This is a genomic window from Spirosoma pomorum (assembly GCF_054776615.1).
In genome coordinates this window covers 230,687-422,889 of sequence record NZ_BAAHBP010000029.1, presented here as the reverse complement: position 1 = coordinate 422,889, position 192,203 = coordinate 230,687, and the positions used below count along the sequence as shown (strand labels likewise).

Sequence of the window (192,203 nt, the reverse complement as noted above, 5' to 3'; positions counted from 1 at the left end):
TACATTGCATCTTGGTCGATACAAAGTTGACTCCACTACCAGTACTTTTCAATTTCCCAACACGCTCTAAGGACTTTTATATCTAGTTTGTTCTTGTTATTCGCTTATGGATTTATATTCCTTGTTGGCTTATATATTGCTCTAATCGTATTAGAGCAATATATTATTTCGATTTGTGAAAACGAGTGTGTTAAATGCAGTTATACTAGAGTGGTTGTTGTTGATTCCACCTTTTGTTTATTATGCGTTCGAGTACAAATATTGGCTTTGGCTTATGCTGTCATTTTCCTTTTTAATTACCCAATTTCTCCGAAAGCATAAGATTGAAAGATTCTTAGAAATGAGTCGTGAATCTACCTCTGTCGAATCTTAGACTAATATATTCGTAGTTATACAACGAGTCTGGCAAATGTACCAAAGTTCTGTTTGTCAGAATCTTGTACTTCTCTCAGACTCGTTCTATAACTAAGATTATGTTAGTAAAATATAGCTAGAATATGACAGAACATTTTCTAAGCCCCCTTAACGATTTTGTTATATTTTCTCTAAGCGTTCGATTGATCTTAAGATACTCTCTCTATGCTTTTTAGTGAGCATCCATTTTGGCAAGCGGCTCCCCAAACTTTGATTGCGAATAGCTAATCCATTACGCTCTCTGAGTTGAGCTTCTATATGGTCACGTAGAAACTTTAAGTGCTCATAGTTATAAGCCCACAGTTGATTATTTCCACATTGCACAGTTAACCATAGAGGCAAGCTAAAGAACGGATCTGCTGATTTTCCCAAAGTGTATTGAGAAGTTTGTTTTTATTTGGTCAGGCCGCAATGTGAGCAAATAAGCCTAACAAGTCCTGATGGTATTTGTGACACTTCGACAACAGCTTGTTTATGACAAGTTGGACAGATCACGTAACTCAAGTTAGTAAAGTCATCAAAAAACGTATTGTATCCGCTCTTACTTCGAGAAGGCATAAAATCTGTTGTATAAGTGGCAATATGTTAAGCTTGAAAGCATTCAGCGTAGTAAGTGAACGAATTAAAGTCGAAGACTAGCGTTACCCATCGCTGAAGCTCCTTGGCTTGATGTACATTAATTTCGTAGGGATTGTACATTAACGGATCGTCAGTAGGAGGATCAAACAGCTTCTTCAAATCATCTAGAGGTACATGATCTATACTGCTTTCTCCTACGAGTTCTTCACTGGAGATGTCAAACCAACTAATCTGCCTTTGTACCCTCATTACTGTTATATAATCAAACGTTATGTTAGCCAAAGTACAAACTTCAGGCAAAATACCGGCTCACGAAACGCCCGTTCTTAGCGATCTTTCTAGTAACATTAAAAAGAGCACAAAATCTTTTCAAAACTTTCTCTAATTGCCGTCTCACAAATCAAGGTCTTGTAAGCTCGGTTTAGATTGAGTTTATAAAACTAATTCCCCGCCCAATGACGAATTAATTATCTTCGTTTCAGCGCTACATATCTACCGCCTGCTATACGCACATGCCCCTCCTCAGCCACCAACGTATCTATCTTATGCTAAGCTTCATCTGTTCGATGACCCTCTGCCTCCCCGCACTCGGGCAGAAACGCCAGTCCATCGAGCAGCTACGGCAACGTATTGAGCAAGAAATTCATAGGTATCCAGGTGTTTATGCCGTCGCGTTCAAAGATGGAAAGACGGGGCAGGAGCTGTTAATTAACGAACATCAGTCTTTTCATGCAGCCAGCACCATGAAAACCCCGGTGATGATCGAAGTGTACAAACAGCAGGCGCAGGGCAAACTCTCCCTGTCAGATTCCATACCGATCAAAACAGAGTTCATCAGCATCGTCGATGGCAGTCCGTATCAGTTATCTGTCAACCAGGACAGTGATACAAGTACGTATAAGGAGTTGGGCAACAAGCGTACGCTAGCTTCACTGGTGTACGACATGATTACCGTTAGCAGCAACCTGGCCACGAACCTCATCATCGAGCGGGTGGGTGCTCCCAATGTATTGCGGACGATGCGGGACATGGGGGCTCGAGATATTCAGGTGCTGCGTGGAGTCGAAGACACAAAAGCTTTCCAAAAAGGGCTTAACAACACGACGACGGCCTACGATCTGATGCTCATTTTCGATAAAATTGCGCAGGGTCAGGCTGTCAGCGCTGACGCGTCAGCCGAGATGGTGAAGGTGCTGCTGGAACAGAAATTTCATTCGATCATTCCGGCCCGATTGCCTGATAATGTCAAAGTTGCCCACAAAACCGGCTCCATCACGGGTGTGCATCACGATTCGGGTATTGTTTATCTGCCCGATGGCCGGTATTACGTTCTGGTACTGCTGTCTCAGGGCATTAAGGATGAGAAGGAAGCTGTGGCTATGATGGCGAACCTGTCCGAGCGGATTTATCAGTACGTATCGCACCAGTGATTATCGGTTAATCAGCCGTTTGTCTCGCCGTTTATTTATGCTGCCTGTTATAATGCTCCCGCAGCAGATCCTCCCCAAAATCGTTGGTTAGATCCCGGACAATGGTGTGAATATGGTTGGCGCTTGTCTGCGAGTTGTCATACTCGATGAGCAGCATTGGCCCATGAATGCGGTAATACCAGCCTTTACCTTCGCCCACTTCGGGGGTAAGGTCACCGGCCCAGCCAAAACGCAGCTGATCGAGCCCCGCTTTTTTGATACGCCCCATCTGTTGGTTAGCCAGCGTTACCCGGTAGTTATTCAGGTAGACCTGGAGCAGATTTAGAAACAGCGTTTGCTGCTCCGGTGTCATATTGGCCATAGGCAAACCGTCCATCCGCTCCATTGAAGCTTTGCGACTGTTTCCGGTGATTATTTCGCGGTAGGCAACGGGAGCAAGAATGGCTTTCTTACGCTGTTCGCCAGTCAGCGTTGCCAACAGGGCGAATGCCAGTTGCGTTTCCTGCCGGAGAATCTGCTTACCTTTCTGGGGCACCTCAGCGCGCACTTCGCCCGGATTACTACCCAGAAACATGGGAGATACGCTCAGTACCTGACCCGTCAGCGACGAAAAATTCAACGACAAATGGTGGCCCTCTACCCGCCAGCCCCAGGGTTCGGCGGGAGTCGCCGGATCACCGAAAACGGTGAACGCATAATTATCTGGATCACGGTAGGTATCGGTATCGGACCGGTTTTCAACCACCCGCAGCACGTTTTCCATGGCCATAATATCGACGGCCTTGTCGTAACCGGTTTGGCTCATTCCCGTTTTGATCAGCGCCATCGCCAGTTTGCGCTGTTCTGCTGTCATCTGTTTCAAAGCCAGCCCTTTCCGATCGCGGGGCACAAAGTGCCAGTTATACCGCTCATCGTCGGCAAACTGATACGTAGCCAGTTTGCGCTGCTCGGGTGTCAGCTCACGCAAAAAAGCCTGAACGGCTTCCTGCATATCATCTTTCACCCGCTGCTGCCGATCGGTCGTCTGCGCTACTGCACCCGGGATGGATGCCATCACCGCGAATACCCAACAGAAAAAGAATGTTCTCATAAGCCGATACCTCTTACGAGGCTAAAGCCTATCACGCTGTTCCTTTACTTGCCATATGATAGGCTATCCATTCTTGTTAATTATTAAACCTGGCGCAGCACAAAAGAAGTATTAATAACAGAGAGGTTGTTGGTTTGTAACGCTCGATTCTTCCGTGCCGGCCGGCCCTCGAACCACTATTTTACGTCCACATTTTGCCCCCTGCTGACTATAAGGAATTATACTCATCATCAATACAATTCTCATTGGTAGACAAGGGCATCCTCTATACGCAGGCCTAGCGAATATCTACCGCTTAATAAATAAAAAAACTACAAATAAATATTCATAACATTTACACAAATTCTTAATTTTCAATGATTTACTATAAATTACAACAAATATCTACTTATCTAATAGGCTGTTACATATTTCCGAGGTGTAGTCAGATTAAGTGAATAAGGATACGGCGACTTGTCTTAGTACGCCAATTCGTCAACTGTAATTCTACTTAATGCATGATGCACATCTATTTCCGCCGGCCTTCACTTATCCGGCCTAATTTGTTCTACCAAACGCTACTGCTACTGGGCAGTTTTCTCTGGCTCCAGATCACTATTGCCCAAACGTTGCCAATTGGCTTTAAGGCGGCCAAGGCACAGAGTGGGTACGATTCGCCCATGGGTATTGTATTTTCTGCCGACGGTAAACAGCAGTTTGTTTGGGAGAAAAACGGGAAAGTGTGGGTTTCCAACTGGAACGGGTCGCAGTACATTAAACAAAACGCGCCCGCACTCGACATCAGCGAGGAAGTGGGCAACTGGCGTGACTTCGGGCTGGCCAGCTTTTGTCTGGATCCCAACTTTGGCCAAAATGGTCGAGTCTATCTGTTCTACATGGTTGACCGGCACCACCTGATGAAATTCGGAACGGCAGCTTACAGTGCCACTACCGACGAGTACTACGGCGCTAGCATTAGCCGCGTAACTCGCTATCAACTGGCCGTCAACAACGGAATTCTGTCTACGGTAGCGAACAGTCGACAGGTACTCCTGGGCGAAAGCAGAAGCACGGGTATCCCGTTGGTTCACGAATCGCATGCGGGCGGAACCTTGCAATTCGCCCGGGACGGTTCGTTACTACTGACTACCGGCGATAACGCCAGCTACAGCTACGTCGACAAAGGGAACTCGCCTGATACGTACTACCAGCAGGCCATTAATGACGGCATCATGCGGGCGAACGAAAACGTTGGTTCCTTCCGGTCACAGATGCTTAATTCGCACTGCGGTAAGCTACTTCGCATGGACCCTAATACGGGTAACGGCCTGCCCAGCAACCCCTATTTTGACAGCGACAACCCACGATCGGCTAAATCGCGGGTGTGGGCACTTGGCCTGCGGAATCCGTTTCGGATGTCGATCATGCCAAACACGGGCAGTACCAACATGGCCGACGGAAATCCGGGGGTGATTGTCATCGGCGACGTTGGTTGGAACGTCTGGGAGGATTTGCACGTGATCCGGCAAGGGGGTGAAAACGCGGGCTGGCCTATTTTTGAAGGGCTTGAAATTCATCAGGACTACGCATCGGCGGCCAATACGCTGGAAAACCGCGATGAGCCTAATCCGTCCAATACCTGTAACAAGCCATACCTGACTTTTGCCGATCTGATTCGACAGCCCGCCAATCCCGTGCAAACAGTTATGAATCCCTGTAGTGGCCAACCGCTGCCGGGGTTACAACGGCGCTACATCCATGCTCGTCCTGTTCTGGATTGGAAGCACGGGGCAAACGTTGCTCGTACGCCGTCTTTTTCAAACTCGATCCCAACGGTAACCTCCTTAGGCGCTTCGGGTGGGGCCAGCGGAACACCTTTCGGCGGAAACTGCGCTGCCGGCGGTGCCTATTACAACGGAGCAAGCTTCCCCACCGAATGGCGAAACACGTACTTCTTCGCTGATTTTGGGGCTAACTGGATCAAGGCAGCCACATTCGATGCAAATACTAACGTAACGCAGGTACGGGATTTTGTACCAGCGGGCGGAACGAACGGAATTGTTGATCTCGAATTCAATTCCTTCGATGGTGGTCTGTATTACGTCAACATCAACACGGGTGACATTATGAAGGTAAGTTATGGCGGCAATCAGCCACCCATCGCTGTCCTGTCAGCCAACACGCTGACCGGACAGTCACCGCTGACGGTTTCCTTCAAAGGCGATGGCTCAACGGACCCAAACGGTGACGCAATCACGTACGCCTGGAACTTCGGCGACGGTACTACGTCAACGCAGGCGAACCCCACCAAAGTTTTCTCGGGCACGGGTACACAGGGATTCACCGTTACCCTGACGGTGAGCGACGGTAAAGGCTTGACCGACACAAAAACTGTACGAGTATCGCTAAATAACAGTGCGCCTACAGTAGCGATTACCAGCCCGGCGGCCGGCACGCAATATCCAGTGGACCGCGATAGTCAATACACACTAACGGCTCGTGTCAATGACGAAGATGCCAGTAACCTGACCTACGCCTGGCAGGTAACCCTGCGTCACAACACGCACGAGCACCGCGAGCCAGTGATAAGCAGCGCATCACCCACGATCACGCTGTCGCCGGTAGGCTGCGATGGGGAAACGTACTACTACTTTATCCAATTGACCGTAACTGACAAAGGAGGGTTAACGGCTACCGACTCGATAAAAATATTCCCGGACTGTAACTCGGCCAAGCTGGCTATTTCAAATCTACAGGCTACGGTTCAGGCAAACACGGTACAATTGAACTGGACTGCCCCTCCCTCCGTCTACGATAACGTATTGGTCGTGGCGAAAGCAGGTAGTGGTTTCAGTGATCGGCCGACCAAGCTGGTTTATACGGCCGATGCTAACTTCTCAGGATCAGGCGCCGAGTTCTTTGGGGGTAAGGTTGTCTATCAGGGCGTAGCGAACACGTTGACAGTGACGAACCTACCCCTCGGCCAGAAATATTACTTCCGCGTGTATACCCGCCGGGGAAGTGCCTGGACGGGGGGAGTCGAAACAAGTGCCGAACTGATTGCTCCGACACTCTCCGTCAAGTCAGGCAGCTGCTACCGAATTGTTTCGCGATCGAGTGGTAAGGTACTCGGTGGTGAAGGGAACGACAACGGGTCGGCCATTCGTCAGCGCACCGATGCCAACCTGGCCTCCCAGCAGTGGAAGTTCACTCTTACTACCGACGGCTACTACCAGATCATCTCTCAGCAGAACGGTAAGGTAATCGATGTAACCGGCGTATCAGTGGAGGAACGAGCTCAGCTAACCTTGTGGGATTATTTGGGCGGAGGCAATCAGCAGTGGAAACCAGTACAGAGCTCTGACGGCTATACCCAATTCATCGCTCGCCACTCCGGCAAGGCCATCGATTTGCTGGATGGTAACCAGAGCGAAGGAGCCGTGGTGGCTCAGTTTACACCCAACGCCACTACGAATCAGCAGTGGCGCGTTGAAGAGCGGAGTTGTGTCTCATCGACGTCGCCTGTACCTTTGTTCTCGGCAAAGGCTGGCAGTTGCTACCGGCTTGTCTCACGGGCCAGCGGTAAAGTGCTGACCAGCGACGGCACGGATAACGGAACGGCCGTGACCCAACGCACCGACGCCAATCTGGCTTCACAGCAGTGGAAGTTCGCGGCTACCAGCGATGGCTACTACCAAATCATCTCCCAGAAGACAGGCAAGGTGTTTGATCAGGTGGGTAACCTGCAGACGGATCGCGGTCCACTGGGTATCTGGAATTACGCCGGCGGCAACAATCAGCAATGGAAGCCAGTACAGACTGCCGATGGGTACACCCAGTTTCTGGCCCGCCACTCCGGCAAAGCCATCGACCTGTTGGATGCCAGCCAAAGCGAGGGGGCTGTGATCGGTCAATTTACGCCCAACGGTGGTACCAATCAACAGTGGCTGGTTGACGAGCGCAGCTGCGTGTCATCGTCATCGGCCCCCATATTCTCCGTTAAGTCGGGCAGTTGCTACCGGATCGTTTCGCGCTCAAGTGGTAAGGTGCTGGGTAGCGAGGGCAGCGACAATGGATCGCCAATTCGCCAGCGTACTGACGCCAACCTAGCCTCTCAGCAGTGGAAGTTTACTCCCACCACCGACGGTTACTACCAGATCGTTTCTCAGACAACGAGTAAAGTGATCGACGTGACTGGCATTTCAATGGATGATCGGGCCCAAATCATCTTGTGGGATTATCTAGGTGGTGGAAACCAGCAATGGAAACCGGTACAAAGTGCCGATGGATACACCCAGTTCATCGCCCGTCACTCCGGCAAAGCCATCGATTTGCTAGACGGTAATCAGAACGAAGGGGCCGTGATAGCTCAGTTTCCAGTCAATGCAAATACTGTACAACAGTGGCTCGTTGAAGAGCGTAGCTGTGTTTTTTCGCCAACGGCTTGTTACAAAATCGCATCCAGAAATGGAGGCAGAGCGATCAGCGTACCCAATGGCGCGACGAACGATGGTGTACAGTTGCGTCAGTTGACGTACGCGAAAAAAGCATCACAACAATGGAAGATCCAGGCTGACGCAGACGGCTATTACAAACTGGTAAACGGTAATAGTGGTAAAGTGATTGATGTTTATAACAACCTCACTAATGATCTGGTGAACATCATTCAATGGCCATCAACTGGTCAGAAAAATCAGCAGTGGAAGATAACCCCCGATGCTCAAGGCTATTACGTATTCACGGCCCGGCATTCAGGTAAGGTGATGGATCAGAAAGGTTCTGGCGAAAACGAAGATATCATTCAGTGGTCAGCTACTGGCGGTCAGAATCAGCAGTGGACGATTGATGCCGTTGGCTGTTCAGCGGCCGGTAGTCGACTTGGTGCCAATGAACTATTGTCTACGACGGAACTGACAGACATTCCCTATCGAATATATCCGAATCCAGCCGAGACCTATGTCAACGTTGATTTACAGGCATCGCAGGGACGGCTCACCAACGTATCGCTTACTGACCTGAACGGAAAAACGCTATACCACCGTTTGGTTGACACCTCGAAGGAGCCTTACCATGTTATGCCAACCGACATGTATGCCAAAGGCGTTTATCTGCTATCCATTGACGTGTCAGGAAATCCTAAGACAACCCTTCGGTTACTTATTGGACGGTAACAGTTGAGCAAAGACAAATCGGTCCTGCTGGTATTGATTCTATTACGTATCAATACCAGCAGGACCGATTTATTTTGACGCTAAACGCAAGATTTTCCCACCACTAAGATCACAGAGATATAACTCGTTTTTCTGGTCCTCGCCAAAAGCAGATATCGATCCGGCCCGCTCGATCAGCAGTTGATTGTTGGTTGCTTTTTTTCCATTAGCGGTCAAGGCCCAGACGCGACCACTAGCGTAGTCAGCGTAGATATATTTGCCTTTTAGCGCTCCGTTCTGCGCCCCCCGGTACACGTACCCACCCGTGATCGAAACATTACCATTGTCATGAGAATACTGCCATACGGGAGGCATTAATGTGGCCTCGGGTTTGGGATCGCTGGCTTTGTAATCAGCTTTCCCTTCCTTAACTCGCCAGCCGTAATTCCCACCTTTTTCTACAATATCGACCTCTTCGATCTCATTTTGCCCGACGTCGCCAGCCCAAAGCTGACCCTTATCGTCAAAGCTGATCCGCCAGGGATTGCGTAATCCGTAAGCGTATATTTCTTCTCGGTAGCCGTTCTTGTTTCCTTTATAGGGATTGTCGGCAGGAATACCGTAGCGACCCTTTTCTGCGCTATTTACATCGATCCGGAGAATTTTACCCAGCCAACTGCTGCGGTTCTGTGCATTGTTTTTGGGATCTCCCCCACTCCCGCCGTCACCAGTCGATACGTACAGATAACCGTCAGGCCCAAAGAGTACTTTGCCCCCGTTGTGATTGGAGTAAGGCTGGTCGAACCGGAAAAGAATTACCTCACTGCCCGGATCGACGGAGGTAGCGTTGGCAGACGAAGCTTTGAAGCGGCTCACGATGGTTTCGCGCGGATTATTCTTTGTGTAGTTGACGTAGAAATAACCGTTCTCCTTAAATTTTGGATGGAAAGCCAATCCTAATAATCCCATTTCGCCACCATACCCAACCTTGTTCCGAATGTCCAGGTACGTGGCAGCAGAAGCGGTCGCGGGGTTGTTCTCGAACACCCTTACCCGACCAGCCTGCTCCACGACAAAGACGCGGTTCGTTCCATCGTTGGCGTACGTGTATTCAACAGGTGCGTCGAATTTGAGTTTGGGATAGGCATCAACCGTTTGCATAGCCAATGGGGCCGATTCTTCTTTATCGTTGTTGGTGAGGGGCAAACCAGCAGGCAATATACTGGCTGTTGTCACCTGTGCTTCGGACGATTGCGCCAGTTCGGTATTCTGGTTACAGGCCTCCGCAATCAGCCAGGCAACGACTGATGTAGCCACCAAGGATAATAGTAATGAAAGAAAAGCTTTATTTAACATGAGTAAACAGACTGTATTCGTTCATTATATATAGACAAATACAGCGCCAGAGATCAGCACCGAACTTTGCTGCCCATTTTTTGTTTCAAATTCGACGATTTATGCCACTTACTACTAGCAGCCGAGCCGTAAATTAGCTTTTCTGCTGGTGGCATTACTCTACACTACGGGGCAACGACTCTACTACCTTTTTGCCCATTTGCGGCTTGTATTGACCTACTTTTGTTCTTCGGCTACCCATGACTACAGCTAGTAACCCGTTTATAGATCACCTGCTCAGCCAGCGAACCCAATACCGTTATAAACTACCTTCTCGTCCTGATGCCGGTCGGTTCATCGATCATTTGATGCGGTTTCTGTTTCCGGTAACCAAAGACTGTCAGTCGGCATCGCAGGACCTGGCCGAAACGTATCAGCAGCTACAGCACCAGCTTACCTGCCTGCTTCAGCCATTAGAATCAAACTTAGCCGATACGCCGGAATTACTTTCGGAGCAGTTTTTTAACCAGCTTCCTGCTATTTATGATAGTCTGCTGCTGGACGCTCATGCCATTCTGGACAACGACCCGGCCGCTATCGGACTCGAAGAAGTTATTGCTGTTTACCCCGGGTTTTACGCCATTTCCGTCTATCGGATTGCGCACGAACTCCTGCGCCTGAACGTACCGATGCTTCCCCGTATGCTGACCGAGTACGCCCACGGCCACACGGGTATTGACATTCACCCCGGCGCGCAGATTGGCCGGGCCTTTTTCATCGACCACGGGACAGGCGTCGTCATTGGCGAGACGACCGTTATCGGTGACAACGTCAAGATTTATCAGGGTGTTACGTTGGGGGCAACTCACGTGGCCAAGTCGATGGCACAAAAAAAACGGCATCCAACCATCGAGAAAAACGTCGTGATCTACGCCAACGCCACCATCCTGGGCGGCCACACAGTCGTTGGTCATGACTCGGTCATTGGTGGTAACGTCTGGCTAACAACCAGCGTCGAGCCTTACTCATTGGTCTTTCATCAGCACCAAACCGACGTTCGGCTGAAATCCATCGACTCGAACGAACCCATCAACTTTGTGATTTAATGCGTGCCAATTCTATTTTAGATACCATCGGCCAGACACCCCATGTCCGGCTGAATCGGCTATTTCCCGGCTATGAGGTCTGGATGAAACTCGAAAAAACTAATCCCGGTGCCAGCATCAAAGACCGGATCGCGCTGGCTATGATTGAAGATGCCGAAGCCAATGGGCTGCTCCAGCCGGGCAGTACGATCATCGAACCTACTTCAGGCAATACTGGTATTGGCCTGGCGATGGTAGCTGCCGTAAAAGGTTACCGGATTATTCTGGTCATGCCGGAATCCATGAGCATCGAACGACGTAAGATCATGGCCGCCTATGGTGCGGAATTCGACCTAACCCCCCGCGAAAAAGGGATGCAGGGTGCGATTGAGCGGGCCGCACAGTTAGTGTCTGAAACGCCCAACGCCTGGATGCCGCAGCAATTTGACAATCCAGCAAACGTATCTGTTCATAAGCGGACAACCGCTCAGGAGATCCTGGCCGACTTTCCCGAAGGACTCAACGTATTGATTACGGGCGTAGGCACGGGGGGCCATATCACGGGCGTAGCCGAAGTACTGAAAGAGCGGTTTCCGGCGTTGAAGGTTTATGCTGTCGAGCCAGCCGCGTCACCCGTTATTAGCGGTGGGCCGGCGGGTCCTCACCCTATTCAGGGAATTGGTGCGGGCTTTATTCCCCAGAATTTACACACGGCGGTTCTGGATGGCACGATTCCCGTCAGTAAAGACGACGCTTATGCAATGGCGGGCCGGGCAGCTCGCGAGGAAGGAATCTTTGTCGGTATTTCGTCCGGGGCGTCATTGGCCGCTGTCGCCAAGAAACTTCATCAGATTCCAGCTGGCAGCCGCATTCTGACGTTCTGTTATGACACGGGCGAGCGTTACTTATCGGTTCCCGATCTGTATTAATCGACGGAGCCTCTGAGCCAATAGTTTTGGTCAGAGGCTCCTGTTTTATTACGTATTAGCGGAGATTCCGTACGAATCGACGCATGGTTTCCCGGTAAACGGTTTCTGACTGCTCGATCGACTGTTCGTTCTGTAGCATCATCGCCAGCACAATCATCCCGTGGGATGCTGACCACCATTCGAAGTACAGTCGCTGAATACTTTCCTTTGATTTGGGGATAAACGAGAAAATAATTTTCCGGACGATCTCGCTTACGTCCTGCATGGCCTTGGACTGACAAACTGATGTTGTACAGTTTGCCCCGTTCAGGTTATACATCACCTGATAGATCTCCGGATGCTGCATCGCGAAGTTCCACTGGACCACGGAGATCTCAAACAGTTGTTTTTCGGGGTCGCGGTATAGGTTCTGGATTCGCTCGTATTCCTGCTTGAGAAACCGAAACCCCTCGTTTCGGATTTCGCTTAACAAGACGTCCTTGCTATCGAAATATTCGTAGATGATCGGTGCACTGTAATTGATTGCTTCCGCAATCTTTCGGATTGAAACAGCCTGCCAGCCTTCCCGCCGGGCAATGTTTTTTGCCGTTAGTACGATACCAGAACGGGTTTGTTCGTGGCTCCGTGGTTTACGTTCGATTGTTTCCATCTTCATTCAGCGGTCTTTGTCCAGTTAACGGTGTTAAATCCTCTGAAAACTACAGCTTTATAAGCATTTTGGCTACAGTAAAGTTATTTTTTCACAAAAAAGTCAACTTTTATCTCTCCAAATACCAATAATTTCAATTCTATATTCGTTGCGTCTGGAATACCTACGTAAGCCATTGATGGTCAGCATTAAGCTTTCTCCGCCAGTATCCATACGGCCTCATCACCTAGACTAAACGTATCCCCTTCTACCGTTCCATAGCAGGCAATGACTGACAGGCCCGCTTCCAAAAACAAATGGGTTAATTCCGCCAGGGTATATACATAATGCTGCGCCAATCGGGTTTGCGTTTCCCCCTGATGCACGTAGGTCAGGTGCGAATCGATCCGGCTTTCCAATGGATCGTATTCATTTTCCACCATAAAGAGAATAGGCGCTCCATCGGGTCCCTCGATGGGCTGCCAGTTACGGGTCTGGTAGTCGGGCAGGACGGACTCGGCAATCATTTCAGTATGAGCGAGAAAACGACCACCTGGCACTAACAAATCAGCAATCCGGTTTAGAAACGCCAGCATCGCCGGGCGGGGAAAGAAGCTGAAACTGTTACCCAGGCAATAAGCCGCATCGAACAACCGCCCGGCTCCGATCTCCGTCGGATCGAGCGCCAGGAAATCACCGGCAAGCGCACTGAGCACCAGTTTATCCGCTTTTGCCGCCCCCTGTACTTCCGCGATGTATTCGTCTGAGATATCAACGCCCGTTACGTGAGCCCCCATACGCGCCAAGGGCAGCGCGTGCCGACCGTACCCACAGAAAATATCCAGAATGCGATCACCGGGGCCAAACTCCAGGGTTTCAACAAGCAGTTCCAGGTCGAGTTGTGTCTGTTCCTCCGTTTGCGCTGCCTTCCAGGCGGTCTGGGGCAGTCCGTGAAAAAAATTGTGATACCAGGCCAAAATAGCGAAAGAGTAAGAGAGTGAAAGAGCGATGTACCGTTACGTTGGCATACCGTTTCTTGGCTTTACTGGAGGGTGGACAGAGTTTGCTGAATAGCGGAAAAATCAGGAACGTCACCCGCGCTTTCCAGCACCTCGGCGTACCGTAAAGTGCCCTGGCCGTCAACCACAAACGCCGACCGCTTACTCACGCCCTTCAAATTCATGACAAACGTTTCATAATACGTATCATAGGCCTGCGATACTTCCTTGTTGAAATCAGACAGCAGATTGAAGGGCAGTTGTTGGTCGTCTTTAAATTTAGCCAGTGTGAATGGCGAGTCCACCGAAATTGCCAGTACATCTGCGTTCAGATCTGCGTAGGTGGCAATATTGTCGCGCATTTCGCAGAGTTCGGTCGTACAGACACTGGTGAACGCCATCGGGAAGAACAGAATCACGACATTTTTACCCGCAAAATCTGACAACGATATCTCCTGGCGTTCACTGTTGAACAGGGTAAATTCTGGCGCTTTTTGACCGATTGTCAGCATGGTAAATTTTTGATTTTGGAATTATGGATGTTGCTTTGAATCTGAATTGGCTTTGCGAGGGCAAAATTCTGAAAAAGGTCAGTCAATACAAGCCAAATCTGGTTTAACTCAGTAATCCTTCTACGTATCAATGCAAACCTACTGGGGCGTCGATTTAGGCGGCACAAAAATCGAAGGGGTTGTTCTGTCAGCCGAAAAAGGCCAGCTCCCTTCCCTGGACAACGTTATTGTTCGCAAACGAATCGATACCGAAGCGCATCTGGGCTATGATCACATCATGGGACAGGTCGTTAAGCTAATCGATCAGCTTAAAGCCGAAACCAACATTACTCCCGACCGTATCGGCTTTGGTACGCCGGGTTCTTTTGATCCGTCACGGCTGATTATGAAAAACTGCAACACGACTTCCATGAATGGGAAACCCATGAAGCAGGACTTATCCCGGCTGCTGGATCTGCCAGTTGAAGTAGCTAACGACGCCAACTGCTTTGCCCTGGCCGAAGCTACAATGGGAATCGTTCCAGACGTGGTGCCCGATTTCCAGACGGTGTTCGGCGTTATTATGGGTACTGGCGTGGGCGGGGGCGTTGTGTTCCGTGGTCGCGACGGTGTCCCGTTTGTGGTAAACGGCTTACAGGGTATCGGGGGCGAATGGGGTCACAACCTACTCGAAGAAGACGGGCATCTTTGTTTCTGCGGCAAACGGGGTTGCGTGGAGCAGGTCATTTCTGGACCGGCTCTGCAACGGTACTACCACGAAATCAGCGGGGAGGAACGAAACATGAAAGAGATTATGGAGCGTTATAACCTGGGTAATGATCTGGTTGCCAGCCAGACCGTCAACCGGATGCTGGAGAATTTCGGCCTCGCTATTTCCGTCATCATTAATATTCTTGACCCACAGGCCATTGTGCTGGGTGGTGGCGTTGGTAACGTCGATCTGCTTTATACGGAAGGCGTTGAGCGGGCCCGTAAATACGTCTTTAACTCCGGCGAACTCAATACCCGCTTCCTCAAACCCAAGCTGGGCGACAGCGCAGGCGTTTTCGGGGCAGCGCTTTTGTAAAAGGAGGAAGGAGGAAAAGGAGGAACGTGAAGAAAGGAATAGAACGCGAAAGCAATCCTTTCCTCCTTTCCTCCTTTTCTCCCTCTCCTCCTTCCTCCTCTAGTTAAACAACTCCTTATGACTTGCCAGCTCGGGGTAAGTGGACGGTTCTAGAATCTCCGGTACGTCATTAGGATCACTGCGCGACGTAATACGTTTGCTGATGCTGTAGCTGTGCATTTTCTTCACCGGATAGGTTTCCGACAATAGCTTCAGCGCGTCCTCCTTCGATAAATCATCCTGCAACCAGGCTTCCTCAGCATCGGGTGTCAGTACGCAGGGCATCCGCTTTTTTGAGTTGTGAATAGCGGCCAGCAACGAGTTGGCTTCTGTAGTCAGAAGGGTGTATGTAGGCACCACCTCACCCGTTTCCGGATCGACCCACTCATCCCACAAGCCGGCAATGGATGCGATTCTCTGATCGCTGGTGGAGATGTAAAACGGAAATTTCTTGCCACCCTGCGTGTACCACTCATAGAATCCCGTCACGGGTATCAAACAACGCTTTCCCGACTGAGCCGACGCCCGGAAGGAGGGCTTGTCGAAGATCGTTTCGGCGCGGGCGTTCAGGGTCTTCGTCCGGATGTCTTCGGCATTTGCTTCCGACTTTGTCCAGTACGGAATCAGTCCCCAGCGAATCATCCGAAACTGCTTCTCATCGGACCCTTGATTCCAGCGTGCCAGAATTGGCCATTCCGGAAATTGGTAGGCATTAGCGTGGTAGACCGGCTGATACGTCACGTCGGGGGGCAGGGGCGTTTTGTAGCGTTTTTCCAGTTCGGCCTCAGTTGCATTCAGCGATTTGTGGTAGCACATGGCATCGGCAAAGACGGGGACAGGTAAACCCGACTTTGTCTATAAACAAAGCAAACGCATACCCGGTTACACTGAGCAGCTATATTTGAACAAGCCCTAATGACTCAAATCACCGAACCGACCGTTACGCTGAACGGTACAACTTATACGCTTGCTGAATTGAATCAGTTTTGCTGGCAGCAACTAGCCGAAGCGCCCGAAGCCGAAAAAAGCAATTTCAAGACAATGGCTGTGGCGACCTGCACACACGACGGAGCCAACGCCCGTATGACGGTTCTGCGCAAAGTTGATTCTGAACGAAAATACGTCTGGTTTCACACGGATGCGCGCGCCGAAAAAGTTATCCAGCTCGAAATGTTCCCAAATGCAGGGCTACTATTCTGGGACGCCGACAACCAGATCCAGCTTCGGCTAACGGTCGAAACCCGCTTGCATACGGATGATTTTGTGGCCGATGACCAATGGGAAGAGTTATCGCCAAGTAGCCGTAAACTGTACCTATCCGAGAAGAAGCCGGGTTCTGAGGTTTCGGTGCCGTACCCTGGTTTTCCAGAGCAGTTCACGGACGAGTTACCGTCGAAACAAGACAGCGAAGCCGGGCGTACTAACTTTGCGGTGATTGAATGCCGAGTTTTGAACATGGAATACCTGCACCTCAGCCGTCAGGGACAAACTCGGGCCCTATTCCAGTACGAACCCGTCGTTAAATTGAGCTGGCTGGCCCCCTGATCCAGGCAGCTTGCCCCGCTTATTTTTTCTCTTTACGCTGCCGATGTTTCTTCCGCCAGATTTCGTAATCAGCGTAAATACGATCCAGAAAAATGGCGGGGCTAATTGAATAATAGAGCCCATTTAAGGTTATCTGGCGGTCCGTCAGCTCATCATGCAGGGTGTAGCGATACCCCGTAATTAGATTGACACCGAACCAACGTAACGGTTTGAATCCCCAAAGCATGGGAAACTTGAGTGACACCGATAATCCCACCGTTAACGGCACAATCAGGGCTTGGCTGGAACGCGACTGTTCGGCATCCGGGTGCGTAAAGGTATAATGCACTTTTCCCAGCCCGACTTCAATTGGAGCGCTTAGCTCCCAATAGCGACGACGGTAAAAATACGGTTCAACGTAAGCAGTTGCGTAGGTTAACCGTCGGTTGATAGCCTGGTAGCCCCCCCAGGGACCGTCAACGGCATGGTTGGCGTAATAGAAGCCAAGGCCCGTCTTTATATTACTCGGCCATAACAGCCCAGCCCGAACACCCCACACGTTCGTTGAATTCGAGAACAGCGGTTGCCGGCGATCTTTGAAGTAAAAGAAACGCTGGTCGAGCTCTGCGATAAACCGGGGTTTGCTGGGCCGCTCGTTTTTGTCGGCCGCTGAACTATCCTTTTTGATTCCCTGTCCAGCTGCTGTAGCAACAATTAACCATAAGAGCAGTACAGGTAAACAATGAGGCATGCGACGTGGGTGTTGATAAATGAGTCAAATGACAGCTAGAATAACCTCATACGCCCGTTGAGTGTTATAACTGACCGTTCTTCATCCGGCGCGACTAGTACTTACCGGAGTTGCTATACGTCATATCCTATGGGCAAAGCATTCGATTATACCCTTGATTTTCACACAGTAGATTTCAGAAAGCAGCCGGAGTTATACCGGGTTGGGAAAGGCGAGCAGGGCGTTTTGCTGGTTCAGCCCTATAAATCTGAAATTGTGCCACATTGGCGTTTCAAGACGCCCGAGATTGCCAAAGAGTCATCAGAAAAGATCTATCAACTCTTTCTGGACTACAAGAAAAAGGACGATTTCATTGGCATGGATATGGCCCGGAAGTTTTTACAGATGGGCTATACCCGCGCCCGGCGCTACGCCAACCATCGAACCGGCCAAAAATACGACGGCCCCGTTCCCGACGACCAGAAGGGCCGCTCCGGTGCCCACGGACGTGACCAACTGCCCCGCGATGAAGACCCGATCAAAGCGGAGTCGGCCCGGATCTTCTACGGTAAATACCTCGAAGCGCGGGAAGATGCAGAATACAAAAAGCAGCGAAAAGCCTGGCAGGAAAAGTATGGCTAATCCGGTGGGAACCAACTCGCTCGTCGCCGTACTCGCTGAATTTATTATAGCCTTTACGTCCTGACCTGATTCAAACCGGAGATAGGTACATCTTTAGATGCCATCACAAATAACAAACTACTGTATTTCAACTACTTACTAAGTACAATTCTTATTGATTTACTATAAGACATTCTAGGATTGAAGGCTTCTGTGTGCTTGTCTTTCCCACTTACTAAAATGATCGAAACAAACTAAATGTTGATTAAACGGGTTTACTGACCTTATAACAAGCGTTCATTCATCAATCTGTAAATCAAGAAAAGCTATGAAAACGCCGAAACAGATTAGTCGCCTTGTTCTTTTCCTCCTGATTTTCAGCGTGTCTTTCGCCGATGCTCAGGTAGTGGTCAGAAAATACTATCCGCCAGTACGCCGGATGTATCATCACCCCAGCCGAATTGTTATCGCACATCCTACGCGTCGGGCCTACACGTATCGACGCCCCTATGTACCACCGCGCCGGGTTATCGTGACCCGTACTCGCCCTCGCTATTACGTACCTCCGCGTCGGGTCTACGTGCCCAGCCGGACGGTCGTCGTTCGTCGGCCACGTCACCGGGTTATTTACGTACCTTAAATTGATCAGCGCCCCGACAACTAGTTGTCGGGGCGCTGATCAATTTAAGGTAGCACACCAATGCCTAAGCGTCGCTGATACTGGCTTAGACCGACAGTACCAGGAAACTTGCGTAGATTTGCGGCTTCATCAGACATCCTGGGGTGTCTGATTTTTGATCTGGCAATCAGGTCTGCAACGTCCAAATCAGTAAAGTTTCTTATGCAACTCCTAGACGGTAAGGTGCTGTCGGCACAAATCAAGCAGGAAATAGCGGCAGAGGTCGCACAAATTCGTGAGCAGGGGGGTAAAATTCCACACCTCGTCGCCATCCTGGTCGGCACCAACGGTGCTTCGGAAACGTACGTGGCTTCCAAGATGAAGAATTGCGAAGAGATCGGGATGAAGTCAACGCTTATTCGGTTTGAGCCATCTGTTTCGGAAGAAGAATTGCTGGCTGCCGTTCGCGAAGTAAATAATGACCCCGACATGGATGGGCTTATTGTGCAGTTGCCCCTCCCCGATCACATTAACCCCGACCGTATTATGGAAACCATCAGCCCGGCCAAAGATGTCGATGGTTTTCACCCTATCAACATCGGTCGGATGGCGAAAGGGCTACCCGCTTACGTATCAGCGACCCCCCAGGGCGTCCTGGAAATGCTAAAACGGTATAACATCGAAACAGCTGGTAAACATTGCGTGGTTGTTGGTCGCAGTCAGATTGTGGGCCTTCCCATGTCGATTCTTATGCAGCGCAATACGTATCCGGGTAACTGTACCGTTACGTTAACCCACAGCCGAACCCAGAACCTGGCGGAGATTTGCCGCTCGGCCGATATTCTGGTAGCCGCCCTGGGTCGTCCCGAGTTTATCACCGCCGAGATGGTCAAAGAAGGAGCGGTTGTCATTGACGTGGGTCTGGAACGCGTGCCTGACGCCAGCAAGAAGAGCGGTTTTTCGCTAAAAGGCGACGTAAAATTTGACGAAGTAGCGCCTAAAACCAGCTTTATCACACCCGTTCCCGGTGGTGTCGGCTTAATGACCATCTGCTCGCTCATGCAGAACACATTGAAGGCTGCCCGGGGCGAAGTATATAGCCGGTAAGCTCAGTCCTTCAGACAAGGAAGCATGATCCAGGTCAACGCGTTTACCTAAAGATTCTGCGATTTACGTCGATCAAGCTCCGACTTAACAAACTTTAACAGCCCGCCCTGCCACGGACGGGCTGCTTTTTATGTATTTTTGACCCCGTCTGGACAGACTTAGTTGGGACAGCCCTTCACGCTGGACAGACCGTTTTACACAAAAGATTCGTTAATTTTCTCTGGTATGCAGTCATTCAAACGCCTGAACATCCTGACAGGCTGGCTCGTTTTTGCCGTTGCGCTCGTAACGTACGCAATGACCGTTGAACGAACCGCCAGTTTCTGGGACTGTGGCGAGTTCATTGCCTGTTCGTTCAAACTACAGGTTCCTCACCCCCCTGGCGCTCCGTTCTTCCTGCTCTTAGGTCGCCTATTTTCGATGATGTCCTTTGGCAACCTTACCAGCGTTGCCTACTGGATCAACATGGCATCGGTACTGGCCAGTGCCTTTACCATCCTGTTTCTGTTCTGGACCATTACCATGTTGGCGCAGAAGCTACTGGACCGCACGGAGAACGAATACAACACAGGCGATACGTTGTTGGTGCTGGGAACCAGCGCGGTTGGTGCGCTGGCCTACACATTTTCTGATACGTTCTGGTTCTCGGCTGTTGAAGCAGAGGTTTACGGGATGTCGTCGTTTTTTACGGCAATTGTTGTATGGGCCGCTTTCAAGTGGGAGCGAATTGACGATGAAGCAGCGGCTAATCGCTGGCTGATTTTCATTGCTTACCTAACAGGGCTTTCTATTGGCGTCCACTTGCTGAACCTGGTAACGTTGCCAGCGCTGGCGCTGATCTATTACTTCAAGAAACAACCGAAACCAACGTTTTGGGGTGGTACTATTGCCTTCGGCATTGGTCTGGCCGTATTAGGAATCATCAATTCCGGTATCATCCCAGGCTTGCCAACAATGGCGTTTGCCGTTGAGCGATTGTTTGTTAACACGTTCGGCTTGCCGTTCAATTCAGGTACGATCTTCTTTGTCATCGTTTTCCTGGGAGCCATCGTCTATGGCATCATCTGGTCGGCCCGGCAGAAACGTGTCATCCTCAACACCTCACTGCTGTCACTGGCGTTTGTACTGATCGGTTATGCCTCGTACATGCAGGTGCTGGTTCGGGCTGATTTCAACCCACCGATCAACGAAAACAACCCTGACGATGCCCTGAACTTCCTGTCTTACCTGAAGCGGGAGCAATACGGTAGCCGGTCGCTGCTATACGGTCCGGTCTTCACCTCGCGCCCGATTGACCAGAAACAAGGAGCGCCGGTCTGGAAAAAAGAAGGCAATAAATACGTCATCTTCGACCATCAGCCAGAATACGTTTATTCTCCTGGTGATGAAATGCTGTTCCCACGGGTATACAGTACTCAGCAGAATCACCCTCAGTTGTACCGTCAGATGCTGGGTCTTGCCGAAGGGCAGAAACCGACGATGGGCGACAACATCAAGTATTTGTTCAGCTACCAGTTGGGCCACATGTGGTGGCGCTACCTGATGTGGAACTTTGCGGGCCGGGAAAGTGACGAGGAAGGTGCAGGATACTTGTTGCCCTGGTCGTCGGACCAGAATGCGCCGGACCTGTTGAAAGAAAACAAAGCTCGCGATAACTTCTATATGCTGCCCTTCATGCTGGGGCTGTTCGGTATTGCCTTCCAGTACTTCCGGCGTCGGCGTGATTTCCTGATCGTTGGGCTGCTGTTTTTGTTCACCGGGATTGCCCTCCAGGTATTCCTGAACTCACCGCCTTCCGAACCTCGCGAGCGGGATTATATTTACGTTGGTTCCTTCTATTTCTTCGCTATCTGGCTGGGACTGGGCGTTATGGCTATCGCCGAGGGCTTACGTACCGTTTTGAAATCAGACGTAATGCGTAACGGACTTGTTGCGGGTTTGTGCCTGGTGGTACCCGTGATGATGGGTGCTAAAAGCTGGGATAACCACAACCGCGATAATCGCTACCAGTCGGTTGATTTCGCGAAAAACCTGCTGAACTCCTGCGCCCCGAATGCAATCCTGTTCACGGGTGGCGATAACGATACGTTCCCGCTCTGGTACGTGCAGGAAGTTGAAGGCTTCCGGCGTGACGTACGGGTGTGTAACCTAAGCCTGCTGGGTACGGAGTGGTACATTCAGCAGATGAAGCGTAAAACGTACGAATCAGAGGCTTTGCCCATCTCGCTGGAATTCGACCAGTTTAACAAAGGCAAGAATGACATCGTACCATTCTACGAGGTGCCCGGCGTTAAAAATGGCATTGATCTGAAGCAGTACGTTAACCTGATCCGCACGAACAACCCAGCCATTCAGGTGCCGCTCACGAACGGCGACATGACGAGCGTCCTGCCATCATCGGTGCTGTTCCTTCCTATTGACAAAGCGGCCGTGGACAAGGCAAACTTCGTCCCCGCTTCGCTGAAACCGTTCATGAAGGATACCTTGCAATGGACTATTGGAAAGAAAGATCTGTACAAGCCAGACCTGATCATGCTCGACATGATTGCGACCAATAACTGGCAGCGGCCTATTTACTTCTCCAGCACGCTGGGTGGTGATAGCTACCTAAATCTGAAAAACTACCTGCAACTGGAAGGCTACGCCTATCGCCTGATGCCGGTAGCCGTGCCCGGTGCGTCGGATGGTTACGTTAACTCCGATATCATGTATAATAACATGACCAAGAAAACCTTCTGGCGTGAGTTCGACAACCCGAACGTTTATTACGATGATACGTACAAAGGACCACCGGTTATTTCAGCTCGGATAGCGTTCTTCCGACTAGCCGACCAGCTCCTGCGGGAAGGCAAAGAGGATAAGGCTCGTGAGGTACTGAATTATTCGCTGAAGGTGATTCCGGACAAGAGTATCCCGTACGACCAGATTTCGTCTAATTACGTCCGCTTCCTGTTTGCGGTAGGCGACAACAAAAAAGCGCTCGAAATTGCTGATACCATGGCTACCCGCGCCGATCAAAACCTGACGTACGACAAAACGGGCAACCGTTTCGGCAGCCCGGATGCTGATCTGTATATTCTGCAAACGATCGTCGATGCTTGTCGCGAAGCAAAGCAGATAGGGGCAGCTAACAAATACGACGCCATCTTCCAGAAGCATATTAATGCGTTCGGTTAAGATCGACGGATAGGTTTCTACATAGCAAAGCGGTGCTGGATTACTCCAGCACCGCTTTGCTATGTAAAACGAGTTAATAATTCACCTGTCTTCACACGATTTTCAATACGTCGACAAATGAGTCAGCTGGGCGGTTTGGCGGGAACTGTACCACTAGCCCTTCTGCCGTACGCTCGAAGGATAGGGACTGTTTCTGACCGAGCCACTCCACCTTGTTGACTGTCTTGGGATAGTTTGAGCTTCCCTGGGCCAGCGATCTGATCATTACTTTTCCGTCCGTCGGTGCGTTCATCACCGTTGCGTATAATACATCACCTTTCGTGTTGAAGCGAATGTCGGCTGCGGTGAATTTTGTTTTGCCCTCGTTGAAGCCCTGTCCGGTTAACTTTGCCTGATTCTCGGTCGAGGGACCTTCACCATATACGGTCCAGGGGCGAGTATCGTAAATGCTTTCGCTGTTGGCATTCATCCAGCGGCCAATCCCTCCCACAATTGCGCGCTCCTGCTCGTCGATCGATCCGTTGCCCCGCACAGGTATGTTCAGCAGGTAATTCCCGTTTTTACTGACTACGTCGACCAGCGTCTGCACTACCATTTGGGGTGTTTTGTAGCCCTTCCGGTCGTACACGGCCCGGTTGTAGTGCCAGTCGCCGATGCAGGTATCCGATTGCCATACGAAGGGCAGTACGTCGTTGGCCTGCCCGCGTTCGATGTCCCAGACCATTGCCTTACGCTGGTTTTCGTCCAGGATTTTACCATTCAGGATAGCGCGTAGCTCCCCGTGTCTCTTGATGCTATGGTTGTAATGGTGAGCGGCAATGCGCAAGCCCGCGTCGCTGATCGGCCAGAAGGGAAGCTGCGAGTCATCGAAATAGATCAGATCCGGGTCGTACTGATTAATCAGGTCGATGGTCCGATTGACGAAGTTTTCCATGTACGCTTTGGTGGGTGGATATACACCGTTTCCCCAGTGCCATTGCCCGTGGATTGATCCGTTATCGGCGCTGTTCTGGCTGAGGGGGTGCCGCTGGGCGTATAATTCCTGCGGATCAAGACCTTCCCACCATAGCCCTTTCCCGTCCGCTTTAGTCAGGTTGCCATCGTAGGGTACACCGGCCATGGGGCCGTTTTTATCGCTGCGCTGAGCCGTTTCAAACCACCGCCAGGCGTGGGCCGCGTGAACGCTGACACCAAAGGGGAGTCCCTGCTTTTTGGCCGCTTTGGCCCACCCACCGATAATGTCTTTCTTCGGGCCTACCTTGGTCGAATTCCAGTTTTTCTGGTACTTACTGTTGTACAGGTCCAGGTTGTCATGGTGATTGGCCATGGCAAAAAAGTATTTGGCACCCACGCCTTTGTACAGGCTTACCAGCTCGTCTGGGTTCCACTGATCAGCTTTCCACTCGTTGATAACATCCTTGAACCCAAACTTGGAGGGGTGGCCGTACTTCTCCTGGTGAATTTTATACTGACGACTGCCTTCTTCATACATACCCCGGGCATACCAGTCACCAGCTTCGGGCTGACATTGCGGTCCCCAGTGCGCCCAGATGCCAAATTTGGCATTGCGGTACCAGTCGGGTACCTGATAGGTTTGCAAGGACTCCCAGGTGGGCTGGAACGGTCCGTTCGCTACTTTCTCGTCTGTAACGAATGGCTCAAAAAAAGGAGCGGCCTGCGAGTGACCGGCCAGCGTGAGACCGGAAATTGTAAGGCCCATCTGCTTGAGCAAGGTTCTTCTTTCCACGAATCGAATGGGTTTGAATGATAGGTACCGGTACCAGGTAACGAGAAGAATGACGATGTATATTGTAAGCCAGCAGACGGACGCCCGGACGGGGTAAGTCTGCTGGCTTATGGCGAATCGATTGATAAACTAGTACCCTTTGTTCTGCGTCAGGCCGGGGTTGATGTCGATTTCCGACTGTGGAACGGGCCACAACTCGTTTCTGCCGGCTACAAAATTACGTTTCTGGTAGATGTAGAAGCCCTGACTGTCCACCGGAAAGTCTTTGTACGTAGCCGGGGAGTTCGTCAGCTTCATGCCCGTAAACTGCCGGTTCAGCTCGGTCGCGGCCGTGCCCCAGCGCTGAATGTCGTAATAGTGTAAGCCTTCGAACGCGAACTCTACTTTGCGCTCCCGACGTAAAATCGTCCGCAGACTGGCCGCGTCGGTGGTCTTTACGGCGGGCATGGCTACCGATGTACGACCGCGTACCTGGTTGATGGTCGCGTCCAGCAGCGCCTGATCAATAGCGTCGCCGGCTTCCAGTTTTGATTCCAGATAACTCAGCAATACTTCTGGGTAGCGAATGAGCGGGAAGTTACCGCCATAGTTCATCAGACTGCCCGAGAACGTGGGGTCCATAAACTTGTTGATGCAGTAGCCACTCCAGTTGTAGCGGGTAATGCGGTCGGGCGACGTAGAGGTTGGACTGGCTTCGTACCGCACGCCTTTGAACGACGTCCGTCCCGGAATCATGATCGTGTAGTCGAGTCGGGGGTCGCGGTTCGCATACGGATCGTTCGCGTTGTACAGGGGCGATTCCTCCACCGTTTTTCCATCCGTACATTCGTACGATTGGACTAGTTCATTGTAGGGCGAAAACTGGTGCCAGCCGCCGTAGGTCTCCGGGTACAGGTATTGCAGCATAACCGTACCGACAAAATCCTCCAGGTATTCGTGGGCGAAAACCACCTCGCGGCTGTTTTCGCCGGTTTGCCGGAACAACTGTGCAAACCCGCCCTGATCGATCGTGTAGACATTACTATCCATGATCCGCTTGTAGGTCGCGGCTGCGTCGCTCCATTTTTTCTGTGCCATTTGTAGCCGTCCCAGAATGGCCAGCGTCGCACCGGACGTAATGCGGCCCCGTTCGGCCGCCGGACGCGTAGCCGGGAGGTTCGCGAAACTGCTTTTCAGATCGTTTTCGGCGAACGCCCAGACATCGGCTTTGGGGCTGCGTTTGATGGTATTGGCCTCCGGTATGGTCAGTACCTTGGTCGGCATGGGTACATCGCCGTAGTACAGCGCCAGATTCATGTACAGGTAGGCCCGAATCGTTTTCACCTCGGCAATCATCATCGCCTTATTGCTTTCGCTGATGTTGATGGTGTTGATTTGGGTGAGGAAATTGTTGCAGCGCGCAATGGTCCTGTAGGAATTTCCCCAGAAGGCGGATGTCAGCCAATACGCCGAGTTCAGGGTGCCATTGGTGACAACGTCAGGGATCAGTTCTTTCTCTGAGCCAAAACCGGCCATCATATCCAGATAGATCATGGACATGCCACCGAAGAAATCACCCGTGGCCCAGCCCGAGCCGAAATCGTAACAACCCACCAGCGCCAGCGAGGCATCTTTTTCCGTTTTCCAGAAAGTCGCATCGGAAACGGCATCGAGGGGCTGCTTGTCGAAGAGTTCATCACTACAGCTCGGTAGCGTCGACGTGAGTATCAGAACGAGGGCCGTCTTAGCCGCCCGTTTTGCCAAAAGAGATAGGCTATTTTTCATGAGATCAGATCCTGAATGAGTGCGCATTACCCGGTATTACAGGGTGAGATTGAGGCCAAACGTGTAAACTTTTGTAATGGGATAAAACTGGCTGCCGTCGCCCGTACTGTTTGTCATCTCCGGGTCCCAGCCCCGGTAAAAACCATTGATCGAGAACAGATTCTGACCACTGAAATAGACTCTCAACCGATTGATCTTCCACTTCTGGAGAACGTCTGTCGGCACGGTATAGCCAATCTGCAGGTTTTTCAGCCGGGCAAAACTGGCGTCGCGGTTCCAGTAGGTCGACGTCTGGATCGTGCCGCTGCCCATCTGTAGACTCGTCAGCTTCGGATACTGCGCGTTGGGGTCCGGGTTGCTGGCTGTCCAGCGGTTTTCGACCTGCCACCGTTGAATCTGACCGCCGTTGTAGAACGCAAAGGCCGAGTACGAACCGATCTGTTTCTGGTAGCCAGCCAGCCCCTGCACCAGCGCCATGAAGTCGAAGCCTTTGTACCGGGCGGACAGGTTCGCCCCGAACGTGAATTTAGGGACGGTATTCCCGATGACCTGACGATCGTAGGTCGCGTCTACTTTGCCATCCGGAACACCATTGGGACCGCTAATGTCTTTGTAGCGGACAAAGCCCGGCTGCGCTGCGTAGGGCTGACTGGGATACTGCCGAATTTCGTCGGTGGTGGTAAACAGACCATCGGCCGTATACCCGTAGATAACCCCGATGGGTTGCCCCACAAACAGCCCACTGTTGATATTTTGCTGTAGGCCGTTGGCCAGCTCGGTTATGCGGTTTTTGATGTACGAGAAGTTAGGCGAAACGCTCCAGTTGACTCCGCCGGTTTTGGCCTGATACGTCACCTGGGCTTCGAATCCGGTATTGCGGACACTACCAATGTTCACCGCCGACGTACCAAGGCCCAGCGTAGCTGACGTTGCTATGTTGTATAGTACGCCGGAGGTTTTTTTGTCGAATACGTCGAGTACGGCACTCAGCTTGCCTTTCCATAAACTCACGTCGAGGCCGATATCGGTAATGGCGGTTTGTTCCCAGGTGATGTCTGCGTTGCTGAGCCGGGTCGTGGCTGCGCCGGTAGCCAACGCTCCGCCAAACGTATAGTTTTGCCCCAGGCTCACCAAGTTCTGGTAGGGGTACGTCCCGACGTTCTGATTCCCTAAAATACCCCAGGATGCCCGCACCTTCAAGTTATCCAGCCAGGTAACCTGACGCAGGAAGTCTTCCTCCGAAATACGCCAGCCAGCCGAGAACGAAGGGAAGTACCCCCAGCGACCCCGCGTCGGAAAACGGGATGTACCGTCGGCGCGGATGTTGGCTTCCAGCAGATACCGTTCGCCGAACGAGTAGTTAACCCGGCCAAACACCGACCGTATACCCCAGGTTGACGATGATCCGGAAGCGCTCATGCCCGTAGCCGAACCAGCATTTAGCTCATAAAGCACGGAGGTCGGAAAATCCTTGCGGAAGCCTGAGATATACGAATCCGTGTTTTCCTCCTGCGATACCCCGACCAGCGTATTGAATGAATGTTGACCGATCGACTTCGCGTACGTCAGCAGTGATTGCAGCGTAACCAGCGAGCCCTGTCCTGAGGTTACCGTCAGCATGTTGGGGCCGACGTATTTGTTGGCGTCGAAGCGAAAATCGGATGCGTAGCTTTTGTTGTAGTAGCCCCAGTAGTTGTAGCCTGCTTTCCCACTCAGAACCAGACCCGGCAGGATTGTCCAGCTCAGCTCGCCACTACCCAGAAAGTACTTGTTCGTGCCTTTGTAGAACGAGGTGCTCGACAGCCAGGCTTCCGGGCTGTAGTTGTCCTGATACCCGTACGTTCCATCCGACTTTCGGCCCGCGTAGATCGGCCCCTGCCGCACGGCGAAGTTGATCATACTGTTCATGCCACTGTCGTACTGCTGCGGAGAGTGGTTCTCGGACGTGTATCCCTGCAGGCTGACTTTAAGCATGATCTTGTCGCTGAGCTGACTGTCGTTGTTCAGCAGGAAGTTGTAGCGGGAATAGCCATTCTTCGCCACGATTCCGTTCTGCGACAGGTAGCTTGTCGACAGCAAGTAGCGGTTCCGTTCGGTGCCGCCTGAGAAGTTGAGTGAGTGCGACGTCTGCAACCCATTACCCGAGTTCAACAGGTTCCTGAAATGGGGTACGTTGGGGTAGTTGTCCGGATCGGACTGGTTCCGGAATTTCTCGATTTCCGCGTCCGTGTACGATGGTGCCAGGCCGACGTTGGCATTAGCCTCGTTTCGTAGTTGCGCATATTCCCAGGATTCGACAAAATCGGGCAGCGCTGTCGGGCGTTGCCAGCCGACGTAGTTGTTGTACGTGACCTGTAATTTGCCACTTTGGCCGCGCTTGGTTTCGATCAGAATGACACCATTGGCCGCGCGGCTTCCGTAGATCGACGCCGAAGCCGCATCTTTCAGCACCGAGACGCTTTTGATGTTGTTGGGGTCAACGTCGTTGATCGACGTAGCCAGTCCATCGACCAGAATCAATGGTCCACCACCCGCACCGTATGAACCGATGCCCCGGATCGTAATCCCAGCACCATCGTTGCCGGGCTGCCCAAGTCCCTGCGACACGACCACGCCCGTAACCAGACCCGCCAATGCCTGCGACGCCTGCGTAATGGGTCGGTTTTCAATTTCCTTGGCTGAAACGGTTGATACGGAGCCGGTCAGGTTTACTTTCTTCTGCGTGCCAAACCCAACGACAACCACTTCTTCCAGCGATTTCTGATCGGGAACGAGCTGAATATCAACAGATCGCCGGTTGCCCACTGTGGCTTCCTGACTCAGGTAGCCGACAAACGAAAAAACCAGTGTCGTCGCTGCACCTTCGGGAACCGCCAGGCTGTATTTCCCGTCGGCGTCGGTTGTCGCTCCACGGGTTGTATTCTTGATGACGACGCTGACGCCCGGCAAGCCTTCGCCAGTTTCGCTTTTCACTACACCCGTTATGGTAATATCTGCCTGGCTCTGGCTAGTAGCCGTCGTAAGTTGGGCCGGTAATTGGTTCGTTGGCGAATTGCCCGCTTGATTAAGGCTGCTAGCTGGCATGGCCGTTACTTTCTGTTTGAACTGCCGGATATTTTTGCCGCTCTCGTTGGCGGGAAAAATAGCAAAGATTTTCCCGTGCTGCTTGTAACCGAGGCCGTTGGCCTTTAGTATACGGTCCAGTGTTTTCTGAACACTCTCATCCGGTAACGGTTGAAAGCGTACTTGCATGGTTTTGATTTTTTCGTTGTGGAACATGAAGAAGATGGAATGCTTTGTTTCCAGCTCTTTCAGTACCTGATAGACCGTGCGGTAATCACTGCGGAAGTTGGGTGGGGAATCCTGCTGAAGCCGGGCCATAGCCAGCGTTTGCGACAGGCAGGGTTCAGGAGCCAGCGTTGTGACCAGGCACAACAAGCCACCCATGAAGAAGTAGGTCTTTTTCATGTTACTTGATTAAGGGGTATATGTACTGGGGTTGCTACCGTTAATGCATAGCGTGGACGATCAGCCGGTTGGGCTGCCGATCGATTTTAATGGACAGGATGCTTTCCAGCGTATTCAGCAAATCAGGGAGACTATTCGTCGGGATGACCCCCGTTACCGTTAGTTTCGGCAGTGCATTGTCTGAAAAAGAGACCGGTACACCATACGTTTCTTCGATTAGCGTCGCCACCTCCTTCAGACTGGTATCGTCCAGTGTCCAACGGCTGCTGGTCCACGAATGACTAGCCTGCGGATTGACCAGATGATCGACGGCCAGTCGTTGATTTTCTTTCGAAAAAACGACGGCATCGCCGGGTTTCATCTGCAGCGACTGATCGCCCGATCGCTCGTTCAGACGAAGTTGAATACTGCCTTCGCTCAGCACAACTTTGGTTTGCTGCTTGCGGGTGCTAACATCGAACTGCGTGCCTTTTACCTCAACGTCCAGGTCACTCGTGTGAACGGTAAACTTGATCGGTTTACCCTGCTGCTGTTTCTTCGAAACGGTGAAAAACGCTTCTCCGCTGAGCCACACGTCCCGGTTAGCCCCTTCCTGCCAATTCGCGCTCATCGCTAGTGTCGAGTGCGCGTTCAGATCAACAAATGAGCCATCAGGGAGCTTGATGCGCTGAGATTCGTCGTATGCGGTTTCATACGTCACCGTGCGGTTTTGCCAGAAATAATAGCCCCCGGCAGCCAGCATCAGCAGGGTAATGACGGCCGCAGCCCGACTGGCTTCCCAAATCCAGGATCGTTGGGCAGGGTGCTCGATGATAACCGGATCACTTTGCTTGCCGTCCTGTATTTGCTGCCACATGGCCCGGATAACCGGCTCGGTCGGGTCCACATCGGTATCGGAAGCCAGCAGCAGAACGAGTTGACGAGCTAAGGCTATATCCTGCACCTTGTATGGATACATTTGCAGCCAGTTCTGCCAGTACGCTTCTGTTTCTTCGTCGGGCTCACGGACCCAGCGAATAAAGAAAGCGTCGACGGCAAAATCTTCCGGCTCGAAGGATAAATAAGTCATTGATTTGGTTAACTGGGAAGTCCCGTCATCTATCTAATGCGCCTATTTATCGATCACTACCCCACAAAAAGAAATTTTTTATTGAAAAAGTTAAAAAAGGCTGATCAGCGCCATCAACATGAATGTAGCGAGGTGAGCGCGCAGTAGTTTCATGGCCTTCTGAATGGTGTTATGGACCGACTGGAGATTGATGTCCATGATGTCAGCCACCTGCTCATAGCTAAAGCCATGAAAGAAACGTAAGTTAATTGCTTCACGCTGGCGGACCGGCAGCAGGGTCAGGGCTTGATGAAGTTTATCCTTGTGCGTAGCCGTTTCCTGATCCTGTATCAATATGCTTTCAAATGAATCAACCGTTAGTTCACCAGCTACGTCCAGCGAGTCGTAGTGCGTGGACAACTGATGCGTAAGGCGCTTATAAATCTTCCGACGTATCACCCGAAACAGGTAAAACTTGATCGAATCCGTCTCGCTCAGCCGGGCCCGGCTCCCCCAGATTTCAATGAATAAATCCTGGATGCAGTCTTCAATGAGGGAGGTGTCAGGAGTAATCTTCAAGCCGTAACGGTACAACACCTTGACGTAATTCCGATATATCTGCGCAAAGGCCTGCTCATCGCCCTGCCGAAAGGCGTTCCATAGTTCAGGATCATTAGTCAGATAGTCAGACATGTAGTAGAGAGACTGGTTAAGTTCCTACCTAAATAAGGTTCAAAATAAACACAAAATAATTAAAAAATTAAGAAATAAATAAGTAGTTCAGACCAGAGAGGCTCAGACTATATACTTAAGCAACTTTTATACTCGGACTGTATCATGGTAGGATATCAGGGCCAGTTTTCAGATTATCGCTATCAAGTTCGTGGATTTATCAGCAATTAGTCAAGCTGAGCGGCATTGCCACTTTTATGGTTTATCGCTGCAGTACGGAACAACAAACGTACCTATTTTCCCTTGCCAGATCAGCTCTACCAATCGTTCTTTTCCTAATGCAGAAACCCCGCCGATGGCGGGGTTTCTGCATTATACATTACCAATGTTCAGTTCAATCAGCCGTGAAAGAAATCTTTCATTTTGTCGAAGAAGCCTTTTTCGTTTTTGTTCGGACGGGGTTGAAAGTTGGGCGAATTACGTAGTTTTTCCAGCAACGACCGCTCTTCGGCGGATAGGATCTTAGGCGTCCAGACATTGACATGAACAAGCTGATCACCCCGACCATATCCATTCAGTTCTTTGATACCTTTACCTTTCAAGCGCAGGATTTTACCACTCTGCGTACCCTGATCAAGTGTAATACGCGCTTTGCCGTCAATTGTTGGTACTTCTACGCTGGTCCCGATAGCCGCATCAACGAAATTTACGTATAGATCGAAGACAACGTTGTTACCGTCACGTTTCAGATCAGCGTCTTCCTCTTCTTCAATAACAATCAGCAGATCGCCCGCTACGCCACCACGGGGCGGTACGTTTCCTTTACCACCAACCGATAGTTGGATACCTTCGGCAACGCCAGCCGGAATTTTGAGCGGAATTACGTCCTCCTGCAACACCCGTCCTTCACCGAAGCAGGCGTCACAGCGATCCGTAACAAGTTTGCCTTCCCCGTTACAGGTTGGACACGTACTGGTCGATACCATCTGTCCCAGCATCGTGTTTACCACTTTGCGGGTCTGTCCAGTGCCGTTACAGGTTGAGCAGGTTTGCACAGCCGTACCGTTTTTGGAGCCGTTACCACCACAGGTGTTACACGTAACGTGCCGCTTTACCTTGATCTTTTTCTCAACGCCGTTTGCGACTTCCTGCAGGTTCAGTTTCAGCTTAATCCGCAGATCAGAACCACGTCGAACCCGCTGCCGCTGACCACCACCCTGGCCTCCCCGGAAGAAGCTGCCAAAAGGAGAGTCGTCGCCGAAGACATCGCCGAACTGGCTGAAGATATCTTCCATAGACGGTCCGCCCGCGCCATAACCGCCCCCGGCCGCTCCGCCTACGCCGGCATGCCCAAATTGATCATAGCGCGCTTTCTTCTGGGGATCGTTCAGAACGTCGTACGCTTCGGCCGCTTCCTTAAATTTTTCTTCGGCGTTTGGATCATCGGGGTTTTTATCCGGATGGTATTTGATGGCCATCTTTCGGTAGGCCTTCTTCAGTTCATCCGGCGATACGTTTTTGTCTACCCCCAGTATTTCGTAATAGTCGCGCTTTGTTGCCATATCTTCAAAGAGCGAAAGAGCAAAAGAATGAAAGAGCGAATCAGTATAGTCTTTATTCGCTCTTTCATTCTTTCATTCTTTCGCTCATTATGCTTTAACTTCCTACAATCACTTTTGCAAACCGGATCACCTTGTCGTTGAGGTAGTAACCTTTCTCGACTTCGTCAATCACTTTGCCTTTCATATCCTCGCTGGGAGCCGGGAACTGCGTTACCGATTCATGCAGGTCAGCGTTGAAGGGTTCCCCCTTCGATACCATCGGCTTGAGGCCCTTATTTTCCAGCGTTTTGAACAGCTTGGCATAAATCAGTGATACTCCTTCTTTCACGGCTGCGATGTCATCGGTTTTATCAATCGATTGCATCGCTCGCTCGAAATCATCAACTACCGGAATTAAAGCTTGCAACAGTCCTTCATTGGCATTGCTGATCAGTTCCAGCTTTTCTTTAGCCGTACGACGACGAAAATTTTCGAAGTCGGCGTAAAGGCGTAAGTATTTATCTTTCAATTCAGCAAGCTCACGGTTTGCCGGCTCGGAAGTAGTCGTTTCGTCTGCCTCTCCCCCATTAACGGTTACTGCTTCGTCGGTTGTCAGTTCGTCAGTTGCCAGGCTGTCAGGTTGTTGTGCGGCAGAAGCCGGATTTTCGTCCAGGTTTTCTTTATTTTCCATTACTGAGTCTTTATTTCTCTTCCAGAAATACATGGACAAAGATGGGCAAAAGACTGACCAATTTCTGTTTTTCTGCCAAGTTGACACGAAAAACGTTCCCTGTCATACATCAAAATCTATTCGTTTGTAGCGAATTATTCTGACTGAAATATGTTATGGCGGTACACACAACGTCCCGTTTAATGCACGCAGCCGCCAGTCAGTATACCCAGTTAATCAAAGCCAAGGCTCTTTCGCTGGGATTTGATTTCTGCGGGGTAGCCAAAGCTGATTTCCTGGAAGACGAAGCTCCTCGTCTGGAAACCTGGCTTAAAAACGGCATGCATGGCCAGATGAATTATATGGCCAACCACTTCGACAAGCGGCTCGATCCGAGGTTACTGGTCGATGACGCCAAGTCAGTGCTGACTGTCTTGTTGAACTACTATCCCGAACAACCACTCCCTCAAGAACCCGACGATTACAAAATCTCGAAGTACGCTTACGGCGAAGATTACCATTTTGTCATAAAAGACAAGCTTAAATCATTGATGTCTTTTATCCAGGAGGAGATTGGGGAGGTGAGCGGTCGGGCGTTCGTGGATTCAGCCCCCGTCATGGATAAAGCGTGGGCAAAACGAAGCGGTTTGGGCTGGGTGGGTAAACACACCAACCTGATCAACCGTACGATGGGTTCTTATTTCTTCATCGGCGAACTTATTCTTGACCTTGCCCTTGAACCCGACGGCCCGATTACCGATTACTGCGGTACGTGCACCCGTTGTATTGACGCCTGTCCAACCGACGCAATTGTCGGCCCTTACGTCGTTGATGGTAGTAAATGCATTTCCTACTACACGATTGAACTGAAAGAAGCCATTCCCGACGACGTTCGGGGAAAATTCGACAACTGGATTTTCGGCTGCGATATCTGCCAGGATGTGTGTCCCTGGAATCGTTTTGCGCGCCCGCATCAGACGGCGGCTTTTCATCCGCATCCCAGCCTGAAGACACTGTCGAAGTCTGATTGGGAAGAAATAACCGACGACGTATTCCGGGAAATATTCCGCCGATCTGCGGTAAAACGGACTAAGTTAGACGGGCTCAAACGAAACGTTGCCTTTAGCCAGCCACTCCATATTTCTTAAAAACAACTCCTCTGCCTATTTTCTCACAACTACCGGTTCACTAAAAACCCCTTTAGTTCGTTACTTTGTGACGGAATGGTTACATACTTATTTATTAACCACCCCTTCAAAACGTATTATGCAACGCGACCGGGCGCAAACTGAGAAGCGACTGATTGAAGCAGTTGGGCAAATTATTACCGAGAGTGGCTTCGACAAAATTGGCATCAACAGGATCGCCAGCCGGTCAGGTATTAATAAAATTCTGATTTATCGCTATTTCGGCGGTTTAGATGGTCTTCTGCAGGCCTACTATCAACAGACACGTTCTAACATTATTACGTCCATTGATCCGGAAGAATTCCGGCATCTTCCGCTCGACCAGTTCTTTGAGAAAAGCTGCGATTACCTCATCCAACTCTACCGATCTCTGCGTCATGATGTTGAAGCCCAGGAATTTTTCAAAGCTCGCTTATTAGCGAATGCCAACGTAGACTCGATTCCCAACGAGCGAGAAGAGCAGTTATGTCAGGTTATAGACGAGCTATCAAACATTAGTCAGATCGAAAACGGACGGGCTGTTGCGGCCGTGCTCTCCAGCGCCCTAACGGTCCTGTCGATCCGAGGTCAACAGGCACAATCGGTGCTGGGTATCGACCTTCGTACTGAAGCAGGTATCGAACAGGTTGAAGGGGCTTTTCGGCTTATTTACCAAGGTTTATACCTGTACACTAAAAATAAGCTAGACACCAAAGAAGCGCTGTAGTGCTTCGCCCACGCGCCAAACGTCTTCGTACGTGTTGTAGAGGGGAGCGGGGGCCAACCGGATGCAATTGGGCTCTCGCCAGTCGCCTATAATTCCTGCTTCTGTCAGGTGATTAAATAAGTCTTTTCCTCCTTTTTGCAGCAGTAAGGAAAGCTGGCTCCCGCGCTGGTTTGGGTCATCGGGCGTAATTTGGATGATCTGTTTGTAAGGAGCCAACAAATACTCCAGGTAGCCTGTAAGCTGCTCGCTCTTCTGTCGAAGAGCCGTCATACCTACCTCAGCTGTGATAGCCAGCGAGGTCTGGTGCAACGCCAGCGCTACAATATTCGGTGTGCTCAGTTGCCAGCCGTCCGCTCCTAAAGCGGGCAGAAAACCGGGGGTCATATTAAACCGTCGGTCCTCCCGGTACCCCCACCAGCCTGCCAGACGGGGCAGATTCTGATCATGATGCTTCTGGTGTACGAAAATACCGGAGACTGCTCCCGGTCCCCCATTCAGGTATTTGTATGAACACCAAGTAGCAAAATCGACGCCCCACTCATGCAGACGAAGCGGGATATTACCGATGGCGTGGGCCAGGTCAAACCCAATTGGAATGCAATGCTGTGCGGCCGTCTGCGCAATGGCTGCCATATTGTACACCTGGCCAGTGTAGTAATTCAGTCCACTCATCCAGATCACGGCTAACTCATCAGCGTGTTCAGCAATGGCGTGCTGAATGTCAGTGGTGTGAATCAGAAAATCATCGGCCCGGGGGGCGATTTCGATTATGGCATCCGTTGGATTGATACCCCGCTGACGGACGTGGGTTTCCAGCGCATACTGGTCGGACGGAAAGTCCCCTTTGATCGTTAAAATCTTCCGTTTTTTTGCAGTAGGGCGATAAAATGACGTCAACAGCAGGTGAATATTTACCGTAAGCGCATTCATCGGACAGACTTCGGTTTCAGAAGCAGCTCCTACAATATGCGCCAGTGCTGGCTGGCAACGCTCGTGATAGTTCAGCCAGACTTGTCCCGATGCATCGCTCGGCTCAAACCAACCCTCTACGCCCAGATTCTGCCAAACCGACAGTTCTTTTTCCAGAGCGCTCTGGGCAGCTTTAGGTTGTAAACCCAGCGAGTTCCCACACAAATACCTTAGCTCCGTTCCATTCCGCTGCGGGATGTGGAAAAAGTCACGCGTGTAGCGTAAAGGGTCCTGCTGGTCAAGTTGCCGCGCAAAAGCAAGCGAATTATCGTACGTCATAAGCTGCAAAACTAGCGCATCTTACCATTCTCCAGTTGAAGATGACGGATCGATGCCGCAAATCGCTCGTAATCTTTTAATATGGCCCGACCTGAACTCGTGTCGGGCCATACTGGCTTGTGTCATGCAACCTGAACAGCTACATCGTAATAATCAATGACGGGCTGTTCGGCGAAGTACTGCTTCATGTTCTTCAAAACGTCTTGTAGAAATCCATTGCTCTCTGCTCCGGTACGGGCTTCCGGCGATTCCCAAAGTGTAACCATCAGGCATTTGTTCGTGTCAGAGTTGACAAGAAAACGACTATTCAAAAAGCCAGTTTGGTCTTTAAGGGCTGGTCCAACGGAGTTTTTGAAATAATCGGTGGCTTCGGTAATCGCATCGGCTTGCAATGAAACCTGAATGATACGGGCGTACATACGAGTAGAGTTAGGGTTGTTAGAGTACCATAAGAATATGTCGGTCCGTTTCTTACTTTAAAAGGCAGGCTTTTATCCGGGAATTTAGGAAAAGGTAAAAACTTCAGTAACTGCACTGGCGAGGCTTGATTTCGTCAAAGAGTATAAGTCAACGTTTTGCAAGTCCGTAAAACTCAGTCATAATCTAAGCGTTACGACCTTCGTTGCTGCGCAATCCAAGGGTTCACGGACGTATTAATTCCTGTCAATTTGACCATTCTTGTTTGTCTGTAGATAATACAGAATTATTTTTGTGGACACCTCCTTCCTTTACGTATGAAAACAAGCCACCTAATACTTGCCTTCCTGTTTTGCCTTGCGTTTCTAACTGCTTGCCAGGAACTCGAAGTTGGCCGGTCCACGTCACAGGAAATTCTTATTAACGACTTTGCCCGTCCCGCAACGTTTACTCTTTTTCCCACTCGCCAGTCCTACACGAGTACTATGTCGATCCGTATCAACGGAACGATCAGTGAGAACGTTAATCTAACCATCTTTCGATTTGACGCGTCTGGCAAGCGCGTCCCCGTTCAAAGCATTGATTTAGAGTCTGGAACCTACCAGGATCGCAGCTTTGGCTTTGATCATTATCAGGCCGAGGAGCTTAGCCTTACTATTACGCCCTCGAAAAGCACAACCGGCAATCTGGCGATTTTCTGGGAATTGGTATAGACTCAGCGCGATGATGAAATTCTATCTCACGATTCTGTTGGGTGCCCTTACTAACTCATTGGTATCAGCGCAGTAGTCAGCATCAAAAAATTCGATTCAGGCTGGTGTAGACTATATGAGTCTGGACTTTCCTGACGATCTGGGATTTCGATACAGCCTTCGTTACGCCCGCCATCTGGCCAACGATCGGTTGATTTTGGCTGCTACGGGCGGCTACCTCGCTGTAGACAACCTTATAGGTGAGAAGAATGGACAACGGGTGTTCGGCAACAAAAGACAGCGTTTAACCAGTGATCTGACCATTCTTGTCGATTTTCTCAAAAGCAGTCGACATGCTTTACGCGCCGGGGGAGGTCTTTCTGGCTGGGCACGCCAGGACAATGTCGTCATTGCGCGTCAGCACCAAATCGATACTCGTCAAGGTACAGCTATCACAACAGCGACCGCTGTACAACGGGAGAACGTAACTGCCTTGACTATTGGCTGGCACGCTACGGTTGAGTACGAATATATCTTCATTAATCGCATTACGGCAAGCGGTCGGTTCCTCCTGGCTAATTTGGGAAAGGCAGGTATTAGTTCAATGGCCGGTGCCGCAGTCGGCTAGCGTATCAGCATCAATACAAAAAGGCCGCCAGATCATCTGGCGGCCTTTTTTGTCCTTAGTATCTTTCGAATTGGCTTACTCGTGCTCCATGCCGCCTTTTTTGCAGCAGCTTGGCAGTTTTTCGTATCCAGCCGCATCGGCCATCACTTCTTCTGCGTCATAACCAGTCTTGCTGATAGTTGACTTCAATTTTGTTACGTCCGTCTTGTTGGGATTGTACTTGATCGTAACCACTTTCGATTTTACGTCAAGGTTTGCTTCCTTCACGCCTTTTTCAAACGCCAGATTCCGTTCGATACGGGCCTTGCACATACCGCATACGGCCGAGGTCTTTATCTTGACTTCTTTGTCTTTGTCGTCGTCAACTGATTTTGCGGTGGCAGTGTACCCCGCCAGAGTCAACGTTGTCAGCGCGGTTAAAAGTAGGTTACGTAACATGGTTTACAGGTGTTTATGTGAATTGATAACGTAAATTCTAGCTTAATGGTGCATTCTCTTCATATGGCCGTGCATACTTTTCATTGTCATCAGGCTGGGCGACAGCCGCAGATAGATCTGACCCGATATGGGTGTTTTTCCGTAAATCCTTCGCAAAAATTGATCCGTCATACCTGCCGCTACCTGCGTGCCTATTACTAAGTCCGTATTCCACTGTTGGGCCAACCGGTAGTTCATACCCAGCGTAAGGTTATTGATGGTAAATACAGCATGTTCATCGTAGCCTAGCCGCTCGGCCTGACTGGCTACCGATAATTCTTCCGCCGATTTTCCTACATTCTCGTATCGTCCGTAAAAAGCAACTTTATCGATCTGTAAACTACTTTCGGCCAGAAACGCGTTCTCGTTTTTGCCATCGTGGCTGTTCATCCCCCAGGTCAGCGCCGACGTTACGTATCGACCAGGCGCGCCCAGCCCTTTGCTGTGCAATACCGACGCGGTTGTTCGGGTTACGTTCTCGTCGGGATGCGCTACTTCAGGACTACGCAGGTAGCCCTGCGAAAACTGAAAGGCCAGTGATGGCGACGGGTTGACGGACAATCGATACGAATAACTGTCGAAACGGGGCCGGTCAAAATTGTATCGGTTTTCATCGGGTTCACGTCCCGTGAATGATGAGGCTTCCAGTTTAGCCCATTTGTAGCGAAAGCCAACCGTGGCAACGCCAAACAGGATATGCGTTGCATCCTGCCAATGGTGACTCAACGGCGCATCCGGGTTGCTAAACGACGAGATACGATGCATAAAGGCTGGCGGGCCAAGAGCCGGTTCGCCGGGATAGCCTACGTAACCATACAGATCCATGTCCTTGTTGAACGAGTGGCTGTAACTTACTGATAATTCAGACACAAGATCATGCGGGTGCTGTTTGTCAATTAGCGGCTGATCTTTATACGTCTCCCCCGTCTGGAACAGTAACGGGTATCCTCCGTTCGTGACGGTCAGCGGGTCGAGCGAAACCATAGCCCGTATCTGAAACAAGCCTTTTCGGCCCACTTTCCGCTGGGCCATGCCCATAAACCAGTTAGGCGCTCCCAGCTGTTGAGCACGTCCCCGCCCACCGGGATTATTACTGTTCTGACTGGTATACCGTAAGTAAACTGCGTAGTGTAGCATATAACTCCATGGACTACTGGACGGATGACTCATGTACGCATACATGGGTGTATTATCTGGATGCCAGGACGTCCCGGAACCATTACGGTTCATGGGTAGATAGCGCGACAGCGAGTGGGTCATCCCCCCCATGGATGTGTCCGGCATGGATATGTCCATCGTCATACCATCGTTGCTCATCCCGTGCCCATCCATCATCGACGAATGATCGTTTTTTGCAGAATCAGCTTTTATTGGCTTCTTCTGTCCAGACATTGGCATGCCGGGCATCGATTTGCCTTCGTGATGCTGGTGCTGCGCGATTACCCGTATGCTCAGGGTTAGCAGTATCAGTACAAGAAATTTATTCATCAGCTAGTTGAGTCGTAAAAAACGGTGGTATTACCCGCAGGCGATACCACCATTGGTCATTCGTATTCTTAAGCAGCCATACTCCGGCACTCTTGAGCACATTTCCGGCAAGCCTCAGCGCAGGCTTTACAATGTGCGTTATGATCAGCGTGTTTTTCGCACTCAGCGGCACAGGCTTCACAGGCCTCGGCGCATACGTTCATGAACGAGGCCATAAACTGTGAACCGCGGGCCGTCAGCCGCCCACACAATGTACAAAGGTCAGCACAGTCGCGACACAGTTTGATGCAGGCCGTCATGTCGTGGCCTTTGCTGTCTTCATCGCCCATTTCCAGGCAGGCAGTGGCGCAGGCTTCACAAGCTTCGGCGCAGCTAAAACAGGTATCGACGTGTTGGGTTGAAGTCATGTTTTCCATGAGTCTGGTTGAGTTTTTGATTAACCGACCACCATTGGTCAACAAAATAACTCTCTATAGACTTTTCGGTTTTTACATAATTCCGGTCTACTTTAAAGCGTATCCAGCGGTCGACGTTCTGTTTGAGACGCCTTCCGAAACTGACCGGGTGTTTGTCCTATCACCTGCCGGAACTGGTTGGATAAGTGCTGTACACTGCTGTACCCTAGCCGCCAGGCTATTTCACTCAGAGTCAGCTCATCGTACCGGAGCCACTCCTTCACTTTTTCAATCTTAAGGGCAATAATGTACTTCTCAACAGTCTGTCCCTCACTCGCCGAAAACAGACCACTCAGGTAAGAGTATTCGTACCCAAGCTTTCTCTCCAGAAAGGTCGAGTAGTTCTCGCTGGTTTGGCGATCTCCCTTCAGATGTTGCACTTCGTTGATTAGCAATACTTTCGTGTGCTCAACCAGCGACTGGCGCCGATCATCGACCAGATCGAAGCCGTTTTCCTGCAATAGCTGCCGGAGGTCATCGAGCGTAACCGTAGCAGGTAGGTTATCGATCTCAACTTCCCCCAGATCGACCCGGCTTGGTACGACCCCGATCTTCGTCAGTTCTTCGCGTACAACCCGCTTGCAGCGATCACACACCATATTTTTCACGATCAACTTCATCACAAGACTGGTTTAAAGCGAAAGCCTAGGTATATCATCTGCCCCGTAATGGGTCCCCAAGCCCGACTCCCCGCATCGAAATTAACGCCGAATGGATCGTTGGCGGCTACAATAGGATTCAGTTGCCGGAACCCCGTCAGGTTCTCACCCCCTAGATAGATTTCCCACCCGCTCCGGAAGGCCCGACTTACCTGCGCGTTTAGGTTGTAAAAACCTGGCGCGTACTCGGTTGGCATGTTATTGTAACCCGTGTGTACGTAATCCGGACGCAGATAAGGAATCCGGCGGGGACCGTTCCACTGCAACGTGGCATCAAATTTCCACTTATCAAAAGGCAACGCGTAGCCCGCATTCAGCAACATCCGGTCCCGGCTCACCATCATTTTAGGCAGTAATCGGTTTTCGCCGAACGGCCCGCCCATACTCTGCTGAACATCGAACAACCGGTAGGCCGCCTTAATCTCAAATCGCTTAGCAGGCTGTATATTGAATTCTGCCTGGAAGCTATTGGCGAACGATTGCCCCTGCAAGTTGTAGAAGTACAATTCGCGGGGATGTTCCAGATCGACGACAAGTTGATTTTCGAACGTAGTCCGGTGGTAATCGAACACTAACGAGGATTTTTTGCTAAATAGGTTAATATCGTTGGATAAGCTGAGGCCGTAGTTCCAGGAGACCTCGGGCTGGAGCGGAGCATTATTAAACACGGCCCGTGAGCTGACCAGATACCCAAAATTTTCGATATAGACATTCGGTACCCGGAAGCCACGTCCCCCCGATGCCCGGAGCGCTACGTTCGGACTCACGTTGTACTTCAGGTGCGCACGCGGTGTCCATTGCGGTCCAAACAGGTTGTGGTAATCGAAGCGACCGCCCAGCACAACCGTCAATTTTTCCAAATACGAGTACGTATACTCCGCGAATAGACCTGGTACTGATTCAGTCCGACGGGTTTGTTGCGACGCCAGCCGCTCGTGGTAATCATCCAACAGATAGCTAAGCCCGGCTTTGTAAGCGTGGTTGGTATTGCCAATGATAGACTGATAAATCAGGTTGGCGTAAAATGTCCGCTGTAAACCCAGATAAGGTCGATACCCAAAATTGGCAATCTGTTCGTGGTGTAGTCCGTTCAGAATAAGCCCCAGCCCTTTATAAGGTTTGTCTGGGTAAAGCTTAGCCGTTTTCGAAAAAAATTCCAGTCGTCGCGTCGTATTACCAAAGCTATAACGCGTGGAGGTGGGACTATCAAAGCGGGCTAACTGTCCCCCTTCCCGATCTTCGTACAAGGCTTTTACGCCGAATTGTGCTACAAAACGAGCGCTGCTGTATTTGTAGCGATTGATGCCATTGAGTTGGGTATAAAGCGGTAAATCCCGGAAGCCGTCGTTATTCTGATCAATCTCGTTACGTAACGTACTGGCGTGCCCCAGTACGCCTACGCTCCACTTTTTGTTGATCGGTTTTGACCAGTTTGCGTTACCCTCCAGTCGGCCGAAGCTATTGACGTAGCCGTTTAAAAACAGTTTGTCCGGGCTGTCGGGCTTTTGCAGCTCTACGTTCATCTGTCCGCTCATCGACTCGTAACCATTCACGACGGAGCCAGCTCCTTTACCAATATCAATGGACGTAATCCAGGTACCAGGAATGTAATTCAGACCAAAAGTGGTTGCCAGACCGCGAATTGTCGGAATATTTTCGACGTTGGTTTGCACATATTGTCCCCCCAGTCCCAGAAACTGAATCTGTTTGGCGCCCGTAACCGCATCGGCGTACGAAACGCTGACCGACGCGTTCGTTTCGAAGCTTTCCGACAGGTTGCAGCAGGCCGCTTTGGCTAATGTACGTTGAGTGATTAACTCGGTCTGGATCGGGTTCATCCGGTCGAGCTGACCAGCGGTACCAGATACCGTCACTTCCGACAGCGTACGTTCCGGTCGCAGAACAATTACGATACTATTTGCCGGATTAGTCACAGTCAGTGTATCTGATTGATAGCCGACGTAGCTAATCAGTAATTGTTTGGATTGGGTAGTTAAGGGCAGCTGAAAGCGCCCTATTGAATCCGTGATACCACCCACGTTGGAGTCGATCCAACGAACGGTAGCCCCAACTAGTGGTACTTGTTTGTTATCTTGTTGCTCAACAACGAGTCCCCGAAGGACGAGCGACGAGTCAGTTTGAGCCCAGCATGACAGTGTCGCCAGTAAGGCAATTGAAAGAAGGTAAAATCGCATGTAATGTATCGATTGATGAAAAACAGAATAAGCCCGTGTCTTGCGGACACCGGCAGCAATGCATTAATCAATACATCAAATCAGGAAGCGCTGTACGAGCAGGAGGATATCTCGCCCCGCTGGGGAAGGAGGGTCTGAAACGGACGGAGCACTGGTTGCGACAGCGTGGTCAAAGATCCAGTCAACTAACCATGTAACAACAGCGGCAACGCTTGTCAGAACGGCCTCCGTAACGATTTTAGCGAATTTGGCTACCAGTTGGCTCAACGAAGACGTTACGTCTACGTTTTCGTAATGCTGTTCGTCCTGGCAGCACTCCTCACGGCTGAGCGTTACCTGATCGTTGCTGGTAGTAGTATGTTTACCTATTTTACATCCTGCTTTTTCGGCGTTTTTGCTGAAAGCAACCACCATAATTTTTTTCTTGCCGCGCATCTGGCAAGAGTGTTCCACCAGTCCAAAGCCTGTGCTGCTCAGCAAGACAATGCAGGCCATCAGGAGATTGAATAGTTGGAACAGCGGGCGTTTCATAGTGTGCCAAAGGTAAAATGCCGCGTTGGTATTTACAAGTTCCCGTTAATCAAAAAAGGGCAACCGTTTACTTAACGGTCGCCCTTTTTTACTACTTGTTAACCTTGGTTAGTACCCAGGATTCTGCGTCAGCACGCCTTTCTGCAAGTCAATTTGCGTCAGCGGGATAGGCAGGTACTCATTCTTACCAGAAGTGAATTTAGCGCCACCCAGTGCGTTCGACAGTTTCGCTCCTTCGTACGTCAGATACGAGTTGATTGTCGTAGCTGCGATACCCCAGCGAACCAGGTCAAAGAACCGGTGACCTTCGCCCGACAGTTCCAGCTTACGTTCGAAACGAACGGCTGAACGAGCAGCGTCTTTCGACGAGAAGGCCGACGATGGGAATTCGTTGATCACGTACTTAGCGGCATTAGCGCCCGCTGACGTTTTCACGAAACCAGCAGAGTTAGCTGCCCGACGACGAACTTGGTTCACGTAGTCCCGTGCTTTTTCCAGACTACCTACTTCAATTTCTGCTTCAGCGGCCATCAGCAGCACATCGGCGTAGCGGATCAGGAGGATGTTGATACCCGTCCAGCCTTTCGTCCAGTTTGATACGTCAGCAGCGCGGCTTTCCTGCGATTTCGTGTAGATATACTTTTTAGGCGCGTAAGGACCACCGTAAGCCTGATCACGAATCCAGTCTTTACCTGGGAAATCCTGCCAGTCGAGATAAGGAATACCCCGGCGACCAACGGATTGGTCAAGACGTGGATCAAGGTTACCCGCATCTGGCGTAAACGCTTGCGTCGATTCTAGACCTTGGTCGGTTACCAATTGGTTCGATCCCGTGTTATACGATCCATCCAGCAGTGGCAGACCATTCGCATCCGTACGGAACGAGTTAGCTAGTTCGAAGCTAGGTTGGAAGAATCCGCAGCAACCTACTGGACCAGAAGGACCCGTGTTGTAGGGCCAGTTCAGGTTCAAATCACCAGAAGCGGCATCAGAGCTCCCCGTGTTCGCAGCATTCTGCGTAGAGAAGATAGCTTCTTCATTGTTTTCGTTATCGAAGCTGAACACGTTCCGGTATTGAGCTACCAACGCATATTTCTTACCGTTGGTTGTTTTACCATTGGCAATGATTAAGTCAAACAACGTTTTCGCTTCGCTGTATTTTTTCTCATACAGATAAGCTTTTGCCAGATACGTAGCAGCCGCCCATTTGTTTGCCCGACCAGCTTCCGATTGTGTTTCGGGTAGATTGTCGTACGCGTATTTGAAATCAGCTTCGATTTTCGACCAGATATCTACGTCGTTTTTGATATCAGCGATACCAGCTGCGTAATCAACCGTTTCGTCGACAAAAGGTACCATGTTAAAAGTACGTTTCAGGTCGAAATAATAATGGCCACGCAGGAAGCGAGCTTCGGCGCCAATACGTGTTTTATCCGAAGTTGATACGGTAGCGTCCGCCGTTGGCAGCGCCCGTAGCACCGAGTTTGCCCGGCTAACGCCTTCGTACATAGCCAGCCACCGCTGGTTGATCTCGTTATTGGTCGACTGCACCTCATACCGCATGATCGGGATGATGGCGTTGAAGTCACCGGCGTTTGATCCTTTGTTTGCTTCGCCCCCCAGGATACTACCGTATACCCAGTTAGTCGAGCTAGCAGTCTGGCTGTAGCCCCGACCGTTCAGCTGTGAGTACGAGCTGATTAAAAGCCCCTCAATCCCCGATTTGTTATTTAAGTTGGTAATCTGCAGCTGGTTGGTTGGCGGCACGTCCAGAAACTCGTTCGAACATGCCCAGCCAAGCAGGGTCAGAAGCGTCAGGCCAGTTCCTTTCGCAAGTATTTTTTTCATGTCTTTGTGTCTTAATAATAAGGTTTAACCTACTAGAGTCCTACGCTGATACCCGCGTTGAAGCTGCGTGTGATTGGGTAGTTACCTACGTCAATACCCAGCAACTGGTCGTTAGCAGCACCTACACCTGGATCCAGACCGCTGTATTTCGAGATCGTGAAAATGTTGTTCGCTGCGATCGATACCCGAACCCGCTTCAAACCAACCCGGTCCAGCAAGCCTGTTGGCAGCGTGTAACCCAGTGTGATGTTTTGCAGACGGAGGAAAGAACCATTCTCAACATACCACGAGTTAATAGCGCCGTTCGTGCTGATGTTCGATACATCTTCAAAGATTGGCTGACTCGTGCCTGTATTCGTTGGCGTCCATGAATCCCGAACCCGCGCGCTGATTGCCGCACCTGGGTATGATGGGTAGAAGTCCGTGAACCACTTCGAATAGTTGAACAGGTTGTTACCCAGTGAGGTGTACGCATAGACCAGGAAGTCAAAGCCTTTGTAATCCAAGCGCAGATTAACCCCACCCGTGAACTTTGGCACAGGGCTGCCAATAAAGGTACGGTCATTCTCGTTAACAACGCCGTCACCGTTCGTATCAGCATAGCGGAACCGGCCGGGACCTGCTCCAATTTGATACGTACCACCCGCTGCCGTAGAATTTGCCCGGTTGATATCTTCTTGCGACTGCCACAGTCCAACTACTTTATATCCGTAGAATGAACCCAGTGGCTGACCAGCCTGCAGACGAGTTGGCAGACCACCAATCCGGTTCGTTGGCAGACCTACGTCCAGGTAATCAACGCCTGGTGCTAGAGCCTGTATCTGGTTTTTCAGGAAGCTACCGTTTACACTTACTTCGTATCCTAAACCTGACGAACTGGTCCGACCACGAGTCGTGATTTGCAAGTCGACACCCTGGTTACGCATGCTACCTACGTTAACAGCAGGTGCGCTGGCGCGAGAGCCGATTACGCCTGGAATAGGCGCCTGAAACAGCAGATCACGAGTATCTTTCCGCCAAATATCAAGTACCAGATCAAGTTTACCATTCAGGAACGTACCATCGATACCTACGTTTGTCGTGACACTGGTTTCCCATTTAGCGTTCGGGTTACCAATCCGGCTCCGGAAGAAGGCAGCTGCGGTTGAGCTGTTCGAACCGGAAATATCATATCCGTTTGCTACGTTAGACTGATACAAGCTGAACTGGTTGTTTGGGTCAACGTTGTTCGAGTTACCCATCAGACCGTAACCACCACGAATTTTCAGGTCGGTGATGAATGGAACATTTTTCATGAACTCTTCACCCGAAATACGCCATGCTGCTGAGAAAGCAGGGAACACACCGTAGCGGTTAGCCGAACCAAAGCGAGACGAACCGTCCCGACGAATAACGCCGGTCAGAATGTATTTGTCCATCAGGATATAGTTGGCCCGACCGAATACTGAGTAGAAATTAACCCCGCTGAACAGATCACCGTTCAGAACGCGTCCGCTACCTGACGTAGTGTTAAACGATACGTAGTTAGGGTCCGTCGAGAATGGGTTTTGCCCCGTACCGCTTATGTTCCGTCCTGCGCCATCGTTCAGCGCTTCAACACCAGCCAGTACATCAAGGCTATGGTCGTTACCGATACGGGTTTTGTATTGGGCTGTGTTGGTGAACACCCAGTTGAAACTGTAACCAGCTCCTTCATTCAGCGAGAACGCACCATTGTTTTCCGAGTTTTCGTACTGGCGACGGTTGTAACCCTTGTTGTAGTAGTTGCTGTACCCGCCCCCCAGGCTGGTGCGCAGGGTCAGGGCAGGGATTGGATCGTACTCTAAATAAACGTTACCGAACGCAGCTACGTTGAAGTTACGATTATTGCGGATACCATCCCGTTCTGCTACTGGGTTCCGTGGGTTGTTGAAACCTTTTGCCGCTGTACCTGCGTAACCACCAAACTCATCATAAATTGGAATAATTGGTGCCATCCGGAAAGCCGATAGAATAACGCTTTCTTCCTGAGCCGTACGCTGACCGCCGTTATCACCAATCTGACCCGAGTTGTTGATGTAGGTCATCTGGAAATTTTCACCGAAGCGTAGATTCTTGATGATATCAAACTCCGAGTTAGCCCGAATGTCGTAGCGTTGGTAGTCGTTGTATTTCAGAATACCAGCCTGCTTCTGCTGGCCTAAGCTAACAAAGAAACGGCTGCTTTCCGTACCGCCCGAGAAACCCAGCGTCTGCCGCAGCAACGGAGCCTGACGAGTGATAGCCTTGTACCAGTCTGTACCTTGCTTGTTAGCCCGAACAACTTGGTAGATAGCACCGCGGTTTGGATCGACGTTGTATTTCGCCTGCTCAGCAGCCAGATCGACCGTACCAATAACCCCGGCCCGACCACCTACGTTGATGTAATCAGGCAGAACAGGCGTATTACCCGAACCATACTGACCGTTGGCGATACCTGTGTAACTAACTGGCGACGTAGGACTTTGCGATAGCTGACGATTGCGTACGGCAGCCCAGGTCCAATCGGCTTGCTCCTGTGGTGTTAAAACGGCTGGTGCAGTACCAGGATCGGTAAAACCATACAGTCCGTCGTACGTAATGCTAAGTTTTTGCGCTTTCCGCTGGCCTTTCTTTGTCGTGATGACAATCACACCGTTGGCAGCACGAGCACCGTAGATAGAAGCCGACGAAGCATCTTTCAGAATCGTGGTCGACTCGATATCGTCCGGATTCAGGAAGTTTGTACTCTGCGTTGGTACTCCGTCAACCACGTATAATGGCTGGTTACCACCAAAAGCACCGAAACCACGTACCCGAACGGTGTTGTTAGCTCCTGGCTGACCGCTGGCAACAACCGTTACACCGGCTACTCGGCCCTGTAACTGCGTTTCAACGTTAGCCGATGGAACAACTTTCAGATCCTGGGCTTTAACGGTCGCTACCGCGCCAGTGGTTTCCCGTTTGTTGTCGGTGGTATAACCGGTAACAACAACTTCTTGCAGAGCCGTTGCGTCGTCCTGTAGCGTGATGCTTAGGGTTGTCTGGTTACCAACGGCTACTTCCTGTGTTTTCGAACCAATGGCTGATATAACCAGCACAGGGTTTGTTCCCCGAATATTCAGGGCAAAGTTACCTTCGGCATCCGTAGCAACCCCGGTGGTTGTTCCTTTAAGAACAACGTTGGCACCGGGAACGGGACCATCGGCATTGGTAACACGCCCGGTAATCCGGCGATCCTGGGCCATCGCATTCATACTCAGCAAGAGCAGAAAGACACCCAGTACTACAGACTGTAAGGTCTGGTAGAGTTTAGTGTTCATAGGGTTTGTATTATTGAGCTATAAATTTGAACCAATATTATACGGACCTTTTTACTTTTCAAAGGTCCGTTTGTTTTATACACGAAAAAGATTAGATTTATTCATAAGTTTATTAAAAAAGTATCAAAACATGTTCATCACCGCGCCATTTAATAATCAATTGTTTCTTATGCGTAATACCCAATTTTCTCTTATCTGTATACTATTCTGCTGCTGGAACGGACACATTGACTTATGCGTACATCTACCCTATCCCCTACCCTACTTACCAACTTACTTATGGGTTCTACTTAAAAAAGTACATTTTGACTATCTGTTATTCTTTGATTCAAACGTTATAGTATCGTACAAATTATAAGTTGTATTTTAGCCACTCCATTTGTTGCTAAATATGTTTAAACGCTTCCTCTTCGTCTGTTCTCTTTTTGCTCCGGTTATCTGGTCGATCAGCGCCTGCCAGTTTTCAGACAAACCGCTCTTCAGTCTTTTACCCGCCGATGAAACCGGCATTACGTTTTCAAACCGTATCGTTGATAATGACTCGTCCAGCATTCTGGACGCAGAATACTACTATAACGGCGGTGGGGTCGCGCTGGGGGATTTCAACAATGACGGCAAAACCGATGTGTTCTTTTCCGGTAACCAGGTTGCCAACCGGCTTTATCTGAACCAGGGGGATTTCAAGTTCACCGATATTAGTAAGTCAGCGGGTATTGGTGAGAGCGGTAAATGGTGCTCCGGCGTTACGCTGGTTGACATCAATAATGACGGCTGGCTGGATATATACGTAGGTGCCACCCTGAGCAATAATGCCAAGCGCCGGGAAAATCTGCTGTACATCAATCAGGGCGCCAAAAATGGTCAGCCACCCGTTTTCCGCGAAATGGCAAAGGAATACGGCGTTGCCGATGATGGCCACACGACCAGTGCCGCCTTCTTTGACTACGACAATGATGGAGACCTGGATCTGTACGTGTTAACTGACGTTATCGATGATTATCCGAATGCTTACAAGGCTAAGATTACGGACGGCTCGGCACCAAACACGGATCGACTCTACCGGAATGATTTTGACGCTAAGGCTGGCCATCCCGTATTTACGAATGTATCCAAGCAAGCGGGTATCTTAATTGAAGGGTATGGGTTGGGGCTAAACATCACGGATATTAACCGCGACGGCTGGAAGGATATCTATGTTACCAATGATTACCTATCCGACGATCTGCTCTATATCAACAACCAGGACGGTACGTTTACAGACCAGGCAGCCAGGTATTTCAAGCATACCAGCAATACAGCCATGGGTAATGATGTCACCGACATCAATAATGACGGGCTAGTCGATGTGGTAGCACTGGATATGATGCCGCGTGACAACCGGCGCAAGAAAATGCTGCTCGGCCCGAACGATTACCAGACGTACCTCAATAACGATGAGTACAAACACATGCACCAATACGTCCGGAATACATTGCAATTGAACCAGGGCAACCGCCCGGCTTCGAAAGCCGATCCGGCCCATCCCGTTTTCAGCGAAATTAGTCTGCTGGCTGACGTCGCTGAAACCGACTGGAGCTGGACACCGCTGGTCGCCGATTTCGACCATGATGGCTACCGTGACCTGATCGTCACCAATGGCTTTCCCAAGGACGTAACCGATCGGGATTTTATGGCTTTCCGCACCGAGAGCGCGGCCGTAGCCGGACGGGCCTTTACAATCAATCAGATTCCGGAGGTAAAAATCAGCAACTATGCATTCCGTAACAACGGCAGCCGCCAGCCCGGTGCGCTGACGTTCGAGGACGTAACGAAGCAATGGGGCATCAACAACCCGTCCTTTTCGAACGGAGCGGCTTACGGTGATCTGGACAACGATGGTGACCTGGACTATATCGTCAATAACATTAATGACTCAGCGTTCGTCTACCGGAACAACTTAGTCGAAAGTAAACCCGAAAAAGCCAACTACTTACGAATTAAGTTCGTCGGGGCGGAGCAGAACCGGATGGGACTGGGGGCCTTTGTCGAGTTGGATTACGGCGCTGCTAACCAGCACCAGGTATACGAACATAGCCCCTATCGCGGCTATCTATCGACGGTTGAGCCCGTCGCTCACTTTGGTCTGGGCGATGTCAATACGATCAAGGAAGTCCGGATTATCTGGCCTGCTCACCACGGACAGCCCGCCCGGCAGCAAACACTGCGTAATGTCAAGGCTAATCAGATTCTGACCGCTGATGTTCGTAACGCCCGCGAGCCACTTAGCCGTCCAGCGCAGCCCAAAACTCAGTTTACGGAAGTAACCGACTCACTCGGAATTGCATTTATGCACCAGGAACCGGAGTACATTGACTTTAACGTCCAAAAGCTGCTGCCCCACAAATTATCGCAATACGGCCCGGCCGTATCCGTGGGTGACGTAAATGGTGACGGTTTTGATGATATTTTCCTGGGAGGTTCCCGAACTAAAAAGGGCCTCTTCCTGCTACAGAATGCTACTGGTTCCTTTGCGGAAAAAGATCTTTTACCCGCATCGACCACTCTTCCTGGACAAACTGGAGGCAAATCGGAAGAGGACATGGGGACATTGCTGTTTGACGCAGATGGCGACGGTGACCTGGACCTCTACATTGCCAGTGGTAGCAGCGAAGGCAATGCCAACACGCCCGTTTATCAGGATCGCTTATACGTTAACGACGGGAAAGGAAATTTCACGGTAGCCACTCAGGCTTTACCGCTGAACAATACGAGCAAATCCTGCGTAAAAGCGGTCGACTTTGACCGCGATGGGGATCTTGATTTGTTCGTTGGTGGCCGGGTTGAGCCTGATCATTACCCCAAGCCGGTATCAAGTTGTATCCTGAGGAATGATTCCAAACCAGGCCAGCCACGCTTTACGGACGTAACGAAAACCGTGGCGCCTGAGCTGAATAATATCGGCCTAATCTGCGACGCGCTCTGGACCGATCCGGACAACGATGGCTGGCCCGATCTGCTCCTCTCGGGTGAGTTCATGCCCTTAACGCTCCTGAAAAACAAAGCCGGAAAACTGACTAAAACCGTCTGCGGCCTGGAGGGTCAGAAAGGCTGGTGGAATTCGCTCGTAGCGGGTGATTTTGACCGCGACGGCGACATCGACTACGTTGCGGGCAATCTGGGGCTGAACGCCCGGATGCGCGCCAGTGATCGCGAACCGGTACGGGTATACGCGGGTGATTTCGACAACAACGGTTTCTACGATGCGATTCCAACGATTGTCATTCCCGATGAAAACGGAACCCGGCGGGAGTTTACGTTTCATGGCCGCGAAGACCTCATCAAGCAGATGATCATCATGCGTCGCCGTTTCCCGATGTTCAAAGACTTTAGCCAGGCTAGTATTGATAAGTTATTAACGCCCGAAGAACGGCAAAGCGCGCTGGTACTGGAAGCCAATTATATGCAGTCGGCTTATGTCGAGAATAAGGGGGATGGCACGTTTGCGCTGCATCCCCTGCCCACGCAGGCTCAGCTGGCCCCCGTCTTTGGCATGGTGGCCGAAGATGTTGACCGCGACGGCAAGCTGGATGTAATGCTGGTAGGTAATGACTTCGGCGGAGAAGTACAGTCGGGCCGTTACGATGCGCTGAATGGCCTGTATTTGAAAGGTGACGGGAAAGGTGGTTTCACGGCCCAGTCACTCTCCAGCAGTGGATTTTACGTACCCGGCAATGCCAAAGGTCTGGCTCAGCTCGCGGATGCAAAAGGTCGTGAGTTACTGATCGCTACTCAGAACCGGGGACCACTTTGTGTTTTCCGCAATAGCGCTCCTGTGCCCAGCGTTCGGCTACGAACATCCGACGTATCGGCCTTGCTGACCTTCCCGGACGGCAAGAAACAAAAGGTGGAGTTTGCCTACGGCAATTCGTTCCTCTCTCAGTCGAGCCGCGTGCTGTTCATCGATCCACAGATCAAATCCGTTGAGATTACTGACACAAAAGGAAATAAGCGACAGGAAATTGGCTCCGATAAACTAGTCCGGCGCTAACAAAAAAGCCGCTCAAATTGAGCGGCTTTTTTGTTTCTGGTTAGTACGTTACGCTTCGGCCTGCTCTGACTCAGCGGCCACCTCCGACAAGGGACGCAGATTACGCTGCTCTTCGCCATTGAACGGGAATACGTCCAAAATTTTGGTAGTATTCACGTCAGTAATTTCAAAAGGGTCCAGAGACGTTTTGAGGCTGTACTCTACTCGCTCATACGCCTGTTTCGGATTCTGGGCATTGATGAGCATACTACTGGGGGTCTTTTTCTGTTTGCCCGTTTTCTCATCCTCCAGGATGTACATGGCTTTTACTTTATACCAGGTTTCACCCCCATCTTCTTCATTGAAGAATACATCGGCAAGCTGCATCCGGCTGATATTGGTAATTTCAAAGTCGGGCGTATTAGCCGCAATCTCCTGATACAGCCGGGCTTCAGCCTCAGTGTAGGAAACCGCGTCGACCAGATACGCTTCCGTAACGGTTTTCTGCTTGATAAACTCTTCGTTCCGCGTGCCGACATTCGAGTCGTCAATGGGCTGCTGATAGCGAATTTTACCGAGGAACCAGTTTGGCATATTTAGGTGATTTAGTCTATAAAGAAAACAAGAAAAAGTGGGCGAAGGTGCCGAAAAAACGGCAATTCCCCTGCTTTCTGCGCAAGAAGATTAGCGAATGTATCACAACAAAAAGCCCCGCCGGTTGACGACAGGGCTTTTCAATTCTACACTCTTTTATTAAAGAATCAGGCCACTCCGACGAAGCATTGCCTTGGGCGACGGCTCACGGCCCCGGAATTTTTTGTATAGCTCCATCGGGCGTTCACTTCCCCCTTTTTCAAGTACGTTCTTCCGGAAACTTTCCGCAGCCGTTTTGTTGGTCAGGCCGCCGTTTTCCTTGAAGAAATCAAACGCATCGGCATCCAGCACTTCGCTCCATTTGTAGCTGTAGTACCCCGCCGAGTAACCACCCGCGAAGATATGCGAGAAGGCTGGGCTAAATGCGGTACCCTCCACGCGGGGAAACAGGTTCGTCAGCGAATCTATTTTGCTTTCTACTTCCGAAATACTTTCTCCGGTTGGTTTCTGACCGTGGTAATACATATCGACCAGACCAAACCGCAGCTGACGCATATTGCCCAGGCCAGCCAGGAAGTTCTGGCTCGCGCGGATTTTCTCGATCAACTCGTTCGGAATTACTTCGCCAGTCTGATAGTGTTTGGCAAACAGTTTCAGTGCTTCGGGATCATAGCACCAGTTCTCCATCACCTGCGACGGCAGTTCAACGAAATCACGGGGTACGCTCGTGCCGCTTAGGCTTTCGTACTTTCCGTTCGCCAGCATCCCGTGCAAGCCATGACCGAACTCGTGGAAGAGGGTTGTTACCTCGTAGAAAGTCAATAACGAAGGCTTCGTCTCCGTCGGGCGGGTAAAGTTACAGACGTTAACGATATGCGGCCGGACGTTCTGTCCGTTCTCTACTTTCTGCCCCTGAACGTCGTTCATCCAGGCACCGCTCCGTTTTCCGGCGCGAGGGAAATAGTCACCATAGAAGACTGCCAGGAATTTACCATCCTTGTCGAATACGTCGAAAGTTTTCACTTCCGCGTTGTACACCGGAATGTCCTTACGCTCTTTGAACGTAATACCGTACAGCTTATTTGCCACCGTGAAGGCTCCGTTCAGTACGTTCTCCAGTTTGAAGTAAGGCTTCAACGTTTCGTCGTCCAGGTCGTACTTCTCTTTTTTCAGCTTTTCAGCGTAGTAGCTATTGTCCCAGGCCTGTAACTTCTCGTCCGTGAAGCCATTAGCTTTCGCGTAAGTCGTCAATTCGGTGAGTTGGCGTTCAGCAGCCGGACGGGCGTAGCCAACCAATTCATCCAGGAAGCTCTGCACCTTACCGCGCGAGCCAGCCATGCTTTCTTCCAGCACGAAATCGGCGTGCGTTGGGTATCCCAGCAGGTTGGCGCGTTCGTACCGCAGTTTTACGATCTTGTCGATAATGGCCGAGTTATCGTTCTTATCCCCGTGAAAACCACGACCATTAAAGCCCATGTACAGCTTCTTCCGCAGGTCGCGGTTGTCGGCGTACTGCATGAACGGTCCGTAGCTGGGCGCCTGAAGGGTGAAGATATATCCTTCTTTGCCCTTCTGCTTCGCGGTTGCCTTCGCAGCTTCAACAACGTAATCAGGCAAGCCAGCCAGATCTTTCTCGTCGGTTACGAGCATGGTGTACTCGTTCGTTTCGTTCAGGACATTCTCGCCGAATTGCAGCGACAGTTGCGACAGTTCTTTATCGATGGCCCGCAGACGCTCCTTTCCTTTTTCGTCCAGGTTAGCCCCATTGCGTGCAAAACGTTTGTATGCTTTCTCAAGCAGCATGGCGCTTTCCGGATCGAGTTTCAGGCTGGCCCGTTGGTCATACACCGTTTTGATGCGGGCAAACAGTTTTTCGTTTAACGTAATGTCGTTGCCGTATTCACTCAGCATGGGCGACACTTCTTTTACGATCGCCTGTAACTCGGGCGAGGTCTCCGCACTGTTCAGATTGAACAGAACGGACGTTACTTTCCCTAATAGTTCTCCTCCTTGCTCAAGGGCAACAACCGTGTTCTCGAACGTTGGTTTAGCCGGATTGTTGACGATCGCATCTACATCTTTACGCCCCTGCGCCAGTCCATCTTTAATGGCTGGCAGATAATCGTCATTCTTGATTTTATCAAAAGGAGCCGTCTGATGGGGTGTCGTGTACGGCACTAAAAAAGGATTCTGATTCATTTTGGATTTAGCCGACTTAGACTGGGCGATTGCTGTGGTGGGCATCAGCACAGAGGCCGACACAACCGTAGCGATAGCCGCCAGTATCCCGCCGGTTTTCATGAGTTGTCGATGTATCAACATTGCAAATTGCGAAATGAGTTTCCCGGAAAAATACGAAACAATCGGCGTGTTATCAATGCCTGACTAAAGCAACGGCCAAAAGCCAGGTTAAAAGGCAGCCAACCTGAACACCCTACTTGGCAACTGCTCCTAATGGTCCAGTCGCTCGGATATTCCCGAATCAGATTCGCTGTTATTTTTGCACCTTTCCTGACAAAGTATGGCTACCGTCAATCCATCGACCGTATTCCCACTGGCTGGTTATGACCGGCTGTGTTTCCTAAAAAACGTAATCAATCACCCGCAGATCAGCGTTGGCGATTATACGTATTACGACGACTTTGACGACGTTGCCAATTTTCAGAAGAACGTCCGCTACCTGTTCGATTTCACCGGCGATCGGCTACAGATCGGAAAATTCTGCATGATTGCCTCAGGCGTGGAGTTTATCATGAACGGCGCTAACCATCTGGTCAACGCCGTCACTTCGTATCCGTTTGCTATTTTTGGCGGGGACTGGGCCGGTGCGATGGACGGCAAATCATACCCCACCAAAGGCGATACAATCATCGGAAACGATGTCTGGATTGGTTACCGGGCCGCTATTCTCCCCGGCATAACCATCGGCGACGGAGCGATCATTGGTTCATACGCGATCGTTACGCGCGACGTGCCGCCCTACAGCATTATAGGTGGTAATCCGGCCAAGGTCATCCGGCAGCGGTTCGATCAAGCCACCGTCGATACGCTGCTGGCTTTGCGGTGGTGGGACTGGCCAATCACTAAAATTACTCGCTACGCCCCCTACCTGACCGGTCCCGTCACCAATTTCCTAGACGCCTTGAGAGACGACCACGACTCTCCGGACTGATGGTTTACCAATTTGCCCGGCGCAGTTTATCTGGTTGCAGTACCCGGATAGCCGTACCGATCTGCTCGATTAAACCGTCCTGTTTAAACTCGCTCAGCGTCCGAATCAGCGATTCGGTAGCCGTACCGACAACCGAGGCCAGATCATCGCGTGACAGCTGAATAAGTCCTTGCTTCTTGCTCTGGTTGGCGTCGGCGGCCTGCTGCTCGTGCAGCCGAAGCAAGGCATCAGCTACCCGGCGACGTAACGAACTGTATGCCATACCAACCAGTTGCTGCTCCCGTTCGCTGACGTGCCCCGCCAGCATTCGAATGAACTGCTGCCCGACTTCATTGTTGGCCAGTAGCAACTGTTTGAACTCATCCCGGGGAATGTATATCAATCCAGATTCTTCCAGCGCCACGGCTGAATCTGTGTATTCGGCATCTTCAAGTAGCGCCAGATATCCGAAGAATTCGCCAGCTCCGTAGATACCAGTTATCAGTTCTTTCCCATCTGCATTGGTCCGAACGGTTTTGACCTTACCCGATCGAATAAAATACAGCCGAGATGGCTCGTCGCCCTCGGTATAGATGTATTGTTTTTTGTGCACCAGATGCGGCTTCCGGTCGGCCGACAGACTTTCCAGGTTGCCTACATGCCGGGCGTCTTCCAGAAACTGATTCAGCCCATCTTGCCGCAAATCGTAGTTCTGTTTTAGGTATTGGAAGCGGTGCAAGCGCCCCTCAATAGCGCTCAACAGCTCGCTTTCGTCAAAGGGTTTGGTCAGATAGTCATCCGCTCCTAATTCCATGCCCTTCCGAAAATCCATACGTTCCGTTTTAGCTGTCAGGAAAATAAACGGGACGCCCGCCAGCTGCGGATTTCGGTTGAAGATATGAAGTACCCCGTAGCCGTCCAGTATCGGCATCATGATATCGCAGATGACCAGATCCGGGCGTTTCTCCATCGCTTTTTCGACTCCGATCTTGCCATTTTCGGCCGTCATAACATCGTAGCCGGTCAGTTCCAGAATCTCGGCGGTATTCTCGCGGATATCGTTGTTATCTTCGATTAACAGAATTTTCTTCATTGGGTAGTAATAGGGTCACGGTAGTCCCTTTGTTGAGTTCACTTTGCAGATGGACACGACCGCCCATCAATTCAATGTACCGGGCAACAATGTGCAGTCCCAGCCCAGTACCGGGGATGTTCGTTACGTTACGAGCCCGAAAAAAGCGCTCGAACAGATGCTCTTGGTCTTCGGCGGAGATGCCAACTCCCTGATCACTGACCGACAGTTCCATCTGATCGGCCGAGCAAACACAGCGCACTAATACCACCGAGTTGGTATCTGAGTATTTGATGGCGTTGGAAAACAGATTGACAAGTACTTTTCGCAGCAGCGATGGGTCAACCCAGATTGTGCTGTGGCAACTAAGTTGCGACTGGACTGTCTGACCAGGTTTCAGGAGTCCCTGCATGTCGTCGATTACCTCTTGAATAAGCTCAGTTATATCGATCTGCATTGGTCGGGCCTCAATCCGGCCTTCTTCCAGCCGGTCTACCGACAGAAACTCCTCCAGAATATCGTTGAGGTGGTTGACCGACGCCCGAATGCGATGCAGGTGCTTCTGGCGTTTTTCCTGCTGTTCGCTCGTTGGGTATTTCTCGATCAGCGTTGCTGAGGTCAGTACGGTGGTCAATGGAGTACGAAACTCGTGCGAGGCCATCGACACAAACCGCGATTTCAGCTCCCCCAGCTCGCGTTCTGTCATCAGTGCCTTAGCGAGTTCATCTTTCGAATGTTCCAGTTGTTCAAGGGTGTTCATCAACGCGTGCGTCCGATCAACGACCTTCTGTTCCAGTTCGGCGTTGAGTCGTTCGATACGGTCGCGATGAGTCAGCAACTGTTGTTCGGCTTCTTTCTTGAACGTAATGTCGATGATGTAGGCAACGGCGTAGAGTTCGTCATCCATCCGGAAATAACTCAGACTAATCTCTACCGGAAAAACCGAGCCATCCTTACGTCGGGCGTGCAGATCGCGATTATGACCCATAGCCCGCACCTGCGGATCGGCATTGAACGAATCCCGCAACCGCTCATGATACTGACTCACCTGCGTCGGCACCAGCACTTCGATGGATTGCCCAATCAGTTCATCATCCGGGTAACCAAACAACTGCCGAGCCAGCCGATTAACTGATACGATACGCCCCCGCTGATCGGCGACAATTATGCCAATAGTCGCATTGGTGTATACCGCTTCGTAGCGTTGTACGCTTTGCTCCAGATTCCGTTCAGCCTGGTATAGTCGAACCAGATTCGTCAGCCGAAGCAGGAAGTAAGGCATCTGGTCTTCGTCAACGAACGTAATGACGACGCGCCCCCAGAAGCGCGTTCCGTCCCGTCGGCTTAATTCCGCTTCACGTTCGAAACGGCCCTTTTGCCTGACGTGATCCAGGAACTGAGTGTTATCAGCAGCCCCCTTTTCGGTTACGGATGTCAAAATCTCCGAAAACCAGTTCAAGTCGGCCAGTAAGGCCTGCTCAGAGGGGAATCCCAGCATCTGAACACCAGCCTGATTAACCCGGGTAAATCGTTCGGCGGCAGCCTCATATATCCCGATAAAATCATCGCTCTGCTCAAACAGCAGATCGGTCAGCGTACGGGAGAAAAACGTCGTGGGCATACATTTCTGGGTGGATGTCGGTTTCGCCGACAAAATTATCTATACAAAGCGACAGACGCACCGGAGCAGCATCTGTCAAAAATCAGTCTCTTCCTTGATACTTCTCATACTGTCCGGAAATCTTTCGGGGCAATTTTACCCCTGATTTTAAATCGTATTCCGACGGCAGTTGGACGTATTTTCATGGAATTCAATTCACTATCACCGCTTCTGATCCCTGCCAAATCGGCCGTCATGCTTGCCTTTTTACCACCGGCATCCAGCCCTGATTTATTGCAGCAGCGGACTCTCCTGAGCCAGTTAGTCGAAACCTTGCAGCAGCAATTCAGCGGTCGAGTACGGATACTCAAAATTGACGAAACTACTTACCCGGAAGTAGTACAAAGCTTTTCGGTAAAAGCATTCCCTACGTTCGTACTGGTACAGCAGGGGGTCGAACTCTGGCGACAAGAAGGTTTACCGCCCGACGAGTACACCTCGTTACTGCTCTCTAGGCAAATGAATTCTTATTAGTCTAGTTTACCACCAGGTCAAACAAGCTTCTAAACAGCCCGTCAACGGCTGCACGTCCTATTAATGTAGCGACGGCCAAAACTACGTAAACAAACCGCATGGTAACATACCGTTTAAAAAACCAAACTCAGTCAAGACCGATCAAAAAGGCTCATGCAGGAATAAAGTTATCGGCATTCAAAGGGGCCGTACCGATTTGGTCAGCCATTCGGCGCATGCCCATCAGGCGTTAACGAGTCTGATTTATCTCATTAATTGGCTTGACCACTGTCAATTTCAGGGTAGTTGGGAGGCCCTACTTTTGCCGACGAACGTTTCTCTTTTGCTTTTCCGTTATGCCAAACTCACTTATTCACCTGCTCCCCGAAGACGAACAGCCTTCTGTTCACATCTGCCGCAGCCAGCATTACACCTGGAGCAAAACTCTGATTCAGAACGAACAGGAAATTGACCAGCTTCAGGAGCTCCTGGCTGATCTGCTGGAAAAGCACAACTACCGAAACCTGCGCCACCGCGCCATTGACTATTACAGCAATCTCAATCACCTGAAAAGCCGGATCCAGCGGTTGCGGCTTGACCTGATCTGCGAAGGCGTCGGGTGTTCACTAGCCGAATTGACGACCTGCCGCGAATCGCACTTTGGTTTGTTCACCAGCATCGAAACGCACTTTCAGAATTTGACCGATGAGTTTAGTCGGCTTAGGGATGGTTGCTACCAATTTCTGTCTGTCGTCGTCACGCTTAATTTACTATAACGCTTTACCCAGGGCCGTCCACCGTTGGCCTTTCTGAATGGTTATTCTCACTTTTTTTCTGGCGCACTGGTACCTGTCAGTACTGATGCAGACCCTTTTCCTTCACCGCTACGCGGCTCACCAGATGTTTACAATGAGTAAAAGCTGGGAGAAAGTTTTTTACGTCCTGACATTTATCGGTCAGGGTTCGTCGTTCCTCAGTCCGCGGGCTTACGGTATTATGCATCGGCTTCACCACGCCCATGCCGATACGGAGCAGGACCCGCACTCACCGGAGTTCTCCAAAAACCTGTTCGACATGATGTGGAAGACGCGGACGTACTACAATGATATCCTGAACAACCGGGATTCCATTCCGGCCAAGTTCAAGAAAGGAGTCCCTAACTGGGAATGGATGGAACGTTTTGGGGATCGGTGGCTGGTGCGACTGGCCTGGATAACGATCTATACGTTGATTTACATTCAGTTTGCCGCAACCGCCTGGTTATTTCTGCTGCTACCCGTGCATTTCCTGATGGGCCCGATCCACGGTGCAATCATCAACTGGTACGCTCACCGATACGGCTATACCAATTTCCAGGTCGATGATACAGCCAAAAACCTACTGCCTTTCGATTTTCTGATGATGGGCGAATCGTACCATAACAATCACCATAGATTTGGTGGCCGACCCAACTTTGGTGGCTTTCGCTGGCACGAGTTTGACCCGGCTTACCCGCTGCTCAAACTGCTTAACAAACTGCACATTGTGAAACTCCGGCTGGGCCGCGACGAAGCAGCATATATGTGAGTTCTGGTAGTCGACAGTCCTTTTGTGCGTTATCTCAAATTATACGATTCGTGCTCATTCGATAGCGAATCGAACGGGCAGTAAGAACACGGTAGACACGGGTTGGCCGCTTTGATAGGCTGGTATCCATTTAGGCATTTGCTTCACCAGGCGAATGGCTTCTTTATCGCAAGCAGGATGTAAACCTTGACTAATATTAACCTGATCAACAGCACCGGAAGGCGAGACGGTGAACTCGACGATTACGTCTCCCTGAACCTTGGCTGATTTATCCGGAGCAGGGTAATTCAGATGATGAGCCACGTAACGCATCAGGCCGGGTATTCCAGTCGGGAAGTAAGCTTTTTGCTCAAACACTACCGAAGTTTGCGTGGCCGACCCGGGTAAGGTCGCCACTACGGGCATAGTCTTGTTCAACTTGATAGCTTTGTAAGCAGCAGTTGACGCCATTGGTGGCAACTCTTCCCGCTCAATCTCAAGAACAGCGTCAAGGACGTATTGATTAAGCAGTTGTTGTTTTCCGGATAGGGATTGACTCAGCTGTTTGTATCCCGTATGCACAAAAACAAGTGTAGCCTCCCTGGGAACATCCGCTAACAGGTAAAACCCGTTCTGGTCAGTTGTCGTCCCTTTCGAGCTTGTTGCAATGATTACTACCACATTCGCCAGGGATTTACCGCCAGTAGTGCTTACTCGGCCCCGCACCGAAAAACTAGAATCGGTCTGAGCTAGCAAGAGAGTAGGCAGTAAACACACGACCAACCCCATCCAGTTGTTTATCTTCATCACGACTTGGATTTGACTTTTTGTCAAGCGGACTGTCTCGAATAGGTTGCCCCTACCGCACCATGTGGACACCGTATAAACGAGCAACGGTACTTTGGGTATGATTGTCGTAATACGGCTAGACCGGTTCACTCGTTCGATTTTTCGCTCGTTGAGCCAACGCTCCACTCCAGAATACCGCTGGATGCTTCTTTGGGTAATTGCACCAGCATACGCAGAGCGCCCGTCTGAACGGGGTCAAACATCACCTCGTTGTACTGATCTTTGCTGACAACGTACGACGTTTTGGCGTTGACCTCCTGCCAGTTGCCACCAGCGGTTTGATAGAGCAGTTTCCAGGATGCGGGGATGCGGCATCCGCCCCACGGACCATCATCAAACCAGTACACTTTAGCCGACGAGACGGTCGCGGGTTTCGCGAAAGTGTACTGTACCCACTGAAGTGTGTCCTTTTTAGGCCACCAGTGGTAATAGATATTTTCGTGATCGTTGGAGTTCTTGGGCGTGTCCTGATCGTTCAGGGCGACCAGTGTTTTTGTCGGGTACGAGGCTGATAGTTTACTGGTCGACGCAATCGTCGGCGCGGGCGCGGCTTTTGCCGCTGTCGGCTTGCTGGCGAGCCAGACCGCCATTTCACCATTCCCCCGATTAGCCCAGGCGTAGTACGGAATCGCAACCAACTGAGCGGGGGTAGTCTCCAGTTGGTCAGTCGTCGTGCGTTTTACTTTGGCGGCCTCGCCGGTGATGATTTCTGCCCCGCCAAAGAGGTTTGGTTTGAATACAGACTGTAGTTTAGCCTGATCGGGAAGGATGTAATCGAGCACACGGCCATCCGGTGCGTCGGGCCATTCAGCGCAGTATACAATCGGTCCGCGTTCCAACGCCACCTTATCTTCATCGGCTTTTACCTGATCGTTGGCCCGCACGCGCCGGATCTCCATTGGAAGCGACAACCGGACAACGTCGCCTTTTTTCCAGGTCTGCCGCAAAACAGCGTATCCATTCTCCAGCTTATAATCGGCTTTCTTCCCATTGACAGTTAACGTAACGGGGTTATCCAGCTGACTGGCGAACCGGTACAGATCACCGGGAACGGGCTCGTTACGTACCCATCCCGGAATGCGGATGGCCAACTCGAACGCCTTACTTTTGGTCGGATCGATCGTAAACGCGATGTCTCCGTCCCAGGGGTATTTAGTTGCCTGAGCCAGCCTGACTGCGGTTCCGTCGAGTGTTAGGTTAGCGGTGCTATTAACAAATAGATTTGCATACACCCGATTACCACGCTGCGCATAGACGTAGCCCGGCATTGAAGGAATAAACCGACACACATTGCTGGGGCAGCAAGCACAGCCAAACCAGGCCGAGCGCGCGTGTTGCCCCTTCGATTGGAGCGGATTGGGATAAAAAAAGCGGTCACCACTGAGCGACACGCCCGACAGCATTCCGTTGTAGAGCGTCCGTTCGAGAACATCATAATACTTGGCATCGCCGTGTAAGAGAAACAGTCGCTGATTCCAGTAAATCTCCCCGATGGCTGCGCAAGTTTCGTTGTAGGCACTCATGTTAGGGAGATTGTAATCCTCACCAAAACCTTCATGTCCTCCCTCGGCTCCGATGCCCCCCGTCAGGTAATACTTACTGTCAATTACGTCGTGCCAGATTTTGTCAATGGCATTGATGTAGGCTTTATCACCGGTAATGGCAGCCACATCAGCCATACCGGAGTACATGTAGGTAGCCCGAACGGCGTGGCCCACCGCTTCCGTTTGCTGCGTAACAGGCTTGTGGTCCTGGCTGTACTCCTTACCGGTGCCTCGCACGTCGAGCAGGAACTTGGCCAGGTCAAGGTATTCTTTCTTACCCGTTACCCGGTAGAGTTTAACCAAGCCCATTTCTACAATCTGATGACCGGGTGAGTAGCGCAGCTTACCGGGCCCAAAGTCGTTTACCAGCAAATCGGCGTTTTTGGTCGCGACGTTCAGAAGCGTCTTCTTACCCGTCGCCAGGTAATGCGCAACGGCGGCTTCAAACAAGTGGCCACTGTTGTAGAGCTCGTGACTAAGGTCGGATTCTTTCTCCCAGCGCTTCAACCCCGACCAGGGATGAGGATGAGCAGGATCGATGGTGCGAGCTGTGTAGAGATACCCGTCGGGCTCCTGTGCCTCGGCCACGTACGTAATCAGCGAATCGATGCGGGATTCGAGTTTCTTGTCGGGAAAGGTTTGAATCGAATAACTTGCCCCCTCGATAATCTTGTAAATGTCGGTGTCGTCAAACGGGTATTCCGTGCAGAACTTGGCCCCTTGCTTCAGGTGACCAGCCACCAGAAAATTATCGACCCGACCCGTACTGTAGCATTGCTGCAACGCAATCGGGATCGTAACGTCGTGGTTGCGTCGGATACGCGGTGCCCAGAACTGATCGGTGACTTTTACGGCCGTGAACGGCACTGGTTGAATGGGATAGTCGCCCCCCAGTTTGGCTGAGGATGAGTTGGGTTGAGCGGAACCCAGGCTCAGTGCGCCGGTAAAAGTTAGTACCAGCAGCAGTTTAGACAGGAAAGAGCACATAAGAAAACGAAATGCGATCAGTTATGCAGTAGGTCAGGCAATACAAATTCCGTAACAACTACGATGAGTAGTGGTGTGAATCGTCTCTTCAGCCAACAACCGGGCTAAAGGAAACAAAATCAGCAAGGCGGTTACGTACTGATACGAAGGTACCAGATAGCGCTAGTCCTAGTTTTCCGGCGATATGCGGAAGATGATATTTTTTTAACTAATGAGACTTCTGCTTTATAGATGTAGTAAGCTTCATTTGCCTGACATTATTTTGCCGTTGCGCACTAAAAGCAGAACAATTCCCACCAGCACTGATAATTATTACTCGCGCTCTCGCTTACTGATTCTAGGCGTTTCGTCTGTTGTCTAACGAGGTAGATACACACTGAACGTAGCCCCTTCGCCGGGTCGGCTGCTGGCCGTAATTGCGCCCCCATGATTGGCTACTACTTTCTGACAGATCGCCAAACCGACCCCTGTACCAGCAAACTCGTTACGGCCGTGTAGCCGCTGGAAGACCTGAAAAATTCGGTCAACGTATTTCTCTTCGAAGCCAATCCCATTGTCGACTACGTCAATTCGGTAATATGCACCCGCGTGCCGAACCGGATTGACGGACGCCGGTAACTCGTCGGCTCGTACAGTGCTTGCCTGAATCTGAACATGGGGTGCAACACCATTCCCTGAGGCATCCATTTGCCTGAATTTAAGCGCGTTACTGATCAGATTCTGAAAGAGCTGCCGAAGTTGCGATGCATCGCCCTGAACGATGGGTAACTCTGACACGTCGATTTGGGCATTGGTTTCCTCAATCGCTACGGATACGTTCTCCAGGGTTTCTGTCACCACCTGCCCAAGCGACACGGGGTCGTTGGTAGCCTGCCGGGTTGAGATACGGGAAAAAGTTAACAAGTCCTTGATCAGAATAGACATCCGGTTAGCCGCTCCCTGCATGCGTTCCAGATAAGCCAGCTCCTCGCCCGTCGAATTGGTATAACGTGTTTTCAGCAGGTCGCCAAACTGTTGAATCTTGCGTAAGGGCTCCTGCAGGTCGTGGCTGGCAACGTAAGCAAACTGTTCCAGGTTTTCGTTCGAACGGATCAGGTTTCGATTGGTTTCAGCCATCCGCTCGTTCATCAGCAAAAATTCCGCGTTAACGTTGGTCAGCTCTTCGTTCATCGTCGCCAGTTCTTCATTGATCGACTCTAGTTCCTCGGTACGGAGTTGCACTTGCTGTTCGAGGGCAAGCTGAAGCTCACGCTGGGCGGTAATTTCCTGCGTTACGCCAACCATGCGGGTAGGCCGACCGTCAACGACTTGTATGGGCAAGCCCGTCGCTTTAATCCAGTGCACCGCGCCATCAGGCCATGTTACCCGGTACTCAGACTGGTACGTCTGCATAGTTTCGCAGGCCTGGTCTACGGCTTCCTGCATGTGCGCTACGTCTTCGGGCACAATCATCGCCAATAGGTCGGAGAAGTTTAACGTGGCCTCGGGCGGTAAGCCAAAGTTGGCTTTGCAGCGCGCCGTACAGGTCATCCGGCCCGTTGTCAGGTCAAGTTCATACGAACCTAGTCGGCCAGCATCCAGCGCCAGAATTAACCGCTGTGTCGTTTGAAGTAGTTCTTCCTGCGCATCTTCCAGTTGCTGCCGGGCTACAACCTGTTCGGTCACGTCAACAGCCGAGCTCACAATGCCATATACGGCCCCCTCCGAATCACGAAGCGGCTGGAATGTTAAATTGTAGTAGTTTTCCTGCCGCTTTCCTTCCTGAATGACAACGTGCTTTCGTTCCCGCAGGTAGCGACCTACCCCCGACCGATAGACCATTCGCAACGAGGCAAGCGACTGATTCTGCGCTAGCGCAGGTACGGCTTCGTCAAACGTTTTACCAATAACAGCGCCCTCCAGGCCCAGTAAATCCATCATTCTGGCGTTGACAAACTGCAGCCGCAGGTCTTCACCCACAAACACGGCTTTAGCTACGGGCGACTGTTCGATCACGCTCCGGGCAAACAGTTCGCTTTTCTGCAAGGCCTGCTGTGTTTTCTGTTCCGCACGAAGGTCCCGGAAGATGCCGGCAATAGCGTACGGATGCCCGGTTGTTGAATCCGTCAACAGGTAAACCTGGGCCGCTACGGGAAAACGCTCTTCGGTTTTTGGTCGCCAGAAGCTGGTTATGCCTGTCCACTGCCCTGCCACAACGCGGGGAATAATTTCGGTCTCTAATCGGGTCTGTTCCTCGGGCGGGTAAAAATACCGGATCGACTTGCCGTTGATTTCTTCCCGGCTGACACCGAACAGGTTCAGTGCATAGTCATTGATGAACTGAACCTGACCATCCAGTCCCGACACCGTCATGATTTCGGGGGCGTTTTCGACGAGCAGGGCCAGTTGCTGTTGCTGACGTCGGTTTAGAACCTGGTCCGTTACGTCAATACAGACGATGGAAACGCCCGTGATGGTTTTGTCCAGGCCAAAGAACGGTTCGCAGGTCAGATCCAGATAAACGGCGCAAACTTGACTATCCCGCTCCAGTTGGATCAACAGCTCCCGCGCGACAAATGGCTGTCCTGTTTCGCGAACAGAGGTGAGAAACGCTTCTACTCCCTGTTTTTTGATACCCGGAAATAAGTCAAGCAAGGGCTGGTTGACAACGTCTTCGTACGTACGGTTCCAGAGCGTAAGCATTCGCTCGTTGGCCAGCGATACCCGAAATTCAGCTCCTTTAAACAGGGCCATGGCAACCGGAGCCTGTTCAACCAACTGCTGAAACTGCAGTTCCGCAACACCCGACGAGTTATAATTCGACGTAGTAACGGCGTCTACAATACCCGACAACCGTTCAATCGTTCCTTCCGAATTACAGTATACCCGACCTTTAGTGCGCAAACGACGCGTTTGCCCACCTAATTGACTGTCAAGACGAAACATAACGTCATACGGCTGTTCTGTCGCACCGGCCAATGGTTTCTGTACCATTTCCTGAATCTGGGTTCGGTCTTCGGGATGCAGCAACCTTAGTACCGTTTCGATACTGACGTGAGCATCGCTCGTTGGCACACCGAACAGTTTCCGGCAGCAGACGTCCCACCAGCACTGACCATTTCTCAGGTCAATTTCCCAGGTACCAAGGCCAGCTGCGTTTAGCGCTACCTGCTGTTGTGAATTCTGGTTTGACCTAGTCAGACTAATGCGATTTTGTTCACCAGTCATGGCGTAATGAATCTTTTGTCAGGCAATTTAGCAAAGGATTCAAGTTACCAAAAGGGTTGCAATTAAACTACAGGCTGGTTACCGGGTTCCAGGCCGGTAAAAACAGGCTAAACGTAGCCCCTTGTCCCGACACGCTGCTGGCGGTGATGGCGCCCCCGTGATTGGTCGCTACCTTCTCACAAATAGCCAGTCCAATGCCGGTTCCCACGTATTCGTTCTTTCCGTGAAGCCGTTGAAATACCTGAAATATGCGATCGACGTACTTTTCATCGAAACCGATTCCGTTATCTTTTACGTCGATTTGATGATAGACAGCGCTGGTTCGGGTGGGGCGGATACTTGGTGGCAAATCCGCAGCTCTGACGCGTTGATGCCGAACACAGATTTCGGGTACACTGTCTGGTCGTTGAAATTTGAGCGCGTTGCTGATCAGATTCTGAAAAAGTTGTCCGAGTTGCGACGGATCTCCATAGACAGTAGGCAGTGGTTCAACGTGCACCATCGCCCCGGTTTCCTGAAGGCGTAAATCCAGGTCATTCAGTACGCCACTCATCACCTGATTCAAACCGACAAGTATGATATTGTTCTGCGCGTTGGAAATGCGGGAGAAAGCGAGCAGATCGCGAATCAGCGCCGACATCCGGCTGGCGGCAGCCTGCATGCGTTCGAGGTAATCAACCCCATCGCCCAGTTGCTCGGCGTAGCGGCTCTTGAGCAGATCGCCAAACTGCTGTACTTTCCGCAGAGGTTCCTGCAAATCGTGAGAAGCTACGTAAGCAAACTGCTGGAGGTTATCGTTGGAACGGGTTAGCAGTTGGTTCGCTTCTTCAAGCTCTTCATTGATGGAGGCCAGTTCTTCGTTGGCAGCCGCGATTTCTTCATTCGTCGTCGCCATCTCCTCGTTCGTGGCTTCGAGTTCTTCGGTCCGTTCCTGCACCAATCGTTCGAGGGCCAACTGGATTTCCCGCTGTTCGGTTACGTCCTGCGCCGTGCCACTTAACGTAACGGGATTTCCATCGACATCATAAAATACCTGAGCCTGCGCGTGAATAATCCGGCGGATGCCCGTAGTCTGATTGATGATGGGATGTTCGTTTTCGTAGAACCCCGACGAGCCGGGGCGGATAGCCTCTTCGATCTTTCGAATAACCTGCTGCTGGTTCTCATCGGGCAGCGGTTCATAGGCTACGGATTGCGGCTGGATGTTTTCGGAAAACCCGAGCCAGTTCATAAAGCGATCTGAGTAGCTGAACTGTCCGGTTTTTATGTCCATGCTCCAGGTTGCCAACTCGGCCAATTCCACAGCTCCCCGCAGGCTTTTCTCGGTATTGGCTATTTGTTGCCGGGCTTTTACCTCCCCCGTCACATCGATAGCGATGTCCAGAATAGCGTAGACCTCGCCTTTATCATCGAATAAAGGACTGTAGGTAATGTTGTAAAAATTATGCGTCATAACCCCCTGTCGCACAATATCTACCTGGGCACCGGAGCTTTGGTACGTTTTTCCCGTGGTGTATACCTCGTCCAGAATCTGGAGGAACGGCTGGCTAGCCAGTTCCGGCATTACCTCCCGCAGGGGCTTGCCAACGATATCCGGGCCTTTTCCAACAATGTCGATAAATGTCTGGTTAGGCAGTTCCACAATCAAATCCCGCCCGACGAACAGACCCATTGCCGCCGGAGCCGTCGCAATGATAGACCGGAGTTTGCTCTCACTCGTTTCCAGTTGCTGCCGGGCGCGTACCTGATCAGTTATTTCAACGGCAGTATTGATGATTCCATAAATTTCACCGTTGGTCCGCCGTAGCGCTTTGAACGTAAAATTGTATACACCGGTATGTACCTCACCGTTGCGGATCAGTTCAAACTGTCCTTCGGTATTCGTGTAGGTTTCACCTGTCGTGTACACCCGATGAAGAATGTCCATCAGTTCCGTGTGCCGGAGTTCAGGCACCGCGTCGATAAATGACTTGCCGAGTACCGAATTGATATCACGACCCAAAATTTCCAGCATCTTTTCGTTAACCCGGTTAACGATCATGTCTTCGCCCAGGAATACCATTTTTGGTATGGGCGAATGTTCGATGATGGTCTGTAGGTATAACTCTCGTTCCTGCAGCTCCTGCTGCATCCGTACCTGCTCGGATACGTCCACGGCCATATTCATAATGGCGTAGACCTCCCCCTGCTCATTGAATAGAGGCTTATACGTAAAATTGAAGTAGAACGGGGTTAGCTGACCGTTCACGACCAGATCGGCCCGATCCTGGGTGGCGGCATACGGCTTTCCGCTTGTATACACCTCGTCAAGAAGTTTCGGGAAAGGCTGACCGATCAGTTCCGGCAACCCTTCCAGCAAGGGCTTGCCCAGTACCGATTTATCTTTTCCCCAGTACCGAAGCATTATTTCATTAGCGACCTCCACTCGTCTGTCGGGACCAACTAACAGACAGGTAGCGACGGGGGCCTGTTCGATCAGGCTGCGAAAGCGCTGTTCGTTTTCAGCCAGCTGCTGCTGCGTCTGGACATCTTTTGTTACGTCCTGGGCTACGCCCGCGAACCGTATGAGCTCACCGGTTGCGGAAAAATGGCTCTGCCCGAAAATTCGTATCCAGCGTAGCTTACCATCATCGATTCCTATGGTACGATAGGTAACCTCGTAGGAGCCGCCCGACGCGGGGTTCATCGCCCACGCAAGGGCAGCTTCAATCCGGGTTCTATCATCGGGATGAATGTGTTTTTTTGTCTCTTCGTACGATACGGACGTGTTGGTGTGAGCGCCAAACAATTCCCGGCATCGATCGTCCCAGACAACCATGTTGGTTTCTGGATCTAGTTCCCAGATACCAAGTCGGGCTGCTCGTAGGGCGAAATCGATTCCTAATCGCTCGTTAAGCTGCTTACTCTCAAATGGCTGCTGCTCGCCGGTCATGAAGTATGGGTTACGACTTTACAAAAAGACAAAAGTAGCTAGTGTGCGTTGCACTAGCACAACAAACCAGTAAGGTTTGCTGGTTGAATTCGTCAATGATACGTCTTTAATGACATTATGTTAGCTAATGTGCATCTTCAGGCACATCTTTTACGAACGTAGCCGGGTGGGTTCCTGTGCTGGTAGTAACAAATAGCAGGCCATCAAAGCGCTCGTTAAGCTGCACAGGATAGAAATAAGCGGACGGAACTGCACTTCTGTATACGGAGCCGATACTCCGCATCAGCAGTGGTTCAGCCAGCCAGGCTCGACTAGCAGCCGTTTGCGGTGCTGCCCGAAAATCGATGATGACATTTTTCTGGCCGTTCTGAGCCAGGTACCAGTCCACGGACAGTCTGGGGGCTGGCCTGGCAGTAAACTCTTTCAGTCGCCGTCGGGACGAATCGGCAGTTGGAACTTCACGAGCTCGAAACGTGCCAGCGTTGAAGCTGAATCCCAATGCGTAATAAGCGCTGTCGTACGTCTCCCGAAGGTAGGCGCCCACGGGCTTGAACAAGCTGTTCCCGCCGGTGGCAACGTGTCCATTGTGGCCCCAGAAAACAAAGCGCGTTCCGGGCGGCTCCCGGTCGACCAGCCGCCGAAAATTAGCGGCCATGATTCGATCACGAGCAGCCACACCGACGGAATCGGCATCAGCGTACGTACTGATGTCCTGCGCAAGCACACGGACGTATTCCTGCATCTGCCTGGCTTCAGCCGTGTCTGTATTTGATTGACGTCTTTCTTCGAGATAGGCACCTAGTTCGTTGTACAGGCTTTGCAGGGCGGCCAATGTATCAGCTGCTTGCCCGATACTGGTCAGTGAGTCGGGCTCAAGAGCGAAGAAAGCCGCCGTCGGCGCGACACGTTCCGGCGCCGTCCGCCGTAAATAGTCGAGTAGTTTCGTTTTAGCGGGCTGATTAAACTGGGGATCAATCCCGACAAACCGTAGTTGCTCCGTCGCGGGAACGTTTTCGTTATACTGCCGGGCCCAGTCGATCACCGCTTTCATTTCTTCCGTATTCCAAGCCCAGAACCCTTGTTCCGTCAGCGCCCGATCGCCATCGTTACTCTTTCCGGTTACGTAGTCATTAATTTGCTGCCAGCCAGCATAACTCCCTTCGATAACTAGCACCCGGAAGCCCATTTCGCGAACCAGGAAATCAAGCAGCCGATGTTTGACCTGAAAAAATTCGTGGGTGCCGTGTGTTTGCTCGCCCAACCCAACGATCCGGACATCGCGCAGAACCGCTTTTAACGGAGCCAGATCCGCCCGATTCGGGTCAACGACCAGGGTTCTTAGTGGCATAGACCGTGTCTTCAGCCAGTTGATGACAGCTGTCCGCTGCCGACGCGCTTCGGCCACGCGGGCAGCATATACCTCCCCCGAAAGCACTTCGCTCAATTCGATGGTGTAATGAGTAACGAACGCACTTTTGGGGCTAGGTCGTACGGTCACGGTATGTCGTCCGGCTTGGGGAGCCTGGAACGTAAACGACTCGTCTCCATACTCGTTCGTCAGTGCTTCAAGATGAAAAACTGGTCTACCTGCCGCATTAGTAACTTGTATGGTTGCCTCAGTGCCCTGTTGGGTAAACTTGATTTGCATTACCTGTTTTCGTTGTAGATCCAGCGCATAGGTGTGCGACTCGTCCGCGCGAAGGGCCCGTCCAACAGGTTTATTTACCATCAGCTTCTGCGGTATGGTCTGACCTGCCAGCGGCTGTCCTCCCCCCTGCCACAGGCTAATCAGGATAAGCAGGCAGCCAAATCGCGTTACGTCGATCAATCTCATAAACCAGTTTCGTTGAACGCCAAAACAGTGCCAGCGGCCTGTCGCAATCCTCCCGTTATTTGTCGGCTTCCACCCCTGTTACGACCCAGGGTAGATCTACCTTTGTGCCGTTATTCTGTCAACCAAACTGACCGGCTAACGATCTTACTGTACAATGCAAAGTGTGTATTACAGCCGAATTCACTACTTACTAACGATATAAACAACCCAAAAACCCTATACCAATGAGAAAGTTAAAACTACAGGTCCAGCTAACGATCGATGGCTTCATTGCTGGCCCCAATGGCGAAATGGACTGGCTAACGTTCAACTGGGACGACGAACTGAAATCATATGTGAGCGCCCTAACAGAATCCGTTGACAGCATTGTACTCGGCCGTAAACTGGCGCAGGGATTTATTCCACACTGGGCGGACAACCCAGAGCTGGAGGGAGCCACTAAGATCAACGAAACAGCAAAAGTCGTCTTCACCAAAACGATGCATGATTCCGGCTGGGCCAATACGGTACTGGCCAAGGGCGATCTGGTCGAAGAAATAAATACTCTCAAACAACAGGAAGGCCAGGATATCATCGTCTACGGGGGCGCTTCGTTTATCTCGTCGCTCATCAAGCATAACCTTATCGATGAATACCATTTGTTCGTCAACCCAACGGCGATCGGTAAAGGACTTCCCATTTTCCAGGAACTCGCTCATAAACAGCCCTTGACCCTGCTCAACGCAAGACCCTTCCCCTGCGGCATCGTGGTGCTGCACTACGAGCCAGCTGCTGCCTAGCGTCTTGCGGTGGACGTAACGTTCCGAAAACAATATACAAAAAGGCTAACTCTGATCAGAGCTAGCCTTTTATTGTTAGCGCGAAAACCAGCCGTTACTTTTTGGCCGACGCAATCAGATCATTCGCCATTTTAACGTAATCCGCATTGTTCGCCTGGGTTGCCAGCGCAACCGTTTTTTCGGCACTGGCAATGGCGTTGGCTTTCTCGTTCAATTTAAATTCAAGCCGTGCTTTCAGCAACATCATCCAGAAGGCTTTAGGATTTTGTTCCGTCGCCTTGTTCACCCAGTTCAGGGCTTGTTTCAGGTCCCGATTGGTGTCGTAGTAGTAGCTGGCAGCCTCAAAATAAGCGGGTTTGTCCGACGCTAGCGACGTCTCAATATTTTTCAGGATCGTCTGATCAATATCGGCGGTAATCGTAACCGGAACGCGGGTTTTATCCCACATGATTTCCAGCACGGCCGAGCTGGGCTTAATATCAGCGATATTGATGGTAAAGTTCTCTACTCGGTTAGCCAGTGTCGTTGGCTTCACCTGAACCCGTACTACTTCGTTTTCTTTCTTGTACGCGCCCACATTAGCGCCCAGCCCCAGATCAGTCGACAGCATTACTTCCCAGCTGGATTTGCCCGGAATGGTGAACAGGCCATACGTTCCCGCTTTCACGTCTTTGCCTTCCAGCTTTACGTCCGACGAGAACGTGATCTTAGAGGTTGCATTGGCACCGGTACGCCATACTTTGTCGTAGGGAACCAGGTCACCGAAAACGGTCCGGCCTTTCACGGCAGGTCTGGAGTATTCCAGGGTAATGTCGCCGAGCGCAAAGTTTTGTTTGGTGGTCTGAAGGGGACTGGCCGCGGGAACTTTAAGCTGAGCCTGCGCGATCGAGCCAGAACAAAGCGTGAATAAAATGGCTGCGGCAACTGCTGGTAACGTTAATCGCTTCATGATGAAGAAACGGTAGAGTTTGTTAGTGTTCGTTTGTTTTTTGACCCCAAATGTACACCGCTTGCTCCGGTTCCAGTTGATAATCGCCTGAATTTATACCGATACGATCAACCCGCCGGCTACCATCCCGGCCAGTTACAGCAACAAACGGATTAAGACACAAGCCGAGTAAAACGCTCGGGTATTTGGGTTTACGGCAGTGAATACGGCTTTATCCAATCTTTCTTCATGCGTAAAATCATTCTTTCCATTACTCTCAGCGTCGGTTTTCTCCTCTCTTGTCAGGTCAATGGTCAGACGAGCCGCAAGACGGCACCGGCAACGTCGCCAAACTGGGCCAAAATCGCTGACAGCTGTTCCTTGGTACTCTATCGGGACTTTTATAATACCCGAGGCCGCTATTTCAATAACACAAATCAGGGCGATACAACCTTTCACTACTGGCCCCAGGCACATGCGCTGGACGTACTAACGGATGCGTACATGCGCACCCGTGACCCTCAGTATCTCCCCCGGATGAAAGACTGGATGGCGGGCGTGCGGGTCAAGAACGGGAACACCTTTTTGAACGAATATTACGACGACATGCTCTGGAACGCACTGGCGATGCTGCGGGTCTACGATGCGACCAAAGAGAAAAAATGGCTTGACGAAACGCTTACGCTCTGGGAGGATATTAAAACAGCCTGGAACGATACGCTGGACGGGGGTATGGCCTGGCGCAAAGGTCAACGCTATTACAAGAACACGCCCGTAAATGGCCCGGCGATTATCCTGGCGGCCCGGCTCTATCAGCGACTAAAACGGCCGGAGGATCTGGCCTGGGCAAAAAAGGTGTATGCCTGGCAGAAGAAGGTGCTAGTCGATCCAGCCAGCGGCCTGGTATATGACGGCATCAACCAGAACAACGATGGTCAGCTGAATACGAGCTGGAAGTTTACGTATTGCCAGGGCGTTTGGATCGGTGGTACGCTGGAACTGTATCACATTACTAAAGACCCCGCTTACCTGACCGACGCGACGAAAACCGCCAGTTTGGCGATCAGCGACCCAACCCTGGCGACCAATGGTCTGATGCGCGACGAAGGCAAAGGCGATGGCGGTCTGTTCAAAGGTATCCTGGTACGTTACCTCACTCAGTTGATCCTCGACCCAGGCCTGTCCCGTTCGCTACGGACCCAGTACGCGACCTTCCTGAAGCATAACGCCGAAACTTTGTGGCAGCAGGGTACCGCCCGCCCCCAGTTTGCGTTCGGTACGTTCTGGCAGCGTGCTCCCCAGAACGGCCAAACCGGTCTAAGCAGTCAGTTGAGCGGTACCATGCTGATGGAAGCCATAGCACTGCTAACGCGCGAGGGCGTGTACGAACGTAACTAATCATGAACCGGTAAGACAGAGGCTATAGGCTGTACGGAAACCAATTTTCAGACAGCTTATAGCTTCTCTTACCCAAAGGCGCACGCATCTGCAAACGTCCTGTTCTGCGATCTTATACCTTCAATCTTTTTCTTTTTTGCCTACCTGTTGCATACCACTTTCGTATACATTTGCTGACATGAAGTGGTTGACGACCGTATTTGCCGTTTATCTGCTCGGGCTATCATTCTGGCCCTGTGCCGATGATGCCCTCCCCCTCGCGGGGCAGGCATTGGCAACGGTCTTTGCGGCATCAACACCGGATACCGATTCGTCCGCCGACGGGGAGCAGGAGCATCACCACGATCAATGCTCTCCTTTTTGTACCTGCACCTGCTGCGCCGTGGTAGCTGCTCTTACGCCTTTGTTTACGTATCAGACGGCTTCTCTACCCGAGCAGAACTGGCTCCCGTCCGTTCGGTTTCATCACGCCCCTACGCACTGGGCTGAGCCCCTTACCGCCATCTGGCAACCGCCTAAACAGATAGTCTAAACAACGCTATTCCGGGTCTAATCTGCCATGCTTTCTCTGGAAGCGTGTGCTAGTTGATTATGCCCAACATCTTCCCGTTGATTTACCTGTTCAGATTCATTCATGCTGGATCGCATCATCCGTTTTTCCATTCAGAACAAGCTCATTATTGGGCTGTTTACGTTCGCTCTGATTGTCTGGGGAGGGTATTCACTCACGCGCCTGCCCATTGACGCGCTACCCGACATCACCAACAATCAGGTTCAGGTCATTACCCAAAGTCCGGCTCTCTCGGCCCCCGATGTGGAACGGCTTATTAGCTTTCCCATCGAGCAAACGATGGCGACGCTGCCCGACCTGAACGAGATTCGTTCCATTTCCCGGTTCGGGCTGTCGGTCGTTACCATCGTTTTTGATGATGCCGTCGATGTCTATTTTGCCCGACAGCAGGTCTTTGAACGGCTCCAGCAGGCCCGTGCTCAAATCCCCGCCAACGCGGGCGAACCCGAACTAGCCCCGGTCACAACGGGGCTGGGCGAGATTTATCAATACGTTCTACAGCCAAAGCCCGGCTACGAAAACCGTTACTCGGCCACGGAACTGCGGTCCATTCAGGACTGGATTGTTCGGCGGCAGTTGCTCGGCACCAAAGGCGTAGCCGACGTAAGCAGTTTCGGCGGTCGGCTTAAACAGTACGAAGTAGCCGTCGATCCGCAGCGACTCCGGGCGGCCAATGTCACAATGGATGAGCTATTTACCGCACTGGAACGTAATAACCAGAACGCCGGAGGAGCCTACATCGACCGGCGGCCCAACGCGTATTTTATTCGCTCCGAAGGTCTCATCGGTAGCCTGAGCGACATTGGCAAAATCGTTATTCGCCGAACCAGCGAAGGCGTTCCTGTCCGCATAAGCGATGTCGCGCAGGTCCAGTTGGGCCATTCTATCCGCTACGGCGCCATGACCCGGAATGGCGATGGTGAAGTGGTTGGCGCTATCGTGTTGATGCTTAAAGGAGCCAACTCGTCGGAGGTAATCGGCAACGTCAAACAACGTATCGAGCAGATTCGAAAATCTCTGCCGGAAGGTATTGAAATCGATGCTTTTCTGGATCGCACGAATCTGGTGAACCGGGCCATCAGCACCGTCGAGCGCAATCTGATCGAAGGAGCCCTAATTGTCGTGTTTGTGCTGGTGCTGATGCTGGGCAACTGGCGGGCTGGACTGGTCGTAGCCTCGGTCATTCCGCTGGCCATGCTGTTCGCGGTAGCGATGATGAACTTGTTTGGCGTATCAGGTAATCTAATGAGCTTGGGTGCCATCGATTTCGGCCTCATCGTCGACGGGGCGGTGATTATCGTCGAAGCCACGCTGCACCATCTAGAAAGGCGAAAGAGCGAAAGAGCGAAAGAGCGAATAAATTCTACGCAAAATACCGAACATTCACTCATTCACTCATTCACTCTTTCGCAATCAGCCATGGATGAAGAAGTCTATCAGGCAGCCAGTCGGATACGGTCGTCAGCAGCTTTCGGGGAGCTGATCATCCTGATCGTATACCTGCCGATTCTGGCACTGGTCGGTACGGAGGGCAAGATGTTCCGACCGATGGCGCAAACAGTGGTTTTTGCCATCATCGGTGCCTTTGTGTTGTCGTTGACATACGTCCCCATGTTATCAGCACTGGTACTGAGCAAAAAGAGTATACACGATCCGAAACCAACCCTTTCGGACCGCATTATGGCGTTTTTCCACCGCCTGTATTCCCCGGCCATCCGCTGGACGCTGCGTCATAAAGCCCTCGTTGTCGGCTCGTCAGTTGGTTTGTTTGTTGCATCGCTATTGATTTTTAGCCAGTTGGGGGGTGAATTTATCCCAGAATTAGACGAGGGCGACTTTGCCATTGAAACCCGCGTGATGACGGGCTCGTCGCTGGCGCAATCCATCGACGCCAGTCTACAGGCTGGCAGACTTCTTACCAAGGAATTTCCTGAAGTAAAGCAGGTTGTCGGAAAGATTGGCGCGGGTGAGATTCCAACCGATCCAATGCCCATCGAAGCGGCCGATATGATGGTTATTCTCAAGGATCAGGATGAGTGGACCTCGGCCGAAACCCGACAGGAACTAGCCGAAAAAATGCAGGAGCGGTTGAACCGCATACCAGGCGTCAGTTTTGGTTTTCAGCAGCCCATCCAGATGCGGTTCAATGAATTGATGACCGGGGTTAAACAGGACGTAGCAGTTAAACTCTACGGCGAAGACCTTCAGTTGCTGAGCGATTATGCCGCCCGAATCGGTCGGATTGTAAGCACCGTACCAGGCGCCAAAGACCTATACGTTGAGCAAGTGTCGGGCCTGCCCCAGATCGTTGTCAAATTCGACCGCGATGCGCTGGCCCGATTTGGTCTTTCCATCGAAGAAGCAAACCGCTATCTCCAGGCGGCCTTTGCGGGCGCGTCGGCTGGACTAGTGTACGAAGGTGAACGCCGTTACGATCTGGTCGTCCGGCTCCAGGAACAGAGCCGTCAGCGGCTGGAGGACGTACAGAATCTGCTGCTGACCACAGTAGACGGACAGGCCGTGCCGCTGAGTCAGGTTGCCAGCGTTTCGTTCCAGAACAGCATCAACCAGGTACAACGAGAAAACGCCCAGCGACGCATTACGGTGGCGTTTAACGTGCGCGAGCGCGACGTGGAAAGTGTCGTGCAGGACGTTCAGAAAAAACTGGAAAGCCAGCTCAAACTTCCCGCTGGTTATTACGTCACTTACGGCGGTCAGTTTCAGAATCTACAGGAAGCGAAAGACCGCCTGGCGATTGCTGTTCCCGTCGCCCTCGGTCTCATCTTCCTTCTGTTATTTTTTACGTTCAAATCCATTCAGCAGAGCCTGTTGATCTTCTCGGCCATTCCGCTGGCGGCTATCGGGGGCATAGTTGCCCTCTGGCTTCGGGGGATGCCGTTTAGTATTTCGGCTGGTGTGGGTTTTATCGCTCTATTCGGCGTTTCGGTGCTCAATGGTATCGTGCTCATCGGCGAATTCAATCATCTCAAAACAGAGACGGATTTATCACTACATGACCGGATTCTACAGGGAACGGCTACCCGGCTACGACCGGTCTTGATGACGGCTCTGGTAGCCTCACTCGGTTTCCTGCCCATGGCGCTGGCGCGGACGGCAGGGGCCGAAGTCCAACGTCCACTGGCTACGGTGGTCATTGGTGGGCTGGTTTCGGCTACGTTGCTGACGCTACTGGTCCTCCCCTGCCTCTATTGGTGGGAACAGAGCACCGCGAAAAATCAATCCGTAACAAAAACAGGACTTTCGGCCCATGCCGGGAAGCTGGCTGTTGGCTTATTGCTACTGCTATCGGCAACCAGCCAGGCACAGGTACCAACGCCCGCGCCATCGACGCTCACCAGAACAGCACCGACTACAGTTGCCCAGGTGCCGCTAACGCTCGACGCGGCTTTATCGCAGGCGCAGACCAACAACGGTTCCAGCCGGGTCAGCAGCCTGAACATCGCTATTCAGCAGACGGGTCGCCGGACGGCCCGCGACATCGGGCGGCTTGACCTTTCCTGGGTGGGTGGGCAATACAACTCGATTCGGTGGGACAATAACTTCACCATCTCACAGAGCATACCCAACGGCAAGCTAATTCGCAACCAGGAGCGACTCGCCGACGCCAACATCCGGGGCAGCGAACTACAGGCCAGCCTGATCCAAATCGAACTGCGCAGCCGGGTCAAAAGCACGTATCTGACGCTGGCTTACCTTACCGAACGCCAGCAGCTCCTGACGTCGCAGGATAGCCTACTGGTCGCCTTTCGGCGAGCTACGGAGGTCCGGCAACGTACCGGCGAAGGTACCGCCCTCGAAGTAGCCACGGCCGACAATCTGCTGGGGGAACTCCGTAACCAGCTCGCACTGACCACCGCTGACCGCACGATTGCCTTCAGCAACCTGCAAACCCTCCTGAACACAGCCAGCGTTCTAACGCTCCCCACGGGTGCCCTCCCCCGCCGGTCGCTGCCTACCTTCTCCGATTCGATCCTGATCCAGAACCCGACGCTGGCGTTGCTGCAACAGCAGGTAACTATCGCCGAAGGACAAATTGCGGTTGAGCAAGCCAGATTACGACCAGATTACGTAGTGGGCTACTTCAACCAGTCGCTGATTGGCACGCAGACGATCGACGGTTCTAATGGCGTGCCGCAGGATCGTTACTTCGGCGGGGGTAAACGATTCCAGGGCGTACAGGCGGGTATTTCGATACCTGTTTTTCAGCGCGCTCAGCGGGCCCGGATCGAGTCGGCCCGGCTGGGGCAGCAGCTCGCCGAGGCTTCGCTGGCGTACAATCAGCGAAATTTACAGGGGGAGTTGGCGGCCGCCGTTCAGGAGATCCGTAAACAGCAGACCAGCCTAGCTTATTACGAACAAACCGGCTTACCCGTTGCCCGGCGGCTGGCAGAAGGAGCGGAGAAAGCCTTCCGGGCGGGCGAAGCCGGATACCTGGAATACGCTCAAGCGTTAACCCGCTCCTACCAGGCCCGCACCACGTATCTCGACACCATCAATCACTACAACCAGGCCGTCGTTGCACTCGAACAACTCATTGGCCTTCCTTAACGCTACTCACCATGGCTTTCCCCAAATACATATACCGTACGCTTCTCGCCGTCAGCCTCTTGAGCGGGGCATTCGCCTGCCGACAGCCCGCCGATGAGCAGACCCAGGAGGCAGAACACGCTCACGAAGAAGCCCCCACCGACCTGGTCGAACTCTCCGACGATCAGATTCGCCTGGCCGATATTACGCTGGGAGCGGTTGACTACCGGAACCTGGGTCAGCAGTTGAGCGTAAATGGTCGGCTGGCGGTACCGCCCCAGAGCCAGGTAACGATCACAGCATTACAGGGTGGCTTCGTTCGTACGATTCCGTTGCTACCCGGTCAGCCCGTCCACAAAGGACAAGTGCTGGCCCGGATCGAAAATCCGGATCTGATTGCTCTTCAGCAGGAGTACGCCGAAGCGCACAGTCGACTGGCCTATCTGGAAACGGAGCTTGTTCGACAGAAGGAATTGAGCCGCGAGAACGTGAGTGCCCTGAAAGTGCTTCAACAAACCACCGCCGATCTGAACGCCACCCGCGCCCGCGTGACGGGCCTCGCTCAGCGAATCCGGCTGGTGGGTCTCTCGCCCCAGGCTGCCCTGGCCGGTAAATTCAGTTCATTTTACGTGGTCACAGCCCCGGTGGCCGGCGTTGTCACCGACGTAGCCACCACCGCAGGACAGTATGTCCAGCCGGCCGACATCATTGCGAAACTGACCAGCAGCCAGGGGCTTTATGCGGAATTGATCGTGTTTGAGAAAGATCTGCCCCAGCTCCAGACAGGGCAGCGCGTCAGCCTCCGGCTTACGAACGAAACGCGGGAACGTACCGGGCGGATTACCTACATCAACCAGACAATCGACACCGACCGCTCCGTGCGAATAGTCGCCAAGCTAGACCAGCTCGACGGTCGCTTAACGCCCAACACCTTTCTGAAAGCAAGTCTGGATCTAGGGGCCAGCCGGGTGACGGCTCTGCCCGAAGAAGCTATTGTTTCTGCCGAGGGCAAGGATTACATTTTTGTGGTAACGGACGAAAAGCTACCCGAACACCACGAAGCGGGCGAAGCGGAGCATGACGACCATGATAAGGAAACCGAAACGCACGAACACGGCACTGTTTTTAAACAAATACCCGTTCGGCGGGGTGTAACAGAAAGCGGCTACTCGCAGGTGACACTGCCCGAAACGCTTAACCTCAGCAGCACCAAAATTGTCACCAAGGGTGCCTATGCACTCCTCTCACAACTTAAAGCCGCCAGTGGCGAAGAAGCGGGCCACGCGCATTAATCAACGTACCAATGAAAAAACTCCAGATAGACGTACCCGTACTTTTGCCGGACGTACCCGACCAGAAAGATCAGTGTGTTCAGCGGCTGATGGGTCTGCTCGATGGGCGTCCCGGCATTGACAAAGTGCATATCCGCTCGGCCACCGGCAGTCACACGGACCAACTTTGTATTCATTACGATCCGCAGACGATTTCGCTGGATCGGGTGCAGACGTTAGCCCGCCAGGCAGGAGCCGATATTACCCACCGCTACGGTCATTACGTCGGTCGGTTGCCGAGTATCCGGCACGCCCGACAGGCCCGCACAGTTTCGCAGCAGATTTCCGGTTGGCCGGGCGTTCTGGAAGCGTCGGTATCGGCTTCGGGGGCCATTCATCTGGAATTCGATCAGGAAGCGACCAGCCTGAATACCCTCCTGGATAAGCTGAGTCAACAAGGAAATCCAGCTCAGACAGACACTTCCAGTCAGCCAGTACACGAGCACAGCCACTCGGAGGACGATCACAGCCACTCCCACGACAAACCACATCCCCACGATCATACGCACGACAACGAAGCCGGACATAACCATGCGCATGGCGGGGGACATAATCACGAACACGGGGGAATCTTCGGGGCTAACACCGAGCTGATTTTCGCTATTCTCTGCGCCGTTAGTCTGGGAGTTGGTTTTGGGCTGTCGTTCGTGGATGGGCTACCCAACTGGGTCAGTTTGAGCCTGTACGGACTGGCGTATTTCTTCGGCGGCTTTTTCACCGCCAAAGAAGCCATTGAAGCCATCCGGCAGGGCGAGTTTGAGATCGACTTTCTGATGCTGGTAGCGGCCGCCGGAGCGGGTGCACTGGGCGAATGGTCTGAGGGGGCGCTCCTGCTGGCCCTGTTCAGTCTGGGGCACGCGCTGGAACATTACGCCATGAACCGCGCCCGTAAATCCATTTCTGCCCTCGCTGACCTGAGCGCCAAAACCGCTACCGTTCGGCGGGATGGTAAGACCGAGGAAATCGACGTAACTGCGCTTCAGGTCGGAGATATTATTATCGTGAAACCTAACAGTAAGATTGCCGCTGATGGCGTTGTGATCAAAGGTGCCGGCCCTGTGAATCAGGCTCCCATCACGGGCGAAAGCGTTCCGGTCGACAAACTGGCCATTGCCGACGGAGCGGATCTCACCAAAACAAAAGCGGAGAACCAGGTTTTTGCCGGAACCATCAACGGCACCAGCGTCCTGGAAATCAACGTAACAAAGGCCGCCAGTGATTCGACCCTCGCCCGGCTGATCAAACTCGTCAACGAAGCCGAATCCCAGCAGTCGCCCACGCAGCAGTTTACCGACCGGTTTGAGAAATGGTTCGTGCCCGCCGTGCTGATTCTGGTCGTTACGCTTTGCTTTGCCTTTCTGGTCATCGACGAACCGTTTTCGGCTAGTTTCTACCGGGCGATGGCGGTTCTGGTGGCTGCCAGCCCCTGCGCGCTCGCTATCTCGACCCCATCGGCGGTGCTGAGTGGCGTAGCCCGGGCGGCTCGCGAGGGCGTACTCGTCAAAGGTGGCCGGCCCTTGGAAGACCTGGGTGATCTAACCGCTATTGCCTTCGACAAAACCGGTACACTGACGCAGGGGAAGCCGAAACTAAACAGGACCGTACCGTTATCGGGCAGCACTGACGAGCAACTGCTGAGCGTCGCCGTGGCGGTTGAAAGCCTGAGTGATCACCCGCTGGCGTCAGCCATTGTGCAGGGTGGCAAAGAAAAACTGGGTGCTGCGTCCCTTCCTGAAGCCACGAATCTGAAAGCCCTGACCGGCCGTGGTGTGCAGGCCGAAGTCGCTGGTCAGCTGGTATTCATTGGCAATAAAGCCTTGTTCGAAGAACAGAAAACCTTGACCGACGACGTGCGGCAACAGGCCGATCAGCTAGAAGCAGAAGGACACACGGCCATGATCGTGCGGCAGGGCAATACCTTTCTGGGGATTCTGGGCGTCATGGACACCCCGCGTCCGGAAGCAAAGCAAACGCTCTCCAGCCTGAAAACCCTGGGTATCCAGCGGATGATTATGCTAACCGGCGACAACCAACGCGTGGCCGATGCCATTGCCAGCGAAGTCGGCCTGACCGACGCGAAAGGTGATTTGCTACCCGAGGCCAAGGTTCAGTTTGTGCAGCAGTTACGCGAGCAGGAAGGCAAAGTAGCGATGGTCGGCGATGGGGTGAATGATGCCCCCGCCATGGCCAAGAGTACGGTTGGGATTGCGATGGGAGCCGCCGGCTCCGACGTAGCACTGGAAACCGCCGACATCGCGCTCATGGGCGATCAACTGGACAAACTCCCCTTCGCCATCGGCCTGAGCCGCGAAGCCCGGCGCATCATCCGGCAGAATCTATATATTAGCCTGGGCATGGTAGCCCTGTTGATTCCACTAACCATTCTGGGTATCGCCCGGATCGGTCCGGCCGTCGTCGCGCACGAAGGCTCGACACTAATCGTCGTTTTTAATGCCCTGCGGTTGCTGGCGTATCGGGTTAAAGGGGTTAACGAGCGTACGTAGCTGTTTAAGAGAACTACGGTTGGTTAGGCCGCTCCAGTTGACACGAGAAGAGCCCCATTGTATCGTTTGAGCGTTTATATAGGACTTGTTGGCAACAGCGTAAACGTTCCAGTTATGCCGGTTTGTGGTTCTTATATCGCAGTTATATCGACAAGCTGTACCCTTACATAGAAACAGGTGGTTTGGGCGTCGTTAGAGATGACATTAATTCTTTTGTACAAACATTGTAGCGTAAGCCTTTAGCATCTCTTCATTAACCTTTAACAACATTCCATGATACTGTCCTCGATTTCCAAACTTAGCTAGCGGTAATTCCTGATGATACACAAGAAATATTATTATATCTTGCAGAATATATTTAACTATTAAAATTAAATTTTCAAAAACAGAAGGGGTAGTTGCTGTTACAGAACCAAAAATTTTTATTTTTAAGTTTTCCGCTTGAGGATTTTCAAACGAATAAGTTTCTAATAAAGAAGTCAAAAAATGCCCATGACTATGCTTGGATGAGGTTTGATAACAATGATCTCGTAATGTTTTCAGAGCCTCCCAGCGGTCGGCCATATTCATTGAAGTGTATATCGAACTTAATGTTTTTTCTACCTTATCAGGTTTGTAGAACTTATGCCAATTACTAAGAGTATCCTTGAAATTTTCCTCACCATGCTGAAAATAATTATCCGCAAAGACATTATCACCTAATACTGCTAATGTTATACAACCAACTTCAATATAATTTCTAAGAATCAAATATACTTGATGACTCATCCCTATTGATAGCAAATGGTTCATAGTATACAAATTGTCATTTAGAAGATTTATCAACGGTGTTATTCTATTAAAAAAAACTTGTTTTTCTTTTTCGAGTGGTATCGTTTTAGAAATATTGTAGACATTAGAAAGGTAATCTAAGAATAAAAGTAAAAGACTATTACTTTCATTAACTAGCAGTTCTAAAAATTTTACTTGAAAATAAAACTTGTTTTTAGTTTTTTGTTTATTTTTTCGTTGCTGTTCTCTCATAAAATCAAAAATTGACAAGTTATTTATATTTAAATTAGATTTAGTGAGAGTGTCATCGTACACTTCTTCATTTAAATTCATTGTTTTCAACTGCTCCCTATATTGTGTACAGGTTGATTCAATCAAATTTTCAACAATATCAGATAATTGAGAATTTTTGCGACTCATAAAAGTTAATAGTTATATGGTTATCGTAAAGCTAGCTCTTGTCAAGAGTTAACCATAATCAACAAACTATATGTCATAAAAGCTAGCTAAATGTTGTAATTCGCTCCATGTGGGTTTGGTTTCCGGCGACAGGTTACTCGTCTCCGAGGTAAAGTTTTCAGCCCAACAGCTACCGTGTTCGCGGGCGAACGAACCCCAGAAGAAGTGTTGAATTGCCCTCTTGGGCGATACCTGATAATCAAGCAGTTGAAATTTAACAGTACATTCAAACAGGGGCGTAAAGGTTACAAGTGGCTTGTATTCAGGGTAATTTTGCGCTCATTCATCAACCCCTGTGGTCGTTGGGTGCGCCAGGACAGGGGGAAACAGCGTAGCGGTTGGCCTCGTGCAACAGGGAGCTCGTCCGAAAGATGGGCTATTGGGCTCATCGAGCGGCTTCATTTGACACAAGAAACGCCTGTGTTGGGTAAGTTTTTAGCTATGATCAACGTGTTTGACGCCAGGATTAGGTTGGTTGAAGCAAGTCATCCTGCCGAGTGAATAGTTTGCAACGGATAGCGAAAACTTGCTAAACGGTGGGTCCCCAAAGAAGTCAACTCACTGTCTTACCTACCGATTACTAAGTTGACTACCAGAGGATTTAGAAATTAAGAACGTAAAACATTCATTTGTTCTACTATTCCGAACGGAAGAGTCCAGGCGAATAAAAGACGGATGTGTGCTTTGTCGGTGCCAGGCAACATCATCACTCTTTGACTAGCCTGTAGGCCATTCTTAACGCTAACTCCTCAATCCTTCATGACTCCCTTTTCTACTACTGAAACCCTCGTCGACGCAGGACCAGCACGGCCCGTCTCGCAGGCTGAGCGCATTAAAACCATCGACATATTGCGGGGTGTAGCCCTACTGGGCATCCTGTTGATGAATATCCCCTATTTCGCGATGGCCGAACGATTCAGCGACGTCTTCCGAAATGATCCACGTAACATAAACTTCTGGGTCAATGTCGTCATCACCATTCTATTCGAAGGTAAGATGCGCGCGCTGTTCTCCATGATCTTCGGCGTGGGCATTATCCTGTTCATGGCTCGAAAAGAGAGCAGTGCCCAGCCCGCAACGGGTCCGGGCCGCGTTCGGCTTTTCTTCCGGCGAATGGGCTGGCTCGTCCTGTTTGGCCTGATCGACGCACACGTGCTACTCTGGATGGGCGACATTCTGTACTATTATGGCATCATCGGCATGATTGCCTTCTGGTTCCGCCGGATGAAGCCCGCCTATCTGGCGCTTGGGGTACCGCTGGTCGCCATTATTGGTTTTGTGATGAACACCATGTTCTATCAGAATGTACGCGACAAGCGGCTGGCTTTTTTAGATGCTCAGAAAGCCCAGCAACAGGGTCAACAAATAACCGCCGACCAACGACAGGCCCTCAACGACTGGAAAGAAGCGGAGAAAGAATTTTTTCCTGATAAGGCTCAGATTGCCGAACACACCCGCAAAATGAAATCGCCAGACTACCTTACGGTGGCATCACGTTTTCGAAAAGAGGTTTGGGACGGGCAAACCAAATACCTGATTTTCGGCATCTGGGACCCTCTTGCTCTGATGCTATTAGGTATGGCGCTCTACAAATGGGGCTTTATAACGGGGCAATGGACCCGCCGACGCTACTGGCAGACGATGCTGCTGGGCTATGGACTGGGGTTGCCGTTGGTTGCATTCAGCTTTTATTATTACTACCATCACCTGCCCAGTTCAGAAGCCTTTATTCCATACATGGAACAGCACCCCGTAGAATGGGTAGGCTTGATTTATCCCTTCCAGCGAATACTATTGGTGATGGCCCATGCCAGTCTGATCATTCTGCTTGTTCAGGGAGCAACCGGGCGTGCGGGCTGGGTGCGAGGATTATTGAATCGACTGGGGTCGGTCGGGCAGATGGCCTTTACGAATTACGTCATGCATACGGTTATCTGTACGCTGGTTTTCTACGGCTACGGTTTGAATCAGTACGCCGAATGGCAGTTCTACCAGCTTTATTTCCTGGTCGCAGCCATCTGGGTACTGCAATTGATTATCAGTCCGATCTGGCTACGTAATTACCAGTTTGGCCCGCTTGAATGGGTCTGGCGTAGCTTAACCTACTGGCAACGACAACCCATGCGCCGGACACCAACGACTGATCTACAATAACCTACCTAACCGGTTACGGTTTGTAGAAGTAGCCGACAGGTTGGCAGGCCAGTGGAGGTTAAAGATACTAGGCGGAGAACGTCTAAAACGATAAATCCTGTCCACTTCATGGGACAGGATTTATCGTGTAATCAACCCGGAATAACGTTACTCAACGTACGCCTTGGCATCGGCGATGCTCTTTTTCATCAGGTCCTGTACGCGCAGGACTTTTTGCTGCTCAGCCTTCAGGTAATCGAGCGCTTTGGCCTGATCCAGCTTACCCAGCGTATCGCCGTTGTAGCCGTGCATCCAGTCCATCATTTGCTTATCGGCTTGCTGCAACCGATTCCGAATGTCGGTTCCTTTATCCTTATCAGACCCCGTCGCTGAGGTTAGTTTCTGGTCGACGGCTTTGCGCAGTCGCATGACGTCGCTCATGTCGTTCATGGCACTGTCGTGCACGGCCATCACCTCATCTTCTAAATCCCCAACCGGCCCCCGGCTCGTTTCGCTTTTGGTTGAGTGATCGTGGCCAGCGTGGTCGTGGTCGGCTTTCTTATCCGCCGAGCAGGCAGCCCCAAGAGCGATCAGGGCCGCTAGCAGGGATATTTTGGTGGTGTTTGTCTGAATCATGTTGTGTTAATTCTTAATCAAAATTACGGTTTTACGTTCGTTATCAGCTAGAACACCCGTGATAGATGAACCGCCAGGCGATTGTTAGCTTTCACCAGGCCTTCCGAAATACGCTGCTGAACAGGTAGTTGTGCATTGACACCTGCCACCCAGTTCCCCCGATACGCATCCAGGCCCAGCGCGGCAGCCGCCAGGTAGCCGCCGGTTTCGGCAATCAGGACACCATTTTTATGGTCTTTCCGGGCATACTCCCCGTACAGTCCAACGCTGGGCATGACAGCCGTACTCCCCCACTGCTTCACGTAAAAGCCAATCAGCGAACCGTTCACCCGATTACCGAACTGGTATCCTTCGGCGTTGGTACCCGTGATACGACCGGTCGCGTCGGCGTTCATACCCCAGCGGTTAATCCGTACCGTATAAATTCCGTTCAGCACCAGATCGGTAGCGCCGGTACCGGGCTGAAAATTGGGGTTTGCTACGTCGGTCAGGTCCGTCTCACTGTAGCGATGATCACCCGTCGCCAGTTTAACTCCGCCCCCCAGCATCAGTGACTGTTTAACGACGTGGGTACTGTCGCGGATGCGTGACTTATCGATGAGTTTGTAATTGATCAACACAGTTGCGTCACCCAACCCCTGAAGCCGCCGGATAGTCGTTCCCTGTGTCTGCTGGTGAAATTGGTACGGGACCATTGCCAGCACCTGCATGCGCCGAAGGGGGTAGAACCGCGCCCATAGGTCGATGGCCTGAAACGACTCTCGCGAATCGGCCTGATCGATGTGGTGGCGCGACATAAACGTATCATAACTCTGGGTCCGGTACCGCACGCCCACAAAATGTTTCTGGAACTGCGGCAGCACGCCCAGGTAGAAATTAGAACCCGAGCAACCGCAGACATCACAGGCCCAGGTCGGGGCGGCAGCTACCATAAACGCGAGAAAGAGAAGTCGTTTCATTTTGGCGCAAATTTGGGATTGGTTAAAAAGTCAACATCCGTTAGCGTTTTCAGGAAAGCAATTAGCTTGGCCTGCTCGTCAGGCGTCAAGGCAATGCCCGGCCTAGATTGGCCCAGCCTGGACTGGTCCTGCCGGGATTGTCCCAAACGGCCGTCTTGTTTCAGCAGTGGGTCAAGATTCGGTGTATCCTCTACGCCTTCTGCGTAATGCTTCAGCACCGCTTCGAGGGTTCGAAAACGGCCATCGTGCATGTAAGGGCCAGTATGTTCGACGTTGCGTAGACTAGGCACTTTGAAGGTGTATCTGTCTTCGGACTTCTCCGTGATATGTGCTCGCCCCTCGTCTTCCCCAAAGGCCAGACTCAGTCCGTTGTTGCGGTAACTCTGGTCGGTGAACAGTTCTCCGGCATGGCAACCCGCACAGCCTTTGCTTTTGAACAGGTTTAGCCCGGCCAGTTCGTCAGCCGTCAACGTAGCGCCATTACCCGATTCGTTACGTATGTATTTATCGTAGCGCGAGTTGCCCGACACCATTGTCAGCATGAACTGCGACAGAGCCTGTAAAAAACGGGCGGTCGTTACGTCCTCCGACCCATAGGCGTTTTTGAACTGCTTCCGGTAGGTATCGTCCGCTCGTAGCTTGTCCAGTACGTTGGCCACTTTTTCGTCCATCTCGACGTGGTTTTCGATGGGCACGATGGGAAACATATCCAGGTCAAAGACGCCCCCGTCCCACATAAATTCCCGGCTCCAGGCCAGATTCTGGAGGGGCAGCGAGTTGCGGGTTCCCAGTCGATTGTCGATACCGTGACTCACGTCGTGGCCGTGGTGCGTAAACGCATAAGCCTGGTTATGACATTCGGCGCAGGAAATAGTCCCGTCGCGGGAGAGACGTCCGTCGTAGAACAGCATCCGCCCCAGTTCCACCCCTTCCTTCGTCAGCGGGTTGTTTACAAAGTGGTAAATGGGCTGTGGAAAATTAGCGGGTGCCTGAAACAGTGGTTCCTTCGGCGTGGGTTCGGGCGAGCAGGCCACCAAGCCTAGCAGCAGACCGGTTGCCACTACCAGCAACTCGGCCTGCGTACGGCAGCAATTGACTTTACTTCGGATCATTGTGCACGTGATCGACCGTAAACATCGTCTTCTGGTTGTCGGTCAGGCCCACTTTCAGGGCTGCTTCCGGCATATGAATCCCCCTGAACGTCGGGTTCTGGTACAGCGTGGTCAAACTGATCTTCGTGGGTCCGTCCATCACTTTCGCTACGTCGGCCAGCAGGTGAACGGTTGGCGCGATCAAAGCCCGAACCGTTGCCGTCGTCGGCATCGTCAGCGACACCAACCGGATGTTATTAACCGTCTTGCCCGTCATACCGCCGAAACCACCCGTATGGAAGGCAAACTGATGATTCCGGTCGGCCGGAACCGCCGACGATGTTCCTTCCAGACGCACAAAAATGTACCCCGAATTCCAGGACCAGTACATGTCGGCCGCCTGCCCCGTAGCCCCTGGATCGAGCGCTCCCGTCCGTTCCGTTACCGGCGACACGCTCTTGGCGCTGTCCACGCCAATGGTAAAATTCACGCCTGTATAATCTCCCTGTGGTACGTCGGTCAGCTTCACCAGTTGTGTTTTAACGTCCGACTCCCGAATCAGGTAGTAGCTATTAGGCACTTTATACGTCGTGCCGTCCGCCTTTTTCAGCTCGACGTTACTGATAAAGTAATTCAGCACATCGACGGTGTACTCTTCCCCGAACGAGTTTTTGTATTTAGCCCCGCCCAGCGCCAGGTTGGTACCGCCGACGATGTTGTCAAATTCCAGCGTCAGGTTTCCTTTCCCGTTGGGGTCGATCGCCAGTACCTCGGCGTCGCTTTTTTCGTCACAGCCCCAGAAACCAGCGGCCAGACAGAGGCTAATGAATAAATAAATTCCAGAACTATGAATGCATTTCATATGTATGACAGTCAGCCAATTACGACTAACAAATGAGTAAAAATTAAGAAAAAAGGAGTAGCGCGTTTGATTCAGGCACGATACCGGTTTTCCCGAAAGGGCAGCATCGATCCAGACCTGATGGCACAGCAGCAGGCAATACGTATCGGTTCGCACGGGATAAAAGCCATCCCCGCGTTGACACGCTCAATAAAGGCAACCTAAATCAATGGAAAGCTACAGCCGGGGAGGCCGGAACAGGCCGTCAAGCGGCCGGGAGACGACAGCTAACAGGTAGGCAAATAAAGGGTTCCCCGTCTGGTGGTGGATGGCAGGTGCAAACAGAAACACCAGTGCTCCCTCTACGTAAAGCTGAACAAAGGGCGTATTCTGGACGCGTTCGGTGGTTTCCTTATCCTGTTTGTCTTGCTGGGCTTTGAGCCGTTTGGCCAGGAAGCATTGGCCGTCGCAGTGCAACTCAGGCCGGTCGCGATTTTCGCAGAGAACCCGGGCGATGTACGCTTTATTGAGCTGATAATGCGTGATGATCCCCCACGGGCTTACCGTTGGCAGCAGCGTCGCCAGAACCAGTATGTAAAGGGTAATCGTTCGCACGAGATTATTATCAGTTCAAGCAGGTATTAAAACTTGGCAGCGGAAGCACGGCCAACATGCAGGTTTACGGGTTAAAAATCAGATCCCACCTTAACGGTTGAGGCTAATCGCGGGGGCTTTCCGGGATGCAACGCGGGTCGTTTTACGGGTGCGTCGCCACCAGAGCAGAAAGCCGGTTACTGACAGCAGACTGGGCGTTAACCCAATCAATACGTAAAAAATCTTTATGGGCAAACCGCCGTAGTTGCCTACGTGGAGCGGAAAAAAGGTGGCCTCGACTCGTTCGCCCAAAGACAAGTCAGACAACCGGCGCACCGTCAGCATCTGGCCCGTATACTGGTCAATACTAACCGAGTTGGCGGCTCCCCAGAACACCCACTGACCGGTCAGATACCCCCGAACGCTGAACTTTCGCTCGGGTTGCGTGGGCAGATACACGTATGAGGGACGTAACGTCGGAATAGCATCTAGTGCCTGCCGGTACAACGTATCGGCCGAAACCTGCATCGGCGTATTGGAGCGAGTCGGTGTCACTTCGGTCTGCCAGCTTTTAGCCTTAAACGCGAAGAGGTTCATCCAAAAACCGGTAAAGAAAATCACCGCATTGAGTCCCAGCGACCACACGCCGACAACCCGGTGCACATCCGAACTGATGGTGCGCCAGTTTTTTCGGTTGATCCGGACCCGGAATGTCATCACTTTCCAGATCATTTTTCGGTAAACGACCAGGCCCGTCAACAGCGACCCCAGCATTGTCAACCCGAACAGAGCGGTCAGTGCTGCTCCCGGCACGCCCGCCTGAAAGCTAAAATGAAACTGAAGCAGCCACTCGATCAGGCTGGGTCTGAACTCGCTCGATTTTCCTTCGCGCAGAATCGTGCCCGTGTACGGATCGAACGTAATCAGTCCCAGATCATACGTAAGCAAACGAACATCGTTCTGATAGAGCCTGAAATCGTAGGCTTCGTCCGGTCCGGCGTTCGGGTTCAGCCAGGCGATACCATCCAGATTCGGGTATCGTCGGGTAATAGCTTCATAGCAGCGCGCCAGCGGCTGTCCGGCTCCCTGCTGGCTACTGACCGGCACGGCCGGAGGACTCACGGTCAGCAACTCGCGATTCGCCAGCCGATCCAGTTCGTGCCGAAACACCAGAATTGACCCACTGAGACCAAGCACCAGCAGAAACAGTCCCGAGATCAGCCCCAGCCAGCTGTGAACGATAAATAAACGGCGGGTTAACTTCATTAATAGCGTGAATTTTTAATGTAGTATGAGTAGGGCTTGTCTCTTTAATAATCAATCGTATTCTCTGTCATCCCGACGTCAGGACCGGGCCGCCGGAGCGGGAATCTTCGGCAGGAGTAGTGCATCCCGAGGTTCCCCGCTCCGGCGGCCCGGTCCTGATGTCGGGATGACATAATGCACATCGACCTGACAGCCAGCCGATAGCGACCAAAACTCATAAGTATCACAGCCGTGATTGGAAACGAGCATAGATGCCAGTCGGTGTGCCGAACAGCCAAACCAGTTTCGCAGCCTGATAAACCGGCAGCAGAAAACTAAAGATACGTTTCTTACGCCAGGCCTTTTATTGGTCTGAATAGCAGGGACTAGCTAGTACGTATCCATTTAGATCAGGAGTACGTCTATCTTGCTGGCGTGAGCCAATAGCTTACTGGCGGAAGCGGGGTGGTCGAAACAGGCCGTCGAGCGATCGGCTCGTTGAGGTAATCAAATACGTAAACAGATGGGACGCGGCCAGTTGGCGGATAGCAGGCACGAACGTAAAGGAAGCAGTCGATTCGACAAACAGTTGAATAGAGGGCGTATTCTGGACGCGCTCAGTGGTCTCCTTATCCTGTTTGTCCTGCTGGGCTTTAAGTCGTTTGGCCAGGAAGCATTGGCCGTTGCAGTGCAGCTCAGGTCGGTCGCGGTTCTCGCAGAGAACACGGGCAATGTAGTCCTTATTGAGCTGATAATAGGCGATGGTTCCCCAGGGACTAACCAGGGGCAGCAGCAAGGCAAACAGTAATATGTAGCTGACCAGCGTACGCATCGAGCCACAAAGGTAGGGCAAAATCAAATCAAGACTCCTCTTTCGCCCTGTAACGAATAAATCTTTCCGGTTTCGAATAATATCAATTTGTTAAATCGTTCAGGGTCAATCACCCGCCTTTAGTTCTCTCCCTAATTTTGAGCCAGAACTAGCCATAACCGCCTTCACTCGTGGGTCCCGGACCATTTAACACTACTCAGGAAACCGCTTTACTACACCGCCTTCGGGACGGCGACGAGAAGGCCTTTGAGTACCTGTTCGATGGGTACAAACGACCGCTGTATCAGTTTATTAATGGGCTGGTTCATTCGGAAGACGAAACGGAGGAACTGATGCACGATGTCTTCCTGAAGGTCTGGAACAACCGGGAAACTATCCAGCCGGATCGGCCGCTCGCCGGTTTCCTGCACACGGTTGCCCGAAATCAGGCGTTCAATCTGCTCCGGCAGCGGGCGTCCGTACGTCGGCTGCATACGGAACTGCCCAGCCGGATAACCATTCCGCAAAATCCGGTTGAAGACGCCTGCGTAGCAGCCGAATATGAGCAGCTCGCCCGGCAAGCTATTGCTCAACTCCCTCCCCGGCGGCAGGCCGTTTACCAGCTTTGCACCCACGAAGACAAAACCTACGATGAAGCAGGACATCTGCTCGGTATTTCGCGCGATGCGGTGAAAGACCACATGGTACGAGCCCGGCGCGTGCTGCATCACTTCTTCCGTCAGTACACCGACATTAGCCTGCTCGTGCTGCTATCGGCAAAACTGGCTGCTGCGCTTGGTCGTACTTTTTTGTAAAAATTTTCTGATTCCGAACTACCCTATTCCTAGTAGCAGCTGTATTGCTCCTAAAACCAGTACGTTTTGAGCAACGCAGCCAGCAAAGAACTTCTGCAACGGTACCTCGCCAACCAGTGTTTGCCCGACGAGCGCCGTCAGGCCGAGCGGCTACTGGCCACCCCAGAGGGCGAGGTACTGCTGCGCGAGTTGCTGGATGCCAGCCCCTGGCCTGACCAACTCCCCCCCAGCAGCGCTGCCGAGGAAGCCACGCAGCAGCGGGTTTGGGACCGCTTGCGGCAGGACATTAACCAGGGGCAACCAACCGGACAAGTTATAGCCATGACGCGCTACTGGCTTTACGGTGTCGCTGCGGTCCTGGCGGGTCTGGCATTTTTCCTGTTACGTCCCCAAAGTGCCTGGCTATCGAACGAAGCAGGAACTATTGCCTCACGGGAGTACGTGGCACCGGCGGGCCAACGTACTCAGTTTACCCTCCCCGACGGGTCACGCGTGTGGCTCAATGGGCAAAGCCAGCTTCGACTGGCGCCGACCTTTGGTCAGTCGGCACAGCGGCAGGTTGAGTTGCAGGGAGAAGCGTATTTCGAAGTAGCTCACGATACGAAACATCCGTTTGTGGTCCGCAGTGGGGCTATTCATACGCAGGTACTAGGCACCCGCTTTAACGTTCGCGCCTACGCCGACGACCCTGACGTTGAGGTCGCCGTGTTAAGCGGCAAAGTCCGGGTGGGCGATCTGAAACAGCCCTCCGTCGATCTACTCCCGAACCAGAAAAGTCAGTACGACCGGCAAACGGGTCGGCTGACGAAACAAACAATTATGGACGCGACCCGCTACCAAGCCTGGACGGCCGACCAACTAGTCATTGACAACAGGTCAGTAGCCGAGATCTGCCGATTACTCAACCGACGATTCAACGTACAGATACGAGTCAGCGACGACCGGCTGAAGGCCTGCGTGCTGACCACCCGTTTCGATCAACCGACACTATCCGGTGTGTTGCGCGTGCTGTGCACCTACCTGAATGGTACCTACCAGCGGCAGGGAAATACCATCCTGCTGTCGGGCAAAGGCTGTTAATTTTTCGCTCACCCAACTAGTTACACGATGAAACAATTGTATTACCAACGCTCCTCCGTCCAAAAGTTCGGGCGATGTATGCTGATCGCCGGATGCCTGCTGACGCAGCAGCCTGCTGTGTCAGCCAGCCCCCTTTCGGACCGGCCCGAAGTCTCCGTCACCGTATCGCTTAAGAACGTCACGCTGCGCGAAGCCCTCCGCCAGTTGGAGCAGCAGACCGATTTACGATTCGTCTACGGCGCAACTCTGCCCCTGGATCAGCCCGTCAGTATTCAGGCCCGAAAGCAGAAGCTGAGCAGCCTGCTCGACAACCTGCTATCGCCCCTGGGTCTGGCGTACGAACAGGTCGACAACCACATCGTATTACGTCCTCGGACCGGTACGAAAGCATCCACCAGCAGCCGCAAGCTAATTCCCATTACCGGGACGGTAACCGACCAACAGACGGGCGAGGCATTGCCGGGAGCCAGTGTGGTCGTGAAAGGTAGCACGGTGGGTAGCGTAACGGATGCCAATGGTACATTCAGCATCAACGTACCCGACGCCAATGTGGTGCTGGTCGTTTCGTTCATCGGCTATGAGCCACTCGACGTAGCCGTCAACGGGCGGTCGCAGGTGAACGTAACGCTGATGCAGGCGGCCAAGCAACTCAATGAGATGGTCGTGGTTGGGTACGGCGCGCAGCAGAAACGCGACGTACTGGGTGCCGTGGCGACGGTACCGACGAAAGAAATTGGCAGCCGGAACTACAACACCGCGGCCGATGTGCTCCAGGGTACGGTATCAGGCGTTACGGTCGTGAACGAAGGTGGTGACCCAACCGCGTCGGCGACCATTAAAATCCGGGGAATCGGCTCACTCAACGACGAAAGCCCGCTGCTGGTGGTCGATGGCGTCATCTATCCCGGTACGCTCAGCTCGATCAATCCCAACGACATCCAATCGGTGAGCGTCCTGAAGGATGCGTCAGCCGCTGTTTACGGAGCCAGAGCCTCAGCCGGGGTTATTCTGGTGACGACCAAGAAGGGGTCCAGCGGGCAGATGCGCGTGAACGTCAATTACCAACAGGGTTTTCAGCAGGTAGCCCGGACGCTGAAACCGCTCGATGCGGCCGGTTTTGCGAATGCTGTGAACACCGCAACTGATAACGCCGGACTGCCCCGGATCGGAGCATTCAATCCAGCAGTCAACCCCGACGCTCGTACGACGAAAACGAACTGGATGAACGAACTTTTCCAGACGGGCCATATCTACAACGTCGATGCCTCCGTGAGTGGCGGCACCGAGAAATCGACCTTCTTCCTGTCGGGTGGCTACCGAAAAAACCAGGGTATTCTGCTCAATACGTTCTCGGATCGGTACACCTTCCGGCTGAACTCCTCGCACCAGTTATCAAAGCGGGTGAAGATCGGCGAGAATCTGGCGTATAATGTCAACAACGGTCAGACCGCCAACACCAACAGCGCTTACACGGGGGCCATTCTGACGGCCATCTTCTACCCACCAAATGCGACCATCTACCGGCAGGACGGTTCGGGTCGGTTTGGGGGCGTCCCCGAGAACTTTGCGGGTTCGTACGGCGATTTGATTAACCCCGTTGCTTACCTGAAGCGGCTGGACAACCGGAACCCATCCAGCAACCTGTTCATCAATCCGTACCTGGAATGGCAAATCCTTGATGGCCTGACGTTCCGCAGCAACTGGGGCCTAACCCAGATCCGCACCGACGGTACGCAGTTCAACGTAAAAATCACCGAACCTGGTAAGATTTTCGACTACAACGAGCTGTACCTCAATAGCTACAAATCGAACGATCTGCTGACCGAGCAGTTGCTGATGTACAAACGTTCGTTTGGCAAACATGCCCTCGACGCCCTGCTGGGGTATACCTACCAGCGGACGGACATCAACGCCTTCGGCGTGCGCGGCACTGGCTTCGACAACGAAGCGCCGTCGCAGCGTTATCTGGTCAACACCAAGCAAGTATTCTACAACAACTCGACCGTTATCCAGCGTGGCCTAGAATCGTACCTGGGTCGATTGAATTACAGTTACAACGATAAATACCTCTTGTCGGTCATCGTCCGGCGCGACGGTACGTCCAAGCTGTTGAGTGCGAACCGCTGGGAGTGGTATCCATCGGTGTCGGCGGGCTGGCAGATTGCCGACGAGCCGTTCCTGAAAGACGTCAACTGGCTGTCGAACCTGAAATTGCGGGCTAGCTGGGGCCGCATCGGTAACCTGGCCGGACTGGGTGATTACGCCTACAGTCTGCCGCTGGCCCAGACCCTCTCGATGATCGGCTCTACGCCCAGCATCAACTACGGTTTCGCCGAAACCGCCCTGTCGAACTCGAGTCTGCGCTGGGAAACCTCGTCGCAAACGAACGTTGGTCTGGATTTTGGTTTCCTCCGCAATCAGTTCGTGGGCACCATCGATGTGTTCTCCAAGCAGAACCAGAACATGCTCTTTCAGGAGCAGCTACCCGGTGTCGCAGGCGTGTCGGGAGGACGGACAATCAACGCCGGTTCGACGGTTAATAAAGGTATCGAGCTGGGTCTGACGTATCAACGCAGTTTCGGCCCCGTCAAATTCGACGCAACGGTCAACTACGCTGTCCTGCGCAACCAGGTTACGTCGCTACCCGCCGGGCAGAATCTTCAGTCAACCGGCAGCACCGTCCGGAGTCTTCCCTACTCCAACTTCCATATTGTTGGGCAACCATTCGGGGCGTTCTACGGCTACCGCACCGCCGGGCTGTTCCAGTCAAACGAGGAAGCGGCCGCCTACACCAACGCGCAGGGTACCCGCATTCAGCCTAACGCCAAAGCGGGTGATTTCCGGTTCGTGGATACCAACGGAGATGGCGTTCTGAACGACAATGACCGGGTGGTGCTGGGCAGTATCCTGCCAACGCAGACCTTCAGCCTGAACAGTAACGTCGGCTACAAGGGCTTCGATCTGAACGTATTCTTCCAGGGTTCGGCGGGCAACAAAATCTTCAACTCGGTTAAAAACCTGGCCCTGAACCCCGGTGCATATCCAGGTTACAACATGCTCGAAGACGTAAAGAATGCCTGGAGCCCGACCAATACGGGCGGGACGATTCCCCGGCTGCGGGCGGGCTCTGATCCCAACAACAACTTCGGCCGGATTTCGGACTTCTACCTCGAAGATGGCAGCTACCTGCGGCTGAAGAGCCTGACGCTGGGTTATACGCTGCCTCGCACATTCACCAAAAGCGCGGGCGCCCGGATTTACCTGACTGGCCAGAATCTGCTGACCGTAACGAAATACAGCGGCATGGACCCCGAGGTGGGTCTGAACAGCCTCGGCCTCGACGTTGCCAAATATCCGCTGGCCCGGGTGTACATGATCGGTGCTAATCTTTCTTTTTAATCACGGCTTTATGAAACTGACCTATAAATTCTTTGTGCTGGCGTTGTGCGGTTTGTCGCTCTCCTGCTCCAGCAAACTCGACCTGGAACCCCAGGGCGCTCCTACCACCGGCAACTTCTGGAAAACGGAAAGCGACGCCCTTGCCGGATCCAACAGCCTGTACGCACTGTATTCCGACGACGACATGTACGGTCGTGGCTTCTTCTGGCTCAATAACGCCAGCGACGACATCGGTACCAAACCCCGCGCCAACGCCGAACGGATCAAGAATTTCCAGGTGGACGGTAACGAATCGGACACGCGGCCAATCTGGGGGAAGCACTACCAGGTGATGAAGCGGTGTAACGACGTGCTGCGTAACGTACCGAACATCACAATGACCGAGTCGCTCAAAAACCGGATTCTGGGTGAAGCGTATTTCAACCACGCCATCATGCACCTGGAACTGGCGTACCGGTACGGCGACGACCGGGCGGGGATTCCGATTCAGGATCGCAGCAACCCAGAAAATATCTATGTAGGTCGGGCGAAAAACGTCGCGGAGAACTACACTTACATTGCCGAAGATTTGAAAAAAGCGGCTGATCTGCTCCCTTATTTTTCGGAGTACACGACCGCTAACTACGGCCGGGCGCACAAAACAGCCGCCTGGGCCTACCTGGTTCGGACGTATCTCTACGCTAAAGACTGGGCAAACGCCGAAAAATACGCCGACATGATTATAAGCAGCGGCAAACACGCTTTGCTCACAAACTATGAAGACGTGTTCAAGGTAGCCAACAACTGGTCGAAGGAGTATATCTGGTCGGTTACGTCCAGCGCCAGCGATACGCGACTGGGCTGCATCTTTCCCGGCGTTTGCCTGGAAGACAAAGGCTGGGGGCTGTATAATGGCTGGGGAAATTTCTATCCGACCAAAGAACTGTACGACGCTTTCGCCACGGGCGACAAACGCCGGGAGGTGACGATCCTGAAAACGGGCGATACGTTCCAGTTCTTCGGCGAACAGCGCGTATTCAACGTCGGTACGTTCAAGGTGAGTTCGAGCAACCGGACGGGTTATCAGTTCCGGAAATATATGGAGCCGTACACCTACGCTAACCCGGTCGGTTCGTACGTGAACCCTAACGGCGACAAACCATCGACCTCGCTCAACGTACCACTGCTGCGTTACGCGGACGTGTTGCTGATGAAAGCCGAAGCGAAACTAATGCTGGGCAAAAACGCGGACACGGAGATCAACCAGATCCGCACCCGTGCCGGTTTGACGGCGCTGAGCAACGTAACGCTAACCGATCTGAAGCGGGAACGTCGCTGCGAGTTCGGGGGCGAGTGGACCGACCGGCACTTTGACCTCGTGCGTTGGGGCGATGCGCAAGCTACGTACGCCAAGCCGCTACACCACGCAGACGGTTCGGTCATCTACGCGGCCCGGACATTCAATCCGGCTTACATGAACGTGTGGCCGATCCCGCCGACTGAGATTCAGAATAGCAAAGGTGCCCTGACCCAAAACCAGGGCTGGTAAAATAACGTAATAATCTGCGCCACCCGGTTGCTGCCTCACGGCTGGTCGGGTGGTGCTCTTTTCGTATGAGACATCACTTTTTAGCGGGCTTACTGGCCTGCCTAAGTAGCCTGAGCCTGGCCCAGACCCGTCAGTATTCGCCCGCGCAGGCGCACGCCCACAATGATTACGAACATACGATTCCATTCTGGCAGGCCTACGATCAGCAGTTTGGCTCCATCGAAGCCGACATTTACGCCCGAAACGGTCAGTTGTACGTCGCTCACGACACAGCCGATATCACCCCCGACCGGACGCTCGACGCGCTCTACCTCCAACCCATCGTCGGAAAAGTGAAGGCGAATAAGGGTAAGGCCTACGCCGACGCTGATTATACCTTACAGTGGCTCATCGACCTGAAAACTCCGGCCGCTCAGTCGCTACCTCTTCTAGTGAAGGCGCTGTCGGCCTACCCTGATGTTTTTGGCACGAATGGTCCGGTGCAGGTCGTGGTCAGCGGTAACGTACCAGCGCCCGCCCAGTTCGCGCAGTTTCCCGACTGGCTCAAATTCGATGGGCGTCCTACCGTTACGTACACCGCGGAGCAATTGACTCATATTGGTCTGATCAGTCAGGATTTCAAGAAATACACCCGCTGGAATGGCAAGGGGCTGATCGTTAAGAAAGAACGGGATGCCATTCAGGCAGTCGTTGATCAGGTCCACAAACAGGGCAAGAAGATTCGCTTCTGGGCTACACCGGATAACATCAACACCTGGAAATCGCTGATGAACCTGGGCGTCGATTTCATTAATACCGACAACCTATCGGGGCTGGGCCGTTTCCTGAGTACTCGCCAAACGGCTGAATACGCCGAACCCACGCCCCATACGCCGTACCAGCCGACGTACCGCAACAACGACAGCCGTAGCCGGGTCAAAAACGTGATCCTGTTGATTGGCGACGGGATGGGCCTCGCCCAGATTTACGCCGGTCTGACCGGCAACCGGGGCGATCTGAACCTGGCCAAACTGCTGAACATTGGCTTCTCGAAAACCAGCGCGGCTGATACGTACATCACCGACTCAGCGGCTGGCGGCACGGCTATGGCCACGGGTGAGAAAACCAACAACCGCGCCATTGGCGTCGACGCGACGGGAAAATCGCTACCGGCCATTCCCGCGCTGATCAAAAAGTGGAATATGCCCAGCGGTATCCTTTCGTCCGGGCCCATTACCGACGCAACCCCGGCCGCTTTCTACGCCCACCAGCCCGACCGGATGTTTGAGCGGGAAATTGCAACGGACTTTTTACGTAGTCCGGTGTCCATCCTCATCGGCGGTGGTCACCGGTACTTTAAGGAACAAAAAGTACTGGATACGCTCCAGCAGCGCGGCTACCAGATCGGCAAAACGTTTTCAGACCTGGAGCAACTGAAACCACCGTTCGTTCTGCTGGACGATTCCGTTGTGGGTTCTATTTACAAGGGCCGCCCCGCGTTTCTGGTACCGGCCCTGCGCAAAACGCTACAGACGTTACAGCCCAGCCCAGCCGGCTTTTTCGTGATGGCCGAAGGCGCGCAAATCGACTACGGCGGTCATGTGAACGACACGCGTTACGTCGTGCAGGAAATGATTGATTTCGACCGGGCCATTGGCGAAGCCATCAAATTTGCCGATTCAAACGGCGAAACGCTCGTGATCGTCACCGCCGACCATGAGACGGGCGGGCTCAGCCTGCTGGATGGTGATCTGAAACGAGGCTACGTCGATGGCAACTTCAGCACCAATGACCACTCAGGTGTTATGGTGCCCGTTTTTGCCTACGGTCCGCATTCCCTGGACTTTCGGGGCGTGTACGAAAACACCGAGATTCAGCATAAAATCATGTCGATTCTGGCTAAATATCACACGAAAACCAAATAAGTATACGCCTTTCGTGGTTTTTCGCGAATTTGCCTCGCAACAGGTTCATTGCCCGTTTGCGGGGCAAATTCGTTTTCCTCTTTTCAGTTAGCCGTATGACCCAGACCGACAATCGGTTTCTTTCGCTGGACGTGTTCCGGGGGATGACCGTTTGCTTTATGATTATCGTGAATACCCCCGGCAGCGGGGCCACGCCCTTTTCCCCTCTCAACCACGCCAACTGGCACGGCTTTACGCCTACTGATCTGGTCTTTCCGTCCTTTCTGTTCGTGGTCGGTAACGCGATGAGCTTTGCCATCAAGAAGTACCACGCGCTGGGCACCGGGGCCGTACTGACCAAGGTCGCCAAACGGACCGCCCTGATCTTTTTGCTGGGCTATCTGATGTACTGGTTTCCGTTCTTTAAACTGGGAGACGGGGGTGACATACTGCCTTTCCCCATCAGCCAGACCCGGATCTGGGGGGTCTTGCAGCGGATCGCGGTCTGTTACGGAATTGCTTCGCTGATGGTTTATTTCTTACCGTTTCGAACGGTGGTTATTCTGAGCATTGCGTTTCTGGTCGGCTACTGGCTGTTGCTGATCGGTTTTGGCGACGTAACGGACCCGCTGAGTCTGACGGGCAACGCAGTTCTGTATCTGGACCAGGCGATGCTGGGCGATGCGCATCTCTACCACGGCAACGGTGGCGTCCCATTTGACCCGGAAGGGTTGCTCAGCACCTTGCCCGCCATTGTGAACGTCATCATTGGCTACTACGCCGGCCAGTTTGTCCAAACGCACGGCAAGACTTACGAAAGCGTAACGAAAGTGTTGCTGATGGGGGCCTTGTTCATTTTACTGGCGCTGACCTGGGATATGGTTTTCCCGATCAATAAAAAGCTCTGGACCAGTCCGTTCACGTTACTGACCACCGGGCTCGATCTGGTAATAATGGGCGCGCTGATCTATGCCGTTGAAATACGCCAGTGGAACCCCGCTAACTGGACGCGTTTTTTCCTGATTCCCGGCAAGAACCCACTGTTTCTCTATCTGCTCTCCGAAGTGCTGGCCATTGCACTCTATATGATTCCCGCCGACGGTGGCAGTCTTTTCGGTGCTATCAACACCAGCATTTTTCAACCGCTTGCTCCCGGCCCTGTCGGTTCGTTATTGTTCGCGCTTAGCTTCATGCTACTCTGCTGGGCCGTTGGCTGGTGGCTCGATAAACGTAAGATTTACGTGCGGGTGTAGAACAGGAAGAATAATTCCTCTCAACTACATCCTTGGACCGCAGTTAACAGGTAAAGCACAGGTAGCTATTAGCCACCATCATAACCTCAGTGTAGCTATACAGACCCACCCCGTTCGTATATACGCAGGCGAGACACCCTTCGAGAAAGGGCGAGCGCTTAACGAGATTTCCACTTTTTATTGAGCGGGCATTCTGCCTCGTTACAACCTGCGTGCTTTATCGAATAAAGTTGATGATGCGTAGTTACCTGAGTAATTATGGCAGTCAAAATCGTGAAGCAGTGAGTAGTTACAATTAATGATCAGATTTTAGAAAAAAGATTATTTTTGAAGGTTAATTAGTGTAAGCCGATCGGCTAACTCTCGACGAATCAACTTCCTGTATAGATCAGTAGTACACTGCTTGTTTGGCTATGCTTCGCTGTAGCCACGGGTTAATTATTGCCGCTGGTTTGGGCTTGGTAGGCTCCTGGAATGATGCTAGAAAGGTTAAACTTAACTTAAGATCCGTGACCATGGCAAATCCAGCCCCCTCTGCATTGATTACACCCGTAGCAGCCGTCGAACGAAAACACTCATTGCCTCGTGATTGGCCCGGTCCAGGCCCCATTGACTTATCAATTCACGACCGCCCCCATGCCTCATCGACCATTGAGTGGTGGTATGTCAACAGCCACTTTACCCTGGCTGATGGTCGACTGTGTTCGTTGTTTGCTTCGTTTTTCCGGATGGCCGTCGGACGTAACGAAGCAACTGGGGAGTTCCGATATGCGCATTCGCTAACCTGGGCACTGACAGACGTTGGCGCGCAGCAGTATCATTCCGACTCAGCCGTTGACCACAAGGCCCCCGATATTGGCCTGGATGTCATACGGCGGGGCAATGATACGACCGACCCGCTACTGCAACGGGCTCTGGAGGAAGTATTTCGGAAAGGACAGGTTCCGCTACCCGACCGACTACTGACGCAGGAAGCCTCAGTCAGTTTGAATGAACTGGACCTCGATTACGATGGAAACCAATTCGGTAAACAAGCCGATGGACGTTACCGATTGACTTTGTTGAATGCAGATAAGCAGGTTGGGACCGATCTGTATTTCCGGTCACAGACGCCACCGGTGCGCCATGGCGACGATGGCGTCGTACGCGGCACAGCTGGGGAGGATATGTTTTACTATTTCATGCCCCATTGTCGTGTGGAGGGAACTGTTGTCCTGAATGGCCAATCCGTTGCAGTCGCTGAAGCAACCGGTTGGTATGATCACGAGTTTGGAAAGCCTACTACTGAAGCACCAGAAGGCACGATCGAGCATGACACGGCCTGGAACTGGATTTCAGTGCAACTCGGAAATGGTTATCGGATCAGCGCCTATGACCTGTTTGATAACAATCAGAATGGCGCCGGTTGTGGCCGATGGGTCATCCTGATTGACCCACAGGGGAATGCCCATCAGTACACCGACTTCACCCTTCAGCCACTCAAGAGCTGGACGAGTTCCCGCACATTTGATAGTTACCCAACCGCTTGGCAATTGGATATTCCTGACGCTAAAGTCAGTTTATTCGTGGAAGCGGATCTAGCCGCTCAGGAATTTATCACGATGATTTCCAAACCTGCCTTCTGGGAAGGACGCGTCAGCATCCGAGGCACGGTTGATCACGTACCGGTAGTAGGTCTTGGCTATGTAGAACGTAGCGGATTTGGGCGTATTGACAAGCTGGATGATTTTTTCCGGGCGGTCACCAAACAAACACGAAAAGCAGTTCAGGCATTGCTACCACTTAACCCCACCGATGAGCAGATCCGTCGGTTAGTGGCCAGCGATGAACATCCGCACTACCTTGATGGCCTTGACCCGGTTCAGTATAGCCAGGCCTTGATAAAACCCATTCGGGAAATGATCGACCGAGGAGGTAAATCATGGCGTTCTTACGCGGCTTTGGCTTGTATTGACTTAGTCGGGGGCAACTCGCAGCAATACCTGAACTGGCTTGCCTGGCCGGAGCTGTTGCATACGGGATCGCTGATCGTGGATGACGTACAGGATGAATCAGACATTCGGCGGGGCGGAACTTCCTGTCATAAACTGTATGGCCAGGCGATTGCCATAAATGCCGGTAATGCCTGCTACTTTTTAGGCGAGTTACTGCTCGCTGATGCTACGTTCTCGGATGCCAAAAAGCTGAAGCTGTATGCCCTGTATTTCGAAACCCTGCGGGCAGCTCATGCCGGTCAGGCAATCGACATTGATGGGTTCAGTGCACTTATGCCCGAAGTAATTGGCTATGGTCGAGGCACTCAGCTGGAAGATCGAATCCTGGCTGTTCATCGGCTTAAATCAGCTGTACCTGCCAGTTCGCTGGCCCAACTGGGTGCCATTCTTGCCGACGGATTAGCGGAACAGGTGGCGGCAGTGGGGCAGTTTCTGGAAGCGCTGGGGCTTGCTTTTCAGATCATTGACGACGTACTGAACCTGCGCGGGTTTAAGAACAATCTTAAAAATCGGGGTGAAGACATCACCGCTGGCAAAATTACGCTACCTGTAGCCAAAGCGATGAGCCGATTGGGTTACCCCGCCCGACGGGATTTATGGGAAATCATTCGCAGCAAACCAGCGGACCGGGCTGTGATTGACGGCGTTATCGAGCAGCTCGAAGCATGCGGAGCCATTGAAGCCTGTAAGGTGCAAGCAGAACAACTGGTTGAAGATGCGTGGCGGAAGCTGGACGCCTTGATTCCCGATTCGGACGTAAAGATCAAGATGCGGGCCTTCGGCTGGTACGTACTCGAACGGCATTACTAAGCCCTTTTGTTACGTTCTGCTCTTATGATCCTGCTTGATCTAGCTAGTGAATGATTGCACGCTACGTTGGTTTGGGGACTTTTTCTTCGAGGACTGGGCGGGCTGAGCTATTTCATCCGGATGCCGTTCACTGTAAACGACGTGCTCTCCATATTAGGGCTTTACAGCGACTGGCTCAGAGCAGTCCCGTCGATCAGCTATGGCCGGCTATTGATTTAGGCTTATCCACCAACATAAACTTTTTCTGGAACGAGTTCATCCCGCTGGTAAACAGGAGTGGTAAAGACTGGCAGCGCATGCCCGAAGTGGTAGCCCATTTCAGAGACGTATGTGACTGGCATCAGCGACAGGAGCTGGATATTATTCTGAATCAGCTGAGTCTGGCTCTGCTGGCTAAGCTAGAACCGTATTTTCTGGGTACGTTGGGGCTCCAGTTAAAGGTCAGCGAATATTTCCAGCTCTGTTACTAACGCATCATATCATGGGCAAAGGCAAGGCAACTTATCTGGCAATATTATGTGATCCAACGGAAACGTCAATCTATCTGGCTGATTTTGAACCAGAACAGGCATTTTACTACTTGAGCGTATTCCGATTCGAGATCCTGGTTTATCAGGCCCGCAAGTTTCGGTTGGCCATGCAGATATCAACGATAATGTGGGGAAACGGTCTGCCCGGATTTCTGAAACTGATTCCATTCCTTTGTCAGCAGTTTACCCATATTGGCCAGGGAAACTTACCAATTCTCCATCGTAACCCAGTCAATGGTGAATGGCTGGTGATGGAAAAGCAAGCTGAGAGTACACTGCTTAACAGCAAAAAAGAAGTCCCTTTGTATCCGTAACATGAAACAGGTCTATTTGCCCAATGGGTTAGTTGTCAACGCTTTGAATGGAACCGAAGCTGATGTATTGTATCATGAGATATTCACGATGCAATCGTATCAGCAGCATGGGGTTGAGATCGCTGACGGGAACTGCGTCTTTGACATAGGAGCTAATATTGGTTTGTATTCGCTGTTTCTAGCACGATCCTACCAAAATCTTCGGCTATTCGCGTTCGAGCCAATTCCGTCGCTGTTTGCGGTCCTGCAGCAAAATGCTAAGACACTCTTTCCGGAGAAAAATGCTCAGTTACTGAATATTGGCTTGTCGAATCGGTCGGGTACAGCTGAGTTTACGTTCAATCCTTCACTAAGTATGACGGCCAGTATGTATCCCGACGTGATCGCTCAGAGTTCCCAAAAGCAGCTGAGCATTTTCGTTTGGTTGCAGGCGCTGATCAATGATATGGCTCTGGTTTCCAGGCTCCCGTCGGGCTTGGCCCGTAGCCTCAACCGGTTATTATCGAACCGATACCTACGCATCCCAACGCTGGGCTTGGTGGGTTTACCGCTGGTGGTTATGAGTACTGCACAACGCGTAAAAACGAAGCGAATACGTTGTTCACTCAAGACAATTTCCCAAGTCATTCAGGAAAACAATCTCAAGCAGATTGACCTCATTAAGGTAGATGTAGAAGGCAGCGAACTGGATGTTATTCAAGGCATTGACGAAAATGACTGGCCCAAAATCCGTCAGTTTATTATTGAGGTTCACGATCTGGAAAACCGGCTTTCTACACTGGTTAGTCTATTCCACCATCATGGCTTTCGAACGGTTGTTGATCAGGAAGACTGGGCCTTGCACAAGCTCATGAATATTTACACGCTCTATGCTTTCGCCGGGTCGTCAACGTAAAGAACGTGTTCATAAGCAAACACGTACCCGGTGGTTTGAAGACGAAGATGGGTACGGGCGCTAAACAATTTATATGTGTTTTGTTCGCCCAACTACCTCACCTCGTAACTCCATAACCAATGACCAAACGAATCGCCATTTTATATTTTGATGCAGCCTCCGGGCACCGATCGGCGGCTGTTGCGCTTAAACGAGTGCTTGACGAAAAATACCCTCACTGGCAGGTCAGTCTGGTGAATATTGTGGACGTATTCGATCGGCATCACCGCCTGGGTCGCCTTGTGCGGTATGGTATCGACCGTTTTAATCGACAGCTGAAAAAGGATAAGGTGTTTGATCTGGGCGGCCAGATTAATTTGTCGCTCTTATTCCATGATTTAGTATCGACTAAAGGTCTTGCTCAATTAGCCACCTTCTGGGCCGATGCTCCTCCTGACATGGTGGTGTCGGTAACGCCAATGTATAATCCTGCTCTGTACCAGAGTGTTCGGGTCGTGAATCCCAAAGTGGTTTGCGTAACTATTCCCGTCGACTTCGACGAAGTAAAGCCCCGCTACTGGTTTACGCCAAAAATAGAGCAGCACTATCTGAATGGAACGGCTCGACTATGGGCGCAGGCTGAAGCTGCTGGCATATCCGCTTCGCATAATCACCGAATTGTGGGCATGGTTGTCGATCCGGATTGTTACCAGGCACCACTAACTGATCGAGAATCCGCGCTACGTAGGCTGGGACTTGATCCTGCTTTACCAACCGGCTTGGTTTCCTTTGGTGGCCAGGGATGTACGCATGTGCAGGCCATCGCCGAAGCGGTGGCGAAATCGGCCCACCCGGTAAACATGATCTTTCTGTGCGGACGGAACCAGGCCGTTTATGACGCCATCAATCAGTTAGAAATGCCTTATCCAAAAGCCGTGTTCGGTTACCTTCAGGAGACGCCCATCCGTTATCTTCATATAGTCGATTTTGCCATTGGTAAACCAGGGGCTATGACGATTACTGAAGCACTTATCACGCAGACACCCCTCATTGCCCTGAAAAGTCGGGGTATGCGTCCGGTTCAGCGCGCCAACGAAGCCTGGCTGGTTGAGCATGGGGTCGGTATTCTGGCAGATGGGGTCGAAGAGATCGTTCCGGCCATTCGCCAGTTGACAGCCTCTACCAGTTACAAGGAAAGAGTGCTTGATGAGCGCCATCAGGCTATTTACGAAGTAGCCGACTTACTGGAATCCTTAGTGGACGCGAATGTTCCTGCTGGCCAATAAGGGAATGTGGTAATCAGGGAACCTTGGTCGAACCAATTCTGGTGGAAAGCCCCGAACGTAGCATCGCTCCACGGTGTATAAATATTCCCCCTGGCTTGTCCCAGTGGCGCCAGGAATGTTATTTTACGCCTTGGGGTTGTTTGGGGAAGCATTTTTGTCATTCCGACGCAGGAGGAATCTTCGTTAAAAGCAAACAGAATCGCCTGTTAACGAAGATTCCTCCTGCGTCGGAATGACAAAAATGGCGATTTTGTGACCCCAAAATTATTCCACAAACAACCTCTTAATCGTTGACTTAAATGTACTTGTTTTTGCAGATGGGCCAAGGTATTAGTATGAAGGGCTCTTGCTCTGCTAGTGTGTAGCTGTCTGTACAACGCTTAGCAGTTAAGCGGCTTTTATTTTACTAAGTAGGATCGGGAGGCAGTCGTTTGGTTTAGATGAATTAACACATCGTGAAGCTCGCGTATACGATGGTTTGGCGTGAACTGATAGTCTGGCGTGGCAGATACTGCTGAACCTATGTTCCGCATCCATTTTTTCTGGCTTAACCAGCCAGCTTCTACGTGGTCGATAGGCAGGGTTCGTAGATCCAGATAAAAGTTAGCCACACTGGATCCCGCAAACCACTTCTCAAACGAATCAGGAATAGGCTCTTGCAAGCTGTTGACACGGCTTAGATGTCGCTGCTTGGTCTGTGGGTCAATTGTGATTGCCGTAAAAGTACCTTGCCCCGTCGTAAAGCCTACTGATACATAATCAGCGCCGTAAGTCTTTTCCAGATAATGGCCCATTGATTTAGACAAGCCACTTCTTTTTTCGACGTGTCCATTATGGGCCCATAGTACCACTTTTGCCTTAGGGTTTTGCTGACCTATCCAGTCAATATTGGCAGCCATGCATTTATCCCGGAACATATTACCAGCATGGAAGCCTTTGCTTCTCAGTTGGGCGTACTGAAACAGAGTATGAGCAGATTGCTGCAAGACTGGAGATGCCATCTGAGTTTCAAGCTCCTTCTGGATGGCTTTTGATAACTGTTGGATTTGCTTCTTCCAATTGGGTTGTTTTGGGGCGTTGCTACGGTATAACGTATCGAGTTTATCGACCCAACCCATCAACGCCACGTCTGTTCGTTGAACCGCATAACGTCGTATGGCTTTAATGGCTGGATAAGGCACATTCATGTCAAAGCCAGTAAAAACGAGTCTACGAGGATGAACTTGATTATACGCTTTCATCCACTTGATGAGTTGCCAAACCTCATCCGTATACCAGGTCCAATACCCTAATGCATTCAGTACTGATAAGGAATCGCCGGTGCCCGACTGCACATATTCATTGACCACTTGGGCACCAGCGAAGTCGGCTTCAATGGCGAAGATGGTAAAATCAAGCTGCTCTACTAAGTCCGTCAATAGCCGATGTTTCATCTGAAAAATCTCATGACTACCGTGCGTACACTCTCCCAGGCCTACTACTCTGGCTTGTTTAACAATTCGCCTGAATGGTTCGAGGTCGCCATTTGACAAGTGATTCGGATTGACGGATGCGATGGGCTTAAGTTGTCGATTAAGCCAGTCAATTTCTGAGGTGGTCTGGCCAAAGGTGACGGAAACGTGTAGCCCCATGATCAGGGCGAAGAGTGCTTGAATAGTCCTTATTTTTCTCATAGCGATCGTTATAAGACCGATAAGGTTATAGAAGACTCGTATTAATTTCAAACTGGGCTCACAGATTTAATGATTATTAAGAAAAGCAGCAAACACGACCGTCTTTCAGAGTGGTGTGTACCCTCTCAAAAATCACTCAGTTTGGAAAGACGCCACATGAAAGCCCTTCCGTCTCCCTTGGAAGCATTTTTTGTATTCAATGGGACATAGAATCACCCCACAGCAATGCGGCTCTTTGCCAGAGCAGGGGGGTAACGTCATCTATTCATCTTTGCTAGTCCGTAAATCGGCTGGCTTGTTCGAATAGACGACGTAATCCCAGGTGCGAAGCTCATAATCAGCGCTGGGAGTTTTCACCACCACCCGAACCGAGTGCTTTTCGTTCGGCAATTGGTACTTCCAGCAGAGATCGTACCGCCGGGTCAGGAAGCTGGTTGGCAACCGGGCTATTTCCTGCTTAACACCATCAATGTAGACGTCGGCTTCAAGAATGACTTCGGGTAAGTCAGTCCGTTTTTTGGCTGCTACTCCCCGCAACGCAAAGCCGGTACCAGTAAAGTCAAAGCTAAACTCGGTTTTGCCACTTCCCTGACTAAAGGAAGTTCTGGCAATGGGAAACAGGCCCGCAAAGCTCTTTTCAAACCGTACCGTTTTGATTGGTACTTGTTTGATTCGCACCGTATTGCCGACAACCTGCCCGCCGTTTCGCTTGATCATCTCGAGGGCATGCTTATAACTGATGCTATACACCTTATTGAGTGACGTACTCGTGTGCTTAAATGGTATGTCTTCCACGTCGGAAAGGCCCATCTTGAAGAAAGCAGGTATCTTCTTGTAGCCCAGCATCGTCCCCAGAATGCCACCCGCCGACGAGGGATTACAATCAGAGTCCTGACCAGCGCGGGTAGCTATTTCCAACGTCTTCCTGAAATCGCCCTCTCCGTACAATAAGCCCAGTACGATGTAGGCCGCGTTCAGTTTAGCATCGATGTCCAAAGCCGCGAAAGTACCTTCCGGGCAGCCAATATCTTCGGACCATTTTTTCTGAATCTCCATCCAGGTCTGCTTCCAGTCGTTTGGATACTTTTGTGCCAGGCAATGACATCGGCAATACACTGGTAAAACTGGCTTTTGGGTGGGATAGCGACAAGGGCCTGGTTTACTATTGAGGGAATGTCGGTCGATGTAAATGCCAGCGAGTACATTGCCCCAACATACACCCCGCCGTACCAGCCGTCGCCATAGTTCATAATATGCCCGATCCTATCGCCGATGGCAATGGCCGCATTAGGCATACCCGGAGCCATCAGTCCGGAAAAATCCGCTTCAATCTGAAAGTCAATATCATCAGCGTGGGGATTATTGAGCCAATGTCCGGACTGTGGTGGGTTAATGCCATTGAGGATATTGTAGCGGGCGGCCTGATTGGCGTGCCATAGGTTGTAACCCGCCTGAGCAAAAGCATGAGCAAACGAATCAACCGGCGCATCCAGCCCCGCACGATCAAGTACCTCCACAAACGTGAGGTCCATGTAGATATCATCGTACAGGTCGGGGTTCTCGAGCATGGTCTTTTTCAGATAGCCATCGTACCAGACAATGGGCTGGTAATCCTGGATAAACGTGCCGTTGTATCTAAATTCGGTGGGACCACCAAACGTAACACCGATGGTTTGCCCGGCCCAGCCCCCTTTGATCTTATTTTTCAGCTCATCTGTCGTCAGATTTATTGTTTGGCTTGCCAACTTCGTGCTCTGCTTCTGGCCGAAGGCACTAACCCCCAAAAGTAAAAGAGCGGAGACGGTTATCTTTAGTGGTAGTTTCATGGGATGATCTGGTTTGGCAAAAAATGAGGTTGCCTTTTTGTCGAATAGAATATGATCAGGATGGCAATTTAGTTGAGAGCATGACTATTAAGCCGTGTTTCGTTCATCAGCGCTACACGTATCGGAATGGCAACGTAATTAAAAAGGAAACGGTCGTTCCAAAGCCCAGGAACATCCAATCAAGTCGTTATAAATATGAGTACGACCGGCGAGTTGATCCGACCTGAAATCTGTTCTGGAGCGGCAACTTCGACTACGCCGAGTTTACGGCGAATGCCAACAATATCATTCGGCGTAGACCAACCAATGGCGGCCCTTCCAGTCTGCCCTACATCAATGATTACGCCCTGAACCACAATAATCAGGGGCGGGTACTCAGTCGATCAATGTTACTACCACGGACAGCAGGTGGTGACTCTATCGGTTTGACAGATAAGCTATAAGATGGGGTGACCGGGACGCTGAGAAGCGTGTATCTAGTGAACGAGCCGTGCCTGTTATCAACAAAATGTTTCAGTGACTGTACCGATCTGGCTCTCCTCTCGTTGTAGACATACAATCGCTTTATCAACGCAGCCTATGTATGCTATCTCTCAACGCTTCTATCAACAACTACTTCAGGAGCTCAGCCAGCGCCCCATACGATGCAATCGCTATAAAGTTTCCCTGTTTACTCCCCTGCACGGGGATCCAGCAGCCTTACCCGGATCGACGTTAACTGAGCACAATACCGAGCAGACGGTATTTGCCTTCAATATTATGTTTGAGCGCAATAATCCACAATCGGACTGGCGACTGGTAACGCCACTACGATTCACGGAGTAAGCTGTAACATAAATCGGTAAGACCTTGGGGCGCAACGGATACCGGCCCCGACTAATCTTGCGGGCCCAGTACGCCTAAGCCGTTTATAAACAAACCAGCTATTGAGCGTCAATGCTGAGAACGTATCATCGGCTGCGAAACCAGTGCAGAGCCGCCTGTACTTTCTGGTCGTGGTCAAGCTGTTCGAAATTATCTCCCCCCAGCACTTCGATATCGGGTCGAACCAGGTCCGTATATATTTTACCTCGTCGATCAGCGTCATAATCGACGGCTAGATTCAGACCGGCATGCTCATTGATCGAAAAGCCCTGGTTGGCCGTCGTGTAGCCCGCACTGGGCTCACCAATCAGAACCGAATTTTTTCGACCCACCGTAGCGATGGCAACCACTTCACCCGAACTGGCCGTCTGGCCGCTGATCAGCACGGCCAGCGGAAGATCATTGGGGATGCCCAACGGCAGATGAGCCACCGAAGAGACTTGTTGGGTATCCAAATAGATGTTACCCGCGTTGATGATCCACGCCCCATCGGGTTGTTTGTGTTGGTTCACAAATTGACCCACCATGCCTTCGCCTAAAAGATCAGCCAGCCCAGCTAACATTTGGTACATGCTTCCCCCCGTGTTCACGCGCAGATCCAAAATCCACTTGGTGATCTTGCCCGTATTCACCGCGCGTAAGGCATCCCGGATCGCCTGGGTATCCGCATTGATGTTTTTACCGGTGAAATCGCGGTTACCTGGTAGCAAGATATAGCCTACGTCCTCGCCAATGGTTTGTACCCGGACGGAGGGATAGGTGCTGATGGCTTTACGTACTGCTTGATTCGCGTAAGACGTTTTAGCTGGCTTCCAGGAGTAGCTTTGCCCCTGGAGTTGCAGGGCGCCATGATGATCGCCAATTTGTTGAAACAGGTAAGGGTAGACAGCGGCTACCTCTTGATAGGATTTTGCCGTAGCCGCCCTTTGGTAGACTTGTTCTCTGAGCCTCGACCAATCGATAGTATCCCGATTGATAGCGTTGGTTTGGAGGATGGCGAAGCTTTTGTTGAGCATCAACTTTAGGCTATCGGGGAGAAGTTGATGCTGATGTTGAGCCTGAAGGGAGAAGGTGGTACCAATCAGAAGCGCTGCCAGAAGAATTTTCATATCGGCAAGATAACAGATCGCCCCTGAATCCGTGACTGGCGCGGACGTCGTAGTGATGCTTAGGTACCCCCAGGGGTTCACTCATCAAGGGGCTGCTTCGCATAGAAACAGCCCCCCTTGGACGACACTTGAGAGAACCGACATTCCTAAGACCTCCTCATTGCGACCTCAAATCTCCGTCTTACGTCTCTACTTAAAACAGCGCTTGAGTACGTGCGATGTAACCATCAATCCCAGTTTTAACTACTATTACTCCTGCATGGCCTGCCGGTACTTAGCCCGGTCGAAGTCGCCTTCGTTGTTGGCGATAAAAATAGTAGCGACGGTGTTGCCGATGATGTTAGTGATGGAGCGGGCTTCGGACATGAACCGGTCGACGCCCAGTAGCAGCGCCAGCCCTTCAACGGGAATTACTTTGATAGCGGTTAACGTACTAGCTAGTACGATAAAACCGCTGCCCGTTACGCCAGCCGCTCCTTTCGACGTCACCATCAGAATGCCGATGATGGTCAGCTCCTGGCCCAGTGATAAGTCGATGCCGAATACTTGAGCCAGAAAAACCGTCGCCATGACGAGGTAGATCGACGTGCCATCCAGATTAAATGAATACCCCGCTGGAACGACCAGCCCCACCACCGAGCGGGAACAGCCCATCACCTCAAGCTTTTCCATAATCTGCGGCAGGGCCGACTCCGACGAAGACGTACCCAGCACGATCAGCAGTTCTTCCTTGATGAATTTAAGTACCGACCACAGACTGATTTTATAGTAACGTAACAGCAGGTTCAGGATCACAAAAACGAACAGGAACATAGTAGCGTAGACCGTACCCATGAGTTTGGCCAGCGGCAGCAACGTACTCAACCCGTATTTTCCAATGGTGAAGGCCATGCCCCCAAACGCGCCCAGCGGAGCCAGCACCATAACGACGCTCAGGATATTGAAAAACACTTTGGAGAGTCGTTCGAACGTCTGAATCAACGGTCGGCCGGTCTCGCCCATTTTCGTCAGACCAACACCAAATAATACAGAAAACACCAGCACCTGCAGGATTTCACCCTGAGCGAAGGCTTTTACGGCATTGTCAGGAATGATATGCAGAAAGAACTCCGTCCAGTCCATCCCCGCCCCTTGTTCAGCGTATTTGGAAACGTCTCCCCCCTTGACGGCGGCCGTCTGCACGCCCTCGCCTGGTTTGATTACGTTAGCCAGAATCAGACCGATCGCCAGCGCTCCCGTCGTAACAATCTCGAAATAAAGCAACGCCTTCCCGCCCACGCGGCCCACCTTTTTCAGATCGCCCATATTACTGATGCCCAGTACAATGGTCAGAAAGATGATCGGCGCAATGACCATCTTAATCAGGTTAATAAAAAGATCGCCAATGGGCTTGAGTTTAGCGGCTGTTTCAGGAAAGAAATAGCCCGTCAGGATACCCAGCGTAATGGCAATCAGTACGCGAACGGTCAGGTTGTTCAGGAGTTTCATTAGGAAAAGAGGAGAAAAGGAGGAGGGGGAACGGTCCGCCGTAGCGGGATGGAGGAAAGGGAAGATGGAGAAAAAAATTGAACATAGAGAATGTAATGCTGAAGCGTTACTCTTACTGTTCATTTCACCTTTCCTCCTTTCTCCCCTATTTTATAACTTGTTCTTTAATGGCCCGGATGCGATCGTTGAAGTTCAGGCTGAGGAAATCAATGTGAGGAACCAGTGTGGCTTCCAGCAGACCAATCACCTTGTCGTCGTGAGGGATTCGTTTACCGGTTACCACGCTGACGTATTTCGATGTTACCCAGAGTACGTTTTTGAGGTGCGTTTTACCATCATCCATCATGTAGTACTCCGTCACGATCGTGTCCTCATTATAGTAAATCAGCCGCGACGAAATACGTACCCATTCACTGACCAGTGCGGGGCGGATATAGGCAATCTGATGCTGGTAGACTACCCAGCTGGTTTTCAGTTCGCGAAATAACTGGCCGGGGCTGAAATCATACAGCTTGGCTACCTGATCTTCGCGAGCGTTGAAGTAATAATCGAAGTACTTGGCGTTGTTGAGGTGTTGCAACGGATCACAATCCTGAAACCGGATAATAACACGTGATTCGGTTTCGGTTGGGTAACTCCGGTTGGGGTCTCGTTTAAACATACGGCTGATACGTAGTAATCCTGCTGGTTAACACAAGTTGACAAAATACAGGCAAATTTATTTATACCTGTACGCTGAATTCTGATCTTTGCGTTTATTCAATAAAATCATTGTTAAATTCAAAAAACACTTGACCACCATGCGACATTTTCAGCGTATCGCCCTTCTGTTTGTTGCAACACTACTTTTTACGTCCTTCGCGCCCAAGGATAATCCCGGCGCGGTGGTAGGTACCTGGCTAAACGGTACCAAACGGGGCCACGTCCAGATTTACGAAAAAGGCGGTACGTATTTCGGTAAGCTAATCTGGTTGAAAGAGCCCAACGATCCGGAAACGGGGAAACCCAAAACCGACAGCAAGAATCAGGATGCCAGCCGCCGATCTCGCCCATTACTGAATCTACCGCTCATGTATAACTTTAAATATGATGGTGGTAACGTCTGGAGTGATGGTAAGATTTACAATCCGGAAGATGGCAAAGAATATAACTGCAAAATGACCCTCAAAGACCCCAATACACTGGACGTTCGGGGGTACGTTGGCATTTCGCTACTCGGCAAAACCCAAACCTGGACCCGCATCAAATAAGTAGTTGTGACAGAATACTCGTTGCTGTTTACTAGCCAGCCGAAACAATTTTGTCTTCATTTAGTTCTATTGATGTAATCACTGTGGTTATGCATATTATTCAACTATTATTCAACGTCAAACACTACGATCATGAACGAGACTACGATCAAAGGAGGCTGGAACGAACTGAAAGGCAAGATCAAACAGGCATACGGTGAACTGACCGATGACGATCTAACCTACGAAGAAGGCAAAGAAGACGAAATGTGGGGTAAACTCCAGCAGAAAACTGGTAAAACGAAAGATGAAATCAATAAGACAGTAGCTGATTTATAACCGATCAGTTGATAAAGAGAAGCCGGGGCATACGCTCCGGCTTTTTTTGTACCCCTACCGCTCATCCAATATTTTTATAAAAATTGTTAACAGCTATTCATCTTGCCAACTATTCACGTAGTTTAGTTAAAAATACCCAACTTCTCTTTTTTTCCTCATGAACAAAGCGATACTCGCTCAATTAGCCCGGCGTTGCGTATTAGCGACGGCCGTCGTTATGAGCAGCGCAGCCCTCACGCTGGCCCAGGATAAGCCAGCTAAAATTACCCTGCCTGCCGGTGTCACGCAGGGTGCCTCCGTGGAAGGGATTACCGAGTACCAGTTGAAGAACGGCATGAAAGTGCTGCTCTTCCCCGACCCTTCCAAACCGACCGTTACCGTTAACATTACGTACCTGGTTGGTTCACGGCACGAAGGCCTCGGCGAAACCGGGATGGCCCACTTGCTGGAGCACATGGTCTTCAAAGGGTCAACCAAGCACCCCAACATTCCCCAGGAGCTAACCTCGCACGGAGCCCGACCCAACGGAACCACCTGGCTTGACCGAACCAACTATTTCGAAACTTTTGCCGCCACCGACGAAAACCTAAAATGGGCGCTCGATATGGAGTCGGATCGAATGGTTAACTCGTTCATCAAGAAGGAAGACCTGGCGACGGAGTTTTCGGTTGTTCGAAACGAGTTTGAGATGGGCGAAAACTCCCCTCAAAATGTCTTGAATGAACGGGTTGTGTCATCGGCTTATTTATGGCATAATTATGGTAACTCGACCATCGGGAACCGAACCGACATCGAAAAAGTACCCATCGAAAATCTACTGGCATTTTACAAGAAATTCTACCAGCCCGATAATGCCGTACTGGTCGTAGCAGGTAAGATCGACGAGGGTAAGACGCTGGCTATGGTCAACGACTATTTCGGTGCAATCCCTAAACCAACGCGGGTCCTTCAACCAACGTACAGTCAGGAACCGACGCAGGATGGTGAACGGACGGTAACACTCCGGCGCGTGGGCGACACAAAAGTAGTGTCTGCTCTGTACCACACCATGCCGGGGTCTCACCCCGATTACCCGACGTTGGATGTTATCACTGAGGTGCTCACGAACGAACCCAGTGGCCGGCTGTACAAAGCTTTGGTAGAGAGCAAAAAAGCCTCACAGCAGTACGGCTATTCGTTTACCACGAAGGACCCTGGCTACGTATATTTTGCGGCTGAGATGCTCAAGGATAAATCTCTGGACGACGCTAAAACAGCTTTACTGAATACGCTGGACTCGGTTGCGATCGTTACGCCGGACAAAGCCGAAATCGACCGGGCTAAAGCTAAATTATTGAAAGATGTTGAGCTGAGCTTCAAGAGCGCCGAGCGCGTTGGCTTGGCCATGAGTGAATATATCGCTACGGGCGACTGGCGTCTGGGCTTTCTCTACCGCGATGCCCTTGAAAAAGTAACCCCTGCCGACGTAAAACGAGTTGCCAGCTATTATTTCAAGCCGTCAAACCGGACCGTCGGTCTGTTCGTTCCAGAACAGGCACCCAGCCGGGTAGACGTCCCACAGGCGCCCGATGTGGCAGCCCTTGTTAAAGATTACAAGGGGCGTGCCCTGGTGGCCCAAGGGGAAGCGTTCGATCCATCCCCAAGCAATATTGAGGGGCGCACCCGACGCGTCGAGCAGCCGAATACCTTAGAATTAGCTCTTTTACCTAAGTCGACCCGGGGCAACGAGGTGAACGCCCGTCTGACGCTCCGCTATGGAGACGAGAAATCGCTGATGAACAAAGCGGCCATTTCTAGTCTAACGGCTAGTATGCTCGACAAAGGGACCACTACGCGCAGCCGTCAGCAGATCAAAGACGAACTGGACAAGCTCAAAGCGCAGGTGAACGTATTTGGCGGTGGCAACCAGGTGAACGCCATGATCAAGACGACCAAGGAAAATCTACCTGAAGTTATTCGGATCGTGAGCGACATGCTCAAAAATCCAGCCTTCAACGCGAACGAGTTTGAGAAACTGAAACAAGAGCAGCTGGCACAAATCGAAGCGCAACGGTCCGAACCGCAGTCTATTGCGTTTACCATGTATAGCCGGCAAATGAGTCCCTATTCTAAGGAGGATATTCGCTATACGAGTACCCCGGACGAGGACGTAGCCATGCTGAATGCGACCAAACTGGACGACCTCAAGCAGTTTCACAAGGATTTTTACGGTGCTTCGGCGGGCACGTTCGCTGCCGTGGGCGACTTTGACGAGCCTGTAGTGAAGAAAGTGGTGATGAGTGAACTAGGCACCTGGAAAGCGAAAAAGCCATTCAGCCGACTGGTAACTCCTTATAACGACATTAAACCAACGCCCCAGTCGATTGAAACGCCTGATAAGGCCAACGCGATGATGGTAGCGGGCGTGAATCTACCTCTGCGCGATGACGATCCAGATTATCCAGCACTGGTACTGGGCAACTACATGCTTGGCGGTGGTTTCCTGAACTCACGTTTGGCGGTGCGTATCCGGCAGAAAGAAGGTATCAGCTACGGGGTTGGATCGAACATCTCAGCTAACCCGCTCGACAAAACGGGCTCGTTTATGACTTACGCCATTTACAATCCTGAAAACGCGGAGCGTCTGGAGAAAGCATTCCGCGAAGAAATGGATAAGGCCGTAAAAGAAGGATTCACGGCCGACGAGATCAATGCCGCCCGCGCTGGGCTGGTACAGTCGCGGATGGTAAACCGAGCCCAGGACCCCTCTCTGGCTGGCACACTGAACAATTATCTGTACTTGAACCGGACGATGAACTGGGATGCTGACTTCGAGAAGAAACTAGCCTCTCTGACGCCCGAGCAAGTAAACGCTGCGATGAAAAAACACATCGATCCTAGCAAGATATCAATCATCAAAGCCGGTGATTTTGCGAATGCGGCTAAGAAAGCAGCCGCGCAGAAACCTGCTTCATCGGTGAGCGGTGGCGAAGCCAAAAAATAATCAGATTTTTAGCTAGTGAACAGAACCGGAGCGTTACGTTCCGGTTCTTTTTTATACCTTACAACTAAATATTACGTTATACAACTAATTAATACGTTGCCCCATGAAAACTATTCTACTTATACTCCCTTTTCTGGCTGCTTTGTCAGTCAATGCACAGGTTCAGGTTCAGGTCAGGTCAGCGATCGACCTTCCCGACGACACAAAAAAACAATTGATGCGTACTTACTTACCGGCAATCAAGCCCGCAGAGCAAGCTACCGTTAAAGACATCGCTTACGAAATTGCCAACGGAAATCTCGTGTTAGACTTTCGACGTTTCTTGCATAAAAAGCGCTTTCAACCAAAAGATGAAGCACTTCTTATTCTTAATGGCTATTTTCAGCCGAATGGGCAGGCAGACTTGATTACGTATCGGTTGGAGTCCGACAAGCTCTGGCCCGATGACCAGGAACGCATTCTGACCGGGCTTATTCGCGAATTTTTTGCGACCCACCAATTAACCGTGCGGAGTTACCTCATTGCTACACCATTTCATTACGACTCATTCATCATGTTGTTTAGTGGACAACAAAGGCACGTTATACCAGCAAAGAATACGATAAATGATCTGAGTACGGCTGCGCAGACGAACCGGCCTGATACAGTCACTCGCCTTGTTTTTTCAGGGCTTCATCTGGATACGATTCCTGCTCTACTCTACCGCTTTACCAACGTCGAAGAAATCGAGCTGGGTAATAATAATTTGACGCATCTCCCCGCCCGTTTAACCGCTCTACCCAAACTAAAACGGTTAAACCTGATGACAAATCTACTGACTGAAGACAGTGTTGACTTTTCACGCAACAAACATCTTGTTTCTATTAACCTGCAACGTAACCGGCTCGCTCACGTACCCGTTACGTTACGCAAGAACCGACGACTGACCAGTCTATGGCTGGGAAATAATGACCTGTTGGATGTTCAGGCAAAAACGTTACGTCGCTTAAACGATCTTAATCTTTACAATGTCGGCTTGATGGCGTTTCCCAAAAGCCTTCTGCGCCTGAAGAGGCTGAAGACGCTTGATCTGTATTATAATAACCTAACTGCTTTACCTGCCCAACTGGGAAAGCTAAAACGGCTGGAACAGCTAGCCGTGGCACATAATAATCTAAGCGAACTTCCCAAATCACTACCCAAACTCCGCCGGTTGCAGGAGCTGTACGCTCATCATAACCGTATCGGCCAGCTTCCTCCTCGCTTGGGACAGCTGAATCAGCTACGCGTGCTGGACCTGGGGTATAACTGGTTCTCGGTACCCCCAACGACATTGACTTCACTAACAGCCCTGGAAGATCTGGACATGAGTAATAACAACCTGCAGGAACTACCAGCCTCACTGGCCGGGATGAAACAATTAAAACATCTTTATCTACGGTCGAACCCATTCATTCGGCAAGGGGCTACCAAGGGGCCGTATGCCGGTATTATTCAGCAACTCGAAGCCAACAAAACGGAAGTTTTCTACTAACCAAATAAAATTTTGCTTAGAATCTTCATAATCAATTGCAGATAATATAAAAAATCGCAGAAATCAGCCGAAATTTGTAACGTAAATGAGTCTCCAATGTCTCCTTTACTGATTTTATGCAAGTTGCTGGTCCATCCTTGTCAACCGAACCGAGCCGTTTAAAGCTCTGGTCGGCGCTTACATCCGTTTATATTCTCTGGGGATCTACGTACCTGTTCATTCATTTCATGACGGAACAGATGCCTCCCCTCTACATGGCGTCCATGCGGTACCTGACGTCGGGAACGCTGATGTATGGGTTTGCCCGGTTAACGGGTACTCCGCGGCCTACCCGTGCTGAATGGCAATCGGCGGGCCTGATTGGTATCCTGCTACTCGCCATTTCCAACGGTTTCCTGACCGTAGGACTTCAGTATATCCCAACGGGTATGGCGGCCATGCTGGGTGGTTTATTACCTGTTTTCCTGCTCACGCTCAACTGGGTATCCTTCGGGCGGCAACGTCCTACGAATCTGGCGCTTGCCGGCCTAGTGCTGGGCGTGGTCGGAGTGTATTTCCTCGTTAAACCGGACAAACTACAGGGAACCGGCGGTGTCGACGCTAACGTAATCGGCGCGGGATTGGTTACCGCCGGGAATTTTGCCTGGGCTATTGGCACGTTGCTAACGCCCCGGGTGACCTTGCCATCGGGTACGATTTCCAGTGGGATTCAGATGCTGGTGGGCGGTGGTGTTCTGATGATTGTTAGCCTGCTCGTTGAACCGGTTACTCCACTCAGCATCTTACAGGCGCCTTCGATGGCCATTGGCTCCATGTTTTATCTGGTAATCTTTGGCAGCATTATTGGCTTCTCCTCCTATTCGTGGCTGGCGCGCAATGCCCCGCCCCAGCTTCTCTCCACTTACGCGTTTGTGAACCCCGTTGTGGCCATGCTGCTGGGTTCCGTCTTTGCGGGCGAAATCTTCACCAGTCAGTCTCTCATCGGCGCCGTCATCGCCCTGGCCGGAGTAGTATTAATTACGCTGGGGAGGAAATAATTGTGAATGAGCGAATGATAGAATGAGTGAATAGCTTTGAGTCGTATCTATTCACTCATTCTATCATTCGCTCATTCATTAATTAAAGTTGGTGGTGGGCTGATGCTTGACCAGCCGCCATCGACAACTAGGCTTTGGCCGGTGATATGGCCAGACTGCGGAGAGAGTAGGAACAAGGCGGCATTCGTAATATCATCAACGGTGCCGGGGCGGCCCATCGGCGTGATCCGCGACCAGATCGGCACGTAATCTGGATCGTCCAGCGTTCGTTCGGTTAACGTAGCCCCCGGCGCGACAGCGTTGACGGTGATCCCGAGGGGCGATAAGTCAATGACGAGCTGTTTAGCCAGCATTTCCAGCCCCGCTTTGGTCATACTATAGACGGGCAAACCAGGGTGCGCCTGGTGCCCCACCACCGACGACATAAGCAGGATTCTTCCTCCATGTCGCGGACCCGTCTGATTCTGTTCCCGCATCTGCTTTGCAACCGTCTGCGCCAGAAAGAATGTCCCTCTCAGGTTCAGGTTAATGATCTTCTCGAATGCTTCGGGTGTCGTTGTAAATATGTCGCCGAAGACCGTAATACCCGCATTGGCAACGGCAATATCGATAGCTCCAAATGTCTGTACGGCCGTATCAACCAGATGCTGAATAAACGTTACATCGGACGCATCACCCGGATAGGCCAGACAACGCCCCGGTGTTACCCAGTTCAACGGCGATTGCTGGGCTTGTTTGTTGATCGTATCGGCAGCCAGATGGGCCGCATCGGCGTCAAAATCATTGAGTACTACGTTGGCCCCTTGCTGGGTCAGTGCTTTGGCGATGGCGAAACCAATGCCAATGCCAGCACCGGTAATGATGGCTGTTTGATTCGAAAAGTTGAGCATCTGTTCAAGAAATGAGCGGGTAATACTCCAAAATTTGATCTACTTGTGCAACTTATTTGGTCAGTTATCCTACCCAACGTTTTGATACGTATCGTTGCGATGCGGTCTCGAATGGAAAAGAAATATAGTTCTGAATAGCCTCGAAAACGAACGCCAGCGTTACCCGAGGGTAACGCTGGCGTTCGTACTTTATACTGCTTTACGACTACTTACTGGCAACGAATAACGCCTGCCGGACGTAGCGCCGATCCAGAATCTGGTCGAGCAGAAAGCGGGCCAGATCCGGCCCCGTAATCTGCTGACCAGGTAGATGGTTGATATTCAGACCAACCCCACCCGTAGCAGGCTGTTGCACCAGAAAAGGAACTCGAACGTAAGTCCAATCCAGACCGCTGTCGGCCAGTATCCGAAACTCACGTCGCCGATTGTCCATCATCAGCGGAAAGTGTGCGTCCATGTACTCGGCGGCCTGGCGGGTAGGTTCATCCAGTTGCTCGGAGCCCGTCACGAAGAGACTGCTGACAACCACGTACCGACGAATGCCTAGCTGCTGCATGGTTGCTACAATATGCTGCGCGACATCGGCTATGATAGGCACTGTCTCTCCCTTCGGGTGTCCCAGGGTGCTGAGCACCGCATCGCAGCCCTGAAAGACTTGAATAAGTGAATCAGGCGAACGGGCGTCACCCGGAATGATCGTTAGCCGCTCATGGGCCAGATCGAACTGTTCGGGATGGCGTAGAAGCACACGGACGTGGTAGCCCGACGCCAGGGCTTCTTGTATTAATGGACGACCGGCCTTGCCGGCCCCGCCTAGAATGGCAATGGCTGAATTTTTGGGAGTTGACATACAGCTGAAGACTTATGCTTGAAAGAATACAACAACCAATCACCTGCCCGGCAGTAACCTACAGGCAGATGATTGGTTGGGCGCTCACTAGGAAAGGACGAGCGCAAAGCGATATGTCTTAGCAGAGTTTAATGCGTTAAAACTACGGACATTATGGTAATATCCTAGCGTCGCGAAGCCGTTAACTAGTGCGAATCCCGTCTAACGACGCTACCCGATCCACCTTTCAGGAAATCAAAGTCAGCACCCTCGTGGGCCTGCGTTACGTGCCGGATGTAGAGATTGACGTAACCCCTTGAATAGCCCAGATCAAGCGGTTTGAACTGCACCAGCCGCCCGGCCAGTTCTTCGTCGGAGACGTGCAGGTGTAAACTACGCTGCTCAACGTCAAGCGTAATCAGATCACCGTTCTGCACCAGGGCCAGGTTCCCCCCCACGGCGGCTTCGGGCGATACGTGCAGGACGACCGTACCGAAGCCGGTACCGCTCATCCGTCCGTCCGAAATCCGGACCATATCGTGCACACCCAGCGCCAGAATCTTGGCGGGCAGCTGCATGTTCCCCACCTCAGGCATACCCGGATAACCTTTCGGCCCCACGTTCTTCAGAACCAGCACGCAACTGGGATCAACGTCCAGCTCGGGGTCGTCGATGCGGGCTTTGTAGTCGTCGATGTTCTCGAACACCACCGCCCGGCCCGTATGCTGCATGAGCGACGGCGACGCGGCCGATGGCTTCAGGACGGCTCCGTTCGGGCAGATGTTACCGCGCAGGACAGCTACTCCCGATTCGGGCTTGAACGGCTTATCGACGCTCGCAATCACCGCGGGGTCGTAACACTGGGCGTTAACGCAGTTATCGCCGATCGTCCGGCCGTTAACCGTCAGCGCGTCGTTATGCAGGAACGGCTGTAGTTCGCGAATAATGGCCGGGAGCCCACCCGCGTAGAAAAGGTCTTCCACAAAATGTTCGCCCGAGGGCTGCAAATTGGCCAGCAGCGGAATCTTGGCCGACAGTCGATCAAAATCATCCAGTGACAGGTCAATCCCCACCCGTCCGGCGATGGCGGTCAGGTGCAGGATGAAGTTGGTCGAGCCACCCAGCGCGGCATTGATCATGATGGCATTTTCGAACGCCTGCCGGGTCAGTAGTTTGGATGGCGTTACGTTCTCACGGGCCAGTTCTACCGCCCGGACGCCCGTCATGTGCGCCAGCACTTTCCGGCGCGAATCGGCGGCCGGTATAGTAGCGTTATCGGGCAGGGCCAGTCCCAGCGATTCGACCATGGCAGCCATCGTGCTGGCGGTTCCCATCACGGCGCAGTGCCCCTGCGACCGGGCCATACTCGCTTCGGCCGCGACAAACTCCTCCTGCGACATCAGCCCCATTTTAAAATCTTCGGCGAAGCGCCACAGATCACTCGTCCCGATTTTGCGTCCCTGAAACCGCCCGGCCAGCATCGGTCCACCCGATACGACCAGCGTGGGAATATCAACGCTACAGGCTCCCATCACCAGCGAGGGCGTGGTTTTATCGCAGCCGCACATCAGGATAACGCCATCCAGCGAGTTACTCCGGATACTTTCCTCTACATCCATGCTGGCCAGGTTCCGGAACAGCATCGCCGTGGGTTTGATCTGGCACTCCCCCAGCGACATCACTGGAAACTCCAGCGGAAAGCCACCAGCTTCCCACACTCCCCGCTTGATGGCTTCGGCCAGCTCACGAAAATGGGCGTTGCAGGGCGTCAGTTCCGACCAGGTATTGCAGATACCGATAACGGGTTTCCCTTCAAATTCGTGATGCGGAAAGCCCTGGTTTTTCATCCAGGCGCGGTAAATAAAGCCGTCTTTTCCGGTACGGCCGAACCATTCTTGCGAGCGAAGGGGCATAAAGTCAGTGAAACAAGGTTGGACAGGAAAGTAGCCGATGATAGTAATCTACCAGTTCGCCTATCATTTTCGGTCGGAATGCCCCAGGTCTTTTTCTGGATTGACAACATCCCGAACCAGTTGCTTCAGCTCTTTGATCTCCGGAAATCGGCCGGCAACCTTCCGGTCGAAAATCACCTGCTCACCGATACGAACGGAGAAGCGACCACTCACCTCGGCCGGATGTAGCAGTACCCCGTGCACATCGTCGGTGAACGTCGTGAGCAGTTCCTGTGCCATCCAGGCCGACCGCAGCAGCCAACCACATTTAGGGCAGTATTCGATGGTCACGGTAGGTTTCATTCGGCGTCGTTACGTGTTAATTATTATCAAACTAATCGGCTTCCATTCGGAGCCAGCGTAGCTACGGCCGACAGGACGATATGACCTGCGTCATCCGGCACACCCAGCACCAGTACTTCTGACACGAATGGGCCGATCTGTTTCGGCGGAAAATTGACCACGGCCAGCACCTGCCGCCCCACCAGCGTCTCGGGCGTATAGTGGTGCGTTATCTGCGCGCTTGATTTTTTGTGACCAAGCTCGGGGCCAAAATCCAGCAGTAACTGGTACGCGGGTTTACGCGCCTGCGGAAACGGACGGGCCTCCAGAATTGTCCCCACGCGAATATCGACGCGTTCAAAGTCAGACCAGGTAATCATAATAAGGATGCTTACACCAATCGGATGCCAGTTTCCTCCAGCACGATCTTCCGTTCGCGGTAGAGCGTACCAATAGCTTTTTTGAATGTCTTCTTGCTCATTTCGAGCGTACGGTAGATCTCGTCCGGAGCGCTGCTATCGGTCAGGGGTAAAAATCCACCTTCGGCTTTGAGCGTCGCCAGAACACGCTGGGCGTTGGGCTCAACATTGTCGTAGCCGCTCCGTTGCAGACTGACGTCTACCCGGTTATCATCCCGAATGTTTTTGATGTAGCCAACCATCTGATCGCCGGGATGCACCGTACGGAAGATTTCATTAGCGTACACCAGCCCTTTGTAGCGGTTGTTGATGATTACGTTGATACCCAGATCCGTTTCCTCATAAGCCAGCAGTTGTACCTCCTCCCCTACATACAGATCGCTCGCATCAGTATCCAGAAACCGGTTGACACGGGGCGAGGCTACCAAGCGGTTCGTTTGCCGGTCCAGATACAGATAAACAACGTACCATTCGCCCACGGCCATCGGCTGACTCTGTTCCCGGTAAGGCACCAGCAGGTCTTTTTCCATGCCCCAGGCCATAAAGGCTCCTGTATTATTCACGTAAGCCACCTGTAGCGCAGCAAACTCACCCCGCTGGATCGCGGGGGACAGGGTTGTCGCTACTGGTCGACCTTCGTGGTCGGGGTACACAAATACGTCGATCTCGTCGTCGAGTTGCAACGTAGCTGGTACGTATTTGTTCGGCAACAGCACATCGTCGGCGGGATCACCGTCGGGATCGCCGAGAAAGAAACCAACGCTGGTATCACGTAGCGCGACCAGCCTATTCATTCGTCCAAGTTCAAGCATAGTACGTCTAGTTAACAACCCAGGCGGGTCGCTGACGGATTGGGGACAAAGGTCGGAGTTTTGCGGTGAAGTGCCAGCATTCGGACGAGATGGACCTTCATAAATCCAATTTTAATGTCTTCCCAACTGGCCCAAGTCTTCCGGTGTAAATCCATGAAGGTCAGCTTTTTGGCCTGTACATTCACAAAATCCGTTTTTGTCATATAGCCTTCTTTCATGCAATTTTCTGACAATCAAGAGAATACATAGCAAGGACTTAGCGTTATACCTATTCATCATCCAGAGTAGAGTTTTGATCAAACGAGTTGGCATCTTTCTGCTAATGGTCATTTTCTGGCCCGGCACGACGGTTACGGCAAACGTTACCTCCTCTTCTTTCACCTCACGGACTGCCCAGCGAACAAGACAAACAACGCAGTCCAACGTACTGACAACGCTCTTAACGACCACAACAGCACCCGAGCTCCCTTTGCTGGACGTTAATTTTTGTGGCGAATGTTTACCCTTTGAACAAACCGATGTGGTGGATCGCTGGAAACGCGTTTTTACGTTGTTTCGCAGTAACTCCTCCCGTGATCTGGGTTCCCTGCGCGAGCGGGCCGATAAATTCTTTCCGGTTATCGACCCCATTCTGACCAAGTACGATATCCCCAGTGATTTCCGGTACATTCCATTGGCCGAGAGCGGTCTACGCCCGAAGGCTGTGTCGCGGGCAGGAGCAGCCGGTTACTGGCAGTTGATGCCCGGTACGGCACGAGCCCTGGGCCTCAAGGTAAATAGCCGCGTCGACGAGCGGTTCAACGTTCAGAAAGCCACGACGGCGGCCTGCCGGTACTTACGGCAATTGTACGATCAACTGGGTTCGTGGTCGCTGGTAGCAGCAGCCTACAATGCCGGGCCGGGCTACCTGCAAAACCAGCTTCGGCGGACCGACCACCGCGATTATTATCGGATGTCGCTGCCCCGCGAAACGAAATATTACCTGTTTCGGGTACTGGTCTACAAGGAAGTTATGTCGCGTCCTGACGACTACTCGGCCTTCCTGAAACCGCTGATCAAAACGGCGTATCAGCCCTGGGTGGAGTCACACCAGACGTATCTGAGCTGATTCAGAAGTGCTTAGTTTTAAAATTGCCCCATTCCCGCATGATACCGCTGGAATGGGGCAATTTTTTGGGCGTAACCGGCTACCTTTGCACACTTTTGTCAGAAACATTGTCTGCTTTTCCAGCAAGTTTTTGACAAAAAAAACCCTGACCGGGTAAAACAGTTATCTACACGTACCCCCTGGCTGGGTTTCACGCTTTTGGTATTACTTTGACGCCTAAATGCAATCTGACGTAAATAAATCGGCTTCGTCGAACAAACCATTACTGACGCGTCGGATCGACTCTTTCTTCACGACCATTGCTGACGTTGCCAGCTTTAACGCCCGCTTCTTCCGGGAGCTGGCTATGCCGCCGTATGAGTTCAAGGAAATTGTACGGCAATGCTACGAAGTTGGCTATCGGTCATTACTCCTGATCTCGGTAACGGGTTTTATTACCGGTATCGTTTTCACGAACCAGTCAAGGCCTTCGCTGGCGGAGTTCGGGGCTACGTCCTGGCTTCCCAAGCTGATCGCGATTGCTATCATTCGGGCATTGGGGCCGCTTGTTACGGCCCTCATTGCCGCTGGCAAGGTAGGCTCAAGTATTGGGGCCGAACTGGGCTCAATGAACGTAACCGAGCAGATCGATGCAATGGAAGTTTCGGGCACCGATCCGTTTAAATTCCTGGTTGTCAGCCGCGTTATAGCCACATCATTTACAATTCCGCTCCTGACCATGTACACCGTTTTTGTGGCCCTCATCGGCGCATACATCAACGTGAACGTCAACGAGCAGACCAGCTTTCCGAGTTTTATTCAGGAGGTATTCGGGGCCATTACGTACCTCGATATTTTCGCTTCGGTGATAAAATCCATTGTTTTTGGTTATACCATCGGCATGGTTGGTTGTTATAAAGGGTACCACTCATCGAAGGGAACGGAAGGAGTCGGGAAGGCCGCTAACGCGTCCGTTGTAACGGCGATGTTTCTGGTTTTCATGGAGGAACTGCTTTCGCTGCAGATCGTGGGCGCTCTCCGGTCCTCCTGATCATTTTCCGTTTCATTTGTCAATCACTAGTCACACTAGTCACCTATGCAGGCAACACCCACTCAATCTGAACCCGTCATCCAGATTCGCAATCTCAGAAAATCTTTCGGTTCGCTGCACGTGCTGCAGGGGGTTGATCTGGATGTGCAGGATAACGAGAACATGGTGGTACTGGGTCGGTCCGGAACGGGTAAATCGGTGTTGATCAAAATTCTGGTCGGCCTGCTCAAGCAGGATGCCGGCGAAGCCATTGTGCTGGGAAAAAACGTTCAGCAGCTGAGCGGCAAAGAGATGGATCGCTTTCGCCAGCAGGTAGGCTTTTCGTTTCAGAGCAGTGCCCTCTACGATAGCATGAGCATCCGCGAAAATCTGGAGTTTCCGCTGGTGCGGAACGTACGGAATCTGTCGCAGGCCGAAATCAACAAGGCCGTCGAAGAAGCGCTGGACGACGTTGGGCTTTCGCAGGCCATCAACCAGATGCCATCGGAGTTATCGGGTGGTCAACGAAAACGAATCGGGATTGCCCGTACGCTGATTTTGAAGCCCAAAGTGATGCTGTATGATGAACCAACGGCGGGCCTCGACCCTATTACCTGTATTGAAATCAACAACCTGATCAATGAAGTCAGGGAACGTTTCAAAGCAACGTCGATCATTATTACCCACGACCTGACCTGCGCGAAAACAACCGGCGACCGGGTAGCTATACTGCTGGATGGCCGTTTTGAGCGCGTGGGCACGTTCGATGAGGTTTTTGCCGACAAAGACGAACGCATTCAACAATTTTACAACTATAATTTTACGAATTAAGCAACGAAGTAGCTGGCTGCTGGCTAATAACCTGCCCTGCTAATCGCTAACGACTCGGCTCCAATGAGTACAGAATCAAATAAACGCTCAGTTATTGTCGGCATTTTTGTCCTGCTTGGTATTGTGATTTTACTGGCTGGTATTTTCGTACTAGGTGGCCAGCAAAAACGCTTTTCCAAAAGCATTAATATCTCTACGGTTTTCAAGGACGTGGCCGGGCTCAAAGCCGGGAACAACGTCTGGTTCTCAGGTGTCAAAATCGGGACGGTCAAACGGATCAAGTTTGCTGGCAGCGCGCAGGTCGAAGTAGACATGACCGTCGAAGAGAGCGCTCAGCCTTACATCCGGAAAGACGCCAAAGCGACCATCAGCTCCGACGGTCTGATTGGTAACAAAATCGTTCTGATCGTAGGCGGCACGACGAGTCACCCTGAAATTGAAGAAGATGACCGGCTTCGGTCGCAGGAGGCTCTGAGCTCGGATCAGGTACTGGAAACCCTACAGGAAAACAACCGGAACCTGCTCAACGTCACCAACGATTTCAAGGCGCTGGTCGGTAATATCCGGCGCGGTAAAGGAACGGTCGGCGCTGTACTGACCGACTCGATGGTAGCCAACAACTTCAAGCGGGCTATGCAAAACCTCGAACGGGCATCGGCCAGTACGGCACAGGTTACCAGTTCGGTGTCTCGTTTTGCCGCTAAGCTCAACACCAAAGGCTCTCTGGCCAATGAATTGGTAACCGACACGACGGTATTTAAACGCTTCAGCCGTTCGGCGGCTCGTCTGGAAACGGCAGCCACCTCAGCCGAACGCACGATTGGGACGCTGAGTCAGACGTCAACTAACCTCAACCGAGCGTCGGAGAAGCTGAACAATACGAATTCGCCCTTAGGCGTCTTACTGACGGATCAGGAAACGGCCACCAACTTACGGAACACGTTGAGTAACCTCAGTACGGGCAGCGCCCTGCTAAACGAGGACCTGAAAGCCGCTCAGAATAACTTCCTGCTCCGTGGCTATTTTAAGAAACAGAAGAAACAGGAAGCCAAGCAAAAAGCGGACAGCACGGCCAATGCCGACACCAGCCGCAGACGGTAACCATACGTGGCAGGCGTTCAGATGAATTCCTGCCACGAAATAAGTCCAATGGCCAGTACGGCCAGCACTAGCCCAATCCGATTGGCGGTAGAAAGCTGCTCCCGAAAGAAGACGGTAGCCATCAGCGCTGCCAGTAAAATCACGCCGATGTTATAGAGCGGGTACACGAGCGCCCCATTATTCTGAAAAGCAGACAAGGCCAGCAGCAGCGTGTAGAAACTCAGGAAATTGGGCACGCCTAACGTAACGGCCCCCACAAAGCTTTTTGCCTCAATTTTCTCTTTTCCCTGAATAACCCGTACGATCAGCATCACCAACCCCGCGACAATAGCGCCCAACACCATTGTCAGCGTTACCTGTACTGTCTGGTTGGCCGACGGAATAAAGCGAAGGTTGATGTAGTTAATCGTCGTATTCGTCGCGCCGTAGCCTAGAAACACAGCTACCGGCAGTAACACGGCCGCTCCTACCCGCCGACGGTTGAGTTGTTCGCCCGTTCCGGCCAACGGCGCCGTCTCGACCTCGCTTTTGCGGTACGTGCTCAGCCCAACCGCCAGCACGGCAATCACTAATCCCAGGTAGTTCAGGAAATTGAATCCCGCTCCCGATGCGCTACCGGGTTGAAAGACGAACAGGCTAAAGCAAACCGGAATCACCAGCGACAGATTGTTAGCCAGCGACGTAGCAGTGATTCCCATCGTCTGGGTTGACGCCCCTGACAGCAAAAACGTCAGAATAAAGCCGACACCCAACGCCAGCGACGGCCAGGTCCAGGGCTGCGAAAAATCGAGCGAAAACGACTGACCCGCTGGGAGTAACAACCACCCCGTCAGAAAACAGACGATGTAATTAAAGACAATGGCCTGAAAGGTATTGACACCGTAACGCGGAAACAACCGAAAATTCAGCAGCAGTACGACCGACAGGACAATGCTGGTAACAAGGAATAACATACGAGGCTAGTAAACTACATTCTGATGCCGATCAGAACGTTTTAATTCGACGTAGAACGATTTATTACGTTCGCCAAAGATACAGTCGAACGAGTCAATCTTTTACTTACCGTCGCTGGGCTCCCGGCTATGTCACGTTGGTAACAAATAAGCAATTACGTGGTGATCCAACCAACTCGTCTGCGCCAGGCCTCATATGCCTGCTGCTCCGATTGTTGTTCGGCTGCCGTTTGGGGCTCCTCCTTCTCAACGTTCATTTGAGCGGTCAGCTCAGCCAACCGTTCCTCAACAGTATTGAGTCCTAGTTGCTGGCGACGTTGGTTGACCTGGTCAATAGGTCCGTCTAGCTGATAGGGTTCAAGCTGGCTCTGTTCATTGCGAATAAATTGAGTGCCGTACGATTGAGGCCGGTTCTCATACATGGCAATTCGGTCCGACAGAAACGCCACGTTAACGGGATCGATCGTTCTCGACGTTTTCTGTTCATTCAGTAACGCAAGAACGCGTTTCATGAAAGCAGGTAAGCTGATGGCGTGCTGGACCAGTAACCAGGCGGCCTGACTAGCCTCCTCGCCTACCTGTTCCTGGGCGGGCCAGCCAATCTGGTCGATGATCTCCTGAAGTCGACGGGCATTATCCAGATGCACGGCTTCCATGTCCGGGCTATACCCACGAAACAGCTTCCCGTCGGCAATAAGTCGTTGCCGAACGTCAAGGTCGTGCTTACGCCGTATTATCAGCTCTTGGGCAATATCAGGATGCAGCATCGAAAGTTAGATAAAGCCGGTAATACCAGTGTTTACGTCAAGCTTTGTGTCCCAGAAAATGACTTTTCAACCTGACTGGCCAAGGCGCTTTGGTACCGTTTCTGGTAGTTCAGGTAAAGCAACCCAGTCAATACAGCCAGCGACGCGCTCACGAAAAAAGGGACGACATACATGTGTTCGTTTGACAGCCATAGTGCCAGTAAAAAGGACCCTATCGAAACGATACCTGCGAAAACGGCATATAGCGTATTTCGATAGAACCAACTATATGGAAAGAAATGCGCTCCGGTAATAATCGCATATGTCATAACGAAATAGAGCGGCATTTTTCCGAGTACAAAAAACAACAAAGGGAAGTAAAACAATTGCGCAAAATTCAACCAAAGGCCCAGTGGTTGTAATGGATTATTTTTAACCGTCCAGGCAGTTTTAAATACTTTTGACAGTGCGAAAGCTACTGGCAGCATGGGTGCTCCGACGCAGAACGTAAGAATTGACTGCGTGTAGGGCGTTACGTCCAGCGTCCAGACAAAGCCAATCGCAAACCATATCAGACTGGCGGCACACGTAAAATTGAGCCCATTCTTCGCTTCGATTGCCAGTTCGTCGCGTAGCTCGTCCAGTTGATGCGTAGTAATCATAGGGGACTGTTTGGAAAAAGTACTATCCATGTCAAAATCGCCTTTTTTTGTCATCCCTCCTGTCGTCGGGATGACAAAAACAATCCCCCAAATAATCTCTAAAAAAGTTCTCTTGGGTTATAAAGCAGTATGATCGACCAGTCAGCAACGGGCCTGTAAGTAGGCATCGCATTGTGCGTGTTATCTCTTCCAAACTACAGCTGTAATTTCATGCCTTTGTGAGTCGCTTTGAAGCCTAAGCGCTCATAGAATCGAAGCGCGTCAGGCCGCTGCTTATCAGTGGTGAGTTGGAGTATGTGGGCACCCCGTTGCCTGGATCGTTCAATGGCCCACAGGAAGAATTGCTGGCCAACGCCTTCACCCCGGTGGTGTTTGTGAACTCTGACCGCTTCGATTTGTGCCCGGATGCCCCCCTGATAGGTCAGGTACTGAATGAAACTCAGTTGCAACGTACCAATAATCTCTCCGGATTCATTTTCAACGACAATAAGCTCCTGATTAGGGTCGCTGGTGATACGTTCGAATGCCTGATAATAGGCAGCGGGCAATGGCGTTCTAAAATCTTCTCTAGTTTGCCCCAACTCATCGTCTGCCAGCATTTGAACGATGGCTAAAATATCACCGACTTGCGCCTGTCTAAACTTCATTTTTTACAATTCTACTGTAAACAGAAACCCGATCTACTTGTCAGGCTGATTTAATAACCACCCACGGTAACGCAAAACGGCAACCGCCATTTATTTGGGCATGATCGTCGATAAAATAGCAATGATTTCGGCCTTCGTTGCTTCGCTAAACTGAACACTCCCCGCCAGTTGCAGTGAACCGCTGGAGCGAGACAATGTGTACAAACGACCTTCGTACGAACGACGCGTTACGCCAGCATTTTCACCGTAGTACAACACAGCGAACAGGTCGTTTGCTATTCCAAACGTAACACGGTTCGGTAATACGTCGTCCTCTCCCCTGGCATTCCGAAACGGAATTGAAGCCGTTAGCGGGACAGCCAGGCGTTCACCGTAGTATATCAGCGAGCAGGGATAAGCATTCGGGTTGCAAAACGTGGCATTGATCGTTGCCTGCTCATCTCTACGATTAATGAAGGTAGGCTTATCACCAAAGTCACTGGAGGAGGTTCGTAGTTTAAAGCCGCTTCCTATGTACTGGTTTTCTGGAAACTGAATTATGTAGTCAGTATTGAGGTCAATTGTTGCCCAGCCACTTTTAGACTGGGCAATAGTGTCAATGGGGTCAACTGTCTTTTCGTTGCATGAGAGTAAACTGGTGAATACGATCACGAAAAAAGAAACCAGCCAAGTCTTCATACCCGTACAATTTAGTTTCTGATAAGACCCCATTCTTTTTCATAGAGTTGTGACACAGGCGATTATTCGCCGTCTCGTGTGCGTTCGGAACGTATCCTCTATGTTTCAAGAAACCCGGCATCAGCATTACAGCCTCTCTCCCTTAATTAAAATAGCCGTTTGAACGGATTGCTCTTTCAAGTGCAAAAATTGCTTACGGCTCTCGTCATTACTGAAAGCGGCAAAGTCCTCCTCCGTATCAAACTTTACAAAATGAATTTCGTAGGGACGGTCCATCTGTTGTTCGACGTAGGCCTCATCCGTAGGACGTATGCGTAGCAAAAGTTGACCATTGTACTTCGCAATGAGTGGAATAGCAACCTCTTCAAACTGATGGAAGACTTCCTGCTGCCCTTCTTTAACGTAGACTAACTGAGTTAAATAAATCATGATGAGTTTGGCCGAGTGGCCTATGTCTTACATCTTTTCTCGAACACACGAAAGCCCGACGATGGGTTGCCAACTTAAAATGGCGACCCAATAGTCCTTTCCGTGCAGCTCAACGCCTTCGGGAGAAACCTTCACCGGATGCCACTGAATCTGGGAAAGGCCCACCGACTGTAAAGCCGTTTCGTGGGTAGATTTTTCGAGGTGGTAATTGGTAACGGCAATGTGTGACGCATCCGACTGATAAAAGCGATACGTAATGGCGGCTCCTTCTTCGTAACTATCGTTTTCGCGGGTGAATCCATACGGAAACATGATCGCAGCACTACCTTGATAATCAGGATTGCTATTAATAGTAATGAAACGGCCGCCGGGTTTCAGATGGTTGACAATAACCCGGCACATCTGATTGAGTTCGTCAGCCGTGCGGGCGTAGTTAAGCAGGTAACTGGCGCAGATCAGGTCGAATTTCTTGTCGAGGTTGAGCAGCAAAACATCCTGGCAGTGATACTCAAGTCCGAGTTGCGAAGCGGCTTCAGCCTCCCGCGCAAGTTGAATCATACCATCCGAAATGTCAACCCCTGTAACCTGAGCCGCCCCTCTATACTTGATCTGCCGGGTGTAAAACCCTTCTCCACAAGCTAGATCGAGCACATCCAGGTCGGACAGATCGCCTGCCAACGCAAAGAATGTGTGCGACTCGACGTAGTTTCGCCAGGGCAATAACTTTGAGGCCTGGTATTCTTTTGCAATTGCGTTGTAATCGGTTGCCATTACGCGGGTGGTTGAGATGTAGGAAAGAAGCCTCTTTTATCAGCAGGGCGTGACTTTGCGTCATGACCAGAGTGTTAGTAATGATTCCTTGAACATGGTTTGTCACCAAAGGCGGGACTCTACACTTTATACCACCCCTGTTTTCTCCGCCTTATTCAGTCAACGCTTACTAGTATTCCGGCTACTCTTGTTGCTTACCACCCAACGCCACCATGTGCTTATGACGAGCGTAGCGAGACATTTACACACATGGGAGGTTGGGCTGTCGAATCTTCACTTCGGGACGAGCGTACTGTCGCAGGAGAGCTGGTTTATGCAGATTCAGGGCCGTACTGATGTTTGTACTTGGGACGGTAAAAAGCGATGCCCTCCACAAAATCGAAATCTTTCTTGTTAAAGGTGAACAATTCAACCGGATAGGTTAACGCGGTTGCTGCGATAATCATGTCAGCTATGCCCGGTCGTTTCGCATAATGTTCCCAAGTCAGATTGAGTAGTCGACGTGAGATTTCAGCGTCCAAACCAATCACGTTAAACTTGTTGATAGTTTCGACCGTTTTACGTTTTTCGCTACGTTTCATACCCACATACATTTCCGCTTCTGAAATTACACTCAGAAACAGACGGTCAAAACCAAGCTCATCCAATTCCTGAACCATCACGGGCACTCCTCGGAAATAGTCAAACAATACGTTAGAATCGCACAGGATTATCTTCTTTTTGGCCATGCTTTCGCCCGGATTGATGCCATAGTACGTTCATCACTAGCCCAAATACCACCGAAAGCGGCAGGAGTCTCGCCAGATTTAGCGTTACTCTTGCGCAGGAGTGGAATCATAACTTCGGGTTCTGTCTCAGTTTGAATGCCGTTTTCAATCAACAGCTTTAGAGCTTTGGCGTAATCCTTATCGTTGACAGTCAGTGTTTTCATTCTATTGTAGCGTATAACACAATATTACAACAACCTTAGCATTAATTTAGCCCTATATTGTAGCTTTTACCCAAGCTTAAATGCCGGGGCGTTTGGCTTGTCAACCGCAACCCGACTCACGAGCCAAAAGCTGACTTGTTGAGCCGTACGCCTGTCGCCGGTAACCCGCCTTTGACTAGCATTTTGGCCGATTCACCCAACACCCACAGGGGCTGATGGATGAAGCGACCACTGCAAACAACAAACGTAGTGTCAACCTTTACACCCCTGTTTGGTTGGGCTGCAAACCGTCCTGCGGGACGTGCGTCTTGTCAGCGGTAGCCTGCCCACGCGGAGCGAAACACAACGCACGAATCCGATTCCAGACCTGCGCGAAGCCTTCCCGCTACGGGCTGAATCCGCTTTTTGTCAAGCCACCGTTTCAGGGCGTTTCCCCTGTCGCACGCCACCTGCCCAACCTGTCAAACTCACCAATTCAGGCGGTTAACTTGTCAACGGGAGCTGCCTAACGAGCTAAACAGCCTGCCTGTCGAGTCGTGCGCCCTGTCGCCGGAGCGATGACAAACACACTTTTCAGCTTGTTGTGTTCACCCAACATACTATTGTACGCAAGAGCGCTTAATATCAATCCACTGACTATCAGGCATTCCATATTAAGCGCACTGTTTTTTATTTAGCTTTGTAGCCTTAGTCCTTGTCGGCTAACAAGGATAGAGTTTTAACACGTAGTAGGCAACTAGATGAAGGGTACAGAAACGGTTATCAAAACCGAATTTATTATTCGGCAGTGGTCGATTGACGGATTTCCCAACTACTTCTTCGGTACAGACAAACAGTTATATCGCTTTGACGCCCGAGGCCAGGTAAAACGAAACAAACGGGTTTTGATTGGAACGACGCAGGGTTACATACTGAAACGACAGTTTTACAGTTTAGCCAGGCTCCGTCCGATGCTACGTCGGTATGACCCGGCTACAGATTATCCAGCGGACTTTTAAGCGTGCTGATTTTGTCGGCTGTTACGTGGGTGTAGCGCATAGTCGTCAGGATACTTTCGTGGCCCAGCAGTTGCTGGATATAGCGGATATCCATACCGGATTCGAGCAGGTGGGTAGCAAACGAATGCCGTAACGTGTGGATGCCGCCCCGTTTAGTGATTCCCGCAAATTGAACCACATCGCTGTACACTTGCTGCACGGTACGGTTGGCCAGCGGCTCCTTGTTTTCAGCATTTTCAAACAGATACACCTGTGGTTTGTTTTGAGCCAGGTATGTCTCGAGCGTATTTTCCAGCTTCTCCGAAAACATCACAATCCGATCTTTCCGGCCTTTACCACCCCGAACGGTGATCAGCCGCCGAACGCGGTCAAGGTCAACCAGCCGCAGCATGATCACTTCGCTGAGCCGCAGGCCGGTCGCGTACACCAGTTGAAACAGCGTCCGGTATTTCAGACTCGTCGTCGCCCGGAAAATGGCCTTGATTTCATCCACGCTGTATACCGTTGGCAACTTGACGGCCTGACGCGGATAGTCGACATCGTAGTATTCTTTATCGCGCTGCAGGACTTTCTCCTGATAGAACTTCCACGCGTTGATATGGACATTAACTGTCGCACTGCTCAATCGACGCTTGTCGACCAGGTAGAGTAGGTATTGTTGGTACTGTGATTTTGTCAATCCTTCAACCGGCTTGTCGCCCAGGTAACGAATCAGCATAATCAGTGCCTGCCGGTAGTTTTTCAGGGTCTTGTAGCTGTACGCCTGAACCCGCAGGGCATTACACACAGCCACGATAACCGGATGCTGATCGTATTCATGCTGGGGCGGTGCGTAACGAAATGGTAGTCGACGCGCTGTTGTTCGTTGTTTGCTGACAGGTGGCCAGGGCGGATTGGTTGCCTGTTCTACTTCAGCGGGGGTTGCGGCAGGTTTATAGAGCCGCACAACGGCCTCGTCGAAGCGACAATAGTCACGGCCAAAAAGTTGCCCAAGCTTTATTACGTTTTCCCGGTTATTAGGCACCACCCAGCACCGGCGGCTGTAACTCCATCGTCGACCCGGTATCTGGCGAATCAGATCATTGCCAATGGGGTCTTCGGGAAAAGAAACGGTGAGCAGGCTGACATCGTTGTCATCGATGCGGATTGTAATCATGGCAGGAAGGTGGTACAGTGGTTACCATTAAAGCTACAAAAAAGGGGCAACCTACCGGCTCCCCCTTTTTCTTTTTAGACCGGATCAACAGGTTGCTGATCTGCGAAACCCTGTTAATCCTACCTAAAAACTACTTCTGCTCGTACTTGTCTTTGTACGTTTTATACAGGCGTTTGTGGCGGTCGTCCAGGTTGACTTTTCGGCCCTGGATGAAGACCTGCTCAACCAGGTTTGTGCGCATATCGAGGGCATCACCCGCCGAGACGAACAACGTCGCGTGCTTACCTTTTTCCAGCGTCCCAACGGCGTTGTCGACACCCAGGATTTTGGCGTTGTTCGACGTAACGAGTTTCAGGGCCTCTTCGCGGTCGGTGATACCAAAGCCAGCGGCCGTACCCGCCAGGAAGGGCAGGTTCCGGGTGCGCCACCACTCTTCGGCGTAGCTCAGGCCCACCAGCACACCCGCTTTTTGCAGGATGCCCGGCATGCGGTACGGCAGATCGACGTCCTCGTCTTCGCGGTTCGGCAGGCGATGCAGGGCGCTGAGGATAACCGGTACGTTGTTTTCCTTCAGGAACGTAACAACCCGGTTGGCTTCTTCCCCACCCACGATCACGACTTTCTGCACACCCATCGATTTAGCGAAATTAACCGCTTCAATGATGTCCTTACCGTAATCGGCGCGAACGTAGAGGTTCTGCGCTCCCGTAAACAGCCCACGCATGGCCTCCAGTTTGAGGTTCATCGGCGTTGGGTTCTTCGTTGCCGAGTAACCTTTGGCGTCGGCGAAGGTAGCCTTCAGGGCCGCAATAGCTTCGTTACGTTTCTCGTCCCGCTTGAGCGTTACGCTGAAATCCTCGAAGTTGAAGCTGCGGGCAAAGTACGTCGGCCAGTTCAGCCAGATACCGTCGTCTTTTTTCAGCGCGGCATCTTCCCAGTTCCAGCCATCCGTCATCATCACGCTCGAACTCCCCGATACCGTACCGCCCTGGGGCGTTGCCTGGGTCAGCAGCACGCCGTTGTTCCGGATCGTGGGGATGATCTCGGAATCGGTGTTGTAGGCGATCAGTGCCCGGATGTTGGGGTTCAGGATACCGATCTCCCGCATGTCGACCGTCGCGCGGACCGACGCAAATTCCTGCAGGCCCACCGTCGATGCGGGGGAGATCAGGCCGGGGTAGATATGTTTCCCTGCTACGTCGATGACCTCAACGTCATTGCTCAGGTTCAGCTTCACCAGCGTACCGTCGACTACGTTCGTGATCACACCTTTGTCGAACAGGACAATCCCGTTCTGAATAACCTGCCCGTTCCCGACGTGGACCGTTCCGCCCGTGAGCGCGATGGTCTTGGTCTGCGGTTTGGCGGGAGCAGGGTTCTGCGCATAGCCCGTGAGCGATGCCAGTGTCAGTATTGAAATGAATAGTTTCTTCATCGGTGGCTTATTTTCCTTCTTCTTCGCCTTCGGCCATCATACCTTCAATGTCTTCACAGTGCCACATCCGGGCGCGCCGGAAGTTGGGGCGTTGGGTAGACGTACCACCCGATTTCACCGACAGCATTTTCTGAATCAGCCGGGCGCGTTCGGTCTGCATGGCGTCGCGTTTGGCGTCCTCATCTTTCAGGCTGAAATACACCGTACCGTCGATCATCGTCACCTCCGGGCGGGCGTAGATAGCCAGCGGGTTAGCGTTCCAAAGCACCAGATCAGCATCTTTACCCGCTTTCACGCTACCCATACGGCTGTCGAGGTGCAGGAGTTTAGCGGGGTTGAGCGTCACCATTTTCCAGGCGTCTTCTTCGCTCATACCACCGTATTCCACCGTTTTAGCGGCCTCCTGGTTCAGGCGACGGGCCATTTCGGCGTCATCCGAATTGATCGACACCGTTACGCCCTGCCGATGCATCAGCGCGGCATTGTACGGAATGGCGTCTTTCACCTCCATTTTGTAAGCCCACCAATCGGCAAAGGACGAACCGCCTACGCCGTGTTTCGCCATCTTGTCGGCCAGTTTGTAGCCTTCCAGAATGTGCGTGAACGTGTTGACTTTAAAGCCCAGCGAATCGGCTACTTTCATCAGCATGTTGATCTCCGACTGGACGTAAGAGTGGCAGGTGATGAACCGTTTCTTGTTCAGGATTTCAGCTAGGGCGTCGAGTTCCAGATCCCGGCGGGGAGCCTGGGCGTTGGCTTTGTCCTTCTTATTCAGTCCGTTGTAATCGCTCCACTGCTTGCCGTACTCACGAGCGCGGGTGAAGTGATCCATGTACACCTGCTCCACACCCATCCGCGACTGTGGGAAACGCGTCAGTACGTTCGGGTTGGGGTAGTTGGCTTGTTTTACGTTCTCGCCTAGAGCAAACTTGATAAAGCCGTCAGCACCTTTGATCAGCATGGCGTCCGGTGCTTCGCCCCATTTCAATTTGACCATTGCCGACTGACCACCGATGGCGTTAGCCGATCCGTGCAGCAGTTGAGAGGCCGTTACGCCACCCGCCAGTTGCCGGTAGATGTTGATGTCTTCGGAGTTCACGACGTCAGCCATGCGCACCTCGGCCGTGCTCGACTGCGACCCTTCGTTCACGGATAGCAGCGCAATGTGCGAGTGTTCGTCGATGATGCCGCTGGTCAGGTGTTTGCCCGTGGCGTCAACGACTTTCGCCCCAGCCGGTGCCGACAGATTCTTGCCAACCTGACTGATCTTGCCGTTTACAACGTATACATCGGCGTTGGTTAGGATACCGTCTTTCTCGTTGGTCCAGACCGTCGCGTTTTTGAACAGCGTATTTTCGGCTTTGGGCTTGGTCGCATTGCCCATTCCCACAAACGGATATATAACCGCCGTAGCGCTGGCTGGCAGTGAAGCAAGACCTGTCGTGGATGCGACTGTCGTAGAAACTGCCGCCGTGGAAGCGGCCGCCGTGGAAGCGGCCGCCGTGGAAGCGGCCGACGTGGATGTGGCTGATGTCGAACGGGGGCCACCTGCTGCCGGTGCATCGCCCGTGCGGGTAGCCGTCCAGCTTACTTTTTTACCGTCCGGCGTTTCGCCATCGCCTTTAAAGGTCGTTGGGCTGGTGCGATAACCGGTCAGACGCGTTGTACCCGGACGGCGTTTGTTCAGTTGCGCCTGAATCGACATGAAGTCGTTGTTCAGCACAACTTTCGGCGTAATCTTTACGGTATCAGCCTGAATCTGGTAATCCAGCTTTTCGATCGATTTGCCAGTAATATTCAGTTTCAGTGCGGGCTGATCGGCGATGGCCAGCGTCCAGCTGCCCCGCAGATCAGTGGCATCTTTCTGACCGATGATGTACTGCTTGCCCTGAATCCAGTTTTCGTAGATGACATTGTCGGGGCTGAATAGGTTATCCGACGTAATAATGAAGTTGGCGACGCGGCCTTTCTGCAATGTACCGACCAGGCTCTCGGCGCGAATCAGTCGGGCGGGCATGGTCGTCAGTGCTTCGAGGGCTTTCTCTTCCGACAGGCCATTTTCAATGGCTTTCCGCAGATTAGCCCAGAATTCCGTTTTGTTACGCAACCCGGCCGTCGTCAGCGCAAACGGAATGTTGGCAGTCACCAACCGACCGGCGTTCATCGGAGCCATTTCCCAGTGCTTCATTTCTGACAGCGATACGTTGTCGGCATCCCAGGGATCTTCGACGTCGTAAGGCTGCGGGAAGTTCACCGGTACGATCAGCGAAGCCCCCGTGGCTTTCACCTCATCCAGCCGCTGGTATTCGTCACCCGTACTCCGGATGATGTACTGCATGTTGAATTCATCACCGATTTTGTCGGCCCGCAGGATACCGAGCTTATCGTTGGCTTCGAAGATGGCGGGCAGCGACGTGCTACGGTTCAGGGCATCGAGGGAGAGGTTAGCCTGCTCTTTGTTACCCGCCCGTTTATACCAGTCGGCATCGTACAGCGCCTGCCGGATCACGGCGACCGTTCCCATCATGGAGTTGGGACTAGTCTGCGTCGAGCTGCCTTTGCTGAACGAATAGTGCGTCGTTGCACTAGGCATCAGCACCACCGTATTTTCCCGTTCGTCGGCCAGCGACACCAGCGCGCCGGTTCCGCGGATAATACCGTCATGGTTATGGGTCAGCGTAGCGCCGAAGCCCAGTTTCCGCAGTTCGTCGGCTTTTTTCTCGTCAGCTTTGAACAGCAGGCTGGCTTCGTTCTCGGGCTGAACAGCCTGGTTCCAGTAATACGGCCCTTTCTTGTTCGACTCCAGTTGGGGAGCCCCACCGCGGCCACCGCCACCCGGTGCGCGCCGGATTTCGGGCATACCGTAGTCCGAATCGATCTCGACCAGACCAGGGTAAATTCGCTTGCCTTTCAGGTCGGTCGCGACAACCCCAGCAGGTAGGGTTACGTTGGTACCGACGGCTTCGACGCGCCCGTTCCGGATGAGCAGCGTCGCGTTTTGGAGGGTTGTTTTTGGATCGACGACGATAGTGGCGTTGGTGAAGGCAAAGACCCCCGGTCGCTCGTCGTATACCCCATTGTTCGGGAACGTTGTTTGTGCCATCGCCCCGTGGGCCAGACTGGCGACAAACAGTCCTGTCAGGAAATGTTTTATCATGTAATTTACCAGTTGATGATTAGGTTGGTAACTGGCAAAAATACATAAACTACCTGGCGACTCCCCTACTCTCAGAATATTATTTTGAGACCTGCCCACGTAAAAGCCAATAAAAATGCCCGATTTACTTACGTAAATCGGGCATTTTTATTGGCTAATAAAGCTAGCTATCAGTCTATTCACCCACTGGTGCGGGCGCCTGATCGGCGGTTGATTGAGTGTTCCCCTCGCCTTCCCGCTTCGGTCCCCGACGACGTTTCTTCCGGCGTTTAGGCTTGGTTCCTGCTTCGCCTTCAGCCTTGATGACGGGTTCGCCTACCGGCTGACAGACATCCTTGTCCACCTGACGGGCTATGGTTGGTGGGACACCTTCCAGGTGTCCACTCTCTACGCCATCGCCTACTAGTTTAGGTCTTTCCTGACCGGGACGATCCTGTCCGGGTCTGTCCTGACCGGGACGGCGGTTGTTGCGCCGGCGGTTATTATCCGGTTTCGCTTCGCCGGTTTCACTTTGTTCGGTGGTCGCCGACGAACGCGGGCGTTCACTACGCTCTCCACGGCTCCGGTTCCGATCTCGTCCCCGGCCCTGGCTATTCTTGTCGCGGGGGCCGCCGAACCGACGGGGGTCGAACTCGGGGGCTTTGCCCATACCCAGTTCTTCGGTTACCGCCCGTTTATCCAGTTCGCGTTCGATGAGTTTTTCGATGCTCACCACCCGGCGCTGATCCTGATCACTGACGAACGTAATGGCGGTTCCAGTTGTCGCGGCCCGGGCCGTACGACCAATCCGGTGTACGTAATCCTCGGCGTCGCGCGGAATGTCGTAGTTAACGACGTGCGTCAGGTTATCGATATCGATCCCCCGCGACAACACGTCGGTGGCGACCAGAATCGGGAAGGCTTTGTTTTTGAAATCCCGCAGTACTACCTCACGGTCATCCTGGTCTAGGTCGGAACTGATCCCACGGGCTTCGTAGCCCAGCTTGCTCAGCGTCCGGACGATGCCGTTCACTTCCGATTTGCGCGAGGTGAACAGCACCATGTTATTGACCGGCGTCGGGCTATTCTTGATCAGGTGCGCCAGCAACGGCAGTTTCTGACTGTCGTATGCCATGTAAAACTGCTGATCGATCCCGGCCGCAGGTTTCGACACCGCCAGCCGGATTTCTTCCGGTTCATTCAGAATCCGTTTCGAAAACTCCCGGATCTTGTTCGGCATGGTCGCCGAGAACAGCAGGGTCTGCCGCTGTTTGGGTAGTTTATCGACAATGTTCTGGATGTCGTCGGAGAAGCCCATGTCGAGCATCTTATCCGCTTCATCCAGCACCAGATAGCTAATCTTGTCGAATTTGACGTAGCCCAACTGCATGTGAGCAATGAGCCGACCAGGTGTGGCAATAATAATATCAGCACCGGTTTCCAGCGCTTTCCGTTGCTTGTCCCACTCGTCGCCTTTCCCGCCCCCGTAGATCGCGATGCTGGTCGCCTGAACGAAGTAGCCAAATCCCTCGACCTGTTCGTCGATCTGCTTGGCCAGCTCGCGCGTGGGCACCAGGATCAACGTACTGGTGTGATCGTGATCGGCGTGGGAAATTTTATCGAGGAGTGGAATCAGATAGGCCGCCGTTTTGCCGGTTCCTGTCTGGGCGCTGGCAATAAGGTCGCGACCTTCGATGATTTTAGGGATGGCCATCTCCTGAATAGGCGTGGCCTTCAGGTAGTTCATGGCGTCTACTCCGGCCAGCAGGTCGTCGTGGAGATTGAATTCAGAAAATGTCAAGGTAACAGCTTGTGAAGGTGATACAACGCTGACCTTAACATCCTGGCCAGCAAACAGTCGCTACGGCAATCCAATAGCATTATGCCAAATATACAAAAAAAGCGACAAAATCGTGCCGCTTGATTTGGTTGGCTTATCTGTGTAGATAAGCCACTCCGCTTGATTCGCATATGGCTCGCCGTAATTCGTTCATTATGGTTTACCGGGTATGATCCCTTTGGCGTTGGTTTTTATGCGGCACAGGAACGTATTGGACGTAACGTAAAGCATCGATCCGTCGTCTCCCCAGGCGCAGTTGGCAATTACCTCGCCCGTGTCGATCCGGCCCAGCAGCTTACCAGCGGGCGAGATAATCAGCAAGCCGCCCGGACCAGCCGCCCAGAGATTACCGTCGCGGTCCGTTTTGATCCCGTCCGGCACTTCCTTATCCCGAAGTTTGGGAACCGACTTAGCATCGAAGAAGATTTTTCCCTGGCCGACAGTGCCGTTGGCGAGCAGGGGGTATGCCATAATGAGTGGCTTCAGCGAGTCCGATTGCGACACGTAAAGCGTTTTACCATCCGGCGAAAACGTCAGGCCGTTGGGGGTCGTCATGTCGCTGATGAGCCGATTAACCGTACCGTTCGGCATCAGCTGGTACACGCCGTTGACGATCAGTTCCCGCGTTGGATCTTTCTCTTTTTTCGGCAGGCCATACGATGGGTCGGTGAAATACAAACTGCCGTTTGCGTGCGCTACTACGTCATTGGGGCTATTGAGCCGTTTGCCCTGGTAGCTATCGGCCAGGGTTTGTTTCCCCCACTTGCCGTCCAGCTGCAACGCAGCAACGCGCCGGTCGCCATGATCGCACATAACTAGTCGGCCTTTCCCGTCAATCGTCAAGCCATTGCTACCGGGTTCTTCGCTGTAAGGCATCGGGCCGGTATAGCCGGTTTTCTCGAGAAATTTCGACAGGCCTTTCGTTGGCGACCACTTGTAAGTGATCTGCGCTTTCGTGTCGCTGACTAGCAAACAGTTGCTGTCTTTGACCCAGACGGGGCCTTCCAGATGACCGAAACCAGCGCCGATAATTTCGATTTTGGCATCAGCCGGAATAAGTTGATTCAGTTTTGGGTCCGTGCGGACAACCTGCCCGATGGTAGCGTAGGACGTAGACTGCGCCCAGGCTGTTGCGCTACCAATAGTTAACAGCAACGGGAGCAACTGACGCGTAAAAGAGACGAACATAACATTGAAATGTATTGCTCTCACCTAACCGCTGTACGAAAGCGAAGGTTACGAAAACCGACAAAGCGGAGCCTGTGGGATCGCGGCTTTGCGGGTGGTAAATTTTTGAAACCTTCCCATCGGACCGTCGTTAGGAAGCTAGTTAGTTAATCAACGCATGAAAACATCTCTTTTTGCTTTATCTCTAATTATGAGCAGCACAGCGGTAATCGCTCAGTCTCAGCCCGGCCAGTCGCCAAAGGTCGAAACGGTGGCTGAGTTTGGCAAACACCAGCCCATCGGCGTGGGCGTTTCCAAGGAACGACGCATATTTATTACGTTCCCGAAAAAACCGGAGAATTACGACTACGGGCTGGCGGAGATTATCAACCGTGGCGACGGACCGGGGCAGCGGAAACCTTACCCCAACGCCGAATGGAACCAGTGGGATTCGCTGAAGCCCAAAGATCGGTTTATGAACGTACAGGCGCTGTTCGTCGACAAAACCAACGCGCTTTGGGTACTCGACCCCGGCAACCCCGGCGAGGAGGCAACCATTCCGGACGGCGTCAAGCTGATGAAGATCAACCTGGCAAATGATCAGGTCGAGAAAATCTATCGCTTCGAGGACCTGCCCCGCGAGAAAACGGCCCTCAACGACGTTCGCGTCGATACTGAGCACCAGTTTGCGTACCTGTCGGATCCCAAGCGGGCCACGATTGTCGTACTAGACCTAAAAACGGGCAAGAGCCGAAATCTGCTACAGGACGATAAATCGACCAAGGCCGATCCGGAGTTTAAGCTCAAAATTGACGGCAAGGAAGTAAAGGACGACAAAGGAAAATCGTTCAGCAGCAACGTCAATGGTATCGCCCTGACCGACGACTTCAAGTATTTTTATTACCGGGCCATTAACCAAACCAAGCTGTACCGAATCGAAACACAATACCTGCGGAATCCTAACCTGAGTCCGGCGGAGGTTGCCAAACACGTAGAAGAAGTGGCTGAGACCGGCGTATCACACGGCATGACCTCCGACGCGAAGGGTAATGTCTACCTGACGGATTCGCCCAACAAAGCGGTACGGTATTTAACGCCGGACCGCAAACTCGAAACGCTGGCCAGAGACAGCCGTTTTCTCTGGCCCGATAGCTTCGCCGTGGGTTCGGATGGCTATTTGTACATGACGGCTGCCCAGATTCACCGCACGAAGAAATACAATGACGGACAGGATAAAGTCGACTATCCGTTTCGCCTGTACCGCATGAAGCTGCCGAATTAAGGGCTTCAGCTGCACTACTCATAACGGGCAATTCACTAGCCAGTTAGCCAAATAAAGTACCCTCTATTCGTAGGTGGGTAATTGATCCTTGCGATACAGCTGGTCGATTGCCCACCTATTTGATTTACTTTTAGGGTATGATAACACCCCAACAGTCGGAACAGCTTCTGGCGAACTTAGGGATTACGACCCTGAATCCGATGCAACAGGCTGCTCAGCAGGCCATTCAACACCGCACCAATACCATTCTGATTGCTCCTACTGGTTCGGGCAAAACCGTCGCGTTTCTGCTCCCGCTGCTCCAGTTGCTTACTCCCCAGAAAAATAGTGTTCAGTGTTTAATTCTGGTTCCTTCCCGTGAACTGGCCCTTCAGATCGAGCAGGTCTGGAAAGCCATGGCAACGGGCTTCAAGGTCAACGTTTGTTACGGTGGTCATGCCATCGACACTGAAATCAGGAATTTAAGCAACCCACCAGCCGTATTGATTGGTACGCCCGGCCGCATTGCTGACCATATCGACCGCCAATCGTTTGCGCTGGATGGTATTCACACGCTGATCCTGGACGAGTTCGACAAATCGCTGACGCTGGGCTTTCAGGAGGAAATGGCTTTTATCATTGATGGGCTACATAATCTCCAACAACGCGTTCTGGTATCAGCCACGGCGGGCCTGCTCATTCCCGATTTCGTGGGTCTTGAGTCGCCCAAAATGGTAACGTTCGTCGCAGATGATACGCAGCCGGGCAAGCTGACGATGGAGGTTGTGTACTCGCCGGACAGTGACAAACTCGATACGTTATTTGCGTTACTCTGCACGCTGGACTCTTCCCCCGCCCTGATCTTCTGCAATCTCCGGGAAACGGCTGACCGATGCAGCGAATGGCTGACAGGACGGGGCATTTACGCCCGGGCCTACCACGGTGGTATGGAGCAGGAAGACCGCGAACGAGCCCTGATTCAATTTCGGAACGGGAGTGTCCGCTACCTGGTTACGACCGATCTGGCGGCCCGAGGGCTGGACATCCCCGAAATGCAATACGTCATTCATTACCAGCTGCCGCCCAACGAGCCGGAATTCGTGCATCGCAACGGCCGCACCGCCCGGATGCACGCGTCAGGTACGGTATATATCCTGCTGAGCCGAGACGAAACCTATCCCAGTTATCTTGCCGATACGCTCCCGGAGTTTCAGTTACCCACTACGCGCCTGCCCCTGCCTGCCTCTCCCGATTTTCAGACGTTGTACATCAGTGGTGGCAAAAAGAACAAAGTAAACAAGGTTGATATCGTCGGTTTCTTCAGTCAGAAAGGCGGTCTTGAAAAAGGCGACCTGGGACGGATTGACGTACAGGACTTCATGTCGTTTGCGGCCGTACGAACCGAAAAAATCCCCGGACTGCTCGCCAGTATCAGTCAGCAGAAGATGAAAGGAAAGAAGTACAAGATCGAAGTGGCCCGGTAAGCGTCTTTTTTTATCGTTCTGAACCAGTACGCGTTTAACTACGTATTGATTTGCGAATAGTTTGCCTGCTCAAAATGACCCAATCATCTACATTACTCTTCGTTGTTACCTCTCTTTTTCCCATAGTCTCCTTTGCCCAGACGCCCGTTACGTCGTCATTAGAGGATACGCTCCAGTTAAACGAGGTTGTCGTGCGAGGCTACGCGACGAATCGGCGGTTGCTCGAAACCCCCGCGTCCATCGGCCTGCTGACGCGCCGGGATCTGAACCAGCGATTTGGTACGCCCACGCTGGTGCCGGCGCTCAATACGTTACCCGGCGTTCGGGCCGACGAACGATCGCCGGGCAGCTACCGGCTCGCCATTCGGGGCAGCGCTATCCGGTCGCCGTTTGGGGTACGTAACGTCAAAACCTACTGGAACGAACTCCCGTTGACCGATGCGGGTGGCAACACTCCCCTGAACGCGCTGGACGTTCGGGCGCTGGGCCGGGTCGAAGTCATCAAAGGGCCATCGGGTAGTCTGTACGGAGCCGGAATCGGTGGCACTCTACTGTTCAGCGGTCTGTCCGTTCCGGCTGGACAAACCCGCGTCGAATTATCGGCGCTGGGCGGTAGCTACGGTTTGTACGGAAACGGGATTGCCGTGCAAACGGGACGAAATAACTCGGCGATTTCGCTCAACTACAATCACCTCCAGAGCGACGGCTACCGGGACCACAGCGCCGTGGTGCGGGATAATCTGAGCCTGACGGCTTCATTTACCGCCAGTCCTAAACGAACCATCTCGGTACTGGGGCTGTATTCGGATTTACACTATCAGACGCCCGGTGGCCTGACGGCCGCGCAGTTCCAGGCTAATCCACGGGCCGCGCGCCCCGCTACGCCAACACTACCCGGTAGTGCTCAGCAACAGGCGGGCATTTATCAGAAAGTGGGTTATCTGGGTGTGTCACAGGAGTACCGCTGGAACGACCGGATTCAGAACACAACCGTTATTTACGGGTCGACGACGGATTTTGCCAATCCGTTTATTTCTAACTACGAGCGCCGTACTGACCAGGGCATTGGCGGCCGGACAATTACCCAGTTTCGCTTACCCAACGGCCCGTTACCCGCTACGTTTACGGTGGGTGCCGAATACCTACGCAACTTCACCGTCGACCGCAATTTTGGTAACCGGGGGGGCGTAGCGGATACCATTCAGACCGACGAGGAGTTGATTGCCCGCCAGAGTACGCTCTTCGCGCAGGCCGAAGTTGAGCTTCCCGCCCGGTTCCGGCTGACAGCGGGGCTGAGTCGCAACGATAGCCGCTACGGATTTACCAGATTCCCGATCCGGAGCGCCGGGGCCGTACCCGCTACGTTGCTGAACCGCTCCTTTCAGCCTGTCTGGTTACCGCGCGTCGCGCTGTTACGTACGTTCGGTCCAAACATCTCGGCGTTTGCCAGCATCAGTACGGGCTATTCGACCCCATCAAGTCAGGAGGTACGTCCGTCGGCGGGCGGTTTTAATGCGACGCTCAACCCCGAGCGGGGAACCAGTTATGAGGTAGGCATTCGGGGCTCGGCGCTGAACAGTCGGTTTCGGTTTGACGTGTCGGCTTATGAGTTGCAGCTTACCCAAACGATCGTGCGCCGTTCCAACGACGCGGGAGCCGAGTATTTCGTGAACGCCGGGCGCACGAGCCAGCAGGGTATTGAAGGACAACTATCATATGATTTTATCCTGCCATCGTCGGTAGCCGATCCAGCTTTCTTCTCGCTGTTCCGGCTTTGGCACAGCCTGACGCTGACGAATTACCGGTTCCGCGATTACCAGCAGGGAACATCTGATTTATCCAACAATCGCATTCCGGGCGTCGCCCCCGTCACACTCATCACGGGAGTAGATCTGGAAACGAAACCCGGCCTGTACGCGCACGTAACCTATCAGTTCCTGAATCCCTTTTTCCTCAATGACGCGAATACGGTATCGGCCAGCCCAACCCGGCTCTTACAGGCTACGCTAGGCATCCGACGGTCGCTGGGAAAATACTGGTCGCTGGATGTCTATGCCAGTGGCGATAACCTGTTGAATCAGGTGTATTCGCTGGGTTACGATCTTAATGCTTTTGGAAATCGCTTCTACAATGCGGCTCCTACCCGCAACGCGCTCGGTGGCGCGCGGATAAGCGTGAAATGGTAGACGAGCCCCCATCAATATGATCCATCTGCTACCCCAGACAGCCAGGCAAACAGTTGCACTTTACAAAGATCCGAATTAGTCATTAGTAGTTACTTATTGGCAAGAAGTTGCCGAAAATCCCGCTATATATCCTTACATAGAGGAAAGTGGTTCCGTATAACGCTTCCCTGTTTTGCATTTTACGTATACAAGTCAATGAACTTTTTGCCGAGGTGATACGTTGGCAACTCGAACAACAAGTATACATGAATCCATTGCTTAAGGAGTGCGTCTACCTGGTGGATGACGATGAAGATGACCGTTTCCTGGTTCAGCAAGTTTTCAAACAAACTAGTCCGGAATGTACCCTCCGACTCCTTGGCAACGGCGAGGAACTTATTCAGGCACTCACGCAGGCCGAATCCCTGCCCAGTCTGATTCTGCTGGACGTCAACATGCCGTTTATGGGCGGCATGGAAGCCCTGCGAATCATTCGTGAGAATCCAGATTACGACACAGTTCCCATTGTTATGCTGACGACATCCGATCAGCTTTCGGACCGGGAGCAGGCAACCTTGTTAAAAGCAAATGGGTTTATTACCAAACCACCTACCTTACAGCAGTTGAACCACGAGATCATGCGGCTCCGACAGGACTGGTTGATTGGCAACTGCGTGTCAACGAAACCCGTTGCTTTTACTCGTTAGCTAAAGCGAACAGACTCTATTTAAATTCATATGTCAGGCAGCCTTGTGTAGGCTGCCTGACTGCTTTTACAGACTAGCCTACGTCAGCCCAGCGCTGATTTTTCTTTATTCCTTACGTACTTCGGAATCTGTCACGTTCTTAATCGTGTTCTGCTAAGTATGTCGATGAAGCTGTCACACCTGCTCCCCATTACGTATCCAATTATTCAAGCGCCAATGCTGGGCGTGACTACCCCGGCCATGGTAGCTGCTGTAGCGAATACGGGCGGTTTGGGCTCCCTGCCCATTGGCGGCCTTTCGCCCGAAAAAGCCAGCGAACTGATCCGGGCGACAAAAAGCAAAACGGACAAACCGTTTTCGGTCAATCTTTTTACCCATGAAACCACTGTTCCAGCCGATCCCGACGCTATTGAACGTATGCTGGACCTGCTGGAGACGATCTACAAAGATTATGCGATTCCGTTCTCGCGCCCAGCGCTGACCAACTTTCGGTTTTACAGCTACCGGGATCAAATTGACGTACTGCTGCACGAACAGATTCCAATTGTCAGTTTCACCTTTGGCCTTCTGGAGCCTGACCTGGTTTACCAATTCAAACGTCGGGGTACTACGTTGATTGGTACCGCCACCAGCGTACAGGAGGCTGTCTTATTGGAAGGCATTGGCGTTGATGCCGTTGTTGCCCAGGGTACAGAAGCGGGTGGTCATCGGGGTAGTTTTCTGGCCGACGATCCGTTGCCCCAGATCGGCTTATTGTCTTTACTCCCCCAGGTTGTGGATGCCATTTCACGGCCCGTGATCGCAGCGGGTGGTTTATTTGATGCCAGAACGGTTGAAGCGGCTTTTGTGCTTGGGGCAGCAGGCGTGCAGTTGGGTAGCTTTTTTCTGGCTACTGACGAAAGTGCAGCCAGCGAAGCGTACAAAACGGCGGTTTTAACGTCTACCGACACCTCAACGTCGTTAACAAGGGCTTTTTCGGGTCGCTGGGCCAGAGGTATCCGGAATCGCTTCATGGATCAGATCGAGCAGTCAGGTCTGGCTATTCCCTACTATACATATCAAAATAGCCTGACAGCGGAATTACGGGCGCATGCTCAGCAACACAACATACCCGATCTGATTTCATTATGGGCGGGGCAGTCGGCGGCTAAAAGTCAGCGGGGCAAGTCGGGTGATTTATTAAAAGTTTTACTAGACCAGCTTACTTTTGGGGATGAAGCTATGTCATAGTCCTTCCGTAACTTCGGTTGCACCTCGTTTCGGATAAGCGGTCGGTTAGCCAGTAGACCGGTACGTATCGCCTGGGCCTTTGCCGCTACTTTTGTGACTCTCTCTAACGCCATCCCCTTGCTGACTGTTACGAACTTCACTAAATCTTACGAAGGACGGCCTGTCCTGACCATTCCAGCGATGGAGTTTTCAGCGGGTATCCACTATTTCCAGGGCAGCAACGGCTCCGGGAAGACGACGTTCTTCCGGACGGTAGCGGGCCTGCTCCCCTTCGCGGGGGCGATTACGCTGGACGATCAGTTCGACATCAACCGTGATCCGGTCGCCTATCGGCTGCGAGTGAATTACGCCGAAGCCGAACCGCTTTATCCGGCCTTTCTGACTCCACGTGATTTGGTTGGATTTGTCGGGCAGACAAAACGAGCAACTGCCAATCAGATCGATACGCTGGCCGCCCTGCTGGGAGTCTATACGTTCTGGACGCAGCCAACGGGTACCTTCTCCAGCGGTATGCTGAAGAAATTATCGCTCCTGCTGGCGTTTCTTGGTTCGCCCCGTCTGGTGCTCCTTGATGAGCCCCTGACAACGCTGGACGTAACGACAGCGGCCCGCCTGTTTGACTACATCCGGCAACTTCATACCCAGCAGCATGTATCGCTCTGGCTCACCTCGCACCAGGACGTTAGCCTGACGGGGTTGCCCATTCGGCAAGTCTGGCAGGTTGGTAATGGCGGCATTACAGCCCTAAACTGATCCTATGTTTACGGTCCTATCCCGCACTCTTGTCCTTCCCTTTTATGTCCGCAACGCCGGAACGCTGCTGGTTATCGTGCTGCTCGCGTTCGGTTTTATGCGTCCCATGGACCACGAAGCGCTCATTACGGCGGCTTTGGGTTCTCCGTTTCTACTTGGACTGGTTTTCATTGGCTGGGGTCTGTATACGTGGCGTACGGTTAGCTTCGTACGAAGTCAGCTACTGGCACCGGAACATCTGTTTCTGCACACGTTCTGGTTGGTTCCTCCTGTCAAACGGTACGTGCTCTGGCTAATCCTGGTCGCGCAATTACTCGTGCCGGTCATTGGTTACGCGGGCTGGATGCTGGCCCGCGCCGTTCATTATCAGGCCTGGGGAGCGCTCGGTGCTATCGTATTTGTTGTCATCAGCCTGATTGGCTACGGAGCCTGGACCGTTGACTTTCGCCTTCGGCACCCAACTCCTTTTTCGTTGACGCTCCCGTCCCTGGCCGTTCGGCTTCCCTACGAGCTCTTTTATCCCACCTACTGGCTTCGGCAGGAAACCCTGTCATTGGTGTTGACCAAAACGATCTCTGCGCTTTTGCTGGTGGGAGTCTGCCGCCTGTACCCCACCGATGATTACGACCAGCGGCTGTTACTGATTGGGCTAATGCTGGCCCTCATTACCCATTCCCAGGTGGGGCCCCAGCATCAGGCTTTTGAGCAGCGTTACCTGTTGCTTCTGCCGAATCTGCCGCTACCGTGGTTTCGGCGGCTGGGACGTTATGGGCTTACGTATGGGCTGATCTGGCTCCCCGAGCTGCTCATTCTATTACGAAACTGTCCGGATGCGGTTTCGTCCGTGTACGCGGCCGGACTCTGGCTGACGGGTTGGGGGTGGTTGTTGCTGCTGCACAGTCTGGCGGCTACCCGTACCATCGCGCCTGAGCGCTGGCAGACCAGCGTATTCTGGGCCTTTATTCTTGGCTTGGTCAGCATCATGTTTGGGCTACCCATCAGCGCGTGGCTGCTCATCGGCTGGTTGGGGGCGGTTGGCTGCTGGCGACTGGCGTATCCATCCTGAATCCAGATTTCGTTATTTACCCGGTTGCTACCGTTTATCATTACCTGGTTTCTGTACCGTTCTGAACACAACGGTCGTCCTAAGACAGGTCGCATTCGGATGACCAGAACGACCGAGTAGCCCCTTCCTTCCCATTACGTTGCCGTGCGCTTACCAAAAAACGTAGCGGCACATGCCCAAAAACAGGGTCATATGCATTCTGGTGCGGAATATCCATTGCATCTTTGCCCGAACGATAGCAGCTTGTTACGTACCCCTATGATCTCCACCCGTCAACGTATCCTTCGGCCCGTCTTTTTTAGTTTCGGTATTCTTGTCACTTATGTCACCGCTCTTGCCCAGCCAGCTCCCCCGCAGGCGTCCATCAGCAATGGCCTCATCGACGCCACGCTCTATCTGCCCGACGCCGAAGTTGGCTACTACCGGGGTAAACGATTTGACGGGTCAGGCGTCATCCCCAAACTGACGTACCAGGGACACACCTATTTCGGTAAGTGGTTTTCGCAGTATGACCCCACCGGTAACGACGCCATCACGGGGCCTGTCGAAGAATTTACAGCGCTGGGATACGATGACGCGAAAGTCGGTGAGACCTTTATCAAGATCGGCGTCGGCGTCCTGCGTAAACCGGACGAACCTCGCTACAATTTCACGACGCCTTACGAACTGCTCAACGGGGGGCAGCGTAGCGTGAAAAAAGCAGCCGACCGGGTAACCTTCACACATACGTTGACGGACGAAACGGGATACGCGTACGAATATGAGAAAACAGTTCGGCTGGTGCCCGGCAAACCGCAGCTGGTACTTGAACACCGGTTAAAGAACACAGGCAAACGAACCATCGAATCGAACGTGTACGACCACAACTTTCTGATGGTTGATGAACAGCCGTCCGGCCCGGATTTTACCGTTACGTTCCCCTTTACGCTTGTTCCAACGGACTCCTTACCCCAGGCGCTGGACGTGCAGGGCAAACGGATTACGTTCAAGCGCGTGCTAAACCGCGAAAGTGTGTACATGGGACTCAAAGGATTCGGCTCATCGGCTGAGGATTATGACATCCGGGTTGAGAACCAAAAAACGAAAGCGGGGGTCCGAATCCGTAGTAATCGACCGCTGGCGAAGCTGGCTTTCTGGACCAGCCCTACGAATCTTTCCCCCGAGCCGTTCCTTGCCGTGCGGGCCGAACCCGGCAAGGAATTCACCTGGACACTCACGTACAACTTTTACACCCTTCCCTAACCCACCGACTTCATGAACCGCTCGACACTTTGCCTGACCTTGATCCTGGGGGTTTCTGTTTCAGGACCATCCACTTGGGCGCAGCCCAAACCCACCCAGTCTCCGTCGCAACAACAGACATATCAGCCCCCCGCTTTTACGGATGCCGGCCGGCTACAGCGCATTGAAGCGCTTTACCCGGCCGTCGACAAGATTTTTAGCGACTATGCCGAGAAGAATCATTTTCCGGGTCTGACGTACGGCCTGGTCGTTGATGGTAAGCTGGTGCATACGGGTGGGCTGGGTTACACCGACGTAGCGAAGAAAACCCCGGCTACACCGGCTTCCGTTTTTCGTATAGCATCCATGTCCAAGAGCGTAACGGTCATGGCCATTCTGAAGCTGCGCGACGAGGGAAAGCTCCGGCTCGATGAACCCGTCACGACGTACATCCCAGAGATGCGGCAGCAAACGCCCCTCACGGCCGACGCCCCACCCATGACCGTCCGTAACCTGATGGCTCATTCAGCGGGTTTTCCCGAAGACAATCCCTGGGGTGACCGTCAACTCGCCGACCCTGACGCTGATTTTCTGGCGTTCCTGAAGAACGGAGTGTCGCTGTCGAACGTCCCCGAAACCACCTACGAATACAGCAACCTTGCGTTCGCCATTCTGGGACAAATCATCCGGAAAGTGTCGGGGCAAACGTATCAGCAATACATTACCCAGAACATCCTCAAGCCGCTTGGCATGACGCACACCGAATGGGAATACACCCGCGTGCCAGCCAATCAGCTGGCGCACGGCTACCGCTGGCTGGACGGGCAGTGGGTAGAGGAAGAGCTCCTGCACGATGGGAGTTACGGCGCGATGGGTGGTCTGTTGACCTCAATTGACGATTTCAGTAAATACGTTGCCTACCACCAGGCCGCCTGGCCCGCCCGCAACGAACCCGACAAAGGTCCCCTCAAACGCAGCTCAGTTCGGGAAATGCATCTGCCCCGTACGTTCAGTGGCTTCAGCCCTACTTTCAAATTTCCGGGCGGTCGCGCGACACCCATTGTTAGCCACTACGCCTACGGGCTCGGTTGGGTACGGGATGGCGAAGGTCGGGAATACGTGGGCCATAGCGGGGGGCTGCCCGGCTTCGGCAGTCAGTGGCGCTTCATGCCCGACTACGGAATCGGGGTGGTCGCTTACGCCAATCTAACTTACGCCAATATCGGTACGGTCAACTGGGCCGTTCTGGACACACTCGTTCACAGTGCCAGGCTGCAACCGCGCCAACTGCCGGTATCGCCCATTCTGGCGCAGCGGAAAGCCGAGCTGGTCAAGCTTCTCCCCGACTGGACCAACGCCGACCAAAGTGGCATCTTCGCCGAGAACTTCTTTCCGGATCATTCGCTGGCCAATCGACGTAAAGCCACACAAGCCCTGTTCAGCAAGATTGGTACGATAAAACGTATGGGTGATTTAATGCCGGAGAATCAGCTACGGGGTTGGTTTCCCATTGAGGGGGAACGCGGCACGTTACGTGTTTTCTTCACCCTCACGCCCGAACGCCCGGCCTTAATCCAGCAGCTGGACGTAACGGAAATGCTACCGAAGTGACCGAACAATAACGGAACGGTTATAGGCACCAAAACAACCCAGGCCATTCTGAATATTCGACGGGATGGGCGTCGGTTCCGCAAAGGGGTTACCGTCCGTTTGCAATTGCAGAGCTAGTGCCCGGTGGTACTGGTAGTAAGCATCCGTCACGTGCCATAGCTCCATCGTTAGTAAGGTCCCAACCGGGTTATAGATGTAGCCAGTGGCTGATAGCGACTGTCCTTCGGTAACGTCAGAATCGCTGAAAAAACCTTGCTCATTCCCGGCAAAAACTACGGTCTGGCGGGGTTGAGAACCCGCGGCAGAAGCCAGTTGCCCGCGAACTTGATAAACGTTAGCCGATTCCGGCGGGTCTTGCCACCTGATCTGAGTTTGAAGCTGGCTGGAGCCGTTATTGCCGTTCGGTTGCAACTCAGCAACAACCGCCTGTATGGGAACCTCAGTCGGTACTGTCGCGGAAGCGGTTACCCGCAATCCGTCCGTCGATACGACCGTCAGATTATACGTTTTTCCCGCCCGGATGGGTAACGACCGGGCATCAGCTCGATAATAACCCAGTTGACCGTCATACGTCAGTGTTGTCGTCTGCTGCCCATCAGAAAGTGTAACGGTGGCGTCAAATATCTCTACGTTACGGGTTGGGTCCTCATCAAGCAACGGTCGTGAGCGGGAAACCTTCGCGGTTAACAACGAATCCTGCGGTGAAATAAAACAAGCCACCGCGAGCTTTGAGGCTGTCACGACCAGCTCAGCGGGGGCTACTTCTTCGCGAAGGTCCCCGCAGGCGGTAAGCCACACAACAAGGCCGATACTGAGTAGATAGCGCATATCAGAACTTGATCGAATAACTAACGGACGGTAGAAACGAAAACACGGAATAGCGGTACAAGGCCGTTGACGAGGGCAATCCGGGGCCCTGGTCTTTCCCTTCCAGCGAGTAATAGAACGGGTTCCGGCGGTTGTACACGTTGTACGCGCCAATGGCCCAGGTCCGTTCGTAGGTACGTCGCTGCCGCCGAATCTGCCAGCTTATATCCAGCCGGTGGTAGGGTTCGGCGCGTAATCCATTGCGGTCACCATATTCCTTTACGTTAGGGCCGTTCCCGAATGCTACTTCGCTCGGAACCGCCGGGTTCGCTGTTATTGGCTGATTGGCGTAACCCGAAAAGCGGGACAAGGGCAGCGTCAGCGCGTTACCCGACCCATACACCCACGTACTCCCCAGGGTCATCGTCGGCGACAGATCAAACAATAATACCACGGATGCGTCATGCCGCCGGTCGTAACGCGGATAGAACGGACGACCGCCATTCAGCTCCGCAAATTGCCAGCGGGTGCGCGATAGCGTGTACCCCACCCAACCCGACCAGCGGGGCAGCCAGTCGGAAGCGGCTTTCTTTTGTACCAATAGTTCAAGACCCGACGACCAGCCCCGACCCGTCGTTACGTTATCGGCCCAGCTTTGCTCCTCATCGGTGCTGTTACGACTTAAAAAACTGGCTCCTTCCCGGTAGCTCACTAGGTTTAACAGGTCTTTGTGATAAGCCTCGGCGGTTATCGTCAGGCCCGGCCTGGCCAGATCCTGCGCTATCCCGATGGCAACTTGTCGCCCCTGCTGCGGTTTCAACCGGTCAGTTGTCGGAATCCACAAATCGGCTGGCAATCCGATGCCCGTACTCGACAACAGATGAACGAACTGATTCGTAATCGAATACGAACCCTTCAACGACAGGTTGGGACGAAGGATATAGGCGGCCGAGAATCGAGGCTCCAGTCGGAAATACTGAACCGTTTTCCGCTGGTCTGTTCCCTCACCCGCTGGCGTACCTGGCCCAGGGGGTGCTTCTTCGCCAGCGGGGGGCTTTCCGCCACCCACACCCAGCGTTCCTTCGTTAACCAGGGCGTAATGATTCAGGCGAAGCCCGCCATTGAATCGCCATCGGTCGGTTGGTTTCCAGGTATCGTCAAGCCAGGCACTCGATTCCAGCGCATCGATATAATGACGCCCCACGGATGCAGTCCCACCCGATCCCGGCAGGACAACAGCGTCGGGCGTAAAGCGATGGTATATAGCCTGAGCGCCCGTTCGCAGTTCATGATTATTAAAAAATAACTCGCGGCTGTATTGCAGCGTTACGTCCTGAATACCCGATCGGTAGCTCAGCGAAAACACCTGCGCAGAATCCAGGCCACTGCTAACCGACGCGTCGTTATTGATTGCCAGCTTGTACTGACTATAAAAAAGACCCCAGTAGGCGATGTCCTGTTCGGACAGGATCTGCTTCCAGCGGAAAGACAAGGCGGTATTCGCCCAGTTCAAACCGGACGAGAGTGACTGCGCCGTCGGTCGACTAAAGTTCGTAAACCGATCCCGGCTGTAGAAAGCGCTCAAGCTAAGACTATTACGTACATCAAGCTGTAGCTGAGCTTTTCCGTTAATATCGTAGAAGTAGGATTGCAGGGCCGACGCACCATTCCCCGTCAGTCGATTGAACGGACGTGTTACCAGGTCCAGGTACGTCCGGCGTGCGCCAATCACGTACCGAATTTTCCCTTTCGCCAACGGGCCATCCAGCGTCACGCGGGAGGCCAGGATACCAACGCTGGCATCCGTACGTAGACTATCGCTGTTTCCGGTTTTCGTTTCCAGCTCGATGACCGACGACACCCGACCACCATACCGGGCGGGGAAGCCGCCTTTGATAAACTCAACCCGTCCCAGAGCGTCGCTGTTGAACGCCGAGAAAAAACCCAGCAGGTGATTGGGATTATAGATTGTGGCGCCATCCAGTAGAATCAGATTCTGGTCCGGTCCCCCACCCCGCACGTAAATGCCGGCATTCCCTTCGGTGCTTTTCTGCACACCCGGCAGCAGTTGAATGGCTTTGATAACGTCCCGTTCTCCCAGAAAGGCGGGCACTTTGTTAATCTGCTCAACCGACAAAACAATCTGACTCATTTGCGGGCTATCGCTCACCCGTTGCTCCAGTGGAGCCGTCACAACGACCTCTTCTAGTGTATTACCGGCCACCAGCGATATTGTCAGTAACGTATCACGAGTCGGGACGGCAAGAAGCTGGGGGGTATACCCGACCAGCGAAATGGTCAGACTGGCCTCGTCCGACTTATCCGGTATCGCCAGACTGAAAAATCCACGCTCGTTCGTGGTAGTACCCAATCGCTGGGCTGCATCACTCACGCTAACGCCCACTAGCGGCTGCCGGTCACCCGCATCATAGACATATCCACTCACCCGAACGGACTGTGCCAGTGCCGCAGGTAAGACAATCAGGCTTAACCAACTACTCAGTATGTACCGAATTCGATATGTCACGCATCATCCTCTCTTTTGCCTATGTAACAACGCTACAAGTCAATTCATTCGGCAGTTGCCTTTTCACTGACTAAGCCAGCCCCAACGAGAAGCCTCTGTAATCGTATACGGTCTTACCAATCTGTCAGATTCTTTTCAGGCTATTTCTTGATCGTATTACCCCAAAAACACAAACAGGTCTCCCAGGGTATACCCTAGGAGACCTGTCATTTCTTCAGCCCATCTGCTTAATACTTTGCAGGCTGGTTGGGCTTTGGCGTCGATTTCTGGATGAACTTCCGTAGGTTTTCGTTGCTGGAGGCCAGATCTTCTTTTCGCAGGTACATCATGTGGCCACTCCGGTAGCCCTCCCACGACATCCGGTCTTTCAGCTTGCCACCCGCGTCCATCTGCCAGAGATTGTATTTGGCATTGAAGTAATCACAAGCGCCGTCGTAGTAGCCCGACTGCACCAGCACGTGCAGGTATGGATTCTGCAACATAGCCTGCCGAAGTTGCTCACCCGTGCGGTTGTTCGAGCTATCCCAGGGACGCACCGGGCCGAACATGTAGTAATTCAGGTCGGTTTTGTAGTTCAATTCTTCCCGCATAAACATATTGATGGCCGGGGTAAATGAGTGCAGCCAGGAGGTCAATTCGGCATTGTAGTCCGGTCCGTTGCCCGCATCCATGTTGTCGATTCCCCGGTAACGCGAATCAAGTCGACCCACGGTGAGCCCCTTATCTCGTAACAGCTCTTTCCAGAAGAAGTTAGCCGGAATAACCAGGTTCTGCTGCGTAATGGCCGTCTCTGAAAGTCCCGAATACCGCGCTACTTTGGCTGCGATGTCTTTCCGCTTCTGATCGGTCAGCGACCCGGCGCGCGCCAGGGCTGGAATGTATTCGTCCAACGTAAAGGATTCGACCTCGGGCAGGATGTCCGTCAGGTCTTTCTTCTGTAAATCGGCGGGCAGCGCTTTATGGTACCAGGCGGTAGCCGCCATGTAAGGCAGCTTCAGTGCATCCCCGGCCGGGCCTTCCCGCGTCAGCCCCAGATCCGTTGGTGACACCAGGACCACACCGTTCAGGTACATCCAGTGCGTGTTTTGCAGTTCCTGCGCCAGACCCGATACCCGCGCCGTACCGTAGCTCTCGCCAATCAGGTATTTGGGCGATGACCAGCGATTGTACCGACTCACGAACGTATTGATCCAGTCGGCCAAGTATTTAATGTCAGCGTTGACGCCGAAAAAGAGCTTGGCGGCTGGTACGTCTTTGTTAGCAGGCCGGGAAAAGCCAGTGTTGACGGGATCAACGTAAACAATATCAGCTACATCAAGGATTGAATTCGGATTGTCGCGTAGCCCATACGGCTGAAGCGGATACCCCTCGTCATCCACTTTCAGGATACGGGGACCGGTATACCCTAACATCATCCAGACGGAAGCCGTACCGGGGCCGCCGTTAAAGGAAATGACCAGCGGGCGGGCCGTCCGGTTGTTTACGTCTGAACGTTCGAAATACGTATAAAATACGCCCGCAACGGGTTTTCCTTCTTCGTCCCAGACGGGAATCGTACCCGCCGTAGCTCGGTACGGGACTTTTTGGCCTTTGATGGTTACTTCGCCTTTGGTTTCTACTTTATTGTCAACGTCCAGCGTACGACTGGCTGACGTGGGTGCGGAGTTCCTGGCGGGTTCTTTGGTGGGGGTTGTGGCTGGCGTTGCGTTACGCTGGCCCTGCGCATACAGGTTAGCGACGGTGCACCCAACGATACACAACGAGAGGAAGATTTTTTTCATGCTGACTGGATTATGAACCGATTCGATTGTCGGCCTTAAAAATAGCCGATTCAATTAGTACACCGAACTTTTTTTGGCGGTTCCTCCCCTTTTTAGCATAAAAAAAGGCCAGCACTTAGCTGGCCCCGTCGGCTCACGGAAATTTCGGAAACTTGCTAAAATCCGGCTTTCGCTTCTCCAAAAAGGAATCTTTTCCTTCTTTTGCCTCGTCGGAGAGGTAATACAGTAACGTAGCATCGCCCGCCAGTTGCTGAATCCCCGCCTGGCCATCAAGCTCGGCGTTGAAGGATGCTTTGAGCATGCGCAGGGCGATCGGACTTTTTTCCAGCATCTTTTGGCACCAGGCTACGGTTGTTTCTTCCAGTTGGTCCAGTGGGACAACTTTGTTAACCAGTCCCATGTCCAGAGCTTCCTGCGCGTCGTACTGTTCGCAGAGGAACCAGATTTCGCGGGCTTTCTTCTGTCCCACGATCCGCGCCAGGTATGACGCCCCAAACCCCCCGTCGAAACTACCCACCTTTGGTCCGGTCTGGCCAAAGCGAGCGTTGTCAGCAGCAATCGTCAGATCGCAGATTACGTGCAGGACGTGCCCACCACCGATCGCATAGCCCGCTACCATAGCGACCACTGGCTTTGGAATCCGCCGGATCTGCATCTGCAAATCCAGGACGTTCAGGCGGGGAACTTTATCTTCACCCACGTAGCCGCCATGGCCCCGTACGGACTGGTCACCGCCCGAGCAGAAGGCTTCACCACCTTCGCCGGTCAGAATCACTACGCCTACCCGTTCGTCCTGCCGGGCCAGCTCCATCGCTTCCGACATTTCTTTTACGGTCAGGGGTGTAAAGGCATTCCGTTTGTGGGGGCGGTTGATGCTGATTTTAGCGATGCCTTCGTAGTAACTGAAGATAATCTCCTGATACTCTTTAATAATCTCCCAGGGGTAACTAGTGTTCATAATTAGTGAAAGAGTGAATGAAAGAGTGAAAGACTGAAAGAGCGAAAGAGCGTTAATCCGGCAGGCCACTCTTTCGCTCTTTCAGTCTTTCGCTCTTTATGAATAAGATACTTCGTGATAGTACACATCCCACGTATGGTCGGCCATCATGCGGACGGTGGCCAGACAGCGCTCGAAGGGGAATTTGCGTCCCCATTCGTTCGGTGCGATCATGGACAGCAGGTCAGTACCATCTTTTCGCTGGTAAAAGTAATACGTATGACCGACAACCGGCTCAAAACTCATGTTTGCCGAATAAATCCGCTCCGAAATCTCCACCCGGTTTCGAATGGCAGTTGCCTGCTCGGCCAGCAGTTGCATCTGCTTATACAGCTGGCTGAGCTGCATATCGGTCTGCTCCCGCATGGCCGCTACCGCGCGACCCGTAATTTTTCCTTTGTCTTCCGGCCGGATAACAGCGCCCCCTGCCGTGTGGGCATACTCAAGCAAGCCCGGCGCTTCGGCCACTTTATCCGGTGAAATTGGATTGACTATTACTTTTGCTTCTTCCATACCTATTACCAATAACCGCTCCTGTTAATCGTTGTTTCGAGTTTGCCGTTGTTCAAGTCGCTCAACGGCGCGAATTCGGCAAGCTTTTTGAACGGGCAATTCTGTTCGTTCTTCGCTCGACGTCATTTTCCGGATGCATAATCTGGGTTACGAACCGAGGGTTACATACCCCAGAAATCTTCCGGTGACATCCGACTGTTGTACGAACAAAAAATATTATTTTTGTTCGCATGGAAACGTCCGTTATGTTTCCGGCAAAATTATAATAACCACCATGGAAAACACCCTTCCGACAATGGATCGTCATGAGTTTTTTCGCCTTGTCGGCACGGGCATCGGTGCCATTCTGCTGGGCCATACCGCATCCGGTTGCGCCGAAAAAACCAGCGAAGACCCCACCCCGGTCGCCAGTCAGAAAATTGATTTCACGATTCAGCTCAATGAGCAGAACAACGCTAACCTGATGAACAAAGGTGGCTTTGTGGTCGTCAACAACGTCATTGTTGCCCAGACACAGGCAGGCAACTTCCTGGCCGTTTCGGCGCTGTGTACCCATCCTGAAGGCAAATCGCAACTGGTTTACCGGGCGGCCGAAAATCAGTTCTATTGCCCGCTGCACCTTGATCGCTTCGACGCGACAGGTAAGGTCGTGCTCGGCCCCGCCAAGCAGGCCCTGACGCAGTATCAGGTAGCCCCTAATATGTCCAGCGGTACACTGCGCATTTTCCAATAGGTTTTTTTCATTACGCATGACGGTTGACCCAACCCAACCGACCAACTGGCCCGATCCACAAACCGCTTACGAAGCCGACGCTGTCGACTTCTGCCGGGCGTGGCAATCGGGCCAGTCTGTCTTTACGCTCCAGACGTCCGGATCGACGGGAACGCCCAAGTCGATCCAGCTCAGCCGCGCCCAGATGCAGGCCAGCGCTCATCTGACAGGTCAGACGCTGGGCCTGAAAGCGGGCGACGCAGCCCTAGTGTGCCTCAATATTCATTACGTGGCTGGTATCATGATGCTGGTGCGGGGGCTGGAACTAGGGCTACCTATGACTATTCAGGAGCCTTCGGGCAATCCACTAGTCAACATCGATCTGCTGACAGATCGGTTTGATTTTACAGCGCTGGTACCTTTACAGCTCCAGACTATACTGGACACCACGCCGGAGAAGCTGCCAATCCTGAACGACATGAAGGCCATTCTGGTAGGCGGAGCCGCTACGAGCCCTGCGTTAGAAGCGGCTATTCAGCGCATTGCTGCGCCGGTTTATGCCACCTACGGCATGACCGAAACCGTATCGCACATTGCCCTGCGCCGATTGAACGGTAATGAGCGCGACGATACGTTCATGGCCTTACGGGGCGTTACGCTTGGCACCGACGAACGCTCCTGCCTATTCATCGAATCAGCAGCTACGAACTTTGAACGGGTACAGACCAACGACGTTGTAGAGCTATTTCCGGATAATCGTTTTCGATTACTGGGACGGGCCGATACCATTATCAACAGCGGGGGCGTAAAAGTTCAGCCCGAGCCTGTCGAACGAATTGCTCAGCGGGTGCTCGCTCAGTTCGGACGGACAAACCGCCTGTTTGTGGCTGGTCTACCGGATGAACGGCTGGGGCAACGAGTAACTCTGGTTATTGAAGGGGGTGATCCTTCTGCTCAGCCTAACGAAGTTTTATCTGCTGTTCAACAGGCCATCCGAACGGAGATTGGCCCCTATGCCGTTCCCAGGAGCCTTGTCAGCGTTCCACAATTTTCGGAAACGCCCACCGGTAAGATTGACCGGCGTGCGACCATAATCCGAATCCGCTAACTTTGCCCCTGGTTCCAGCCAGTAATCAGCAACTGACCGGACAGTACGTCTTACCGATTACCATGACAGTCAAAGCGCTTCAGATTCGCTACCAAACGGCTCGGTCGCTTCCAGCGCCCTACGCTTACTTTTATACCTTCAGCGCCAAATGGCTCGCCAACAAGGGCCTGCAGATCGACATCGCCATGACCTATCCCGACCGCGAGGATATTGATGACGATGAACTCATTGCGGAGGGCTATACCCGGGATGACGATTTCAAATGGTCAGGACAACTTCCCCAGAACTGGGCGCAGACACTGGCTGAGCTAGCGGCACAGACTCGGTTGATGCCAACTACCGAAGACACCCTGGGGGAAGATGATGACTTCTGGGAGATTAATGTGGAGCCGGTTAACGGTCCCACCCGTCACGGCCGGCCGGCCGAAAAAGGAAAAAGTAGTACCGATGACTGGCAATATCTGATGCAGGAGTTGATCCAGGCGATTTACGAAGCCCAGGGACGTGAGCGCCCCTTCGAGCTGACGTTTCTGGATATTCGTCAACAAGACCGCTTTGATGTAAGCCTTACAGCCTCCTTTGTCGAACGTAACATTCAGGTCTCCACGACGACGAATCAGGGTAAGCGCACAAAAACCCTTCCCTGGTCGGATCTGCAGCGAATTATGGGAACGGTGTATAGCTACGATTACGACCCCGAGGATGCCTTAACCAAAGTTCCCCGACAGGACGGCCAGTGGCTTAACCTCGGAACGGAGGAATGGTATGACGTGCTGCCTATGCGTGAGCTGGGCGACCTGTTCAAAAAGCTTTGATGGGTACGACGGTTTTACCAAGGATAGGCTTAGCCAAGCCGCAAACCGTTGATCAAACTGGCTACTATTATGACGAAAGTCAGGCCATTCTTTACGTTCTATAACCACTTCCGAATATTTACAATTAATTCACTCATTGTCATAACCTTTATGCCTCCACGCAGAGTTACGTTCCTGGTTAGACTAACCTAACCCAGTAATAATATCTCAAGGTTATGAAAAAAGTAATCATGCTAGGAGCCATGCTGATGGGCATCGCGACCTTCAGTGCGCAAGCGCAAACAACAACGGGTTCAACAAACAGTGGAAGTAGCTCGGGAAGTACGATGAATTCTTCGGGCTCGCAGAACGGTTCGTCAACTAACAGCAGCCGGTCTAAGTCGACAATGGGCTCAGGCACCACTAACTCAGGCTCAATGAATGGCACGCAGATGCAGCGGGGTAACTCGGGGCAGTCGGGGTCGATGAACAGCAGTTCTTCTTCCGGCAATGGATCCACCATGAAATCTGATGATAACAAATCGATGCAGAGCGGATCGATGAACCGTAGCAATCAGAAGGGCAAAACGACAAAGATGAATTCGACTACCTCAAAGTAGGCCAGTGGACTGCATAAGAGTTTAAAAGTCGGCTTACTGACGTAGCCGACTTTTTTCTTAGAAAGAATTTTCGCGGCAATTTACGTTAGTGATCAGCACGTATGATGCCAGCACTAAAAGGTGTTAAGAAAACAAAATGGGGAGTACAACACGTGTTGTACTCCCCATTTTGTTTTCTGGCTAAGTTCACTCAGCCGTCTAGTACTCGTATTTAATACCCATTTTTTTGGCCATATCCGCAAACACTTGTGGATCGAAATCGTCGGCGCCGGGGGCGTTAAGTTGGGGCTCTTCCTCCAGGTCAGGAACGGGGTACCCTTCCATTCCACCCTGCACGACGTAACACTCCTGTCCATCGTCCGGGTGTGGTCCGTTCCAGATCAAAGCCGCCTGTTTGTAGTCGTCCGGGCTGAACGTATACAACGATAAGTGCAGTTTCTGCTCCATAAACTTCTTGGCTTCCGGGAATGCGTTATTGCTTAGTTCCGGAATGGGCAGCAGCTTGGTCATTTCAACCCCCGTTAGCTTTTCCAGTGCTTTGGCGTAAGCCACTACGTGCAGCCCACCCCGAACCAGCAGGTAACCTACCATCGTTCGCGCGGTAGGATCAGTGACCATTTCATAGGCCCGCATCTTGTTAGCCCGCGCCCCACATTCCAGAAAGAAATTGTGGAGTAGATCCAGCTTCAGGTTACCACTGTTGAATACGTTCTGTCCCGTCCAGTAATGGCCCATTGAGTCCATCGGAAGCGCCGTCTGGCCACTAGCGATGGCATGGTGCGTATTGCGCCAATTAGTAGCCTCCGCCAGCGGACCAACGGTAGGATCAAATCCCCGTTTGGTCGTACCGGTCAGCAGCAGGTTGATGGCGTATGAAACAACTTCGATATGCCCATACTCCTCCCCGGCAATACTGCTGATTACGTCGTAAAACGGACGGATTTTCTTACGGCCCCGAAAGTTGAACGACTGGTACGTATAATTCATCAGGGTAGACATCTCACCAAACTTTCCCCCCAGTAACTCCTGGATGGCGGCTGCGTCATTGGGCGACGGATTTTTAGGGGTTGGCAGCTCAATTGGCAGCCGGTCGATTTTCAGAATCATCAGACAAGGGGTTATTGGTTAATGCCACTAGTGTTGACTTAGATCAACCAGACCTTCCCGACTAATGTTGATTAACCCTATAAACAATATAGATTTTACGTTCATACTAATGTCAACTAACTCCCTGTAACGATCTCAAAAATAAGCTTTAAGCACTCACAGTTCTTTTCGGTTAGTGAGCTACCGGTCTGACGCTGCTTTCTCGTAAAAAAGACTAGCTTATTAGGTGGAGTTGCTGTTGAATCCGAGTTAATTAATGATCAATTCTGATCGAAAAGAGGCCTCACCAAGCGCTGGTGACGGCTCGATATGCCAGTCTATAAAGTAGTAATGCAATACTAATCCCCTTTACTTATCATGATTTACTAGTTACGCGTATGATCCAAACCGTTCTTCGTGAATTTGCTTTATGCACGTTGATTATTCTGTTCGCCCACCCGCATCTACGAGCGCAACCTGCGGAAAAATACTATTTGATTAAAGCGGGTCAGTTCTACGACGCCGAAAAAAATGTATTTCTTAAGGATCAACAGATTCTCGTCAAAGGTAACCGGATTGTTAAGGTTGGAGCAAAACTTGACGTACCCGCTACCACTCAGGTGCTCAACTTCCCCAACGCTACTGTAACACCAGGCTTAATCGACGCCCACACACACGTACTGACCAGTCAAGGAATCACCGAAGAGCTGGCGGCTGACGCTATAATGCGTTCCTCCGAGCACCGGGTCCTGCGGGCGGTCAAACATCTCAGGAGCTATCTGGATGCCGGTTTTACCACCATTCGTGATGTAGGCAACTCCGGTCAGTACCTTGATATTGAACTACGCCAGGCGATTGAACGACACGATATTGACGGTCCCCGAATGTTTGTTTCTGGTCCCATCATTGGCTCGATGGACGGCCAGTTGACGAGCGGGTTTCCTCTGCGAAAATTCGACCATATCGCCCGCTCGGAGCAAAGCCTGATTAGTGGGGTCGAGGAAGCCAGCAAAGCAGTTAAGGAGCATATTGCCCGGGGCGTGGATCTAATCAAAATATTGGCCATCGGTAACAGCCTTACCTTGAGCCTGGAAGAAATGAAAGCCATTGTCCAAACGGCGCACGCTCATCGGATAAAGGTAACGGCGCATTGCGATCGGGACTGGGCCGCCCATGCGGCTATTCAGGCGGGTGTCGATGGCATCGAGCATGCTTATGGTTTTAAGCAAACCACCCTGGATACGATGGCGCAAAAAGGCATTTACGTTGTCCCCACCTATGGTTCAATAGATGGGATGGTTTATTACCGAAAGTTGGCAAACCAGGATTATAAACTTGACGAACTGCGAAAGGAATTTGCAGCTAGTTGGGGAAAGTGGGTGATGGATATCCGCAAAGCGGGTTTGCTGATGGTAGCTGGCTCGGACGCGTATTACAATCTGGGTGTACCACGGGGCGAGTGGGCCAAACAGACGCTTCGGGGGTATTCCGATGCAGGTCTGTCGCCGGAAGACGTGTTACAGTCAGCGACTATTAACGCGGCTAAGATCTTGGGGCGAACCAATGAGTTGGGCGTTCTCAAAGCCAATGCGCTGGCTGATATTGTCGTGTTCAATGGGGACCTAAAACAGAATTTTAGCCAGACGCTGTTTGATGTGTCCTTTGTGATGAAGGGAGGCCAAATTGAGTTTCAAAAGCCCCAGCCTTAGCGGTTGTCGCCTGGCTGCTAATCAGGATTAGGTCAATGGCAAAGTTGCTTCAGCGATACGTGATACACCGAGGTAGCTTGGAGCCTTGTTTAGTTATGAAAGTGGACTTTTTTGTTGACCTTGGGCAAGGCGAAGGTGAAGCCCTCCAAAAGGGTAATTGATAGCAATAAACACACGACACCTATTTACATTTAAGCAATCACGAAAACGTTGTTACTATGCCACTTGACCAACACTTTGACGAGGAGCCTGTAGAAGCAGGTAAAGAAATGAGCTTTCTGGAACACCTGGAAGAACTTAGGTGGCACATTATTCGCTCGGTTTCTTCTATTGCCGTATTTGCAATAATTGCTTTTACCTACCGAGAATTTGTTTTCCAGAATGTGATTTTGGCTCAAAAATCGCCTGATTTCTGGACGTACCGCATGATGTGTAAAATAGCCGATTTAACTGGGTATGCGGACTTATGCGTTAAAAAGCTGGACTTTGACCTTCAGATATTGGGCATTTCCGATCAGTTCACCCTAGCCATGACGTCCTCCGTCGTGATTGGCCTTTGTTTTGCTTTTCCGTATGCATTCTGGGAACTCTGGCGCTTTATTAAGCCTGGTTTACGTCCTTCAGAGCGGCAGGCGGCTCAGGGAGCGGTCTTCTTTGTATCAGCTCTTTTTTTGCTGGGTCTGCTATTTGGCTATTACATTGTTTCTCCGCTGTCCATCAATTTCTTAGCTAATTTCCAGCTGGCACCTGGTCTAAAAAATCAGTTTGATATCAATTCGTATTTGTCGGTTTTAGTCACGCTTTCCTTGGGCTGTGCGCTTATTTTTCAAATGCCAATCGTGGTTTTTGTCCTGTCGAAGGTTGGTATTTTAACTCCTTCTTTCATGCGTTTGTACAGGCGTCACGCCTGGATTATTATCCTGGTTGTGGCTGGCATAATCACTCCTTCTCCCGAAATTTACAGTCAAGTACTAGTGGCTTTGCCGCTACTGGGCTTATACGAGATCAGTATTTTCGTCTCAGGTTATGTTGAGCGGACAAGGATCAAGAATACAGGCCTTGACCAACTAATTAACTTGTTTTTGTTTTTCTTCCAGTTCGGCCTTCTACGTCTGCTCACTGGTCGTTACCGTTACGCCTTGACTGAGCGTTTGTAGAAGGGCGTTAGCTCTTTTGTAGTAAAAAGCCCGATCGATTTAAAAATCGATCGGGCTTTTTACTGATTGTAATTCAGTCATCCCTTCTTTGACGTTGAGTTAAGGTATCTGCATTAAAAAAGCCAAATGAACCAACTTTTCTTTCTCTACAAACAACAAAACTTAATATGTGTATTCAACCGGAATGTAGTGATCTCACTAGCGTTTATCAGCGAAGAAAAATTGACAACAGGCTAATTAGTTAATTATGAAACACTACCGATTTATAAAAAAACCATCCGTTGGGCTAGCCTTTTTATTTACTAAGGGTCAATCACTTACGCTTCAAACTCGGTAACAATGTTTACAGACAACCGTTAAATCATTATCATTTTGTCGATTTACGTCCCCTTAAAAACCACCAAATAGCAATTATAAGAATAAGTACTCCCAAGACTGGCACAATAAGACTGCCTTTGTATACCAATTCATAGTGGTCAACTGAAGTAGACTGGGTTTGTCTAGCTGTGTTCATCATAGGCGCAATAGCATGTTACTGGATAGCCTAATATAGAGAAATCTCTAAATTTGACTGATAAGATTTAGGTAAAGAGACCTATTCATAAACGTCGGCTTGTAAAGAACAAAACCAGCGTTTTAATCTTACATTCTTTCCACTTACGAGACTCAACATATTGCCATGAAACCAGCAATTAATCGATACTGTACAGCGCTACTACTTGTGGCCATGTTGCTAGTGGTAGGCTGCAACAAAGAACAGGTTCCGTCGGCGGCTTCGACTTGCTATCCAGACGTAAATGCAAACCGGTCTAAGCTAGTTACGGACGTAGCGGTCACCGTCCAAGCATCGGGCGGCCTGGCTATTGGCTATCGGCTTGTGGCCGATAACGGAGTAGGCTGGAGTGCCTGCAATCTACCAGAAGAGTTTAAGCGAGACGGTTTAGCGATTTACGTTAGCGGTTACTGGCTTACCTGGCCCGGACTAGAACACATGAACCTAGTTCCCATTCCTTTCGAGGTTACCAGAGCCAAGTTGAGACAATTGTAAGGGTTCTTTGTTTCACTAACTGTCTTTTTGAAAAGCAGACAGAGCATTGGCGATCCGATTTTCATTTCGTCTATAACCTAGTCGAAACGTATTTCTGTGGTTGGAACGCTTGCTACTATCTAATTCAACTACTAAGCAGCAGGCTCACTCATTATAAACTAAGTTAACTACTACTATGCCTATACAATATGGTATGTGCTTCGATGGCAGCGTCGTGCGGGGATGGGGCGATGACGGGCGATGGCTTCAGTTCTCTAACACCTCGGCCACGGGACACAAAGACCAGATGGAAGAAAATTACCGGCGAGCCCGCCAGATGGGTATAACACTCTTCCGCGACACGGTACTTTGGGACGAATCGCGCCGTTGTCCAGACTATACCTGGATAGACCGCTTGCAACATGTCAGCAATGGTCAGATAGAACTGACCTTGAATCACTACGGACTACCCGAATGGATCACGGAGGCTATGTTTTGGAGCGATCAGGCTGCGGAGGCTATGTACGAACAGGCGTATCAGATTGCTCACCGCTATCGAGGTGCTTTTCGCAGTTACAACATCGGCGTGGAACTGGGGATCTGGACCGATTGGATTGCGGCTCCCAACAACCGCCAATGGCCCTTCGGCGGACGGTCCTGGTGGGAGGTGTATCGGCAAACCAGTGCCATTACCATTGCGATTGCTAAAGGACTAAAGGCTGGAGACCCCGCTTGCCAGACTGCCATGAGTGAACCCTGGGGATGGGGCGATATGCCTTACCCGGATCAGGCCCGACCCTTTGCGACTATCCTGGGTCAACCCGATGCCATTGCTAACCAAAATAATTGTCTAACCTGGCAGCTGGGTCGGGCGGAGCTTCTGGATATCATTGGCTTAAATATCTATTTTGACAACGATATTCCTCACATGCTGCAAACAGCACGAAATCTATTTCCGGGAAAGAAAGTCGTAGTGGCCGAAACCGCCAATGTTTACCGCCCAGACTGTCATCCGCCCGCGCTCTGGTGGGCCAAGTTCGAGTCACTGGACGAGGAGGAGCTGGACGTAAGCTGGAGTCCAGGATTTACCATGCTGACCCATGAGACGGGGGCAGCAATGGCGGGAAACCTACTCAGCGCAGATGGGACCAAACACTGGCAAAAATTGTAGCTACTATCTCGCGGTGACTGATCTATTATATAATGAGTTGTTAAACAGCAAACTATGCACTATATGCGATCTATTTTTACCCTGTTGCTAACGGTCATCACACATGTAGCCTGTAGCCAGGTGATAATTAAAACGAATCTACTATACCCTATAGTTAGAGGGGGATCTCTTGCTCTGGAAGCAGCGACTTCTGAACACTCTTCGATCAATTTATATGCGGCTTTTGGTTCGGACGGTGCTTTAGCCTTCGCCGACGCTTATAAGTTTCAGAACCTGATTGTAGAAAAACGATTCTACCGAAAGTCAGCCAGCGTTTTTCAGGGTGCGTATTTGGCTCCCTATGCTAAATACATGCACCGCCAAATCTACGTAGAAGGTTCTTCCAGTTGGCTGGTTCCCATTAGAGGCCGAGATTCAAATGGGCATTCGTTGGGCTTCGGTACAACGGTGGGTTTACAGATCCCCAACAGATTCATTAAACGAACATTTATCGATGCGTTTTTGGGCGGAGGGTATCTGTTCTACTTAGATGAAACTGACGCCAAAAACCCTGGGCAAAGTCGATTTGGTCATGTCGATTTGCGAACTGGCCTATCATTTGGCTATATGTTCTGAGAGGAGTTTTACAGTATAGAGCTACAGGTTCTTATGAAAAAGGCCTACGTCACCTTCATAAGAACCTGTAAATAGACCTGGTTTACTAACAGCAATTCCTTTAATTCCAGTATAGCCAGACTCATTAAGTGGAAAACTTGGCTTTGGATACCTGCCTTACGACCAGGTTTGGAACCCAATCATGCCCCAAGCTCCCATGTAGCCCACCACCAACAAGGCTGTCCCAACGGCCATACTCATAAAAATCAGGTCAGCTCGACATGAAACCAGCTTCCGGCTGCGGAGCAAACCCAACAAAGCACTCAAGGCAGCCACTGGCCCCAGCAGGGACGTAATAAAAACCGTGATTGACAGTGGCGAAACGACGCCTAACTCATCACCACCACTATCTAACCCAATAACCATCACTAGGTATGATAACGCATACACAAACAGACTGACCCGCACCGGCAGGGCACTCAACCGACGACCTTTTCGTCGCAACCAGACCAAGCGAATGAGCCAGCCAATACCGAGCAACAAGCAGAGTCCTAAGACCAATAGCGAAAAGTAGCCGAGCAGTACGGGTAGCCAGGCACCTACCATTGATGTTTTTGTGGCCGTGTTTGCCAGTAAACCGGCCCCGAAGGAGCGGACCAGGACCGGTTCGTTCTTGTCGTTTTGTACTAATGTGAGCTCCGGCGTATAGCCACCTTTCGCTAGCCGAAGGGCCCGGTTGGGAGCGATGGGTAGCAGGCGTACGGGTTCGCTTCCGACGCCATCATGCAGTATTAACTGTTCTCCTTCTTTATCGATGTGCACGAGTTCAGTTAATCCCAGAAACCAGCCCGTCAGTGCCTGTCGAAAATTACTCGGCCGGTAATAGCCTACCCACTTGTCTTGTTGGGACATTGACAAAGGGTACTCGGGCGGGAGTTGCGGGGGAACGTTTTGCATCACCAGCGTCAAAACAGCGTTTTTGAGCTGGCTAAAGCCGGGACCGTCGGTATTGGTCAGGACAATGATGCCCCGGTTCAGCGCCGACTGGTAGAGATAGTGGGCTCGCAGACCAACCCCAGCTCCGTCATGGCCATGCAACAGGTGCCCCTGATAAGACGTGGTGAAGTTATTCAGCCCGTAGCCCTGTTTAGAACCAGACCGGGCGGCCAAGGTGGTAGTAGGCGTTTCCATCCGATCGACCATAGCAGCAGAAAGGAACTGCTGTCCCCGGTACGTCCCCCGGCCCATCAGCATCTGCACAAAAGGCATTAGCTCCAGCGCCGACACATTGAGTCCACCCGTAGGTCTGGCCAATAGGTACCAGTAGGGGGCTTCCTGCTGGTCATTCCCCTGATAACCGGTGGCCAGATCGGTTAAAGCCGCTCCATCGCGGTGAAAAGTAGCCCGGTCCATGCCCAGGGGGATGAAGATGCGCTGTCGCACGAACGACTCGAACTCTTGCCCCATTTTCTTTTCAATCAGGCGGGCTACCACAGGCGGGCCCGCATTGCTGTAAGCCATGAACGTAGCGGGTCGCCAGCGGGCCCGGCGGGATTGTGGCGCAATAGTGAGTCCTTCTTGCAGCGAGATGGTGGGGTTGTTGTAAGCGTAGGCTTTCATTGACCAGTCGTCGAAGCCCGCTGTGTGCTCCAGCAGATGGGCTACGCGAATCGGGTCGGTAGCTTCCCAGGAATTATCAATATCAATTTCAGGAGCCAGTTTTTTCACTTCGTCGGTCAGCGCCAGCTTCCCTTGTTGAACCAGCATCAGGGTCGCAACGGCCACCATACTCTTGGTAATGGAGGCAACTGGAAAGAGGGTGTTGGCGGTAACGGGCGCTTTGGATCTGATGTTTCTCAACCCAGCATTACGTTGGTAAAGCAGCGAGTCTTTGGTAAAAACCAGTACCTGCAACCCCGGAATTTTATCGGCTTTCTGAATGCTATCAATCTGATGGGTTAGTTTGTCAACGGGGATACGGTGCCCCGATTGCTGCGCGGTAGCGCCTAAACAGGCCGTCAACAGCAGCACGCTGGTCAGGAATGGAGTTAGCCGACTAGGCATAGAGGAGAACGCTTTTTTAAACTCTGTGTGGACAGGACTATACTACTTAACCTTTAACGATTAACTAGTTACTGAACAGCACGTTACGTTCGCTATCAGTTGTATTCGGCGAAATATAGCAAATTCAGATTTACCTGGAGATGTTTAACCAGCTAGTGAATCGTTCAGGTAAAATGGTTTGATTTATCGGCACTCGGAAACGTGTAGACTTTTACGAAGAAATTACCTGCCCAGTAAAACAAAGAATCCCTAAGCTTCTACCCCACGAGCACAGTTTTACTACGTGCTAGCGATTCATATGCAACGTACCAGACACGTCCTTTTCCTCTCTCTATTGTTGATGGGTGTATTTGACGCTAGCCTGCTAGCCCAAAATATAGTGGAACCTAATTATGACGAAGCAAAGGTGCCGGTCTATGCCTTGCCTGATGTATTAACCACCACCTCGAACCTGCCTGTCCGCCATAAGACAACCTGGGAAACTGTGCGACGACCAGAAATCCTCAAACTCTTTGAAGAGCATGTATACGGACAAATCCCGAACGCAGTTGACCAGTTTACCTACTCAGTGAAAAACGAGAAGGCCAGCGCTATGGGCGGCAAAGCGAGCTTGAAAGAAGTCCAGATTGAGGTGACTCACAGCAAAAAGCGGCTTAGAATAAACCTGGTTCTGTTCGTGCCGACTAAGCATAAGGGCCCAGCACCCGTCTTTCTGTTGATCAACAACCGGAGCATTACGAATACGGACCCCACCCGAGCACATAAAAGCGAGTTTTGGCCCGCCGAAACGGTGATTGACAGCGGGTACGCCATTGCCGCTTTTCACGTTAGCGAGCTGGCTCCAGATGATTCGATTGGGTACGTAAACGGTGTGCTTCAACTCTATCCTCAACAGCTGACCGCAGCAAATGGCATGCGGGCCATAGGTGCCTGGGCCTGGGGGGCCAGTCGGGTACTGGATTATTTTAACACGGATCCAGCTATAGATCCGAAAAAAGTAGCCCTTGTTGGTCATTCCAGGGGTGGCAAAGCAGCTTTATGGGCGGCTGCCCAGGATCAACGTTTTGCGCTGTGCTTTTCGAATTGCTCGGGCAACACAGGGGCGGCCTTATCTCGTCGGCGATTTGGCGAAACCATCCGTCGGATCAACACTACCTTTCCCCACTGGTTTGCCCAGAATTACAAGCGATACAATGACAACGAAGCTGCTTTACCCGTAGACCAGCATATGCTACTGGCCACCATCGCTCCCAGGCCGCTCTACGTAACGAATGCATCGAAGGACCTGTGGGCTGATCCAAGAGGAACCTATTTGTCGATAACGAGTGCCCAGGCGGTGTATGCCTTGTACGGTATCGACGCCAAACTACCCGTTGATCCACCTGGACTAAACCAATCTGTTAGTACGTCTCACATAGGCTACCATATCAGGAAAGGTGACCATGATTTAACGGTTTACGATTGGCAGGCTTTTATCAAATTTGCTCATGCCCATTTAAACTAGTTGGCCCAGTTATGGCAAGGCTCGACTGCTCATAACCGGCCCAACGTTACTCCGTCACAGGGCGGACGTGTACAGCGAATTGTAGTTAGCGTTGAACAGCTATTAACTACGTTCTAAATCCGGAGGAATGACGATCTCGATGTGACAATGGTTGAAATACTCTTTCGCTCGTTTGAGACTTAAGAACAAGTCACCCTCTATTTTACGTAACCCATTGCTTAACAAATAGATATGCTTTGCCCTACCCTTCTCCTTCTGGCTAATGATCGAGGTAATGGTACCCTTGGCTAACTGCTGTTCAGGCGTCGTATAATAGACAATATCACCCACAAAAAATTCAAACATATTTGCTGAGAAACCAGGGGATGGCGTTGCCTTGTCTCATACGAATAAAACAATCTTTTATTCCTACAAATTCTGTTTATGGGCCTACTAGCACTAAATTTCCAGTAATAATTTTCATAACAACAAATAAGTACCAAATCAGATTTTGCGTGAGTTACCAAGACGGGGTTCTCCCAGATTGTGGCTTTGAAAGGCGCGTGGATGATCGTTTCTGACTGTATCAGCCCAAAGCTTACCGAGCGCCCTATACGTAAGGCGATGTCATCAATAAGGCTGGCAAACTGACTTTATCGTCCGTTCCCTCAATAGACTACTAAATGGCTTACAACCGCCAGAACTTTACCTCATTTCTTACAGAGCCAGAGTCTACCGTTAACCTTTTCACTTGTTTATTCTTTGTACGTAGAGAACAGAACCAGTAATCAAAGTCAGCTCACCGACTTGTTTGTTTATCAATAAATAACATCCAGAGTCCCTTGGATCGATCAAGTATGGAGCTCTTATTTTCCTCCCCACTTATTGCATTGCTACTTTTGTGACTGAAAGTAGTAAGGGAGCGGCTCGCTGGGTTTGTGAATTAACAAAAGCTTGTAGCGAGTCCGAATATCCAGGTTAAACGAAATTATGCAATCCTATTCAACCCCAGAAGGCATCGTTCGCATTGAACGAATGAACAAGAACTTTACCAAATATCATTTAGGCGGTGGCCGGGTGCTGCATCATTTTACATCGGCTAACGACGAGTTATTTCATGACCATCCGTGGCCGTTTCGCAGTACCATCTTATCGGGCGGCTATGTTGAAATTGTCGCCGAGCCATGCGACGATGGAACGTTAGCCCTAACAACAGTCAAGCGCCTGCCAGGAACAACCCACGACGTTCAGGCAGGTACGATACACAAGCTGATTGGATTACTGAAAGGGGATTGCTGGACGATCATTGAACCAGGTAAGCATGAGCGGAAGTCCGGCTTCTACAAGGCGGATGAAGATGGAGTCTGGCATCGCTTCTGGGATCAGCGAAAATGGACGCTGATCCTGCCCGTATTGAAGACAGCGTAAAACATAACCCTCCCAAACAGGCTGTCAAGCGATATTTAGATCAATCCATTAGCCTGTAATTGGAGCCATTACGGGCCTATTAGCTATGTTCGGGCGGGAAACCGCGCGGTGGCCGATAGGCCCGTAATTGTTTAATGAATCTCCCAATAGTCTGATTATTTCTCGTCAAATATGGCCGTCTGTATCGCCTTGCTCATTCAGTAGCATATGGTCCAAATTAAGCTTGGCGGAGGGCGTGGTGTCAGCCTTCAATACCCGCTGCATATACGAGAGACACTGTTGTGTTTGGTCTTTTGAACAAGCAGCTATGCAATCAGCTGGTATAGACAACGTAAAATCCCGCAGGAAAGCGTCCTGAGCCGTAAACTGCACACAAACATCAGCGCTCATCCCCGTCAGGATTAGGTGTTCGGTACTCAAATAGGTTAGTAGCAGCTCTAATGGGGTCGCGAAGAAAGCCGAATGTTTTGGCTTGAGCACTACGTAATCGTCCTCCTGAGGCCGAAGCAATTCAACAATAGGCTGACCACGTACCCCATCGTGCAGACAGTGTTCTACTAACGCATTTAGGTCAGAGCGCCAGTGCCCAAAATTGTCATTGGTATAAATGACGGGAATTCCCTTCTGGCTAGCCTGCTCCTTGAGGGCAGTAATGCAGGTGGCAGCCCGGAGCGCCGGCGGCAACAGTTCGGGGCCTCCAGCAAACTCCAGGTCATTGATCATATCGATGATTAGCATGGCAACCCGACAAGAATCGGGAGCGTTACCGTGCAGGGTTGAACTAATTGTCTTCATTAGTCGAGGTAACTAGCTAAATGGATCTGTGGCTTGTCTTCTTACCTACCCTATGAGGCAACGGTACGCTTTTGTAATCGGTAGTCTTAATGCCTAAAAACACGACCGGCTGACTACTAACACGGATTAGTAGTGGGCTTACAATCGCTTTTTTTGCATTGAACATCAGCAAATTAAATAGAAAAATAGAGAACGACTTTGTGAGATCGCTCTCTATTTTCGTTTGACTGGGAGACTGGTATTTTGCTGCGAACTCGATCTTGATTCCTCTGCTCACCTGCTGGCAACGCTCTTAACAGCAGCTACACAACATCCTTTTCGAAAATGCTGCCTGAGTAGGTGGGAACTTAGACATTATGCTGTGCTCTTCTTTTGGTGATCGTTGCCCTTGGCGTTATACCTTCAGCTTTTTCCGAAGCCAGGCCCGTACCGGCTCATCGTATAGCTTTAAACTGGTGTACGCCAACACGATAGCGCCTGAAAAGGTAAGCAGCGCGTAAGGCCAAGCTTGCCCCAACGTAATACCACTGTGATTGCTTACCCAGGCTACGTAAAAATAGACAAGTACGTAATGGGTCATGTACAAGGGATAAGAGAGGTCGCCCAGGAACTGACAGATTTTAACTTCCCTCTGACTACGCACTACCCCACTCGCCCCCATGTAGACAACGAGCGGAAAAATAACGATGATGCAAAACGCTTCATACAAACCATTCATCCAGAGATGATCGGCACCGCCTATTCTTGGCATCAGTAAAACGGCCACAACCAGCAAACTACACCACGCGAAAGCATTTTTGATGTGGGCAGGCCGATACACACGCGATAAAAGCAGACCGGCAAAAAAAGGAAATATGGTACGCGTTATTCCAACGCGCATGTGTTCAGCGTTTAATGTCCAGCCACCGGTAACGTCTCCATTTGGGTTCGTAACCGCAAAATGCAAAAGCACTGCACCGGCCAACACGACAAACCAAGCCAATGCCTTATTCGATAATTTCCTCAATCCTAGTGCGTAAAGAATATTGGCTATATACTCAAAAAACAGTGACCAGCCGACACTGTTGAGCGGATGCATTTCTTGCCAGCCGCGAATATCCATTGACAGAGGTATGGGCATGAGCGTGTAACCTATCAGCATAACAACGATCAGCTTCCATATTGGAACAGTATGAATGAGCGGCCATATAGTTGAATCGGTAAAGTAAAAGCCTATAGCACCGAGGGTCATCCCCAGTACGACGAGTGGTTGCAGCCGTTCGAACCGACGCCGAAGAAAGCCGCCAATGGTCAACTTGCCCCACCTGTCGTCGTAGGCGTAACCGATAACAAAGCCGGATAAGAGAAAGAAAAAATCAACCGCCAGATAACCGTGATTGATTACGTTGTCAAGGCGGCTTTTGGCAAGCGGCTCGGCCAGGTGAAAAAACACTACGACAATAGCTGCCACGCCCCGAAGTCCATCTAACAGTTGATAGTGTGGCTTCGTGCCAAGTTTGTTATCGTTCATTAAAGGCTGGAAATTGGGTACTACACGCCAGCTTAGTCAGGGAATGGATTGACTATAACTATTATTTCTTCTCTGCGATACCGGCGCTTGAGAACATGGCGCTTTCGTCAAATCCGCTCAATATATTTATTTTCCTCTTTACAGCTCACCTCTATTCGGAGATAATGCTTGCCAAAAAACGCAAGAGTAGGTTGACGTGCGGTTGGAGGGATTTTGTCAGGTGGTAAACACCTCTATTGATAGGCTTTAGTTTACTTGTAGCCCATCCGACACGTATGCTGCTGATCATTAAACCTTTATACTACGCTTATTTCTACTCAACAGCGCCCTGATTTAGCTCGAGCCAGTAGCGACAAACCGTTGTTATCGACGCCGACCAAGCGTCTTTTCGCAGAAATGAATTGGCTCCTGATTCATAACAGTCAATAATCTCTTCATCAGTAGCCCCCGCACTCATCATCACGACGGGAACTCGCTTGTATACCGGATGCTGTTTCAATATGGTTAACACTTGATGCCCATCAAAGCCAGGCATATGACGGTCCAGCAGAATTAGGCGGGGCAATTGATTCAACTTGCCCAGCTCCTCTAGGAAAGTCTGCCCATCGGCAAAAAAGCGAGTGGGATGGTCTGGACAATACCGCCTGAAGAGTAAACCAAGAAAGGTTCGATAATCCGTGTTGTCATCAACGATGCAGATCAATCCAGCAATCATACGGCTGTAGCAAGTGGGTATTGAACTGACAACTTCGCCCACCAAGATAACGACGAACAGTTCGATAAAAGTGAGCTAATAGCCCCTCAGTCCTAATCAAGTATGATGCCCCGGCTGATACTCTGGAGTGGGGTTCCGGGTTAGCCCACCTTCTTGCCTAACCGGCTAACAATTGCATGCGCTTTAAGCGAACGGCGCAGCTCTGTACCCTCGAAGGGCTTGTTGACTACTGGCGCCAGAACACACCAGTCGAACAACCCAGCTACCAGCGGCACAATGCCCAGCGTGCGGAGCGTCAATTTATCCGAGGTAGCCAGGCTGCTCGCCACCAGCGTATAGCCCAGGGCAATTCGGGCGGCCCGCCCGACGGGACTAGCAATAAAACCAAGGAAATCGTTCATGTTGAATAAATCAGAAATCATTAATCAGGACTCCTTAAACCTGACAATTGTTTTGGCCTAGCAACTTACAACTCGCTGGTTGAGTGCGTAGCCCGGTCGTTTTAAACGCACCACTATGAGTGGCAATTGCCTGCCCACTCCTTCGTCTCATTTAGTGAGCATCTAATACGAATAAGTAAAGCGCGATTACAAAGTAAAGAGCCTGGGTTCTTAGTCTAGACCAAGCGGGTCGTATTTTGGAGCACTGCGCTTTACGTTATAATTATCTGAGCAGCCAATTCTACCACTGAGTTATGTGGACAAGGGTATCTAGCTTTACTTAAGAGTTAGTGTCGCACTAGCTGATATGCATTGTCAGTATTTCTGAATCCTACCGTTGCTGAAAAGCTAATAGGCTAACACGACTAAGCTGAAGAAGACCGCTTAAATAAGGCGATGTTTTGGTATCATTAGATATACGAAATGACGGGCCCAAGCAAGCTACTAATCACTCAAACGTCCAGTAATTTAGGATGAGTGGCGCAAAACATCTTTGTGCGTCACAAAAACGGGACAAGCTCCAAACATACCATAACTACCTGTATATCAGGACAATTTTTATCAAAAAATAATATTAAGAGCAGACAATTACCTTTCATCAAGCGAAATTGCGTGTTCATTGACGCTTTTTCGCACTTCGTCCGAAATCACTATCAGCCGCCCGTTTACCGCCATAGCTTTGGTTCACCAATCGGCACTAAGCCCCTGGGCTCAATCACCTTCAAGTTGACCATTGCCATGAAAACTGCTGCTACATCCATCCTGACCGCCTTCGCTTTTGTTGTTTCGCTAACCAGCTTCAGTCAGGCTACCCTACCTCTAGATCCCGTTAAACCAGCGGAAACTTACGCCACCAGTTTCTATACCGCCGTCGACGGGCGACTGGTGCTGTCGCTGAAAAAGAACGTTGGCCCGGTGGTTTCGATTCGGCTCAACCAGGCTGACGGGGCTACCCTATTCACTCAGCAGGTAACCAAACGGCAGACCAACACGCAGGTGCGTTTTGACGTGAGTCAACTACCGGATGGGGACTATACGGTGGAAGTATCCGACGGAGCGCGGGTTACAAAGCATCAGGTGCAGCTTAACACACCCCAGGTCGCTAGTCGTCAGATTGCCTTTAAATAAGACGCCTTCTAATCCACTTTTCTCTTCTCTTGACCAACCAGAAAGGCTATCCTTCCATCGAAGGATAGCCTTTCTGGTTTACCGGGTTATGACTGGCTAAGAGGTGAGCTGCTTAAAAATCACCTCACATGACCTAAACCCGAGGCAATTATAATTATTACGTTTAGTCAGCTACGCCTTACTTATCAGTTTGTGGTTGATAACAGGGTGGCCTGGTTTAGTGACAGTCTTTTATTTGCCGGTTTGGTCAAGGAGTAGATCGACCAATCGTTACTTTTCATGACGAGCGAGAGCTGTTGTCCTGTCTTACGCTGTAGACGGCCAATGTATGCTTTGTTTACCATAGAAAACTGCGCTTTGGGCTCATCAGAAACGTTTTGAGTCAATATGTATTGAGTAAATGAATACGGGTTATCTAACGCTGGTAAATAATTCTGCTGATAAACTAATATGAATGGCCGTATACGCTCGGTACGGGCAATGAACGGGTACGCAGTGGCATCGTCTGTCAAAATACGCTTGTCGGCGGGCAATTGCTGAACAAACTGAATTAAGCGGGTGTCGTCGTTTTGTTCAGGATCACTGAGTAGGCTTAGCGTATGCATAAAAGATCGTTCTTCGGCATAGGACGAGTGAAGCTGGTAAAAAGCGCCAACACCGATTTGCACCAGCATCAGGGCGAATGCCAATTCTTTTTTCTGACGTAGTTTCGCGACGGAAATAGTTGTCAATCCTGCCCAACCCAGCATCATAAAGATTTGATAAAACTCAAGCTGTGCCGGTACCAATGGGTCTTTAACGTGCAGAAACTCTACCAGTAGAAGTGGACTAAGCAGCGTCAGTAGTTGATACGTACGACCGCGAAAACTGAGCAGCATCAGCAGCATCAAAGGCGCGTACACCAAACGCCCGAGTGAAATCAGCATTGGCGCATCCGCCTGCGTTACGTCCGTAGGCGAGCCGGCAAATTGCTGACGAAAAAGCTGATCTGTTATGACACTGCTATTGGCATAAGGGTTTTCGAGAAAATAGCGAGAATCACCGGTGTACACGCGATTAAGCAGGCTAAAAACAACCAAACTGACCAGCGGCAGCATAAACAATAGTATCGCCAAGGCAAGGGATTTATTGATCAGTTTACGACGGAGCGAGATATTGTTGAAGGCGAGTCCCAGTCGAAGCAGCGTATCTTCACCCCGCAATGACAAACTTTGCAACGAGATAAAAAGAATCAGGGGAAGCAGAAACAAACACAACCAAGCGAAATCAACTTCACTGAAGACCAGACCAAGTAAAAAAAGGCTTGCCATCGATACGTGGTAAGTCGTGTTCGACTGGTAGTACATTAAGAGGCTACGGAAGAACAAATAGCCAAAGAGCAACACCGTGTATGTACTCTGCCCCGATACCGCCGTGAACACCAATCCCGGATGGAAAGCAAAGGAAAGACCGGTACCCACCTGAATTAAAACAGGAATGTTCCGCAGCCGCTGATCATCAACAACTAGGAAAAACAGAAGGGCCATGCCAAGCGACGAGGCAATAACCGGCCCCAGCAACGGCATGAACGCACTGAACGGTAGGCTGAAAAAGAAAGAAAATATGGGAAAGGTTAGTCCGAGTACAGACACTTTATCCCCCACGCCTTGCCAAACAATCAGTGCTTTTTCGGTCAGGAATAATGCTTCAGTTGTATGAAATCCTACGCGTTGACCATTTATAGCCAATACGATGTAATAAATCGCCAACACCAGAGCTATTCCGATGAGTGGTCGTCGGGAATAGGCTGTCATGATTTAGTCGCGATAGCGTTGGTTTTACTCAGGCCGTGATTTGTCTTCTCCCAATAAAATGGTTTCGTAATCAGCTGCCATAGTCCTTTGTAGGCAGCAATCGAATGCATAAGCCAGTAAATGGGATTGAGCAGAGCAAACCAGATCAGCTCGTAAAAACGGCGTTTAAACACCGCCAGCATGTTAATGTATATCATCAACATGTTTCCCGCGATTAAATTAAAGGTCGAGATGTATAATACCCAGTCCGGGAAGAACGATCGAATGGATCTTAGATCGAATATCAGATACGTCAGAAAAAAGGCTAACAGCACCGGATATAAAAGAAACGTCATTGATGTAGCGCCGATAAAAAAATTGAAGCCAATAAAGCCACGCCATCCGATTTTCCCGATCAACCGACGCGGATCACGCATGTGAACCAGGTAGGTCTGCATGTACCCCTTGATCCATCGTGACCGCTGCCGAATCCAGTTGAACGGTTCGTTATTAGCTTCCTCGTACGTGGTGGAATTGACGATGGCCACTTTGTACCCTTTAGCGAACGCTCGCACGCCCAGATCGGCATCTTCCGTTACGTTAAAAGGGTCCCACCCACCCAACTCTCGCAGCATATCGAGCTTGAAGTGATTGCTAGTTCCGCCCAACGGAATGGGAATATCGAGCGTGCCCAGCCCCGGCAGCATGTAATCAAACCAGTAACTGTACTCAAGCGTGAACATCCGCGTGAGTATGTTCTCGTTCCGGTTGAAATAGTTGAGCGCCCCTTGCAGACAGATAAAGTTTGCGGGCAGCTTATTGAACAGAAAAACCGTCTTCTTTAGCTGATCAGCGTCGGGGATATCCTCAGCGTCGTAGATTGTCAGAAACTTCCCGCGCGAAAAATGCAGGCCGTAATTACAGGCCTTCGGTTTGGTTTTCGGCATGTGAAACGGCACGACAATTACTTCAAAGTTAGCCGGGAAGTCGAGCGCCCGAACAGCGTTGAGGGTTTTATCGTCATCCTCCTCGATCAGTAGCTTCACGTCCAGCTTTTCGATGGGATAGTCAAGATTTTGCAGGTTCCAGATCAGTTTCCGGATCAGCTTGTCTTCCTTGTATACCGGCAGTTGAATCGTATAAATTGGTAAATCTGCGTTACGTACCTGCCCGACTTCTTCTTTTGTAACGGCCTGAAACAGCTCAAATCGGGACCCAACCAGCGCCAGAAATAACTTAAAACTGATCGATACTAGAAAAAACGTGCTCATCAGAATATTGATGGCGATGGTCGTTTCAACAAAGTTGAGACACAGCAGCGTAATGATGACCGCGATCGCGCTGAAGATGACAATCAGTTGCCGGTTCGTAAACGTTACCAGAGCCGAGCTTTCCGGATCGCGCTGCACCAAGTCAAAAACCGCCTTTTTGACGTACGGCTCTCCCAGCAGCTTATGACTTAGCCAGATAATGTCAAGGTCCGAGGCTGGCAGGATGTCCAATGGCAACCCAAACGTTTCACTCACGAGGGCCTTATACGTTTCATCGGTAGGATCGGCCATAGCCACTACCACGTGACCTTTATCGATCCGAAGCGGCATGCCCAGGAAACGATCAGCGACGCGCAGATCTAGCCGGTTGACAACGTTCATATCATACTCCTCTGCCCGAATATCCACTATTGGAAAGCCGCGATCAGCCAATAGCCGCTCGTACTGCTTGCGGGCCAGATAAGAATAGTTGAGCAGAATCTTGACGGATGCAAAGCCCGTCTCGCGTTGAAAGCGGGTTAACCGGGCTACTTGTATTGGTTTTAATAAGCCGTCGCTGAGTAACCAGTCTGTGAGGGTTTGCGATGTTTGCGTCGTAGCCTGCATGAATTAAAAGCGGATAACGGAGGTAAGTGAAAAGCCACTACCAATACCGACGTTACGTCCATAAACATCGGTATAGACGTTGGCATACAACCAGTTGTTGCCACCTAGCTGTCGCCCGTAGCCTATTGTTGCCTTCGCGAATCGAAAATCCGTATTGACCGTTGGGTTGACGGGATTCAGCTCGCGAAACATGTTGCTGTATGAGATCAGTCCGCTCAGTTCACCGGTCAACACGTTTTTAGGCGATACGTACCAGCCGAAAGTGGCCAGCATAGTGGCCTGATTAACGGGACGCGGCCCAACCTTAAAAAATCGGCGTAAGCCAACTTCCGTATTGAAATAAGCATCCCGCTTTGCCAGCTTCAGGCTCCCGGCATAGAGTAGCTTGGCTTCCGCCCCACTACTGGCATAACCCAGGTACGGTATCTTGGTCGCGTTTTGATAGAGGGGAACGACACCTATGGCTTGCAAGGATAGATAGCGTCGGTTGTTTACGTTGAGCAGATTGTAGCGCAGCCCCAGTTCAAGATCAGTCAGTCCACTGTTTCGATTATCCTGCCGTTCACTTTTGTACTGATTAGCCGCAAATGGTAGGGTACAAACCATCGTTAACCGGTTCGAGAGCCCATACTCGCCATAGAGCCGCACACTGACCGATTGAAATTTCCCGTTGTCGCCAAATGCCTCAACCGGTCCGGTGGGCTGCCAGTATTTGGAGGCCTGGTAATAATAGAGGCCCGGTACAAACATGAATCGGTGCTTCGGCTGTGGCCAGGCTGACCGAGGGCCACCACAAACGGTAATGCTGACGAGCAGCAGTAACGGAGAGAGTAGACGATGCATGATTAGTTATCGAAAAGGGCCTGCGACATTCTCACTTTTGACCGTACGTACAGGAAGGCCAGCAGTACCAGCACCAGTAAGCCCCCCAGAACGTACAGGTTATAGCGGCTCCACCAGTCACGAGCGTAGTCAGTCCGATCGTAGTAGTCAACGTTTGAGCTGTCTTCGGTCAGATTGAACATGAAGTGATTCGATCCCGCCGAAATCAGTACGTTACTGGCCTGACTAGAAA

Annotated in this window: 157 protein-coding genes (1 of these 157 cut by a window edge); 70 read left to right on the top strand and 87 right to left on the bottom strand. The window is 51.6% G+C overall.

Going from position 1 to position 192,203, the window contains the following annotated elements; translation table 11 throughout:
* Positions 1-999: 999 nt before the first annotated feature.
* Complete coding sequence (locus tag ACYVAD_RS19245) at positions 1,000-1,242, bottom strand: DUF7683 domain-containing protein (protein WP_461141156.1); 243 nt, start codon at positions 1,240-1,242, stop codon at positions 1,000-1,002.
* A 296-nt stretch (positions 1,243-1,538) separates the two neighbouring features.
* Between ACYVAD_RS19245 and ACYVAD_RS19240 the strand changes: the two genes are divergently transcribed.
* Positions 1,539-2,423 carry a serine hydrolase gene (locus tag ACYVAD_RS19240; protein WP_461141149.1) on the top strand — a complete coding sequence of 295 codons (885 nt, stop codon included), beginning with the start codon at positions 1,539-1,541 and terminating at the stop codon, positions 2,421-2,423.
* A gap of 31 nt (positions 2,424-2,454) precedes the next feature.
* On the opposite strand, the gene ACYVAD_RS19235 is transcribed toward ACYVAD_RS19240, so the two are convergent.
* The gene (locus tag ACYVAD_RS19235) at positions 2,455-3,513 is read right to left on the bottom strand and encodes a DUF3500 domain-containing protein (protein ID WP_461141148.1); all 1,059 of its coding nucleotides are present in this window, start codon (positions 3,511-3,513) and stop codon (positions 2,455-2,457) included.
* Between the two features lie 497 nt (positions 3,514-4,010).
* On the opposite strand from ACYVAD_RS19235, the gene ACYVAD_RS19230 reads away from it, so the two are divergent.
* Positions 4,011-8,663 carry an RICIN domain-containing protein gene (locus ACYVAD_RS19230; protein ID WP_461141147.1) on the top strand — a complete coding sequence of 1,551 codons (4,653 nt, stop codon included), beginning with the start codon at positions 4,011-4,013 and terminating at the stop codon, positions 8,661-8,663.
* A gap of 69 nt (positions 8,664-8,732) precedes the next feature.
* Here the strand turns inward: ACYVAD_RS19230 and ACYVAD_RS19225 are convergent, their stop codons facing one another.
* Positions 8,733-9,959: a PQQ-dependent sugar dehydrogenase gene (locus tag ACYVAD_RS19225; RefSeq protein ID WP_461141146.1), complete on the bottom strand. Its 1,227-nt coding sequence runs from the start codon at positions 9,957-9,959 to the stop codon at positions 8,733-8,735.
* 278 nt (positions 9,960-10,237) lie between these two features.
* Here ACYVAD_RS19225 and ACYVAD_RS19220 point away from each other — a divergent pair, with 278 nt between their 5' ends.
* On the top strand, positions 10,238-11,083 hold the full coding sequence (locus ACYVAD_RS19220) for a serine O-acetyltransferase (RefSeq protein WP_461141145.1): 846 nt from the start codon (positions 10,238-10,240) through the stop codon (positions 11,081-11,083).
* Positions 11,083-11,991 (top strand): cysteine synthase A, encoded by a 909-nt coding sequence (cysK, locus tag ACYVAD_RS19215; RefSeq protein WP_461141144.1) that lies wholly within the window; start codon positions 11,083-11,085, stop codon positions 11,989-11,991. Before ACYVAD_RS19220 ends, cysK begins: the two co-directional genes overlap by 1 nt.
* 55 nt (positions 11,992-12,046) lie before the next feature.
* Here the strand turns inward: cysK and ACYVAD_RS19210 are convergent, their stop codons facing one another.
* From ACYVAD_RS19210 to ACYVAD_RS19200, 3 genes are all read right to left on the bottom strand, one after another.
* Positions 12,047-12,640: a TetR/AcrR family transcriptional regulator gene (locus tag ACYVAD_RS19210; protein WP_461141143.1), complete on the bottom strand. Its 594-nt coding sequence runs from the start codon at positions 12,638-12,640 to the stop codon at positions 12,047-12,049.
* A gap of 188 nt (positions 12,641-12,828) precedes the next feature.
* Positions 12,829-13,596, bottom strand: a complete 768-nt coding sequence (locus tag ACYVAD_RS19205) for an SAM-dependent methyltransferase (protein ID WP_461141142.1) — start codon at positions 13,594-13,596, stop codon at positions 12,829-12,831.
* Positions 13,597-13,661: 65 nt separating this feature from the next.
* On the bottom strand, positions 13,662-14,129 hold the full coding sequence (locus tag ACYVAD_RS19200) for a redoxin domain-containing protein (RefSeq protein ID WP_461141141.1): 468 nt from the start codon (positions 14,127-14,129) through the stop codon (positions 13,662-13,664).
* Positions 14,130-14,259: 130 nt separating this feature from the next.
* Here ACYVAD_RS19200 and ACYVAD_RS19195 point away from each other — a divergent pair, with 130 nt between their 5' ends.
* Positions 14,260-15,195, top strand: coding sequence for an ROK family protein (locus ACYVAD_RS19195; RefSeq protein WP_461141140.1), 936 nt, complete (start codon positions 14,260-14,262; stop codon positions 15,193-15,195).
* 99 nt (positions 15,196-15,294) lie between these two features.
* Here the strand turns inward: ACYVAD_RS19195 and ACYVAD_RS19190 are convergent, their stop codons facing one another.
* On the bottom strand, positions 15,295-16,050 hold the full coding sequence (locus tag ACYVAD_RS19190) for an SOS response-associated peptidase (RefSeq protein WP_461141139.1): 756 nt from the start codon (positions 16,048-16,050) through the stop codon (positions 15,295-15,297).
* Positions 16,051-16,149: 99 nt separating this feature from the next.
* Between ACYVAD_RS19190 and ACYVAD_RS19185 the strand changes: the two genes are divergently transcribed.
* The gene (locus ACYVAD_RS19185; protein ID WP_461141138.1) at positions 16,150-16,779 is read left to right on the top strand and encodes a pyridoxamine 5'-phosphate oxidase family protein; all 630 of its coding nucleotides are present in this window, start codon (positions 16,150-16,152) and stop codon (positions 16,777-16,779) included.
* A 19-nt stretch (positions 16,780-16,798) separates the two neighbouring features.
* On the opposite strand, the gene ACYVAD_RS19180 is transcribed toward ACYVAD_RS19185, so the two are convergent.
* Positions 16,799-17,509, bottom strand: a complete 711-nt coding sequence (locus ACYVAD_RS19180; RefSeq protein WP_461141137.1) for a hypothetical protein — start codon at positions 17,507-17,509, stop codon at positions 16,799-16,801.
* 129 nt (positions 17,510-17,638) lie between these two features.
* Between ACYVAD_RS19180 and ACYVAD_RS19175 the strand changes: the two genes are divergently transcribed.
* The 4 genes from ACYVAD_RS19175 (at position 17,639) to ACYVAD_RS19160 (ending at position 23,012) form a co-directional block, all read left to right on the top strand.
* Positions 17,639-18,130, top strand: a complete 492-nt coding sequence (locus ACYVAD_RS19175) for a DUF4385 domain-containing protein (RefSeq protein ID WP_461141136.1) — start codon at positions 17,639-17,641, stop codon at positions 18,128-18,130.
* Between the two features lie 307 nt (positions 18,131-18,437).
* Positions 18,438-18,749 (top strand): hypothetical protein, encoded by a 312-nt coding sequence (locus ACYVAD_RS19170; RefSeq protein ID WP_461141135.1) that lies wholly within the window; start codon positions 18,438-18,440, stop codon positions 18,747-18,749.
* Positions 18,750-18,950: 201 nt separating this feature from the next.
* Complete coding sequence (locus tag ACYVAD_RS19165; protein ID WP_461141134.1) at positions 18,951-19,835, top strand: bifunctional 5,10-methylenetetrahydrofolate dehydrogenase/5,10-methenyltetrahydrofolate cyclohydrolase; 885 nt, start codon at positions 18,951-18,953, stop codon at positions 19,833-19,835.
* A gap of 225 nt (positions 19,836-20,060) precedes the next feature.
* Positions 20,061-23,012, top strand: a complete 2,952-nt coding sequence (locus ACYVAD_RS19160; protein WP_461141133.1) for a glycosyltransferase family 117 protein — start codon at positions 20,061-20,063, stop codon at positions 23,010-23,012.
* Between the two features lie 91 nt (positions 23,013-23,103).
* Here the strand turns inward: ACYVAD_RS19160 and ACYVAD_RS19155 are convergent, their stop codons facing one another.
* The 7 genes from ACYVAD_RS19155 to ACYVAD_RS19125 form a co-directional block, all read right to left on the bottom strand.
* On the bottom strand, positions 23,104-24,759 hold the full coding sequence (locus ACYVAD_RS19155) for an alpha-L-fucosidase (RefSeq protein ID WP_461141132.1): 1,656 nt from the start codon (positions 24,757-24,759) through the stop codon (positions 23,104-23,106).
* A gap of 129 nt (positions 24,760-24,888) precedes the next feature.
* Complete coding sequence (locus ACYVAD_RS19150) at positions 24,889-26,523, bottom strand: RagB/SusD family nutrient uptake outer membrane protein (protein WP_461141131.1); 1,635 nt, start codon at positions 26,521-26,523, stop codon at positions 24,889-24,891.
* Between the two features lie 36 nt (positions 26,524-26,559).
* Complete coding sequence (locus tag ACYVAD_RS19145) at positions 26,560-29,991, bottom strand: SusC/RagA family TonB-linked outer membrane protein (RefSeq protein ID WP_461141130.1); 3,432 nt, start codon at positions 29,989-29,991, stop codon at positions 26,560-26,562.
* A 40-nt stretch (positions 29,992-30,031) separates the two neighbouring features.
* Complete coding sequence (locus tag ACYVAD_RS19140; RefSeq protein WP_461141129.1) at positions 30,032-31,060, bottom strand: FecR family protein; 1,029 nt, start codon at positions 31,058-31,060, stop codon at positions 30,032-30,034.
* 90 nt (positions 31,061-31,150) lie between these two features.
* Complete coding sequence (locus ACYVAD_RS19135; protein WP_461141128.1) at positions 31,151-31,732, bottom strand: RNA polymerase sigma factor; 582 nt, start codon at positions 31,730-31,732, stop codon at positions 31,151-31,153.
* Positions 31,733-32,109: 377 nt separating this feature from the next.
* Positions 32,110-33,273 (bottom strand): molecular chaperone DnaJ, encoded by a 1,164-nt coding sequence (dnaJ, locus tag ACYVAD_RS19130; RefSeq protein ID WP_461141127.1) that lies wholly within the window; start codon positions 33,271-33,273, stop codon positions 32,110-32,112.
* A 94-nt stretch (positions 33,274-33,367) separates the two neighbouring features.
* Positions 33,368-33,943 (bottom strand): nucleotide exchange factor GrpE, encoded by a 576-nt coding sequence (locus ACYVAD_RS19125; protein WP_461141126.1) that lies wholly within the window; start codon positions 33,941-33,943, stop codon positions 33,368-33,370.
* 182 nt (positions 33,944-34,125) lie between these two features.
* On the opposite strand from ACYVAD_RS19125, the gene queG reads away from it, so the two are divergent.
* Positions 34,126-35,070 (top strand): tRNA epoxyqueuosine(34) reductase QueG, encoded by a 945-nt coding sequence (gene queG, locus ACYVAD_RS19120; RefSeq protein ID WP_461141155.1) that lies wholly within the window; start codon positions 34,126-34,128, stop codon positions 35,068-35,070.
* 118 nt (positions 35,071-35,188) lie between these two features.
* Entirely contained in the window at positions 35,189-35,815 is a 627-nt protein-coding gene (locus ACYVAD_RS19115; RefSeq protein ID WP_461141125.1) for a TetR/AcrR family transcriptional regulator, read from the top strand.
* Here the strand turns inward: ACYVAD_RS19115 and kynU are convergent.
* Together kynU and ACYVAD_RS19105 are read right to left on the bottom strand one after the other, a co-directional pair.
* Positions 35,792-37,063, bottom strand: a complete 1,272-nt coding sequence (kynU, locus tag ACYVAD_RS19110; RefSeq protein ID WP_461141124.1) for a kynureninase — start codon at positions 37,061-37,063, stop codon at positions 35,792-35,794. The two genes, ACYVAD_RS19115 and kynU, sit on opposite strands and share 24 nt — an antisense overlap.
* Positions 37,064-37,185: 122 nt before the next feature.
* On the bottom strand, positions 37,186-37,482 hold the full coding sequence (locus ACYVAD_RS19105; RefSeq protein WP_461141123.1) for an antibiotic biosynthesis monooxygenase: 297 nt from the start codon (positions 37,480-37,482) through the stop codon (positions 37,186-37,188).
* Positions 37,483-37,797: 315 nt separating this feature from the next.
* On the opposite strand from ACYVAD_RS19105, the gene ACYVAD_RS19100 reads away from it, so the two are divergent.
* Positions 37,798-38,193 (top strand): hypothetical protein, encoded by a 396-nt coding sequence (locus ACYVAD_RS19100; protein WP_461141122.1) that lies wholly within the window; start codon positions 37,798-37,800, stop codon positions 38,191-38,193.
* 115 nt (positions 38,194-38,308) lie between these two features.
* Positions 38,309-38,800 (top strand): hypothetical protein, encoded by a 492-nt coding sequence (locus ACYVAD_RS19095; protein WP_461141121.1) that lies wholly within the window; start codon positions 38,309-38,311, stop codon positions 38,798-38,800.
* Positions 38,801-38,875: 75 nt separating this feature from the next.
* Here ACYVAD_RS19095 and ACYVAD_RS19090 read toward each other — a convergent pair whose 3' ends face one another.
* From ACYVAD_RS19090 to ACYVAD_RS19055, 8 genes are all read right to left on the bottom strand, one after another.
* On the bottom strand, positions 38,876-39,238 hold the full coding sequence (locus ACYVAD_RS19090; RefSeq protein WP_461141120.1) for a heavy-metal-associated domain-containing protein: 363 nt from the start codon (positions 39,236-39,238) through the stop codon (positions 38,876-38,878).
* A gap of 42 nt (positions 39,239-39,280) precedes the next feature.
* Positions 39,281-40,765 (bottom strand): hypothetical protein, encoded by a 1,485-nt coding sequence (locus ACYVAD_RS19085; RefSeq protein ID WP_461141119.1) that lies wholly within the window; start codon positions 40,763-40,765, stop codon positions 39,281-39,283.
* A gap of 68 nt (positions 40,766-40,833) precedes the next feature.
* Positions 40,834-41,181, bottom strand: coding sequence for a four-helix bundle copper-binding protein (locus tag ACYVAD_RS19080; RefSeq protein ID WP_461141118.1), 348 nt, complete (start codon positions 41,179-41,181; stop codon positions 40,834-40,836).
* A 92-nt stretch (positions 41,182-41,273) separates the two neighbouring features.
* On the bottom strand, positions 41,274-41,840 hold the full coding sequence (locus ACYVAD_RS19075) for an AraC family transcriptional regulator (protein ID WP_461141117.1): 567 nt from the start codon (positions 41,838-41,840) through the stop codon (positions 41,274-41,276).
* Positions 41,840-44,074: a TonB-dependent receptor gene (locus ACYVAD_RS19070; RefSeq protein WP_461141116.1), complete on the bottom strand. Its 2,235-nt coding sequence runs from the start codon at positions 44,072-44,074 to the stop codon at positions 41,840-41,842. Before ACYVAD_RS19070 ends, ACYVAD_RS19075 begins: the two co-directional genes overlap by 1 nt.
* A gap of 75 nt (positions 44,075-44,149) precedes the next feature.
* Positions 44,150-44,605 carry an HYC_CC_PP family protein gene (locus tag ACYVAD_RS19065; RefSeq protein ID WP_461141115.1) on the bottom strand — a complete coding sequence of 152 codons (456 nt, stop codon included), beginning with the start codon at positions 44,603-44,605 and terminating at the stop codon, positions 44,150-44,152.
* Positions 44,606-44,713: 108 nt separating this feature from the next.
* On the bottom strand, positions 44,714-46,453 hold the full coding sequence (locus ACYVAD_RS19060; RefSeq protein WP_461141114.1) for a RagB/SusD family nutrient uptake outer membrane protein: 1,740 nt from the start codon (positions 46,451-46,453) through the stop codon (positions 44,714-44,716).
* Positions 46,454-46,485: 32 nt separating this feature from the next.
* Positions 46,486-49,773, bottom strand: a complete 3,288-nt coding sequence (locus tag ACYVAD_RS19055) for a SusC/RagA family TonB-linked outer membrane protein (RefSeq protein WP_461141113.1) — start codon at positions 49,771-49,773, stop codon at positions 46,486-46,488.
* A 391-nt stretch (positions 49,774-50,164) separates the two neighbouring features.
* Here ACYVAD_RS19055 and ACYVAD_RS19050 point away from each other — a divergent pair, with 391 nt between their 5' ends.
* Positions 50,165-53,800, top strand: coding sequence for a CRTAC1 family protein (locus ACYVAD_RS19050; protein WP_461141112.1), 3,636 nt, complete (start codon positions 50,165-50,167; stop codon positions 53,798-53,800).
* Positions 53,801-53,848: 48 nt separating this feature from the next.
* On the opposite strand, the gene ACYVAD_RS19045 is transcribed toward ACYVAD_RS19050, so the two are convergent.
* Positions 53,849-54,373 carry a DUF4494 domain-containing protein gene (locus ACYVAD_RS19045; protein ID WP_461141111.1) on the bottom strand — a complete coding sequence of 175 codons (525 nt, stop codon included), beginning with the start codon at positions 54,371-54,373 and terminating at the stop codon, positions 53,849-53,851.
* Positions 54,374-54,532: 159 nt separating this feature from the next.
* Positions 54,533-56,617, bottom strand: coding sequence for a M3 family metallopeptidase (locus ACYVAD_RS19040; RefSeq protein WP_461141154.1), 2,085 nt, complete (start codon positions 56,615-56,617; stop codon positions 54,533-54,535).
* 277 nt (positions 56,618-56,894) lie between these two features.
* On the opposite strand from ACYVAD_RS19040, the gene ACYVAD_RS19035 reads away from it, so the two are divergent.
* Entirely contained in the window at positions 56,895-57,545 is a 651-nt protein-coding gene (locus tag ACYVAD_RS19035) for a CatB-related O-acetyltransferase (RefSeq protein ID WP_461141110.1), read from the top strand.
* A gap of 4 nt (positions 57,546-57,549) precedes the next feature.
* Here the strand turns inward: ACYVAD_RS19035 and ACYVAD_RS19030 are convergent, their stop codons facing one another.
* Together ACYVAD_RS19030 and ACYVAD_RS19025 are read right to left on the bottom strand one after the other, a co-directional pair.
* The gene (locus ACYVAD_RS19030) at positions 57,550-58,617 is read right to left on the bottom strand and encodes a response regulator (RefSeq protein ID WP_461141109.1); all 1,068 of its coding nucleotides are present in this window, start codon (positions 58,615-58,617) and stop codon (positions 57,550-57,552) included.
* Positions 58,589-60,217, bottom strand: coding sequence for a sensor histidine kinase (locus tag ACYVAD_RS19025; protein ID WP_461141108.1), 1,629 nt, complete (start codon positions 60,215-60,217; stop codon positions 58,589-58,591). Before ACYVAD_RS19025 ends, ACYVAD_RS19030 begins: the two co-directional genes overlap by 29 nt.
* A 234-nt stretch (positions 60,218-60,451) precedes the next feature.
* Here ACYVAD_RS19025 and ACYVAD_RS19020 point away from each other — a divergent pair, with 234 nt between their 5' ends.
* The 3 genes from ACYVAD_RS19020 to ACYVAD_RS19010 all read left to right on the top strand — a co-directional run bounded on the left by ACYVAD_RS19020 (position 60,452) and on the right by ACYVAD_RS19010 (position 62,275).
* On the top strand, positions 60,452-60,730 hold the full coding sequence (locus tag ACYVAD_RS19020; protein WP_461141107.1) for a thioredoxin family protein: 279 nt from the start codon (positions 60,452-60,454) through the stop codon (positions 60,728-60,730).
* Positions 60,731-61,065: 335 nt separating this feature from the next.
* Positions 61,066-61,485, top strand: a complete 420-nt coding sequence (locus tag ACYVAD_RS19015; RefSeq protein WP_461141106.1) for a hypothetical protein — start codon at positions 61,066-61,068, stop codon at positions 61,483-61,485.
* 37 nt (positions 61,486-61,522) lie between these two features.
* Positions 61,523-62,275: an acyl-CoA desaturase gene (locus tag ACYVAD_RS19010; RefSeq protein ID WP_461141105.1), complete on the top strand. Its 753-nt coding sequence runs from the start codon at positions 61,523-61,525 to the stop codon at positions 62,273-62,275.
* Positions 62,276-62,329: 54 nt separating this feature from the next.
* Here ACYVAD_RS19010 and ACYVAD_RS19005 read toward each other — a convergent pair whose 3' ends face one another.
* The 5 genes from ACYVAD_RS19005 to ACYVAD_RS18985 all read right to left on the bottom strand — a co-directional run bounded on the left by ACYVAD_RS19005 (position 62,330) and on the right by ACYVAD_RS18985 (position 73,607).
* Positions 62,330-63,061, bottom strand: a complete 732-nt coding sequence (locus tag ACYVAD_RS19005) for a TonB family protein (protein WP_461141104.1) — start codon at positions 63,059-63,061, stop codon at positions 62,330-62,332.
* Between the two features lie 128 nt (positions 63,062-63,189).
* Complete coding sequence (locus ACYVAD_RS19000; RefSeq protein WP_461141103.1) at positions 63,190-65,634, bottom strand: glycoside hydrolase family 127 protein; 2,445 nt, start codon at positions 65,632-65,634, stop codon at positions 63,190-63,192.
* A 357-nt stretch (positions 65,635-65,991) separates the two neighbouring features.
* Entirely contained in the window at positions 65,992-68,841 is a 2,850-nt protein-coding gene (locus ACYVAD_RS18995) for a PAS domain-containing sensor histidine kinase (RefSeq protein ID WP_461141102.1), read from the bottom strand.
* Between the two features lie 67 nt (positions 68,842-68,908).
* Positions 68,909-71,773, bottom strand: a complete 2,865-nt coding sequence (locus ACYVAD_RS18990; protein ID WP_461141101.1) for a PAS domain S-box protein — start codon at positions 71,771-71,773, stop codon at positions 68,909-68,911.
* Between the two features lie 124 nt (positions 71,774-71,897).
* Complete coding sequence (locus ACYVAD_RS18985; protein WP_461141100.1) at positions 71,898-73,607, bottom strand: erythromycin esterase family protein; 1,710 nt, start codon at positions 73,605-73,607, stop codon at positions 71,898-71,900.
* A 224-nt stretch (positions 73,608-73,831) separates the two neighbouring features.
* Between ACYVAD_RS18985 and ACYVAD_RS18980 the strand changes: the two genes are divergently transcribed.
* Positions 73,832-74,386, top strand: coding sequence for a dihydrofolate reductase family protein (locus tag ACYVAD_RS18980; RefSeq protein ID WP_461141099.1), 555 nt, complete (start codon positions 73,832-73,834; stop codon positions 74,384-74,386).
* Positions 74,387-74,480: 94 nt separating this feature from the next.
* On the opposite strand, the gene ACYVAD_RS18975 is transcribed toward ACYVAD_RS18980, so the two are convergent.
* On the bottom strand, positions 74,481-75,335 hold the full coding sequence (locus ACYVAD_RS18975) for a DUF2911 domain-containing protein (protein WP_461141098.1): 855 nt from the start codon (positions 75,333-75,335) through the stop codon (positions 74,481-74,483).
* A 228-nt stretch (positions 75,336-75,563) separates the two neighbouring features.
* Here ACYVAD_RS18975 and ACYVAD_RS18970 point away from each other — a divergent pair, with 228 nt between their 5' ends.
* The 5 genes from ACYVAD_RS18970 to ACYVAD_RS18950 all read left to right on the top strand — a co-directional run bounded on the left by ACYVAD_RS18970 (position 75,564) and on the right by ACYVAD_RS18950 (position 85,666).
* On the top strand, positions 75,564-76,712 hold the full coding sequence (locus tag ACYVAD_RS18970; RefSeq protein ID WP_461141097.1) for a glycoside hydrolase family 76 protein: 1,149 nt from the start codon (positions 75,564-75,566) through the stop codon (positions 76,710-76,712).
* A gap of 178 nt (positions 76,713-76,890) precedes the next feature.
* Positions 76,891-77,244: a DUF6660 family protein gene (locus ACYVAD_RS18965; protein ID WP_461141096.1), complete on the top strand. Its 354-nt coding sequence runs from the start codon at positions 76,891-76,893 to the stop codon at positions 77,242-77,244.
* Positions 77,245-77,346: 102 nt separating this feature from the next.
* A complete protein-coding gene (locus ACYVAD_RS18960; protein WP_461141095.1) occupies positions 77,347-81,852 on the top strand; it encodes a CusA/CzcA family heavy metal efflux RND transporter in 4,506 nt (1,501 codons plus the stop codon).
* An 11-nt stretch (positions 81,853-81,863) separates the two neighbouring features.
* Positions 81,864-83,123: an efflux RND transporter periplasmic adaptor subunit gene (locus ACYVAD_RS18955; protein WP_461141094.1), complete on the top strand. Its 1,260-nt coding sequence runs from the start codon at positions 81,864-81,866 to the stop codon at positions 83,121-83,123.
* An 11-nt stretch (positions 83,124-83,134) separates the two neighbouring features.
* Positions 83,135-85,666 carry a heavy metal translocating P-type ATPase gene (locus ACYVAD_RS18950; protein ID WP_461141093.1) on the top strand — a complete coding sequence of 844 codons (2,532 nt, stop codon included), beginning with the start codon at positions 83,135-83,137 and terminating at the stop codon, positions 85,664-85,666.
* A 204-nt stretch (positions 85,667-85,870) separates the two neighbouring features.
* Here the strand turns inward: ACYVAD_RS18950 and ACYVAD_RS18945 are convergent, their stop codons facing one another.
* Complete coding sequence (locus tag ACYVAD_RS18945) at positions 85,871-86,857, bottom strand: hypothetical protein (protein ID WP_461141092.1); 987 nt, start codon at positions 86,855-86,857, stop codon at positions 85,871-85,873.
* 798 nt (positions 86,858-87,655) lie between these two features.
* Between ACYVAD_RS18945 and ACYVAD_RS18940 the strand changes: the two genes are divergently transcribed.
* The gene (locus tag ACYVAD_RS18940; protein ID WP_461141091.1) at positions 87,656-89,050 is read left to right on the top strand and encodes a DUF418 domain-containing protein; all 1,395 of its coding nucleotides are present in this window, start codon (positions 87,656-87,658) and stop codon (positions 89,048-89,050) included.
* Positions 89,051-89,197: 147 nt separating this feature from the next.
* Here the strand turns inward: ACYVAD_RS18940 and ACYVAD_RS18935 are convergent, their stop codons facing one another.
* From ACYVAD_RS18935 to ACYVAD_RS18900, 8 genes are all read right to left on the bottom strand, one after another.
* Positions 89,198-89,665: a hypothetical protein gene (locus ACYVAD_RS18935; RefSeq protein ID WP_461141090.1), complete on the bottom strand. Its 468-nt coding sequence runs from the start codon at positions 89,663-89,665 to the stop codon at positions 89,198-89,200.
* A gap of 47 nt (positions 89,666-89,712) precedes the next feature.
* Positions 89,713-90,624: a hypothetical protein gene (locus tag ACYVAD_RS18930; RefSeq protein ID WP_461141089.1), complete on the bottom strand. Its 912-nt coding sequence runs from the start codon at positions 90,622-90,624 to the stop codon at positions 89,713-89,715.
* Entirely contained in the window at positions 90,621-91,736 is a 1,116-nt protein-coding gene (locus ACYVAD_RS18925) for a cytochrome-c peroxidase (protein ID WP_461141088.1), read from the bottom strand. Before ACYVAD_RS18925 ends, ACYVAD_RS18930 begins: the two co-directional genes overlap by 4 nt.
* The gene (locus ACYVAD_RS18920) at positions 91,723-92,577 is read right to left on the bottom strand and encodes an MbnP family protein (protein WP_461141087.1); all 855 of its coding nucleotides are present in this window, start codon (positions 92,575-92,577) and stop codon (positions 91,723-91,725) included. Before ACYVAD_RS18920 ends, ACYVAD_RS18925 begins: the two co-directional genes overlap by 14 nt.
* A 216-nt stretch (positions 92,578-92,793) precedes the next feature.
* Positions 92,794-93,171 (bottom strand): hypothetical protein, encoded by a 378-nt coding sequence (locus ACYVAD_RS18915; RefSeq protein WP_461141086.1) that lies wholly within the window; start codon positions 93,169-93,171, stop codon positions 92,794-92,796.
* Positions 93,172-93,261: 90 nt separating this feature from the next.
* Positions 93,262-94,416: a PepSY-associated TM helix domain-containing protein gene (locus ACYVAD_RS18910; protein ID WP_461141085.1), complete on the bottom strand. Its 1,155-nt coding sequence runs from the start codon at positions 94,414-94,416 to the stop codon at positions 93,262-93,264.
* Positions 94,417-94,494: 78 nt separating this feature from the next.
* Positions 94,495-94,665 (bottom strand): hypothetical protein, encoded by a 171-nt coding sequence (locus ACYVAD_RS18905; RefSeq protein WP_461141084.1) that lies wholly within the window; start codon positions 94,663-94,665, stop codon positions 94,495-94,497.
* 178 nt (positions 94,666-94,843) lie between these two features.
* On the bottom strand, positions 94,844-95,227 hold the full coding sequence (locus ACYVAD_RS18900) for a hypothetical protein (RefSeq protein WP_461141083.1): 384 nt from the start codon (positions 95,225-95,227) through the stop codon (positions 94,844-94,846).
* A 170-nt stretch (positions 95,228-95,397) separates the two neighbouring features.
* On the opposite strand from ACYVAD_RS18900, the gene ACYVAD_RS18895 reads away from it, so the two are divergent.
* From ACYVAD_RS18895 to ACYVAD_RS18845, 11 genes are all read left to right on the top strand, one after another.
* The gene (locus ACYVAD_RS18895; RefSeq protein ID WP_461141082.1) at positions 95,398-96,021 is read left to right on the top strand and encodes an RNA polymerase sigma factor; all 624 of its coding nucleotides are present in this window, start codon (positions 95,398-95,400) and stop codon (positions 96,019-96,021) included.
* Between the two features lie 66 nt (positions 96,022-96,087).
* Positions 96,088-97,101 carry a FecR family protein gene (locus ACYVAD_RS18890; protein WP_461141081.1) on the top strand — a complete coding sequence of 338 codons (1,014 nt, stop codon included), beginning with the start codon at positions 96,088-96,090 and terminating at the stop codon, positions 97,099-97,101.
* 27 nt (positions 97,102-97,128) lie between these two features.
* Complete coding sequence (locus tag ACYVAD_RS18885) at positions 97,129-100,500, top strand: SusC/RagA family TonB-linked outer membrane protein (protein ID WP_461141080.1); 3,372 nt, start codon at positions 97,129-97,131, stop codon at positions 100,498-100,500.
* 10 nt (positions 100,501-100,510) lie between these two features.
* Positions 100,511-102,028, top strand: a complete 1,518-nt coding sequence (locus ACYVAD_RS18880) for a RagB/SusD family nutrient uptake outer membrane protein (protein ID WP_461141079.1) — start codon at positions 100,511-100,513, stop codon at positions 102,026-102,028.
* Between the two features lie 65 nt (positions 102,029-102,093).
* Positions 102,094-103,932 (top strand): alkaline phosphatase, encoded by a 1,839-nt coding sequence (locus ACYVAD_RS18875; RefSeq protein ID WP_461141078.1) that lies wholly within the window; start codon positions 102,094-102,096, stop codon positions 103,930-103,932.
* A 95-nt stretch (positions 103,933-104,027) separates the two neighbouring features.
* A complete protein-coding gene (locus ACYVAD_RS18870) occupies positions 104,028-105,164 on the top strand; it encodes an acyltransferase family protein (RefSeq protein WP_461141077.1) in 1,137 nt (378 codons plus the stop codon).
* 515 nt (positions 105,165-105,679) lie between these two features.
* Complete coding sequence (locus ACYVAD_RS18865) at positions 105,680-107,968, top strand: polyprenyl synthetase family protein (RefSeq protein ID WP_461141076.1); 2,289 nt, start codon at positions 105,680-105,682, stop codon at positions 107,966-107,968.
* A gap of 50 nt (positions 107,969-108,018) precedes the next feature.
* On the top strand, positions 108,019-108,438 hold the full coding sequence (locus ACYVAD_RS18860; RefSeq protein ID WP_461141075.1) for a hypothetical protein: 420 nt from the start codon (positions 108,019-108,021) through the stop codon (positions 108,436-108,438).
* Between the two features lie 11 nt (positions 108,439-108,449).
* Positions 108,450-108,812, top strand: coding sequence for a hypothetical protein (locus tag ACYVAD_RS18855; protein ID WP_461141074.1), 363 nt, complete (start codon positions 108,450-108,452; stop codon positions 108,810-108,812).
* A 1-nt stretch (position 108,813) separates the two neighbouring features.
* Positions 108,814-109,707 carry an FkbM family methyltransferase gene (locus ACYVAD_RS18850; protein ID WP_461141073.1) on the top strand — a complete coding sequence of 298 codons (894 nt, stop codon included), beginning with the start codon at positions 108,814-108,816 and terminating at the stop codon, positions 109,705-109,707.
* Positions 109,708-109,826: 119 nt separating this feature from the next.
* Positions 109,827-110,972 carry a glycosyltransferase family protein gene (locus tag ACYVAD_RS18845; RefSeq protein ID WP_461141072.1) on the top strand — a complete coding sequence of 382 codons (1,146 nt, stop codon included), beginning with the start codon at positions 109,827-109,829 and terminating at the stop codon, positions 110,970-110,972.
* 398 nt (positions 110,973-111,370) lie between these two features.
* Here the strand turns inward: ACYVAD_RS18845 and ACYVAD_RS18840 are convergent, their stop codons facing one another.
* The 3 genes from ACYVAD_RS18840 to ACYVAD_RS18830 all read right to left on the bottom strand — a co-directional run bounded on the left by ACYVAD_RS18840 (position 111,371) and on the right by ACYVAD_RS18830 (position 114,471).
* Complete coding sequence (locus tag ACYVAD_RS18840; RefSeq protein WP_461141071.1) at positions 111,371-112,645, bottom strand: erythromycin esterase family protein; 1,275 nt, start codon at positions 112,643-112,645, stop codon at positions 111,371-111,373.
* Between the two features lie 261 nt (positions 112,646-112,906).
* Positions 112,907-113,641 carry an ADP-ribosylglycohydrolase family protein gene (locus tag ACYVAD_RS18835; protein WP_461141070.1) on the bottom strand — a complete coding sequence of 245 codons (735 nt, stop codon included), beginning with the start codon at positions 113,639-113,641 and terminating at the stop codon, positions 112,907-112,909.
* Positions 113,620-114,471, bottom strand: coding sequence for an ADP-ribosylglycohydrolase family protein (locus ACYVAD_RS18830; protein WP_461141069.1), 852 nt, complete (start codon positions 114,469-114,471; stop codon positions 113,620-113,622). The genes ACYVAD_RS18835 and ACYVAD_RS18830 overlap by 22 nt, the downstream gene beginning before the upstream one ends.
* A gap of 579 nt (positions 114,472-115,050) precedes the next feature.
* Between ACYVAD_RS18830 and ACYVAD_RS18825 the strand changes: the two genes are divergently transcribed.
* Positions 115,051-115,296 (top strand): hypothetical protein, encoded by a 246-nt coding sequence (locus ACYVAD_RS18825; protein WP_461141068.1) that lies wholly within the window; start codon positions 115,051-115,053, stop codon positions 115,294-115,296.
* A 125-nt stretch (positions 115,297-115,421) separates the two neighbouring features.
* On the opposite strand, the gene ACYVAD_RS18820 is transcribed toward ACYVAD_RS18825, so the two are convergent.
* The 3 genes from ACYVAD_RS18820 to ACYVAD_RS18810 all read right to left on the bottom strand — a co-directional run bounded on the left by ACYVAD_RS18820 (position 115,422) and on the right by ACYVAD_RS18810 (position 118,593).
* A complete protein-coding gene (locus tag ACYVAD_RS18820) occupies positions 115,422-116,444 on the bottom strand; it encodes a S41 family peptidase (protein ID WP_461141067.1) in 1,023 nt (340 codons plus the stop codon).
* A gap of 249 nt (positions 116,445-116,693) precedes the next feature.
* On the bottom strand, positions 116,694-117,932 hold the full coding sequence (locus ACYVAD_RS18815; RefSeq protein WP_461141066.1) for a dicarboxylate/amino acid:cation symporter: 1,239 nt from the start codon (positions 117,930-117,932) through the stop codon (positions 116,694-116,696).
* A gap of 145 nt (positions 117,933-118,077) precedes the next feature.
* Complete coding sequence (locus ACYVAD_RS18810) at positions 118,078-118,593, bottom strand: acyl-CoA thioesterase (protein ID WP_461141065.1); 516 nt, start codon at positions 118,591-118,593, stop codon at positions 118,078-118,080.
* A gap of 139 nt (positions 118,594-118,732) precedes the next feature.
* Between ACYVAD_RS18810 and ACYVAD_RS18805 the strand changes: the two genes are divergently transcribed.
* The 5 genes from ACYVAD_RS18805 (at position 118,733) to ACYVAD_RS18785 (ending at position 125,033) form a co-directional block, all read left to right on the top strand.
* Positions 118,733-119,182 (top strand): DUF2147 domain-containing protein, encoded by a 450-nt coding sequence (locus ACYVAD_RS18805; RefSeq protein ID WP_461141064.1) that lies wholly within the window; start codon positions 118,733-118,735, stop codon positions 119,180-119,182.
* A 132-nt stretch (positions 119,183-119,314) separates the two neighbouring features.
* On the top strand, positions 119,315-119,500 hold the full coding sequence (locus ACYVAD_RS18800; protein ID WP_461141063.1) for a CsbD family protein: 186 nt from the start codon (positions 119,315-119,317) through the stop codon (positions 119,498-119,500).
* Positions 119,501-119,657: 157 nt separating this feature from the next.
* Positions 119,658-122,483 (top strand): M16 family metallopeptidase, encoded by a 2,826-nt coding sequence (locus tag ACYVAD_RS18795; RefSeq protein WP_461141062.1) that lies wholly within the window; start codon positions 119,658-119,660, stop codon positions 122,481-122,483.
* Between the two features lie 103 nt (positions 122,484-122,586).
* Entirely contained in the window at positions 122,587-123,996 is a 1,410-nt protein-coding gene (locus tag ACYVAD_RS18790) for a leucine-rich repeat domain-containing protein (protein ID WP_461141061.1), read from the top strand.
* Positions 123,997-124,112: 116 nt separating this feature from the next.
* Complete coding sequence (locus ACYVAD_RS18785; RefSeq protein ID WP_461141060.1) at positions 124,113-125,033, top strand: EamA family transporter; 921 nt, start codon at positions 124,113-124,115, stop codon at positions 125,031-125,033.
* 71 nt (positions 125,034-125,104) lie between these two features.
* Here the strand turns inward: ACYVAD_RS18785 and ACYVAD_RS18780 are convergent, their stop codons facing one another.
* The 7 genes from ACYVAD_RS18780 to ACYVAD_RS18750 all read right to left on the bottom strand — a co-directional run bounded on the left by ACYVAD_RS18780 (position 125,105) and on the right by ACYVAD_RS18750 (position 130,435).
* A complete protein-coding gene (locus tag ACYVAD_RS18780) occupies positions 125,105-125,923 on the bottom strand; it encodes an SDR family NAD(P)-dependent oxidoreductase (protein WP_461141059.1) in 819 nt (272 codons plus the stop codon).
* 205 nt (positions 125,924-126,128) lie between these two features.
* Positions 126,129-126,773 (bottom strand): NAD(P)-dependent oxidoreductase, encoded by a 645-nt coding sequence (locus ACYVAD_RS18775; RefSeq protein WP_461141058.1) that lies wholly within the window; start codon positions 126,771-126,773, stop codon positions 126,129-126,131.
* Between the two features lie 185 nt (positions 126,774-126,958).
* On the bottom strand, positions 126,959-128,665 hold the full coding sequence (locus ACYVAD_RS18770; RefSeq protein ID WP_461141057.1) for an IlvD/Edd family dehydratase: 1,707 nt from the start codon (positions 128,663-128,665) through the stop codon (positions 126,959-126,961).
* Positions 128,666-128,728: 63 nt separating this feature from the next.
* Positions 128,729-129,007, bottom strand: coding sequence for an Rdx family protein (locus tag ACYVAD_RS18765; RefSeq protein ID WP_461141056.1), 279 nt, complete (start codon positions 129,005-129,007; stop codon positions 128,729-128,731).
* A gap of 26 nt (positions 129,008-129,033) precedes the next feature.
* Positions 129,034-129,366, bottom strand: a complete 333-nt coding sequence (locus tag ACYVAD_RS18760; RefSeq protein ID WP_461141055.1) for a tRNA-binding protein — start codon at positions 129,364-129,366, stop codon at positions 129,034-129,036.
* A gap of 11 nt (positions 129,367-129,377) precedes the next feature.
* Positions 129,378-130,217, bottom strand: a complete 840-nt coding sequence (locus tag ACYVAD_RS18755) for a CvfB family protein (protein ID WP_461141054.1) — start codon at positions 130,215-130,217, stop codon at positions 129,378-129,380.
* An 11-nt stretch (positions 130,218-130,228) separates the two neighbouring features.
* A complete protein-coding gene (locus ACYVAD_RS18750; protein ID WP_461141053.1) occupies positions 130,229-130,435 on the bottom strand; it encodes a hypothetical protein in 207 nt (68 codons plus the stop codon).
* A 74-nt stretch (positions 130,436-130,509) separates the two neighbouring features.
* Here ACYVAD_RS18750 and ACYVAD_RS18745 point away from each other — a divergent pair, with 74 nt between their 5' ends.
* The 4 genes from ACYVAD_RS18745 to ACYVAD_RS18730 all read left to right on the top strand — a co-directional run bounded on the left by ACYVAD_RS18745 (position 130,510) and on the right by ACYVAD_RS18730 (position 134,266).
* Positions 130,510-131,325, top strand: coding sequence for a lytic transglycosylase domain-containing protein (locus ACYVAD_RS18745; protein ID WP_461141052.1), 816 nt, complete (start codon positions 130,510-130,512; stop codon positions 131,323-131,325).
* Positions 131,326-131,545: 220 nt separating this feature from the next.
* The gene (locus tag ACYVAD_RS18740) at positions 131,546-132,355 is read left to right on the top strand and encodes an MlaE family ABC transporter permease (RefSeq protein WP_461141051.1); all 810 of its coding nucleotides are present in this window, start codon (positions 131,546-131,548) and stop codon (positions 132,353-132,355) included.
* A 45-nt stretch (positions 132,356-132,400) separates the two neighbouring features.
* Complete coding sequence (locus ACYVAD_RS18735) at positions 132,401-133,165, top strand: ABC transporter ATP-binding protein (protein WP_461141050.1); 765 nt, start codon at positions 132,401-132,403, stop codon at positions 133,163-133,165.
* A 63-nt stretch (positions 133,166-133,228) separates the two neighbouring features.
* Positions 133,229-134,266 carry an MlaD family protein gene (locus ACYVAD_RS18730; protein WP_461141049.1) on the top strand — a complete coding sequence of 346 codons (1,038 nt, stop codon included), beginning with the start codon at positions 133,229-133,231 and terminating at the stop codon, positions 134,264-134,266.
* Between the two features lie 17 nt (positions 134,267-134,283).
* On the opposite strand, the gene ACYVAD_RS18725 is transcribed toward ACYVAD_RS18730, so the two are convergent.
* The 9 genes from ACYVAD_RS18725 to ACYVAD_RS18685 form a co-directional block, all read right to left on the bottom strand.
* Complete coding sequence (locus ACYVAD_RS18725) at positions 134,284-135,219, bottom strand: EamA/RhaT family transporter (RefSeq protein ID WP_461141048.1); 936 nt, start codon at positions 135,217-135,219, stop codon at positions 134,284-134,286.
* A gap of 155 nt (positions 135,220-135,374) precedes the next feature.
* Positions 135,375-135,986 (bottom strand): DUF6624 domain-containing protein, encoded by a 612-nt coding sequence (locus ACYVAD_RS18720; RefSeq protein WP_461141047.1) that lies wholly within the window; start codon positions 135,984-135,986, stop codon positions 135,375-135,377.
* A gap of 32 nt (positions 135,987-136,018) precedes the next feature.
* Positions 136,019-136,627: a DUF7010 family protein gene (locus tag ACYVAD_RS18715; RefSeq protein WP_461141046.1), complete on the bottom strand. Its 609-nt coding sequence runs from the start codon at positions 136,625-136,627 to the stop codon at positions 136,019-136,021.
* Between the two features lie 194 nt (positions 136,628-136,821).
* Positions 136,822-137,274: a GNAT family N-acetyltransferase gene (locus ACYVAD_RS18710; protein WP_461141045.1), complete on the bottom strand. Its 453-nt coding sequence runs from the start codon at positions 137,272-137,274 to the stop codon at positions 136,822-136,824.
* A 90-nt stretch (positions 137,275-137,364) separates the two neighbouring features.
* Complete coding sequence (locus ACYVAD_RS18705) at positions 137,365-137,952, bottom strand: hypothetical protein (RefSeq protein WP_461141044.1); 588 nt, start codon at positions 137,950-137,952, stop codon at positions 137,365-137,367.
* Between the two features lie 126 nt (positions 137,953-138,078).
* Entirely contained in the window at positions 138,079-138,381 is a 303-nt protein-coding gene (locus ACYVAD_RS18700) for a DUF1330 domain-containing protein (protein WP_461141043.1), read from the bottom strand.
* 27 nt (positions 138,382-138,408) lie between these two features.
* Positions 138,409-139,152, bottom strand: coding sequence for a class I SAM-dependent methyltransferase (locus ACYVAD_RS18695; protein ID WP_461141042.1), 744 nt, complete (start codon positions 139,150-139,152; stop codon positions 138,409-138,411).
* A 311-nt stretch (positions 139,153-139,463) separates the two neighbouring features.
* Entirely contained in the window at positions 139,464-139,880 is a 417-nt protein-coding gene (locus tag ACYVAD_RS18690) for a PIN domain-containing protein (RefSeq protein ID WP_461141041.1), read from the bottom strand.
* Positions 139,862-140,083, bottom strand: coding sequence for a hypothetical protein (locus tag ACYVAD_RS18685; RefSeq protein ID WP_461141040.1), 222 nt, complete (start codon positions 140,081-140,083; stop codon positions 139,862-139,864). Before ACYVAD_RS18685 ends, ACYVAD_RS18690 begins: the two co-directional genes overlap by 19 nt.
* 271 nt (positions 140,084-140,354) lie before the next feature.
* On the opposite strand from ACYVAD_RS18685, the gene ACYVAD_RS18680 reads away from it, so the two are divergent.
* Both ACYVAD_RS18680 and ACYVAD_RS18675 read left to right on the top strand, forming a co-directional pair.
* Complete coding sequence (locus tag ACYVAD_RS18680; RefSeq protein WP_461141039.1) at positions 140,355-140,570, top strand: hypothetical protein; 216 nt, start codon at positions 140,355-140,357, stop codon at positions 140,568-140,570.
* Between the two features lie 253 nt (positions 140,571-140,823).
* A complete protein-coding gene (locus ACYVAD_RS18675) occupies positions 140,824-141,081 on the top strand; it encodes a hypothetical protein (protein WP_461141038.1) in 258 nt (85 codons plus the stop codon).
* Here the strand turns inward: ACYVAD_RS18675 and ACYVAD_RS18670 are convergent.
* The 5 genes from ACYVAD_RS18670 to ACYVAD_RS18650 form a co-directional block, all read right to left on the bottom strand.
* Positions 141,056-142,237 carry a tyrosine-type recombinase/integrase gene (locus ACYVAD_RS18670; protein ID WP_461141037.1) on the bottom strand — a complete coding sequence of 394 codons (1,182 nt, stop codon included), beginning with the start codon at positions 142,235-142,237 and terminating at the stop codon, positions 141,056-141,058. The genes ACYVAD_RS18675 and ACYVAD_RS18670 overlap by 26 nt on opposite strands.
* 130 nt (positions 142,238-142,367) lie before the next feature.
* The gene (locus ACYVAD_RS18665; protein ID WP_461141036.1) at positions 142,368-143,672 is read right to left on the bottom strand and encodes an amidohydrolase family protein; all 1,305 of its coding nucleotides are present in this window, start codon (positions 143,670-143,672) and stop codon (positions 142,368-142,370) included.
* Positions 143,673-143,679: 7 nt separating this feature from the next.
* Positions 143,680-146,829 carry an amidohydrolase family protein gene (locus ACYVAD_RS18660; RefSeq protein ID WP_461141035.1) on the bottom strand — a complete coding sequence of 1,050 codons (3,150 nt, stop codon included), beginning with the start codon at positions 146,827-146,829 and terminating at the stop codon, positions 143,680-143,682.
* A 175-nt stretch (positions 146,830-147,004) separates the two neighbouring features.
* Positions 147,005-148,555, bottom strand: a complete 1,551-nt coding sequence (locus tag ACYVAD_RS18655) for a DEAD/DEAH box helicase (protein WP_461141153.1) — start codon at positions 148,553-148,555, stop codon at positions 147,005-147,007.
* 246 nt (positions 148,556-148,801) lie between these two features.
* Positions 148,802-149,836: an SMP-30/gluconolactonase/LRE family protein gene (locus ACYVAD_RS18650; RefSeq protein WP_461141034.1), complete on the bottom strand. Its 1,035-nt coding sequence runs from the start codon at positions 149,834-149,836 to the stop codon at positions 148,802-148,804.
* Between the two features lie 157 nt (positions 149,837-149,993).
* Between ACYVAD_RS18650 and ACYVAD_RS18645 the strand changes: the two genes are divergently transcribed.
* The 9 genes from ACYVAD_RS18645 (at position 149,994) to ACYVAD_RS18605 (ending at position 161,313) form a co-directional block, all read left to right on the top strand.
* Positions 149,994-151,097 carry an L-dopachrome tautomerase-related protein gene (locus tag ACYVAD_RS18645; protein WP_461141033.1) on the top strand — a complete coding sequence of 368 codons (1,104 nt, stop codon included), beginning with the start codon at positions 149,994-149,996 and terminating at the stop codon, positions 151,095-151,097.
* Between the two features lie 137 nt (positions 151,098-151,234).
* Complete coding sequence (locus ACYVAD_RS18640) at positions 151,235-152,560, top strand: DEAD/DEAH box helicase (protein WP_461141032.1); 1,326 nt, start codon at positions 151,235-151,237, stop codon at positions 152,558-152,560.
* A 74-nt stretch (positions 152,561-152,634) separates the two neighbouring features.
* Positions 152,635-154,746, top strand: coding sequence for a TonB-dependent receptor (locus ACYVAD_RS18635; RefSeq protein WP_461141031.1), 2,112 nt, complete (start codon positions 152,635-152,637; stop codon positions 154,744-154,746).
* A 245-nt stretch (positions 154,747-154,991) separates the two neighbouring features.
* Positions 154,992-155,432 carry a response regulator gene (locus ACYVAD_RS18630; protein WP_461141030.1) on the top strand — a complete coding sequence of 147 codons (441 nt, stop codon included), beginning with the start codon at positions 154,992-154,994 and terminating at the stop codon, positions 155,430-155,432.
* A gap of 165 nt (positions 155,433-155,597) precedes the next feature.
* Positions 155,598-156,662 carry an NAD(P)H-dependent flavin oxidoreductase gene (locus ACYVAD_RS18625; RefSeq protein ID WP_461141029.1) on the top strand — a complete coding sequence of 355 codons (1,065 nt, stop codon included), beginning with the start codon at positions 155,598-155,600 and terminating at the stop codon, positions 156,660-156,662.
* A 117-nt stretch (positions 156,663-156,779) separates the two neighbouring features.
* Positions 156,780-157,415, top strand: coding sequence for an ABC transporter ATP-binding protein (locus ACYVAD_RS18620; protein ID WP_461141152.1), 636 nt, complete (start codon positions 156,780-156,782; stop codon positions 157,413-157,415).
* A 4-nt stretch (positions 157,416-157,419) separates the two neighbouring features.
* On the top strand, positions 157,420-158,481 hold the full coding sequence (locus ACYVAD_RS18615; protein ID WP_461141028.1) for a hypothetical protein: 1,062 nt from the start codon (positions 157,420-157,422) through the stop codon (positions 158,479-158,481).
* Positions 158,482-158,739: 258 nt separating this feature from the next.
* Positions 158,740-159,723 (top strand): hypothetical protein, encoded by a 984-nt coding sequence (locus tag ACYVAD_RS18610; RefSeq protein ID WP_461141027.1) that lies wholly within the window; start codon positions 158,740-158,742, stop codon positions 159,721-159,723.
* A gap of 12 nt (positions 159,724-159,735) precedes the next feature.
* Positions 159,736-161,313 carry a serine hydrolase domain-containing protein gene (locus tag ACYVAD_RS18605; RefSeq protein ID WP_461141026.1) on the top strand — a complete coding sequence of 526 codons (1,578 nt, stop codon included), beginning with the start codon at positions 159,736-159,738 and terminating at the stop codon, positions 161,311-161,313.
* Here the strand turns inward: ACYVAD_RS18605 and ACYVAD_RS18600 are convergent.
* The 5 genes from ACYVAD_RS18600 to ACYVAD_RS18580 all read right to left on the bottom strand — a co-directional run bounded on the left by ACYVAD_RS18600 (position 161,302) and on the right by ACYVAD_RS18580 (position 167,938).
* Positions 161,302-162,141, bottom strand: a complete 840-nt coding sequence (locus ACYVAD_RS18600) for a DUF4249 domain-containing protein (protein ID WP_461141025.1) — start codon at positions 162,139-162,141, stop codon at positions 161,302-161,304. The genes ACYVAD_RS18605 and ACYVAD_RS18600 overlap by 12 nt on opposite strands.
* A gap of 1 nt (position 162,142) precedes the next feature.
* Positions 162,143-164,647 carry a TonB-dependent receptor gene (locus tag ACYVAD_RS18595; RefSeq protein WP_461141024.1) on the bottom strand — a complete coding sequence of 835 codons (2,505 nt, stop codon included), beginning with the start codon at positions 164,645-164,647 and terminating at the stop codon, positions 162,143-162,145.
* A gap of 227 nt (positions 164,648-164,874) precedes the next feature.
* The gene (locus ACYVAD_RS18590; protein WP_461141023.1) at positions 164,875-166,428 is read right to left on the bottom strand and encodes a S10 family peptidase; all 1,554 of its coding nucleotides are present in this window, start codon (positions 166,426-166,428) and stop codon (positions 164,875-164,877) included.
* A 133-nt stretch (positions 166,429-166,561) separates the two neighbouring features.
* Positions 166,562-167,386, bottom strand: a complete 825-nt coding sequence (gene menB, locus ACYVAD_RS18585) for a 1,4-dihydroxy-2-naphthoyl-CoA synthase (RefSeq protein ID WP_461141022.1) — start codon at positions 167,384-167,386, stop codon at positions 166,562-166,564.
* A gap of 96 nt (positions 167,387-167,482) precedes the next feature.
* Positions 167,483-167,938: a DUF2452 domain-containing protein gene (locus ACYVAD_RS18580; protein ID WP_461141021.1), complete on the bottom strand. Its 456-nt coding sequence runs from the start codon at positions 167,936-167,938 to the stop codon at positions 167,483-167,485.
* A gap of 274 nt (positions 167,939-168,212) precedes the next feature.
* On the opposite strand from ACYVAD_RS18580, the gene ACYVAD_RS18575 reads away from it, so the two are divergent.
* The 4 genes from ACYVAD_RS18575 to ACYVAD_RS18560 all read left to right on the top strand — a co-directional run bounded on the left by ACYVAD_RS18575 (position 168,213) and on the right by ACYVAD_RS18560 (position 171,172).
* The gene (locus ACYVAD_RS18575; RefSeq protein ID WP_461141020.1) at positions 168,213-168,671 is read left to right on the top strand and encodes a QcrA and Rieske domain-containing protein; all 459 of its coding nucleotides are present in this window, start codon (positions 168,213-168,215) and stop codon (positions 168,669-168,671) included.
* Positions 168,672-168,687: 16 nt separating this feature from the next.
* Positions 168,688-169,758, top strand: coding sequence for an AMP-binding protein (locus ACYVAD_RS18570; protein ID WP_461141019.1), 1,071 nt, complete (start codon positions 168,688-168,690; stop codon positions 169,756-169,758).
* Between the two features lie 2 nt (positions 169,759-169,760).
* Entirely contained in the window at positions 169,761-170,573 is an 813-nt protein-coding gene (locus tag ACYVAD_RS18565; RefSeq protein WP_461141018.1) for a hypothetical protein, read from the top strand.
* A 215-nt stretch (positions 170,574-170,788) separates the two neighbouring features.
* Positions 170,789-171,172 (top strand): hypothetical protein, encoded by a 384-nt coding sequence (locus ACYVAD_RS18560; protein WP_461141017.1) that lies wholly within the window; start codon positions 170,789-170,791, stop codon positions 171,170-171,172.
* A 198-nt stretch (positions 171,173-171,370) separates the two neighbouring features.
* Here the strand turns inward: ACYVAD_RS18560 and ACYVAD_RS18555 are convergent, their stop codons facing one another.
* Entirely contained in the window at positions 171,371-172,279 is a 909-nt protein-coding gene (locus tag ACYVAD_RS18555) for a manganese catalase family protein (RefSeq protein ID WP_461141016.1), read from the bottom strand.
* A 377-nt stretch (positions 172,280-172,656) separates the two neighbouring features.
* On the opposite strand from ACYVAD_RS18555, the gene ACYVAD_RS18550 reads away from it, so the two are divergent.
* The 5 genes from ACYVAD_RS18550 (at position 172,657) to ACYVAD_RS18530 (ending at position 177,937) form a co-directional block, all read left to right on the top strand.
* Entirely contained in the window at positions 172,657-173,967 is a 1,311-nt protein-coding gene (locus tag ACYVAD_RS18550) for an amidohydrolase family protein (protein WP_461141015.1), read from the top strand.
* Between the two features lie 218 nt (positions 173,968-174,185).
* The gene (tatC, locus tag ACYVAD_RS18545; RefSeq protein ID WP_461141014.1) at positions 174,186-175,124 is read left to right on the top strand and encodes a twin-arginine translocase subunit TatC; all 939 of its coding nucleotides are present in this window, start codon (positions 174,186-174,188) and stop codon (positions 175,122-175,124) included.
* 679 nt (positions 175,125-175,803) lie between these two features.
* Entirely contained in the window at positions 175,804-176,172 is a 369-nt protein-coding gene (locus tag ACYVAD_RS18540) for a hypothetical protein (RefSeq protein ID WP_461141013.1), read from the top strand.
* Between the two features lie 175 nt (positions 176,173-176,347).
* Positions 176,348-177,322, top strand: a complete 975-nt coding sequence (locus ACYVAD_RS18535) for a hypothetical protein (protein ID WP_461141012.1) — start codon at positions 176,348-176,350, stop codon at positions 177,320-177,322.
* A 63-nt stretch (positions 177,323-177,385) separates the two neighbouring features.
* Positions 177,386-177,937 (top strand): DUF3575 domain-containing protein, encoded by a 552-nt coding sequence (locus ACYVAD_RS18530; RefSeq protein WP_461141011.1) that lies wholly within the window; start codon positions 177,386-177,388, stop codon positions 177,935-177,937.
* A 156-nt stretch (positions 177,938-178,093) separates the two neighbouring features.
* Here ACYVAD_RS18530 and ACYVAD_RS18525 read toward each other — a convergent pair whose 3' ends face one another.
* Complete coding sequence (locus ACYVAD_RS18525; RefSeq protein ID WP_461141010.1) at positions 178,094-179,980, bottom strand: serine hydrolase domain-containing protein; 1,887 nt, start codon at positions 179,978-179,980, stop codon at positions 178,094-178,096.
* Between the two features lie 379 nt (positions 179,981-180,359).
* Between ACYVAD_RS18525 and ACYVAD_RS18520 the strand changes: the two genes are divergently transcribed.
* Entirely contained in the window at positions 180,360-181,484 is a 1,125-nt protein-coding gene (locus ACYVAD_RS18520; protein WP_461141009.1) for an alpha/beta hydrolase family protein, read from the top strand.
* Positions 181,485-181,586: 102 nt separating this feature from the next.
* On the opposite strand, the gene ACYVAD_RS18515 is transcribed toward ACYVAD_RS18520, so the two are convergent.
* Positions 181,587-181,829, bottom strand: a complete 243-nt coding sequence (locus ACYVAD_RS18515; RefSeq protein WP_461141008.1) for a hypothetical protein — start codon at positions 181,827-181,829, stop codon at positions 181,587-181,589.
* Between the two features lie 624 nt (positions 181,830-182,453).
* Between ACYVAD_RS18515 and ACYVAD_RS18510 the strand changes: the two genes are divergently transcribed.
* On the top strand, positions 182,454-182,891 hold the full coding sequence (locus ACYVAD_RS18510) for a hypothetical protein (RefSeq protein ID WP_461141007.1): 438 nt from the start codon (positions 182,454-182,456) through the stop codon (positions 182,889-182,891).
* A gap of 165 nt (positions 182,892-183,056) precedes the next feature.
* On the opposite strand, the gene ACYVAD_RS18505 is transcribed toward ACYVAD_RS18510, so the two are convergent.
* The 4 genes from ACYVAD_RS18505 to ACYVAD_RS18490 form a co-directional block, all read right to left on the bottom strand.
* Positions 183,057-183,686, bottom strand: a complete 630-nt coding sequence (locus tag ACYVAD_RS18505; RefSeq protein WP_461141006.1) for a cysteine hydrolase family protein — start codon at positions 183,684-183,686, stop codon at positions 183,057-183,059.
* A gap of 394 nt (positions 183,687-184,080) precedes the next feature.
* Positions 184,081-185,196, bottom strand: coding sequence for an acyltransferase family protein (locus ACYVAD_RS18500; RefSeq protein WP_461141005.1), 1,116 nt, complete (start codon positions 185,194-185,196; stop codon positions 184,081-184,083).
* A gap of 313 nt (positions 185,197-185,509) precedes the next feature.
* Complete coding sequence (locus tag ACYVAD_RS18495) at positions 185,510-185,911, bottom strand: response regulator (RefSeq protein ID WP_461141004.1); 402 nt, start codon at positions 185,909-185,911, stop codon at positions 185,510-185,512.
* A gap of 140 nt (positions 185,912-186,051) precedes the next feature.
* Positions 186,052-186,312, bottom strand: coding sequence for a YgaP-like transmembrane domain (locus ACYVAD_RS18490; RefSeq protein WP_461141003.1), 261 nt, complete (start codon positions 186,310-186,312; stop codon positions 186,052-186,054).
* 777 nt (positions 186,313-187,089) lie between these two features.
* On the opposite strand from ACYVAD_RS18490, the gene ACYVAD_RS18485 reads away from it, so the two are divergent.
* The gene (locus ACYVAD_RS18485; protein ID WP_461141002.1) at positions 187,090-187,479 is read left to right on the top strand and encodes a hypothetical protein; all 390 of its coding nucleotides are present in this window, start codon (positions 187,090-187,092) and stop codon (positions 187,477-187,479) included.
* 185 nt (positions 187,480-187,664) lie between these two features.
* On the opposite strand, the gene ACYVAD_RS18480 is transcribed toward ACYVAD_RS18485, so the two are convergent.
* The 4 genes in view from ACYVAD_RS18480 to ACYVAD_RS18465 are tightly spaced (at most 3 nt apart) and all read right to left on the bottom strand, a layout consistent with a single transcriptional unit that may run on beyond the window.
* On the bottom strand, positions 187,665-189,272 hold the full coding sequence (locus ACYVAD_RS18480) for a hypothetical protein (protein ID WP_461141001.1): 1,608 nt from the start codon (positions 189,270-189,272) through the stop codon (positions 187,665-187,667).
* The gene (locus ACYVAD_RS18475; protein WP_461141000.1) at positions 189,269-191,128 is read right to left on the bottom strand and encodes a glycosyltransferase family 2 protein; all 1,860 of its coding nucleotides are present in this window, start codon (positions 191,126-191,128) and stop codon (positions 189,269-189,271) included. The genes ACYVAD_RS18480 and ACYVAD_RS18475 overlap by 4 nt, the downstream gene beginning before the upstream one ends.
* A 3-nt stretch (positions 191,129-191,131) precedes the next feature.
* Positions 191,132-191,971: a hypothetical protein gene (locus tag ACYVAD_RS18470; protein WP_461140999.1), complete on the bottom strand. Its 840-nt coding sequence runs from the start codon at positions 191,969-191,971 to the stop codon at positions 191,132-191,134.
* A 2-nt stretch (positions 191,972-191,973) separates the two neighbouring features.
* On the bottom strand, positions 191,974-192,203 hold the 3' end of the coding sequence (locus ACYVAD_RS18465) for a cellulose biosynthesis cyclic di-GMP-binding regulatory protein BcsB (RefSeq protein WP_461140998.1). Its footprint extends 1,885 nt past the window's final position; 230 of the gene's 2,115 nt are visible here — the last part of the coding sequence; its start codon lies off the right edge, out of view — the gene reads right to left on this strand; the stop codon is at positions 191,974-191,976.

Coding starts and splice junctions, on each gene's coding strand:
- ACYVAD_RS19245 (WP_461141156.1), bottom strand. CDS start 1,242: ATGAGGGTACAAAGGCAGATTAGTTGGTTTGACATCTCCAGTGAAGAA.
- ACYVAD_RS19240 (WP_461141149.1), top strand. CDS start 1,539: ATGCTAAGCTTCATCTGTTCGATGACCCTCTGCCTCCCCGCACTCGGG.
- ACYVAD_RS19235 (WP_461141148.1), bottom strand. CDS start 3,513: ATGAGAACATTCTTTTTCTGTTGGGTATTCGCGGTGATGGCATCCATC.
- ACYVAD_RS19230 (WP_461141147.1), top strand. CDS start 4,011: ATGATGCACATCTATTTCCGCCGGCCTTCACTTATCCGGCCTAATTTG.
- ACYVAD_RS19220 (WP_461141145.1), top strand. CDS start 10,238: ATGACTACAGCTAGTAACCCGTTTATAGATCACCTGCTCAGCCAGCGA.
- cysK (WP_461141144.1), top strand. CDS start 11,083: ATGCGTGCCAATTCTATTTTAGATACCATCGGCCAGACACCCCATGTC.
- ACYVAD_RS19210 (WP_461141143.1), bottom strand. CDS start 12,640: ATGGAAACAATCGAACGTAAACCACGGAGCCACGAACAAACCCGTTCT.
- ACYVAD_RS19200 (WP_461141141.1), bottom strand. CDS start 14,129: ATGCTGACAATCGGTCAAAAAGCGCCAGAATTTACCCTGTTCAACAGT.
- ACYVAD_RS19195 (WP_461141140.1), top strand. CDS start 14,260: ATGCAAACCTACTGGGGCGTCGATTTAGGCGGCACAAAAATCGAAGGG.
- ACYVAD_RS19190 (WP_461141139.1), bottom strand. CDS start 16,050: ATGTGCTACCACAAATCGCTGAATGCAACTGAGGCCGAACTGGAAAAA.
- ACYVAD_RS19185 (WP_461141138.1), top strand. CDS start 16,150: ATGACTCAAATCACCGAACCGACCGTTACGCTGAACGGTACAACTTAT.
- ACYVAD_RS19180 (WP_461141137.1), bottom strand. CDS start 17,509: ATGCCTCATTGTTTACCTGTACTGCTCTTATGGTTAATTGTTGCTACA.
- ACYVAD_RS19175 (WP_461141136.1), top strand. CDS start 17,639: ATGGGCAAAGCATTCGATTATACCCTTGATTTTCACACAGTAGATTTC.
- ACYVAD_RS19170 (WP_461141135.1), top strand. CDS start 18,438: ATGAAAACGCCGAAACAGATTAGTCGCCTTGTTCTTTTCCTCCTGATT.
- ACYVAD_RS19165 (WP_461141134.1), top strand. CDS start 18,951: ATGCAACTCCTAGACGGTAAGGTGCTGTCGGCACAAATCAAGCAGGAA.
- ACYVAD_RS19160 (WP_461141133.1), top strand. CDS start 20,061: ATGCAGTCATTCAAACGCCTGAACATCCTGACAGGCTGGCTCGTTTTT.
- ACYVAD_RS19150 (WP_461141131.1), bottom strand. CDS start 26,523: ATGAAAAATAGCCTATCTCTTTTGGCAAAACGGGCGGCTAAGACGGCC.
- ACYVAD_RS19145 (WP_461141130.1), bottom strand. CDS start 29,991: ATGAAAAAGACCTACTTCTTCATGGGTGGCTTGTTGTGCCTGGTCACA.
- ACYVAD_RS19140 (WP_461141129.1), bottom strand. CDS start 31,060: ATGACTTATTTATCCTTCGAGCCGGAAGATTTTGCCGTCGACGCTTTC.
- ACYVAD_RS19135 (WP_461141128.1), bottom strand. CDS start 31,732: ATGTCTGACTATCTGACTAATGATCCTGAACTATGGAACGCCTTTCGG.
- dnaJ (WP_461141127.1), bottom strand. CDS start 33,273: ATGGCAACAAAGCGCGACTATTACGAAATACTGGGGGTAGACAAAAAC.
- ACYVAD_RS19125 (WP_461141126.1), bottom strand. CDS start 33,943: ATGGAAAATAAAGAAAACCTGGACGAAAATCCGGCTTCTGCCGCACAA.
- queG (WP_461141155.1), top strand. CDS start 34,126: ATGCACGCAGCCGCCAGTCAGTATACCCAGTTAATCAAAGCCAAGGCT.
- ACYVAD_RS19115 (WP_461141125.1), top strand. CDS start 35,189: ATGCAACGCGACCGGGCGCAAACTGAGAAGCGACTGATTGAAGCAGTT.
- kynU (WP_461141124.1), bottom strand. CDS start 37,063: ATGACGTACGATAATTCGCTTGCTTTTGCGCGGCAACTTGACCAGCAG.
- ACYVAD_RS19105 (WP_461141123.1), bottom strand. CDS start 37,482: ATGTACGCCCGTATCATTCAGGTTTCATTGCAAGCCGATGCGATTACC.
- ACYVAD_RS19100 (WP_461141122.1), top strand. CDS start 37,798: ATGAAAACAAGCCACCTAATACTTGCCTTCCTGTTTTGCCTTGCGTTT.
- ACYVAD_RS19095 (WP_461141121.1), top strand. CDS start 38,309: ATGAGTCTGGACTTTCCTGACGATCTGGGATTTCGATACAGCCTTCGT.
- ACYVAD_RS19090 (WP_461141120.1), bottom strand. CDS start 39,238: ATGTTACGTAACCTACTTTTAACCGCGCTGACAACGTTGACTCTGGCG.
- ACYVAD_RS19085 (WP_461141119.1), bottom strand. CDS start 40,765: ATGAATAAATTTCTTGTACTGATACTGCTAACCCTGAGCATACGGGTA.
- ACYVAD_RS19080 (WP_461141118.1), bottom strand. CDS start 41,181: ATGGAAAACATGACTTCAACCCAACACGTCGATACCTGTTTTAGCTGC.
- ACYVAD_RS19075 (WP_461141117.1), bottom strand. CDS start 41,840: ATGAAGTTGATCGTGAAAAATATGGTGTGTGATCGCTGCAAGCGGGTT.
- ACYVAD_RS19070 (WP_461141116.1), bottom strand. CDS start 44,074: ATGCGATTTTACCTTCTTTCAATTGCCTTACTGGCGACACTGTCATGC.
- ACYVAD_RS19065 (WP_461141115.1), bottom strand. CDS start 44,605: ATGAAACGCCCGCTGTTCCAACTATTCAATCTCCTGATGGCCTGCATT.
- ACYVAD_RS19060 (WP_461141114.1), bottom strand. CDS start 46,453: ATGAAAAAAATACTTGCGAAAGGAACTGGCCTGACGCTTCTGACCCTG.
- ACYVAD_RS19055 (WP_461141113.1), bottom strand. CDS start 49,773: ATGAACACTAAACTCTACCAGACCTTACAGTCTGTAGTACTGGGTGTC.
- ACYVAD_RS19050 (WP_461141112.1), top strand. CDS start 50,165: ATGTTTAAACGCTTCCTCTTCGTCTGTTCTCTTTTTGCTCCGGTTATC.
- ACYVAD_RS19045 (WP_461141111.1), bottom strand. CDS start 54,373: ATGCCAAACTGGTTCCTCGGTAAAATTCGCTATCAGCAGCCCATTGAC.
- ACYVAD_RS19040 (WP_461141154.1), bottom strand. CDS start 56,617: ATGCCCACCACAGCAATCGCCCAGTCTAAGTCGGCTAAATCCAAAATG.
- ACYVAD_RS19035 (WP_461141110.1), top strand. CDS start 56,895: ATGGCTACCGTCAATCCATCGACCGTATTCCCACTGGCTGGTTATGAC.
- ACYVAD_RS19030 (WP_461141109.1), bottom strand. CDS start 58,617: ATGAAGAAAATTCTGTTAATCGAAGATAACAACGATATCCGCGAGAAT.
- ACYVAD_RS19025 (WP_461141108.1), bottom strand. CDS start 60,217: ATGCCCACGACGTTTTTCTCCCGTACGCTGACCGATCTGCTGTTTGAG.
- ACYVAD_RS19020 (WP_461141107.1), top strand. CDS start 60,452: ATGCTTGCCTTTTTACCACCGGCATCCAGCCCTGATTTATTGCAGCAG.
- ACYVAD_RS19015 (WP_461141106.1), top strand. CDS start 61,066: ATGCCAAACTCACTTATTCACCTGCTCCCCGAAGACGAACAGCCTTCT.
- ACYVAD_RS19010 (WP_461141105.1), top strand. CDS start 61,523: ATGGTTATTCTCACTTTTTTTCTGGCGCACTGGTACCTGTCAGTACTG.
- ACYVAD_RS19005 (WP_461141104.1), bottom strand. CDS start 63,061: ATGAAGATAAACAACTGGATGGGGTTGGTCGTGTGTTTACTGCCTACT.
- ACYVAD_RS19000 (WP_461141103.1), bottom strand. CDS start 65,634: ATGTGCTCTTTCCTGTCTAAACTGCTGCTGGTACTAACTTTTACCGGC.
- ACYVAD_RS18995 (WP_461141102.1), bottom strand. CDS start 68,841: ATGACTGGTGAACAAAATCGCATTAGTCTGACTAGGTCAAACCAGAAT.
- ACYVAD_RS18990 (WP_461141101.1), bottom strand. CDS start 71,773: ATGACCGGCGAGCAGCAGCCATTTGAGAGTAAGCAGCTTAACGAGCGA.
- ACYVAD_RS18985 (WP_461141100.1), bottom strand. CDS start 73,607: ATGAGATTGATCGACGTAACGCGATTTGGCTGCCTGCTTATCCTGATT.
- ACYVAD_RS18980 (WP_461141099.1), top strand. CDS start 73,832: ATGAGAAAGTTAAAACTACAGGTCCAGCTAACGATCGATGGCTTCATT.
- ACYVAD_RS18975 (WP_461141098.1), bottom strand. CDS start 75,335: ATGAAGCGATTAACGTTACCAGCAGTTGCCGCAGCCATTTTATTCACG.
- ACYVAD_RS18970 (WP_461141097.1), top strand. CDS start 75,564: ATGCGTAAAATCATTCTTTCCATTACTCTCAGCGTCGGTTTTCTCCTC.
- ACYVAD_RS18965 (WP_461141096.1), top strand. CDS start 76,891: ATGAAGTGGTTGACGACCGTATTTGCCGTTTATCTGCTCGGGCTATCA.
- ACYVAD_RS18960 (WP_461141095.1), top strand. CDS start 77,347: ATGCTGGATCGCATCATCCGTTTTTCCATTCAGAACAAGCTCATTATT.
- ACYVAD_RS18955 (WP_461141094.1), top strand. CDS start 81,864: ATGGCTTTCCCCAAATACATATACCGTACGCTTCTCGCCGTCAGCCTC.
- ACYVAD_RS18950 (WP_461141093.1), top strand. CDS start 83,135: ATGAAAAAACTCCAGATAGACGTACCCGTACTTTTGCCGGACGTACCC.
- ACYVAD_RS18945 (WP_461141092.1), bottom strand. CDS start 86,857: ATGAGTCGCAAAAATTCTCAATTATCTGATATTGTTGAAAATTTGATT.
- ACYVAD_RS18940 (WP_461141091.1), top strand. CDS start 87,656: ATGACTCCCTTTTCTACTACTGAAACCCTCGTCGACGCAGGACCAGCA.
- ACYVAD_RS18935 (WP_461141090.1), bottom strand. CDS start 89,665: ATGATTCAGACAAACACCACCAAAATATCCCTGCTAGCGGCCCTGATC.
- ACYVAD_RS18930 (WP_461141089.1), bottom strand. CDS start 90,624: ATGAAACGACTTCTCTTTCTCGCGTTTATGGTAGCTGCCGCCCCGACC.
- ACYVAD_RS18925 (WP_461141088.1), bottom strand. CDS start 91,736: ATGATCCGAAGTAAAGTCAATTGCTGCCGTACGCAGGCCGAGTTGCTG.
- ACYVAD_RS18920 (WP_461141087.1), bottom strand. CDS start 92,577: ATGAAATGCATTCATAGTTCTGGAATTTATTTATTCATTAGCCTCTGT.
- ACYVAD_RS18910 (WP_461141085.1), bottom strand. CDS start 94,416: ATGAAGTTAACCCGCCGTTTATTTATCGTTCACAGCTGGCTGGGGCTG.
- ACYVAD_RS18905 (WP_461141084.1), bottom strand. CDS start 94,665: ATGCTCGTTTCCAATCACGGCTGTGATACTTATGAGTTTTGGTCGCTA.
- ACYVAD_RS18900 (WP_461141083.1), bottom strand. CDS start 95,227: ATGCGTACGCTGGTCAGCTACATATTACTGTTTGCCTTGCTGCTGCCC.
- ACYVAD_RS18885 (WP_461141080.1), top strand. CDS start 97,129: ATGAAACAATTGTATTACCAACGCTCCTCCGTCCAAAAGTTCGGGCGA.
- ACYVAD_RS18880 (WP_461141079.1), top strand. CDS start 100,511: ATGAAACTGACCTATAAATTCTTTGTGCTGGCGTTGTGCGGTTTGTCG.
- ACYVAD_RS18875 (WP_461141078.1), top strand. CDS start 102,094: ATGAGACATCACTTTTTAGCGGGCTTACTGGCCTGCCTAAGTAGCCTG.
- ACYVAD_RS18870 (WP_461141077.1), top strand. CDS start 104,028: ATGACCCAGACCGACAATCGGTTTCTTTCGCTGGACGTGTTCCGGGGG.
- ACYVAD_RS18865 (WP_461141076.1), top strand. CDS start 105,680: ATGGCAAATCCAGCCCCCTCTGCATTGATTACACCCGTAGCAGCCGTC.
- ACYVAD_RS18860 (WP_461141075.1), top strand. CDS start 108,019: ATGATTGCACGCTACGTTGGTTTGGGGACTTTTTCTTCGAGGACTGGG.
- ACYVAD_RS18855 (WP_461141074.1), top strand. CDS start 108,450: ATGGGCAAAGGCAAGGCAACTTATCTGGCAATATTATGTGATCCAACG.
- ACYVAD_RS18850 (WP_461141073.1), top strand. CDS start 108,814: ATGAAACAGGTCTATTTGCCCAATGGGTTAGTTGTCAACGCTTTGAAT.
- ACYVAD_RS18845 (WP_461141072.1), top strand. CDS start 109,827: ATGACCAAACGAATCGCCATTTTATATTTTGATGCAGCCTCCGGGCAC.
- ACYVAD_RS18840 (WP_461141071.1), bottom strand. CDS start 112,645: ATGAGAAAAATAAGGACTATTCAAGCACTCTTCGCCCTGATCATGGGG.
- ACYVAD_RS18830 (WP_461141069.1), bottom strand. CDS start 114,471: ATGAAACTACCACTAAAGATAACCGTCTCCGCTCTTTTACTTTTGGGG.
- ACYVAD_RS18825 (WP_461141068.1), top strand. CDS start 115,051: ATGTATGCTATCTCTCAACGCTTCTATCAACAACTACTTCAGGAGCTC.
- ACYVAD_RS18820 (WP_461141067.1), bottom strand. CDS start 116,444: ATGAAAATTCTTCTGGCAGCGCTTCTGATTGGTACCACCTTCTCCCTT.
- ACYVAD_RS18815 (WP_461141066.1), bottom strand. CDS start 117,932: ATGAAACTCCTGAACAACCTGACCGTTCGCGTACTGATTGCCATTACG.
- ACYVAD_RS18810 (WP_461141065.1), bottom strand. CDS start 118,593: ATGTTTAAACGAGACCCCAACCGGAGTTACCCAACCGAAACCGAATCA.
- ACYVAD_RS18805 (WP_461141064.1), top strand. CDS start 118,733: ATGCGACATTTTCAGCGTATCGCCCTTCTGTTTGTTGCAACACTACTT.
- ACYVAD_RS18800 (WP_461141063.1), top strand. CDS start 119,315: ATGAACGAGACTACGATCAAAGGAGGCTGGAACGAACTGAAAGGCAAG.
- ACYVAD_RS18795 (WP_461141062.1), top strand. CDS start 119,658: ATGAACAAAGCGATACTCGCTCAATTAGCCCGGCGTTGCGTATTAGCG.
- ACYVAD_RS18790 (WP_461141061.1), top strand. CDS start 122,587: ATGAAAACTATTCTACTTATACTCCCTTTTCTGGCTGCTTTGTCAGTC.
- ACYVAD_RS18785 (WP_461141060.1), top strand. CDS start 124,113: ATGCAAGTTGCTGGTCCATCCTTGTCAACCGAACCGAGCCGTTTAAAG.
- ACYVAD_RS18780 (WP_461141059.1), bottom strand. CDS start 125,923: ATGCTCAACTTTTCGAATCAAACAGCCATCATTACCGGTGCTGGCATT.
- ACYVAD_RS18775 (WP_461141058.1), bottom strand. CDS start 126,773: ATGTCAACTCCCAAAAATTCAGCCATTGCCATTCTAGGCGGGGCCGGC.
- ACYVAD_RS18770 (WP_461141057.1), bottom strand. CDS start 128,665: ATGCCCCTTCGCTCGCAAGAATGGTTCGGCCGTACCGGAAAAGACGGC.
- ACYVAD_RS18765 (WP_461141056.1), bottom strand. CDS start 129,007: ATGAAACCTACCGTGACCATCGAATACTGCCCTAAATGTGGTTGGCTG.
- ACYVAD_RS18760 (WP_461141055.1), bottom strand. CDS start 129,366: ATGATTACCTGGTCTGACTTTGAACGCGTCGATATTCGCGTGGGGACA.
- ACYVAD_RS18755 (WP_461141054.1), bottom strand. CDS start 130,217: ATGCTTGAACTTGGACGAATGAATAGGCTGGTCGCGCTACGTGATACC.
- ACYVAD_RS18750 (WP_461141053.1), bottom strand. CDS start 130,435: ATGAAAGAAGGCTATATGACAAAAACGGATTTTGTGAATGTACAGGCC.
- ACYVAD_RS18740 (WP_461141051.1), top strand. CDS start 131,546: ATGCAATCTGACGTAAATAAATCGGCTTCGTCGAACAAACCATTACTG.
- ACYVAD_RS18735 (WP_461141050.1), top strand. CDS start 132,401: ATGCAGGCAACACCCACTCAATCTGAACCCGTCATCCAGATTCGCAAT.
- ACYVAD_RS18730 (WP_461141049.1), top strand. CDS start 133,229: ATGAGTACAGAATCAAATAAACGCTCAGTTATTGTCGGCATTTTTGTC.
- ACYVAD_RS18725 (WP_461141048.1), bottom strand. CDS start 135,219: ATGTTATTCCTTGTTACCAGCATTGTCCTGTCGGTCGTACTGCTGCTG.
- ACYVAD_RS18720 (WP_461141047.1), bottom strand. CDS start 135,986: ATGCTGCATCCTGATATTGCCCAAGAGCTGATAATACGGCGTAAGCAC.
- ACYVAD_RS18715 (WP_461141046.1), bottom strand. CDS start 136,627: ATGATTACTACGCATCAACTGGACGAGCTACGCGACGAACTGGCAATC.
- ACYVAD_RS18710 (WP_461141045.1), bottom strand. CDS start 137,274: ATGAAGTTTAGACAGGCGCAAGTCGGTGATATTTTAGCCATCGTTCAA.
- ACYVAD_RS18705 (WP_461141044.1), bottom strand. CDS start 137,952: ATGAAGACTTGGCTGGTTTCTTTTTTCGTGATCGTATTCACCAGTTTA.
- ACYVAD_RS18700 (WP_461141043.1), bottom strand. CDS start 138,381: ATGATTTATTTAACTCAGTTAGTCTACGTTAAAGAAGGGCAGCAGGAA.
- ACYVAD_RS18695 (WP_461141042.1), bottom strand. CDS start 139,152: ATGGCAACCGATTACAACGCAATTGCAAAAGAATACCAGGCCTCAAAG.
- ACYVAD_RS18690 (WP_461141041.1), bottom strand. CDS start 139,880: ATGGCCAAAAAGAAGATAATCCTGTGCGATTCTAACGTATTGTTTGAC.
- ACYVAD_RS18685 (WP_461141040.1), bottom strand. CDS start 140,083: ATGAAAACACTGACTGTCAACGATAAGGATTACGCCAAAGCTCTAAAG.
- ACYVAD_RS18675 (WP_461141038.1), top strand. CDS start 140,824: ATGAAGGGTACAGAAACGGTTATCAAAACCGAATTTATTATTCGGCAG.
- ACYVAD_RS18670 (WP_461141037.1), bottom strand. CDS start 142,237: ATGATTACAATCCGCATCGATGACAACGATGTCAGCCTGCTCACCGTT.
- ACYVAD_RS18665 (WP_461141036.1), bottom strand. CDS start 143,672: ATGAAGAAACTATTCATTTCAATACTGACACTGGCATCGCTCACGGGC.
- ACYVAD_RS18660 (WP_461141035.1), bottom strand. CDS start 146,829: ATGATAAAACATTTCCTGACAGGACTGTTTGTCGCCAGTCTGGCCCAC.
- ACYVAD_RS18655 (WP_461141153.1), bottom strand. CDS start 148,555: ATGAACTACCTGAAGGCCACGCCTATTCAGGAGATGGCCATCCCTAAA.
- ACYVAD_RS18650 (WP_461141034.1), bottom strand. CDS start 149,836: ATGTTCGTCTCTTTTACGCGTCAGTTGCTCCCGTTGCTGTTAACTATT.
- ACYVAD_RS18645 (WP_461141033.1), top strand. CDS start 149,994: ATGAAAACATCTCTTTTTGCTTTATCTCTAATTATGAGCAGCACAGCG.
- ACYVAD_RS18640 (WP_461141032.1), top strand. CDS start 151,235: ATGATAACACCCCAACAGTCGGAACAGCTTCTGGCGAACTTAGGGATT.
- ACYVAD_RS18635 (WP_461141031.1), top strand. CDS start 152,635: ATGACCCAATCATCTACATTACTCTTCGTTGTTACCTCTCTTTTTCCC.
- ACYVAD_RS18630 (WP_461141030.1), top strand. CDS start 154,992: ATGAATCCATTGCTTAAGGAGTGCGTCTACCTGGTGGATGACGATGAA.
- ACYVAD_RS18625 (WP_461141029.1), top strand. CDS start 155,598: ATGAAGCTGTCACACCTGCTCCCCATTACGTATCCAATTATTCAAGCG.
- ACYVAD_RS18615 (WP_461141028.1), top strand. CDS start 157,420: ATGTTTACGGTCCTATCCCGCACTCTTGTCCTTCCCTTTTATGTCCGC.
- ACYVAD_RS18610 (WP_461141027.1), top strand. CDS start 158,740: ATGATCTCCACCCGTCAACGTATCCTTCGGCCCGTCTTTTTTAGTTTC.
- ACYVAD_RS18605 (WP_461141026.1), top strand. CDS start 159,736: ATGAACCGCTCGACACTTTGCCTGACCTTGATCCTGGGGGTTTCTGTT.
- ACYVAD_RS18600 (WP_461141025.1), bottom strand. CDS start 162,141: ATGCGCTATCTACTCAGTATCGGCCTTGTTGTGTGGCTTACCGCCTGC.
- ACYVAD_RS18590 (WP_461141023.1), bottom strand. CDS start 166,428: ATGAAAAAAATCTTCCTCTCGTTGTGTATCGTTGGGTGCACCGTCGCT.
- menB (WP_461141022.1), bottom strand. CDS start 167,386: ATGAACACTAGTTACCCCTGGGAGATTATTAAAGAGTATCAGGAGATT.
- ACYVAD_RS18580 (WP_461141021.1), bottom strand. CDS start 167,938: ATGGAAGAAGCAAAAGTAATAGTCAATCCAATTTCACCGGATAAAGTG.
- ACYVAD_RS18575 (WP_461141020.1), top strand. CDS start 168,213: ATGGAAAACACCCTTCCGACAATGGATCGTCATGAGTTTTTTCGCCTT.
- ACYVAD_RS18570 (WP_461141019.1), top strand. CDS start 168,688: ATGACGGTTGACCCAACCCAACCGACCAACTGGCCCGATCCACAAACC.
- ACYVAD_RS18560 (WP_461141017.1), top strand. CDS start 170,789: ATGAAAAAAGTAATCATGCTAGGAGCCATGCTGATGGGCATCGCGACC.
- ACYVAD_RS18555 (WP_461141016.1), bottom strand. CDS start 172,279: ATGATTCTGAAAATCGACCGGCTGCCAATTGAGCTGCCAACCCCTAAA.
- ACYVAD_RS18550 (WP_461141015.1), top strand. CDS start 172,657: ATGATCCAAACCGTTCTTCGTGAATTTGCTTTATGCACGTTGATTATT.
- tatC (WP_461141014.1), top strand. CDS start 174,186: ATGCCACTTGACCAACACTTTGACGAGGAGCCTGTAGAAGCAGGTAAA.
- ACYVAD_RS18540 (WP_461141013.1), top strand. CDS start 175,804: ATGAAACCAGCAATTAATCGATACTGTACAGCGCTACTACTTGTGGCC.
- ACYVAD_RS18535 (WP_461141012.1), top strand. CDS start 176,348: ATGCCTATACAATATGGTATGTGCTTCGATGGCAGCGTCGTGCGGGGA.
- ACYVAD_RS18530 (WP_461141011.1), top strand. CDS start 177,386: ATGCGATCTATTTTTACCCTGTTGCTAACGGTCATCACACATGTAGCC.
- ACYVAD_RS18525 (WP_461141010.1), bottom strand. CDS start 179,980: ATGCCTAGTCGGCTAACTCCATTCCTGACCAGCGTGCTGCTGTTGACG.
- ACYVAD_RS18515 (WP_461141008.1), bottom strand. CDS start 181,829: ATGTTTGAATTTTTTGTGGGTGATATTGTCTATTATACGACGCCTGAA.
- ACYVAD_RS18510 (WP_461141007.1), top strand. CDS start 182,454: ATGCAATCCTATTCAACCCCAGAAGGCATCGTTCGCATTGAACGAATG.
- ACYVAD_RS18505 (WP_461141006.1), bottom strand. CDS start 183,686: ATGAAGACAATTAGTTCAACCCTGCACGGTAACGCTCCCGATTCTTGT.
- ACYVAD_RS18500 (WP_461141005.1), bottom strand. CDS start 185,196: ATGAACGATAACAAACTTGGCACGAAGCCACACTATCAACTGTTAGAT.
- ACYVAD_RS18495 (WP_461141004.1), bottom strand. CDS start 185,911: ATGATTGCTGGATTGATCTGCATCGTTGATGACAACACGGATTATCGA.
- ACYVAD_RS18490 (WP_461141003.1), bottom strand. CDS start 186,312: ATGAACGATTTCCTTGGTTTTATTGCTAGTCCCGTCGGGCGGGCCGCC.
- ACYVAD_RS18485 (WP_461141002.1), top strand. CDS start 187,090: ATGAAAACTGCTGCTACATCCATCCTGACCGCCTTCGCTTTTGTTGTT.
- ACYVAD_RS18480 (WP_461141001.1), bottom strand. CDS start 189,272: ATGACAGCCTATTCCCGACGACCACTCATCGGAATAGCTCTGGTGTTG.
- ACYVAD_RS18475 (WP_461141000.1), bottom strand. CDS start 191,128: ATGCAGGCTACGACGCAAACATCGCAAACCCTCACAGACTGGTTACTC.
- ACYVAD_RS18470 (WP_461140999.1), bottom strand. CDS start 191,971: ATGCATCGTCTACTCTCTCCGTTACTGCTGCTCGTCAGCATTACCGTT.